Source organism: Jannaschia helgolandensis, assembly GCF_900109285.1.
Taxonomy (GTDB): domain Bacteria; phylum Pseudomonadota; class Alphaproteobacteria; order Rhodobacterales; family Rhodobacteraceae; genus Jannaschia; species Jannaschia helgolandensis.
The window spans coordinates 112,926-339,840 of sequence record NZ_FNZQ01000003.1 but is presented as its reverse complement, the minus strand read 5'-3'; the positions used below and the strand labels follow the sequence as shown (position 1 = coordinate 339,840).

The 226,915-nt window shown below is 63.5% G+C and carries 218 protein-coding genes, 5 tRNA genes and 1 pseudogene (2 of these 224 only partly in view); 94 read left to right on the top strand and 130 right to left on the bottom strand.

The features are described 5' to 3' along the window. From BMY38_RS10645 to BMY38_RS10625, 5 genes are all read left to right on the top strand, one after another. Nucleotides 1–640, top strand: partial view of a beta-ketoacyl-ACP synthase III gene (locus BMY38_RS10645; protein WP_092762621.1) — the 3' portion only. The gene continues 332 nt to the left of window position 1, outside the view; 640 of the gene's 972 nt are visible here — the last part of the coding sequence; the start codon falls outside the window, past its left edge; it ends in the stop codon at nt 638–640. Between the two features lie 168 nt (nt 641–808). Next, nucleotides 809–1,120 (top strand): integration host factor subunit alpha, encoded by a 312-nt coding sequence (ihfA, locus tag BMY38_RS10640; protein WP_092762619.1) that lies wholly within the window; start codon nt 809–811, stop codon nt 1,118–1,120. Between the two features lie 3 nt (nt 1,121–1,123). Beyond that, nucleotides 1,124–1,945, top strand: coding sequence for a MerR family transcriptional regulator (locus tag BMY38_RS10635; RefSeq protein WP_092762617.1), 822 nt, complete (start codon nt 1,124–1,126; stop codon nt 1,943–1,945). Between the two features lie 61 nt (nt 1,946–2,006). Then, nucleotides 2,007–2,083, top strand: a tRNA-Pro gene (locus tag BMY38_RS10630). Nucleotides 2,084–2,138: 55 nt separating this feature from the next. After that, a complete protein-coding gene (locus BMY38_RS10625; RefSeq protein ID WP_092762615.1) occupies nt 2,139–3,224 on the top strand; it encodes a 2'-deoxycytidine 5'-triphosphate deaminase in 1,086 nt (361 codons plus the stop codon). 2 nt (nt 3,225–3,226) lie between these two features. Here BMY38_RS10625 and BMY38_RS10620 read toward each other — a convergent pair whose 3' ends face one another. From BMY38_RS10620 to BMY38_RS10575, 10 genes are all read right to left on the bottom strand, one after another. After that, entirely contained in the window at nt 3,227–3,913 is a 687-nt protein-coding gene (locus tag BMY38_RS10620; protein ID WP_245737567.1) for a heme-dependent oxidative N-demethylase family protein, read from the bottom strand. Between the two features lie 89 nt (nt 3,914–4,002). Then, on the bottom strand, nt 4,003–5,343 hold the full coding sequence (locus tag BMY38_RS10615) for a mechanosensitive ion channel family protein (protein ID WP_092762710.1): 1,341 nt from the start codon (nt 5,341–5,343) through the stop codon (nt 4,003–4,005). Between the two features lie 53 nt (nt 5,344–5,396). Further along, complete coding sequence (locus tag BMY38_RS10610) at nt 5,397–6,887, bottom strand: phosphomannomutase/phosphoglucomutase (RefSeq protein WP_092762612.1); 1,491 nt, start codon at nt 6,885–6,887, stop codon at nt 5,397–5,399. A gap of 71 nt (nt 6,888–6,958) precedes the next feature. Continuing rightward, entirely contained in the window at nt 6,959–8,530 is a 1,572-nt protein-coding gene (locus tag BMY38_RS10605) for a KpsE/RkpR family capsule polysaccharide export protein (RefSeq protein ID WP_092762610.1), read from the bottom strand. Continuing rightward, nucleotides 8,523–9,176 carry an ABC transporter ATP-binding protein gene (locus tag BMY38_RS10600; protein WP_092762608.1) on the bottom strand — a complete coding sequence of 218 codons (654 nt, stop codon included), beginning with the start codon at nt 9,174–9,176 and terminating at the stop codon, nt 8,523–8,525. Before BMY38_RS10600 ends, BMY38_RS10605 begins: the two co-directional genes overlap by 8 nt. Before the next feature lie 159 nt (nt 9,177–9,335). Next, nucleotides 9,336–10,634 carry a Na+/H+ antiporter NhaA gene (locus BMY38_RS10595; RefSeq protein WP_092762606.1) on the bottom strand — a complete coding sequence of 433 codons (1,299 nt, stop codon included), beginning with the start codon at nt 10,632–10,634 and terminating at the stop codon, nt 9,336–9,338. 199 nt (nt 10,635–10,833) lie between these two features. Continuing rightward, nucleotides 10,834–10,965: a hypothetical protein gene (locus BMY38_RS18565; protein ID WP_281243216.1), complete on the bottom strand. Its 132-nt coding sequence runs from the start codon at nt 10,963–10,965 to the stop codon at nt 10,834–10,836. 221 nt (nt 10,966–11,186) lie between these two features. Next, nucleotides 11,187–11,537, bottom strand: a complete 351-nt coding sequence (locus tag BMY38_RS10585) for a PRC-barrel domain-containing protein (RefSeq protein WP_092762602.1) — start codon at nt 11,535–11,537, stop codon at nt 11,187–11,189. Nucleotides 11,538–11,829: 292 nt separating this feature from the next. Then, entirely contained in the window at nt 11,830–13,476 is a 1,647-nt protein-coding gene (gene groL, locus BMY38_RS10580) for a chaperonin GroEL (RefSeq protein WP_092762600.1), read from the bottom strand. Nucleotides 13,477–13,515: 39 nt separating this feature from the next. Next, nucleotides 13,516–13,803: a co-chaperone GroES gene (locus BMY38_RS10575; protein ID WP_092762598.1), complete on the bottom strand. Its 288-nt coding sequence runs from the start codon at nt 13,801–13,803 to the stop codon at nt 13,516–13,518. 190 nt (nt 13,804–13,993) lie between these two features. On the opposite strand from BMY38_RS10575, the gene BMY38_RS10570 reads away from it, so the two are divergent. The 3 genes from BMY38_RS10570 to BMY38_RS10560 all read left to right on the top strand — a co-directional run bounded on the left by BMY38_RS10570 (nt 13,994) and on the right by BMY38_RS10560 (nt 17,284). After that, nucleotides 13,994–15,874 (top strand): Hint domain-containing protein, encoded by a 1,881-nt coding sequence (locus tag BMY38_RS10570; RefSeq protein WP_092762596.1) that lies wholly within the window; start codon nt 13,994–13,996, stop codon nt 15,872–15,874. Between the two features lie 67 nt (nt 15,875–15,941). Further along, entirely contained in the window at nt 15,942–16,520 is a 579-nt protein-coding gene (locus BMY38_RS10565; RefSeq protein WP_092762594.1) for a uracil-DNA glycosylase family protein, read from the top strand. Beyond that, a complete protein-coding gene (locus tag BMY38_RS10560; RefSeq protein ID WP_092762592.1) occupies nt 16,517–17,284 on the top strand; it encodes a hypothetical protein in 768 nt (255 codons plus the stop codon). Before BMY38_RS10565 ends, BMY38_RS10560 begins: the two co-directional genes overlap by 4 nt. A gap of 30 nt (nt 17,285–17,314) precedes the next feature. On the opposite strand, the gene BMY38_RS10555 is transcribed toward BMY38_RS10560, so the two are convergent. From BMY38_RS10555 to BMY38_RS10545, 3 genes are read right to left on the bottom strand one after another with little or no spacing between them, the layout of a single operon-like run. Then, nucleotides 17,315–18,085, bottom strand: a complete 771-nt coding sequence (locus BMY38_RS10555) for a LamB/YcsF family protein (protein WP_092762590.1) — start codon at nt 18,083–18,085, stop codon at nt 17,315–17,317. Further along, nucleotides 18,085–19,056: a 5-oxoprolinase subunit C family protein gene (locus BMY38_RS10550; protein ID WP_092762588.1), complete on the bottom strand. Its 972-nt coding sequence runs from the start codon at nt 19,054–19,056 to the stop codon at nt 18,085–18,087. Before BMY38_RS10550 ends, BMY38_RS10555 begins: the two co-directional genes overlap by 1 nt. Beyond that, the gene (locus BMY38_RS10545) at nt 19,053–19,856 is read right to left on the bottom strand and encodes a 5-oxoprolinase subunit B family protein (protein WP_245737566.1); all 804 of its coding nucleotides are present in this window, start codon (nt 19,854–19,856) and stop codon (nt 19,053–19,055) included. The genes BMY38_RS10550 and BMY38_RS10545 overlap by 4 nt, the downstream gene beginning before the upstream one ends. Between BMY38_RS10545 and BMY38_RS10540 the strand changes: the two genes are divergently transcribed. Together BMY38_RS10540 and BMY38_RS10535 are read left to right on the top strand one after the other, a co-directional pair. After that, the gene (locus tag BMY38_RS10540; RefSeq protein ID WP_092762586.1) at nt 19,855–20,358 is read left to right on the top strand and encodes a DUF2478 domain-containing protein; all 504 of its coding nucleotides are present in this window, start codon (nt 19,855–19,857) and stop codon (nt 20,356–20,358) included. The two genes, BMY38_RS10545 and BMY38_RS10540, sit on opposite strands and share 2 nt — an antisense overlap. Nucleotides 20,359–20,946: 588 nt before the next feature. Next, complete coding sequence (locus BMY38_RS10535; RefSeq protein ID WP_092762584.1) at nt 20,947–21,717, top strand: TVP38/TMEM64 family protein; 771 nt, start codon at nt 20,947–20,949, stop codon at nt 21,715–21,717. A 184-nt stretch (nt 21,718–21,901) separates the two neighbouring features. Here the strand turns inward: BMY38_RS10535 and scpB are convergent, their stop codons facing one another. The 6 genes from scpB to BMY38_RS10505 all read right to left on the bottom strand — a co-directional run bounded on the left by scpB (nt 21,902) and on the right by BMY38_RS10505 (nt 28,605). Continuing rightward, nucleotides 21,902–22,486 (bottom strand): SMC-Scp complex subunit ScpB, encoded by a 585-nt coding sequence (gene scpB / locus BMY38_RS10530; RefSeq protein ID WP_092762706.1) that lies wholly within the window; start codon nt 22,484–22,486, stop codon nt 21,902–21,904. A gap of 65 nt (nt 22,487–22,551) precedes the next feature. Continuing rightward, nucleotides 22,552–23,334 carry a segregation and condensation protein A gene (locus BMY38_RS10525; protein WP_245737570.1) on the bottom strand — a complete coding sequence of 261 codons (783 nt, stop codon included), beginning with the start codon at nt 23,332–23,334 and terminating at the stop codon, nt 22,552–22,554. Between the two features lie 37 nt (nt 23,335–23,371). After that, nucleotides 23,372–24,358 (bottom strand): glycoside hydrolase family 3 N-terminal domain-containing protein, encoded by a 987-nt coding sequence (locus BMY38_RS10520; RefSeq protein ID WP_092762580.1) that lies wholly within the window; start codon nt 24,356–24,358, stop codon nt 23,372–23,374. 1 nt (nt 24,359) lies between these two features. Beyond that, nucleotides 24,360–25,457 (bottom strand): SPOR domain-containing protein, encoded by a 1,098-nt coding sequence (locus BMY38_RS10515; RefSeq protein ID WP_092762578.1) that lies wholly within the window; start codon nt 25,455–25,457, stop codon nt 24,360–24,362. A 160-nt stretch (nt 25,458–25,617) separates the two neighbouring features. Then, nucleotides 25,618–27,360 carry an arginine--tRNA ligase gene (gene argS / locus BMY38_RS10510; RefSeq protein ID WP_092762576.1) on the bottom strand — a complete coding sequence of 581 codons (1,743 nt, stop codon included), beginning with the start codon at nt 27,358–27,360 and terminating at the stop codon, nt 25,618–25,620. A 108-nt stretch (nt 27,361–27,468) separates the two neighbouring features. Then, nucleotides 27,469–28,605 carry a deoxyguanosinetriphosphate triphosphohydrolase gene (locus BMY38_RS10505; protein ID WP_092762574.1) on the bottom strand — a complete coding sequence of 379 codons (1,137 nt, stop codon included), beginning with the start codon at nt 28,603–28,605 and terminating at the stop codon, nt 27,469–27,471. 80 nt (nt 28,606–28,685) lie between these two features. On the opposite strand from BMY38_RS10505, the gene BMY38_RS10500 reads away from it, so the two are divergent. Further along, nucleotides 28,686–29,009: a HesB/IscA family protein gene (locus tag BMY38_RS10500; RefSeq protein WP_092762704.1), complete on the top strand. Its 324-nt coding sequence runs from the start codon at nt 28,686–28,688 to the stop codon at nt 29,007–29,009. Here the strand turns inward: BMY38_RS10500 and BMY38_RS10495 are convergent. The 3 genes from BMY38_RS10495 to ndk form a co-directional block, all read right to left on the bottom strand. Then, nucleotides 28,993–30,357, bottom strand: coding sequence for an MATE family efflux transporter (locus BMY38_RS10495; protein WP_092762572.1), 1,365 nt, complete (start codon nt 30,355–30,357; stop codon nt 28,993–28,995). The genes BMY38_RS10500 and BMY38_RS10495 overlap by 17 nt on opposite strands. A gap of 63 nt (nt 30,358–30,420) precedes the next feature. Then, nucleotides 30,421–30,894 carry a hypothetical protein gene (locus BMY38_RS10490; RefSeq protein WP_092762570.1) on the bottom strand — a complete coding sequence of 158 codons (474 nt, stop codon included), beginning with the start codon at nt 30,892–30,894 and terminating at the stop codon, nt 30,421–30,423. Nucleotides 30,895–30,997: 103 nt separating this feature from the next. Then, nucleotides 30,998–31,420, bottom strand: coding sequence for a nucleoside-diphosphate kinase (ndk, locus tag BMY38_RS10485; protein ID WP_092762568.1), 423 nt, complete (start codon nt 31,418–31,420; stop codon nt 30,998–31,000). Nucleotides 31,421–31,523: 103 nt separating this feature from the next. On the opposite strand from ndk, the gene BMY38_RS10480 reads away from it, so the two are divergent. The 3 genes from BMY38_RS10480 (at nt 31,524) to BMY38_RS10470 (ending at nt 34,672) form a co-directional block, all read left to right on the top strand. Beyond that, a complete protein-coding gene (locus tag BMY38_RS10480) occupies nt 31,524–33,374 on the top strand; it encodes an ABC-F family ATP-binding cassette domain-containing protein (RefSeq protein ID WP_092762703.1) in 1,851 nt (616 codons plus the stop codon). Nucleotides 33,375–33,447: 73 nt separating this feature from the next. After that, complete coding sequence (locus BMY38_RS10475; RefSeq protein ID WP_092762566.1) at nt 33,448–34,056, top strand: MarC family protein; 609 nt, start codon at nt 33,448–33,450, stop codon at nt 34,054–34,056. Nucleotides 34,057–34,084: 28 nt separating this feature from the next. Further along, complete coding sequence (locus BMY38_RS10470) at nt 34,085–34,672, top strand: retropepsin-like aspartic protease family protein (protein ID WP_092762564.1); 588 nt, start codon at nt 34,085–34,087, stop codon at nt 34,670–34,672. Between the two features lie 3 nt (nt 34,673–34,675). Here BMY38_RS10470 and BMY38_RS10465 read toward each other — a convergent pair whose 3' ends face one another. Next, the gene (locus tag BMY38_RS10465) at nt 34,676–35,137 is read right to left on the bottom strand and encodes a DNA polymerase III subunit chi (protein WP_092762562.1); all 462 of its coding nucleotides are present in this window, start codon (nt 35,135–35,137) and stop codon (nt 34,676–34,678) included. Continuing rightward, complete coding sequence (locus tag BMY38_RS10460; RefSeq protein ID WP_092762560.1) at nt 35,130–36,626, bottom strand: leucyl aminopeptidase; 1,497 nt, start codon at nt 36,624–36,626, stop codon at nt 35,130–35,132. The genes BMY38_RS10465 and BMY38_RS10460 overlap by 8 nt, the downstream gene beginning before the upstream one ends. 150 nt (nt 36,627–36,776) lie before the next feature. Here BMY38_RS10460 and lptF point away from each other — a divergent pair, with 150 nt between their 5' ends. Genes lptF through rsmA form a run of 6 tightly spaced genes read left to right on the top strand, consistent with a single transcriptional unit; the run spans nt 36,777 to nt 44,241 of the window. Beyond that, nucleotides 36,777–37,913, top strand: a complete 1,137-nt coding sequence (gene lptF, locus BMY38_RS10455; RefSeq protein WP_092762558.1) for an LPS export ABC transporter permease LptF — start codon at nt 36,777–36,779, stop codon at nt 37,911–37,913. Continuing rightward, entirely contained in the window at nt 37,910–39,007 is a 1,098-nt protein-coding gene (lptG, locus tag BMY38_RS10450) for an LPS export ABC transporter permease LptG (RefSeq protein ID WP_092762556.1), read from the top strand. The genes lptF and lptG overlap by 4 nt, the downstream gene beginning before the upstream one ends. Continuing rightward, nucleotides 39,007–41,193: an LPS-assembly protein LptD gene (locus tag BMY38_RS10445; protein ID WP_092762554.1), complete on the top strand. Its 2,187-nt coding sequence runs from the start codon at nt 39,007–39,009 to the stop codon at nt 41,191–41,193. The genes lptG and BMY38_RS10445 overlap by 1 nt, the downstream gene beginning before the upstream one ends. A gap of 11 nt (nt 41,194–41,204) precedes the next feature. After that, on the top strand, nt 41,205–42,413 hold the full coding sequence (locus BMY38_RS10440) for a peptidylprolyl isomerase (protein ID WP_175495843.1): 1,209 nt from the start codon (nt 41,205–41,207) through the stop codon (nt 42,411–42,413). Continuing rightward, a complete protein-coding gene (gene pdxA, locus BMY38_RS10435) occupies nt 42,394–43,377 on the top strand; it encodes a 4-hydroxythreonine-4-phosphate dehydrogenase PdxA (RefSeq protein WP_092762550.1) in 984 nt (327 codons plus the stop codon). Before BMY38_RS10440 ends, pdxA begins: the two co-directional genes overlap by 20 nt. A gap of 27 nt (nt 43,378–43,404) precedes the next feature. Further along, the gene (rsmA, locus tag BMY38_RS10430) at nt 43,405–44,241 is read left to right on the top strand and encodes a 16S rRNA (adenine(1518)-N(6)/adenine(1519)-N(6))-dimethyltransferase RsmA (RefSeq protein ID WP_092762548.1); all 837 of its coding nucleotides are present in this window, start codon (nt 43,405–43,407) and stop codon (nt 44,239–44,241) included. Nucleotides 44,242–44,287: 46 nt separating this feature from the next. Here rsmA and BMY38_RS10425 read toward each other — a convergent pair whose 3' ends face one another. The 3 genes from BMY38_RS10425 to prfA all read right to left on the bottom strand — a co-directional run bounded on the left by BMY38_RS10425 (nt 44,288) and on the right by prfA (nt 47,077). Then, a complete protein-coding gene (locus BMY38_RS10425) occupies nt 44,288–45,031 on the bottom strand; it encodes a DUF4167 domain-containing protein (protein ID WP_092762546.1) in 744 nt (247 codons plus the stop codon). A gap of 160 nt (nt 45,032–45,191) precedes the next feature. Continuing rightward, the gene (gene prmC, locus BMY38_RS10420; protein ID WP_092762544.1) at nt 45,192–46,025 is read right to left on the bottom strand and encodes a peptide chain release factor N(5)-glutamine methyltransferase; all 834 of its coding nucleotides are present in this window, start codon (nt 46,023–46,025) and stop codon (nt 45,192–45,194) included. After that, nucleotides 46,022–47,077 (bottom strand): peptide chain release factor 1, encoded by a 1,056-nt coding sequence (gene prfA, locus BMY38_RS10415; RefSeq protein WP_092762543.1) that lies wholly within the window; start codon nt 47,075–47,077, stop codon nt 46,022–46,024. Before prfA ends, prmC begins: the two co-directional genes overlap by 4 nt. A gap of 77 nt (nt 47,078–47,154) precedes the next feature. Between prfA and BMY38_RS10410 the strand changes: the two genes are divergently transcribed. Continuing rightward, nucleotides 47,155–47,388, top strand: a complete 234-nt coding sequence (locus BMY38_RS10410; RefSeq protein ID WP_092762541.1) for a hypothetical protein — start codon at nt 47,155–47,157, stop codon at nt 47,386–47,388. Here the strand turns inward: BMY38_RS10410 and BMY38_RS10405 are convergent. Next, nucleotides 47,378–47,800, bottom strand: a complete 423-nt coding sequence (locus tag BMY38_RS10405; protein WP_092762539.1) for a DUF6314 family protein — start codon at nt 47,798–47,800, stop codon at nt 47,378–47,380. The genes BMY38_RS10410 and BMY38_RS10405 overlap by 11 nt on opposite strands. Nucleotides 47,801–47,873: 73 nt before the next feature. Here BMY38_RS10405 and purB point away from each other — a divergent pair, with 73 nt between their 5' ends. Then, on the top strand, nt 47,874–49,175 hold the full coding sequence (purB, locus tag BMY38_RS10400; RefSeq protein ID WP_092762537.1) for an adenylosuccinate lyase: 1,302 nt from the start codon (nt 47,874–47,876) through the stop codon (nt 49,173–49,175). Nucleotides 49,176–49,287: 112 nt separating this feature from the next. Here purB and guaD read toward each other — a convergent pair whose 3' ends face one another. After that, nucleotides 49,288–50,586 carry a guanine deaminase gene (gene guaD, locus BMY38_RS10395; protein WP_092762535.1) on the bottom strand — a complete coding sequence of 433 codons (1,299 nt, stop codon included), beginning with the start codon at nt 50,584–50,586 and terminating at the stop codon, nt 49,288–49,290. Nucleotides 50,587–50,674: 88 nt separating this feature from the next. Between guaD and mgtE the strand changes: the two genes are divergently transcribed. Next, nucleotides 50,675–52,063 (top strand): magnesium transporter, encoded by a 1,389-nt coding sequence (gene mgtE, locus BMY38_RS10390; RefSeq protein WP_092762533.1) that lies wholly within the window; start codon nt 50,675–50,677, stop codon nt 52,061–52,063. 4 nt (nt 52,064–52,067) lie between these two features. Here the strand turns inward: mgtE and recN are convergent, their stop codons facing one another. The 18 genes from recN to BMY38_RS10300 all read right to left on the bottom strand — a co-directional run bounded on the left by recN (nt 52,068) and on the right by BMY38_RS10300 (nt 71,109). Beyond that, complete coding sequence (recN, locus tag BMY38_RS10385) at nt 52,068–53,720, bottom strand: DNA repair protein RecN (RefSeq protein ID WP_092762531.1); 1,653 nt, start codon at nt 53,718–53,720, stop codon at nt 52,068–52,070. Nucleotides 53,721–53,781: 61 nt separating this feature from the next. Beyond that, nucleotides 53,782–54,624 (bottom strand): outer membrane protein assembly factor BamD, encoded by an 843-nt coding sequence (locus tag BMY38_RS10380; RefSeq protein WP_092762529.1) that lies wholly within the window; start codon nt 54,622–54,624, stop codon nt 53,782–53,784. Nucleotides 54,625–54,718: 94 nt separating this feature from the next. Continuing rightward, entirely contained in the window at nt 54,719–55,633 is a 915-nt protein-coding gene (gene lpxC / locus BMY38_RS10375) for a UDP-3-O-acyl-N-acetylglucosamine deacetylase (protein ID WP_092762527.1), read from the bottom strand. 311 nt (nt 55,634–55,944) lie between these two features. Continuing rightward, complete coding sequence (gene ftsZ, locus BMY38_RS10370; protein ID WP_092762525.1) at nt 55,945–57,528, bottom strand: cell division protein FtsZ; 1,584 nt, start codon at nt 57,526–57,528, stop codon at nt 55,945–55,947. 216 nt (nt 57,529–57,744) lie between these two features. After that, the gene (gene ftsA / locus BMY38_RS10365) at nt 57,745–59,073 is read right to left on the bottom strand and encodes a cell division protein FtsA (RefSeq protein ID WP_092762523.1); all 1,329 of its coding nucleotides are present in this window, start codon (nt 59,071–59,073) and stop codon (nt 57,745–57,747) included. Beyond that, on the bottom strand, nt 59,070–59,999 hold the full coding sequence (locus BMY38_RS10360) for a cell division protein FtsQ/DivIB (RefSeq protein ID WP_092762521.1): 930 nt from the start codon (nt 59,997–59,999) through the stop codon (nt 59,070–59,072). The genes ftsA and BMY38_RS10360 overlap by 4 nt, the downstream gene beginning before the upstream one ends. After that, nucleotides 59,987–60,910 carry a D-alanine--D-alanine ligase gene (locus BMY38_RS10355; RefSeq protein ID WP_092762519.1) on the bottom strand — a complete coding sequence of 308 codons (924 nt, stop codon included), beginning with the start codon at nt 60,908–60,910 and terminating at the stop codon, nt 59,987–59,989. Before BMY38_RS10355 ends, BMY38_RS10360 begins: the two co-directional genes overlap by 13 nt. Before the next feature lie 99 nt (nt 60,911–61,009). Next, complete coding sequence (murB, locus tag BMY38_RS10350) at nt 61,010–61,930, bottom strand: UDP-N-acetylmuramate dehydrogenase (RefSeq protein ID WP_092762518.1); 921 nt, start codon at nt 61,928–61,930, stop codon at nt 61,010–61,012. Next, nucleotides 61,927–62,166, bottom strand: coding sequence for a DUF2484 family protein (locus BMY38_RS10345; protein WP_092762516.1), 240 nt, complete (start codon nt 62,164–62,166; stop codon nt 61,927–61,929). Before BMY38_RS10345 ends, murB begins: the two co-directional genes overlap by 4 nt. Before the next feature lie 61 nt (nt 62,167–62,227). Continuing rightward, the gene (gene murC / locus BMY38_RS10340) at nt 62,228–63,628 is read right to left on the bottom strand and encodes a UDP-N-acetylmuramate--L-alanine ligase (RefSeq protein ID WP_092762514.1); all 1,401 of its coding nucleotides are present in this window, start codon (nt 63,626–63,628) and stop codon (nt 62,228–62,230) included. Continuing rightward, nucleotides 63,625–64,719, bottom strand: coding sequence for a UDP-N-acetylglucosamine--N-acetylmuramyl-(pentapeptide) pyrophosphoryl-undecaprenol N-acetylglucosamine transferase (locus tag BMY38_RS10335; protein WP_092762512.1), 1,095 nt, complete (start codon nt 64,717–64,719; stop codon nt 63,625–63,627). Before BMY38_RS10335 ends, murC begins: the two co-directional genes overlap by 4 nt. 12 nt (nt 64,720–64,731) lie before the next feature. Next, on the bottom strand, nt 64,732–65,901 hold the full coding sequence (locus BMY38_RS10330) for a peptidoglycan glycosyltransferase FtsW (protein ID WP_092762510.1): 1,170 nt from the start codon (nt 65,899–65,901) through the stop codon (nt 64,732–64,734). 125 nt (nt 65,902–66,026) lie between these two features. Further along, on the bottom strand, nt 66,027–66,290 hold the full coding sequence (locus BMY38_RS10325; protein ID WP_139204696.1) for a hypothetical protein: 264 nt from the start codon (nt 66,288–66,290) through the stop codon (nt 66,027–66,029). Between the two features lie 150 nt (nt 66,291–66,440). Continuing rightward, complete coding sequence (locus BMY38_RS10320; RefSeq protein ID WP_175495842.1) at nt 66,441–67,889, bottom strand: TRAP transporter large permease; 1,449 nt, start codon at nt 67,887–67,889, stop codon at nt 66,441–66,443. Further along, nucleotides 67,889–68,698: a TRAP transporter small permease subunit gene (locus BMY38_RS10315; protein WP_092762506.1), complete on the bottom strand. Its 810-nt coding sequence runs from the start codon at nt 68,696–68,698 to the stop codon at nt 67,889–67,891. Before BMY38_RS10315 ends, BMY38_RS10320 begins: the two co-directional genes overlap by 1 nt. A gap of 104 nt (nt 68,699–68,802) precedes the next feature. Beyond that, entirely contained in the window at nt 68,803–69,855 is a 1,053-nt protein-coding gene (locus BMY38_RS10310) for a TRAP transporter substrate-binding protein (RefSeq protein WP_092762504.1), read from the bottom strand. A gap of 176 nt (nt 69,856–70,031) precedes the next feature. Beyond that, a complete protein-coding gene (locus BMY38_RS10305) occupies nt 70,032–70,820 on the bottom strand; it encodes an N-acyl homoserine lactonase family protein (protein ID WP_092762502.1) in 789 nt (262 codons plus the stop codon). A gap of 1 nt (nt 70,821) precedes the next feature. Then, the gene (locus BMY38_RS10300; RefSeq protein ID WP_092762500.1) at nt 70,822–71,109 is read right to left on the bottom strand and encodes a putative quinol monooxygenase; all 288 of its coding nucleotides are present in this window, start codon (nt 71,107–71,109) and stop codon (nt 70,822–70,824) included. 59 nt (nt 71,110–71,168) lie between these two features. Here BMY38_RS10300 and BMY38_RS10295 point away from each other — a divergent pair, with 59 nt between their 5' ends. The 4 genes from BMY38_RS10295 (at nt 71,169) to BMY38_RS10280 (ending at nt 73,941) form a co-directional block, all read left to right on the top strand. After that, nucleotides 71,169–72,230, top strand: coding sequence for an isocitrate/isopropylmalate dehydrogenase family protein (locus tag BMY38_RS10295; protein ID WP_092762498.1), 1,062 nt, complete (start codon nt 71,169–71,171; stop codon nt 72,228–72,230). After that, nucleotides 72,230–73,231: a Gfo/Idh/MocA family protein gene (locus tag BMY38_RS10290; protein ID WP_092762496.1), complete on the top strand. Its 1,002-nt coding sequence runs from the start codon at nt 72,230–72,232 to the stop codon at nt 73,229–73,231. The genes BMY38_RS10295 and BMY38_RS10290 overlap by 1 nt, the downstream gene beginning before the upstream one ends. Nucleotides 73,232–73,339: 108 nt before the next feature. Continuing rightward, nucleotides 73,340–73,663, top strand: a complete 324-nt coding sequence (locus BMY38_RS10285; RefSeq protein WP_092762494.1) for a hypothetical protein — start codon at nt 73,340–73,342, stop codon at nt 73,661–73,663. Between the two features lie 95 nt (nt 73,664–73,758). Beyond that, the gene (locus BMY38_RS10280) at nt 73,759–73,941 is read left to right on the top strand and encodes a hypothetical protein (RefSeq protein WP_092762492.1); all 183 of its coding nucleotides are present in this window, start codon (nt 73,759–73,761) and stop codon (nt 73,939–73,941) included. A gap of 37 nt (nt 73,942–73,978) precedes the next feature. On the opposite strand, the gene rpe is transcribed toward BMY38_RS10280, so the two are convergent. Beyond that, entirely contained in the window at nt 73,979–74,668 is a 690-nt protein-coding gene (gene rpe, locus BMY38_RS10275) for a ribulose-phosphate 3-epimerase (RefSeq protein WP_092762490.1), read from the bottom strand. 30 nt (nt 74,669–74,698) lie between these two features. Further along, on the bottom strand, nt 74,699–75,268 hold the full coding sequence (locus BMY38_RS10270) for a 5-formyltetrahydrofolate cyclo-ligase (RefSeq protein ID WP_175495841.1): 570 nt from the start codon (nt 75,266–75,268) through the stop codon (nt 74,699–74,701). Between BMY38_RS10270 and BMY38_RS10265 the strand changes: the two genes are divergently transcribed. Together BMY38_RS10265 and BMY38_RS10260 are read left to right on the top strand one after the other, a co-directional pair. Beyond that, nucleotides 75,267–75,866, top strand: coding sequence for a VOC family protein (locus BMY38_RS10265; protein ID WP_092762486.1), 600 nt, complete (start codon nt 75,267–75,269; stop codon nt 75,864–75,866). The two genes, BMY38_RS10270 and BMY38_RS10265, sit on opposite strands and share 2 nt — an antisense overlap. Further along, the gene (locus tag BMY38_RS10260; protein ID WP_092762484.1) at nt 75,863–76,249 is read left to right on the top strand and encodes a metallopeptidase family protein; all 387 of its coding nucleotides are present in this window, start codon (nt 75,863–75,865) and stop codon (nt 76,247–76,249) included. Before BMY38_RS10265 ends, BMY38_RS10260 begins: the two co-directional genes overlap by 4 nt. A 60-nt stretch (nt 76,250–76,309) precedes the next feature. On the opposite strand, the gene BMY38_RS10255 is transcribed toward BMY38_RS10260, so the two are convergent. The 5 genes from BMY38_RS10255 to BMY38_RS10235 form a co-directional block, all read right to left on the bottom strand. Next, entirely contained in the window at nt 76,310–76,828 is a 519-nt protein-coding gene (locus BMY38_RS10255) for a CarD family transcriptional regulator (RefSeq protein WP_092762482.1), read from the bottom strand. A 247-nt stretch (nt 76,829–77,075) separates the two neighbouring features. Further along, complete coding sequence (fdxA, locus tag BMY38_RS10250) at nt 77,076–77,411, bottom strand: ferredoxin FdxA (protein ID WP_092762480.1); 336 nt, start codon at nt 77,409–77,411, stop codon at nt 77,076–77,078. 155 nt (nt 77,412–77,566) lie between these two features. After that, nucleotides 77,567–77,938: an Hsp15 family ribosome-associated heat shock protein gene (locus BMY38_RS10245; RefSeq protein ID WP_092762478.1), complete on the bottom strand. Its 372-nt coding sequence runs from the start codon at nt 77,936–77,938 to the stop codon at nt 77,567–77,569. Next, on the bottom strand, nt 77,935–80,838 hold the full coding sequence (locus BMY38_RS10240) for a helicase-related protein (protein WP_092762476.1): 2,904 nt from the start codon (nt 80,836–80,838) through the stop codon (nt 77,935–77,937). Before BMY38_RS10240 ends, BMY38_RS10245 begins: the two co-directional genes overlap by 4 nt. Beyond that, a complete protein-coding gene (locus tag BMY38_RS10235; protein ID WP_092762474.1) occupies nt 80,838–81,455 on the bottom strand; it encodes a tetratricopeptide repeat protein in 618 nt (205 codons plus the stop codon). Before BMY38_RS10235 ends, BMY38_RS10240 begins: the two co-directional genes overlap by 1 nt. A 51-nt stretch (nt 81,456–81,506) precedes the next feature. Between BMY38_RS10235 and BMY38_RS10230 the strand changes: the two genes are divergently transcribed. Both BMY38_RS10230 and BMY38_RS10225 read left to right on the top strand, forming a co-directional pair. Next, nucleotides 81,507–81,791, top strand: a complete 285-nt coding sequence (locus BMY38_RS10230; RefSeq protein ID WP_092762472.1) for an SCP2 sterol-binding domain-containing protein — start codon at nt 81,507–81,509, stop codon at nt 81,789–81,791. A 2-nt stretch (nt 81,792–81,793) separates the two neighbouring features. Continuing rightward, the gene (locus BMY38_RS10225) at nt 81,794–82,753 is read left to right on the top strand and encodes an alpha/beta hydrolase (protein ID WP_245737565.1); all 960 of its coding nucleotides are present in this window, start codon (nt 81,794–81,796) and stop codon (nt 82,751–82,753) included. Nucleotides 82,754–82,756: 3 nt separating this feature from the next. Here the strand turns inward: BMY38_RS10225 and BMY38_RS10220 are convergent, their stop codons facing one another. From BMY38_RS10220 to BMY38_RS10205, 4 genes are all read right to left on the bottom strand, one after another. Next, entirely contained in the window at nt 82,757–83,431 is a 675-nt protein-coding gene (locus BMY38_RS10220; RefSeq protein WP_092762470.1) for an ABC transporter ATP-binding protein, read from the bottom strand. Next, the gene (locus BMY38_RS10215; RefSeq protein ID WP_092762468.1) at nt 83,424–84,704 is read right to left on the bottom strand and encodes a lipoprotein-releasing ABC transporter permease subunit; all 1,281 of its coding nucleotides are present in this window, start codon (nt 84,702–84,704) and stop codon (nt 83,424–83,426) included. Before BMY38_RS10215 ends, BMY38_RS10220 begins: the two co-directional genes overlap by 8 nt. A 35-nt stretch (nt 84,705–84,739) precedes the next feature. Then, nucleotides 84,740–86,080: a proline--tRNA ligase gene (proS, locus tag BMY38_RS10210; RefSeq protein ID WP_092762466.1), complete on the bottom strand. Its 1,341-nt coding sequence runs from the start codon at nt 86,078–86,080 to the stop codon at nt 84,740–84,742. Between the two features lie 81 nt (nt 86,081–86,161). Then, nucleotides 86,162–87,706 (bottom strand): Ppx/GppA family phosphatase, encoded by a 1,545-nt coding sequence (locus BMY38_RS10205; protein ID WP_092762697.1) that lies wholly within the window; start codon nt 87,704–87,706, stop codon nt 86,162–86,164. A gap of 425 nt (nt 87,707–88,131) precedes the next feature. Here BMY38_RS10205 and BMY38_RS10200 point away from each other — a divergent pair, with 425 nt between their 5' ends. The 3 genes from BMY38_RS10200 (at nt 88,132) to trpE (ending at nt 92,770) form a co-directional block, all read left to right on the top strand. Further along, complete coding sequence (locus BMY38_RS10200; RefSeq protein WP_092762464.1) at nt 88,132–89,328, top strand: aminotransferase; 1,197 nt, start codon at nt 88,132–88,134, stop codon at nt 89,326–89,328. A 77-nt stretch (nt 89,329–89,405) separates the two neighbouring features. After that, nucleotides 89,406–91,268, top strand: a complete 1,863-nt coding sequence (locus BMY38_RS10195; RefSeq protein WP_092762462.1) for a SurA N-terminal domain-containing protein — start codon at nt 89,406–89,408, stop codon at nt 91,266–91,268. Beyond that, entirely contained in the window at nt 91,268–92,770 is a 1,503-nt protein-coding gene (trpE, locus tag BMY38_RS10190) for an anthranilate synthase component I (RefSeq protein WP_175495840.1), read from the top strand. The genes BMY38_RS10195 and trpE overlap by 1 nt, the downstream gene beginning before the upstream one ends. A gap of 63 nt (nt 92,771–92,833) precedes the next feature. On the opposite strand, the gene BMY38_RS10185 is transcribed toward trpE, so the two are convergent. Genes BMY38_RS10185 through BMY38_RS10175 form a run of 3 tightly spaced genes read right to left on the bottom strand, consistent with a single transcriptional unit; the run spans nt 92,834 to nt 94,958 of the window. Then, nucleotides 92,834–93,292, bottom strand: coding sequence for a YaiI/YqxD family protein (locus BMY38_RS10185; protein WP_092762458.1), 459 nt, complete (start codon nt 93,290–93,292; stop codon nt 92,834–92,836). Continuing rightward, nucleotides 93,289–94,248, bottom strand: coding sequence for an aldose epimerase family protein (locus BMY38_RS10180; protein ID WP_092762456.1), 960 nt, complete (start codon nt 94,246–94,248; stop codon nt 93,289–93,291). The genes BMY38_RS10185 and BMY38_RS10180 overlap by 4 nt, the downstream gene beginning before the upstream one ends. Beyond that, the gene (locus BMY38_RS10175) at nt 94,245–94,958 is read right to left on the bottom strand and encodes an HpcH/HpaI aldolase family protein (protein WP_092762454.1); all 714 of its coding nucleotides are present in this window, start codon (nt 94,956–94,958) and stop codon (nt 94,245–94,247) included. The genes BMY38_RS10180 and BMY38_RS10175 overlap by 4 nt, the downstream gene beginning before the upstream one ends. A 326-nt stretch (nt 94,959–95,284) precedes the next feature. Here BMY38_RS10175 and BMY38_RS10170 point away from each other — a divergent pair, with 326 nt between their 5' ends. Then, nucleotides 95,285–97,054: an acetolactate synthase 3 large subunit gene (locus BMY38_RS10170; protein ID WP_092762452.1), complete on the top strand. Its 1,770-nt coding sequence runs from the start codon at nt 95,285–95,287 to the stop codon at nt 97,052–97,054. A gap of 79 nt (nt 97,055–97,133) precedes the next feature. On the opposite strand, the gene BMY38_RS18115 is transcribed toward BMY38_RS10170, so the two are convergent. Beyond that, the gene (locus BMY38_RS18115) at nt 97,134–97,526 is read right to left on the bottom strand and encodes an EF-hand domain-containing protein (protein ID WP_092762450.1); all 393 of its coding nucleotides are present in this window, start codon (nt 97,524–97,526) and stop codon (nt 97,134–97,136) included. 400 nt (nt 97,527–97,926) lie between these two features. On the opposite strand from BMY38_RS18115, the gene ilvN reads away from it, so the two are divergent. Next, entirely contained in the window at nt 97,927–98,496 is a 570-nt protein-coding gene (gene ilvN, locus BMY38_RS10160; protein WP_092762448.1) for an acetolactate synthase small subunit, read from the top strand. A gap of 34 nt (nt 98,497–98,530) precedes the next feature. Here ilvN and coaD read toward each other — a convergent pair whose 3' ends face one another. Next, nucleotides 98,531–99,025 carry a pantetheine-phosphate adenylyltransferase gene (gene coaD, locus BMY38_RS10155; protein ID WP_092762446.1) on the bottom strand — a complete coding sequence of 165 codons (495 nt, stop codon included), beginning with the start codon at nt 99,023–99,025 and terminating at the stop codon, nt 98,531–98,533. 144 nt (nt 99,026–99,169) lie between these two features. Beyond that, nucleotides 99,170–99,604, bottom strand: a complete 435-nt coding sequence (locus tag BMY38_RS10150; RefSeq protein WP_092762444.1) for a CBS domain-containing protein — start codon at nt 99,602–99,604, stop codon at nt 99,170–99,172. Between the two features lie 116 nt (nt 99,605–99,720). Here BMY38_RS10150 and BMY38_RS10145 point away from each other — a divergent pair, with 116 nt between their 5' ends. Further along, nucleotides 99,721–100,866: an amidohydrolase gene (locus BMY38_RS10145; RefSeq protein ID WP_092762442.1), complete on the top strand. Its 1,146-nt coding sequence runs from the start codon at nt 99,721–99,723 to the stop codon at nt 100,864–100,866. A gap of 41 nt (nt 100,867–100,907) precedes the next feature. On the opposite strand, the gene BMY38_RS10140 is transcribed toward BMY38_RS10145, so the two are convergent. Continuing rightward, the gene (locus BMY38_RS10140) at nt 100,908–101,258 is read right to left on the bottom strand and encodes a hypothetical protein (protein ID WP_139204694.1); all 351 of its coding nucleotides are present in this window, start codon (nt 101,256–101,258) and stop codon (nt 100,908–100,910) included. Nucleotides 101,259–101,281: 23 nt separating this feature from the next. After that, on the bottom strand, nt 101,282–102,199 hold the full coding sequence (locus BMY38_RS10135) for a LysR family transcriptional regulator (protein ID WP_092762695.1): 918 nt from the start codon (nt 102,197–102,199) through the stop codon (nt 101,282–101,284). Nucleotides 102,200–102,302: 103 nt separating this feature from the next. Between BMY38_RS10135 and BMY38_RS10130 the strand changes: the two genes are divergently transcribed. From BMY38_RS10130 to BMY38_RS18405, 3 genes and pseudogenes are all read left to right on the top strand, one after another. Next, entirely contained in the window at nt 102,303–103,799 is a 1,497-nt protein-coding gene (locus BMY38_RS10130; protein ID WP_092762438.1) for a CoA-acylating methylmalonate-semialdehyde dehydrogenase, read from the top strand. Nucleotides 103,800–103,875: 76 nt separating this feature from the next. Then, nucleotides 103,876–104,208, top strand: coding sequence for a plastocyanin/azurin family copper-binding protein (locus BMY38_RS10125; protein WP_092762436.1), 333 nt, complete (start codon nt 103,876–103,878; stop codon nt 104,206–104,208). Between the two features lie 19 nt (nt 104,209–104,227). Beyond that, nucleotides 104,228–104,400: pseudogene (locus tag BMY38_RS18405) on the top strand (CoA-acylating methylmalonate-semialdehyde dehydrogenase); the annotation flags it as partial. A gap of 25 nt (nt 104,401–104,425) precedes the next feature. On the opposite strand, the gene BMY38_RS10120 reads toward BMY38_RS18405, so the two are convergent. Further along, nucleotides 104,426–104,938: a VOC family protein gene (locus BMY38_RS10120; RefSeq protein WP_092762434.1), complete on the bottom strand. Its 513-nt coding sequence runs from the start codon at nt 104,936–104,938 to the stop codon at nt 104,426–104,428. 174 nt (nt 104,939–105,112) lie between these two features. Then, on the bottom strand, nt 105,113–105,655 hold the full coding sequence (locus BMY38_RS10115; RefSeq protein WP_092762432.1) for a DUF805 domain-containing protein: 543 nt from the start codon (nt 105,653–105,655) through the stop codon (nt 105,113–105,115). Nucleotides 105,656–105,861: 206 nt separating this feature from the next. Here BMY38_RS10115 and BMY38_RS10110 point away from each other — a divergent pair, with 206 nt between their 5' ends. From BMY38_RS10110 to mmsB, 5 genes are all read left to right on the top strand, one after another. Beyond that, a complete protein-coding gene (locus BMY38_RS10110; RefSeq protein WP_092762430.1) occupies nt 105,862–106,443 on the top strand; it encodes a L,D-transpeptidase in 582 nt (193 codons plus the stop codon). Nucleotides 106,444–106,613: 170 nt separating this feature from the next. Continuing rightward, complete coding sequence (locus BMY38_RS10105; RefSeq protein ID WP_092762428.1) at nt 106,614–107,753, top strand: acyl-CoA dehydrogenase family protein; 1,140 nt, start codon at nt 106,614–106,616, stop codon at nt 107,751–107,753. Continuing rightward, nucleotides 107,750–108,130: a hypothetical protein gene (locus BMY38_RS10100; protein WP_092762426.1), complete on the top strand. Its 381-nt coding sequence runs from the start codon at nt 107,750–107,752 to the stop codon at nt 108,128–108,130. Before BMY38_RS10105 ends, BMY38_RS10100 begins: the two co-directional genes overlap by 4 nt. Beyond that, nucleotides 108,127–109,167, top strand: a complete 1,041-nt coding sequence (locus tag BMY38_RS10095) for an enoyl-CoA hydratase/isomerase family protein (RefSeq protein ID WP_092762424.1) — start codon at nt 108,127–108,129, stop codon at nt 109,165–109,167. The genes BMY38_RS10100 and BMY38_RS10095 overlap by 4 nt, the downstream gene beginning before the upstream one ends. Further along, a complete protein-coding gene (mmsB, locus tag BMY38_RS10090) occupies nt 109,164–110,036 on the top strand; it encodes a 3-hydroxyisobutyrate dehydrogenase (protein WP_092762422.1) in 873 nt (290 codons plus the stop codon). Before BMY38_RS10095 ends, mmsB begins: the two co-directional genes overlap by 4 nt. A gap of 7 nt (nt 110,037–110,043) precedes the next feature. Here the strand turns inward: mmsB and BMY38_RS10085 are convergent. Beyond that, a tRNA-Asp gene (locus BMY38_RS10085) sits at nt 110,044–110,120 on the bottom strand. A gap of 101 nt (nt 110,121–110,221) precedes the next feature. Between BMY38_RS10085 and BMY38_RS10080 the strand changes: the two genes are divergently transcribed. After that, a complete protein-coding gene (locus BMY38_RS10080) occupies nt 110,222–111,697 on the top strand; it encodes a leucine-rich repeat domain-containing protein (protein WP_092762420.1) in 1,476 nt (491 codons plus the stop codon). Continuing rightward, a complete protein-coding gene (locus BMY38_RS10075; RefSeq protein WP_092762418.1) occupies nt 111,690–111,890 on the top strand; it encodes a hypothetical protein in 201 nt (66 codons plus the stop codon). Before BMY38_RS10080 ends, BMY38_RS10075 begins: the two co-directional genes overlap by 8 nt. Nucleotides 111,891–112,000: 110 nt before the next feature. Here the strand turns inward: BMY38_RS10075 and BMY38_RS10070 are convergent. The 3 genes from BMY38_RS10070 to BMY38_RS10060 form a co-directional block, all read right to left on the bottom strand. Further along, nucleotides 112,001–112,077 (bottom strand) — tRNA-Asp (locus tag BMY38_RS10070). Between the two features lie 53 nt (nt 112,078–112,130). Next, on the bottom strand, nt 112,131–112,319 hold the full coding sequence (locus BMY38_RS10065; RefSeq protein ID WP_092762416.1) for a hypothetical protein: 189 nt from the start codon (nt 112,317–112,319) through the stop codon (nt 112,131–112,133). A 189-nt stretch (nt 112,320–112,508) separates the two neighbouring features. Beyond that, nucleotides 112,509–113,447, bottom strand: a complete 939-nt coding sequence (locus tag BMY38_RS10060) for a pirin family protein (RefSeq protein WP_092762414.1) — start codon at nt 113,445–113,447, stop codon at nt 112,509–112,511. A 160-nt stretch (nt 113,448–113,607) separates the two neighbouring features. On the opposite strand from BMY38_RS10060, the gene BMY38_RS10055 reads away from it, so the two are divergent. Continuing rightward, on the top strand, nt 113,608–114,357 hold the full coding sequence (locus BMY38_RS10055) for an SDR family NAD(P)-dependent oxidoreductase (RefSeq protein WP_092762412.1): 750 nt from the start codon (nt 113,608–113,610) through the stop codon (nt 114,355–114,357). A gap of 204 nt (nt 114,358–114,561) precedes the next feature. On the opposite strand, the gene mntR is transcribed toward BMY38_RS10055, so the two are convergent. Continuing rightward, on the bottom strand, nt 114,562–115,008 hold the full coding sequence (mntR, locus tag BMY38_RS10050) for a manganese-binding transcriptional regulator MntR (RefSeq protein ID WP_092762411.1): 447 nt from the start codon (nt 115,006–115,008) through the stop codon (nt 114,562–114,564). Nucleotides 115,009–115,163: 155 nt separating this feature from the next. On the opposite strand from mntR, the gene BMY38_RS10045 reads away from it, so the two are divergent. Next, complete coding sequence (locus tag BMY38_RS10045; RefSeq protein WP_092762409.1) at nt 115,164–116,453, top strand: Nramp family divalent metal transporter; 1,290 nt, start codon at nt 115,164–115,166, stop codon at nt 116,451–116,453. 161 nt (nt 116,454–116,614) lie between these two features. Here BMY38_RS10045 and BMY38_RS10040 read toward each other — a convergent pair. The 3 genes from BMY38_RS10040 to BMY38_RS10030 all read right to left on the bottom strand — a co-directional run bounded on the left by BMY38_RS10040 (nt 116,615) and on the right by BMY38_RS10030 (nt 117,367). Then, nucleotides 116,615–116,690, bottom strand: a tRNA-Val gene (locus BMY38_RS10040). A gap of 43 nt (nt 116,691–116,733) precedes the next feature. Continuing rightward, nucleotides 116,734–117,267, bottom strand: a complete 534-nt coding sequence (locus tag BMY38_RS10035) for a histidine phosphatase family protein (RefSeq protein WP_092762407.1) — start codon at nt 117,265–117,267, stop codon at nt 116,734–116,736. Between the two features lie 28 nt (nt 117,268–117,295). Further along, a tRNA-Val gene (locus tag BMY38_RS10030) sits at nt 117,296–117,367 on the bottom strand. Between the two features lie 47 nt (nt 117,368–117,414). On the opposite strand from BMY38_RS10030, the gene BMY38_RS10025 reads away from it, so the two are divergent. Beyond that, on the top strand, nt 117,415–117,792 hold the full coding sequence (locus BMY38_RS10025) for an EF-hand domain-containing protein (protein WP_092762405.1): 378 nt from the start codon (nt 117,415–117,417) through the stop codon (nt 117,790–117,792). Nucleotides 117,793–117,882: 90 nt separating this feature from the next. Here BMY38_RS10025 and lon read toward each other — a convergent pair whose 3' ends face one another. Both lon and tgt read right to left on the bottom strand, forming a co-directional pair. Further along, nucleotides 117,883–120,282 (bottom strand): endopeptidase La, encoded by a 2,400-nt coding sequence (gene lon / locus BMY38_RS10020; RefSeq protein ID WP_092762403.1) that lies wholly within the window; start codon nt 120,280–120,282, stop codon nt 117,883–117,885. Nucleotides 120,283–120,493: 211 nt separating this feature from the next. Next, a complete protein-coding gene (gene tgt / locus BMY38_RS10015) occupies nt 120,494–121,624 on the bottom strand; it encodes a tRNA guanosine(34) transglycosylase Tgt (protein WP_092762402.1) in 1,131 nt (376 codons plus the stop codon). A gap of 253 nt (nt 121,625–121,877) precedes the next feature. On the opposite strand from tgt, the gene BMY38_RS10010 reads away from it, so the two are divergent. From BMY38_RS10010 to BMY38_RS09985, 6 genes are all read left to right on the top strand, one after another. Beyond that, complete coding sequence (locus BMY38_RS10010; protein ID WP_092762400.1) at nt 121,878–122,474, top strand: porin family protein; 597 nt, start codon at nt 121,878–121,880, stop codon at nt 122,472–122,474. Nucleotides 122,475–122,597: 123 nt separating this feature from the next. Continuing rightward, nucleotides 122,598–122,975 carry an SUF system Fe-S cluster assembly protein gene (locus tag BMY38_RS10005; RefSeq protein ID WP_092762399.1) on the top strand — a complete coding sequence of 126 codons (378 nt, stop codon included), beginning with the start codon at nt 122,598–122,600 and terminating at the stop codon, nt 122,973–122,975. 207 nt (nt 122,976–123,182) lie between these two features. Beyond that, entirely contained in the window at nt 123,183–124,382 is a 1,200-nt protein-coding gene (locus BMY38_RS10000; protein ID WP_092762693.1) for a glycerophosphodiester phosphodiesterase family protein, read from the top strand. A 98-nt stretch (nt 124,383–124,480) separates the two neighbouring features. Then, nucleotides 124,481–124,858: a HesB/IscA family protein gene (locus BMY38_RS09995; RefSeq protein WP_092762397.1), complete on the top strand. Its 378-nt coding sequence runs from the start codon at nt 124,481–124,483 to the stop codon at nt 124,856–124,858. 50 nt (nt 124,859–124,908) lie between these two features. Beyond that, nucleotides 124,909–125,619: a triose-phosphate isomerase gene (tpiA, locus tag BMY38_RS09990; RefSeq protein ID WP_092762395.1), complete on the top strand. Its 711-nt coding sequence runs from the start codon at nt 124,909–124,911 to the stop codon at nt 125,617–125,619. 78 nt (nt 125,620–125,697) lie between these two features. After that, nucleotides 125,698–126,507: a GNAT family N-acetyltransferase gene (locus BMY38_RS09985; protein WP_092762392.1), complete on the top strand. Its 810-nt coding sequence runs from the start codon at nt 125,698–125,700 to the stop codon at nt 126,505–126,507. A 37-nt stretch (nt 126,508–126,544) separates the two neighbouring features. Here the strand turns inward: BMY38_RS09985 and BMY38_RS09980 are convergent, their stop codons facing one another. The 5 genes from BMY38_RS09980 to BMY38_RS09960 all read right to left on the bottom strand — a co-directional run bounded on the left by BMY38_RS09980 (nt 126,545) and on the right by BMY38_RS09960 (nt 132,922). Continuing rightward, nucleotides 126,545–127,984, bottom strand: a complete 1,440-nt coding sequence (locus tag BMY38_RS09980; RefSeq protein WP_092762390.1) for a TRAP transporter large permease — start codon at nt 127,982–127,984, stop codon at nt 126,545–126,547. 3 nt (nt 127,985–127,987) lie between these two features. Beyond that, nucleotides 127,988–128,719, bottom strand: a complete 732-nt coding sequence (locus BMY38_RS09975) for a TRAP transporter small permease (RefSeq protein WP_092762388.1) — start codon at nt 128,717–128,719, stop codon at nt 127,988–127,990. 81 nt (nt 128,720–128,800) lie between these two features. Next, entirely contained in the window at nt 128,801–129,808 is a 1,008-nt protein-coding gene (locus tag BMY38_RS09970) for a DctP family TRAP transporter solute-binding subunit (protein WP_092762386.1), read from the bottom strand. Between the two features lie 202 nt (nt 129,809–130,010). Then, nucleotides 130,011–131,255: a sigma-54-dependent transcriptional regulator gene (locus tag BMY38_RS09965; protein ID WP_092762384.1), complete on the bottom strand. Its 1,245-nt coding sequence runs from the start codon at nt 131,253–131,255 to the stop codon at nt 130,011–130,013. Then, entirely contained in the window at nt 131,252–132,922 is a 1,671-nt protein-coding gene (locus tag BMY38_RS09960) for a sensor histidine kinase (RefSeq protein WP_092762382.1), read from the bottom strand. Before BMY38_RS09960 ends, BMY38_RS09965 begins: the two co-directional genes overlap by 4 nt. Before the next feature lie 74 nt (nt 132,923–132,996). On the opposite strand from BMY38_RS09960, the gene BMY38_RS09955 reads away from it, so the two are divergent. Then, nucleotides 132,997–134,151 (top strand): cytochrome P450, encoded by a 1,155-nt coding sequence (locus tag BMY38_RS09955; protein ID WP_092762380.1) that lies wholly within the window; start codon nt 132,997–132,999, stop codon nt 134,149–134,151. A gap of 121 nt (nt 134,152–134,272) precedes the next feature. Beyond that, nucleotides 134,273–134,668, top strand: coding sequence for a hypothetical protein (locus BMY38_RS09950; RefSeq protein ID WP_245737564.1), 396 nt, complete (start codon nt 134,273–134,275; stop codon nt 134,666–134,668). A gap of 26 nt (nt 134,669–134,694) precedes the next feature. Here the strand turns inward: BMY38_RS09950 and uvrA are convergent, their stop codons facing one another. Both uvrA and BMY38_RS09940 read right to left on the bottom strand, forming a co-directional pair. Then, on the bottom strand, nt 134,695–137,553 hold the full coding sequence (gene uvrA / locus BMY38_RS09945) for an excinuclease ABC subunit UvrA (RefSeq protein ID WP_092762376.1): 2,859 nt from the start codon (nt 137,551–137,553) through the stop codon (nt 134,695–134,697). A gap of 80 nt (nt 137,554–137,633) precedes the next feature. Beyond that, complete coding sequence (locus BMY38_RS09940; RefSeq protein WP_092762374.1) at nt 137,634–138,785, bottom strand: MFS transporter; 1,152 nt, start codon at nt 138,783–138,785, stop codon at nt 137,634–137,636. Nucleotides 138,786–138,964: 179 nt separating this feature from the next. Between BMY38_RS09940 and BMY38_RS09935 the strand changes: the two genes are divergently transcribed. Next, nucleotides 138,965–139,555, top strand: a complete 591-nt coding sequence (locus BMY38_RS09935) for an outer membrane protein (protein ID WP_092762372.1) — start codon at nt 138,965–138,967, stop codon at nt 139,553–139,555. A 185-nt stretch (nt 139,556–139,740) separates the two neighbouring features. On the opposite strand, the gene lpdA is transcribed toward BMY38_RS09935, so the two are convergent. Both lpdA and BMY38_RS09925 read right to left on the bottom strand, forming a co-directional pair. Beyond that, nucleotides 139,741–141,138, bottom strand: coding sequence for a dihydrolipoyl dehydrogenase (lpdA, locus tag BMY38_RS09930; protein WP_092762370.1), 1,398 nt, complete (start codon nt 141,136–141,138; stop codon nt 139,741–139,743). Between the two features lie 77 nt (nt 141,139–141,215). Further along, entirely contained in the window at nt 141,216–141,806 is a 591-nt protein-coding gene (locus tag BMY38_RS09925) for an NAD(P)H-dependent oxidoreductase (RefSeq protein WP_092762368.1), read from the bottom strand. Nucleotides 141,807–141,907: 101 nt separating this feature from the next. On the opposite strand from BMY38_RS09925, the gene BMY38_RS09920 reads away from it, so the two are divergent. Next, nucleotides 141,908–142,498 carry a TetR/AcrR family transcriptional regulator gene (locus BMY38_RS09920; RefSeq protein WP_092762691.1) on the top strand — a complete coding sequence of 197 codons (591 nt, stop codon included), beginning with the start codon at nt 141,908–141,910 and terminating at the stop codon, nt 142,496–142,498. A gap of 7 nt (nt 142,499–142,505) precedes the next feature. Here the strand turns inward: BMY38_RS09920 and BMY38_RS09915 are convergent, their stop codons facing one another. The 4 genes from BMY38_RS09915 to BMY38_RS09900 all read right to left on the bottom strand — a co-directional run bounded on the left by BMY38_RS09915 (nt 142,506) and on the right by BMY38_RS09900 (nt 149,010). After that, entirely contained in the window at nt 142,506–143,099 is a 594-nt protein-coding gene (locus BMY38_RS09915; RefSeq protein ID WP_092762366.1) for a DUF924 family protein, read from the bottom strand. After that, nucleotides 143,096–144,370 (bottom strand): MFS transporter, encoded by a 1,275-nt coding sequence (locus tag BMY38_RS09910; protein ID WP_092762364.1) that lies wholly within the window; start codon nt 144,368–144,370, stop codon nt 143,096–143,098. Before BMY38_RS09910 ends, BMY38_RS09915 begins: the two co-directional genes overlap by 4 nt. Nucleotides 144,371–144,602: 232 nt before the next feature. After that, complete coding sequence (gene queA / locus BMY38_RS09905; protein WP_092762362.1) at nt 144,603–145,661, bottom strand: tRNA preQ1(34) S-adenosylmethionine ribosyltransferase-isomerase QueA; 1,059 nt, start codon at nt 145,659–145,661, stop codon at nt 144,603–144,605. A 28-nt stretch (nt 145,662–145,689) separates the two neighbouring features. Then, a complete protein-coding gene (locus BMY38_RS09900) occupies nt 145,690–149,010 on the bottom strand; it encodes a YhdP family protein (RefSeq protein WP_092762360.1) in 3,321 nt (1,106 codons plus the stop codon). A 109-nt stretch (nt 149,011–149,119) separates the two neighbouring features. Here BMY38_RS09900 and BMY38_RS09895 point away from each other — a divergent pair, with 109 nt between their 5' ends. The 5 genes from BMY38_RS09895 (at nt 149,120) to BMY38_RS09875 (ending at nt 153,819) form a co-directional block, all read left to right on the top strand. Further along, entirely contained in the window at nt 149,120–149,599 is a 480-nt protein-coding gene (locus tag BMY38_RS09895; RefSeq protein WP_092762358.1) for a peroxiredoxin, read from the top strand. After that, nucleotides 149,596–150,411, top strand: a complete 816-nt coding sequence (locus tag BMY38_RS09890; protein WP_092762356.1) for a ferritin-like domain-containing protein — start codon at nt 149,596–149,598, stop codon at nt 150,409–150,411. Before BMY38_RS09895 ends, BMY38_RS09890 begins: the two co-directional genes overlap by 4 nt. A 179-nt stretch (nt 150,412–150,590) precedes the next feature. Next, nucleotides 150,591–151,919, top strand: a complete 1,329-nt coding sequence (locus BMY38_RS09885; protein WP_092762354.1) for a M23 family metallopeptidase — start codon at nt 150,591–150,593, stop codon at nt 151,917–151,919. Continuing rightward, on the top strand, nt 151,909–152,454 hold the full coding sequence (locus tag BMY38_RS09880; protein WP_092762351.1) for a bactofilin family protein: 546 nt from the start codon (nt 151,909–151,911) through the stop codon (nt 152,452–152,454). The genes BMY38_RS09885 and BMY38_RS09880 overlap by 11 nt, the downstream gene beginning before the upstream one ends. 105 nt (nt 152,455–152,559) lie before the next feature. Next, nucleotides 152,560–153,819, top strand: a complete 1,260-nt coding sequence (locus BMY38_RS09875; protein ID WP_139204693.1) for a nucleotide disphospho-sugar-binding domain-containing protein — start codon at nt 152,560–152,562, stop codon at nt 153,817–153,819. Here the strand turns inward: BMY38_RS09875 and prfB are convergent. Together prfB and BMY38_RS09865 are read right to left on the bottom strand one after the other, a co-directional pair. Continuing rightward, complete coding sequence (gene prfB / locus BMY38_RS09870; RefSeq protein ID WP_092762347.1) at nt 153,816–154,940, bottom strand: peptide chain release factor 2; 1,125 nt, start codon at nt 154,938–154,940, stop codon at nt 153,816–153,818. The two genes, BMY38_RS09875 and prfB, sit on opposite strands and share 4 nt — an antisense overlap. Before the next feature lie 128 nt (nt 154,941–155,068). Continuing rightward, the gene (locus tag BMY38_RS09865) at nt 155,069–157,606 is read right to left on the bottom strand and encodes a penicillin-binding protein 1A (protein ID WP_092762689.1); all 2,538 of its coding nucleotides are present in this window, start codon (nt 157,604–157,606) and stop codon (nt 155,069–155,071) included. 262 nt (nt 157,607–157,868) lie between these two features. Between BMY38_RS09865 and BMY38_RS09860 the strand changes: the two genes are divergently transcribed. Continuing rightward, a complete protein-coding gene (locus BMY38_RS09860) occupies nt 157,869–158,381 on the top strand; it encodes a methylated-DNA--[protein]-cysteine S-methyltransferase (protein WP_092762345.1) in 513 nt (170 codons plus the stop codon). Here the strand turns inward: BMY38_RS09860 and BMY38_RS09855 are convergent, their stop codons facing one another. From BMY38_RS09855 to purQ, 7 genes are all read right to left on the bottom strand, one after another. Further along, nucleotides 158,382–159,539, bottom strand: coding sequence for an N-acetylmuramoyl-L-alanine amidase family protein (locus BMY38_RS09855; protein WP_092762343.1), 1,158 nt, complete (start codon nt 159,537–159,539; stop codon nt 158,382–158,384). After that, a complete protein-coding gene (locus BMY38_RS09850) occupies nt 159,536–160,684 on the bottom strand; it encodes a pyridoxal phosphate-dependent aminotransferase (RefSeq protein ID WP_092762341.1) in 1,149 nt (382 codons plus the stop codon). Before BMY38_RS09850 ends, BMY38_RS09855 begins: the two co-directional genes overlap by 4 nt. A gap of 158 nt (nt 160,685–160,842) precedes the next feature. Continuing rightward, nucleotides 160,843–163,884 (bottom strand): Rne/Rng family ribonuclease, encoded by a 3,042-nt coding sequence (locus tag BMY38_RS09845; protein WP_092762687.1) that lies wholly within the window; start codon nt 163,882–163,884, stop codon nt 160,843–160,845. Between the two features lie 484 nt (nt 163,885–164,368). After that, nucleotides 164,369–165,124, bottom strand: coding sequence for an endonuclease/exonuclease/phosphatase family protein (locus BMY38_RS09840; protein ID WP_092762339.1), 756 nt, complete (start codon nt 165,122–165,124; stop codon nt 164,369–164,371). A 62-nt stretch (nt 165,125–165,186) separates the two neighbouring features. Next, nucleotides 165,187–166,521, bottom strand: a complete 1,335-nt coding sequence (locus BMY38_RS09835; protein ID WP_092762337.1) for a sigma-54-dependent transcriptional regulator — start codon at nt 166,519–166,521, stop codon at nt 165,187–165,189. A gap of 9 nt (nt 166,522–166,530) precedes the next feature. Next, entirely contained in the window at nt 166,531–168,342 is a 1,812-nt protein-coding gene (locus tag BMY38_RS09830; RefSeq protein WP_092762335.1) for a sensor histidine kinase, read from the bottom strand. Nucleotides 168,343–168,405: 63 nt separating this feature from the next. Continuing rightward, on the bottom strand, nt 168,406–169,074 hold the full coding sequence (gene purQ / locus BMY38_RS09825; RefSeq protein WP_092762333.1) for a phosphoribosylformylglycinamidine synthase subunit PurQ: 669 nt from the start codon (nt 169,072–169,074) through the stop codon (nt 168,406–168,408). 310 nt (nt 169,075–169,384) lie between these two features. Here purQ and BMY38_RS09820 point away from each other — a divergent pair, with 310 nt between their 5' ends. Continuing rightward, nucleotides 169,385–170,038, top strand: a complete 654-nt coding sequence (locus BMY38_RS09820; protein WP_175495838.1) for a MarC family protein — start codon at nt 169,385–169,387, stop codon at nt 170,036–170,038. 118 nt (nt 170,039–170,156) lie between these two features. Here BMY38_RS09820 and BMY38_RS09815 read toward each other — a convergent pair whose 3' ends face one another. The 4 genes from BMY38_RS09815 to purC all read right to left on the bottom strand — a co-directional run bounded on the left by BMY38_RS09815 (nt 170,157) and on the right by purC (nt 172,725). Beyond that, nucleotides 170,157–171,191, bottom strand: coding sequence for an alcohol dehydrogenase catalytic domain-containing protein (locus tag BMY38_RS09815; protein ID WP_092762331.1), 1,035 nt, complete (start codon nt 171,189–171,191; stop codon nt 170,157–170,159). A 226-nt stretch (nt 171,192–171,417) separates the two neighbouring features. Next, nucleotides 171,418–171,615: a CsbD family protein gene (locus BMY38_RS09810; RefSeq protein WP_092762329.1), complete on the bottom strand. Its 198-nt coding sequence runs from the start codon at nt 171,613–171,615 to the stop codon at nt 171,418–171,420. A gap of 98 nt (nt 171,616–171,713) precedes the next feature. Beyond that, entirely contained in the window at nt 171,714–171,956 is a 243-nt protein-coding gene (gene purS, locus BMY38_RS09805) for a phosphoribosylformylglycinamidine synthase subunit PurS (RefSeq protein WP_092762328.1), read from the bottom strand. A gap of 7 nt (nt 171,957–171,963) precedes the next feature. Beyond that, entirely contained in the window at nt 171,964–172,725 is a 762-nt protein-coding gene (gene purC, locus BMY38_RS09800) for a phosphoribosylaminoimidazolesuccinocarboxamide synthase (RefSeq protein ID WP_092762683.1), read from the bottom strand. Nucleotides 172,726–172,864: 139 nt separating this feature from the next. On the opposite strand from purC, the gene BMY38_RS09795 reads away from it, so the two are divergent. The 3 genes from BMY38_RS09795 to BMY38_RS09785 all read left to right on the top strand — a co-directional run bounded on the left by BMY38_RS09795 (nt 172,865) and on the right by BMY38_RS09785 (nt 175,261). After that, the gene (locus BMY38_RS09795) at nt 172,865–173,185 is read left to right on the top strand and encodes a DUF1476 domain-containing protein (RefSeq protein WP_092762326.1); all 321 of its coding nucleotides are present in this window, start codon (nt 172,865–172,867) and stop codon (nt 173,183–173,185) included. A 166-nt stretch (nt 173,186–173,351) separates the two neighbouring features. Continuing rightward, nucleotides 173,352–174,362: a betaine--homocysteine S-methyltransferase gene (gene bmt, locus BMY38_RS09790; protein WP_092762324.1), complete on the top strand. Its 1,011-nt coding sequence runs from the start codon at nt 173,352–173,354 to the stop codon at nt 174,360–174,362. Further along, nucleotides 174,362–175,261, top strand: a complete 900-nt coding sequence (locus tag BMY38_RS09785) for an endonuclease/exonuclease/phosphatase family protein (RefSeq protein WP_092762322.1) — start codon at nt 174,362–174,364, stop codon at nt 175,259–175,261. The genes bmt and BMY38_RS09785 overlap by 1 nt, the downstream gene beginning before the upstream one ends. A 56-nt stretch (nt 175,262–175,317) precedes the next feature. On the opposite strand, the gene BMY38_RS09780 is transcribed toward BMY38_RS09785, so the two are convergent. Then, nucleotides 175,318–176,361: a PA0069 family radical SAM protein gene (locus tag BMY38_RS09780; RefSeq protein WP_092762320.1), complete on the bottom strand. Its 1,044-nt coding sequence runs from the start codon at nt 176,359–176,361 to the stop codon at nt 175,318–175,320. Nucleotides 176,362–176,523: 162 nt separating this feature from the next. Here BMY38_RS09780 and BMY38_RS09775 point away from each other — a divergent pair, with 162 nt between their 5' ends. Continuing rightward, nucleotides 176,524–177,222 carry a cobalamin B12-binding domain-containing protein gene (locus BMY38_RS09775; RefSeq protein WP_092762318.1) on the top strand — a complete coding sequence of 233 codons (699 nt, stop codon included), beginning with the start codon at nt 176,524–176,526 and terminating at the stop codon, nt 177,220–177,222. 297 nt (nt 177,223–177,519) lie between these two features. On the opposite strand, the gene BMY38_RS09770 is transcribed toward BMY38_RS09775, so the two are convergent. Further along, nucleotides 177,520–178,011: a gluconokinase gene (locus BMY38_RS09770; RefSeq protein ID WP_245737563.1), complete on the bottom strand. Its 492-nt coding sequence runs from the start codon at nt 178,009–178,011 to the stop codon at nt 177,520–177,522. Nucleotides 178,012–178,131: 120 nt separating this feature from the next. On the opposite strand from BMY38_RS09770, the gene BMY38_RS09765 reads away from it, so the two are divergent. From BMY38_RS09765 to grxD, 7 genes are all read left to right on the top strand, one after another. Beyond that, the gene (locus BMY38_RS09765) at nt 178,132–178,344 is read left to right on the top strand and encodes a hypothetical protein (protein ID WP_092762314.1); all 213 of its coding nucleotides are present in this window, start codon (nt 178,132–178,134) and stop codon (nt 178,342–178,344) included. A 4-nt stretch (nt 178,345–178,348) separates the two neighbouring features. Then, a complete protein-coding gene (locus BMY38_RS09760; RefSeq protein WP_092762312.1) occupies nt 178,349–178,663 on the top strand; it encodes a YbjQ family protein in 315 nt (104 codons plus the stop codon). After that, nucleotides 178,660–179,283: a DUF1638 domain-containing protein gene (locus BMY38_RS09755; RefSeq protein WP_092762310.1), complete on the top strand. Its 624-nt coding sequence runs from the start codon at nt 178,660–178,662 to the stop codon at nt 179,281–179,283. Before BMY38_RS09760 ends, BMY38_RS09755 begins: the two co-directional genes overlap by 4 nt. A 70-nt stretch (nt 179,284–179,353) precedes the next feature. Further along, nucleotides 179,354–181,513, top strand: a complete 2,160-nt coding sequence (purL, locus tag BMY38_RS09750; protein ID WP_092762308.1) for a phosphoribosylformylglycinamidine synthase subunit PurL — start codon at nt 179,354–179,356, stop codon at nt 181,511–181,513. Between the two features lie 67 nt (nt 181,514–181,580). Further along, the gene (locus BMY38_RS09745; RefSeq protein ID WP_092762306.1) at nt 181,581–181,823 is read left to right on the top strand and encodes a BolA/IbaG family iron-sulfur metabolism protein; all 243 of its coding nucleotides are present in this window, start codon (nt 181,581–181,583) and stop codon (nt 181,821–181,823) included. Further along, nucleotides 181,820–182,080 (top strand): hypothetical protein, encoded by a 261-nt coding sequence (locus tag BMY38_RS09740; protein ID WP_092762304.1) that lies wholly within the window; start codon nt 181,820–181,822, stop codon nt 182,078–182,080. Before BMY38_RS09745 ends, BMY38_RS09740 begins: the two co-directional genes overlap by 4 nt. 3 nt (nt 182,081–182,083) lie before the next feature. Continuing rightward, entirely contained in the window at nt 182,084–182,446 is a 363-nt protein-coding gene (grxD, locus tag BMY38_RS09735; protein WP_092762302.1) for a Grx4 family monothiol glutaredoxin, read from the top strand. Between the two features lie 75 nt (nt 182,447–182,521). On the opposite strand, the gene BMY38_RS09730 is transcribed toward grxD, so the two are convergent. From BMY38_RS09730 to BMY38_RS09715, 4 genes are all read right to left on the bottom strand, one after another. Beyond that, on the bottom strand, nt 182,522–182,746 hold the full coding sequence (locus BMY38_RS09730) for a hypothetical protein (protein WP_092762300.1): 225 nt from the start codon (nt 182,744–182,746) through the stop codon (nt 182,522–182,524). 122 nt (nt 182,747–182,868) lie between these two features. Further along, nucleotides 182,869–184,332, bottom strand: coding sequence for a ribosome biogenesis GTPase Der (der, locus tag BMY38_RS09725; RefSeq protein ID WP_092762298.1), 1,464 nt, complete (start codon nt 184,330–184,332; stop codon nt 182,869–182,871). 82 nt (nt 184,333–184,414) lie between these two features. Next, a complete protein-coding gene (locus BMY38_RS09720) occupies nt 184,415–185,740 on the bottom strand; it encodes an outer membrane protein assembly factor BamB family protein (protein WP_092762296.1) in 1,326 nt (441 codons plus the stop codon). A gap of 40 nt (nt 185,741–185,780) precedes the next feature. Beyond that, nucleotides 185,781–186,440, bottom strand: coding sequence for a tetratricopeptide repeat protein (locus BMY38_RS09715; protein ID WP_092762294.1), 660 nt, complete (start codon nt 186,438–186,440; stop codon nt 185,781–185,783). 258 nt (nt 186,441–186,698) lie between these two features. On the opposite strand from BMY38_RS09715, the gene BMY38_RS09710 reads away from it, so the two are divergent. From BMY38_RS09710 to BMY38_RS09700, 3 genes are all read left to right on the top strand, one after another. Beyond that, the gene (locus BMY38_RS09710) at nt 186,699–188,087 is read left to right on the top strand and encodes an efflux RND transporter periplasmic adaptor subunit (protein ID WP_092762292.1); all 1,389 of its coding nucleotides are present in this window, start codon (nt 186,699–186,701) and stop codon (nt 188,085–188,087) included. Further along, the gene (locus tag BMY38_RS09705) at nt 188,084–192,061 is read left to right on the top strand and encodes an efflux RND transporter permease subunit (protein WP_092762290.1); all 3,978 of its coding nucleotides are present in this window, start codon (nt 188,084–188,086) and stop codon (nt 192,059–192,061) included. Before BMY38_RS09710 ends, BMY38_RS09705 begins: the two co-directional genes overlap by 4 nt. A gap of 485 nt (nt 192,062–192,546) precedes the next feature. Next, nucleotides 192,547–192,879: a TfoX/Sxy family protein gene (locus BMY38_RS09700; protein ID WP_092762288.1), complete on the top strand. Its 333-nt coding sequence runs from the start codon at nt 192,547–192,549 to the stop codon at nt 192,877–192,879. Nucleotides 192,880–192,943: 64 nt separating this feature from the next. On the opposite strand, the gene BMY38_RS09695 is transcribed toward BMY38_RS09700, so the two are convergent. The 6 genes from BMY38_RS09695 to BMY38_RS09670 form a co-directional block, all read right to left on the bottom strand. Then, on the bottom strand, nt 192,944–194,143 hold the full coding sequence (locus BMY38_RS09695) for a hypothetical protein (RefSeq protein WP_139204691.1): 1,200 nt from the start codon (nt 194,141–194,143) through the stop codon (nt 192,944–192,946). A gap of 84 nt (nt 194,144–194,227) precedes the next feature. Further along, nucleotides 194,228–194,857, bottom strand: coding sequence for a uracil phosphoribosyltransferase (gene upp, locus BMY38_RS09690; RefSeq protein ID WP_092762284.1), 630 nt, complete (start codon nt 194,855–194,857; stop codon nt 194,228–194,230). 1 nt (nt 194,858) lies between these two features. Continuing rightward, the gene (locus BMY38_RS09685) at nt 194,859–195,827 is read right to left on the bottom strand and encodes an adenosine deaminase (RefSeq protein ID WP_092762282.1); all 969 of its coding nucleotides are present in this window, start codon (nt 195,825–195,827) and stop codon (nt 194,859–194,861) included. Then, nucleotides 195,824–196,999: a phosphopentomutase gene (locus BMY38_RS09680; protein ID WP_092762280.1), complete on the bottom strand. Its 1,176-nt coding sequence runs from the start codon at nt 196,997–196,999 to the stop codon at nt 195,824–195,826. The genes BMY38_RS09685 and BMY38_RS09680 overlap by 4 nt, the downstream gene beginning before the upstream one ends. Further along, entirely contained in the window at nt 196,996–198,312 is a 1,317-nt protein-coding gene (locus tag BMY38_RS09675) for a thymidine phosphorylase (RefSeq protein ID WP_092762278.1), read from the bottom strand. The genes BMY38_RS09680 and BMY38_RS09675 overlap by 4 nt, the downstream gene beginning before the upstream one ends. Further along, nucleotides 198,309–198,707, bottom strand: coding sequence for a cytidine deaminase (locus tag BMY38_RS09670; RefSeq protein ID WP_092762276.1), 399 nt, complete (start codon nt 198,705–198,707; stop codon nt 198,309–198,311). The genes BMY38_RS09675 and BMY38_RS09670 overlap by 4 nt, the downstream gene beginning before the upstream one ends. 152 nt (nt 198,708–198,859) lie before the next feature. On the opposite strand from BMY38_RS09670, the gene BMY38_RS09665 reads away from it, so the two are divergent. Beyond that, nucleotides 198,860–199,333, top strand: coding sequence for a YHS domain-containing (seleno)protein (locus BMY38_RS09665; protein WP_092762274.1), 474 nt, complete (start codon nt 198,860–198,862; stop codon nt 199,331–199,333). 62 nt (nt 199,334–199,395) lie between these two features. Here the strand turns inward: BMY38_RS09665 and BMY38_RS09660 are convergent, their stop codons facing one another. Continuing rightward, a complete protein-coding gene (locus tag BMY38_RS09660; protein WP_092762272.1) occupies nt 199,396–200,310 on the bottom strand; it encodes an MBL fold metallo-hydrolase in 915 nt (304 codons plus the stop codon). A 187-nt stretch (nt 200,311–200,497) separates the two neighbouring features. On the opposite strand from BMY38_RS09660, the gene gltX reads away from it, so the two are divergent. After that, nucleotides 200,498–201,829, top strand: coding sequence for a glutamate--tRNA ligase (gene gltX / locus BMY38_RS09655; RefSeq protein WP_092762270.1), 1,332 nt, complete (start codon nt 200,498–200,500; stop codon nt 201,827–201,829). A 130-nt stretch (nt 201,830–201,959) separates the two neighbouring features. Next, entirely contained in the window at nt 201,960–203,222 is a 1,263-nt protein-coding gene (locus BMY38_RS09650; RefSeq protein ID WP_092762268.1) for a bifunctional alpha/beta hydrolase/OsmC family protein, read from the top strand. A gap of 19 nt (nt 203,223–203,241) precedes the next feature. Here the strand turns inward: BMY38_RS09650 and BMY38_RS09645 are convergent, their stop codons facing one another. Continuing rightward, nucleotides 203,242–204,753 carry an ATP-binding protein gene (locus tag BMY38_RS09645; protein WP_092762266.1) on the bottom strand — a complete coding sequence of 504 codons (1,512 nt, stop codon included), beginning with the start codon at nt 204,751–204,753 and terminating at the stop codon, nt 203,242–203,244. Further along, the gene (locus tag BMY38_RS09640) at nt 204,750–206,636 is read right to left on the bottom strand and encodes an AMP-binding protein (protein ID WP_092762264.1); all 1,887 of its coding nucleotides are present in this window, start codon (nt 206,634–206,636) and stop codon (nt 204,750–204,752) included. Before BMY38_RS09640 ends, BMY38_RS09645 begins: the two co-directional genes overlap by 4 nt. A gap of 365 nt (nt 206,637–207,001) precedes the next feature. Between BMY38_RS09640 and BMY38_RS09635 the strand changes: the two genes are divergently transcribed. From BMY38_RS09635 to nthA, 4 genes are read left to right on the top strand one after another with little or no spacing between them, the layout of a single operon-like run. Then, a complete protein-coding gene (locus BMY38_RS09635; protein WP_092762262.1) occupies nt 207,002–207,430 on the top strand; it encodes a protein tyrosine phosphatase family protein in 429 nt (142 codons plus the stop codon). Next, nucleotides 207,427–207,792, top strand: coding sequence for an SH3-like domain-containing protein (locus BMY38_RS18615; protein WP_092762260.1), 366 nt, complete (start codon nt 207,427–207,429; stop codon nt 207,790–207,792). The genes BMY38_RS09635 and BMY38_RS18615 overlap by 4 nt, the downstream gene beginning before the upstream one ends. Beyond that, nucleotides 207,779–208,063, top strand: a complete 285-nt coding sequence (locus BMY38_RS18610; protein WP_092762258.1) for an SH3-like domain-containing protein — start codon at nt 207,779–207,781, stop codon at nt 208,061–208,063. Before BMY38_RS18615 ends, BMY38_RS18610 begins: the two co-directional genes overlap by 14 nt. Then, complete coding sequence (nthA, locus tag BMY38_RS09620; RefSeq protein ID WP_092762256.1) at nt 208,063–208,719, top strand: nitrile hydratase subunit alpha; 657 nt, start codon at nt 208,063–208,065, stop codon at nt 208,717–208,719. Before BMY38_RS18610 ends, nthA begins: the two co-directional genes overlap by 1 nt. A gap of 18 nt (nt 208,720–208,737) precedes the next feature. Here nthA and BMY38_RS09615 read toward each other — a convergent pair whose 3' ends face one another. The 5 genes from BMY38_RS09615 to BMY38_RS09595 all read right to left on the bottom strand — a co-directional run bounded on the left by BMY38_RS09615 (nt 208,738) and on the right by BMY38_RS09595 (nt 214,565). After that, nucleotides 208,738–209,718, bottom strand: coding sequence for an ABC transporter permease (locus BMY38_RS09615; RefSeq protein WP_092762254.1), 981 nt, complete (start codon nt 209,716–209,718; stop codon nt 208,738–208,740). Continuing rightward, nucleotides 209,711–210,718 carry an ABC transporter permease gene (locus BMY38_RS09610; RefSeq protein ID WP_092762252.1) on the bottom strand — a complete coding sequence of 336 codons (1,008 nt, stop codon included), beginning with the start codon at nt 210,716–210,718 and terminating at the stop codon, nt 209,711–209,713. Before BMY38_RS09610 ends, BMY38_RS09615 begins: the two co-directional genes overlap by 8 nt. Before the next feature lie 72 nt (nt 210,719–210,790). Further along, nucleotides 210,791–212,506 (bottom strand): peptide ABC transporter substrate-binding protein, encoded by a 1,716-nt coding sequence (locus BMY38_RS09605; protein WP_092762250.1) that lies wholly within the window; start codon nt 212,504–212,506, stop codon nt 210,791–210,793. After that, nucleotides 212,503–213,558, bottom strand: coding sequence for an ABC transporter ATP-binding protein (locus BMY38_RS09600; protein WP_092762248.1), 1,056 nt, complete (start codon nt 213,556–213,558; stop codon nt 212,503–212,505). The genes BMY38_RS09605 and BMY38_RS09600 overlap by 4 nt, the downstream gene beginning before the upstream one ends. Continuing rightward, nucleotides 213,555–214,565 (bottom strand): ABC transporter ATP-binding protein, encoded by a 1,011-nt coding sequence (locus BMY38_RS09595; protein WP_092762246.1) that lies wholly within the window; start codon nt 214,563–214,565, stop codon nt 213,555–213,557. The genes BMY38_RS09600 and BMY38_RS09595 overlap by 4 nt, the downstream gene beginning before the upstream one ends. A 227-nt stretch (nt 214,566–214,792) precedes the next feature. Between BMY38_RS09595 and argE the strand changes: the two genes are divergently transcribed. From argE to BMY38_RS09580, 3 genes are read left to right on the top strand one after another with little or no spacing between them, the layout of a single operon-like run. Next, nucleotides 214,793–215,971 (top strand): acetylornithine deacetylase, encoded by a 1,179-nt coding sequence (gene argE / locus BMY38_RS09590; RefSeq protein WP_175495837.1) that lies wholly within the window; start codon nt 214,793–214,795, stop codon nt 215,969–215,971. Nucleotides 215,972–215,996: 25 nt separating this feature from the next. Then, nucleotides 215,997–216,194, top strand: coding sequence for a hypothetical protein (locus tag BMY38_RS09585; protein ID WP_092762242.1), 198 nt, complete (start codon nt 215,997–215,999; stop codon nt 216,192–216,194). A gap of 54 nt (nt 216,195–216,248) precedes the next feature. After that, nucleotides 216,249–217,409 (top strand): M20 aminoacylase family protein, encoded by a 1,161-nt coding sequence (locus tag BMY38_RS09580; protein ID WP_092762240.1) that lies wholly within the window; start codon nt 216,249–216,251, stop codon nt 217,407–217,409. A 68-nt stretch (nt 217,410–217,477) separates the two neighbouring features. Here BMY38_RS09580 and BMY38_RS09575 read toward each other — a convergent pair whose 3' ends face one another. Further along, nucleotides 217,478–218,023, bottom strand: a complete 546-nt coding sequence (locus tag BMY38_RS09575; RefSeq protein WP_175495836.1) for a helix-turn-helix transcriptional regulator — start codon at nt 218,021–218,023, stop codon at nt 217,478–217,480. Between the two features lie 653 nt (nt 218,024–218,676). On the opposite strand from BMY38_RS09575, the gene BMY38_RS09570 reads away from it, so the two are divergent. Both BMY38_RS09570 and BMY38_RS09565 read left to right on the top strand, forming a co-directional pair. After that, nucleotides 218,677–220,974, top strand: coding sequence for a beta strand repeat-containing protein (locus BMY38_RS09570; protein WP_092762237.1), 2,298 nt, complete (start codon nt 218,677–218,679; stop codon nt 220,972–220,974). 82 nt (nt 220,975–221,056) lie between these two features. Continuing rightward, nucleotides 221,057–222,184: a hypothetical protein gene (locus tag BMY38_RS09565; RefSeq protein ID WP_092762235.1), complete on the top strand. Its 1,128-nt coding sequence runs from the start codon at nt 221,057–221,059 to the stop codon at nt 222,182–222,184. A 37-nt stretch (nt 222,185–222,221) separates the two neighbouring features. Here the strand turns inward: BMY38_RS09565 and BMY38_RS09560 are convergent, their stop codons facing one another. The 5 genes from BMY38_RS09560 to BMY38_RS09540 form a co-directional block, all read right to left on the bottom strand. Then, nucleotides 222,222–222,689 (bottom strand): hypothetical protein, encoded by a 468-nt coding sequence (locus BMY38_RS09560; RefSeq protein ID WP_092762233.1) that lies wholly within the window; start codon nt 222,687–222,689, stop codon nt 222,222–222,224. After that, nucleotides 222,689–223,582, bottom strand: a complete 894-nt coding sequence (locus BMY38_RS09555) for a CsgG/HfaB family protein (protein WP_092762231.1) — start codon at nt 223,580–223,582, stop codon at nt 222,689–222,691. Before BMY38_RS09555 ends, BMY38_RS09560 begins: the two co-directional genes overlap by 1 nt. Beyond that, on the bottom strand, nt 223,579–224,007 hold the full coding sequence (locus tag BMY38_RS09550) for a hypothetical protein (RefSeq protein WP_092762229.1): 429 nt from the start codon (nt 224,005–224,007) through the stop codon (nt 223,579–223,581). The genes BMY38_RS09555 and BMY38_RS09550 overlap by 4 nt, the downstream gene beginning before the upstream one ends. Before the next feature lie 238 nt (nt 224,008–224,245). Next, nucleotides 224,246–225,832 carry an AMP-binding protein gene (locus BMY38_RS09545; protein WP_245737562.1) on the bottom strand — a complete coding sequence of 529 codons (1,587 nt, stop codon included), beginning with the start codon at nt 225,830–225,832 and terminating at the stop codon, nt 224,246–224,248. Beyond that, the gene (locus tag BMY38_RS09540) at nt 225,829–226,308 is read right to left on the bottom strand and encodes a hypothetical protein (RefSeq protein WP_092762227.1); all 480 of its coding nucleotides are present in this window, start codon (nt 226,306–226,308) and stop codon (nt 225,829–225,831) included. The genes BMY38_RS09545 and BMY38_RS09540 overlap by 4 nt, the downstream gene beginning before the upstream one ends. A 103-nt stretch (nt 226,309–226,411) precedes the next feature. Here BMY38_RS09540 and moaA point away from each other — a divergent pair, with 103 nt between their 5' ends. Beyond that, nucleotides 226,412–226,915, top strand: the 5' end (the start) of a protein-coding gene (moaA, locus tag BMY38_RS09535; RefSeq protein WP_175495835.1) for a GTP 3',8-cyclase MoaA. Its footprint extends 522 nt past the window's final position; only the first 504 of its 1,026 coding nucleotides appear in the window; its start codon is at nt 226,412–226,414; the stop codon falls past the right edge of the window.

The window sequence follows — 226,915 nt, the reverse complement described above, 5'->3', positions numbered from 1 at the left end:
GGTCTGCGCCGGGTTTGTCTTTGCCCTGGCCAATGCCAACGCGATGATTCAATCAGGTCAGGCAAAGCGCATTCTGGTGATCGGGGCGGAAACCTTCAGCCGGATCATGAACTGGGAGGATCGGGGCACCTGTGTACTGTTCGGCGATGGTGCAGGCGCGCTGATTCTGGAAGCGGCCGAGGGCGACGGTACCGTCGAAGACCGGGGTATCCTGGCGACCGATCTGAACTCCGATGGACGATACAGGGATATTCTTCAGGTTTCCGGCGGCGTGTCGTCATCGCAGACCACGGGCCATCTGATGATGGCGGGCAAGGAAGTCTTCCGCCACGCCGTCGATAAACTGGCGCAGACCACCTTGGCGGTGATGGAAAAGGCCGGAGTGACAGCAGAAGATATCGACCGCGTCGTGCCGCACCAGGCCAATATCCGCATCATCACCGGAACCGCCCGCAAACTGGGCCTGCCGATGGACAAGATCGTGGTCACGGTGCAGGACCACGGCAATACCTCGGCCGCATCGATTCCCCTCGCCATGTCGGTCGCCAAGGCCGAAGGCCAGTTGCGCCCCGGTCAACTTGTCGTAACGGAAGCGATCGGTGGTGGCCTGGCCTGGGGGGCCGTTCTGCTGCGATGGTAACCTAACCCCCGGATGACATTGCACCTTTCTAATTTTCCGGATACGCCGACAACTGGCGGTCTTTTGCATGAACTTCGCCCTGCAACCCCCTCTCGTTGACTTGTTTTCTGCCAAGGCCCAAAGCTTGCGCAGGATGCGGAAGAACCAATTTCGAAATCGAGGATATTCATGACTGACAAAACGCTGACACGCATGGATCTGAGTGAAGCTGTTTTCCGCAATGTCGGGCTGAGTCGTAATGAAAGCGCGGCTTTGGTCGGGCAGATTCTGCAGCATGTCTCGGACGCTCTGGTCAACGGGCAACAAGTGAAGGTGTCGGGGTTCGGCACGTTTTCGACCCGTGACAAATCGGCCCGCGTGGGCCGCAATCCGAAGACCGGCGAAGAGGCACCGATTCCGCCTCGCCGCGTACTGACCTTCCGTCCATCGCACCTGATGAAGGACCGCGTTGCTGTCGGGAACGCCACCAGGAAGCGCTGACTCTTGGCAGGCCCTGAAAAATCAGACGGCGCGTTCCGTACGATCCGCGAAGTGGCGGACTGGCTGGGTGTGCCGACGCATGTCCTGAGGTTCTGGGAATCGAAGTTCAGCCAGATCGCGCCGGTCAAGGGCGCGGGCGGACGACGTTATTACCGGCCCGAGGATATGCGCCTGCTGGGGGGCATCAAGGTGATGCTGCACGATCAGGGTCTGACCATCCGGGGCGTCAGCCAGAAGATCGACGATGACGGCATCAAGGTGGTGATGGAGTTGTCTCCCGAACTGGAGACGGTCGAGACAACCTCTCCGGCGCGACCCCGTCGCGTTATCCGCAGCGGCGAAGATGCCGAGACCGGTCGCGTTCTGGCCTTCGACCGGACGACGCCGAAACCGGTGCCCGCCCCCCCGGATAAAGGCGAGCCTGCGGGTGCGGATCAACCCGGCGAGCAGGACATCGATGCGGACCAGATGCCGGACCAGCCAGGCGAAGAGGTCGAGTCTGTGCAACCGTCCGACCTGCCGCCGGACGCGCCCGAGAAGCCGTCGCAGCCGGATGTGATCGAGATGCCTGCCGCCCCCGAACCGGACCCTGATCCACCGGCGGATCCGAAAGAGGAGCGGGGCGTCGAACGCAAACCGCATGCGACACCATCGAAGGTCGCGCCGCCGGCGACAACGCCTCCCCCACGGGGTATCACCGGTTCGACGGTCTATGTTCCGGTGCTGTCACCTTCGGATCATCGCAAATTCCGCCGGATCGTTCGCAAGCTGCGTGGCCTTATCGAAGAGGTCGAGGCAGAGCTGACGGACGGGGACCAAAGCTGACCGGTATCGCAAAGCTTTCGGCTTGCGCGCCCCGGCGAAAGCCGTATGAAGGCGCTGAAGTCGGGCTATGGCGCAGCCTGGTAGCGCGTCCGTCTGGGGGACGGAAGGTCGCAGGTTCGAGTCCTGCTAGCCCGACCAAATCGCAACGCCTCTCCCCTCGCGGGGTGGGGCGTTTCGCTTATCAGGGGGGCCGATGAGCCATTCACAGAATACGCTGCCGACAGGCGTTCTGGCCAGTCAGCAGATCGAGGCACTGGTTGCCTCCGGTGCGATCGCAGCCCCTGCGCTGGTCCCCGGTCAGGTTCAGCCTGCCAGCCTGGATCTGCGACTGGGCAGCGTCGCCTATCGCGTTCGCGCCTCCTTCCTGCCGGGGGCCGGTCGCACACTGGAAGATCGGCTGGCCGAATTCGAAATGCACCGGATCGACCTGACCCAAGGCGCAGTGCTGGAAAAGGGCGCTGTCTATCTGGTGCCGCTACAGGAGCGTGTGGCCCTGCCCGTTGGTGTCTCTGCGGTCGCCAACGCCAAATCGTCTACCGGACGTCTGGACCTTCTGACCCGGACGGTCACCGATGGCGGGACCGAATTCGACCGCATTCCCGGAGGCTATGACGGGCCGCTCTATGCCGAAATCTGTCCGCGCAGCTTTTCTGTTCTGGTCCGTCCCGGAATGCGCCTGAACCAGATCCGCTTTCGCGTGGGCGAAGCGATGCTGTCCGACGACGCCCTGCGCAACCTGCATGCCGCCAGCCCGCTGGTCGATGGCACCCCTGTGATCGACGATGGATTGGGTTTCAGCGTCGATCTGACGCCCGGTCCGCAAACCCTTGTCGGATGGCGCGCCAAGCCCCACACCGGAGTCATCGACCTGGATCGACTGGGACATTACCGCCCTGACGATTTCTGGGAGGCAATCCGCACCGATCAGCGTCGCATCATCCTCGACCCCGGCGCGTTCTATATCCTCGTCTCGCGCGAGGCGGTCAGCATCCCGCCGACGCATGCCGCCGAAATGGCGCCCTATCTGGCCATGGTGGGTGAATTCCGGGTGCATTACGCGGGCTTTTTCGACCCAGGCTTCGGGCATGGTACGCCCGCGCGCGGCGTGCTGGAAGTTCGCTGCCACGAAGCGCCTTTCGTTCTGGAAGACGGGCAGATCGTCGGGCGGCTGGTCTATGAGACCATGTCCGAGACCCCGGCACAGCTATACGGACAAGGTATCGCGTCGAATTATCAGGGTCAGGGTCTGAAGCTGTCTAAACACTTCGCCGCGCCCTGACGTCAGACGACCGGGCAGCGCGCCCTCTGTTCAGGCGTCAGATTTTCCAGCGCGACGACCCAGGTATGCACGGCGAACAGGATTGCGCCCGTTTGCGGCAGACGCAGAACCGTCTGCCGTTCGGATCGCAGGTATCGCGGGGGCCGGGCCGTTGACCTGGGTGCGGCTTCGGGCTTGGGTTGATACAGATCCGGCTCGGCGTAGCCAAGGGCATTTGCGCGCCACATCGCCCGGCCTATGGGGACACGGTCGAAAAGACGCTGCACCTGCCCTGCCAGCCGCACGTCATAGTCGGGGACCGGGCGGTGGATACGGGTCAGGGGACGGCCGATCTTTTCCGCCAGGGTCCAGGACGCGGGAAAGCACAGAAGGCCCGCGGTCAAGACATGTTCGTCGCCTTGGCGCTCCATCAGCAGCAGATCCTCCTGTAACAGATGGCCCAGCACCACAAGCGGCTCCCCGGTCAGCGACACGATTGCGCCATCGGGCCGGACGATCGTTTCGCCCCGGCGCGCGAACCCAGGCGGCAGAGTGTTCAGGATAAAGGCCAAAAGTTCTGCCTGCGCACGCCCCGAGCCGTCGCAGGTTCGCAGCACATCCACTCGCCGATCCCGCAAAAGGCGTTCGCGTTCCGCCATCTGCGGCCCATAGGCATCGTCGACCCTGACCCAATGCCCGGTTACAGGCATCAGGCCTGGCCTTCGCGACAGGCCCGGATCATCCCAAGGCGTATGCGGCAACATCGCTTGCAGAATTGGCGCGCCCTGCCCCTGATCCTTCATTCGCGCGGCGCGGCAGGGCTCAGCAGATCGGCATCACCCTCGGTGCGACGCTCGTCCTCGACCATACGCTCAATCGTGCGATCCGGTGCAACCTCTTCGGCCCTGAGTGGCTCCGGTGGAGGTGCGGGGTCCGCTTCGGACATCACAAGCGCTTCGGGACGGCTTTCGGAGTCCGGCAAATCCACTACGGGTAACGCGCCACCTGTCAGGTTAAGGCGGTAGGTCGGCTCCGGCATGCCGATCCCGGCACTGGTCAAAGCGCCCATGACCACGCGCAGCGCTTCACCCCGTGCGGCATTGAAATCGGCCTGTCGCTGATTGAGCCAAGCGAAGAATTCCACTGTCACGGTGCTGTCGCCCGCATCCTTGACCCAGACCTGAGGCGACGGATCAGTCAGCACGAACTCCAGACCGGCCAGCGTCTCAAGGCCGATACGCTTGGCTTCGGCCAGGTCGTCGTTCGGGTCGATCCCGAGCACGAAGCCGAAACGCCTTTCATCGTTTCGTGTGTAATTTATGATCTTCGCCTTGAAGACAAAAGCGTTCGGCAGGCGGACGTGATTGCCGTTCGGATCCAGCAGGATGGTCGCGCGGCTGGTCAACCGGATCACCGAGCCGATGGAGCCTTCGATGTCCACGACATCGTTGGGCCGGAAGGGTTGTCGCAGTGACAGCATGATCGACGCGATAAAATTCTCGACCGTGTCGCGAACTGCAAAGCCTACGGCCAGACCGACGATGCCGGCCGCCCCGAACAGGCCGGTCAGGATCGCCGTCGCGTTCAGGATATCGAGCGCCACGACAACCCCCGCAATCACGAAGACCAGGCGCAGCACGACGCGGTAGATTTCCGCGATGAAAGCATTCGGCGCCAGACTGTGCCACGGACGTTCCCAGCGGGCCAAGGCAAACCCCGCGACCATCACAAGCCCCCCCACCAGTATCGCAATCAGCAAAAGCGGCAGATAGCTGATGAACTGGCCGATCCGGTCCTGAAACCTTTCCAGAACGGGGTCCAGACGGGTGGCCACATCGGTCGTTTCGGTCACGTCGTTCTCGATCGCGACAACGCCGTCGACCCGTGCCGCGATTTCATCCAGCCGCGGCACGGCAGCGGCCTCGACCACCTCGCCCGAGAAGGTGACGATGCCTTCGCGAACATCGACGCTCACTCCGTCGTAGCCGTCCAGTTCGGCGATGATCGCCTCGATCCGGCGGTCGATGGCGGCGTCACCCAGGCTATCCTGCGCAGTCGAAATGGTGCCGGAAGGCTGCACCGGCTCCTGCGCGAATGTGGGAGAAGCAAGGCACAGGAAAAGCAGAGCGGTGCGAAACATCGCTACACTTTCGAGCACGATGCACATCGGATCAAGTCCATGCAGCGCATCTGTCAGAATGTCTGATCGTAGTCACCGACATTCGGCTCCACCCTGATGATCGCGTCGAGGTCTTCGAAGATCGCGCGCAATTCTTCCTGAGAAGTCGGGCTTTCGCAGACGACGACAAGGTTCGGGGTATTGGACGATGCCCGAACCAGACCCCAACCGCCGTTCTCCAGCATGACACGCGCGCCGTTGACCGTGATTACATCCACGATCTTCTGACCGCCCAGCGTGCCCTGCCCCTTCATCGGCACGATCCGGTCGACGATACGTTGCAACGTATCGTATTTTTCCAGATCGGGGCAGTACGGCGAAAGGGTCGGCGTGTTATAGACCTTGGGGAGCGCTTTGCGCAGATCGCTCATCTTCATATCGGGGTTACGATCCAGCAGTTTGCAGACCTCGACCGCCACCCGCATGCCGCAGTCGTAGCCCCGCCCGATGGGTTCAGCCAGAAAGTAGTGCCCAGATTTCTCGAACCCGGCCAGGGCGCCGATCTCGTGGACGCGACGCTTCATGTGGCTGTGGCCGGTTTTCCAGTAATCCGCCTTGGCGCCATTGGCCTGCAGTACCGGGTCGCTGGCGAACAGGCCGGTAGATTTGACGTCGGCCACGAATGTCGAATTGGGATAGAGCCGCGACAGGTCGCGGGCCATGATGACACCCATGATATCGGCGAAAATCTCTTCCCCCTCGTCGTCGACCACGCCGCAGCGGTCACCGTCACCGTCGAAACCCAGCGCAAGATCCGCGCCGCTGGCCTTAACCGACGCCGACATATCATGCAGCATTTCCATCGCTTCAGGGTTCGGATTGTAGTGCGGAAAAGTATAATCCAGTTCGTTGTGCGACGGCACGACCTCAACCCCGATCCGGCGCAGCACTTCGGGCGCGAAGGCTGAGGCCGTTCCATTGCCTGTTGCGCAGACGATCTTGAGCTTCCGGCTCATCTGGAAATCACCGCAAAGGTCGTCGAGGTAGGCCTCCATCACGCCGTCCACACGCTCCCAAGTGCCGCCGGGTTTTGCCTCACCCTCACCATTCAGAACAATGTCACGAAGCTCGTTCATTTCGTCCGGGCCATGCGTCAATGGGCGCTCAAAGCCCATCTTCACGCCGGTCCAGCCGTTGGGGTTGTGCGAAGCGGTCACCATTGCAACGGCAGGCGCATCCAGATGGAACTGCGCGAAATAGGCCATCGGCGACAAGGCGGGACCGATGTCCTGCACATGGATGCCGGCCTGTGTCAGGCCCAGGATCAGGGCGTTCTTGATGGCGACGGAATAGTCGCGGTAGTCGTTGCCGACAGCAATCCGCGGTTCGATGCCACGTCGCGTCATCTGGGTGCCAAGGCCCAGTCCCAGCGCGGTCACACCAGGCAGGTTGATCCCTTCGGGATATTTCCAGCGGGCGTCGTATTCCCGGAATCCGGTGGGCGCGATCATCGGGTCGCGCAGAAAAGCCCAAGTATTGGGCGTGACGTCGGCAAGCGGCTTCATGGTAATCCTCGGGCATGGATAGGGCGGTCGCGTCACAGCTAGCCGTGCAGACCCTTAATGCAAACCGGAAGTTAGCCAGACACCTGTTCGCGCAGGATTGCCGCTGTCAAAGAGACCATAAGATAGATGCCGGCAAAGACCAGAAACGCCAGAACCGTATTCTCGAAACTGCGCGGATAGGTCGGACGATCGGGCGCAATCGGCGGCACGGGCGTAGACAAATAACGCACCTGACGGTTCGCCTCGATCCGCGCCAGCTCCAGCTGCTGTGCAGATTGCTGAAGCAGAAGCTGCCGCGTCACAAGATCCTGTTGCGCGACCTGTAATTCGGCGGTGACCCGCGCAAGGCTGACTTCGTCTTCCACCCCGACGGTCAGACTCTTGCGGAGGGCATCGATTTCGGCTTGCAGACTGGCGATATTGGACTGCGCGACTTCGACCCGCGTGGCGTTGGGGCGCGCGTTGGACCGCAGTTGATCCAGGCGCAGACGCTCGGCCCGGACCTCGGTCTCCATAGCACCGATCTGGCTGTAAATCAGGGATTCCTCAGCGGTGGCAGAGACCACTCCGACACGTTCCTGCAAATCGACGATCCGGCTCTGTGCCTCCAGCATACGCTGTTCCGCTGCGGCGAAACTGTCCTGTGCCCCGGACATCTGATCGGTCCGCAAGCGAGAGGTCAGGTTATCGACCTGTTCTTCCGCATATCCGATCAGCGCCTTGCTGAACGCCGCGGACAACTTTGGATCTGCCGCCACGACCTCCATCTTGACGACACCTTCTGTCGGGTCATACCCAATCTGCACCATCCGCTTGTAGAGCTTGTAGGCCGCATCGCGCGAACCGTCAGCCTCCAGCCGCTGTAACGGGTCGATGCGGTCCTGCGAGAAATGTTCGGTGAAACCCAGGTCGCTATCGAGGCGGTTCAGTGCGTCGCGTGACAGAAGGTAGGACTGGACCGAGATGCTGTCCTGTTGCGTGGCCAGACCAGTGCCCGAAAATAACCCGCCCAGCCCCGTGGCCCCGGCGGAGGCAGCATCGGCTTGCTGGATGATGAATTCGGACTTGGTGGCATACATGGGCGTGGCGATGGTGTAGAAATAGAACGCGGCGATCGCTGTCGGCAGACCGACGAAAAATGTCAGACGCGTTGCCAGAAGGGCCAGCCTGCGTCGGCGGCGGCGGGCAATGTCGCGCTGAATGTTGACGATTTCACTGGCCCGGTGATCGGCATCAATCGTCGCCGGGATCGGTGTCGCGGGGGACGGTGCCGAGGGCCGCGCGATGGCGGGCACCTGTGCGGTTGGGTTGGCCTGCGCGCCTGCTCCGCCCTTGGCCGGACCTGGCACAAGCTGCAGCATATTGGACCGCTCGAAGGGGTCGATACCCCTGGCGCGCAGTGCCTCGACGGCTTCGCGGTCGGACCCTGCGCTTATCCCGTGTTTCTGGGCAATGCGTCGGGCCATGCGAAGCTGACGACCAGTGGGCGACGGCCCATCCGCTGGACGTGGCGACGGATCGTTGGCTGCCGCGACCTGTGCGCCCGGTGGGATATCGGGCACGGGCATGGTCGCAGGCACCTTGGCACCGGGGCGATTGAAACCTGCATCCGGACGGGTTCTGAACTTGAGGGCTTTAGGCATCGTATTCGTAAAGCCTCCGGGCCTCTTCCAGGGTGTCGAACTGATACAGGCGCCCATCGCGCAGCACGGCCGCCGTACTCGCGAACCGTTCAAGGATTTCCGGCTGATGACTGACGATCACCACCGTCGCTTCTTTCAGACGATCCTTCAAGATCGACCCTGCCTTGCGATTGAATTCCGCATCCGTTGTAGATGGCATTCCTTCGTCGATCAGATAGATATCAAATTCCAGTGCCAGCATCAGCGAAAAACTGAACCGCGCCTTCATACCCTGGCTATAGGTACCGACGGGCATGTCGAAATATTCTTCGATGCCACACAGATACCGGCAGAACGCTTCGACATAATCGGGGTCGAGACCATAGAGCGTCGCGATATAGCGCGCGTTCTCGGTCGCCGTGTTCTTGGAGATGATACCGCCCATGAAGCCCAGTGGAAACGAAACGCGGCTGGTCCGGCGGATTTCTCCCTCGTCAGGTCTTTCAAGACCCGCCATCATGTTGATGATCGTCGTCTTGCCGGTGCCGTTCGGGGCAAGCACACCGACCGATCGCCCCGGTTCCACGCGAAAAGAAGCGCGGTCAAGGATCACTTTGCGCTGCTTGCCCGTCCAGAAGGACTTCGAGACGTTGTCGAATTCTATCATCCGCCCAATAGGCCCCCGAATCGTTAATCCCGCGTAAACCGGATTCGGAGTTCACGGAATGCTTTGGTAACCAGACAATCGGACTTCAATATGGTGCTCTGCCCCCGATTGCCATGATCAGGGGCAGATTCTGCGGCCATTTTACGGCAGGTCGGGCCGTCAGCCCGGCTGTTTCTGCACCTTCGTCAGCTTGCCTACGATAAGGCTCAGGCCTGCCGCGCCAAAGCTCAGCAGCGCGCCCATCTTGGCTGCATCCTGAACCGGTCCGTTATCAAAGGCGACCGACGCGACAAAGAGCGATACGGTAAAACCGATGGCCGCGACGCAACCGATTGTAAACAAGTCCACCGTACGCATCCCTTCGGGCAGACCCAATTTCAATGTATGCGCCCCGACATAGCCAAACAGAAGGACGCCCAGCGGCTTGCCGATGATCAGGCCAGCCAGAACAAGCCAGGTCGGCTCGGAGATCGAGGAAAACGCTACGCCCGCATTCATCAGCCCGAACAGGAACAGCACCACTTCGACAGGATGCTTCAACAGGTGTTCAGTGTGGTTCAGAAGATCGGTCAGATATTGTTCCGCCTCGGCGAACAGACCGAAGGCACGGTCGGCATGTGGAAGTGTCGGCACGATGGGCAACAGACCCAGGGCCGGATTCAGCCCGGATTGCGCAAAACCGAACCACGACAGCGCTCCGGCAATCAGATAGGGCCAGAACGACAGTTTCTGACGCACCCAGGTCGATGTAGGCCGTAGCTGATTGCCGCGGTCCATCTTGCGCGGAAGCCAGTTGAACAGGATGAATACGCCAACCGCCGCCGTCAGGGATAGCAACAGCCAGATCGGCGCCAGCTCGCCTGACGGGTAGAAGATGGCAAGGATTATGAGGCCGACCGCGTCGTCTGCGATGGCCAGCAGCAGAAGAAACCTTACAGCAGGATGGCCCGCGCCGAACACCAGACGCCCGACCAGATAGCTGAATGCGATGTCTGTGGCCGTGGGAATGGCCCAGCCATTGGCGACCAAGGCGAACTTGTCCGGCCCCATCATCCAGGCCAGTCCCAAGTAGACGGTAATAGGCCCGATCATGCCTCCGGCCGTGGCGAAGAGCGGCGTTGCGGCCTTCTTGCCGCGCAGGCTGCCGTTTTCCAGAATAACAGCTTCCCAGACTTCCTTGGCCGCTATGGCGAAGAAAAATGCCATCAGGATTTCGTTCACGAAATAGTGTGCCGTCAGAACCTTGGCCGTCTCGGTATAACCGTACGCATCGGCTTTCTCGCCGACCAGTTCTTCCCACTCACGAAGTTCGATTCCGATCCAGTCGTTGAACCAGATCGGGTAATCCACGAGCGCGTGATAGCTGTAAACGTCGGTATTGGCCCAGATCAGCGCGATCACGGCACCGATAATCAGGAGAAGCGAATAGTTGGTGACGAAATTCCAGACCCGATACATGCGCTCTCCCCAGTTTACATTGCCGGTTTAGCTAGCCGAGGGCGGGCGGTGCGGCAAGGTGGTGTCTGCGAAAATACGGGACGTCCTGCAGGTCCGCACAGGATCGGTGGCTCGGGGGGGCGTGATGCGGACAGAAGTTCGCAGCCTGAATGCTCCTTCTTCCGCTTCATAAGCCGTGTCACGGTCATACCCCAACGTGCTATATGAATGTGTCGCGAAACTTGTAATCGTGCCCGATGCCCCCCATCACCGCTTCGTCCCTGACGCCGAATGCAGGCTTCAGATCGGCGACAAGGCAACGTCTTTCCATGGCCGACAACAGAACTGTCACGGGCAACTTCGCAGGTGTGTCACAATATGACTCTCTGCCGCCGGTCTTACGACAGATCATGCGGGGTCTTGACGGCCCCGTGTGCGTTGAATGGCTTGGGCAGTTGCAGCGCCCGTACGACGCGCGCTGACGTAAGGGGCAAATGCCCTTCTTTTTTGGGATCGCAGTCAACATAAAGGCCCCCGAAGGGGCCTTTTGCTGACTACAGGTCTGGCTGAACGTCAAATCCAGTACGGTGCCAGGCCATAACTCTGATAGGTTCTGGTCTCCCAGTCCCGATCCCGTTCCCAGCCTTCTTCAGCGGCAGGGGCATCATTCAGTTGGTCTTCGGTGATCGACGTTCGGAAACCGCCAAGGCTCTTGTCGTAGGTCAGCGTTTCCCATGGAACAGGCCGCTCATCGCCACCCATCCCCAGCAATCCGCCGAAGCTCATCACAGCATAGGCGACTTTACCGGACGACTTGTCGATCATTACCCGATCGATCGTACCGACGTTCGAGTTGTCGGCGCCATAGACCGTTGTTCCGGATACATCGCCGGCAGCGACCAGATTCGCATCATCATGTACCATTGTTTCCTCCGTTTGCAGGTTTCGACCCCTTGCAGGGATCTTGAATGAAAAACGAAAGACCCCCCTGCGCGGTTCCCTCGGGCTTCCTGCCTTCGGCATGGTTCCGCGTGTTCGAAGAAATGAATTCAGGCTGGTCGAGATGCCGGAAGCTTTCACGACAAAGGCCCCCGTGACGGGGGCCATTGCTTTGCGCCAATCAGCGCGATTTCATTTGACCGGCGGGCGGCTTTCGCGCCCCGGCATGGCCGGGACGCTGCCGCCGCATCGACAGACTTTCCTGTGGAAAGCCGTCTTACATCATGCCGCCCATGCCGCCCATGTCGGGCATGCCGCCGCCGCCGCCACCGGCACCCGGCTTCTCGGGTTTATCGGCAACCATGGCTTCCGTGGTGATCAGCAGACCGGCGATCGAAGCCGCATCCTGCAAGGCGTGACGAACGACCTTGGCCGGGTCGATGACGCCGAACTTGAACATATCGCCATATTCTTCGGTCTGCGCGTTGAACCCGAACTTGGGATCGTTGCTTTCACGAACCTTGCCCGCAACGACCGAGCCATCGACACCGGAGTTTTCGGCGATCTGACGCAGCGGAGCTTCGAGAGCCTTGCGCACGATCGAGATGCCGACCGTCTGATCGTTGTTCGCACCGGTCATATCCACCAGCGACTTGCCGGCCTGAACCAGAGCAACACCACCGCCAACGACGATGCCTTCCTGAACCGCAGCACGGGTCGCGTTCAGCGCGTCATCGACACGGTCCTTACGCTCCTTCACTTCGGTCTCGGTCATGCCGCCGACGCGGATGACAGCAACGCCGCCTGCCAGCTTGGCAACACGTTCCTGCAGCTTTTCACGGTCGTAGTCCGAGGTGGTTTCCTCGATCTGCTGACGGATCTGGCTGACGCGGGCTTCGATCTCGGCTTTCTCACCGGAACCGTCCACGATGGTCGTCGTGTCCTTCGTGATCGAGACGCGCTTGGCGGAGCCCAGCATGTCCATGGTCACGTTTTCCAGCTTCATGCCCAGATCTTCCGAGATGACCTGACCACCGGTCAGGATCGCGATATCCTGCAGCATCGACTTGCGACGATCACCGAAGCCCGGAGCCTTGACGGCCGAAATCTTCAGGCCACCGCGCAGCTTGTTCACGACCAGCGTGGCCAAGGCCTCGCCTTCGACGTCTTCAGCGATGATCAGCAGCGGCTTCTGCGACTGGATCACCTGCTCCAAAAGCGGAACCATCGGCTGCAGCGACGAAAGCTTCTTCTCGTGCAGCAGGATAATCACGTCTTCCAGTTCGGCGGTCATCTTGTCGGCATTGGTCACGAAGTACGGCGACAGGTAGCCACGGTCGAACTGCATGCCTTCGACGACATCGGTCTCGGTCTCGAGGCCTTTGTTCTCTTCTACGGTGATGACACCCTCGTTGCCGACTTTCTGCATTGCGTCGGCGATCTGACGACCGATTTCCGCTTCGCCGTTGGCCGAGATGGTGCCGACCTGCGCGACTTCGTCGCTGTCGGTCACGTCACGGGCGGCGGCCTTGATGGCCTCGACGACCTTGGCAGTGGCCAGGTCGATGCCGCGCTTCAGGTCCATCGGGTTCATGCCCGCTGCGACCGACTTCATGCCTTCCTTGACGATGGCCTGGGCCAGAACCGTCGCGGTGGTGGTGCCGTCACCGGCCTCGTCGTTGGTCCGGGAAGCGACTTCCTTGACCATCTGCGCGCCCATGTTCTCGAACTTGTCCTCAAGCTCGATCTCTTTGGCGACAGACACACCATCCTTGGTGATGCGGGGGGCACCGAACGACTTGTCCAGAACCACGTTGCGGCCCTTGGGGCCCAGCGTGACCTTGACAGCGTCGGCCAGGATGTTGACGCCTTTCAGAATACGATTGCGGGCGTCGGTGCTGAATTTCACGTCCTTAGCGGCCATGTTATTCTCCTAGAATTTGAATGTTTTGCAGGACGTTCTTCAGGCCATAATGCCGAGAATGTCCGACTCTTTCATGATCAGCAGGTCTTCACCGTCGATCTGAACTTCGGTGCCCGACCATTTGCCGAACAGGATCTTGTCGCCGGCCTTGACCGACGGGGCGATCAACTCGCCCGAATCCTTGCGGGCGCCTTCGCCCACAGACACGATCTCGCCCTCGGCGGGCTTTTCCTTGGCGGTGTCTGGAATGATGAGACCGCCCTTGGTCTTTTCGTCGGATTCGACACGGCGGACCAGAACGCGGTCCTGCAGCGGTTTGAAAGCCATTGCGTCAGCCTTTCAGTTAGATGTTTCCCTTTGTCACTCACCTGTAGGGAGTGCCAACGACGGGTAGGTAGGCGCTTGAAATCAGGGTGTCAACGGGTCCGGATACCAAGACATTTAATTAAAGATCCAAGCTCGCTTCAGGCTTTGTTCATGACCCCGTCCGAAGGTGTTCTCAACGGAGGGCCCGGTCATGACAGGCGAGAATTCCAGGGGCAGCGCGAAGCCCGATCAACACGAAAGCGAAGATGGTGGCAAAGGCAACGACACCATCAAGGGTGGGGATGGCAACGACAGATTGCGCGGAAACGGCGGTCACGACTCGATCCGGGGTGGGCGGGGCAATGACACGCTGGAAGGCGGCGATGGCAACGACACCGTCTGGGGCGAGGATGGCAATGATTCCATCGACGGCGGCGAAGGCGATGATGCGCTTGTCGGCGGACATGGTGCGGACACGATAAAAGGCGGCAGTGGCGATGATCGGATATGGGGTCAGGACGGCCGCGACAGCATCGAGGGCGGCGACGGCGACGACAGCGTTGCCGCCGGATCGGATGACGACACAGTTCGCGGCGGCGGCGGAAACGACCAGCTCTGGGGCGAAGCGGGCAACGACAGTATCGACGGCGGAGAAGGTGACGACGGTCTCTCGGGCGGGGATGGCAACGACACGCTGGATGGCGGTGCGGGCAGCGACATTCTCATGGGTGAAGGCGGCAACGACAGCATTCGTGCAGGCGATGGGCGCAATTCCGTCGACGGCGGCGCGGGCGATGACACGATTACTGCCGGAGACGGAGACGATACGATCCGTGGCGGCACCGGCAATGACGACATTAACGTGGGCGGCGGCCAGAACACCGTCGATGGCGGCGACGGCGATGACACGGTCCTGGCCGGCGGCGGCGATGACAGTATCGATGGAGGTTCGGGCCGCGACAACCTGGCGGGCGGCGGTGGCGACGACACCATTCACGGCGGCACGGACGACGATACGATTGAGGGCGGGTCCGGCCAGAACGAACTCTCCGGCGGCGACGGCGACGACCGCATAACCGGCGGGGATGACAATGACACGATCTACGGCGGGGCCGGAGGCGACAGCATCGGCGCCGGGGACGGTAACAATTATATCGACGGTGGCAGCGGTAATGATCTGGTCGAATTCAACGGCACCGGCGGCGGCATCTCCACCATCGGCTGGGGTGACGGATACGGGAATGACACGGTTACCGGCTTCGATCCGGCAACCGATTTCATCGACCTCTCCGACGGGATGAATCAGGATGACCTGATCTTCACGGCGACGGAAAACCCGAAAATCTGGAAGATCACGATCAGGGACGGCAATCCCGACGACAGCCTGACCCTGGATTTCACTCAGTATCAGCACACCAACATCACCGAAGAGGACCTGCGCGCCCGCGTCAGCGGCCACGAGGCTTCGGACCCGGACGAGGCGCATTCCACCCCCGCCTGCTTCACGCCCGGCAGCCGCATCCTGACCGATGAGGGCCCATGCCGGATCGAGGATCTGCAGGTTGGCGACCGCATCGCCACCCGCGACCACGGTTCCCTGCCCCTGCGCGCGCTGCTGCGCACCCGGCTGACAGCCGAACAGATCGCCGACCGGCCTGAATTGCGGGCCGTCGTCCTGCCGCGCGGATGTCTGGGCAATGGTCTTCCCCTACGGCGCTCGGTCGTATCGGCCCAGCACGGTCTGCGCTGCGATCTGCCGGACGGGCCTGCCCTGATCCGTGCGCGCCATATCGTGGAAATCGGGAAATGTGGCCATCGGTCGCGGGGCGGCGCGCAAGGCCTGACCTATCTCCATCTGCTTCTGGACCGGCATGCGCTGGTCTCGGTCGACGGCCTGTGGTCCGAGTCGTTCCGCCCCGGCCCCCACACGACGGCAGGGCGGGCTTTGCTGCGAGTGTTCCCGGCAAGTGCCGCCTTCGTCCAGACCCTTCGAACCGCGCGGCGTTCGGACCTGCGCCAACTGTCGCGACAGGCCATCCGAACGGGACTCTGCAGTGCCGCCCAAGCTGCGACGGTGGTTGACACATCCTGACACGACCTCTTCGCAAGTCTTTCGCAGCCGACTTGCCTATCCCCCTGACGCCGCTAGCTGTCGGCGCATGGATTTACCCGATGAGATCGCCGCCTGCCGCCACTGCGCAGAGCGCTTTGCGGCTACTGCAACGGCGCATTTGCCTCGTCCCGTTGTCTGGTTCCGGCCCGGCGCGCCGATCGTCGTGGCCAGCCAGGCACCCGGACTGCGCGCGCATACATCCGGCAAACCTTTTGACGACCCATCCGGCGTGCGGCTGCGCGACTGGATGGGGGTGGATGGCGAGACGTTCTGGAACCGCGACAAGGTGGCGATCGTGCCGATGGGGTTCTGCTTTCCCGGTTACGACATCAAGGGATCGGACCTGCCGCCACCTCGCATTTGCGCCAGAATGTGGCGCGCCGCCGCCCTCGACCATGTCGGCTCGCCAAAGGTCACGTTGCTGATCGGCGGCTATGCGCAGGATTGGCACCTGGGAAAAGGCCGTGTCACCGACCGGGTTCGCGACTGGCGCAGCCGCGCGCCCGGCATCTTCTGCTTGCCCCATCCGTCATGGCGCAATACCGGATGGCTCAGACGTCACCCCTGGTTCGAGGCCGATACCTTGCCTGCCCTGCGCCGCGCCATCAAGGATGCCCTGACATGACCCCCCTTGATCGCGCCCATCTCGCAGCGGAAGACGACGGCACCGACACCGCCCGCCTGACCTTTTTCGAACGTCTCGCCGAAGCAGAGCTGCACCTGTTGCTGGACGACGGCGATAGCCGCGACGGCACGATCACCCCTCGCCTGTTCGAGATCGAGGGCACGCGCTATGCCCTCGCCTTCGACCTTCCGGACCGCCTGACCGATTTCGCCGGGGCCGCAGCCACCGCCACGCTGTCTGGCCGTCGGTTGGCGACCATGCTGGCCTCCGAAAACCTGGGTCTCGGCCTCAACCTCGAAGACGCGCCATCGGCTCAACTGCTGGACCCTGAGGCCCTGCGCTGGCTGAACAGGACGCTCGCCCATCAGCCCGAAGAGACCGAAGCCCGCATTCAGGAGGTCTCCTCCCCCGGTGACATCCCCGACGCCCTGCTGACGGCGTTGGACGGCAAACTGGGGCTGGCCGTCGGATTGGCCCGCACCGGATACCTGGCCGGGGTCGCCTATGAGGGCGGCACGCGGGGTCACATTCTGGGATTTGTCGATGTCGTGCCGGGGGCCGAAGGCGATCTGGCGCGCGCGGTGTCCGAGGCGCTGGTGTTCTCAGGTCTCGATGCCGGCCAGATCGACGTGACCTTCCTGCGCGCTGCGCACCCCCTGGCCGCAACACTCGCCCGGCATGGCCTGCGGATAGATCTGCCGGTGCCGGACGCGCCCGCGACGCCCACGGCACCCGGCACGGATGCGCCGCCGCGTTTGCGTTAGCGCCCGCTTCGTCATTTCAGAATATCGCGGTCACGATGGGCGGTGTCCCTGCATCGGGGCCAGCGTGATGCCTTCGGTCTCCAGCCCGGCGCGCACGGCTCGGGCAATGGCAACCGCATCGGGACCGTCGCCATGCAGGCAGATAGAGTCGCAGGCCGCAGGGATCTGTCGGCCCGAATTGGCGATGATCGCCGCGGACTTCACGAAGGCCACCATCCGCGCAGCCGCATCATTCGGGTCATGCACCATTGCACCCGGTTGGCCGCGTGTCACCAGCGTGGCATCGTCGTTGTAGCCCCGGTCGGCGAATATCTCGCCCGCCCAGCGTGCGTCCAGTGATCTGGCCGCCGCCTCCTGCGCCGTGCCCGCCAGAACCAGCAGGATGACGTCCGGATCGACGCGCAAGGCCGCGGAATACGCCGCGCGCGCCATCTCGATGTCTTCGGAGGCCATGTTCGCCATCGCACCATGCAGTTTGAAATGACGGACCTGTGTGCCCAACGCCGCCGCCATGCCGCGCGCCGCGCCGAATTGCCATATGACAAGATTGGCAAGGCTCTCTCCGGGCATCGACATGCGCCGCCGACCAAACCCCTGAAGGTCGGGAAATCCCGGATGCGCCCCGATGCCGACCCCCCTGTCGCGGGCCTGCGTCATCGTCCGTGCCATCACGTCCCAGTCCCCGGCATGCGCCCCACAAGCGACGTTGGCCGAGGTCACGATGTCCAGCAACGCGCCGTCGTTCCCCATCCGCCAGTCGCCGAAGGCTTCGCCCATGTCGGCATTCAGATCGATGTGCATCAGCTATCTCCGTCGCGGGCGGACATCACGCCGCCGATCAGTTGCAGGCTTAGCAGGTCCGTGATCTCGGACGGATCGCGGACCAGCGGCGACACCTCGGGGCGTTTGGACCGGGCCGCGCGCGCCTCGGCCAGTGTCACGAACCGGAACCGCAATTTCGCCCCCGGCACTGCCTGCATGGCCCGCGGCATGTCAGCGGAAATCACCGTGCCGATCCGCGGATAGCCGCCGGTCGTCTGACATTCTGGCCCAAGGATATACGGCACGCCATCGCCGGTCATCTGCACATCGCCCGGCAGGATGAAATCCGACAGCAGGTTCAGCTGTGCTTCGGTCGCGAAGCCCGGTCCATTCATCGACAGCCTGACGCCCTGCCGATTGCCGCGCATATCGCGGGTAAATGCCGTGTCGGCGAAGCGGGCCAGTTCCGCTTCGGGAAACAGCCGTGTCTGCGGTGTCGGCAGCAGCCGCAGAAGCCCGCCGCCCAGCCGCTCGCTCGCCGCGACCTTCCGGGGCCGCAGCACCTGTGGCATGCCGGGCAGACGGTCGCCCGCGGTCAGCGGTTTGCCGATATTGGCAATCAGGTGCGCGGCGCGACTGCCCAGCATCGTTTCGGTCTGGAAACCACCGGGAACGTGGACGTAGGAGTATACCCCCTGCCCGCTTGGCCGCAGGTTCAGCGTTGCTTGGTCCTCCAGCGTCTGGGCGGTATTCCAAGCCACCGCGCGGCCATCCATGTCGGCGCGCATCGGTGCCCCGGTCAGCGCAACGGTCGTGGCCCCGTGGGCGCGCAGACACAACGGCGATCCCGGTGTCTCGATCCCCGCGCCGACCTGACCCAGAAGGGCGTCGGCATCGTCCAGCGCATGCTGGTCGGCGGCCCCGCCATGGGCCAGCCCCTGAGTCAGATAACCCGCGCGGCCGCGATCCTGAATTGTCACCATCGGGCCGCAGGACAGAACTTCGATCATGGCAAAACCTCGAACGTCGCACCGCCGTGGCGGTCGGGATCAGCGGCAGCCTCATCCCGCAATTCCGACATGGAAACGGCGGGAAATATCACTTCGTCCCCCGGTGTCAGCGCGATGGGACGGTCCCGCGACGGGTTGAAACACCCGAACAGCGTGCGACCGACCTGACGCCAGCCCGTCGGTGCCTCGGTCCCGAACAGGACAAGCTGCCGGACCGCCGTGACCAGCGCGCCTTCGGGAACCTTCGGCGTCAAGCCCGTCTGACGCGGCAGGTCCCATTCAGGCGGTAATATTCCGGTGTAGGGCATGCCCGGCACGAACCCCAATGCCAGAACCCGCACCCGCGCTGACGACAGCGCCGCAATGGCATCGGCCTGCGACAGCCCGGCCATCGCGGCGGCCTCCTCCAGCTGTGGGCCATCGTCGCCGCCATAGCTGCAGGGGATGCGCCACAAGCGGCGGGCGGGCGGCACGATCTGCGACCAGTCGCGGGCGTTCAGGCGATCGGTGAGCGCAGCCTCCAGCGCCTCAGGGTCACCTTCGTATCGCACCAGCACCGACCCGAGGGACGATGCGGTTTCGACCACACCTGTTATCGGCTCGGCCTCCAACCCGGCGCGAAAAGCGACGCAGGCGCGATTGGCGCGGTCATCCAGCGTTGGGGCGAAACGCAGCAAAAGTGCCGCTTCGCCCAATGGCTCGATCCGGGGGAAATGTTCTGACATCCGGCCATGGGTCGCTTGCCGTGCAGGCCGCGTCAAGCCTTGCACCGCCGGGCGGCCCGTGGAACCAAGGCCCATGCGCCTTGCCTATACCATGACCGAAGGTCGCGGAGAGCTTGATCCCCTTTTGCATCGCGTGGCCCTGGCGGCCATCGCGCAGGGCCATCGCGTCGCCGGGATCGTGCAGATCAACAGCGACCGGCCGGGCTGCGCCCGCTGCGACATGGACGCAGTCGTACTGCCCGATGGCCCGGTCATCCGCATCAGCCAATCGCTGGGCCGCGAGGCACGGGGCTGTCGGCTGGATGCCGAAGGACTGGAAACCGCCGTCGCCGCTGCCGAAGCATGTCTGGCACAGGGTGTGGACCTGCTGATCGTCAACAAGTTCGGCAAACAGGAAGCCTCGGGCCGCGGGTTCCGTCCGGTGATCGCCGCCGCGCTGGAGACAGGCGCCGACGTGCTGGTCGGGGTGAACCCGCTGAACCTCAACGCTTTGCAGATGTTCACGGGGGGGACGGCGGATGCCTTGAAGGCGGACGCAACGGTGTTGCTTGACTGGATCGCGGCGCGACAGGCCTGACAGACCATTTCGAAAGGCCTTGAGCTGCAATGCGAACGACCCGTAGCACTCGACACACAGAAAAGTCGATCCCGAATGGGCAGTGCCGTGTCGAAGGCCGGTGGCAGTCCGAGCGGACCCGGCATCGAATACCCATTGGGCGCAAAATACGGTGAACCCGTCTGGCCGCGATCTCGCCCAAGGTGTCGATCAATTGCGCCACATTTCAGAAGCCAGACGTGTGACGCCTCAGGCGGTCGGCAGTGCGGCAAAATTCTGCGCGGTCTGGAGTATTGCGCCATCGCCCGGCAGGCTGCCAAATGCCCTTGGCCCAGACCAGGAAAGGACCGTCGCAACGAGCGGCAGACTGCGTCTCGGCCAACCTCACCGCCCCGCGCGGCAAGGCGAAGATAGGCGGCAAGTCTGTCGACCATGCAATTGGATCATACCTGCAACCCGGATCGATGTAACGGCCCTTGATTCGCCGAACATCCGGCCCCGGCTTCCCCGCATTGCCCGAACATGGGATCTTGTCGCGCATTACAAACACGACACTTCGCCGCTCAGCCCTTGCGGCGGTGCCGCATGGAAGCCTAGGACGTGCCCACGATGCCAAACCCCAGCCCTTCCCCCGCCGCGACGCCGATCAAGGCCTGGCACATCTGGCTCTGGCCTGTGCTGTTGGTCGTGATCGCCTTGGGCATGTGGTTGCTGCCTTGGGGCGACTGGGTTCCGATTCTGCGCGATTGGGTCAAGTCGCACGGCACATACGGGATCGTGGTTTTCGTCCTGGCCTATGTGGTTGTCGTAATCCTGCCGCTGCCTGCGGCGGCGATGTCGGTGGTCGGCGGGTTGGCATTCGGCTGGTGGGGATATCCGCTTTCGATGCTGGGCAGTATCCTCGGTGCGATTCCACCCTTTCTTATCGGTCGACACTGGCTGCGCGCGCCCCTGATGCGCCGGATCGACGGACCCCGCGTCCGCGCCGCCGACCGGGCAATCGCCCAGAACAGTCTGGTCTTCGTCGTGCTGCTTCGATTGACGCCGATCCTGCCGTTCACGGCACAGAACTGGTTACTGGGGTTTACGGCCGTGCGACCCTGGACATATCTTCTAGCGACGACGGCAGGACTGGCACCGGGCACTTTGGCCATGGTCTGGATCGGTGAAATGGGCGGGCTGGCCACTGTCGGGGCAAGCCGGGCACAACTGATGCTGGGCGGCGGCGGTTTGCTGGCCTTCGGATTGATGGTGATCTGGCTGGGCCGGGTCGCCACGCGCGAGATGCGGCGTGCCGGGTTTCACAAGACCGGACCGGCCCAGCCCCTTGCCGACAATGCCATACGTCCGGAATCCAAACCGACTCTCCCCGACAACTGAACGCCCCCGCCTTTCGACCTCCTGCGCAAAGCGCAACAGATTGGCCTCCGCAGGCACGGCGAAACATGTATTTTCACCACGGAAATTGCTGTGCCGCTGGCCGTGGCCGTTCTGATCGGATGCAAGACCCGGTCGAAACCGGCCGACCAAAGTTGCAACAGGGACTGAACTGTCCCCCCTGGCTTCAGCCTTCCTGTTCAGGCGGGGAGCGTTCGAACATGTCGTCGGTCGCGTCTTCTTCGGTGTCCGGCACATCGTCCGGGCGTGGGGAGCTGTCCAGCAAACCGGCGCCGCGCAATTCCTTCAGGCCCGGCAGATCGCGCGGGGACGAAAGGCCGAAATGGTCGAGGAAACCCCGTGTCACGACGAAAGTCACAGGCCGCCCCGGCGTGTTGCGGCGCTGGCCCAGCCTGATCCAGTCCAGTTCCATCAACTGCTCGACCGTGCCCTTGCTGACCGAAACGCCGCGGATTTCTTCAATCTCGGCGCGTGTGACGGGCTGGTGATAGGCGACGATGGCCAGCGTCTCGACCGCCGCCCGGCTCAGCTTGCGGGTCTCGACCGTCTCGCGCGTCATCAGAAACGCAAGGTCCGCCGCAGTGCGGATCGCCCAGGCATCGCCCACGCGCGCCACCCGTACGCCCCGTCCGTCATATCGTTTCGCCAACTGCTCCAACGCGGCGGGCGCGTCGCAGCCGTGTGGCAGGCGGGCGTGTAACTCGCCCACCGTGACCGGTGTGGCCGAGGCGAACAGGATCGCCTCGACCATCCGTTCCTGTTCGGCCAGCAGCGGTGCTTCGAACAGGGTCTCGGGTCTGGTGGTTTCGCCGTCCCTCACGCCGTCCCCCGAATTCGGATCGGTCCGAACATATCGGTCTGCTGCAATTCAAGCCGTCCGTTCTTGGCCAGTTCAAGCGTCGCGGCAAAGGTCGAGGCAGTGGCCGAGCGTCGCCGCGCCGGATCGCCGTCCCAGCCATCGGGCAAAAATGACATCAGGTCGGCCCAGTCCAGGGTTGCGCCGATCAGCGGACGCAGATGCAACAGCGCCTCCTCCATGGTAAAAACGCCGTCGCGGTCCATGACGAAGGGGCGGAAATCGTCACGCGTCCTCAGACGGGCATAACCCTGCATCAGGTCCAGCAGTGTCGCCGTCCAGACCACCTTGCGCGATCGTTCCAGCCCTTGCGGCTCGCCACGGGCAAAGACATCCCGGCCCAGCTGATCGCGGGCCATGAGTCGGGCGGCGGCAGTACGCATCGCCTCAAGTCGTTCCAGCTGAAACGCCAGATGCGCCGCCAGATCTTCGGCGCTTGGCCCTTCATCCTCGGGGTCGGGCGGCAACAGAAGGCGCGACTTCAGGAAGGCCAGCCAGGCGGCCATGACCAGATAGTCGGCCGCAAGCTCCAGCCGCAATTCCCGCGCCTTTTCGACGAAAACCAGATATTGCCGGGCCAGTTGCAGGACCGAGATCGTGCGCAGGTCGACCTTCTGCGTCCGCGCCAGCGTCAGCAAAAGGTCCAGCGGCCCCTCGAACCCATCGACATCGACGATCAGCGCCTCGGCGGCCAGACGTTCGGCAACCGTGTCCGGATCGGGGTCACGGACCGGGCCTTCGATGAAGTCGTCTGCAAGTTCGTCGGCCACGCGCGTCCCCTCAGGACATGAGGGCGTCAAGTTCCGCATGGGCTGCCTTGATGTCAAGCTCGACCGGGGCAGCACGCATCGACAGGGCGCGGTCGGCGCGGGTCTGACCCACATCCGACAGGCAAGGCGTGTTTTCCGCCACCGCCGCCATGTCGTCCCATTCGCCGTTGCAATGCAGGATCACGTCACACCCCGCCGCGATCGACGCCTTGCACCGGCTGGCCATGTCACCCGGCAGTGCCGCCATGCTAATATCGTCGGTCATCAGAAGGCCGTCAAACCCGATGCCACCGCGCACTTCAGCGATAACAGCGGCGGAAATCGTGCCGGGGGCGGTGTCGATATCGGAATAGACGACATGTGCCGACATTCCCAACGGCAGGTCGTTCAGTCGGCGGAAGACCTCGAAATCCGTGACCCGCAGGTCTTCACAGGAGGTATCGACACGCGGCAGGCCCAGATGGCTGTCGACATTGGCCCGCCCGTGCCCCGGAATATGCTTCATCACCGGCAGAACGCCCCCCTGAAGGCAGCCTTCGGCGTTGGCGCGCGCGCGCGCTGAAACGGTTTCGACGCTATCTCCATAGAGCCGGGACAACAGGAAGGGATGCGTAGTTTCGGTTGCGATATCGGCGGTCGGCGTACAGTTCACGTCGATGCCGACGTTGTGCAATTCGCGCGCGATCAGCGTGGCGCGCAGGAACATCGCGCGCTCCGGGTCCGAAGCCCTGCACATCTGCGTCAGAGGTCGGGACCAGCGCGTCCAGAACGGCGGGCCGAGGCGTTGAACGCGTCCGCCTTCCTGATCGATCAGGATCGGGGCATCGCGGCCCAGGGCGTCGCGGAGGGATGCCGTCAGGGCGCGCAACCGATCCGGGGTATCGACATTGCGGGCGAACAGGATGAAGCCCCAGGGGTCGCAGTCTCGGAAAAATGCGGCCTCCCTGGTGCTTAGGTCGGGGCCTTCACACCCAAGGATAAAGGCCCCGGCGGGCATGTCAGCGGACAGTGACGGGGATGCAGGCGGCGTCTTTCGCCAGCAATTCGGCACAGAACCGGCGCGCGTCCGAACTGTCGTCGAACCCGACAACGCGCAGCCGCCAGAAATCGCGTCCTCCCGAGTTGGCCTTCTGGATCATCCGACCCTTGCCGACCATGTAGGCGCGAAAACGACCTTCCAGTCGGTCCCATTCGCTGCGCGCGACGCTCTCGCTGCCAAAAGCACCGAGTTGTACGACGCGCGTGCCCGGCTTGACGGTGGACGGGTCGACATCCCGCGAGGACACGACCGGGGCCGGAGCCGAAGCCGGAACAGAGGTTTCGATAGACGCGACGCGCGTGCCTTCCGACTGCGCCGGGGCCTCGGTCGGGACCGTGGCGGGACCGTTGCGCAGGGCAGCAGGTCGCTGACCGGCGGGACGCTGGCGGGGGCGCGACGACTGGGAGATGCCGGATGCTTTTGCTGACACAACAGCGGCCACGGGCTCGGAGGGTGCGGTCGTGACAGCCGGTGTCACAACAACCTGCTCGACCGGTGCGCTCGCCCCGACAAGCACCTGATCCTCATCGGCCTCGACCGAGGCCAGTTCAAGACTTTCCAGTTGCTCGGGCAAGTCGATCTCAGCCGTCTGACCATGGGGCACCTTTGCCGGGGTCACCTGTGGCTCGTCGGCCTCGGATGTCGCAACGGCAGCCGCGTATGCCACACTCTGTGAAGCTTCGGCGGTGGCCATACGCTCAGCCAGGGCCGGCGCGTTCAGCGTGACGGGCGGCGGGGCCAGCACGATCTGGTCCGGGGCCGGGGCCGCCACGCCACCGGACGTGATGTCGGACAGGGCCATACCCTGAAACGGGGCAACTGTGCCGCCTGGGTCTTTCGGGGCCACGCGCATCGGACCCTCCAGTGCCGCGATGACGGGCACGCCCGACACATCGCGGAACGTCAGGTCGATGGCCCAGACCGCCATTCCGGCTGTCAGCCCCAACGAGGTCAGCGCCCCGGCCCAGTTCGCAAAGCCGAAATTGCGCACGGCCTCCATAACGCGAGAAGGCTCTTCCGCGCCGTAGTCGGCGCCGTAATAGTCGAAATCCGCCATGTGCCTGCCCTCCACCTTCCGACGCGGCGTTGCCCCGGAGGTTGTGTGTCACTGCCATCAAGATCCGGCTGCTACCCGAATCTCATCTCACCGATGGACGCGGGGTTGACCCCGCTGTCCGCCTCTCAATCGCCTGCGACGCTCAGCCCTTTCAGGGTCTTCAGCGCATTTCATTCGCAGGTTCGACGCCCAGAATACCCAGACCAGCCGCAATTACAACGGCCACGGACCGGGCCAGTGCGATCTTTGCGCGACTGACATTGGCGTCATCTTGCAGGAATCGCAGTGACGGATCGTCATTGCCGCGATTCCAGTGACCATGCAGCGCGGACGCCAGTTCATATAAATAGAAGGCCACACGGTGCGGCTCGTGGGTGCGCGCGGCGATCTCGACCAGCCGGGGCCATTCCGCCACCTTGGCCGCCAACGCCTGTTCAGCTTCGTGGCGAAGATGTGACAGGTCGGCGGATATGAGCGCAGCATCGGACACGTCCATCCCCGACTCGGTTGCCTTTCGCAGCACCGAACATACGCGGGCGTGGGCATACTGGACATAGAAGACCGGGTTGTCCTTCGACTGTTCCAGCACCTTGTCGATGTCGAAATCCAGCGGCGCGTCGTTCTTGCGGGTCAGCATGACGAATCGGGTGACGTCCCGACCGACCATGTCGACCACGTCCGCCAGCGTCACGAACGTCCCTGCCCGCTTGGACATCTTCAGCTGCTCGCCACCGCGGGTCAGCTTCACCAGTTGCGTCAGCTTGATATCCAGCGGCACGCGCCCGTCGGTCAGCGCCGCGACCGCCGCCTTCATCCGTTTGACATAGCCGCCATGATCCGCCCCGAACACGTCGATCAGCGCGTCGAACCCGCGCTGCGTCTTGTCGTAATGATACGCGATGTCGGGCGCGAAATACGTCCAGCCACCATCGGATTTCCGGATCGGACGGTCGACGTCGTCACCGTAGTCGGTCGATCTGAACAGCGTCTGCTCCCGCGGCTCCCAGTCTTCGGGCAACTTTCCCTTGGGCGGCTCCAGAGTGCCGCGATAGATCAGGCCCTTGGCGTCCAGCGCGGCGATCGCGGCTTCGATCTGTCCGGTGCCATAAAGCGCCTTCTCGGACGAGAACACGTCCATCTCGACGCCCAACAGCGCCAGATCGGCGCGGATCAGCGTCATCATGGCATCGGTCGAGAATTCACGGACTTCGGCCAGCCAGACCTGTTCGTCCTTGTCTACATAGGCGTCGCCAACCTTGGCCTTGAGCGCCTCGCCCACTTCGATCAGGTAGTCGCCCGGATATGTGCCTTCGGGCCAATCCACGCTGAGATCATGCGCCTCAAGATACCGATTATAGACCGAGCGTGCCAGCACATCGACCTGCGCACCCGCATCATTGATGTAGTATTCACTGGTGACGTCATGGCCCGAAAATGCCAGTAGAGAAGCCAGCGCATCGCCGAATACCGCGCCCCGTGTGTGCCCGACGTGCAGCGGCCCGGTCGGGTTGGCGCTGACGTATTCGACATTGACCCGCGCGCCATTTCCCATGTTCGACCGCCCGAAAGCCGTGCCCTGCGCCAGCACCTCGCCCACGATCTGCATCCAGACCGACGGATCCAGCCGGATATTCAGGAACCCCGGTCCCGCCACCTCGGCACTGGCCACGCGGGGGTCGGCGGTCAGCCGTGTGGCCAGATTACCGGCGATATCGCGCGGCTTCATTCCCGCCGGTTTCGCCAGCACCATCGCCGCATTGGTCGCCATGTCGCCATGCGCCGCATCGCGCGGCGGCTCCACCGTGACGTTCGCGGTATCAAGGCCGTCGGGCAGGATGCCGTCGCGCGTCATCGCGGACAGGGTGTCGATGGTCAGGGCACGAATATCGGAAAACAGGTTCATTGCAGTCGGTCCTAGCGGGGTTCCGCCCCTTTACCGCCGCTTGCGGCCGTTCTCAATGGTCGGGGCGAATCCGCAAAACTTCGCCCATGTTCCCGTGGTTCTTCGCGCTCAGCCGATCAGCGTTTCATGACTTTGCAATGCGAACCGATCCGTCATGCCGGCGATGTAATCGGACACGATGCGGGCCAGCGCGCTTTCGTCGTCGGCTTCCTCCACGTCCTTGCGCCATTGCTTGGGCAGATCGTCCGTATGCGCCATGAACCACGGGAAGAGGTCGTCGACCACCTGCGTCACCTGTTCGCGCATCGCAATAACCGTTGGCGCGCGATACATCCGTTCGAACAGAAATGCGCGGATGACCTTCAGGTCGGACCAGAGCGCGGGCGAGAACTGCACCATCATCCGACCCGCCGCACGGATATCTTCGGGCGATTGCGGTGCCAGATCGCGAAGGTTGCCTTCGGTCACGCGGATCACATCCTCGACCAGGACACCGAAGAACCGGCGCAGGGCTTCATGTCTGCGGCGATAGTAGTTCAGACCGGGATACTTGATATCCACCTCGGCAAAACAATCCCGCAGGATCGGCAGTTCGGCCAGATCGTCGGTTGAAAACAGCTCCGCCCGCAACCCGTCGTGCAGGTCGTGGTTGTTATAGGCGATGTCATCGGACAGGGCGGCGACCTGTGCTTCGGCGCTTGCATGCGTGTGCAATTCCAGATCGTGCAGCGCGTCGTATTCGACCAGCGCCCATGGAACAGGGTCCAGCACGGGACCGTTGTGCTTGGCGATGCCCTCAAGCGTTTCCCATGTCAGGTTCAACCCGTCCCATTCGGCATAATGCCGCTCCAACCGTGTGACGATCCGCACGGCCTGCGCGTTGTGATCGAAGCCGCCATAGGGCGTCATAAGCCGGTTCAGCGCCTCCTCTCCGGTATGACCGAACGGCGTGTGGCCAAGATCGTGGGCCAGCGCCACGCCCTCGGTCAGTTCCATGTTCAGACCAAGGTGCTTGCTGATCGTGCGTGCCACCTGCGCCACTTCGATCGAATGCGTCAGGCGGGTGCGGAAGTAATCGCCCTCATGTTCGATGAAGACCTGCGTCTTGTGCTTGAGCCGCCGGAACGCGCTGGCATGGATGATCCGGTCGCGATCCCGCTGAAACGGCGAGCGGAATGTGCTTTCCTCCTCGGGATACAGCCGCCCGCGGGTGCGGGCAGGATCGCAGGCAAAGGCAACTGTCACAAAGGGCTCACTTGGCAGGGAAGGTTGGCGACCATATATCTATCGCATAACGGATGCACAGCCCCGAGGCCAAGATGGACCTGTCCCTTCCCCCCCGCGTCACCCCCCGCGCTTTCGAGCGTCTGTCCGAAATCGGTGCAGGCGGTCAGGGCAAGGCCCTTCGCGTCGCGGTCGAGGGTGGCGGATGTTCCGGGTTCCAGTATCAGATCGAGTTGGATGACATTGCCGAAGGCGATACGGTGCTGGAGGGCGCGGGCGAAAAGGTCGTGGTAGACGAAGTGTCCCTGCCCTTTCTCGGCGGTGCGACCATCGACTTTACCGAAGAACTGATCGGCGCGCGGTTCACGATCCAGAACCCGAATGCCTCCAGCAGTTGCGGCTGCGGCGTCAGCTTCTCGATGTAGCCAGATCCGGTCGCGTGATCCGTACGAAGCGGGTCATCAGCGCCACGGTTGCCGCCGCCAGCCCGACGACCAGACCCAGCCAGATACCATCCGGTCCCAGCCCCAGCGGAAAGCCCAGCAGATAGCTGGCCGGTATACCCAGCACCCAATAGGACACGATCGCATAAATCATCGGCCGCCGCGTATCCTGCACCCCGCGCAGGAACCCCAGCGCCATGACCTGCCCCGCGTCCACAAGCTGGAACAGTGCCGCCAGCACCAGAAGATGCGTCCCCAGCGTCAGGATCGCGGCGGCATCCGGGTCGGTCGGGTCGACGAAATTCGATACAATCCATTCGCCAAAACCCAGATACATCACCAGCGACAGCGCCACGGCGATGCCCGACAGAAGGCCCGCCGCAATGGCCGCATGCCGCAAGGCGCCCGCGTCCCCCATGCCCCAGGCCCGCCCGACCCGCACCGTGGCCGCGGACGACAGGCCCAGATGGACCATGAAGGTCAAAGCCGCGATCTGGATCGCCACACCATGCGCGGCCAGCGGAACCGTCCCCAGCCAACCCATCATCAGGGCCGATCCGGTGAACAGGCCGGATTCGGACAGATGCGTCAGACCGATGGGCCAGCCCAGCCGAAATATCTCGCCGAAGGCGGGCCAGTCGGGTCGGTGGATGTTCCGCAGCAGATCGAACCGCGCCATGTCCGGACCACGCGTCGCATAAAGCGCCAGCACCAGCGTCGTCAGCACATGCACCGCTACCGAAGCCAGCGCCGCCCCGCGCAAACCCATTTCAGGAAAGCCCAGGTTCCCGAAAATCAACAGCCAGTTCAGCGCGATATTCAGCCCGGCGGCCACCAGCGTCGCGACAAGAACAATCCGGGTGCGTTCCAGCGCGCTCAGGTGGCTGCGGAACGTGGCGGTCAACAAAGCCGGGATCATGCCGAAACCTGCCACGCGCAGATAGCTTTGGGCGTCCGCCGCGACCGAAGCCCTCTGCCCCAGCGCCAGCAGGATCGGTTCGGAAAATATCATCAGGGGTGCCATTGCAAGGCCCGTCGCCAACGACAGCCACAGCCCCATTCGCGCAATCCTGCGCACCCGCACCTCGTCGTCCCTGGCCAGTGCGATGGCCGCCATGGGCATGCAGGCCACGGCAAAACCCGACCCCAGCACGAACATCGCGAAAAAGAACGACGTGCTGAGGGTCGATGCCGCCAATGCCGCGACCGAATAGCGCCCCAGCATCAATGTGTCGGTCAAGCCGATCAGAATCTGCGCCAGCTGGCTGCCGACAAGCGGCAGACCCAGAATCAACGTACGCCGCAGATGAAGTGAAAGCCGGTCTGACATGCCCAGCCGCTACGCCGACGCGAGCGGCGCGGCAATCCCTGCAAGGGCAGAACCGGGTTTGCCCTAGGCGTCCAGTCTGTCCTGCGCGTCGTTCACATTCACAACAAGACGTGCGCGCTGCCGTTCCAACACGTCGCGAATGCGCGGCTCGGCGGCGGCCTCGATGCCGTCGGCGATCAGGTCCAGCAGACGCGTGCCATCCTTGACGACATCGGGCAACCCGCCTTTCGACAGCAACGATCGGACTCCTTCGATCAGTCCGCCACCCTCGGCGGGCAGACTTCCGCGGGAAATCAGAAGGGCCGATATGTCCTCTTCCAAAGCGCGCAAGGAATCGTGCCAAGCCAAAAGTATCTCAACGTCTTCAGCGGGCTGGCCCTGGATATCGATGTGATCCAGCGCCGCCTCGCATGTCGACAGCAGGTGGCGCAACGCGTCGGACTGACGGTCGGGGCGACTGATATCGTCATTTTCAACGGTTTCGGTCGCTACCATGTGATTTGCCGCCATTTGCGGGGGCGTCGCCGGGTTTTTCATAAAAGACCCTCCTGACCGGACAAACAACCGGGCCATCCTCAGGGTTCCGCACATCAAAAAAGGCGTCCCGAAGGACGCCTCGTTATCAGGTGACAGCGTTGTATCAGCCGACCAGTTCGAGACCGGAAAAGAAGAACGCGATCTCTTGCGCGGCGGTCTCGGGCGCGTCGGACCCGTGAACCGAATTTTCGCCGATCGACAGCGCGTAGTCTTTGCGGATCGTGCCCGCATCTGCATCGGCCGGATTGGTCGCGCCCATGACGTCGCGGTTCTTGGCGATGGCATTTTCACCTTCCAGAACCTGCACCACGATGGGTTCGGAGACCATGAATTCGGTCAGCTCACCAAAGAACGGACGATCCTTGTGGACGCCGTAGAATTCCTGAGCCTGGGCCAGTGACAACTGAATACGCTTGGAGGCAACGACGCGCAGGCCCGCCTCTTCGAACCTGGCGGTGATCGCGCCGGTCAGGTTGCGCCGGGTGGCATCGGGTTTGATGATCGAGAAGGTGCGTTCGAGGGCCATGTCGGTCTCCGGTCAGGTTACGTTTGGCGGGCCTCTAGCAGCGTCGCAGACCAAAGGAAACCGGGTGTTGACGGCGGGCGTCGCAGCCGCCATGGCACCGCCCATGCTACAAATCACCGACCTCAACTATTCCGTCGCCGGACGGCCCCTGTTCGAAGGCGCCAGCGCCACCATTCCCGAAGGTCACAAGGTCGGCCTGGTGGGACGCAACGGCACGGGCAAAACGACGCTTTTCCGTCTGATCCGGGGCCAACTGGCCCTGGACTCCGGCGACATGTCCCTTCCGTCCCGCGCCCGCATTGGCGGCGTCGCGCAGGAGGTGCCGTCGTCCGATGCCACCGTGTTACAGACCGTTCTGGATGCCGATACCGAACGTGCCGCGTTGATGGCCGAAGCGGAGACCGCCACGGACGCGCATCGTATCGCCGAGGTTCAGGCCCGCCTGCAGGACATCGACGCCTGGTCCGGCGAGGCGCGTGCATCCAGCATTCTCAAAGGTTTGGGCTTCGAAGTTCATGAACAGTCGCGACCTTGTTCGGATTATTCCGGCGGCTGGCGGATGCGTGTCGCCCTGGCGGGCGTGCTGTTCGCGCAGCCCGATCTGTTGCTCCTGGACGAACCGACGAACTATCTCGACCTTGAAGGCGCATTGTGGCTGGAAAGCTATCTTGCCAAGTATCCGCATACTGTCATCATCATCAGCCACGACCGCGAGTTGCTGAACCGTGCGGTGGGCGGCATCCTGCATCTTGAAGACAAGAAACTGACTTACTATACAGGAACTTACGATCAGTTTGTCCGCGCCCGCGCCGAGAAACGCGCAGGTCAGGCAGCCGAGGCATCCAAGCAGGCGGCGCGGCGGGCGCATCTGCAAAGCTTCGTGGACCGTTTCAAGGCGAAGGCCAGCAAGGCGAAACAGGCGCAGAGCCGGGTCAAGATGCTGGAAAAGATGGAGACCATCCGGGCGCCCGAGGACGCCGCGCGGACTGTGTTCACTTTCCCCCAACCCGAAGAAATGTCGCCGCCGATCCTGCGGCTGGATGCGGCAGCTGTCGGGTACGGCGGCGACCCAGTGTTGCAGCGCCTTAATGTTCGAATAGATCAAGATGATCGCATCGCGCTGCTGGGTCGGAACGGTGAAGGAAAATCCACGCTTTCCAAGTTGTTGTCAGACAGACTTAAGACGTCTGATGGCAAGCGCATCGCGTCGAAGAAGTTGCGGATCGGCTATTTCGCGCAACACCAAGTGGACGAGCTTTTCGTTGACGAGACGCCCCTCGAACACCTCAAGCGCGAACGCCCTGACGATGCCCCACCCAAGCTGCGCGCGCGGCTGGCCGGATTCGGGCTGGGTGTCGATCAGGCGGAGACTGTGGTGGCCAAGCTGTCGGGGGGGCAGAAGGCCAGGTTGTCGTTGCTTCTGGCCACGCTGGACGCGCCGCACATGCTGATCCTGGACGAGCCGACGAACCACCTGGATATCGAGAGCCGCGAAGCGCTGGTAGATGCTTTGACGGCCTATACGGGCGCAGTGGTTCTGGTCAGCCACGACATGCATCTGCTGAGCCTTGTTGCGGACCGTTTGTGGCTGGTCAAAGGCGGCACTGTCGGCCCGTATGAGGGCGATCTGGAGCAGTATCGCAAGCTGCTTTTGCAGGGTGAAGACAAGCCTGCAAAGCCTGGACGCGAAAAGGAAAAATCAAAACCCGTCAGCCGTGACAAGCTGATGGAACTGCGGTCCGAGTCGCGGCGCGCGGAGGAGCGGGTGAAGAAGATCGAGGACATGCGCGACAAGCTGGCCAAGAAGCTGGCCGACCCGTCGCTCTACGAGGAAGGCCGCAAGGGTGAGCTGGAGACCTGGAACAAGAAATATGCCGAGGTGATGCAGGCATCTGACCGGGCCGAAGCGATCTGGATGACGGCGATGGAAACCCTCGAAAAAGCGCAGAAATAACCCTGTCACCCCCCGTGCACCCCCTGTACACCCCCTGTACAGACACTCGTGCACGGGACCCAAGGCGCTTCCCATGACCCTGACCGAAGCCATCACCGCCTTCACGGCGCTGTTCGTCGTCATCGACCCGATCGGTCTGGCCCCGATCTTCGTCGCGATGACGGCGGGCATGACGCCGCAGCTGCGCCGGGCCATCGCCATCCGCGCCTGCGTGATCGCCGCCGGTCTTCTGATTGCCTTCGCGCTTCTGGGAGAGTCGATCCTGACCTTCCTCGGTATCTCGATGCCAGCGTTCCGTATTGCCGGTGGCCTGCTGCTGTTCCTCACGGCGCTGGAGATGCTGTTCGAAAAGCGTCAGCCCAAGCGCGAGGGTCGCGCGGACGAGCCGACGAGCGACCCGTCGGTCTTCCCCCTTGCCCTGCCGCTGATTGCCGGACCGGGTGCGATCGCGACGATGATCCTGTTGACCGACAATGCCAGCACCCTGGGGTCGGTGCAGGCAATCGGGGTCATGCTGGTCGTGATCGCGGTGGTGTTCGGGTTCTTTCTGCTGGCCACGCCCCTCGAACGGCTGCTTGGCCACACCGGAACGAATGTCGTGACGCGCCTGTTGGGAATGCTGCTGGCGGCGCTGTCGGTTCAGTTCGTTCTGGACGGCCTGAGCGATCTTCCGGGCTGGTAAGTCGCGCCGTCTTGCCTAGATTAACGTCATGACCGGAAATGACACCGCCTATCTGATTTACCTTTCTCTGTTCGGGCTTGTCATCGGCGGGTCCTATTTCATCGCGAACCGGCACCGATTGGGTCAGGTCGCGCAGCAGGCGGCGGTCTGGTTCCTCATCTTCCTGGCTGCCGCGCTTATTTTCGGCAACTGGGACCGGGTGCAGCAGACCCTGATGCCATCGCAAACCTATCTCTCGGGCGAGGCAGGCACGATCGTGGACGTGCCGTTGGGGCGCGACGGGCATTACTACATGACGCTGGGTGTGAACGGTCAACCGATCGACTTCGTGGTCGACACCGGGGCCAGTGACATCGTGCTGTCCCGCGACGACGCGGTGGCGGTCGGGATCAATCTGGATGGGCTGCAATATTTCGGTCAGGCGATGACGGCGAACGGCACGATCCGCACCGCACAGGTCTTTCTGGACGAGGTGACACTGGGCGATACCGTCAATACCAATGTGCGTGCCATCGTCGGCGAAGGCGACCTGGGGGTCAGCCTGCTGGGCATGTCGTACCTGCAGACCTTCGGCAAGATCGAGATCGAGGGCAATCGGCTGCGATTGATCCGCTAGGGCTTAGCCGGGGACATTTTTCGTCGCCATTTCCACCCATTTCCCCGATTCCTCGGACCAGTAGCGCGCGGCGCAGCCTGCGTCGGTCAGCGCCTTCCATTGGCTTCGCGCCCGTGACAGCGCCTCGCCGTCGGTGCCGTCGAACAGGATGCAGGTGCGCTGCATCTGCGTGACTTCATCGGGCGCGACCTCGGCTCCGTCGACCGCCATCAGGCAGTCGGGGGCATTGTCCGCAGCACCCAGCGTCAGCAGGACGGGCTGGCGCGCATCATGCGGCCCGCCCGCCCGACCATGCGGAAGGAAGCCGTCGCCCAGCCACAGCCGTTCGTCCAGCCACTCCAGCCGCCCGGCATCGCCGCCGCGCACGGCCACGCGCCACGATTGCGCCAGCGACCGGGTCAGCAGATTGGCCAGCGTCGCATCCACGGCAGTGCGGGTCAGATGGTAGAAATAGGCCTCACCCATCGGTGGAGTCGGCCTCCGGCTTCGGCTCGAACCTGTCGCGGATCAACCGGTCGAGAGCGCGGACACCCCAGCCGGTCGCGCCCGCCGGGGCCAGCGCCGTGCCACCCGAGACGGAGGCGACGCCCGCGATGTCGAGGTGGATCCACGGGGTGTCGTCCCGCACGAACCGTAGCAGGAACTGTGCCGCCGTAATCGACCCCGCGGGGCGACCGCCGATGTTCTTCATGTCGGCCACGCGCGATTTCAGCAGCTTGTCGTAGGCGTCGCCCAGCGGCATCCGCCACGCGCCTTCGCCGGTGTCTTTCGCCGCCTTCAAGAATGCATCGCAGAGCGTGTCGTTGTTTGAGAATACGCCCGCGTTTTCGTGGCCCAGACCGACGACGATGGCCCCGGTCAGGGTGGCGAGATCGATCATGCCCGTCGGCTGAAACCGCTCCTGCGCATACCACATCACATCGCACAGCACGAGGCGGCCTTCGGCGTCGGTGTTGATGATCTCGACCGTATCGCCCTTCATCGAGGCAACGACATCGCCGGGGCGGGTTGCGCGCCCGTCGGGCATGTTCTCGACCAGACCGACCAGCGCCACGACGTTGGCGCGCGCCTTGCGTCTGGCCAGCGTGTGCATGACGCCCGCGACGGTGCCGGCCCCGCCCATGTCCATCGTCATGTCCTCCATGCCCGCAGAGGGTTTGATGCTGATGCCGCCGGTATCGAAGACCACGCCCTTGCCGATCAGGGCGAAGGGTTTCTCGTCAGCCCCGCCGTTCCATTCCATCACCACGACCTTGGAGGGCGACTCCGACCCCTGCCCCACCGCCAGAAGTGTGCGCATGCCAAGCTTTTCGAGGTCGGCCTCCTCCAGCACCTCGACCTTGACGCCGAGGTCGGTGAGGGCCTCCAGCCGGGTGGCGAACTCCGCGGTGGTCAGGACATTCGCCGGTTCGTTCACCAGATCGCGGGTGAAGAATACGCCTTCCGCGACGGCACGGGCATCGGCGAAGGCGGTTTCGGCCTCATCGGGCCTGGAGGTCATCACGGTGACGGCGGCGGCGGGGCTTTTCTTGTCGCCGGTCTTGTGGTCGCTGAAGTCATAGCCGCGCAGGGTCGCGCCCAGCACGGCGTCGGTCAGGCGGCGCAGCGTGCCGCCAAGGATCAGCAGATCGCGCGAGCCGCGCAGTTTGGCGACCGCGGCCCCGGCGCCCATCGCCTTCATCATATGCGGGCGACGGTCGAGTTTGGCGATGGCGACGGTCGTGGCCGCGACCCCGGCCGGAAAGCCGAGGTCCAGCACGTCGCCTGCGTCCAGTTTATCGAAGGCCGGGCTGTCGACCGCCCGTTTCACGGCCCCCTTGGTCAGCCGGTTCAGACGCCGCGCCTCGACCCCCAGCGTCCCGTCGGTGGCGACGAAACAGGCGATTACACCGTCGAACGCGGCCAAGGCGTCCAGATCGGTTTCGACAAAGCGGACGGGGGCGGGTGCGGTCATGGGATGCTCCGGGAAAGTGTGATTTCGCGCGACCCTAAACGGGGGGTTGGCGACTTTCCAGACACGCGCCGTAATCTGGGGTTTGATGCCAGCGCCAAGCCCGCTAGGAAGGGTCAAATGAGCCCGGAGAACGTTCCGGGAGGGGGATGATTGGGCCTGTTCGACAGATACCTTTCGGGACAGTTGCTGATGTATTTCGGTTTCTTCAGCCTGGTGCTGGTAGCGGTCTATTGGGTCAACCGGGCAATCGGGCTGTTCGACCAGCTGATCGCGGGCGGGTCGAACATTCTGACCTTCCTGGAGTTTACAGCGCTGGCCCTGCCTAACGTGATCATGGCGGTGCTGCCGGTATCGGCACTGGTGGCCACGCTCTACGGGATCAACCGGCTGGCGGCGGAGTCAGAAATGGTGGTGGCGCAGACGACCGGCTTGTCGCCCTGGCGGCTGGCGCGCCCGGTGCTGATCTTCGGCTTCGTCGTCGCGCTGATGGTCAGCGTACTGGCGCATGTGCTGACCCCGGCGTCGCGCAGCGCACTGGCGGTGCGGGGTGCGCAACTGTCGCAGGATGTGACCGCGCGGTTCCTGAAGGAGGGCGAGTTCATCCATCCCGGCGCGGGCATCACCGTCTATGTCCGCGAGATCACGCAGCGGGGCGAACTTCTGGGCCTGTTCCTTCAGGATCGTCGCAGCCCCGAGGTGCGCACGTCCTACACCGCCGAACGCGCCATTCTGGTCCGTGCCGACCCGGACGTGGGCGGAGGCACGCGGTTGGTGATGTTCGACGGCATGGCCCAGACCCTGCAAACCGTGGACCGCAATCTGGTGACCACGACGTTCAACGATTTCGCCTATGATCTGGCGGGGCTGGCCGGATCCGCCGCCGCAAGGACGCGCGATCCGCGCGAATTGTCGACGCCCGAGCTGCTGCGGGCCGACGCCACGACGCAGGAATTGACGGGTGTGGATGTGGCGAAATTGCAGTACGAAGGTCATCTCAGGATATCCGAGGCCCTCTTCGCCTTTGCCCTGCCGTTGATGGCGCTTGGGTTCCTGATGTTGGGCGGCTATTCGCGGCTGGGGTTGTGGCGCCAGATTCTGGCGGCGGTCGTGGCGGCCATCATACTGAAAATGCTGGGCAACATCGCCGAAACCGCCGCCCGCGGCCAGGTCGGGGGGTGGTGGCTGACCTATGTGCCTTCGCTGATGACGCTGGCCCTGGGGGCGGGGCTGATCTGGCGCAGTACATTCGGGCCGCTGCGTCTGCGCCGGACCGGGGGGGGCGCATGATCCTGCAGATGTATCTGGCGCGCCGGTTCCTGTGGCTGGTGTTCATCGTGACGCTGGTATTCACCGGCCTGCTTCTGCCCATCGACCTGATGGAGCAGTTGCGCCGTCTGGACGGGCGCGGCGGAGATGTAGGGGACGGCTTGCGGCTGGCGGCGCTGAACCTGCCGGCAGCACTCTATCAGATCCTGCCGTTGATCGTGATCCTGTCGACGCTGGCACTGTTCCTGTCGCTGGCGCGGTCGTCCGAAATGGTGGTGATCCGGGCCGCGGGCCGCTCGGCGATGCGGGCAGCCTTCGCGCCGGTCATGGCCGCGTTCGTTCTGGGCATTGCCGCACTGGTGACCGTAAATCCCATCGTCGCCGCGACGCAGGGCGTCTATGAACGGGAGATCGCGCGGTGGCGCACCGGGATCAGCAGCGTGATGTCGATCAGCGAGGAGGGCGTCTGGCTGCGGCAGGGCGACGGCACCGGCCAGACGGTGATCCGCGCGCAGCGGTCGTCGCTGGACGGGACCCTGCTCTATGATGTGACGTTCCTGTCGTTCGATGCGAATGGCACGCCGGTCGAACGGATCGAGGCGGCGCAGGCCGAACTGACCGACGGAGAATGGTTGCTGGCGGACGCGAAGATGTGGCCGCTCAGCCAGTCCGAAAACCCCGAGCGCGACTCGCGCGCCGTGGCCATAGCCACGATCCCGTCATCGCTGACCCGCGATCAGATCCGCGACAGTTTCGGCGTGCCGTCGTCGATCCCGATCTTTCAGTTGCCGGGGTTCATACGTCAACTTGACGCCGCCGGCTTCTCGGGGCGCACGCACCGCATCTGGTTGCAGATGGAATTGGCGAACCCGCTGATGCTGGCAGCCATGGTCCTGATCGGGGCGGCGTTTTCGATGCGTCAGGTCCGGGCCGGGCGGTCGGGAATAATGGTGCTGACGGCGCTTCTTCTGGGGTTCGGGGTTTTCTTTCTGCGCAACTTCGCTCAGGTGCTGAGCGAGAACGGGCAGCTTCCCGTGGTGCTGGCCGCGTGGTCGCCGCCGATTGCCGCGATCCTGCTGTCCGCAGGTATCATTCTGCGTCTGGAGGACGGGTGATGCGTCTGATTATCGCGCTGTTGGCCCGCCTGATGGGTGGCACCTGCCTGATTGTCTCTTCGGGTCCCGCCTTTGCGCAGACGTCCATCGCGGCGGCCGATGCCGCGCAGCAGGTGGCTCCGGCAACGCTGGTGGCGGACAGCGTCGAGTTCGACGCCGGGAAACTGGTCGCGGAAGGTAACGTCGAGATTTATTTTGACGGGCGCATCCTGCGCGCGACGCGCGTGACCTATCTGCGGGCCGAGGACCGGGTCATCGTCGATGGGCCGTTGACCCTGCTGGACGGGCCGGACACGATTCTGGTCGCGGACTTCGCATCGCTGGCGTCGGATCTGCGCAATTCGGTCCTGCAGGGGGCACGTCTGGTTCTGGATCAACGCCTGCAGATCGCCGCGTCCGAAATCGCAACCGATGCCGAGGGGCGATATACGCAGCTTTATCAGACCGTCGCGTCGTCCTGTCAGGTCTGCGTCGGCAGTCCTGTGCCGCTCTGGCAGATAAGGGCGCGGCGCATCGTCCACGACAAGGAAAAACAGCAGCTTTATTTCGAAGGTGCCCGGTTCGAGGTTATCGGCGTGCCCATCGCCTGGTTCCCGCGTCTGCGCCTGCCCGATCCGACGCAGGAACGGACGACCGGTTTGCTGACCCCCCGGCTGACCTCGGACGATTTGCTGGGCACCGGCCTTTCACTGCCCTATTTCATCGAACTGGGGCCATCGCGCGATCTGACGCTGACGCCGTTCATCACGAACACCGAAACGCGCAGCCTGGGCTTCCGATATCGCCAGGCATTCGACAACGGCGACATCGAGGTGAACGGGGCGCTGTCCAGCGATATGATCCGACCGGGGGAAACGCGGGGGTATATCTTCGCCGAAGGAAACTTTTCGCTGCCCCGCGATTACCGGCTGACATTCAGTATCGAGGCGGTCAGCGACAAGGATTATCTGGCAACCTATGGTATCGGCCAGCAGGATCTTCTGGAAAGCAGCATCGCCATCACGCGGGTCGACCGCGAGGACCGGTTTCTGGCCGAAGTGATTGCTTTCAATACGTTGCGCGACGGTGAAAACAACCGATTCCAGCCGACGCCGGTCTTTACCATCGAACGGCAGCGGCGCGTCCCCGAGAGTTTTCTGGGCGGTCAGACCGTCTGGACGCTGCAGGCGCATGCCCGCAACCGCGACGCGAGCACGGTTCCTGCGGGCATGCCTGCCAATTCTGCGCGCGATACGCTGCGCCTGTCGGCGGGCGTGGATTGGAAGCGCAGTCGCATCTTCGACTCGGGACTTGTTACGACGGCCCTGGGCGGGCTGAATCTGGATGCCTATAATGTGCAGCAGGACCCGTTTTTCCCGAATACGACCTTCCTGCGTGCCGTGCCCTATGCGGGTCTGGAGTTGCGTTTGCCGATGGCGCGAGCCGAGGCGGGCGGCGTGCGCCACGTGATCGAGCCGATCGCACAGGTAATCCTGGCACCGAACGATCGCCGCCTGACACCCAACGAGGACAGCCTCACCCCCGAATTCGATGAGGGAAACCTGTTTTCGCCGTCACGGTTCGCGGGTCGGGACCAGCGGGAATTGGGCAACAGGTTGAATATCGGCGTCAGCTATACCCGCTACGACCCGTCCGGCTGGACGGTCGGGGCGACGGCGGGACGGATATGGCGACAGGACGATCTGGGTCAATTCCGGCAGGGCACGGGGCTTGCGGGAACGGCCTCGGACTGGCTGCTGGCGTTCAAGGCGGATTCTGGCGACGGACTTCAGCTGATGCAGCGGTCGCTGCTTTCGGACGGTCTGGAGTTTTCCCGCTCCGAAACCATTCTGCGCTGGAACGGCGAGCGGCACGCGCTGGAGACGCGCTATACCTGGCTGGAGGCGGACGCCGGGGCGGGCCGACCGACAGCTACATCGGAATGGGCGGTGGATGCGTCGCGCGATCTGGGCCGTGACTGGACGGGGCGGGTAAACTGGCGATATGACTTCATCACGAACGACGCCAGCAGCGCCGGTCTGGGACTGACCTATCTGTCGGATTGCCTGACGGTCGATTTTGATGTGGAGCGACGCTTCACATCGACGACCACGCTGCAATCATCGACCAGTTTCGGACTGGGTATAGAACTGGCAGGCTTCGGAGCGGACGACCGGCGCGACCGAAAACGGCGCTGCGGAATATGAGAGGGCGGGCAATGACACGATTTCTGGCGACACTGACGGTGGCCATCACGCTGGGGCTGGCCGGATTGGCAACGCCGGGCGCGGCGCAACAACCGTTCGCGGCTGCGGCGACCGTCAACGGACAGGCAATCACCAACTTTCAGGTGCAGCAGCGCGCCCGTTTTTTCGGACTGTTGCGGGCACCGAATGCCGATGCTCAAGGGGCGACCGACGTGTTGATCGACGAGGCGTTGCAGGTGCAGGCCGCCAGAGCCGCGGGCGTGGAGCTGACCGCCGAGGACCTGGATGCCGGGCTGGTTGAATTCGCCGGCCGGGCGAACCTGAGCCCCGATGCGTTCATCGCGGCCCTGGAGCAGGAGGGCGTTGCCGCAGAGACATTCCGCGATTTCGTGCGAAACGGGCTGTATTGGCGCAATCTGGTGCAGGAAAGGTTCGGGCCGCAGTCGCGACCGAACGAAGCCGAAGTCCGGCGCACGCTGGCCCGTGGCGGGGCCGCCAATGTCCGGGTTCTGCTGTCGGAAATCGCACTTCCGCTGACACCTGAAAATCAGGCCGAACAGGCAGCGCTGGCACAACGGCTGTCCGATACGATATCCGGTCAGGCCGCGTTCGAGCAGGCGGCTCGCACCTATTCCAAGTCGAACTCGGCCCGCTCAGGCGGACGGATCGACTATGTCGACCTGAATGCACTGGCCCCGCCGATCGCCAGTCAGGTGCTGACGCTTGCACCCGGCGAGATTTCGGACCCGGTGAACCTCGGCTCATTTATCGGGCTGTTCATCCTGCGCGGTCTGGACGATTCTCCGGTCAACGCGCCGACGGCCCTGAGCGTCGATTATGCCGAATACCTGATCCCCGGGGGCCGCACGGCGGAAACACTTGGCATCGCCGCGCAGTTGCAGGACCGGATCGACGCCTGCGACGACCTTTACGGTGTTCTGCCGAACGCCGGACAGGGGCAATTGACGCGCCAGACCGTGCCGACCTCCAGCCTGGCCAGCGATCTGCGGCAGGAGTTGGCCAAGCTGGATGAGGGCGAAGTCTCGACCCTTCTGACGCGCGACGGGTTCCTGCGCTTCATCATGATGTGCGGTCGCGAAGTCGAAGCCGACGATGAGGCATTTACCCGGCTGGGCCAGCGATTGCTGAATCAGCGGTTGGGCAGCTATGCCGACGGTTTGCTGGCGGAACTGCGCGCCGATGCCATCATCACGCGCTGACACCCGGCCACTGGCGATCACTTGCGGGGAACCTTCGGGCATCGGTCCCGAAGTCATAGCCAAGGCGCGGACTGAAATTTCAGATGTGCCGTTCTTCGTGATCGGGAACCCCGACCATTTTGCGGGGTTCGGCGCCCTGATGCGTCTGATCAACGACCCGTCCGAAGCGGGAAACGATGCGCTTTGCATCCTGCCCCATGACGTTCCCGGCCCTGCGCGCCCCGGCTGGCCCGACAGGCAACAGGCGGCGGGGGTGATTTCCGCCATCGCGCGGGCCGTCGATCTGGCCCTGGGCGGCAGGGTATCTGGTGTCGTGACCGCGCCGATTCACAAGAAGGCGTTGAAGGATGGGGCGGATTTTCCGCATCCGGGGCATACCGAATACCTGGCCGCACTGGCCGGTAACGTCGATGTCGTGATGATGCTGGCCTGCCCCGCGTTGCGCGTCGTGCCCGCCACCATCCATATCGCGCTGGACCGGGTATCGACGGAGTTGACGCCCGATGTTCTGGAGACGGTGCTGCGCGTCACCCATGCGGGCCTGCGCCGGGATTTCGGCATCGCCGCGCCCCGCATCGCGGTGGCCGGATTGAACCCGCACGCGGGCGAAGGCGGCACCATGGGACGGCAGGAGGTCGAGTGGATCGCCGATCTGGTCGCGCGGCTGGCCCCCGAACTGGGCTGTTTCGGCCCCCTGCCCGCCGACACGATGTTTCACGCGGGCGCACGAGCCGGATACGACGCGGCGGTGGCGATGTATCACGATCAGGCGCTGATCCCGATCAAGACCATCGATTTCGCGGGCGGCGTGAACGTCACGCTGGGTTTGCCGTTCATCCGCACCTCGCCCGATCATGGCACCGCCTTCGACATCGCCGGGCGCGGCGTAGCCGATCCGACGTCGATCATCGCGGCAATCCGGATGGCGTGGGACATGGGACAACTCCGGAACGCCTTGGCCTGAGGCCCCGCCCCCGCTAAGGCGAGTAGCATGAGCCAGATCGATACCCTGCCGCCGTTGCGCGACGTCATAAATGCGCATGATTTGCGCGCCAAGAAATCCCTGGGCCAGAATTTCCTGCTGGACCTGAACCTCACGGCGCGGATCGCACGTGTCGCCGGGTCGCTGGAAGGCGTCGATGTACTGGAGGTCGGACCCGGTCCCGGTGGTCTGACACGTGGATTGCTGGCCGAGGGGGCAAGGCATGTTCTGGCCGTGGAAAAGGACGCGCGGTGTCTGCCCGCCCTGGCCCAGATCGAAGCCGCCTGCCCCGGTCGCCTGACCGTTGTGAACGCGGACGCGCTGAAGCTGGACGCAAGCGATCATCTGAGTACGCCGTGGCGGATCATTTCGAACCTGCCGTATAATGTCGGGACGGAATTGCTGGTGCGCTGGCTGACGCCCGCCAGCTGGCCACCGCCGTGGCAAAGCCTGACGCTGATGTTCCAGAAGGAAGTGGCCGAACGCATCGTCGCCGCGCCGGGGTCCAAGGCCTACGGGCGGCTGGCGATTCTGGCGCAATGGCGCTGCGACGTGCGCATCGCGATGACGCTGCCGCCCGAGGCGTTCACACCGCCCCCCAAGATCCATTCAGCGGTGGTGCATTTCACAGCCTTGCCTGCGCCGCGGTTTCCAGCGGATGCGGCGGTTCTGGAACGGGTTGTCGCCAAGGGCTTCAACCAGCGGCGCAAGATGCTGCGCGCCGCGTTGAAGGGGCTGGTGCCGGATGTGGAAGATCGTCTGGTCGCGGCAGGGATCAAGCCCACCGACCGGGCCGAGCAGATACCGCTGGAGGCCTGGTGCGCCCTGGCCCGCGAAATCGCCTGAGCTGACACAAGGGGCCGGAGACCCCTTGTGCATTTTCAGGCCGGTATCAGCTGTCCGCAGCCGGTTCGCTGGATGTGTCTTCCACCTTGGCCGGGGCCTTCTTGCGCACGCGGGTGCGTTTGGGCTTGTCGGCGGGCGGCGCATCGGCGCGGTTTTCAGGCGTCTCGACCGGCCCGTTATCGACCTCGGGCGCGTCGATTACGTCGACGGTCTGTGCACGTTTACTGCTCCGCGTCGGGGTGTCGGGCTGTGATGCTTCGACCGGTTGTCTGGCGTCACCACCCTGATCGTTGCCCTGATCGTTGCGGGTGTCGTTGCGATTATCGCGACGACGGTTACCGCCCTGATTGCCGCCCTGACCGGAATTGTCCTGACCGCCGCCCTGCTGGTTGGGGTTCTGGTTATTCTGGTTGTTGTTATTGTTCTGCTGACCATTCTGGTTGCCATTCTGCTGGCCCCCGGTCTGGTTGCTGTTCTGCTGGTTGTTGTTCGGCTGATTGCTGCTGTTCTGCTGGTTATTCTGCTGGCGGGCCTCCAGCTCCTTCTGGGCGGCGGCAAGCAACCGGGTGTAGTGCTCGGCATGCTGCTGGAAGTTCTCGACGGCGACGCGGTCGCCGGATAGCTGCGCATCCCGGGCCAACTGGTTGTATTTCTCGATGACCTGCGCGGGCGTTCCGCGCACCTTGCCCTCGGGGCCGGAGCTGTCGAACGTCCGATTGATGATATTGCCGCCGCCCTGAGGGTTGCGACTACGGTTCTTGTTCCGCGAACGGGACTTGCTGCTTCTCATGCGTGGTGTATTCCGCTGATCGTTGCCGTGGACCCTGCCCGTCTCATGCGGGTCGCGGGGTCCGGAGATGGTCGGGCGTCGCATCCGGGGCACGTCTTACCGTGTCAACCGCCGATGCTCTGTAGGTTATGGGTGTGTCAGGCCGCACATACAAGCTGATTTATTGCCCATTGCCCGGTTTTTCTGCCGAAACCACCCGATCCTTGCCGTTGAGGTCGCATTTTACCGCCACGTTGGTCAATCCGGCCTTGTGAAACAGGGCCGAAACATCATCTGCCTGCGTCGCGCCGGTTTCTACCAGAAGGCGACCGCCGGAGGTAAGGTGCGCCGATGCGTCGCGGGCGATGATGCGATAGGCGTCCAATCCATCGCCGCCGGGCGTCAGGGCGAGGTGCGGCTCGTGCAGGACTTCGGGCGACAGGTCGGCCATTTCCGAAGCGGCGATATAGGGCGGGTTGGAGACGATGAGATCGAAGGTACCTTCGACCGATGCCAGCCAGTCGGAGTTGAGGAAGGTCACGCGATCGGCGACGCCGACCATCGCCGCATTCTGTGCCGCAACTTTCAGAGCGTCATCCGAGATGTCGGTGCCCAGCCCGGCCGCTTCGGTCTGTTCGTAAAGAAGCGACAGCAGGATGCAGCCGGACCCGGTGCCAAGGTCGAGGACGTTCGTGAACTTCGTCTGCAATGCAGCCTCGATCAGCGTTTCAGTGTCGGGACGCGGGTCAAGTACGTCGGCATTGACGATGAAATCATGCATCCAGAAGGCGCGCCGTCCGGTGATATGCGATACCGGTTCGCGGCGAAGGCGACGCCGGATCGCCCGTTCATAGGCATCCGCGATATCGGGCGGCATGGTGTCGCCGCTGCCCACCGCATCCTCGGCCACGGCAAGAAACAGCGCGGAGGCGTCACGCGCCGGGTCGGGGATGCCGACCAGTTCCATCCGCTGACGGGCGGAGTGCATGGCGCGGGCAACGTCGGTTTCGTTCATGTTCCCATCTCGGCCATCAACTGCGCCTGAAGATCGGCGGTCAGGGCGTCGATGACATCGTCCAGATCGCCCTGCATCACGGCGTCGAGCTTATAGAGTGTCAGGTTGATCCGGTGGTCGGTCATGCGGCCCTGTGGAAAATTATAGGTGCGGATGCGTTCGCTGCGGTCGCCCGACCCGACCTGTGCCTTCCGGTCTGCGGACCGTTCGGCATCGACCGCCGCCCGCTGCGCCTCATAGAGCCGTGCGCGCAGCACATTCATCGCGATCTCGCGGTTGCGGTGCTGGGATTTCTCGCTGCTGGTCACGACGATGCCGGTCGGCAGGTGCGTGATGCGCACGGCAGAATCGGTGGTGTTGACGTGCTGCCCGCCGGCCCCGGATGCGCGCATCGTGTCGATACGGATATCGGTGGCCGGGATGTCGATATCGACCTCCTCCGCCTCGGGCAGGACGGCGACGGTCGCGGCAGAGGTATGGATGCGCCCGCCGGATTCGGTCGAGGGTACGCGCTGAACCCGGTGGACCCCGGATTCAAACTTGAGGCGCGCGAAGACGTTCTCGCCCTCGATCCGGGCCGTCAGTTCCTTGATGCCACCCAGATCGGTTTCCTGCCGTTCAATCATCTCGACCCGCCAGCCGCGTCCTTCGGCATAGCGGCGATACATGGTTTCCAGATCCGCGGCGAAGAGCGACGCCTCGTCGCCGCCAGTGCCGGGCCGGATTTCCAGGATCGCGGGCCGCGCGTCGGCGGCATCTTTGGGCAGCAGCGCAAGCTGCAACTGCGCCTGCCCCGCTGCAAGTGCGGCCTCGAGTTCCGGCAGTTCGGCCTGCGCCAGTTCGGCCATTTCAGCGTCGGCCAGCATGGCGCGGGCCTCGTCGATCTGACGTTCCAGCAGGCGATGCGCGCGAACCTGTTCGGCAATCGGCTTCACATCGGAATATTCACGCGTCAGGTCGGCGATCTCCGATGCCTCGGGCCCTGCATTCAGGCGCGCTTCGAGATATTCGAAGCGCGACAGGATCTGGTCGAGGCGGTCGGACGGGATCATGCGCGCGTGATGCGGGGCAGATCGGATTTGGTCAAGGGCACCTGGAATGTTAGCATATTCGGCAGGAGGTATTGCCGATGCGCCGTGTTGTCCTGTTTCTATGTCTTTCCGCCCTTCCTGCGGCGGCCCAGGATCTTTATCCCCCGATGCCCGGTGTCGACTGTTATTGCACCGACACGACCGGCGGGCGGGTCGAAATGGGGGTCGAAGCCTGTCTTACCGTGGGGGGCCGAAGTTTCATGGCGCTTTGCGATATGTCGTTGAACGTGTCGATCTGGCGGGACACGGGGCGAGACTGCATCAGTAGTTGAGGCGGGAATACCGCGTCAGGGCGCGGTAGTCCTTGCGCGGCCCGATGACATGCCAGCGTACCGACCAGCGTGGCCAGAGCGTGAAATCATACGTCAGGCAATATGTATCGGGCGCGCAGTCGTGCGTCGCGGCAGGGCGCGGTCCGGGTCCGATGACATGGAATGGGCGCGCATCGGCGAAGGCCACCGCGATGGCATTGTCCTGCGCCTGCCAGAGTGTCGTTCGGTTGCCCGACACCGGGGCCATGGCGCCAATGGTCAGCGACCCGATCTCATCGCAGCGAAGACCAGTTGCGTCCGGGGACCAGTCCGCCGTGCCGCTGAACCGGGCCGTCGTGCCATCGGCGTGACGGATCACCCGCGCGACCTGCCACTTGCCCGACAATTGGGCCAGACGATCAGCCGGGGTCATGGCAGCTTCCTTGCGGTGAGAACCTCTGCACCCTAAGAGGCACGCGACCCGTCCACCAGTCGAGAGTGCCGCCATGATCCCCCGTTATTCCCGCCCCGAAATGGTCGCCATCTGGTCGCCTGAGACGAAATTCCGCATCTGGTACGAGATCGAGGCCCATGCCTGCGATGCGATGGCCGATCTGGGCGTCATCCCCCGCGAAAACGCCGAAGCCGTGTGGAAGGCCAGGGATGCGGACTTCGACGTCGCCCGCATCGACGAGATCGAGGCGGTGACCAAGCATGACGTCATCGCGTTCCTGACGCATCTGGCCGAGATCATCGGTGCGGACGCAGCACGCTTCGTGCACCAGGGCATGACGTCGTCGGACGTTCTGGACACCACCTTCAATGTGCAACTGGTGCGCGCCGCCGATCTGTTGATCGCGGATGTCGAGGCATTGCTGGAGGCGCTGAAACGTCGGGCCATCGAACATAAAGACACGGTGCGGATCGGGCGATCGCATGGCATTCATGCGGAACCGACGACGATGGGCCTGACCTTTGCGCGGTTTTACGCGGAAATGGCGCGCAACCTGAAACGGCTGCAAGCAGCGCGCGCGGAAATCGCGACGGGTGCCATCAGCGGTGCGGTCGGAACGTTTGCCAATATCGACCCGGCGGTCGAGGAGCACGTCTGCGCCAAGCTGGGGTTGGAGCCGGAGCCGATCAGCACGCAGGTCATCCCGCGGGACCGCCATGCCGCCTTCTTCTGCGCGCTTGCTGTCGTGTCGTCGTCGGTCGAGAATATCGCCATCGAGATCCGCCACATGCAGCGGACTGAAGTGCTGGAGGCGGAAGAATTCTTCAGCGCGGGCCAGAAGGGGTCAAGTGCCATGCCGCACAAGCGCAACCCGGTCCTGACCGAGAACCTGACGGGTTTGGCGCGGATCGTGCGGATGGCCGTCATTCCTGCGTTGGAGAACGTCGCGCTGTGGCATGAGCGGGATATTTCCCACTCCTCCGTCGAGCGGATGATCGGGCCGGATGCGACCGTGACGCTGGATTTTGCGTTGTCGCGCCTGACGGGCGTGATCGACAAGCTGGTGATCTATCCCGACAACATGCTGGCGAACATGAACAAGTTCCGGGGCCTTGTGATGTCGCAACGGGTCTTGCTGGCGCTGACGCAGGCCGGGGTCAGTCGCGAGGACAGCTATAAGCTGGTGCAGCGCAATGCGATGAAAGTTTGGGAGCAAGGCGCTGATTTTCAGACCGAATTGCTGGCCGATGCGGACGTTCGGGCGGCTTTGTCCGAGGATGAAATCAGGGAAAAGTTCGATCTGGGCTATCACACCAAGCATGTCGACACGATCTTCAAGCGGGTCTTCGGCTAGGTCGGTTTTTTCGGGCGCTCCCACGCTGGGTTCACGAAGGCTGTTCGGTACTGGACATGTCCTTCATCCCCTGGAAAGTTGCGGGCGCGGGCGGCGAACCGTCCGTCCCCGGCTAGCCGGACCGTGACAGACCGGATTTCATCGGTCTGCCCGCAACATAGGTCTGCGCGACGGCACGGTCGTCGCCCATCATGATGGTCGGGAACACTGCTTCCCAGAGATCGTCGGCCTGCGCCTGTCGTTGTGCGATGGCGTCGGTCGAGGCCAGGTCGAGGACGACAAGATCTGCCATCGCGCCGGGCGTCAGTCGTCCGATGTCATCGGCCATCAAGGCGCGCGCCGACCCTTCGGTCGCCAGATACAGAAGCTGTGCCGGGTGCAGGGCGGTGCCGCGTAGTTGCGCGACTTCGTAGGCGGCGGCCATGGTGCGCAACATCGAAAAGCTGCTGCCGCCGCCGGTATCGGTGGCAAGTCCGACGCGCATCCGCGCCGTCATCCCCATGTCGAACAGGCCCGACCCGATGAACGTATTGGACGTCGGGCAGTGGATTACGGCGGCACCGACGTCGGACAGTCGATCTTTTTCGCGATCCGTCAGGTGGATGGAGTGCCCGTAGAGACCGCGTTCGCCCAGCAAACCATGCGTCTCGTAGGTATCGAGGTAATCGCGCGCGTCGGGAAACAGGTCGCGGACCCAGGCGATTTCATCGGTCTGTTCGCTCAGGTGCGTTTGCATCATGCAATCCGGGTTTTCGGACCAGAGCGCGCCCAATGCCGAGAGCTGGTCGGGCGTGGACGTCGGCGCAAAGCGCGGCGTGATGACATAACGTGCGCGCCCTGCCCCATGCCATTTCGACAGCAAGGCGGCGCTGTCGTCATAGGCCGATTGCGCCGTGTCGCGCAGGGTGTCCGGGGCATTGCGATCCATGCAGGTCTTGCCCGCCCAGATGGCCATATCGCGTGTGGCCGCGGCCTCGAAGACTGCATCGACGCTGGCGGGGTGGATCGTGGCGAAGCTGCAGGCGGATGTCGTGCCGTGCGCGAGCGCCAGATCGAGGTAGCGGTTGGCAATCTCACCGGCATAGGCGGGGTCGCCAAACCGCGCCTCCTCGGGGAAGGTATAGGTGTTGAGCCAGTCGATCAGCCGCTTGCCCCAGGAAGCGATGATCGCGGTTTGCGGATAATGGACATGGGCATCGACGAAGCCCGGCAGGATCAGGTTCTGACCGTGATCCGTGACCTTCGCACCGGGATAGTCGGCGCGCAACCGGTCTGCGGGGCCGGTTGCCACGATGCGTCCATCCTCCACCGCAACGGCACCATGCCTGTGATGGACAACCGCATCGGTTAGATCGGTCGCAAAGGGATCTGCAGTGAAGGCCAGCGTCTGGCCGAGGATCAGAGATGTCATGCCCCTGCCTACCTGCACGGCAAAATCCCCGCTACCCCTTACTCTGCAGGCGCGCTATCCCCACAGCAACAGCACGGGGAGACAGCGCATGGCCGAGCCGGACCTGCAGATCGATGATGAGATCGACGATGAAATCGAGCTGGATCAACCGCGCCTGAAACTGGTGCGCACCGCGCTGGACGAGCGCGATTCCATGGCGCTGGATGACCTTCTGGAGCCGCTGCACGGCGCCGATATCGCCGACATTCTGGAACAGATCACCGAGCTGGAACGCGCCACCCTGATCGAGCTGTGGTCCGGTAATATCGACGGCGAAATCCTGTCGGAACTGGACGAGTCGCTGCGCGAGGAAATCCTTGCAGCGCTGCCCGCCGAGGATGTCGCCGACGCGGTCCGGGAGCTGGACACCGACGACGTCGTCGACCTGATCGAGAACCTGGACGATCAGACGCAGGCGGGCGCGATCCTTGGTGCGCTGACCGATATCGACCGGGTGGCGGTCGAACAGGCGCTGACCTACCCCGAATATTCCGCCGGTCGTCTGATGCAGCGCGAGGTGGTCGTCGCGCCCTCGTTCTGGAACGTCGGACAGGCCATCGACCATCTGCGAACCGCCGAGGATCTGCCCGAGCAGTTCTATCATGTCATTCTGGTCGATCCGCGGATGCGCCCCGTTGGGCATGTGACGCTGGGCAAGCTGTTGTCGACGGCGCGCGAGGTGCCGCTGTCGGACATCGAGGAGGAAAGCTTCCGCACCTTCGAGGTGACCGACCCGGAAAGCGAAGTCGCCTATGCCTTTAATCAGTATCACCTGATTTCCGCCGCCGTAACGGATGCTGACGACCGTCTTCTGGGGGTCATCACCATCGACGACGCGATCCGGATTCTGGACGAGGAAGCCGAGGAGGACATCCTGCGGCTGGCCGGTGTGGACGCCGAAGAATCGCTGTCCAACAAGACGCTGGGCGTGGTGCGGCGACGGTTTCCGTGGCTGGCGGTCAACCTGGTGACGGCAATCCTGGCGTCGATGGTGATTTCGCAATTCGAGGCGGTACTGACCCAGATCGTCGCGCTGGCCGTTCTCATGCCGATCGTGGCGTCGATGGGCGGCAATGCGGGCACACAATCGCTGACCGTGGCGGTGCGCGCGCTTGCGACGCGCGACCTGACCGGGGCGAACGTCTGGCGGATCATCCGGCGCGAAGTGATGGCGGGCGCGATCAACGGGCTGGCCTTCGCGGCGATCATGTCCGTCGTGGGCATTATCTGGTTCGACTCGCTGATGCTGGGGGCGGTGATCGCGGTGGCGATGGTCATCAACATGATCGTTGCCGGGCTGGCGGGCGTGGGTATACCGGTCGTGCTGGAAAAGGTCGGAATCGACCCGGCACTGGCGTCCGGCGCTTTCGTGACCACAGTGACGGATATCGTCGGGTTTTTCGCGTTTCTGGGGTTGGCGGCGCTCTGGTTGCTCTAGGCGTTCAGGCAGCCGCATCCAACAGAGCCTGCGCCGCGCCACGGGCCGCGTCTGTAATCGTGTCACCGGCCAGCATGCGGGCGATTTCGTCGACGCGGTCGGTTTCAGCAACCGGGACGACGGTCGAGGTGGTAATGTCTTTGGCGATAGATTTCTCGACCCGCCAGTGATGCGCGCCGAAGGCGGCAACCTGCGGAGAATGCGTCACGACGAGGACCTGACCACCGTCGGCCAGCGTCTTCAGGCGGCGGCCAACCGCGTCCGCTGTGGCTCCTCCGACGCCGCGGTCGATCTCGTCGAAAATCAGCGTCAGGGTGCGGTCGCCGCCGGTCAGGCAGACCTTCAGGGCCAGCAAAAAGCGGCTGAGTTCGCCGCCCGATGCGATCTTGTTAAGCGGGCCGGAAGGCGCACCGGGATTGGTGGCAACCTCGAAGGCGACCCCGTCGGCCCCGTCGGGGCCGGGCGTGGCGGGGGTGACGATCGTCGTGAAGGTTGCACGGTCCATCTTGAGCGGGGCGAGCTCTTCTGCCATCGCGCGGTCCAGCGATTTGGCCGCCTTTGTGCGCGTAGCGGTGAGGGCGGCGGCGGCGGTGTCGTACGCCTTTTGCGCCGCGTCCGCCTCGGCCTGCAATTTCGGCAGCGCACCTTCGGATGCATCCAGCAGGGCCAGCCTTTCGCGCAACTCGGCGGCAAATGCGGGCAAATCGTCGGGTTGCCGGCCGTGCTTGCGGGCCAGCGCGCGGATGGCGAACAGCCGCTCCTCCGTCTCCTCCAGCTCATACGGGTTGAAGCTGAGCGCATCCAGGCAGGATTCGACCCCGGCCTGTACGTCGGACAACTCGACCATGGCGCGGTTCAGCGCGTCGATGGCAGGGTTGATCGTGTCACCTGCCCTGTCCGCCGCGCCCTCGAGCCAGCGGGTTGCATCAATCATCTGACCTTCGGCCCCCTGCGGCCCGATCGCCTGCAGGGCGCGGGCGACGTCGGCACGTATTTTCTCTGCGCCCTGCATCAGACGGCGGCGGGCGTCGAGGTCGGCCTCCTCTCCGGCTTGTGGATCCAGGGCATCGAATTCCGCGACCGCATGGCGCAGGAAATCCTCCTCGGCGCGGGCCTCGTCGCGGCGGGCTTCGGCCAGTTTGAGCGTCCGGCGGGCAAGGCTGAGGCTGGACCACGCGCGCGATACCGGAGACAGGTCCGACCCGGCGAATGCGTCCAGCAGCGCGCGGTGACCGCGCACGTCCAGCAGCCCACGATCGTCATGTTGGCCGTGCAATTCCAGCAGGGTATCGGACAACGCGCGCAGCACCTCGCCGGTGACGCGGATACCGTTGACCCAGGCGGTTTTGCGTCCGTCCCGCGTATTGATACGGCGCAGCAGCAATTCACCATCCTCGGCAGGGATGGAATGATCGGCCAGAACCGCGCGGGCGGCGTGACCGGCTGGCAGGTCGAAACTGGCGGAGACCTCGCCCTGATCGGCCCCCTGTCGCACCAGCTCGGCCCTCCCCCGCCAGCCCAGAACGAAGCCGAGAGAATCGAGCAGAATCGACTTGCCCGCACCGGTTTCGCCGGTCAGCACGTTCAGCCCCGCGTGAAATTCCAACGCGAGGTGGTCGATGATAAGCAGATCGCGGATATCGAGTGTGCGGAGCATCCGGCTATCTAGCGCGCAGAATTAGCGAACCACCAGTGGCGCGCAGGTTGCGCATCCGAGGTTACAGCCAGCGGCCCTGAACTGTGCGACGATAAATGTCGCGCAGCCAGCTTGTGCCCTTGGCTTCGGGCGCAAGACCGCGGCCCGTCAACTGACGGTAGGCATCGTCATAAAACGGCGAGGACTGGAAGTTATAGCCAAGTATCGCCGCGGCGGTTTGTGCTTCGTCGGTCAAGCCCAGCGAAAGATAGGCTTCAACCAGCCGCATCAGTGCTTCGGGGGTATGGGTGGTGGTCTGAAACTCTTCGACCACGGTGCGAAACCTGTTGATCGCCGCAGGGTAGTGGCCACGCTTGAGGTAATAGCGCCCGATTTCCATCTCTTTCGCGGCCAGGTGGTCGAAAGCCAGATCGAACTTGAGGATCGATGAACGGGCATATTCGCTGTCGGGATATTGCTCGATCACGGTGCGCAGCGATTGCAGCGCCTGGAAGGTCAGGCCCTGGTCGCGACCGACTTGATCAATCTGGTCATAGTAGCTGAGCGCCAGAAGATATTGCGCATAGGCCGCATCTTCGTCCGCCGGATAGAAATCGATGAACCGCTGGGCGGCAGCGCGCGCATTCTCGTAGTCGCGGTCCTTGTAATAGGAAAACGCCTGCATGATCAGGCCGCGCTTGGCGAAATCGGAATAGGGGTAGAGCCGCTCGATCTCGGCGAAAAGAACGGCGGCATCGTCGGGATCACCCGATGCAAGCTTGAGCTCAGCGCGCTGATATATTGTCTCGGGGGCAGTGTCTTCGAGAACCAGAGTATCGTTCGCCCCGCCACAGGCCCCAAGAAATCCCAAAAGCGTCAATGTCGCCAAGGATTTCCCTATGCGAAGCAAATGCCGTGCGGTCATGCGTCCAATTCCCTGCCCATGCCCGTTCAGGGCCTTGCCGCACCATAGTCCAGCGACCCCGGCCTGTGAAGCACCGCAACGGCGAAAACAGACGTCAGATGTGCGAGAACACATCACGCTCCAGTCCGGCCCCCGGCAGAAGACGGCATTCCGTTGCCGACAACGTGCGGATACGATAGGCCAGAGGGTCCGCGAACAGGGCCCGAAGCAGTTTGTTCGTCACTGCATGGCCCGCGCGAATGCCGGTATAACGACCCAGGATGGGCGCACCGGCCAGCGCAAGATCGCCCAAGGCATCCAGCATCTTGTGGCGCACGGCCTCGTCAATATGACGCAGGCCTTCGGGGTTGAGTACGCGTGCGCCATCGACGACCACGGCGTTCGACAAGCTGCCGCCAAGAGCCTTGCCCGCGGCCCGCATCGCATCGACGTCCGACTGGCTGCAAAATGTGCGGCTGTCACAAAGCTCGCGTACGAACGTCCCGTTCGACAGACGCAGAACCTTGTGCTGCTGGCCGATGGCGGCGTCGACGAAATCAATCGAGAAATCGATTTCGAGTTCATCGGCCGGTGTCAGGGTCGCGCTGGCAGTCCCGTCGGAAACATGAACGCGACGCAGAATCTCGATGGCGTGGACGGGTGCATCCAGACGACGTACGCCGGTCTTGAGAATCGCGCGAACGAATTCGGCGGCGGACCCGTCAAGGATCGGAACCTCGGGGCCGTCGATCTCAAGGATGGCGTTCAGGACGCCGCAGCCGGACAATGCGGCCATCACATGCTCGACTGTCGAGACGGAGACGCCCGCCTCGTTCACCAGCAACGTGCAGAGCGGCGACAACTCGACCGCATCGTGGCGCGCGGCGATCATCGCGTTGCCTTCGATGTCGGTGCGGCGGAACCAGATGCCGTGATTGGCAGGAGCGGGATGAATCGACAGGCGCGCGGGACGGCCCTGGTGCAGGCCGGTTCCGGCAAAACGGACGATGCTTTTGATTGTCGTTTGCATATGCTTGCCCGTTTCATTCAATGATCGCGCCACTCACGGACACTTCTTCAATGGTGAGATAAGCAGACAGGCCTGTCCCGGCAATTCAACGGTGGTTACGGCGTGAAACAGGGCCGCAACAAGAGTGGCAAAAAACTGCCTACGTCCTGAAATTATATTTTTATACAGTTAGTTGAAGGAACAAAAGTACAGGTTCCAGCCATCTGATGCGGATGATTTGTGATCGACCACTGCCTGAAAGATGCCGCATTCAAGGTAAAAACGGCGACCCGGAGGGGCCGCCGTTTCAGGTCTTGGGTCTTTGGAGGAGACTAGTTTGCCTGACGACGCAGGAAGGCCGGGATCTCGATACGCTCGTCCTCGGGCTCGGGTTGTGGCCGGGATTGAGGGGCCGGAGCGGCTGCGGCCGGGCGCTGGACCGGAGTATCGGCGGCGGTGCCGGTCATCCGGTTGATCAGCGATCCGATGCCGAAACGCGCACCTGCATCGCCATGCGTGGCGGGCGCAGGCGCGGTTGAGCGGCGTTCACCGTTCAGCACGGCTGCGCGCAGGCGATCCATCGCTTCGGGCGAAGGGGCACCGGTCGGGCGCGGCGCGGTGAAGCTGGCCTGTTCGGGCTCGGCGGCGTGATGGACCGGCGCGGCGGGCGCAGGCGTATAGGCCGGGGCCGGCAGGTCATCATCAGGCGCGGCGCCATGACCGAAGAAACTGTCGGCAGACGCGGCTTCTTCAGCCTCGTGCTGATCGATGGCGTCGAAGAAATTCGGCTCCGAAGGGGCGGCGGGCGCCTTGGCAACCGGCTCGGGCTGCGGCGCAGGAGCCGCGGCGGCAAGCGGCGCAGCGGCGGGAACTTCGACCGGAGAACCCTGTTCGGTCGCCATGCGACGGCGCGGCATCGGAGTGGCGTCCATCGCCGATGATGCGTCGATGCCCGTGGCGACGACCGACACGCGCATGATACCTTCCATGGCCGGGTCAAGCGTCGAACCGACGATGATATTCGCGTCCTCGTCCACTTCCTTGCGGATACGATTGGCGGCTTCGTCCATTTCGAACAGGGTCAGGTCGTGACCGCCGGTGATGTTGATCAGAACACCCTTGGCTCCCGACAGCGACAGCTCGTCCAGCAGCGGGTTGGCGATGGCCTTTTCGGCGGCTTCGACGGCGCGATCTTCGCCCTCGGCCTCGCCGGTGCCCATCATGGCCTTGCCCATCTCGTCCATCACCGAACGGACATCGGCGAAGTCGAGGTTGATCATGCCCGGACGGACCATCAGGTCGGTCACACCCTTGACGCCCTGGTAGAGCACGTCGTCGGCCATCGAGAACGCCTCGGTGAAGGTCGTCTTCTCATTGGCAAGGCGGAACAGGTTCTGGTTTGGAATGATGATAAGGGTATCGACGACTTTCTGCAGGGCCTCGACGCCCTCCTCGGCCTGACGCATCCGCTTGCTGCCTTCGAACTGGAAGGGCTTGGTGACGACGCCGACGGTCAGGATGCCCAATTCACGCGCGGCCTGCGCGATGATCGGGGCAGCTCCGGTTCCGGTGCCGCCGCCCATACCGGCAGTGATGAAGCACATATGCGCGCCGGCCAGACGGTCGACGATTTCCTCGATGGTTTCTTCGGCGGCGGACGCGCCGACCTGTGGGCGCGCACCGGCACCCAGACCTTCGGTGACGCGGGCGCCAAGCTGGATCCGCGACGGGGCGTGATTCTGTTGCAGCGCCTGCGCGTCGGTGTTGGCGACGACGAATTCAACGCCTTCCAGATCTTTCTGGATCATGTTGTTGACGGCATTGCCGCCTGCCCCGCCAACACCGAACACGGTGATGCGCGGGCGCAGATCGTGTTCCGTGGTCTGGCCGCCGGGCATTGTGAGATTCAGTGTCATAGCTCTGTCCGCCTGTATTGCCGGCCCTGCCTCAGGCCATTTGGAGTTCCGTCTTTCTGGACGGTTGCCTTATTTTTGCCCCAAGTTAGCGAAGCTGATCCCCGACGTCACCCCAAAAAGAAATCGGTGGGCAATTTCTGCTGATTGCGGCTTTTTTGCCCTTCCATCCGTGCGGTTTTCCCTGCGGAACGGTCGAAATAGTGTTGCCTGGAAGACTCACCAATTGTCCTTGAACCAGCGGACCGCGCGACGCAACGACCGACCCGAGGTGCGTTCGGACGTGGCGTCGAAATCCCAGAACTCGTCCTGCGGCTCGGCACCCTGCATACACAGGCCGACGCAGGCCGCGAATGCCGGGCCCTTGGCCGCTTCGGGAAGGCCATGAACCCTCAGGGGGCGGCCCAGCCGGACCTGGTTGCCAAGGATGCGCGCGGCCAATCCGTCGAGACCGGGAATTTGCGACGCGCCGCCTGTCAACACGATGCGCTGCGACGGCAGATCGCCGAAACCCGCGGCATCCAGACGGGCACGGGCGTCTTCCAGAATTTCCTCGACCCGCGGGCGGATGATGCCGATCAACTCGGTCCGGGTGACGGAGCGGCGGTCGTGGTGCCAGTCGCCGGTGTCCGCCTCCAGCGCGATCAATTCGCGGTCGTCCATGCCGGTGGCGACAACACCGCCATAGCGGGTCTTGATCATTTCGGCGGTGCCAGTGGGAATGCGCAGGCCTTGCGATATGTCCGACGTCACATTCGCCCCGCCAAAGGGGATCGTGTCTGCGAAGACCATGTGCTTGCGCATGAAGATCGAGATGCCGGTGGTGCCAGCCCCCATGTCGATGCAGGCCGCGCCCAGTTCCTTCTCATCCTCGACCAGCGCGGAGGTTGCGGCGGCATAGGGCGCGGACGCCAACCCCGCCAGTTCCAGATCGCAGCGATGGATGCAGGTCAGCAGGTTCTCGATCGCGTGGGCATCGACGGATAGCAGGTGCATATCGGCGCGCAGCATTTCGCCGGTCTGGCCGCGCGGGTCGCGCAGGGTGGTGCGGTGGTCGATGCCGAAGTTGACCGGCTGCGCGTGCAGCACTTCACGCCCCGGACCGATGTCAGGCGTGTCGATGGATGACAGGACACGGGCGACGTCGTGCACGCCGCACGGACCGGATTCGAGCATCACCTCTCCCGCCAGCGGCCAGGACGTCGGACGCCCCCCCGAAAAGCAGGCGATGACATGATCGACGCGGACGTTCGCCATCTTCTGTGCGCCCTGCACGGCGGTCCGGATAGCGCGTTCGGTTTCGGGCATCGCGTCGACTTCGCCATGCCGGATGCCCCGCGACCGGGTGGTCGTCGCACCGATCACGCGGAAGTTGGACTGCCCCGCCATATGGCCGACGCCTTCGCCTTGCGGTGTGTTTTCCTCGAACCGCAAGACGAGGCAGGCAGTCTTGTAGGTGCCGACGTCAAGGATCGCGACAACCCCCCGCTGCAGCGCGGCCTGACGTTTGCGCCGCATGGCGCGTTGGGCATGGAACAATCGGCTCATTGGGTTCCCTCGGTATTGACCAGTGACAATCGTTCCAGATCCTGCAGGCGCTTCAATTCGGCCCTTGCAGGCTGACTCAGGCGCAGGATCGGGCGCCCCGGAAGCCGCAGGTCCACGACGCGAACGTCACGGGCCAGGACATCCTTGGCGGCATTCATCGCCAGCGCACGGTCGAGCGCGGCGGCGGGGGCATCTTCGGGCAACGCGATGCGCTGATCGCCGGTCAGCACAACATCCCAGCGGCGATTGCCGATACGGGCCAGGCCGATCAAACGGTCATTGATGGGCGATGCGGCAGCGATCAGGGTCAAGGCTTCGGGGACATTTTTCTCTGCACCTTCCCCCGCGATCAGGGGCAGCCCACCAGCAGATTCGATGTCCGATAACGTGGCGACGCGCTGTCCCGTTGCATCCAGAATTTCGATCCCATCATCATAGCTCCATGCGACGGCGGGTGTGCGTTCCGTCACCCTGAGCAGCAGGACACCGCCCGACTTGACCCGCACCTCGGCGTCCAGCACGGGGTCCAGATCGACCAGCAGCGACCGCAGCTCGCCCATATCCAACCGGAACTGCGACAAAGGCAGGTCGATGGGCAACGCTTCCTGAATATCGTCCTGAAGATCCTCGCTGGCCCCTTCGATCCGCAACAGGGAGACCATGAATTCCGGTCGGTCCTGGACGGCACTGACCGCGCCCTCATACCAGTCGATCATCGCGGCGATGCGGACCGGGTCATTGATGTACCAGGTAAACAGAAACACGAAGCCGAAGCTGGGAATGCCGGTTCGGATCATCGCCCTGAACATCGGCGTCAGCCACAGCCGCTCCATCCGGTATTGCCAGCGGGTGGGGGCCGGGTCGACGGCCTTGTGAGCCTTGCTGTTTGTGGGCTGGCCCGTGAAAGCGGGGTCTATCTGTCGCATGACGCATCCTCGACAAGTTCGCGGCACAGCATGCCGAATGTGATTCCGTCCTGCGCCGCCTGTTCGGGCGACAGGGACGTGGGCGTCATGCCGGGCTGGGTGTTCGTCTCGAGCAGGATCAGGCCATCGATCCCACGCGCGTCATCCCAGCGGAAATCCGTGCGACTGATCGACCGGCACCCCAGCGCCGCATGCGCGCGCAACGCAAAGCTGCGGCATGCGGCGGTGATATCGGCGGGCAGGTTGGCGGGCACGGTATGGCGGCTGCCGCCAGGGGCGTATTTCGCTTCGTAATCGTACCAGCCGTCCATGTGGATTTCCGTCACAGGCAGCGCCCGCTCGCGGCCCGGCGCGCCCAGCACGGTGCAGGTCAGCTCACGCCCCGGCGCATAGGTTTCGACCATGATAGTTTCCGGCATCGTGTCGGGCAGCGCGACAGGGGCATCGCCCTCTTTCACGATATATATACCCACGGATGAGCCTTCGTTGTTCGGCTTGATCACATAGGGCGTCGGCAGGACATGATCCGCTGCGGCGTCGGCGCGCAAGACGATGCGGCTTTGCATCACAGGCAGGCCCGCCGCGCGGTAGACATCCTTGCTGCGCGCCTTGTCCATTGCCGTGGCCGAGGCCAGCACGCCGGAATGCGTATACGGCAACCGCATCCATTCCAGAATGCCCTGCACACAGCCATCTTCGCCCCAGCGACCGTGCAGCGCGTTGAACACGACATCCGGGGCAATCTGTTGCAGGCGGGCAACGAGATCCGCGCCCGCATCCAGTTCGGTCACGTCATACCCTTCGCCCCGCATGGCCTCCGCACAGCCGCGTGCCGTCGAGAGGGAAACCTCACGTTCTGCCGAAGGGCCGCCCATAAGGACGACGATGTGCTGGGGTGTCCTGCCCGACATACCCGATATCCTGCGCCTCGTGCCGGGGTCGTATCGCCCTGGCCTTCTTTTTACCCCAGCCTCTGACGGGCTTTCGGGGTCCACGGGTTCTTCGACCCGCTATGAGAGATTGTCGCCAACTCTCATTATTTCCCACTCTAGCGTCAATCCACTGGCGTCGAAAACCTTTTTCCGCACCTCTTCGCCAAGTCCTTCAAGATCTGCTGCTGTCGCGCCGCCCTGATTGACCAGAAAGTTCGGGTGTTTCGGCGACATGACCGCCCCGCCCAGCGTCGCGCCACGCATGCCAGCGTCATCGATCACCTTCCACGCTTTCAGGTCATGGGTGTCGTCGGCGCGTCCTGTGCTGCTATGCCCTGCGGGGTTGCGGAAGGTGCTGCCGGCGCTGCGGTCCCGGGTCGGCTGGGTCGCGTCGCGCTTCGCCAGTTGCTCGGCCATCTTCGCGTCCAGCGCCTCGGGCGCGCCTGCACCTGCCCGGAACGTGGCGCGGGTGACGATCATGTCCTCGGAGATCGTGCTGCTGCGATAGGCAAAGCCCAGATCGGCGGCGGGGATCGTGACGATTTCGCCGGTTCGCGCGACCGCCTGCACCTCGACCAGATGGTCGGCGACATAGCTGCCGTAGCAGCCCGCATTCATCTTGACCGCGCCCCCGATACTGCCGGGAATGGTTCGCAGGAACGTCAGGTCCAGCCCAGCCTGCGCCGCCTTGCGCGCGACATGCGCGTCCAGTGCGGCGGCCCCGGCGTGGATGCGGTCGCCGTCGATCTCGATTGCGTTAAATCCCCGTCCCAGTCGGACGACGACGGCGCGCAGGCCGCCATCGCGCACGATCAGGTTCGACCCGACGCCCATGGGGAAGACCGGCACATCGCTCGGCAGTGCCGCAAGAAACGCGCTGAGATCGTCCAGATCGGCGGGCTGGAACAGCGCATCCGCAGGTCCGCCGACGCGCAGCCAGGTCAGATCGGCCAGCGGGCGGTCCAGGGTCAGAGCGCCACGCACTTCTGGTAATTTCATTGCACCAATCCCTTTAGCCAGCGGCCAAAATACCGCAGTGGCCACCGCAGGACCAGAGCCATCACCGTCACGCCCAACAGCGCCCAGAGCCACCCCATGGACCAGCCCAGCCAGATCGCCAGCGGCAGGCCGACAGCGATCAGGCCATAGGCTGCGGGCCAGCTTTGCCTGGCGGTCAGCGTGACCATCAGAACCCAGGCCACCACGACCCAGAGGCAAAGTGCGATCAGGGCCATGGTCTTTCCTTCCTGTTTCCGAAAATACCCCGGGAGCGCGAGGGCTGGCCCTCGCCCGACCTCAGCCGTTCAAACGCCCCGGCAGCGCACTGGCCCAGGCCGAAATCGTTCCCGCTCCAAGGCAGACGACGATGTCGCCGTCGCGTGCCTGTTCGCGGACCAGCCGCTCCAGATCGTCCTCGCTGGTGACGGCGCGGGCGTGCCGGTGGCCGGTGCGGATCAGGCCCGCGACCAGATCGTCGCGGCCGGCGCCTTCGATCGGGTCTTCGCCCGCAGCATAGATGTCGGCGATGCCAACCACGTCGGCGTCTGCGAAACAGCCGCAGAAATCGTCGAAGAGGCTTGCCAGACGCGAATAGCGGTGCGGCTGATGGATGGCGATGACGCGTCCGGTGTCGCCGATGGACTGCCGCGCAGCTTTCAGCACGGCGGCGATTTCTACGGGGTGATGACCATAGTCGTCGATGATCGGCACACCGTTCCATTCGCCCACACGGGTGAAGCGGCGATTGACCCCGCCAAAGCTGGCCAAGCCCTCGCGAATGACGTCCTTTGGCACACCAAGTTCGCGCGCGACGGCCACGGCGGACAGGGCGTTCGACACGTTGTGGTCGCCCGGCATCGGCAACTTGCAGCCTTCAATCACCGTCTCCTCGGCCTGCAACTGGATATCGAAATGCGCGACACCCGCCTTGTACTTCAGGTTGACCGCGCGAACGTCCGCCTGCGCATTGAAGCCGAACGTGATGATCCTTCGATCTGTAACGCGGCCGACAAGTGCCCGCACTTCGGGGTGATCGGTGCAACAGATGGCGGCACCATAGAAGGGAATATTGGACACGAAATCAGAGAACCCCTGCCGCAGCGCCTCGATCGTGCCCCAGTGCTCCATATGTTCAGGGTCGATGTTGGTGACGATGGCGATGGTCGCGGGCAAGCGGTTGAAGGTGCCATCGCTCTCGTCCGCTTCGACCACCATCCATTCGCCCTGCCCCATCCGGGCGTTCGAGCCATAGGCATGGATGATGCCACCGTTGATGACGGTCGGGTCCAGCTTGCCCGCGTCCAGCAGGGCCGCGACCATCGTGGTGGTGGTCGTCTTGCCGTGCGTGCCCGCGACCGCGATGTTGGATTTCATCCGCATCAATTCAGCCAGCATCTCGGCGCGGCGCACGACAGGCATGCCCCGTGCGCGGGCCGCATCGAGTTCGGGGTTGCCCGGCTTGATGGCCGAGGAGATCACCATGACCTCCGCATCCTCGATGTTTTCCGCCCGTTGCCCTTCGAAGATGCGGACGCCAAGACCTGCAAGCCGGTCGGTGATCTGCGATACCTTCTGGTCCGATCCCTGCACCGAATACCCATGGGACAGCAGCATTTCGGCAATTCCGGACATGCCGATGCCACCGATGCCGACGAAGTGGATCGTGCCCATCTGGGTAGGCAGCTTGGTCGCATTCATAAATTCTTGCTCGCAGTATATTCGGCCAGGTCGGCCAGCCGCCGCACCGCATCGGGCACGGCGACGGACATGGCCGCGCGGTGCATCTGCAACGCGCCGTCGGGGTTCGACAAGATCAGATTGGCCTGTTCGGCCAGACTTTCGGGCGTCAGTTTCCGCTCGGGGATCAGGATGGCGGCGCCCGCCTCGGCCAGCGCGTGCGCGTTTGCGGTCTGTTCGTCGCGGATCGCAGTGGCCAGAGGCACGAAGATCGACGGGCGGCCAATCACGCTGACGTCCGCTACTGTCGAGGCACCGGACCGCGCGATCAGCAGTTGCGCATCCGCCAGCCGGGTCGGAACGTCATCGAAAAAGGTGCGGACATCCGCATCTATCCCGGCCTGATCGTAGGCCATGACAACGCGGTCCTGATCTTCCGGACGGGCCTGATGCGATACGCGGAGATGTCTGCGAATGTCGACGGGCATGAGCGACAGGGCCTCGGGCACGACGTCCGACAGGATGCGCGCGCCCTGACTGCCGCCCAGAACCAGAACGGTCATCGGATAATCGCCGGGCGGGATATACGCCGCACCCGCGCGGGCCAGGATCGCCGCGCGTACGGGATTGCCGGTGTGAATACCCTCCACGCCGTCGGGCAGGTTCGTAGGCCAGGTGCCGCAGGCGACGGCATCGACGCGCGTTGCGAATATCTGATTCACACGCCCCAACACGCCGTTTTGTTCATGCAACAGGCGCGGCAGCTTCATCAGGACCGCCGCCGCCATCGCCGGGATGGCCGGATAGCCGCCAAATCCGGCAACCAGCGACGGGCGATCCTGTCGGAAGCCGCGCATGGCGCGCATCACACCGGAAGCCAGCTTGAACGGCACCCGCACCTTGGTCATCAGGTCGCCGCGCGCGAATGTCGCGGCAGGCACGACTTCGATCTCGACATCGCCGGGGAAGCCGCCCGCATAACGCGCGCCCCGGTCATCGGTCGAAAGCTTGACCCGCCACCTGCGCCTGAGCATTTCTTCGGCCAGCGACTGTGCCGGGAACATGTGCCCCCCTGTGCCGCCAGCGGCAATGACGATAAGCGGAGCGGTCATGTCAGACTTTCTTCAGCGGTATCCGTTCGACAGCAGGTGATCCCCGATTTCAGCCTGCGGTCGTGTCCGCGTGAAGCACAGCAGCATCCCGGTCAAGGCACCCATCGCGATCAGCGAAGACCCGCCGTAGCTGACGAAAGGCAGCGTCATGCCCTTGGCTGGCAACAGCCGCACCGCGACACCCAGATTGATGAAAGCCTGCGCCGACAGCAGTACGGTCAGACCGGCGCCCGCCAGCCGGATGAACGTATCTCGCTCGACACACAGGCGGGTCAGGCAGCGCACCGCGATGAACCCGAACAGAGCGACGATGAACAGGACCATGACCAGCCCGTATTCCTCGGCTGCGACGGCGATGATGAAGTCGGTATGGGCGTCGGGAAGAATCCATTTCACCCGGCCCTCGTTGACACCGGTTCCGAAGAAGCCGCCCTCGCGGATGGCGTCGATCGCATATCCCATCTGGGTGCGCGGATCGACGTCCGGCGACAGGAAGCCGTCGATGCGCCGGGCGAAATGTTCAGAGTTCTTATAGGCCACAACACCGACAAGACCGACGATCATGCCAATTGCCGTCAGCAAGAGGATCGGCGCGCCCGCCACAAAATAGATGCCCGACCACGCAACGATCGTCAGCATTGCCTGCCCGAAGTCCGGCTGCAGCGCCAGAAACGCCACGACCACGATCAACACGCCAAAACTGATCAATCTGCCCGGAGGACCGCCCGGTTCGCTCGCCGAAGCCATCAGCCATGCTGAGATAATGATGAAGACCGGCTTCAGAAATTCGGACGGCTGGAGAGAGATGAAGCCCAGCGAATACCAGCGGGTCGCGCCCTTGCCGAAATCGGTACCCAAAGCAGGCAGCAACATCAGGGCGGCGGCGGCGAAGAAAAACCCGATTACGCCCAGCCGACGGACCATGTCGGGCGACATCATCGACGTACCCAACATGACCACGAACGCCATGCCGCCGAAAAACGCCTGTCGATAGACATAGTAAAATGGCGGCAAACCGTTGCGTTCGGCCAGGGGGACCGATGCCGCGAAGCCCAGAAGAAGGCCCACTGCGAAAAGAAGCACAAGCGCGCCGAGCACGCCCTTGTCGATCGTCCGCCACCAACGGGAAACGATGGCCTCGCCCGGTAGGACGACGACCGCGCCATGCGCAATTTCTGTCATTGATCCGCCTGTATCTGCTTACTGCCCTGCCCGGTTTTCCGGGTCTGCCATACCATTGTAGCGCAGTGATTCGAATCGCGCCACCCATTTACGACCCGGAGCCTGATTGCGGCTCCACGCCCGCATCAATCAGCCGGTGATGGCCGGGGTTCCGGGTCTGGCGGCCATGTCACGGATGTCTTGTGCAGTTGCATATGTCCGACGGTGCCGTCCGCGACGTCTGTTTCGAAGGTCGGAAGGAGGACGCCCCCGGCCGGAGGCGTGAGCAGCATCGCGCGCAGCATCGGCGTCCCGATTTTCAGTTCGTCCAGTGTCGTCATGTCGGCCACGGAGGGCAGTGCAAGGGTAGCGACAGTCAGCATGGCTGCGATGAGAGATGTTGGCCGCATAAGAAACTCCGGGGCTGTCGCCTGCCGGAATGACATGCCACTGCGGCAGGGCCGGTTGAACCCCGATACGATGTCGCACCCGGTGATGTGACCGGCCCGGTTGCCGGGGTTCACACAGGCGGCGATCCTCAATCGCAGGATATGGCCGGGTCAACTCCCATAGGCTACCGAAGGCAACCATGTCGTCAGTGCCGGGAATACGAACACGATGGCCAGCCCGATCAGTTGCAGCAATACGAAGGGAATGATGCCGCGATAGATATGCGCCAGCGTCACACCGGGCGGACTGACACCCTTGAGATAGAACAGCGCGAACCCAACGGGTGGCGTCAGGAACGACGTCTGCAACGTCACCGCGACCAGAATTGCGAACCAGACCACCGCCGGGTCCTGCACCTGACCATAACCCGGCACCGCAAGTTCAAGGCCCTGAATAATCGGCAGCATCAGTGGCATGATAATGATCGTGATTTCGATCCAGTCCAGCAGGAAGCCCAGCAGAAACACGATAAACAGGATGAACATGACGATGAAATACGGGTTCTGGAACGCGCCGAGGACGTGGTCCTGAACGATCTCGTCGCCGCCATAGCGCCGCAGGACGAGGGCGAAGAAGTTCGCCGCCAGAAAGATGCCGACGATATAGCCCGAGGTGTTCATCGTCGATCGCCCGACCTCCCTGAACACCTTCAAGGACAGCTTGCCGTTCAGCAGAGCCAGGACCGTCGCGCCCAATGCACCCAGACCCGAGGCTTCCGTCGGCGTGGCGATGCCCGCGAAGATCGACCCTAGCACCAGAAGGATCAGGAACATGGGCGGGACCACGGCCAGCAGCACCTCCTTGATGACGGGCCAGCCGACTTCGCCGGTGTATTCCGGCGCAGGCATCGCCTCGGGTTTGACGAAGCCGTAGATCACGATGAACCCGATATAGAGCCCACCCAGGATCAGCCCCGGAAACAGTGCACCCATGAACAGATCGCCCAGCGAAATCGCCAGCTGATCCGACATGATGACCAGCATGATCGAAGGCGGGATGAGGATGCCCAGCGTGCCTGCTGACGCGATGGTTCCGGTTGCGATTTCCTTGGAGTAGTTCTGGTTCATCATCGCCGGCAGGGCCATCACGCCCAGCAACGTGACGGAGGCACCGATGACGCCTGTGGACGCCGCCAGAATGATACCGATCAGCAATACCGTCAGAGACAAGCCGCCACGCAACCCGCCGAACAGTTTCTGCATGGCGTGCATCATCCGTTGCGCCACGCCGGACTGGTCCAGCATCAGGCCCATGTAGATGAACATCGGCAACGCCACGAGGACAGGATTCTTGACTATATTGCCGAACAGGCGACCCGACAGGACCGACAGCTTCTGATAATCGATGCCGGTGCGGTCGAATTCGATGATGTCACGGAAGCTGCCGCGGAACGGATCCAGGAAAATCTCGGCGAACAGCGCAAAGATCAGCGACACGCCGACCAGCGCCATGGCAACCGGAATACCGCGGAACAGCATCCAGATGAACGACAGGAACATCAGCAACACGGCAAGTTCGTTCAGCGTCATCAGACGCCCGATGACTTCGAGTATGAACATCAGGTGGCGTCCTCGGATTTGTCCCGCAGGACGTAAGCCGCCGCGATGATTACGATGGTCACGATCAGGGCCGAGGCGATGGTGTATTTCATCTCTTCGGGGCCGATGGCGAAAGTATCGAAGAACCAGTGACGGGTGGCCTGCCGTGCATTTTCCGCCTCGGTCGTATAGAGGACGAGGCCCAGTGCACTGTAATAGATGATCAGGTTGACCACGAAGGCGACCGCCGGAAAGGCATATAGAAGCTTGCGCCACCAGAGCGGGCGCGTGATCAGGGCCAGGTTGCGTACGTAGGCCGACCAGATCGCGACAGCAATGAACAGGAAGCTGAGGTTCATGAACATCTTCAACAGGTACAACCTGTGCAGCCCGTTCGGGCTGTCCGAGCCCTCGCTCGCTTTCACCGACGAAATCGCGTAGTCCAGCGTTACATCCCAGCACATTATGATGAACGGCAGGAACAGCCACGCCAGCGCGAAAACGTCGATCTTTCGCTGCTTGGTCGCCGGATAGCCATCATAGAAAATGTCGACACGGACGTGGGAATTGGTCGTCACCGCATAGCCGATACCGATCAGGACGGCAGCCCCGTAGAGCCACCACTGCAAATCGTCGAGCCACGCCTGGTTGTTGCCCATACCGCGCAACACGACCTGCGACGAGATCGCGATCATCAGGATCGGGAACAGCCAGGCGAAAAAGTTGCTGACATGCACGACGAAGCGATCGCCGCGATTATGCTCGGCGCGCCCGACCTCGCCCGGATCGGAGATGGAGACGATAGGATCGTCGGCCTGGTCCTGCGGCATGGAAAAACCCCCTGTGCGCGCTTGGCTGCGCAGCAATCGCATTCAAGGAACCGGGCGACGATTATCGCCCGGTTCCCCCGCCCTGAAGGGCCTGTCGGCCTTGATCAGTTACCGCGCGGACGAGGCAGATAGATTGCGTCGTTCCAGACTTTGTAGCCTTCCCGGAACTCCTGAAGGTCGGCCCAGACTTCGGCGAAATACTCATCTTCGGCGGCCAGATCGGCGGCGACGGCGTTCCAGTTCTCCTCGAACGCGGCCAGTATCTCGGGCGACCACGTCATGTTGGTCACGCCGTTGTTGGCCTCATTGTCGGCCATCGCCTCGAAGTTGGTGGCTTCGCCTTCGGCATAGTTGGTCGTGATGTTGGCGAGGCAGGCAACCTCGATCTGCTTCTGGCTGCGCTCATCCAGACCTTCCCAGACGTCCTTGTTGATCAGCAACTCGAACAGTGTGGCGGGCTGGTGCCAGCCGGGGAAGTAGTTGAATTTGGCGATGTTGTAGAAGCCCAGACGCGCGTCGATGCGGGGCATCGAGAATTCGGTCGCGTCGATGGCGCCCCGCTCCAGCGCGGGGAAGATATCGCCACCCGCCAGAAGCGATGTCGAAACGCCCAGGCGCTCCATGACTTCGGCCCCCAGACCGAAGAAGCGCATGTTCAGGCCTTCCAGATCGGCGAGCGTATTGATCTCGTTCTTGAACCAGCCAGAGGTTTCGGGGGCAATGATGCCGCAGGGCGTGACGCGAACATTGTAGCCGTTCTCGTCGTACATGCGCTGAAACAACTCGGCGCCGTCATCATATAGCATCCAGGCGAGGAATTCGCCGGCCTCGGGGCCGAACGGCACGGCGGCGAACAGCGAGGCGGCGGTGATCTTGCCCTGCCAGTATCCTGCGGTCGTATAGGCGGCGTCGACCGATCCATTGGACACCGCGTCGAGGGCTTCCAGGGTCGGGACCAGTTCACCGGGATCGAAATGTTCGAACTCGACGCTTTCGGAAATACTGTTGATCTTCTCGACGAAATCGACACCGGCTGTGCCCAGAATGGGCAGGTTTTTCCCGAAGGCCGAGGTCATTTCGAGGACTTCCTGCGCCTGCGCGCCGCCAGTCGAGACAAGCGCAGCCGTAGTGGCAAGCGCGATCGCTTTGAGTTTCATGTGGTTCCTCCCTTTTGAACCGATGCGTGGGACGTCGTTGCGCCCCGCAAGACGATCCCTCCCGGACCGTCTGGTAAAGTTTTCTTACCGATTGGCGACAATCATATCCAGCAGAAACGCCGCCCGCAGAGAATTCGGCCACGGGCATTTCGTGGGACAAGCCGAACAGAACAGCATCAGGACTGCGGTCCCGATGATAATCGCCACGTCTCGGGCAGCCCCGCCTCGGCAGGAAACCTCACCCGGACCAACGGGTCGTGGCCGGGTATGACCAGCCCCGGCGACGACGCCAGCCGCTGGATCGTGGCAAACCCGTCCAGCATTTCGGACACGTCCGCAACGATCGGAAACGGCTTTCCCGCCTCGAAGTTTTCGTAGAAATGCGCAGCATCCGACGCAAGGCACAGCCATCCCGCCTGCGTCCGCACCCGCACCGCCTGTAACCCCCTGGAATGGCCGCCGATGCGGTGGACAGTCACGCCATCGGCAATCTGCGCATCGCCATCGGCAAAGACCACCCGACCCCGATACAGACGTTTCACCGCTTCGCAGACATGATCGCCCGTAAACGGCATCCGCAGCGTGTCGTGGCACATGCAGGGACCGGTGGCATAGGCCATTTCGGCGGCTTGCATATGCAGCGTGGCGTTGGGAAACAAGTGCAACCCACCCGCGTGATCATAGTGCAGATGCGTAACGATCACGGTGTCGATTGCATCCGGCATCAGGCCGAACGGCTCCAGTGCGGCGCGCGGGTCCATCAGGATGGGACGATCGCGGCGGGTGGCCTCGACCTCGTCATAGCCGGTATCGACGAGGATCGCCCGTTTCCCCTGCCGCAATAACCACATGAAGTAGTCCATCGGATGCGGTGCGGAGTGGTCGTCGTCGAACAGGAAGCTGTCGGCCCGAACCCGCGCGTTACGATCGGCATAGCGCAGCGCGAAGACCTCCCACTCCGACATATCAGCCCTCGACGACAGCGTAGGTCTTGATCGACTTCCGCCGGATCATATCCGTCACCAGCGTGTCGAAGGCCTTGTAATGCGAAGTCTGGTGATGTGCCTCGAACCCGGCTTCGTCGTCATATAGTTCATATAGAAAAACCTCATCCGGGCGCGACGGATCGGACAGAACGTCGAACCGGTTGCAGGCAGGCTCTGCCAGCGAAGCGCGGGCATTTTCCATCATGGCGGGTTTGAATTCGGCCATCCGGTTGGGGAAAACCTCAATGGTGACGGCGACTGCGAACATGCTTTCCCTCCGGTTTGGGGCGTTCTATCGAGTTGTCAGACTGACGCGGGGAGGCATTCATGTCCAAGACTTTCAACATTGCCGTCTTTCACGGCGATGGCATCGGCCCGGAAATCATGGCCCCGACCCTGGACCTGCTGCGCGCCTTCGGCCACGACTTTGCCTTCCACGACTGCCCCGCGGGTGCGACCAGTTACCTGGATTGCGGCAGCGACCTGCCCCGGACGTCACTGGACACGGCCCGAAATGCCGATGCCATATTGCTCAGCGCGTTGGGCGACCCGGCGGTCCGATACCCGGACGGGACCGAAATGACCCCGCAGATCGACATCCGCATCGCGCTGGACCTGTATGCGGGAATCCGCCCGGTGCGCGTTGTCCCCGGCATGAAAACGCCGCTGAATATCCCCGAGGGCCGCGTCATAGACTTCGTTCTGGTGCGCGAGTCGACCGAAGGGCTGTTCCACACCCAGGGCAAGGGCACCGTCACCGAAGACTACGCCGAGGAGACGCTGCGATTGACCCGCAGGACCACCACCAAGGTCTGCGATTACACGTTCCGTCTGGCGCAGGACCGCAAGGCCGCAGGCCACATGGGACGCGTGACGTCGGTCGACAAGGCGAACGTGTTCCGCGCCTTCGCGTTCTGGCGCGATATCTTTGACGAGGTGGCCAAGGAATACCCGGACCTGACCGCCGACCACGCCTATGTCGATGCGATGGCGCTGTGGTTCGTGCTGAAACCATGGGACTGGGACGTGATGGTGACCGAGAATATGTTCGGCGACATCCTGTCCGACCTGGGCGCGGGCCTGATGGGCGGCCTCGGCATGGCCCCGTCGGCAGATATCGGCGACGATCACGCCGTGTTCCAACCGTGCCACGGATCGGCCCCCGACATCGCCGGTCAGGGCATCGCCAATCCCTTCGCGATGATCCTGTCTGCGGGCATGATGCTGGACTGGCTGGGCCGTCGCCATGACCAACCGCAGATGATCGAGGATGCCAGCCGCGTTCAGACCGCCGTCGATGCCTGTCTTGCGGCGGGCGAGACGACCGGCGATCTGGGTGGCACGCTCGACACCAGGGGGGCGGCGGCAGCGGTCATCGCGCGCCTCTGATGCTGAGGGTCGGCATGGTCGGCGCGGGATACTTCGCGCAGTTTCACCGGAACGCGTGGACACGGATCGCAGGCGTAGAACTCGTCGCGATCTGCGACAGGGATCCGGCCAAGTCCCCTGATTATCCCGATGCTACCGCGATGCTGGCCGCCGAGGCGCTGGATATTCTCGACATCGCCGGGCCGCCCCCGATGCATGCCGCCACGATCCGCGCCGCCCTGCCCCACAAACCCCGCGCCATCATCTGCCAGAAGCCGTTCTGCCAGTCACTGGAAGAGGCCGAGGCCGTAACGGCACAGGCCGAAGCGGCGGACGTCCCGCTCATTATTCACGAAAATTTCCGTTTCCAGCCATGGTTCCGGACAATGAAGACGGCGCTGGACTCGGGCCGGATCGGCAGGCCGCTGAACCTGACGTTCCGTCTGCGCACGGGCGATGGTCAGGGGCCGGATGCCTATCTGGCGCGTCAGCCGTATTTCCAAACCATGCCGCGCCTGCTGATCCACGAGACGGGAGTGCATTACATCGACACCTTTCGATACCTCCTGGGGCACCCCGATGGGGTCTACGCCGATCTGCGCCGCCTTAACCCGGCGATCAGGGGTGAGGATGCGGGGCATCTGATACTGGACTATGACACTGGCGCGCGCGCGGTTTTCGATGGCAACCGTTTGCTGGATTTCGACACCGACGACACCCGCCGCACCTTTGGCGACGCCTTTCTGGAAGGCAGTGCGGGAACGCTGACGCTGACCGGCAACGGCACTGTGTCCCTGCGCGCCCACGGCAGCCGCGAATCCGAGGTCCTGTTGCCGACGCAGGACTGGCCGGACTTCGCGGGCGACTGCGTTCACGCCCTGCAATCTCATGTCGTGACTGCAGTGACGGAAGGTGATCCGTTCGAGAATGCGGCCCGAGATTACCTGACCGTCATGCGCCTGTCGGACCTGGCCTATGCCGCCCACGAGGCGCGCACGCGACTGCCGGTCCATTTCGCCTGAACGGTCAATTTGATTAAAATCAGGACATCAATCTCGACATCTCGCCAGCTCGCTTAACCGCGTCTTTAAGGATTGTCGGCCATATCTCTCACAACACACGAGGGATTGATGACCGAAGACGAACTCCGCGATCTTGTGCTGGAACGGCTGCACGACGATGCGACTGCCTTTCGTTCGCTGATACGCGATCTTGCGGTGGCTTACCCTGAAATATCCGCCCGGACATTGGAAACCGCGTTGCTCACCGCTGCCCGCGAAATGGACGCTGCCATCCGCAGAGGCGGCTCTCCCACAGACGAGGCGCAGACGGCCAGACGGTTGGCCATCCTGCTGAGTATGGACATAGACCGTGCTCGATCCGACGCCCCGGTGACACTCGGGGATCTGCGGGATTGGTGGACAAGAAACGACGACTTTTTTCTGCGCCTCTGAAAGGGGATGCAGTCGGTCGGGGCGAAGCCCTGGCCCCCGGTGGCGGACGTTCAGCCCGCCATCCCTGATGGAACATTGCTCTGAAAGGGCAGCCCATGATCGGACAGACAACACCCGGCCGCCGCAATATGCATCTGGCCTATCTGCTGCTGGCTATCCTTGCCGTCGCAGCGTTGACGCCCGTTGACGCGGTGCACATAGAAACGGCCAAAGTGCCGGATAGTCTCGCGCCGCAACACGCTACAGGGCCGGGACCGTGGCCCGGTTTCAAGCACTGAACAGTGCTCCCGCCCCAATCTGACGCCAATTGCGCTATCAGCGTTCCGCAGCCGTCCGGATCGCCGCTATGTTACGGCCATAGGGTGCAGGGTCTGTGACCGAACCATCGCGAAACACCGCCGATCCGGCCACCAGAACATCCGCCCCGGCCGCCACGACCAAGGGGGCAGTGTCCGGATCAACGCCGCCATCCACCTCGATATGAACCGGCCGGTCTGCGATCATCGCACGCAAATCGCGAATCTTCTCGACCTGTGAATGTATGAATTTCTGCCCCCCGAAACCGGGGTTCACGGTCATTACGCAGATCATGTCGACATCGTCCAGCAAGGAAGCAACAGCCGATGCCGGCGTGCCGGGGTTCAACGCCAATCCGGCTTTCGCGCCCGCGCCCCGGATCGCCTGAAGCGTGCGATGGATATGCGGTCCGGCTTCGACATGGGCGGTGATGATATCTGCACCGGCCTGCGCAAAGGCGTCGATATAGGGATCGATCGGCGCGATCATCAGATGTACGTCCATTACACCCTTGATGTGGGGCCGGAGCGCCGCGCACATCGCCGGGCCGAAGGTTATGTTCGGCACGAAATGTCCGTCCATGACGTCCACGTGAATCCAGTCCGCCCCCTGCCTCTCGACCGCCGCGCACTCCGCTCCGAAATTGGCGAAATCGGCGGCGAGGATCGACGGTGCGATCTTGACGGTGCGGTCAAATGTATCAGTCATCCGGGCCTCGGGGTTTGAGATGCCGTCCGATTACACCGTGCCGTCCGCGCCGAAAACCCCTGCATCGGTGATGATGTATGGCAGGGTGATGTCGGTTCGCTCCTGCGGGATGGCCTCGACGCGCTGCGCTTCCAGGGCAAACCCGACGGCCAGCGCATCACCCATGCCCGCCAGCGTTCGGTCATAATACCCCCCGCCATAGCCCAGCCGCCCGCCGCCCGCATCGAACCCGACCATCGGCAGGATCAGCACATCCGGGACACGCCAGCCACCCTCGGTTGGGACAGGCACACCGAACGCGCCCTTCTCCAGCGGACAATCGGGCCACCATTCCCGGAATCGCAACGGCGCACCGCGCGCCGTCACGACCGGAACGCAAATACGATTATCCCGGGCGAGAACGCGCATCGCATGGGTCGGGTTGGCCTCGGACCCGATCGGCAGATAGCCTGCGATGGTTCGTCCGCGCAGACCCATGAGCCGCGCGTACAGGCGCGTGCCCGCCATGGCACGGCGCAACGGCCCGACTCCATCGCGGGCGGCAAGACACTCCTTGCGCAATTGCGCCTTCCGCGCCGTCAGACTAGCGTCGTCCCCCATGACAGACTTTGACCACTTCGCCATCTCCGCCGCAACGCTGGATGACGGCGCGGCCCATGTCTTGACCCATCTGGGGCATCATATGGGTCCGGGCGGCAAACATGCGCTCATGTCGACGCACAATCGTCTGTCCGGTCTGGCGGCGGGTGAGTATTTCGAAGTCATAGCGATCGATCCTGATGCGGTTGCGCCGGATCGACCGCGCTGGTTCGACCTGGATCGCCGTGCCGGACTGCCCCGGATCGGCAACTGGATCTTGCGGACCGACGATCTGGATGCGCTTGTCGCTCGCTTTCCGCAGGCCGGACGCCCGCTGTCATTCGCGCGCGGCGCATTCCGCTGGCGCATGGCAGTGCCCGATGACGGGATACTTCCGTTTGATGGATGTTTTCCTGCCTTGATCCAATGGGACAGCCCGGCACCGACGTTTCCGGACAGCGGTTTGCACCTTGCGGAGCTGACGCTGACGCACCCCGACGAAGGGCTGACGGCGTGTATCGCCGATCTGACAGACGATCCGCGAATCACGGTCACGGTCGGTCCCCGGCGAATAACGGCACGGATCGGCACGCCTTACGGAATGCGCGTGATCGCATGATCGCTCCCGATATCGAGGATCTGCGCAAGATCGCCGAGGCGACGCGCGCCGCGTTTCCCTCGCCCTTCGCGGGCCTGGCAGCCGATGTCAGGCTGTCGGTGGAGGATTGGCCGTCGGATGATCTGCTGGATGAGATGGAGATCGAGGACGCCTATGACCTGACCGGCCTTTACGAGGGTGTCGCCCTGACCCAGCGGTCGGTGGATTATCCCGACCCGCCCTCGACAATCTTTTTGTTCCGTCGCCCGATTCTGGATGAATGGGCGGCGCGCGGGGACGTCACGCTGGAAGCTTTGGTGGCGCATGTCACGGTTCACGAATTTGCGCATCACTTCGGTTGGTCAGACAGTGATATCGCGCGTATCGATGAATGGTGGACCTGACGCGGGAAAGGCGCCCCGAAGGACGCCTTTCAGCTTTCAAGATACTGTATATGAACGATCTTATGCGGCCGCAACGCGTGCCGAAAGCACTTCATCGACAGCTTTGAGGGCACCGTCCTCGTCCATGTCGGCATTCACGGCGGCAAGTTCGCGGGTCAGGCGATCCAGCGCAGCTTCGTAAAGCTGACGCTCGGAATAGGACTGTTCGCGCTGTTCATCGTTGCGGTGCAGATCGCGTACGACCTCTGCGATGGCGATCAGGTCGCCGGAGTTGATCTTGGCTTCGTATTCCTGTGCCCGGCGCGACCACATCGCACGCTTGACGCGGGCCTTGCCCTTGAGCGTGGTCATGGCCTTCGCCACAACTTCGGGTGACGACAGCGAACGCATGCCAACGTCGGTCGCCTTGTGAGTCGGAACCCGCAGCGTCATCTTGTCCTTTACGAAATTGATGACGAACAATTCCAGCTCAAGGCCAGCGACCTCCTGTTTTTCCACGGAGACGATCTGACCTACGCCGTGGGCAGGATAGACGACGAAATCATTCGGGCTAAAGTCGAGCTTCTTGGACATGGGCATCCTTTCGATGTCTCAATTCGCGCATCGGCCTGGTTTTACAGGCAAAAAACACCGGCCACGGGCAAGCCCGTAGGTCAGGTCATATGCAATTTGATGTCGGCCCTGACGCAGTTGCGTGTTTTTGGGGGTCGGACACAGTGGAAAATGGGAAGGAAATCCCCCGCTATGTCGACGACCATACCACAAAAACAGGCACTGCGAAAGTGTCATGCACGCTGACCCATCTGGCCGCGCTTGAATCAGAACCTCAGCCGCCCTCGCCGGGGGCTTCCGAAAACAACTTTATCTTGTCTGGCTTGCCGTCCATTTCCTCGGCATTCGGCAGAGGGTCCTTCTTGGTAATGATGACAGGCCAAAGTTCGGAATATTTACGATTGAATTCAACCCACTTCTCCATATCCGGCTCGGTATCGGGACGGATCGCATCGGCGGGGCATTCCGGCTCGCAGACGCCGCAGTCGATGCATTCGTCAGGATGGATGACCAGCATGTTCTCACCCTCGTAGAAACAATCCACGGGGCAGACCTCGACGCAGTCGGTATATTTGCATTCGATGCAGGCGTCATTGACGATATAGGTCATGAAACGTGTCCTTATTCGGGTCGAAATCCGTCTAGCCCCCCCGCCGGGGGGGTTCAAGCGGGGCTGACGGGGCTGTGACTTACCTGCGATATGGGGCGGCAGATGCGGTATTACGACAGGGCCAACCAAGGTATTACGCCGGTATTACCGCCGCGTCACTGTCGGTGCGTCTCATCGTCGCGCGCGGCATCCATGCGCCGCCGGTCGCGCCCCGTGGGACGAGGGCCGACACGCGGCACGGGTTTGGGAGAGTGATCGGTATAAAGGGCCTGCGCTTCGGACGCGGGGCCCCGACGCACGGCCAGTGCCACGATTTCGACCACGCGGATGCGGTCGCCTGCCGTGAAGGTCAACGTATCGCCCGGCACGACCGGCAAGGCGGGTTTGCCGACTTTTTCGCCATTTACCCTCACCCGCCCATCGCTCACCGTTCGAGCGGCCAGGGTGCGCGTCTTGTAGAACCGCGCCTGCCACAGCCACTTATCCAGCCGCTGCTTCGGCGCGGGGTCTTCGGACTGTCCGGTCATTTGTCCTTAAGTGCGGCAAGCGCCGCGAAGGGATTGTCGGGGTCGATGGGCTTGTCGCGCTTGGGTTTGGCTTCATAAGTTTTGGGCCCGCGATCACCTGCGGGTTTGCCTTTGCCGCCTTCACGCCGCCCGCCACCTTTGCCCTGCGGCTTTCCACCCTTCCGGGCAGGCTGGTCGCCCTCACGGGCCTGATCGCGCCCCTGATCTTTACGCGGACCGCGATTGTTCTGGCGGCGCGGTGCCCAGGTAAAGGTATAGAAAACCTCGAGTTCGGGTGCATCAGCGGCGGGTGCATCAGCAGCGGGTGCGGCGGCGTCGGTCTGGCCCGACATTTCAGGCGGCACTTCGGTTGGAGGCGTCGCCGGGCCTTCCGGTGGGTCGATGACCGGAGTTTCGGCAGGCGTCTCGCCAGGCACCTCGGTCGGCGGTGCGGGCGGAGTTTCCGCAGGCTCCTGCACCGGAGTTTCCTGCGGCGTTTTCGTCGGCTCGTCCGGCGTGTCGGACTTGGCGGAGACCGGCTTTACCTTCGGTCGCTCGCCCTTTTCGGCATTATAACCCAGACCGCCCATCAGGTCGGAAAACTGCTCCAGCGTCATGCCGGTGATCGACAGCATGTCGGGTGTCGCCTCGAAGCCGCCGCGCGAATCGGCAGGACGCAGCAGGTCGGCCAACCGTTCCAGCATGTCGATGCGGATCGCCCGCGCGCCGGCCTGCCGGTAACCGGCCATCGTGTAATAACCCTGCGGCGCACCAGCGGCGGCGGGCACGGTGACCAGACCGGGCGGGGGCGCTTCGGGAAATTCCTGCAAATCCTGCACCAGCGCCCAAAGCACAAGCCGCAGGCGCGTAGGCGCGGGCTTGAGCAGCAATTGCTGGAAAATGGTGAATTGGCCAAAGCGGACGCCATGCTTGCGCAGTTGCCCGCGGGCATCCTGATCCAGGTCCTTCACCTCCTGCGCGACGTCGGCACGGGGCAGGACACCAAAGGATTCAAGCATCCGGAACGCGAACCCGCGCGCCAGTCCGGTCAACGTCTCGTCTCGGGACATCGCCATGAGCGGGTCCATCGCGGCGGCGACCTTGCGGTCGATGAAGTGCTGCAACCGGCGCGTGACCTTTTGCATGACCTCCGGCCCGGCCTCGTCATCGACGAAGGCTTCGACGCCAGGCCTGAGCGGCTCGGCCCCCTTGACCAGCTTGCCGACGGCCTGATCGCCCCACATCAGGCCACCCTGCTCGGTGAAATCCATCTCGGTATCGGGCGCATTGTAGAAACGGTCTGCGCGGAGGTGGAATTCGGGCCGCAGCGCCTGGGTCGCGGCCTGCCGCACGGTTCTGGCCTCGTCCGGGGACGCGGTTCCAGTCTGATGGAATCGAAAGCCTTCGAGACGACCCAGCGTCTCGCCCTCGACGGTGACTTCACCTTTGTCGTTGATGTCGGCCAACAGGCCCTCCTTCATCTTCAGCCGCCGCAGCAGCACCGAGGTTCGCCGGTCGACGAACCGATTGGTCAACGCCTGGTGGAGCGCGTCCGACAGACGGTCTTCTATCGCCCGCGTGGCATCGCGCCAATGCGCATCGTTGTCCACCCAGCCCTTTCGCTGCGCAACATACGTCCATGTGCGGATATACGCCAATCGTTTGGACAACATGTCGATATCGCCGTCGGTTCGGTCGATGCGTTTAACCTGTCGGGCGAACCAATCGCCGTCGACACGACCCCGTTCGTGCAGAAATCCGAAGATGCGCGCCAGCATGGTCGTATGCTCGCCGTGGCTGATGCCCTGGAAATCGGGGATGCGGCAGACTTCCCACAACAGTTTCACATCGCGGGCATCGCGCAGGCGGACGGCAACGGTTTCCAGCTGATTCAAGGTCTTAAGCGACGACAGGTCATCCGCCTCGCGCCCCTTCGTCAGCTGAAGTTCGGTGCTGGGCGCTTCCAGAGAGGCGATGAGCGCTTCGGGGCTGCCGAAATCCAGACGATCATTGCGCCACATCAGGCGGTCGATGGGTTTGAATGTGTGAGATTGAATGGCCTCGACCAGCCCGTCCTCCAGCGGCGAAGCTTCGCCGGTCACGCCAAAAGTGCCGGGCTGCATATAGCGCCCGGCGCGTCCGGCGATCTGCGCCAGTTCATGCGGCATCAGGGGTCGAATGCGCTGCCCGTCGAACTTGGAGGTGGCCGAGAAAGCAACATGCCTGATGTCGAGGTTCAGGCCCATGCCGATGGCGTCGGTGGCGACGAGGTAATCGACGTCGCCATTTTGATACATCTCGACCTGCGCGTTGCGCGTTCTGGGCGAAAGCGCCCCCATGACGACCGCTGCACCGCCCTTTTGACGGCGCAGGAGTTCCGCAATAGCATACACATTATCGACACTAAATCCGACAATCGCGGTTCTGCCCGGCATTCGGCTTATCTTTTTCGAACCTGTATAGGTCAGATCGCTGAATCGTTCGCGCCGCGCGAACTGCACCTTGGGGATCAGCGCCGCGATCGAGGGCCGCATCGTATCGGACCCCATGAATAACGTCTCGTGCAGGCCGCGCATGTTCAGCAGACGGTCGGTGAAGACATGGCCGCGCTCCTGGTCGGCGCAGAGCTGGATTTCGTCGATGGCAACGAAGTCGGCGCCCATCCCCTGCGGCATCGCCTCGACCGTGCAGACCCAGTAGGCGGCACGTGGCGGCACGATCCGTTCCTCGCCGGTGACAAGCGCCACGACCGAAGGACCCCGTGCCGCAACTATGCGATCATAGACCTCGCGCGCCAGAAGGCGCAGCGGCAGGCCGATGATGCCGGTACGATGTGCCAGCATCCGCTCGATGGCGTAGTGAGTCTTGCCGGTATTCGTCGGTCCGAGGACCGCCGTTACCCGCCCGAGAGGGCTGTCCATCAGAGGGTCCGACCTCCGGTCGCGGCTTCAAGGCGCTCGACGGATCTGTTGACGTTTTCTTCGGCTGGAAAAATCTGCTGCGCGGCACGGAAGGCCCGGAGTGCCCCCTGCTCATCGCCAAGTTCTTCGAGGATGATCCCCAGGCCCGCCAGTGCACCGAAATGACGCGGTTCGAGAATCAGGACCTGCTCGATATCCGAAAGCGCCTCGCCGTATCGGTCGGTCAGGAAAAACGCGGTCGCCCGCTGGTTCCAGCCCTCGGCGAATTCGGGCGCATGATCGGTCAAAGCAGTCAGATGAGCGATGGCGCGGACGAAATCGCCGTCCTGCATCGCGTCGATCCCCCGTTGCAGAAGCAGGTCCAGCGTGGCGCTGCCCGTATGGGTCCAGCGTTCCTGAATTTCATTGGCCAGACGGGTCGCCTCGGCCGCATCGCCTTCGCCCGTAAGGGTTCCGAGCCGGTTCAGCAGGATCTGCGGATCAGCCTCGAGCGGCGCGATCTCGGACGGGGTCTCGGGTCCGGGGGTGTCGCCAAGCCCTTGCGCAACGGAATACGTGGCGTAACTACACAGCACCGCGACTGCGAGGGCCTTGAGAGTGACGCGCTGGTCAATCATCCTGTCCACGACCCAATCCCGCCATATCGGCGATCAGAATAAGAGGATTCCATGAGCGACATCATCAACGAGGCCGTCACGCAGCTTTCCACAAAGATTGGCACCTTCGACGGCAGCGTCAAGTTCGTGATCGAAAACGAAGGCGCAATCATGCTCGATTCCGATGGCGTGCGTGCCGGGGACGGCGACGCCGAATGCACGATGACCGCCGATGCCGAGACGTTCAAGGGCATCCTTGACGGCGATGTGAACCCGACGTCGGCTTTCATGACCGGCAAGCTGTCGGTCGATGGCGACATGGGACAGGCGATGAAGCTGGGCGCGGCACTGTCCTGACTGTGGCCGATACGATGGCCGATGGCGCGATCCCTTATCCGGCGGCCCCTTATCACGCCGATGTCGCTCGCGGCCCGGTCGAGGGGCGGGCCGTGTGGGCCACGACGTCGGATGGCATCCGCCTTCGGGTCGCGGTCTGGCAGGATGGGTCGCGCGGCACCCTGGTCATGTGTCCAGGGCGCACCGAATATGTCGAAAAATATTCCGATGCAGCACGCGAGATGCAGGCGCGCGGTTATGCCAGCGTTGCGATCGACTGGCGCGGTCAAGGTCTTTCGCCGCGACCCGAGCACGACAAGAACATTGGTCATGTGAATAATTTCAATTACTTTCAGCGTGACGTTGATGCATTACTTGAACTTTGTGCCGCGCTGAACCTTCCCCGGCCCTGGCACATTCTGGGACATTCGATGGGTGGCTTGATTGGGCTGCGCACTCTGATGAGAACCGACACTTTCGAAAAAGCCGTGTTCTCTGCCCCGATGTGGGGTCTGAAACTATCGCCCCACCGCCGCGCGATCGGATGGGGGGTGTCGGCGATGGCATCGCTCATCGGTCTGGGACAACGCTCGGCTCCGGGGTCGGGAAAGATCGCGGACCCGATAGACGCACCCTTCGATGACAATCTGCTGACCACCGACCCCGAGATGTTCGCCTGGATGAAACGTCAGCTTGCCGCGCATCCCGAACTGGCCCTAGGCGGCCCGTCGCTGGCCTGGATCTGGGCCGCGTTCCGCGAGATGCACACCACTGCGCGCGAGGCGGCGCCGAAGGTGCCCTGCCTGACGTTTCTGGGCACGGACGAGGGCATCGTATCCGACGATTCGATCCATGTTCGCATGGGTTCCTGGCCCAACAGCCAGTTGGAAATGATCGAGGGCGCGCGCCACGAAGTGCTGATGGAGACGCCCGAGACGCGGAACCGCGTCTTCGACCAGATCGCGGCTTTCCTGAACAAATAATCCCTAGGCCAGGCGCCCGCCGTCCAGCCGCAGCACGCGATCCATGCGACCCGCAAGCTCCAGATTGTGGGTCGCGATCAGCGCGGCCATCCCCGTCTCCCGCACCAGCGTCAACAAGGCTGCGAACACCGTGTCGGACGTTCCGGGATCGAGGTTGCCCGTCGGCTCATCCGCCAGCAGCAGGCCCGGCCCGTTGGCCAGTGCGCGACAGAAGGCGGTGCGCTGCTGTTCGCCGCCCGACATTTCGGCGGGGCGATGGTCCGCCCGGTGTGACAGGCCGACACGGCCCAGCAGATCCTCGGCACGGGAGCGGGCGGCACGGGCCGACACACCGTTGGCCAGTTGCGGCAGGATGATATTTTCGGCAGCCGTGAATTCGGGCAGCAAGTGATGAAACTGATAGATGAAACCGATGCGGTCTCGTCTGGCCCGCGTCCGCGAGCGGTCGGACGCACCCGTCAGGTCAGCACCGGCAATGGTGACAGTGCCGTCATCAGGCGTATCCAGAAGCCCCGCGATATGCAGAAGCGTCGATTTGCCTGCCCCGGACGGTGCGACGAGAGCCACGACCTCGCCCGCGTTCAGGGTCAGATCGACGCCGTTCAACACGCGGATCTCGCTGGGCTTACCCAGATGGTAGCCTTTCCGTATGCCGGACAGCCTGAGCGTCTCATTCATAGCGGAGCGCCTCGACCGGGTTCATGCGGGCGGCACGACGGGCCGGAAAGATCGTCACGATGAACGACAGCGTAAGGGACAGGGCCACGGCGGACAACACGTCTCCCAGTTCCAAACGGGCGGGCAAGGCAGAGATGAACCGCACGGAGGGGTCCCAGACACCGCCCCCCGCGACCCAGTTCACGAAGCTGAAGATCGGATCGATATAGAGCGCGAAAAGGCAACCGAGGATCACCCCGATCACGGTGCCGATGACACCGATGCCCGCGCCGCACAGGAAGAACACACGCAGGATGGTGCCTTCGGTCAGGCCCATGGTGCGCAGTATGCCGATGTCGCGGCCCTTGTTCTTGACCAGCATCACAAGGCCGGAGGTGATGTTCAGCGTCGCGATCAGCACGAGGATCGAAAGGATGACGAACATGATGTTGTCCTCCATCTGAAGCGCACGCAGGAATCCGCCCGCACTGTCGCGCCACGTCCAGACCCAGCCGTCCGATTCGACCGCGGCGAGAAGCGAGGGGCTGAGTGCGTCCACCGCCTCGGGGTCGGTGATCGAGACCTGGATTTCATCCGCGACGCCCTCGCGGTTGAAATAGGTCTGCGCCTCGGAGAACGGCATGTAGATACGGGTCAGGTCGATGTCGTAGCGTCCGACCTGAAAGACATAGGACACGAGATAGGATTTCACCCGCGGGCTGGTCCCGAAAGGCGTCTTCTGGCCGTCCGGCGAAATCAGGCGAATGCGGTCGCCCGCGCGCACGCCCAGCGTGTCGGCCAGATACCAGCCGATGGCGATGCCCTGTCCTTCGTCCACTCCGAAAGCCGCGATGTCGCCCTGCGATTGTTCGGGAGCCTGGACGCGCGGAATGTCGGCCAGATCGCCGGGCCGGATGCCGATGACCTGTGCGCCGGTGTTCGCGCCGTTGGCCGAGGCCATGACCTGCCCCGTCACCACCGGCACGGCGTGGGTCACGCCCGGCACCTGGGCCAGACTGTCGGCCAGCGCATCATAGTCGGGCGTGGTGCCGGTGAGCATGCCGTTGGGCTGCGCCTCGCCATAGGGACGGATCGTGGCATGGGGGTTGGCGCCAACAATCGTGTCGACGAATTCGTAGCGAAAGCCGGACCGCACGGCCAGCGTCGCGATCAGGGCGAAGACCGCCAGCGCGATGCCGACAAGGCTGATCCACGTCATTACCGAGATGCCGCCCTCGGACCGGCGCGCGCGCAGATAGCGCCAGGCGATCATCCATTCGAAACGGCTGAACATGGGGATGGCTCCGGCTGCATTGGGTTAAGGGCGGATCAAAGGTGCGGCGCGTAGATGTCTTTCAGGCGCGCGATGGCGGCCTGCGGCGTCACTTCCTCGGTCTCGCCGGTGCGGCGCGACGTCAGCTCCACCAGACCGTTCGCCAGCCCGCGCGGGCCGACGGTGATCCGCCACGGCAGGCCGATCAGGTCCATGATCGCGAACTTTGCGCCCGCCCGATCCTTGCGGTCGTCGTAGAGCGCCGTCAGGCCTTGCGCCGCCAACTCCTTGTAGATGCCTTCGCAGGCGGAATCGGTGCTGGCGTCATTCTGTTTCAGGTTCACGATGCCGACGTGGAACGGCGTCACGCCTTCGGGCCAGATGATGCCCTTGTCGTCGTGGCTGGCTTCGATGATCGCGCCGACAAGGCGGCTGACGCCGATGCCGTGCGACCCCATGTGCAGCGCCGTGGGCTTGCCGTCGGGGCCCTGGACCCTGGCGCCCAGCGCATCGGAATACTTGGTCCCGAAATAGAAGATCTGCCCGACTTCGATGCCGCGCGCGGACCGGCGGCGATCTTCGGGGACCTTGGTGAATTCAGCCTCGTCGTGGGTTTCGTCGGTGCGGGCATACAGGGTCGTGAATTCCTCCATGACACTGGCACATTGACCCACGTCGTCGTAGTCGATGTCGCGCTGGCCCAGCGAAATCTCGGTGACATTGCTGTCGTAGAACACCTCGGATTCGCCCGTGTCGGCCAATACCAGGAATTCATGGGTGTCATCGCCGCCGATCGGTCCGGAATCGGCGCGCATCGGGATCGCCTGCAGGCCCATCCGCTCGTAGGTGCGCAGATAGCTGACCAGATGGCGGTTGTAGGCATGCATCGCATCAGCACGGGTCAGATCGAAGTTATAGCCGTCCTTCATCAGGAATTCGCGACCGCGCATGACGCCGAAGCGCGGGCGCATCTCGTCGCGGAACTTCCACTGGATATGGTAAAGCGTCAGCGGCAAATCCTTGTAGCTGGCGACGTTCGAGCGGACGATATCGGTAATCAATTCCTCGTTGGTGGGACCGTAGAGCATCTCGCGGTCCTGCCGGTCGGTGAAACGCAGCATTTCCGGGCCATAGGCGTCGTAACGCCCGGATTCGCGCCAGAGGTCGGCGGATTGCAGCGTCGGCATCAGCATCGGGATGTGGCCCGCGCGCTGCTGCTCCTCATGGACGATCTGTTCGATGCGTTTCAGAACGCGATAGCCCAGCGGAAGCCACGAATAGATGCCCGCAGCGGACTGCTTGATCATGCCCGCGCGCAACATCAGGCGATGACTGACGATCTGCGCCTCGGAGGGCGTCTCTTTCAGGACGGGCAGGAAATAGCGGCTGAGACGCATGACAGGGCTCCGGGACGGCGCGGCAAAAGTTTGACCTGCGCTACCAACGCCTGCGCATGGGGGCAAGGCGCGCCTTGCCTGTCAGCGTTTGATAACCCGCACCCGTCCCTCGACCCCAAGACTTGAGGCCAGCGACTTGAACCGCGCCTCGGCCACTTCGCCGAACAGGGCCTCGCCATCGCCCTTGGGCAGCGACAGTTGCAGAATGCCCTTCTTGGGATACAGCTTCAGCCCCCCCATCAGAGCCGGGTCCTGCGCCGAGAACATCGCCCCGAAGCGCATTGCCTTGCCGACGACTTCCGCCTGATTGGTGTCCGCCTCGCCCAAAAGCGGGGCCAGCGCCTCGAACGGGGTGCCCTCGCGTTTGTTGCGGTAACGATGCAGCAGGGCCAGACCCATGTAGACCCGTTCGGAATGGGTCAGCCCGCCGAGGTTGGCGCGGGTGGCGTTGTCGAAGCAGATTTCGGCGCGGTAATCGGGATGCGCCCGCCAACTGACGTCGTGCAGCAGGCAACAGGCCCGGATCAGGCGGCGGCGGCGGTCCGGTACCCGCGCGAACAGCGGATGCAGGAACCGATAGAGGATGCGACCGAACCCCGGCAGGCGGGCATAGGCAGCCTCGGACGCACGACAGGATTCGATCAGCGGATCGCGGGCGCGCAGCACATCGGGCATCTGTTCGTAGAGAAGCCCCTCGCGGATGCCATAGCTGGAGATCGCGATCTCCTTGGGCCGGAACGTCTTGACCACGCGGTCCAGCACCTCGCCGGCAATCGGAACCAGCGACATCCGGGCGGAACTGGTGCCGGTGCGTTTGCCCAGGTCGGATATGTCCTCGGACGCGATGAAATCCAGCGTCGCGCGCAGATCCTTGGGGGTCATCTTGTATTCATGCAGGACGTGCAGCGGATAATTCCGCCGTTCCATATCGACCCGCGCGATGGCGCGCCAACTGCCGCCGACGAGATATATCTTGTCGTATCTCTCCTGGCCCAACTGTTTGGCCATGGCGGCGATACCTGCGTCGATCTCGCTGCGGCGCGCGCCCTTGCCCTTGATGCCCTGCAACTTGAGCGGCCCCAGTTTGCCCGACACCGTCGCGCCCACGCTGCCGCCTTTGAGTTCGGCCAGTTCCATGCTGCTGCCACCTATGTCGCACATCAGGCCTTCGGCTTCGGGCCAGCCCAGCAGGACCCCCTGCCCCGACAAGCGCGCCTCCTCCTTGCCGTCAATCACCCAGAGCTTCAGGCCGGTCTCGGACTTGACCTCCGACTCGAACGCCTGGCCATCCTCGGCTTCACGGACGGCGGCGGTGGCCACGGCGGTCAACGAATTGACCTCCATGCCGCGTGCAAGGATTGCGAAGCGTTTCAGCGCGGCCAGCGCACGCACCCGGCCTTCGGGATTCAGACGACCGCTCTCCGACAGGCCCGCGCCCAGACCGCAGAGGATCTTCTCGTTGTAAAAATACGCGGGCGAGCGGGCCGCCCCGTCGAACACCACCAGCCGGACCGAGTTCGACCCCACGTCGATCACCCCGACCCGGCGCAGCGCACGCGCCTGGGGTCCATCGAACAGGGGCGCGCCGAACGGGCCGGATTCCTCGGCCTCCAGGGTATCTTCCATCATGGGCTGCGGTTTCCTCAGGCCGATGTCGTGCCGAGGGTCTGACACGGCCCGCGTCAGGCGGTCAATCGCCGAGAGATAACTGGCGAAACCGGCGTTGCCGCCAACCGACACGATCGGATGCGACGGGACCCAGGTCGAAATCGCGGCTCAGACTTCGGGCAAGGCGAGAATTATCCCACTCGAACAGACGCCATCCTGTCGGTGCATCTGAGAGGAGCGGCAGTCGCCATCGTTACAACGGGACTCCATACCGACTGCCCGCCCTGTGCCACAGTCACACCAAAAGCATGGGGCAAAGCGGTAAAATCTCTCCTGTTGTCGCATTGCACTTGTCCCCCCACATTGCCGTTCCCCGCATTGCCGATCCCCGTCTGCCCCGCTACGCCTGTTGCCTGACCGAACGTCTGCACCGGAGGGCGCATATGCCCAATCTGAACCCGAATCTTGCCGCCACGATCCCGCCGCCCGTGATGGAGGCGCGGCGCTGGATCGCGGACGCCACCTTCACACCGGACCGCCCGCTTCTGAACCTCAGCCAGGCCGCGCCCGCCGATCCGCCGCCCGCACCGCTGCGACAGGCCATGGCCGACATCGTGATGACCGATCCGGCGGCCCATATGTATGGCGATGTCCTGGGCCTTCCCGCCCTGCGCGACCGGGTTGCCGCCGACTGGACGCGTGACTACGGCGGCACGGTCCGTGCCGATCAGGTCGCCATCACCTCGGGCTGCAATCAGGCCTTCGCGGCCGCCATCGCCACCCTGGCGCGGGACGGCGACAACGTGATTCTGCCGGTGCCGTATTATTTCAACCACAAGATGTGGCTGGATACCGTGGGCGTCGACGCGCGCATTCTCGATACAGGCGACGACCTCCTGCCCGACCCCTCTGCTGCCGCCGCGCTGATCGACGACAGAACCCGTGCCATCATTCTGATAAGCCCCAACAATCCCGGTGGCGTCGAATACCCCGCCGACCTGATGGCGGCCTTCCGCGATCTGGCCCGCACGCGCGGCATCGCCCTGATCCTGGACGAGACCTACCGCGATTTTCACGCGGTCGATGGCGCGCCGCATGCATTGTTCACGGACCCTGACTGGGACGACACGCTGATCCAGCTTTATTCCTTTTCCAAGGCCTATCGCCTGACCGGGCACCGGGTCGGAGCCATCCTTGCCGCGCCATCCCGGCTGCGCGAAGTCGAGAAGTGGCTCGATTCCGTGGCGATCTGCCCGACCGGGCTGGGTCAGCGCGCCGCGCTCTGGGGGATGGAGAACCTTGGCGACTGGCTGGCGGGGGAACGCCGCGAAATCCTGCGCCGACGCACCGCGATCGCAGACGGGTTCGCGGATCGGGCCGATTGGCCCCTGCTTGGCTGCGGGGCCTATTTCGCCTATGTCATGCACCCTTTCGACCTGCCGTCGGACCGGGTTGCCCGCGCACTGGTCGACCGCGCCGCGCTGCTGCTTCTGCCCGGCACGATGTTCGGACCCCTGCGCAGCGACGGTGGCAGCGGACGGGCCGAACGCAGCCTGCGGATCGCCTTTGCCAATGCGGACGCAGATGGAATTGCCACGCTGTTCAACCGGCTGGACGAGGTGGCGGAAAGCGGGCTCTGACCCGACGACCGGACGCGCTTGCCCCCGGCTGGCCCGCATCCTATCACTCCCCGACCGTATCGCAGGGGGCAAGCCACATGGCCGAGAAACGTCGCAGGAAGACATCGAACACGATCATGTGGGTCATTCTTGGTCTGCTTATCCTTGCCCTGGGTGGCTTCGGGATCGGCGGCTTCGGCAGCTCGCTCTCGACAGTGGCAAGCGTCGGTGACCGGGAAATTACCGTGCAGGAATACGCCAACGCACTGCAATTCGAGATCAATCGCCTGCAACAGGACACCGGCCAGCGCCTGACGCTTCAGCAGATGCAGCTGTTCGGTCTGGACCGCAATGTCATGGAACGCCTTCTGGCAGCCGCCGCGCTGGAATCCGAGGCTGATCGCATCGGCATATCTGTGGGCGATCAAGCCGTGGCCGAACGGATTCGCGAAAACCCCGCTTTCAGCGGCGTGGGGGGCGGCTTCGACCGCGAAGGCTATCGCTTCGCACTTCAGAGCGCGGGCCTGAACGAGTCTGGCTACGAAGAGGATATCCGCGACGAAGCCGCGCGCGAGCTGTTGCAGGGGGCAGTCGCCGGAGGTGTCGAAGTGCCCGCAGCCTATGTCGACGCCATCGCCCGCTGGATCGCCGAAAGCCGCGATGTCACGCTGGCCACCGTCACGGTGCAGGATCTTCCGGGCGGCGACCTGGCCCCGACCGACGCCGACCTGACGGCGTTCTACGACGCCGATCCGACGCGGTTCGAGACCCCCGAATTGCGGGCCATCACCTATGTCTGGATGACCCCGGACAGCGTCGTGGACAACATCCAGATCGACGAAGATCAACTGCGACAGCTTTATGAAGATCGTGCCGCAGACTATCGGCAACCGCAACGCGTGCTGGCCGAACGTCTGGCCTTTGCCGACATGCAGTCCGCAACCGACGCCCTCGCTGCGATCGAATCCGGGACGACGACCTTCGATGCGCTGGTCGAGGAACGCGGGTTGACGCTGGAAGATGTGGATCAGGGCGAATTGTCGCGCGATGGGCTGGACCCGGTTATCGCCGACGCGCTGTTCGCGCTGGAACAGCCCGGGCTTGCCGGGCCGGTCGAAACGCCGCTGGGGCCAGCAATCTATCGGGTCAATGCGGTTCTCGACGCGACCGAAGTGCCGCTCGAGGATGTGCGCGACGATCTGGTCGCCGAGGCGGGTATCGACGCCGCACGCCGCCGCATCGATGCCGCGCGCGAGGATATCGACGACCTGCTGGCTGGCGGCGCGACCCTCGAAGAAGTGGCGGATCAGACTGACATGGAACTGGGCAATATCCGCTGGGACCCGGCGGCGGGTGAAGAACAGGGCGGTTTCGGCATCGTCGCCTACGATGAGTTTCGCTCTGCCGCCCGGGCCGCGCAGGCGGGCGATTTCCCTGAACTGGGGACGCTGTCCGACGGTGGATTGTTCTCGCTGCGACTGGATGAGGTGATCGCCCCGATCGTGCCGCCGCTGGACGAGATCCGGGGGCAGGTCGAAGCCGCATGGCGCTCCGAAAGTCTGCGCAGTCGCTTGTTCGAACGCGCCGGCGAATTGTCCGAGAACCCGGTGCAGGACATCATGGGTCAGCCCGAAACGCTGACCGGCATCGTCCGCGACGCCACGCTGGAAGGCGCGCCGGACGGACTGATTGATCGCATTTTCGAGGCTGCGCCGGGCGATATCTTCGCCTTTGAGGGCGACGACCAACGCGCCTTCGTCGTGCGCGTCGATGCCGTGACCGAAGCCGACCTGTCCACCGGAGACGGCGCGCAGCTGCGCCAGGCCATCGAGACGCAGACGGGTACCGAACTGACCGGCGACCTGTTCGAAAGCTACGGCCGCTCCGTCCAGGGCATGGCCGGATTCACCGTCAATTCGCAGGCCGTCGAGGCGGTGCAGTCGCAGCTTGGCGGCGGCTGATGATCGCACCCGACTTCCCGACCTTCGAGACCGGCTTCGGGCGGGGCGAAAATCAGATCCTGTGGACCCGCCTGCCCGCCGATCTCGACACGCCGGTCTCTCTGATGCTCAAGCTGGCCGAGGCGCAGCCGTTTTCCTTTGTCCTGGAATCCGTAACCGGAGGCGAGGTCCGGGGCCGCTATTCCATCGTCGGCATGAAGCCCGACCTGATCTGGGAATGTCGCGGCACCGCGTCGCGCGTGAACCGCGCCGCGCGCTACGACCCGACCGCATGGACCGACGCCGGGGAACCGCTGGCTGCGATCCGCGCCCTGCTCGATGAATCGCGGATAACCCTTCCCGACGACTTGCCTGCCGCCTGCGCTGGGCTGTTCGGATACCTGGGTTACGATATGATCCGGCTGGTCGAACACCTGCCGAACGTGAACCCCGATACGCTGAATTTGCCCGATGCGGTGCTGATGCGCCCTTCGGTCGTGGCGGTTCTGGACGGCGTGAAGGGTGAGGTGATTCTTGTTGCGCCGTCGTGGTTCAACAAGTCCGCGACCGCCCGTGCCGCCTATGCCCAGGCCGCTGAACGCCTTCAGGATGCCCTGACATCGCTGGGCCATGCCGTGACTGAGCCGCGCGACATGGCGGAGCCTTTTGATCTGGCCGAACCTGTGTCGAACTTCACCAAGGACGATTACAAGGCGGCTGTCGAGGTGGCGCGGGATTATATCGCGGCGGGCGACATCTTTCAGGTCGTGCCATCGCAGCGCTGGACATACGATTTTCCACTGCCGCCGTTCTCGCTCTACCGCGCGCTGCGCCGAACGAACCCGTCGCCCTTCTTGTTCCATTTCGACATGGGCGAATTTCAGATCGTCGGCGCCTCGCCCGAAATCCTGGTCCGCGTTTTCGGCAACGAGGTGACGATCCGTCCCATTGCCGGCACCCGCCCGCGCGGCGCCACCCCCGCCGAGGATCTGGCGCTGGAGCAGGATTTGCTGAGCGATCAGAAAGAACTGGCGGAACACCTGATGTTGCTGGACCTTGGTCGGAACGATGTCGGGCGGGTCGCGAAAACCGGGACCGTGAAGCCGACCGAGAAGTTCATAATCGAGCGGTATTCCCACGTCATGCACATCGTGTCGAACGTCGTGGGCGAATTGTCGGCGGATCACGATGCCCTGTCGGCGCTGCTGGCGGGGTTGCCTGCCGGCACGGTGTCGGGCGCGCCAAAAGTGCGGGCGATGGAGATCATCGACGAACTGGAGCCCGAAAAACGCGGCGTTTACGGCGGTGGGGTGGGATATTTCTCGGCCAATGGCGATATGGATATGTGCATCGCCCTGCGGACTGGCGTCGTGAAAGACGGCAAGCTGTATGTTCAGGCGGGGGGAGGTGTGGTGCACGACAGCGATCCCGAGGCCGAATGGCAGGAGACGGTCAATAAGTCGCGGGCACTGAAGATAGCCGCGTCCGAGGCCGGTCGGTTCCTGGCCCGCGGCAACCGCTGAGGGCGATGCGAAAAGTGTCGACGGAGCCTCCGGCGGAAAAATTTTCGGAGCAAGGAAGCGGGACTAACCTTTTGCCATGCGGGTCAGTATCCGGTCCAGCGCGTTCTTGAACGCGGCCCGGTCGCGGGGGCCGAACGGGGGCTGGCCGCCACCCTGCCCGCCGGTCATCCCCTCCATCCCCGGACGAAGCTCGTGCATCAGGTTGCGGCTGGCGACCGTCTCGCCGATCGAGGTTTCGGTGAACTCGCGGCCCCTCGGGTCCAACGCGGCACCCCCGGCCTTGATGACCCGTTCGGCCAGCAGGATGTCGGCGGTGATCGTGACGGTGCCGGGGCGCGCGACCTCGGCGATGGCATCGTCGGCGGCATCGAACTTGTCACCCGCCACGAACAGTTTGATCAGCGGGTGGTTGGTCAGGCGCAGATAGCTGCCTGCCACGAATATAGCCTGCATGTTGCGGCGCAGGGCGACTTCGGTGATTTCGGATTTCACCGGGCAGGCGTCGGCGTCGATCAGGATCATTGGAAATGGGTTCCGTCGAAAGGAATGGTGATGGTCTCGGCAGCCGTCCGCATCGTCAGGCTGTCGGGACCGGGCGTGACGGATCGGATGTCGTGGCATCCGGGAATGCGCGCGATGGCATGTGCGATGACGTGGCGGCCGGGCAGCAGCGCGGTGGCCACCCCCTCCTCCGTTACGCGGTTGGCGTCCAGCGCGGCGGCGAACCTTTCGGCCCCGGCACAGATCGCGTCTTCGATGCCGATGATGCCGCGCACGCCGGACCATGGGGGCTGCGCACGTGCGCCGTTCGAGATCCAGATGTTCGTGGCCGGAAGTTGATCGGCGCGGCGCAGCGTCAGGATCGTGTCGTTTTCGGCATGGCGGGCAAGCGCGGTCCAGCCGGGGCCGTCAACAAGGCTCAGGAAGTCTTCGCATGGCGCATCCGGATAGTCCCGGAGGCTGTCCGGGAACCCGTCGAAGCGGCTATGTTGCGGATGGAACGGGGCTTCTGCGGCGAAGGTCAGTGTCGCCTGCGGTGTGGCAGAGAGGCGCCCGCCGTCTGCGAGGTGAAACATCGGGTGATGCGCGAAGGTGCAGGGCGCGGTCAGGTCCAGCATATGCGTCTGATAGAGGACGGGGTGGCCGTCACGCAGCGCGATGCGGGCGGTGATCTGGCCATGCGCGACATGCCGCGTGGCGGTCAGCGCGCTGGGCACAGCGCGTATGATCCTCCAGGGTGCGTTGGCAGACAGGCCGTGCAGCGGGCCGTTATTCACATCGTCGTGCCCGAACGGGGTGCAGGTGAATGTGCCACCAAGGCTGCGCTCGACGGGGGGGATATCCGGGTCGACAGCGATGGCTGGATCGTCGCGCCACGGCGCGGACCACAGGACAGGCGCGCCGTCGATGACGAGAGACGGCAAATGGCCGCAACCCCCATCCCATTCGGCGCGGACGCCCTGCGCCGAGAGGATCACAGAAGCGCCCGCAGACCCTGTGCCAGCACCATCGCATCCGACCCCATCGACACGACGCGCGCGCCCTCCGCGATCCAGCGGTCCGGGTCGGCGGCGAAAATGCCCGGCGGAGTTCCCGTTACGGCGATCCGCGCGATAGCATCGGTCAAGGCCGCATGGACGTCGGGGTCGCTGGCGTCGGTGCCCATGTCTGCGGCAAGATCGGCGGGGCCGAGGAACACGCAGTCGACGCCGGGGACGGCGCAGATGGCTTCGAGGTTGTCCAGCGCGGCGCGGCTTTCGGCCTGCACCCAGACCGATACGTCGTCATTGGCGCGGGTGATATAGCCGGGGTCGAGCGAATACATCGCGGCGCGCGCGACGAAGGCCCCCATGCCGCGCGTGCCTGCGGGCGGATAGCGGCAGGCGGCCACGACGACGGCGGCCTGTTCGGCGGTGTCGACCATCGGGACAAGGACGGTTCGCGCGCCAAGGTCCAGCGCCTGTTTCAGAATCCAGGCCTCGTCGCAGGGGACGCGGACCACGGCGTCAGGCGCGGCGATCAGGCGGGCGCGGATGTCGGCAGGGTCCCACGCGCCGTGTTCCCCGTCGATGACCAGCCAGTCGAAGCCCGCATGGGCGACAAGTTCGGCAAGTTCGGGACCGGGGAGATTCTGCCACAGACCGCGCGTGACGGCGCCCGAGGCCAGTTTATCTTTGAGTGTGTTCATGGGCGGTTCGTGCCACGCTGAACCCGCGCGCGGCAAGGTCGAAACATCATGGGTCAGGGACGATTACGGTCGATATAACCTCCACTCGTGAAACTTTCGGAAAGTTTTGCACCGCTGAGAGAAACTTTTCCCTGATCGGTTGACGCCCGCGACCATATGTTTATGGATGTGAGCAGGACAAGGAACCGCAGATGAACACGCTTCTCGTAATTGTCGGAATTGGGTGCATGGGCTGAGACATCGGCAACCATATTGGTAACCATGCGCCCCCGGAGTTCCCCCTCCGGGGGTTTTTCATGGAAGCGCGACGCAGAAGGATCAGGACGATGAACAAACATTCCGGCGCAAAGCAGCTGACGGGCGCGCAGATGGTCGTGAAGGCGCTGGTCGATCAGGGGGTCGATACGATCTTCGGGTATCCCGGCGGTGCGGTGCTGCCGATCTATGACGAGATTTTTCAGCAGACCGATATCAGGCACATCCTCGTGCGCCACGAACAGGCCGCCGTTCACGCCGCCGAAGGTTACGCCCGCAGCACGGGCAAGCCCGGCGTGGCGCTTGTGACCTCCGGCCCTGGCGCGACCAACGCGGTGACCGGGCTGACCGACGCGCTGATGGACAGCATCCCGATCGTCGTCCTGTCGGGTCAGGTGCCGACCTTCATGATCGGCTCGGACGCCTTTCAGGAGGCGGATACCGTCGGCATTACCCGTCCCTGCACCAAGCACAACTGGTTGGTGAAGGAGACCGACGATCTGGCCCCCGCCCTGCACGAGGCGTTTCATGTCGCCACTTCCGGTCGTCCCGGTCCGGTTCTGGTCGACATCCCCAAGGACATCCAGTTCGCCAACGGCAATTACGTCGGGCCGAAGCAGATCGGGGCTTCGCATTATCAGCCGCGCCTGAAGGGCGACCCGGAGGCGATCGAGCAGTTGGTCGATCTGATCGAACGCGCCGAACGCCCGGTGTTCTATACCGGCGGCGGTGTCATCAACTCCGGCCCCGCCGCGTCGCAATTGCTGCGCGAACTGGTCGAGGGCACCGGCTTTCCGATCACCTCCACCCTGATGGGGCTGGGGGCGTATCCGGCCTCGGGCGCCAAGTGGCTGGGCATGTTGGGAATGCACGGGCTGTATGAAGCCAACATGGCGATGCACGGCTGTGACCTGATGATCAACGTCGGCGCGCGGTTCGACGACCGGATCACTGGCGTGCTGGAACATTTCAGCCCGAAATCCACCAAGGTCCACATCGATATCGACCCGTCGTCGATCAACAAGGTGGTCAAGGCGGATGTCCCGATCCTGGGCGATATCGCCCATGTGCTGGAGGATGCGCTGCGCCTGTGGAAGGCGCGCGGGCGCAAGACCAACGCGGGCGGCGTTCAGAAATGGTGGGGCCAGATCGAGGAATGGCGCAAGGTCGATTGCCTGAAGTTCAGGCAGGAAGGCGCTGTCATCAAGCCGCAATACGCGCTGTCGCGTCTGGAGGCTCTGACCAAGGACCATGATCGGTATATCTGCACCGAGGTCGGCCAGCATCAGATGTGGGCCGCGCAATACATGGGGTTCGAGGATCCGAACCGATGGATGACGAGCGGCGGGCTGGGCACGATGGGCTATGGCTTCCCATCGTCCATCGGCGTGCAGGTCGCACACCCCGATGCGCTGGTCATCAACGTCGCCGGTGAGGCGTCTTGGCTGATGAACATGCAGGAGATGGGCACGGCGGCACAGTTCAAACTGCCGGTGAAGCAGTTCATCATCAACAACGAGCGTCTGGGCATGGTCCGTCAGTGGCAGGAATTGCTGCACGGCGAGCGGTATTCACAATCATGGTCCGAGGCCCTGCCTGATTTCGTCAAACTGGCCGAGGCGTTCGGGGCCAAGGGCATCCGCTGCGACAACCCCGACGATCTGGACGAGGCGATCAAGGAAATGCTGGCTTACGACGGGCCGGTGGTCTTCGATTGTCTGGTCGAAAAGCACGAGAACTGCTTCCCCATGATCCCCTCGGGCAAAGCGCACAATGATATGCTGCTGGGTGACGCGGATACCCAGGGCGTGATCGACGCCAAAGGGTCGGTTCTGGTCTGATGACATCAGGGGGCGCAGGCATTGCGCCCCCTTCCGAACCGGGCCGGGGGCCGGAGGGAAACGGCCCCGTCCCGGCAATCTAGCGCGCGAGCAGCCCGTCTTCGGCCAGATCGGCCTCGACCATGGCGATCTCTTCCGCGTCGAGTGTGCCCGACCCGTCGCCGTCGTAGCGATTGAACAGCAGGGCGTTGAACTCGGCCTCATCGACGCCGCCGTCGCCGTTCAGATCCATGTTGGCATATTCGCCGACGTCGCCCAGACCCGTGTCCCATTCGGCCTGATCCAGTTGGACGCTGCCGTCGGCGTCGAACGTCGAGAACTTGTCCAGCGCGCCGAAGCCGGAAACGAATTCCTGAGGATTGAGGGAGCCGTCGGCGTTCTGGTCCCAGCTGGCCTGCGCCATCGCTGAACCGACCGACAGGGCGAAAGCACTCGTCAGAAGCATCAGTTTGCCTGCATTCGAAAGGGTCATGTCATCTCTCCTTGGTGGACCACGGACGGAATGCCCGCGTCTCCTGCCTCTGACCTGACCGCGCCGGGGGACTGTCGCCACTGGCAATCCCGCGCAGCATCGATCTTGGACGGACGTCGCCGGTCCAGCGGCGGTGAGACGCCAGAAATCGCGCGGTGTTCTGCCGTCTGCGGTTTTCCGCACGTGCAAAACGGGCCAAGGGGTCGATTGGCAAGCGTCGACTGACCGAACAATCACAATCCGGACACTGCCATGCGAAGACACGCCCAGACGATCGCACGGGGCAGCATGTGCATCCCGGCCCCGTCGACCCGGTGCAATCTCCCTGTTGCCCCCGTCTCTTCCCCCCGCCCCGGATTTCCGGCATGACTCTCCCCAAACGCCAAGGGAGACTCGGGTCATGTCCGCGCTGAAACTCAAGAAAGGCTCGACCAGCCATTCCGCCTATAACCTTCGGCCGAACTTCTCGGACGTTCAGGAAAGGCATACACTGGCCATTCTGGTCGAAAACGAAGCCGGTGTGCTGGCCCGTGTGATCGGCCTGTTTTCCGGGCGCGGCTATAACATCGAAAGCCTGACCGTCGCCGAAGTCGACCACGAGGGGCATACGTCGCGCGTCACCGTCGTCACCGTCGGCACGCCCCAGGTGATCGAGCAGATCAAGGCGCAGCTGGGCCGAATCGTGTCGGTGCGCGATGTCCACGACCTGACGGTCGAGGGCAAACCGGTCGAGCGGGAGCTGGCGCTGTTCAAGGTGCAGGGCACCGGCGAAAAACGGATCGAGGCCCTGCGCCTGGCCGAGATCTTCCGCGCCAATGTCGTGGATTCGACGCTGGACAGCTTCGTGTTCGAGATCACCGGCGACGTCGGCAAGATCGACGCCTTCGCCGACCTGATGCGACCCATCGGCCTGGTTGAAATGGCCCGCACGGGTGTTGCGGCCTTGTCGCGGGGCGGATCGGCGGACTGAAACGGAGGATTGACCGCGCGGCGATCGCGGAGGGTCAGTGTCCGAACCTGTCGCGCAGCGCCGCATCCACGGGCGGCGTGACGAAAGACGACACGTCGCCGCCCAGCCGCGCGATTTCCTTGACCAGTTTGGACGCAATCGCCTGATGCTGTGCTTCGGCCATCAGGAATACGGTCTCGATCTGATCGTCCAGAATGCGGTTCATACCGACCATCTGATATTCGTACTCGAAATCCGCGACCGCCCGCAGGCCGCGCACGATCATTTGCGCGCCGACGTCCCGTGCACAGTCGATCAGCAGGTTCTCGAACGGGTATACGACGATCTCCGTGCCGGTGCGGTCGGACCAGAACACCGCCTCGGCCTCGACCATGGCAACGCGTTCCTCAAGAGTGAACAATGGGCTTTTGTCGCGATTGATGGCGACCCCGATCACCAGACGATCCACCAGCGTGCAGGCCCGTTTGATGATGTCGATATGACCCTTGGTGATCGGATCGAACGTGCCGGGATAGAGGGCAGTGCGCATGAAGGGGGCCCTTCGCAAGAATATTGCGTGATGCCTGACACGTGCCGCCATAGGGATCAAGCGCCATAGGGATCAAGCACAGACACCGCGCGCCTCCCCGCTTCAGCCTATGGCAGGCGCGGACGCAGGGCACCATGCCGCGTCTCAGTGGCCCGTGATCATCGCCTCCAGCGCATCCTTTTCCATTGACACTTCGCTCAGCCGTGCCTTGACCAGGTCGCCAAGGCTGATCAGCCCGATCAACAGGCCATCCTCCTCGACCGGCATGTGGCGGAACCGGCCGGCGGTCATTGCCTGCAGGATGGTTTCGGCATTGTCGCCGGGGGCGCAGGTCTTAAGGTCGCGGGTCATCAGGTCGCCGACGGTGCGGGTCAGGACTTCGCCCCCGTCGCTGCTGAGTTCGCGCACGATATCGCGTTCCGACAGAATGCCCTGCGCCCGGCGACCATCGCCGCTGACGACCAGCGCACCGATACGGCGCTTGGCCAGTTCGGCCACGGCATCCGCGATGGATGCGCCGGGGTCGATGGTCAGAACGCCTTGCGTGGATTTGGATTTGAGGATCTGGGTGACGAACATGGAACCCTCCCTTGGTCGATGCCTATCCGAAGCGTTGCCCCGCGACGGCAGCGAGTCAAGTCCGCGCGACGACGGCCCCCCGTGACTCGGACCGTTCGGTGGGGCACAGAGGGCCGATGGACAGGCTCAGCAACTCCGATCTCTCGACGTTGATCGCGCTTCGACGCGACCTGCACGCCCGGCCCGAAGTGTCGGGCGCGGAGGAAAAAACCGCTGCCCGAATTGCGGATGTCCTGAGCTGGATCGGCGCGGATCAGGTGGTGACGGATCTGGGCGGGCACGGTGTGGCGGGCATTTTCTTAGGCGCAGCCCCCGGCCCGACGGTCCTGTTACGGTGCGAGCTGGATGCCCTGCCGATCGAGGAGGTGGGGACGCCGGACTGGCGCAGCACCGTGCCGGGCACGGGCCACCTGTGTGGCCACGACGGGCATATGGTCACGATGCTGGGCGTCGGACAGATGCTGGCCCGCACCCGTCCGGCAAAGGGCCGCGTCGTCCTGATGTTCCAGCCCGCCGAGGAAGATGGATCGGGGGCCATCGCCGTCTGTGACGATCCGGCGTATGCGCCGCTGACGCCCGACTGGGCCTTCGCGCAGCATAACGAGCCCGAGATTCCGCGCGGCGTGGCGCATGTGCCGGTCGGGCTGGCCAGTGCGCCATCGGTCGGATTGCGGGTCGCCATCACCGGGGTCGAGGCGCATGCTTGCGCGCCCGAGGACGGCCTGTCGCCCGCCGTCGCGATGGCCGATCTGATGACCGCGCTGCCCGCCCTGTCGCGCGGGCCGTTTCCGGCAGACGATTTCCGGTTGGTGACGCTGACACACGCGCGCTTGGGCGAACCCGCTTTCGGTATCGCGCCGGGCCGGGGCGAGGTTATGGTGACATGCCGCACCACGTCCGATGCCAGCCTGACCGATCTTGTGGCACTGGTCCGGGGGCGCGTCGCGATGGTGACGGACGGCACCGGGTTGTCCGTCGAGATCACCGAACACGATCACTTCCTGGCCGGAATGAACCATCCCGAAGCTGCGCGCATCCTGCATTCCGCGTCCGAGGCGGCGGGCCTGAAGACGATGGCGGGCGACCCCCTGCGCGCGTCCGAGGACTTCGGTCGTTTCGGCCATGACTGCCCTGCCGCGATGTTGCTGTTGGGCGCCGGGCCGGGTCCGGCGCTGCACAATCCGGACTACGATTTCGACGACGATCTGATCGCGCCGGGCGCGGCCTTGCTGCTGGGGGCTGCGCGGGCGATCACCGGGTGAAACCCTGCCGAGGGTCCCGGCATGGCTGTATCTGTCGGTCTTCACGGGATCACCCGCCCCTGCAACGCCTGTGCCGGGCGGTTCACGCAATGGTCCGCGACGGCCCTTGCCGTCACCTGCGACAGCATCGTCCAGTCGCCGGGCGTCGTGGGACGGGGCCAGTCGTAGACGCTTTCGATGATATCTCGGTGCAGCCTTTCACCGGCGGCCGTGCGGGTCACCATGGATTGCTGTTCCGCGCGTGACTGGCCCAGACGCCGCCCGTCGACCACGGCCTGCGCCAATGCGACCCGATCGACACAGCCCGGCACGAACGGCAGGATCACGACCGGTTTCGGCCGGAACCACGCACAGCCCGAGAGCAAAAGGAAAAGAAACAGAAGGCGCGCCATGCCCCGCATGTGACAGCCAAAGGTTACGATTCTCTCAAGGCCTGCTCCTGCGCCGGGTGCGACAATGTCTCCAGCCTTGCGACTTCGGCGCGGACGCCATCCGCCAGAAGCTCGGCGGCCCGGTCGATCAGCGGCCCGCCCGCATCGGTGTGACGGCTCAGGTGAAAGGCGCGGGTCAGGTGCAGGTCATCCGGCAGCACGCGCCGAAGGTCCGGCGCGGTGGCCAGCATGAAATCATGCACCACGCCGACTCCGCCGCCCGCGCGGATCAGGCCCAGCTGCACCGCCGCCGAGTTCGAGGCAAGGCCGGGCGGCCCCGCCCCCACCTCGCCCAGGTAATCCAGATCGGCGTCGAAAATCATGTCCGGAATATAGCCGACGATGGCGTGATCCTTCAGGTCGGCGCGGGTCGATATCGGGCTGGACGCCGCAAGGTAATCGCGATGCGCCGCAAGGCTGAGCCGATAATCGCAAAGCCGCCTGACGCGCAGCCGCCCGGCCCTGGGCGCGCTGACGGTGATCGCCAGATCGGCCTCGCGCCGTCCAAGATCAAAGACGCGCGGCAGGGCCACCAGATCCAGCCCGAGTTCGGGATGCGCGGCCCGCATGGCGCAGAGAACCGCAGGCAGGACATGGTTCGCGATGCCGTCGGGTGCGCCGATACGGATGCGGCCCCGCAACCGGTCATCCCCCGACAGGGCGGCGACTCCGGCGCGGGCCCGCGCCTCCATACCCTCGGCATGGGGCAGAAGGCGGTGTCCGGCCCCGGTCAGGGCATAGCCGCGCGGCGACTTCAGAAACAGTGCGGTGCCCGCCCCGACCTCCAGCCGGGCGATGCGGCGGCTGAGCGTGGCCGGGTCGAGGCGCAGGCCTTTGGCCGCCTCGGCCAGCGAGCCACCACGCGCCACACCAAGGAAAATTCGCAGGTCATCCCAGTCCATCAGCGCACCCATCCCGACATATACGCAAGACCACCCTGCCTCTCTACCTCTGTCATCGCAAGTCCCCTGCGCGTAGGGTGCCACCGAACCCAAGGAGGATTTCATGGAACAGATCGGACATTGGATCGACGGCGCTAAAGTCGCCGGATCGGGTCGCACGGCAGACGTCTTCAACCCGTCCACAGGCGAGATTCAGGCCAAGGTCGCGCTGGCCGGCAAGGCCGAACTGGACCGGGCGGTCGAGGTTGCCGCCGCAGCCCAGCCCGCATGGGAAGCGACCAATCCGCAGCGCCGCGCCCGCGTGCTGATGAAGTTCGTCGATCTTCTGAACCGCGATATGGACAAGCTGGCCGAAGCGCTGTCGCGGGAACACGGCAAGACCCTGCCCGATGCCAAGGGCGACGTGCAGCGCGGTCTGGAAGTCGTCGAATTCTGCATCGGCGCGCCGCACCACCTGAAGGGCGAGTTCACAGACAGCGCAGGCCCCGGCATCGACATGTATTCCATGCGGCAGGCACTTGGCGTCACCGCCGGCATCACGCCGTTCAACTTCCCCGCGATGATCCCGATGTGGATGTTCGCGCCCGCGATTGCCAGCGGCAACGCCTTCATCCTCAAACCATCGGAGCGTGATCCGTCGGTGCCGATGATGCTCGTGAAATTGCTGGAGGAGGCGGGCCTGCCCAAGGGCATCCTGCAGGTCGTCAACGGCGACAAGGAAGCGGTGGACGCGATACTGGACAACGACGTCATCCAGTCGGTCGGTTTCGTCGGCTCGACCCCGATCGCGGCCTATATCTACGAACGCGCATCGGCGAACGGCAAGCGGGCGCAATGTTTCGGCGGGGCCAAGAACCACATGATCATCATGCCCGACGCGGACATGGATCAGGCCGCCGATGCGCTGGTCGGGGCCGGGTACGGCGCGGCAGGCGAACGCTGCATGGCGATTTCGGTGGCTGTTCCCGTGGGCGACGACACCGCCGACCGTCTGATCGCCAAGCTGGCCCCGCGGGTCGAGGCGCTGAAGGTCGGGCCATATACCTCCGGCGAAGACGTCGATTTCGGTCCCGTCGTGACGGCGGCGGCCAAGCAGAACATCCTCGGACTGATCCAATCCGGCAAGGACGCGGGGGCCGAGGCCGTCGTGGACGGCAGCGAAATGAGCGTTCAGGGCTATGAAGACGGCTTCTTCGTCGGCCCGGTCCTGTTCGACCGCGTGACACCGGACATGGATATCTACACCAAGGAAATCTTCGGGCCGGTTCTGTCCTGCGTGCGCGCCAAGGACTACGAAGAGGCGCTTGGACTGGCCATGGACCACGAATACGGCAACGGCACCGCGATCTTCACCCGCGACGGCGATGCGGCGCGCGACTTTGCCAAGCGCGTGAACGTTGGCATGGTCGGCGTGAACGTCCCGATCCCGGTGCCGCTGGCCTATCACACGTTCGGCGGCTGGAAGAAGTCGATGTTCGGCGACCTGAACCAGCACGGACCCGACGCCTTCAAGTTCTACACCCGCACCAAGACCGTCACCGCGCGCTGGCCGTCGGGCATCAAGGAAGGCGGCGAATTCTCCATCCCCGTGATGGAGTAAATCACGTTTGCGAGGGGCGGGTTGATCGGTCGGTGATGCTGGGTAACGGTATGGGGAGACTATGGAGGATGATCCCATGCCCATTACCCGCCGCTCACTGCTGACCGCCTCGATCGCCGCCCCTTTGGCCGCTGCCCTGGCGACCCGCGCCCGCGCCGCGACCCATACCGTGATGATCCGGAACTTTGCGTACATTCCGGCCTCGCTGAACGTCGCTCCCGGCGACACGGTCACGTTCACGAATGCCGACCGTGCGCTGCATACGGCGACGTCCAGCCAGGACGGCGTGTTCGATACCGGTCGGTTGAGACAGGGCCAGTCGGCGACCGTCACGATCGGTTTCACCGGCACGGCGCAATATTTCTGCAAGATACATCCCCGCATGCGCGCCTCGTTGACGTCGGCCTGACCGCAAGGTCGCCAGACGCGTGAACCTCGCGATCCCTGTGCCGTTGGCCTTTCCCACCTTCGGCGGCTGGAAGACGTTGATGTTCGGCAACCTGAACCAGCACGCGGACCGGACGCCGTCAGGTTTCACCCCCGGACCAGGATCGTCACCGCGTGCTGGCCATCGGGCATCAGGGAAGGCGGCGAATTCTCCATTCCGGTGACGGCGCGACCGGCACCTAGGCCGGGGCCTCGGCCAGAAGCGCGTCGATATCGAGGGGCGCATTGGTCATCAATATCTTCCCCGTATCGTCGCGCGGCCATTCCACCTCGGGGCGATCACGATAGAGTTCGACCCCGTTTCCATCCGGATCATCCAGATACAGCGCCTCGCTCACCCCGTGATCGGCCTTCCCCGTCAGCCGGACCCCGGCGGCCATCACCCGGCGCAGCGCGCGCGCCAGCGAGGGTCGGTCAGGATAGAGAAAGGCACTGTGATAGAGGCCGGGGTGGCCCGTGGGCGCGGCGCCTGCACCGCGACTGTCCCATGTGTTGAGGCCAAGACGGTGATGATAGCCGTGCGAGCTGAGGAACGCGGCCTGATCGCCGTAGAGCGTGACCAGTTCCAGCCCCACGACGTCAGTATAGAAATCGATGGCGCGCTGAAGGTCCGCGACCCTCAGGTGAACATGCCCGAGGGTCGGCGCGGTTGCTGCGGACGTCGGGTCTGTTGACAAGTCGGTCGGGGTCATGGCGATCTCCGGGCTTTGGATGCAGGCCGCATCCTAGGACCGGGACAGGGGGCACTGTCCAGTCCCGGTCCGGTCCCGGTGCAATGCGCCCGGCATCCGCGCTGCCCCCTGCGCGTCAGGACAGACCGCAATGCTGCGCGTCCCTGTGCCGAAGGGGGTCAGCTTTCGCGCGGGTCAGGCCCCCATCCGCGACTGACGCAGGGCGCGCAGGTCTTCGGCACTGGAATAGGCATCGACGGGGTTGCGCGGGGCGGCGGGTTCGACCGCGCGTCGCGGGGCCGGGCCGCCGGGGCGCGGACCAAAGCGGTTGCGACCGCCATCGCCGGGCACAACCAGCAGGATCAGCAGGATGATCGTCCCTATCAAGGGGATGACCCCGATCCAGTACCACCAGCCGCTGTGGTCGGAATCATGCAGGCGCCGGATCGTGACCGACAGATACGAGAACATCGGCCAGAGCAGCGCCAGCACGATATAGAACGACCGGGCATAAAGCCGTTCCATCGCGATCAGCATATCGGCGTCGGCGACCGAGGCCTGCCCCGCCTGTCCCGCCTCGAAGCCTAATTGCATTATCGGCAGCATCATCCAGATCGACAGGGCAAAACCGGCCGCCATGTAAATCAGCGTGAACCACCAGAATTCGCTCCGCGATGCACGCCCGGCGAAACGGAAGGGTTTCATCAGACAGTTCAATGTGGCGGCGATCGGTCCCATGCGGCGCTCCGGCAGTAATTGATCCGCCCGGCCTGAACGGAAATTACGGCGCTTGGTGGGCGGACCGGGGGTAAATTCTGGTCCGCTTTCACAAGCGAACATTTGCCGATACGGACCCATGCTTGCAAAAACGTGAAGAGCCGCCCCCTTCCCCAAATCAAGAAGTCGCTATAATCAAAGGAGGAAAATAAAATGGAGTCATTCCGATGAGCGATCAAACTCGCCGTGCCCTGCTGATGGGCGCCGCCGCGACCCTTGCAGCCCCCACCGTGCTGCGCGCCCAGACGTTTACCGCCGATACCCTTGGCGCGGCTACGGAAACGCCTCGCAATACCTCCAGTTTCCAGATGATTGACTGGCGCGACCACTTCTCGACGCTGGGCAAGGCCACGATCATCGCCGATACGGTATCGCGCGCGCTGCATTACTGGGACGCGACCGGCACCGACTATCGCCTGTATCCGACCTCCGTCCCGATGACCGACGAATTGACCCGGCGCGGCTACACCGAGATCGTGCGCAAGAAAGTCGCGCCAAGCTGGACACCGACGGCGAACATGCGCCGCCGCGACCCCAGCCTGCCCATTCGCGTCGAAGGCGGAGATCCCATCAACCCGCTGGGCACCCATGGTATGTATCTGGACTGGCCCGCCTATCTGGTCCACGGAACGGCAGATACCCGCAAGATCGGCCGCCGGTCGTCCTCGGGCTGCATCGGTCTCTATAACGAGCAGATCGCGGAATTGTACGAGATCACACCGATCGGAACCCAGGTTCGCCTGATCTAGGCATCGCGCTGATCAGGTCGGACCCGATCCACTATCGGGCTTCGTGTCCTGGCCTATGCAAAACCGTTCACCGAAAGCGCGCCCCCCCGGCGCGCTTTTTCGTTTGCCCTCGCGCCGCCGGACCGCCACTCTTGAACAAGCGTTCGATTAACGGCACGGGAGGGCCCAGAATGGATTTCGCACTTTCCGAGGAATCCGAGGCGATCTTCGACATGGCCCGCGACGTGGCCATGACCGAGATCGCGCCCTTTGCCCGTGACTGGGAAGCCGATGGTGCAATCCCCAGGGCGCTCTGGCCCAAGCTGGCGGAGCTGGGGTTCGGGGCCCTCTACGTGTCCGAGGATATTGGCGGCAGCAATCTGTCGCGGCTGGATGCGACTCTGGTGTTCGAGGCGCTGTCGATGGCCTGTCCTTCGGTCGCGGCCTTCCTGTCGATCCACAACATGTGCGCCAAGATGATCGACACCTTCGGGTCCGACGACCTGAAGGCGCGGCACCTGCCCGATGCCGTGTCGATGGAAAAGGTGTTCAGCTATTGCCTGACCGAACCCGGCAGCGGCTCCGACGCCGCCGCCCTGAAAACCCGTGCCGAACGCACCAACGAGGGCTGGCTGCTAACCGGCACCAAGGCATTCATATCCGGCGGCGGCTATTCAGACGCCTATATCGTCATGGCCCGCACCGGCGGCGACGGCCCGAAGGGGATTTCCGCGCTGATTGTCGAGGATGGGGCCGAAGGCCTGTCGTTCGGCGGCCTGGAGGACAAGATGGGCTGGCGCTCGCAACCCACGCGGCAGGTACAGCTCGACGATTGCCCCGTCCCCGCAGGCGATCTGCTGGGCGAGGAGGGCAAGGGCTTCCGCTATGCCATGGCAGGCCTCGACGGCGGTCGCCTGAACATCGCCGCCTGCTCGCTGGGTGCCGCGCAACAGGCGATGGACCTGACGCTGGACTATATGGCCGGGCGCCGCGCCTTCGGTCAGCCCATCGACCAGTTTCAGGCCTTGCAGTTCCGGCTGGCCGACATGGAAATCGACCTCTGCGCCGCGCGCGTCTTCCTGCGGCAGGCGGCATGGAAACTGGACACCGGCGCGCCCGACGCCACCAAGTTCTGCGCCATGGCCAAGAAGCTGGTGACCGAAACCGGCAGCCGCATCGTCGACCAGTGTCTGCAACTGCACGGCGGCTACGGCTATCTTGCGGACTACGGAATCGAGAAACTGGTCCGTGACCTGCGGGTGCACCAGATTTTGGAAGGCACGAACGAGATCATGCGGATGATCGTCGCCCGCGAGATGTTGAAGGCATGAAGTTGAGGCCTGTCCCTGCCATCTTGCGCCGCGCCTTCCTGCGCCATGAAATCGCAGCCTTGCGCGAAATGCGTGACGGTGGAACGTGGCGGCAGATCGTCTTCGCCGCAGTCTGGGGCGGCGGGGCCGCAATCGGGCTTTTCGCGGCCGGGTATGGGGCAATGCAACTCCTGCTGCCACAAGGCCATCGGTTCGAATCTGCGGGCCTCGTGGTCGGAACGACTGCACTCCTCGTGCTGTTCTACTATCAATGGACCGTCTGGACCTGGTTGAAGGACGGTGTCGACACCGTCAACGGGGGCACCGGCATCGGGGCCCCGGTCCCACCGGGCGACCTGATGGCGCAAAAATACGCCGAATTGGAAGCGCTGCAATGACCGACATCCTGATCCGCACCGAAGGCCGTGCGGGCCGCATCACGCTGAACCGGCCCGACGTCATGAACGCACTGACCTGGGACATGTGCCTCGAAATCGAAAAAGCGTTGAAAACCTGGGCCGTGGACGACGACGTTCATCTGGTTCTGATCGACGCCGCGCCCGGACGGGCCTTCTGTTCGGGCGGCGACATCACCGCCATGCACGCCGCCGGGGCGCGCGGCGAATACGACTACGGCGCGCGGTTCTGGGGCGATGAATACCGCATGAACGCACGCATTTTCCACTTCCCGAAACCCGTCGTCACCTTTCTGCACGGCTTCACCATGGGCGGCGGCGTCGGCGTCGGCTGCCACGGCTCGCACCGCATCGTCGACGACAGCTCGCGCATCGCCATGCCCGAATGCGCCATCGGGCTGGTGCCGGACGTCGGCGGCTCCCTCCTCCTCGCCCGCGCGCCCGGACGGCTGGGCGAATACCTCGGCACTACCGGCGCGCGCATGGGGCCGGGCGACGCGATCCACGCGGGCTTCGCCGACTACTATGTTCCGGGCGACTGGGACGCGCTGAAGGCGACACTGTGCGAAACCGGCGACCCCACCGCCGTCGACGCAGCCGCGCGCCCCGCCCCCGAGGCCCCCCTCGCCGCCCTGCAACCCGAGGTCGACGCGCTTTTCGCGGGCGAAACGCTGGGCGACATCGCCCGTGCCCTCGATGGCCAGACCGGCCCCGCCGCCGAACTGGCGCGCGACGCCTTCGGCCGCAATGCCCCCCTCTCGATGGCCTGCGCCGTCGAGATCCTGCACCGGCTGGGCGACGATCCGACCATCGAACAGGCCCTGCACCAGGAAGCGCGCTTCACCTTCCGCGCCCTTGAACATGCCGATTTCATCGAGGGCATCCGGGCGCAGGTCATCGACAAGGACCGCAAACCCCGCTGGAAACACACCGGCCCGCAGGATGTGCCCGCCATCGACGTCGCCAACATCCTGCGCCCCCTCGGGCCACTGGCCCCGCAACTGGAGGATCTGACATGAACATCGGTTTCATCGGACTTGGCAACATGGGCGCGCCGATGGCCGCCAATCTGGCCACCGCCGGGCATACCGTCACCGGCTACGACATGGCGACCCCGGCCCCCGAAGGCGTCACCATGGCCGACGACGCGGCCTCCGCGGCCAGGGGCGCGGACGTGGTCATCACCATGCTGCCCAATGGCACGATCCTGCAATCGGTCGCCGCCGACATCATTCCGGCGATGACCCCCGGTGCAGTGCTGCTGGACTGCTCGACCGTCGACGTGGACAGCGCGCGCGCCGTGGCCGCCATGGCCGCCGACCACGGCTGCAAGGCGCTGGATGCCCCCGTCTCGGGCGGCATCGGCGGCGCGTCGGCGGGCACGCTGACCTTCATGGTGGGCGGGCCGGACGACGCGCTGGCCACGGCTATGCCGCTCTTCGACGTGATGGGCGGGCGCACGGTGCATTGCGGGCCCGCGGGCAACGGACAGGCCGCCAAGATCTGCAACAACATGATCCTGGGCGCGACCATGGCCGTCACCTGCGAAGCCTTCGCGCTGGCCGACAAGCTGGGGCTGGACCGGCAGGCGATGTATGATGTCGTCTCCACCTCCTCGGGGCAGTCATGGTCGCTCACGACCTATTGCCCGGCCCCCGGCGTCGGGCCGCAATCGCCCGCCGACAACGGCTACAAACCGGGCTTCGCCGCCGAGTTGATGCTCAAGGATCTGGGACTGGCCCTGCAGGCCGCCGAGGCGGTCGACGCCCCGACCCCGGTCGGAACCGAGGCGCTGCATCAATACACCGTCTTCGTCGAACAGGAGGACGGGCGCGGCAAGGATTTCAGCGCGCTTCTGCCCCGGCTGGCCGGGCGGGGGCGGGACTGAGGGGAAATGGCGCGGTTGACGGGGCTCGAACCCGCGACCCCCGGCGTGACAGGCCGGTACTCTAACCAACTGAGCTACAACCGCGCGTGAGAGGCGGGATAACGGCGTCGCACGGGGCGGTCAATGGGGGTTGTGCACCGCCGTGCCATCGGGGACGGTAACGCCGGGGTACGGGGTGCGGTGCAATGGCGAACGAAGACCGGGACGAGGCGCTTCGGCGGATTGAAAAAGCGCGGGAGACTGGGGCGACGACCCTGGACCTTTCCGGGCTGAAGATCGACACGCTGCCACCGAAGATCGCGGACCTCACCAACCTGCAGACGCTCTTCCTCGGCAACACGCAGGTCACCGACCTCTCCCCCATCGCGGACCTCACCAACCTGCAGACGCTCTTCCTCGGCAACACGCAGGTCACCGACCTCTCCCCCATCGCGAGCCTCACCAACCTGCAGAGGCTCTCCCTCGGCAACACGCAGGTCACCGACCTCTCCCACATCGCGGACCTCACCAATCTGCACTTGCTCGACCTCGACAACACGCAGGTCGCCGACCTCTCCCCCATCGCGGGCCTCACCAATCTGCAGTTGCTCTCACTCAACAACACACAGGTCACCGACCTCTCCCCCATCGCGGACCTCACCAACCTGCAGAGGCTCGACCTCGACAACACGCAGGTTACCGACCTCTCCCACATCGCGGGCCTCACCAACCTGCAGACGCTCGCCCTCGACACCACACAGGTCACCGACCTCTCCCACGTCGCGGGCCTCACCAACCTGACGTGGCTCAATCTCGGCAATACTCAGGTCACCGACCTGCGTTTCCTTCTCGACCTGTCCCGTCTGCCCCATCCAGATGTCCCCGAGAAAAGTCGAATTGTCTATTTCAGCGATACCCCCGCCTGCAACGATCCCGCCATTGCCACCGCAGCCGAGATCGAAGACGACGAAGACCGCCTCCAGGCCCTCCTCGCCCATCTGCGCACCCTGCCGCCCTGGCCGGAACCGTTGCCGGTTTTCGGAAAACGGCCCGCAGCACCAACCGTCCCATCCCCGGTCCCGGCCCCGTTGGAAGTAGAAGTCGCCCGAACCCGGCTTCGCGTCAGCAATCGCATCGCCGAGACGGGACAATCAGCGGCAACTTTCGAAGCGTGGCAAGCCTTGCGGGAAATGCTTCAGGACCTCGATGACCTGGAACCCGGCATCGGGAACGCCATGCCGCGCCTTGCCAAGGCCCTGATGCGGGTAGAGGCCGCGCTCGGGATGGCTCCAGAAATGTGCAAGGCTATCAACCTTGGCCTTCACGGAAACCGGGTCATCGCCCTTGCCGAACACGCGCCGGAGGCGCTGATGGACGAAGCCGCATCAGAGGTGGTTGCCTTCGCTGCCGCCCTCGCCCTGCACCTCGAACGGTTTCCGGCATGGACCGATTATCGCGCGGCACAACCCGTGCCCCCCGCACAGGACGTTGCGGACATCCTGCCCGATCTGCGCACATTGCTCGCCGAGCTTCGCGCCTCCGAAGCTGTCGATCCAGCCATTCCGAACTCGTTCGGCGCGTTAATCGACGTCATAAGAAACGCCAGCCGATCCGCTGGCCCGAAAAGGTCTGGTAGACTCCGCCCGCAACCTTGCCATTGGCATTGTCGGTTGGGTGCATAACGAAGCGAAGGACATCAGTTCACAGTTCTGGAGCGCGACGAAGAAGGGTATCGCCACGACCGTCGGCGTGGGATCGATCGCAGGTCTCCTCGCACTTCTGGAAGCCAACGCAGGCACGTTCACCCAACTCGCGATCAAGGCACCCGGCACGTTCGGCTGGTTGAAGCCCGTCCTGACTTCCCTCGGCCTGTGAATGCCTGCACCCACCGAACGCCCGCCTGCACAACCCCCGACGACGTCGGACGCGGATCACCCCCGGATCACCCGTAAAATCTGCGGTCGTTTCAAACGATAAGGGGAAAATGGCGCGGTTGACGGGGCTCGAACCCGCGACCCCCGGCGTGACAGGCCGGTACTCTAACCAACTGAGCTACAACCGCGCATCCGCCGGTCGCCCGGCGTGTGGGGTGTCTATGGCGCGCCCCCAGTCCCGTCAAGCGGGGAACGTGCGGTAATTCGATCCTTTCGCCTCAGGTACGAACCCGTTCCAACCCGCCCGACCCTTTCGGGTATCCGCAACGTTCATCGGGCGCGCGGTCATGATGCCCGGATCGGCGGAGATATCGACCGGCCCAAGAATTGCAGCCCCGCGAATCCTGCAGGTCAAAGCATTGATATACATGGCATGATTTCGGACCGCACCGCCGGCCCGCAGGTCTTGTGGCAATCCGAAGGACCGAAGCTGCCGGGATGCAGAGGGGGCCAGATCCGTTTGAGCCAGACAACTGTCCGCCCCTGGAAACAGCGCGCCACGGGGTCCGTCGCCGGTGCCGCCACGGCGTCATCTTGTGGAAGGTCCGCGCATCGCGCCCTAGTGATCCGGCAGCGGGATGTATTCGTCCTCGTCGCCGGGCGGAAGCTGGAACCTGCCGTGCGCCCAGTCGCCGGCGCGCCATGCTTCCTTGGCGGCATCGATCCGATCCTGACTGCTGGCGACGAAGTTCCACCAGATATGACGCGGCCCGTCCATCGTGTCGCCGCCTAACATCATCAGCCGCGCCCCCTCCGGTCCCGCTTTCAAGGACAGCGCATCGCCGGGACGGAACACCATCATGCGGCCCGCGTCATAGGTTTCGCCCGCCACGTCGATGGACCCCGTCAAGACGTAGACGCCCCGATCCTCGTGATCGTCGGGCAGCGGAATCCTGGCCCCCGGCTCCAGCATTGCGTCGGCATAGAACATCCGGCTGCTCGTCTCGACCGGCGCACTTACACCCCAGGCATCGCCCAAAACAAGACGCACGCGTTTGCCCTCGGCCTCCAGTTCCGGCAAGTCGGTTCTGGCGGCATGGATGAAATCGGCCGGACGATCCTCCTTGTCCTTGGGCAGCGCGACCCAGGTCTGAATGCCGAACAGCGGTTTGTCGGTGTCGCGATAGGTGCCGTCCATCCGTTCCGAATGGGTGATGCCCTGCCCCGCGACCATCCAGTTGACGGCTCCCGGTTCGATCCATTGATCGGTGCCAAGGCTATCGCGGTGATGGATGCGCCCCTGCATAAGATAGGTCACCGTCGCCAGCCCGATATGCGGGTGCGGGCGTACGTCGATGCCCTGGCCGGTCAGGAATTCGACAGGGCCGAACTGATCGAAGAAGATGAATGGCCCGACCATCTGACGCCTGGGCGCAGGCAGCGCGCGACGCACCTCGAACCCGCCCAGATCGCGGGCGCGGGGAACGATAACGGTTTCGATGGCGTCGACAGCATCGCCAATCGGGATATGCGTATCGAGGATGGGGTTCCAGCTCATGTCAGGCCTCCGGACCTTAGGGTCTGATCCACATATAGGACAACGCAGCCCTTCGGTCATCGCCGCCGCGCGCGCAGACGCCCTGCGCATGTTCACAAATGCTTCTCACCGCTGGCCGTGTCGCCTAGCGTTGCACGAACAGTCAGGGACGGAGACAGACATGGACAAGACGGCAGTGGTGACGGGCGCGGCGCGGGGGATCGGGCTGGCAACGACAAAACTGTTTCTGGCCGAGGGTCGACGGGTGGCCATGATCGACAATGACACCGAAGAACTGGCGCGTGCCGCAGACGGTCTGGCGGGCGCAATCGCCCTGCCCTGCGATGTCAGCGACGAAGCCGCCGTGGCCGCGCTGGTGCCTGCCGCACTCGACGCCCTGGGCCGGGTCGATGCCCTGGTCAACAACGCCGGAGTCGCGGACTTCGGCCCGATCGAGGGCACGACGTTCGAGCGCTGGCGGCGCGTCATGGCGACCAATCTGGACGGCGTGTTCCTGATGACGCAGGCCTTCACGCCTGCCCTGCGCGACGGAAGGGGCGCCATCGTCAACATCGCGTCGATCTCGGCTTTGCGGGCTTCCACATTGCGCGTGGCCTATGGCACCAGCAAGGCGGGCGTGGCGCATCTGACACAGCAACAGGCGGTCGAATTGGGGGAATTCGGCATCCGCGCGAATTGCGTATGCCCCGGCCCGGTGCGGACCAAACTGGCTATGGCAGTCCATACGCAGGACATCATCGACGCCTATCACGATGCGATCCCCCTGAACCGCTATGGCAACGAGGGAGAAATTGCCGAAGCCATCGTCTGGCTGTGTTCCGACAAGGCCAGCTATATCACCGGTCAGCGGCTGGCCGTAGATGGCGGGTTCGAGGCAACCGGGATCGGTCTGCCGTCGTTGCGGCAGTAAGGGGTCGGCATCAAAACAGTCGCGGTTCCGGCTTGGTGCCCATCGACATGCGCCGCCGTGTGTCATTGCCCGGGCGGGCACCGCGATCTTCGGCGATCCTGCGATTGCGCGCCCTTGCCCGAGGCAGGTCATCGCAGGTTGCCACCATCGTCACCGTCGCGGGCAAGCGGGCGGTCGCTGCAATAAGGGTAACCCCGGAGTGTTTCAGCGACGGCGCCCTCTGGCGTCGACATTCGCCAGGTATCTCTCGAAGGCCTTCAGCGTCTGGCGGGAAACGTGATGTTCAATTCCCTCCGCGTCCAGTTCCGCCACGTCCGCAGGAACGCCGACCGCCACGAGAAAGGCGACGACGGTCCGGTGCCGCGCCCGGACACGGTCGGCGAGCAGGGTTCCCGCTTCGGTCAGGAACACGCCGCGATACGGTCGGGAGGTGGCCAGATCCTCGCGCTTGAGCCGGGAAATCGCCTTGGTGGCGGTGGGCTGGGCAACCCCCATCCGCTCCGCGATATCGGCCACGCGCGCCTCGCCCAGTTCCGCATGCAGATCACCGATCATCTCCACGTAGTCTTCCAGCAGGGCGACGGACTGCGACTCCCGCGCGCGGGCAAAACGATCGGCCTGATCCTTGGGATGAGCGGGTTGGTCGGGCATGGCTCTGGCATCCGGAAATGTGTCGGGACCACAGTATAGCCAAGGCTCGACTGTTTCACCATCAGGTACCGCATTGTACACACGGCAATTAAAATTTAGCTCTTGTATGATTTATAGCTATGGCTATTTACCGGCGAAAATTCCAGGAACCTGACATGCATAATCTGACTGACAAGACCCGCGTCGGCATCACGGGCGTCCTGAGCGGAGAGCGTCGCGGTTGGCGAAGCAGGCTGCTGTTCGCCGGTCCGGCCATCATCGCCTCGGTCGCGTATATGGATCCAGGCAACTACGCGACGAACATTCAGGCCGGGGCAGGATATGGCTATACCCTGCTATGGGTGGTCCTGATGGCGAACCTCATCGCGATGTTGTTTCAGGCCCTGTCTGCGCGACTGGGAATCGTGACAGGCAAGAACCTTGCCGAGCTGTCGCGCGATAATTTCCCGAAGCCGGTCGTGTGGATCATGTGGGCCATCAGCGAGGTGGCGGCGATGGCGACCGACCTTGCGGAGTTTCTTGGCGGGGCAATCGGTCTTTCGCTTCTGTTCGGCCTGCCGTTATTCGCTGGCATGGTGATCACCGCGATCGTGACTTATGCCATCCTTATCTTCGAACGCTACGGTTTCCGCCCGATGGAACTTATCATTGGCGCCTTCGTCGGTGTGATCGGATTGAGTTACCTTGCAGAAATGTTCATCGCTCCGGTGGACTGGGCGGCCGCGGCCATGGGCATGATACAGCCCGGCCTGCCGGATTCAGCTGCACTGACCATCGCTGTCGGTATCATCGGCGCGACCGTCATGCCGCACGCGATCTACCTGCATTCCGGACTCATGCAATCGCGCGCCCATGCCCGCAACGATGCAGACAGACGCAAAATCCTGTGGTTCTCGAATATCGAGGTCGTTCTGGCTCTGGCCATCGCAGGCATGGTCAACATCGCCATGGTCATCATGGCGGCCAGCGCCTTCAATCAGGGGAACCCTCAGGTCGCCGAAATCGAAACCGCCTATTACATGCTCACGCCATTGTTGGGTGCGGCGGCGGCAGGCATGTTTCTCGCCTCGCTCATCGCGTCGGGCATTTCCAGTTCCGTGGTCGGAACCATGGCGGGACAGATGATCATGCAGGGATTTCTGCATTTCCACGTTCCGATCTGGGTGCGCCGCCTTGTGACCATGGTGCCGGCCTTCGTGGTCGTCGGCATTGGCGTGAACGCCACGCAGGCCCTTGTGATGAGTCAGGTCGTCCTGTCGATCGCCCTGCCTGTGCCGATGATCGCGTTGATCATCTTCTCGTCGCGTAAGGACATCATGGGTGATTTCATGGTCGGTCCGGTGTTGCGCATTCTGTCAGGCCTCGGAGCCCTGGCCGTACTGGCATTGAATTTCGTGCTGCTGGCCGATTTCTTCGGCCTCCCGATCCCGTTTCTCGACGGCTAGCGCGCGTCTCGTGGGCTTCGCGCGCAGGCTCCGGCGCGAGGGGTCGGCTGAACGGAATGCTGCGCGAGCGTTGGCGACGTCAGAACCAGGACTTTACCGGTTGCAGTGATGCAGTGACTGTTGCGGCGGATTCGGATCAAGCCGCGCAGCGGCAAGGAATATGGTGGGTGGTGAGGGGCTCGAACCCCCGACATTCTCGGTGTAAACGAGACGCTCTACCAACTGAGCTAACCACCCGCTGCGCCGGGATAGCGCGCCCGGCGCGGGCCTTCAAGACGGCTTATGCCAACAGTCGCTCGACCCCGTTCTCGATGACATGGACGACGCCTTGCGGGTCTTCCATCCTGTCCCAGTGCTCGGCTGGAAACCCGCACAGCAGGGCGCGCAAAACGATTCCGATGGCGCCGTGCGTGATCAGGATGACAGGCTCCGCCATATCGTCGGCCAGCAAGTCCTCCAGACGGGCGCGCACCGTTTCCAGCCCCTCGCCTCCAGGGGCGTCGAACTTCCACATCAGACCCGCCGCCGTCGTGATGTCGGCGCGCAACCGGCCTTCCCATTCGCCCATGCCGATTTCGGCCAGTCGGGCGTCGGCAATCGCCTCCAGTCCGGCCAGTCGCGCCGTTTCCATGGCCCGGCCCAGCGGACTGGAGCGCGCATGGCAGGTCGTCACGCCATGATCCCGCAAGATCGCCCCCTGACGCGCGGCCTGTGCCCGGCCCCTGACGGTCAGCGGACTGTCCCGCTGCCCCTGCATCCGGGCGTCGAGGTTCCAGACCGTTTCGCCGTGCCGCATCAGGTAGACGGGGGGCATGGCACACCGCTGTTCAGGGAAAGGACGGTGGGTGATAAGGGATTTGAACCCCTGACATCTTCGATGTGAACGAAGCGCTCTACCACTGAGCTAATCACCCGATCCGTGCCCGGCGTTTAGACAACTGGGGGATCGGGTTCAAGACCGTTGTGCGCGGGCCTGTCCGCCGGTGCGGCCTTTGCGCAGGTAAGCTTCGGTGTCATCGACGCCGATGGCGACGACGCGATCAGCGCAGCCGAATTCTCGGTCTCATTCGGTGGCGATACGTCCGGCTTCAGCCAGATCGACAGCAATGGCGACGGCCTTCTGTCGCGCACCGAGGTCGATGTGGCCGGTGTCGGCGAGACACCCACCTTTGCCGAAATCGATCTGGACGACGATGGCATGCTGGAGCCGGACAAGATGTCATATCGCATGGCCCGCACGGCCGATGGCACGGCCCCCGGCGGCAGCTCCGGTCCGGGGGGCCGTAATCGCGGCGGCAACGGTGGAGGGACGGCGGCGGCAAAGGCTGACATCATCTGAGAATATCTGAAAAAGAAACCCCGGGGCACGCGCACGCGCCCCGGGGCATTTTGATAACAGATCGGACCCGTGCCGAACGCTCCGTGCGGCTCAGTGCGCCGTGGCGCCACCTGCCCCGGCCTGAGCGGCCTTGGCGGCCAGAGCGGCGGCCTCCTCGGCGGCTTCGTCCCAGTCGATCGCTGTGGGCGTGTCGACCAGAGCGAGCTTGAGCACCTCGGACACATGCGTGACCGGAATGATCTTCAACCCGGAGGTCACACTCTCCGGCAGATCGACCAGATCCTTCTCGTTCTCCTGCGGGATCAGCACCGTCGTGATGCCACCGCGCAGGGCCGCGAGCAGTTTCTCCTTCAGGCCACCAATCGGCATGGCATTGCCGCGCAGGCTGACTTCGCCCGTCATGGCGATGTCGCGCCGCACCGGGATCTGCGTCAAGGCCGACACGATGGACGTTACCATCGCCAGACCGGCGGACGGGCCGTCCTTGGGTGTCGCGCCGTCGGGCACGTGGACGTGAATGTCCATCGTGTCGAACTTCGGCGGTTTGACCCCAATCGCGGGCGCGATGGACCGGACATAACTGCTGGCCGCGTCGATGGACTCCTTCATCACATCGCCCAGCTTGCCGGTGGTCTTCATCCGACCCTTGCCCGGCAGGCGCAGCGCCTCGATCTGCAGAAGGTCACCGCCGACGCTGGTATAGGCCAGCCCGGTGACGACGCCGATCTGATCCTCCAGTTCCGCCAGACCATAGCGATACTTCTTCACCCCAAGATAATCGTCCAGATTATCCTCGGTGATGCGGACCGCCGTTTCCGTCTTGCCGACGATCTTGGTTACCGCCTTGCGGGCCAGCTTTGCGATCTCACGCTCCAGATTTCGCACCCCCGCCTCGCGGGTATAAGTGCGGACCATTTCGCGCAGTGCGCCATCGGTCAATTCGAACTCGCCCTTGCGCAGACCGTGGTTCTTCACCTGCTTGGCAAGCAAGTGCTGCTTGGCGATCTCGACCTTTTCCTCCTCGGTGTAACCGGCAAGGGGGATGATCTCCATCCGGTCCAGCAGCGGGCTCGGCATGTTGTAGGAGTTCGCGGTCGTCAGGAACATCACGTTTGACAGGTCATATTCGACCTCAAGGTAATGGTCGATGAACGTGCTGTTCTGCTCGGGGTCCAGAACCTCAAGCATTGCGGACGCCGGATCGCCCCGGAAATCCTGACCCATCTTGTCGATTTCATCCAGCAGGATCAGCGGGTTGGTCGTCTTGGCCTTTTTCAGCGCCTGAATGATCTTGCCCGGCATCGACCCGATATACGTCCGGCGGTGGCCGCGAATTTCCGACTCGTCGCGAACCCCACCCAGCGAGATGCGGATGAATTCGCGCCCCGTGGCCTTGGCGACCGACTTGCCCAGGCTGGTCTTGCCCACGCCCGGAGGACCGACAAGGCACAGGATCGGGCCCTTCAGCTTGGTCGACCGTGCCTGCACGGCCAGATATTCGACGATGCGGTCCTTGACCTTTTCCAGCCCGAAATGATCCTTGTCGAGAACCTCACGCGCCTTGACGATATCCTTCTTGGTGCGGGACTTGTCGCCCCACGGGATCGACAGCATCCAGTCCAGATAGTTGCGCACGACAGTGGCTTCGGCGGACATGGGGGACATGTTCCGCAGCTTCTTCAGCTCGGTATCGGCCTTTTCGCGGGCTTCCTTGGACAGCTTGGTCTTCGCGATCCGCGCTTCCAGTTCGGAAACCTCGTTCTGGCCTTCTTCGCCTTCGCCAAGCTCCTTCTGGATCGCCTTCATCTGTTCGTTCAGATAATACTCACGCTGGGTGCGCTCCATCTGCGACTTGACGCGGGACTTGATGCGCTTTTCGACCTGCAGGACGGACATTTCGCCCTGCATCATGCCATAGACCTTCTCCAGCCGCTCCGACACGGTCAGAAGCTCCAGAAGCTCCTGCTTCTGGTCGACTTCGATGCCCAGATGGCCGGACACGAGGTCCACCAGCTTGGCCGGGTCCTGCGCTTCGGCGACCGCGCCCAACGCTTCTTCGGGAATGTTCTTCTTGACCTTGGCATAGCGCTCGAACTCGTCGGCGACCGACCGCAGCAGGGCCTCGATCGTCGACTCGTCACCGCGCGATTCTTCCAGAACCTCGGCTTCGGCTTCGAAAAAGCTGTCGTTGTCGACGAACCGGGTGATCCGCACCCGCGACCGGCCTTCGACCAGCACCTTCACGGTGCCGTCGGGCAGCTTGAGCAATTGCAGAACGTTGGCCAGGACGCCGACACGGTAAATGCCATCCTGATCGGGTTCGTCCGTGGCCGGATCGACCTGCGACGACAGCAGGATCTGCTTGTCGTCGTTCATCACCTCTTCCAGGGCGCGAACCGATTTTTCGCGGCCCACGAACAGCGGCACGATCATGTGGGGGAAAACGACGATGTCGCGCAGCGGCAACACGGGGTGGGTGGAAGTCGTCATATTTATCTGTCCTTTCGCAAAGGACCCCTGCCCCGTAATCGGCGGCCTTCGGGTCCTTCCGTCATCGAGGCCCTAGGTGGGCATGCGACGGCCTGTCTTCAATACGCGGGATGTTCCCGTCTTGTTTCGCATTGTGGAGAGGGCGGGGGCGGTGCGCAAGCGGAACGCGTCAGCCGCCTGCGCTATGCGGTCATCGCAGCACATGAAAATATCATATCCGTTCGATATCGCCATCCGCCCGCATCGCGTGAAACCCGGCCTGCCAAGCCGTGAATGTGGCGCCTGCAATGGCGTCGCGCATGCCCGCCATCAACTCCTGAAAGTAGTGCAGGTTGTGCCAGGTCAGAAGCATGGAGCCGATGATCTCCTGACTGCGGATGACGTGATGCAGATAGGCGCGGGAATAGCCCTGACAGGTCGGGCAGGTGCAGGCTTCGTCCAGCGGTCGCGGATCGTCGGCATGACGCGCGTTGCGCAGATTGACCTGCCCCCGCCGCGTCCAACCCTGCCCCGTTCGTCCCGACCGCGACGGCAACACGCAGTCCATCATGTCTATGCCGCGCGCCACGGCACCCACGATATCGTCGGGCTTGCCGACCCCCATCAGGTATCGCGGCTTGTCTTTGGGCAACTGATCCGGCGCGTAGTCGAGCACGTCGAACATCGCATCCTGCCCCTCGCCCACCGCCAGACCGCCGACGGCATAGCCATCGAAGCCGATGTCACGCAGGGCATCCGCGCTCTGGGCGCGCAGGTCGCGATCCAGCCCGCCTTGCTGTATTCCGAACAGTGCATGGCCGGGCCGGTCGCCGAACGCCGCCCTGGACCGTGCGGCCCAGCGCATCGACAATTCCATCGACGTGGCGATGCGGTCGCGGTCGGCGGGCAGGCTGGGACATTCATCAAAGCACATTACGATGTCGGACCCGAGAAGCCGCTGGATTTCCATGCTGTGTTCGGGCGTCAGGCGGTGTTTGGAGCCGTCGATATGCGATTTGAAGGTCACGCCATCTTCATCCAGCTTGCGCAAGGCCCCCAGCGACATGACCTGAAACCCGCCCGAGTCGGTCAAAATCGGCCCATCCCAGTTCATGAACCTGTGCAGTCCGCCCAGCCTGTCGATCCGCTCCGCCGTTGGCCGCAGCATCAGATGATAGGTATTTCCCAGCAGGATATCCGCACCCGTCGCCCGCACCGATTCCGGCAACATCGCCTTGACGGTGGCGGCGGTGCCGACGGGCATGAAGGCAGGCGTTCGGATCTCTCCGCGCGGGGTCGAGATCGCGCCGGTCCGGGCACGCCCGTCCGTGGCATCGCACCGGAATGAGAAGGGCTGTGTCATCGGACCTCGGGTCGTGAATTTTCAACATTACGGAGGCGTTTAGCAGGACCTTGCCGAAATGACTACGAACCGGCCAGATCCTGCCGACCGAGCCGGAAGTGCGATGCAAAAAACACATAAAACAAGTTGTGATCGCCGACGGAAAGTAATTCAGGAACCGTGTGCCTATCTGCGGGCTTGAGGTCACGTCTGCTCCACTAAGACGTGGCTATCACAACCGAATGCAGAACAGAAAAAAACCTAAGGAGCTATCATGAACCGTTTCATCATCGCCGCACTCCCCCTTCTCATCGCCTCTCCTGCCCTGGCGGGTGGCATCGTCCCCGCTCCGCTTGAGCCGGCACCCGTTTTCGTCGCGCCTGCGGCTCCCGTTTACGACTGGACCGGCTTCTATGTCGGTGCCCAGGCAAGCTATGCTGACGTTGAAGCCGACGGCACGATCGGCACGATCAATGCCGATGGCAACGGCGGAGTGTATGGTCTGCGCGCAGGTTACGACCTGGACCTGGGAAGCACCGTCGTCGGTGGCCTGGTACAGTATGACACCGGCAGCATCGGACTTGACGGAACCACAACCGAGCTAGACAACATCCTGCGCGTCGGTGGCCGAGTCGGCTTCGACGCCGGACGCAGCCTCTACTACGCAACGGCCGGTTATGCTTCGGCCGATACAAGTGATCTGGGCAGCGCCGACGGTTACTTCGCCGGTGTGGGATACGAAATGTTCCTGACGCCTGCGGTCTCCCTGGGTGCCGAAGCGATCTACAACGATTTCGGCGAACTGGACGGTTCCGCCGGGACCGATCTCAAGGCGACGACGGTCGGTCTGAACGTCAACTATCGTTTCTGATCGGACGACACTGAGACAGGAAAGGGGCGGTCCGGGATCGGGCCGCCCCTTTTTGATGTCAACTTGCCCTTTACCCGGCCTGATCCAATCCTTATCTTTTCAGTCGACCAATAGGGGATCGCCATGCCAGTCGATACGAATGCCCAAACGGCCGACCGTCTTGAAGGTGCGCCGCTGATCGCGCCCTCCACCACCGATCATCCTTTGCACGAAGGCGTGGTCGACGCTTGCCGGTCGGTCTTCGACCCCGAAATTCCGGTAAACATCTTCGATCTCGGCCTGATCTACACCATCGACATCGACCCCGAGAATGCCGTGAAGGTCATCATGACTCTGACTGCCCCCGGTTGCCCGGTTGCCGGCGAAATGCCCGGCTGGGTCGCGGATGCGGTGTCGGCCTTGCCCGGCGTCAAGACCGTCGACGTCGATCTGACGTTCGAGCCGCCCTGGGGCATGGAAATGATGTCCGACGAGGCCCGCCTTGAACTGGGCTTCATGTAGGACACCGGTTTCTTCCCGAATATCGGCGGCGACCGTCCGTCGTCCACGGACACGGGCCTGCGACAGTCAAAACCGCCCATCGCCACAAGCGTCATTCAGCCGTTACCAACGGTTCGTTTAATCTACATGACCGCATTCCGGACTGAGATGTTACACTCCTCTCAGGAGGATTTTGCCATGTCGCTTCGCCCTGTCCTTGCCATTCTGATGGTGTCGACCACACCGGTTTTGGCCGACGGCCATACCGACACCGGACTGACCTACGGCCCCCGACCTGCCTGGCTGATAAGCCAGATGGACGACGGCGCGTTGAAGACCAGGCTTCAGGCCTGCCTGTCGCAGACACCGACGCGCACCGATTTTTCCATCGGGCACCGGGGCGCGCCGCTGATGTTCCCCGAACATACCGTGGAATCGAATATCGCAGCGGCACAGATGGGCGCGGGCATTCTGGAATGCGACGTGACCTTCACCAAGGATCACGAATTGGTCTGCCGTCACGCACAAAACGACCTGCAAACCACGACGAATATCCTTGTCTCCGATCTGGCCGACACCTGCACGACGCCCTTCACCGCGGCGAATGGTGATGAAGATGCGACCGCCGAATGCCGGACCTCCGAGATCACTCTGGAGGAGTATCGTACCCTGACGCCCAAAATGGACGCCGCCGATGCCAGAGCCATGACAGCGGAAGAATATCAGGGAGGCGTCGCTGACTATCGCACGACACTCTACAGCACGGGCACCACGTTGCTGTCCCATGCCGAGTCGATCGAATTGTTCCGCGATCTGGGCGCGAAATTCACGCCCGAATTGAAGTCCGCGGCAGTCGACATGCCGCACGATGGCTTCACGCAGGAAGACTATGCCCAGAAGATGATCGACGAATACAAGGCGGCGGGCGTTCCCGCGTCTGACGTCTGGGCACAATCCTTCAACCTGTCCGATATCCTGTACTGGATCGAGAACGAACCGGAGTTCGGTGCGCAGGCCGTCTATCTCGATGACCGCTACGAGGCTTTCGACGAGGATGAAGGCGAAATCGATCCGATGGACGCCGCGACCTTCAAGCCGACGATGCAGGAACTGGCCGATATGGGCGTGAACTACATCGCGCCGCCATTGTGGATGCTGGTCACGGTCGAAGACGGCGAAATTGTCCCGTCCGTCTATGCGACGGAGGCCAAATCCGCCGGTCTGAACCTGATCGCATGGTCGCTGGAGCGCTCCGGCCCGCTGAACGACGGCGGCGGCTGGTATTACCAGTCCATCGCGGATGTGACCGACAACGACGGCGTCACCTATGAATTGCTCGACGTGCTGGCGCAAGATGTGGGCGTCGCGGGCGTCTTTTCTGACTGGCCCGCGACGGTGACCTATTACGCGAACTGCATGGGGTTGTGACAGAAAGGCGGGGTGGCCGGAATGATCGACCGCCTGCCGCCGCCGCCCCTTGAGACCTGCGGCATCGGGGCATATCTTGGAGGAGAAGGAGCATTCCAATGTTTGCAATCCCCGGACAGTCCCCCGTTACCGTGACCCCCGCCGCCGCGGCGCAGATCGCGAAGCTGATGACCAAGGACAAATCCGCCGGTCTGCGGATCGGCGTCAAGAAAGGCGGCTGCGCCGGTATGGAATACACCATGGAATATGTCGCCGAAGCCGAGGCACATGACGAAGTTGTCGAAGTTGGCGAGGCCCGCGTGCTGATCGCGCCGATGGCCCAGATGTTCCTGTTCGGCACCGAGATCGATTACGAGACGTCGCTCCTTGAATCCGGGTTCAAGTTCCGCAATCCGAACGTCATCGATGCCTGTGGCTGTGGCGAGTCGATCAAGTTCGACGAAACGCTGAGCCAGACTGCGGTCCAGCCCAGCTAGGATTGTCGCATCGCCCGGTGTATGCCCCTGTGCAAACAGGAGGGCTCCCCATGCCGAAGAAAATCGCCGCCGGAAACTGGAAGATGAACGGAACGCGCGCCGCCGTATCCGAGGCCATGGCCATCGGCCAGGCGGACGCAGGCGATTGCGTCGTTATCCTGTGCCCCCCTGCCACCTTGCTGACGGTCCTGTCTGACGCGCGCTTGGCGCTTGGCGGACAGTATTGTCACGCTGAAACGTCAGGCGCGCATACCGGCGATATCTCGGCCCCGATGCTGGCCGATGCAGGCGCGACCTATTGCATCACCGGCCATTCCGAACGCCGGGCCGACCATGGCGAGACCGATGCCGATGTCCGGGCCCAGACCCAGGCCGCCTGGAATGCAGGTCTGATTGCGATTCTGTGCATCGGCGAGACACTGGAGCAGCGCGAGGCCGGGGAAACCCTGGCGGTTCTGGAAGGACAGCTGAACGGCTCTCTCCCCGACGGGGCGACGGCGGACAATACGATCATCGCCTACGAGCCGGTCTGGGCCATCGGCACCGGCAAGGTCGCCAGCGCGGCCCAGGTCGCGGAAGTCCACGACGCGCTGCGCGCGCAGGTCGGCCCCCGAATGTCATTGCTTTACGGCGGATCGGTCAAGGCGGGGAACGCGGCGGAGTTGTTCGCGCTGACCAATGTCGATGGGGCATTGGTCGGGGGCGCCAGTCTGAAGGCAGCGGATTTCGTGCCAATCATCGAGGCGCTTGCCGCCAGTTGACGGCTGTGCCCGACCCGAAACTCTTTGACAGGGGCCGGTCCTGCGGCGGATCCTCTCACCCTGACCGGGAAGAGGGCCATGACGCAGGACGATATCTACGGAAGCGATGAACAACGGGCCCTTCTGCGACGCGGGCGGGCCCTGTTCGACATCCTCGGGCAGGATCCCCGCTATACCTACTACGGACGCACGGTCGGCCTTGCCACGGGTACGGTCCGCGATCTCGACCACCTGACGGCCCTGGCACGGGTGCAGGGCAACGCCGCTATCGCCCTGGTCCCCGAAGCGGAGGTTGCGGCCCTGCATGATGGGCTGACGGCACGGAACCTCGTCCCGATTGCCTATTCCAGATGGGACGGGGGGGCGGCATCCCTTGCGGCGGCCAAGGCAATCGTGCGGGATCTGCCCTTGCCTGCCGGTTTGACGATGACCCGTATCGATGCCGATACCCCCTCGACGGTCCTTGCCTCCCTTGCGGACATGGCACTGGGGAGCGGCGTCCTGCCCTTGGCCGGCGAGGTGCTGCGCGGCCTTCTCAATCCAGCCGTCTGCCTTGTTGCACAGGATGGGGAAGGCAAGGTGGTGTCCTGCGGGGCTTCGGCCGGGTTTGCACACCCCGATCATCCAGTTCCGGGCAGGCAGGCCTATTGGGGCATGCTTGCCACCGACACGGCCTGGCGCGGGCGTAAACTGGCCCTCATCCTCGGGGCCCATGCGATGCTGTCGATGTCACGGAACCATGGCATTGAAGCCTTCTTCACCGGGGTGGAGCCGGGAAATACCCCGTCCGAAGGGGTCTGTACGCGGCTGATGTTTGCCCGCTCCGTGGCTGTCATCCTGGGATGTGCCGATCCTCGATCACTGCGCAGCGGACGCATGACGAAGTAAGAGATCGCGAGAGAAAGGGGCCTTCCGGCCCCCGACCCTATTTTATGATCAGTTCCGGTCCCATCACCAGCGTCGGCAACCACGTCGAAATGATCGGGATGTATGTCACCATGATCAGGAATACGAAGAGTACGGCCAGAAACGGAAGCGCCGCCTTCACCACCGCCATCATCGACATGCCCGCCACGCCCGAGGTGACGAACAGGTTCAGGCCGACTGGAGGCGTGATCATCCCGATTTCCATGTTCACCACCATGATGATGCCCAGATGGATCGGGTCGATCCCCAACTCAATCGCGATGGGGAAGACCAGCGGAGCGACGATGACCAGCAGGCCCGACGGCTCCATGAACTGACCGCCGATCAGAAGAATGACATTCACCGCGATCAGGAAGGTGATCGGCCCCAAGCCGACCCCCAGCATGGCGTTCGCGATGCTCTGCGGAATTTGTTCGTCGGTCAGAACATATTTCAGGATCAGCGCGTTGGCGATGATGAACATCAGCGTGATCGTCAGCTTGGCTGCATCCAGAAGCGTGGCAATCGTGTCGCGATGGAAGAACGCGGTGACCAGCGCCTGGGGGTGAGACATAAGCGACTTGGGCGTCCCGATCGGCGCGTTCATACCGACCGCGACCGCCGCGCCGACCGATTGCGCCTGGGCCGGGGCCAGAGGGCCGATGTCGCGGTAGACGAACATCGCCACAAGGAAGGCATAGACTGACGCGACGGCCGCCGCCTCGGTCGGCGTGAAGATCGCACCCGTCAGGCCCGGAATTCCGTAGATACCCAGCATGATGATCGCGATCAGCATCAGACCCCAGAATGCGTCGCGGAAGGATGCCCCGACCTCGCCCCAGCCCGCGAAGTCACCCTTGGGCATATTCCGTTTCACCGCGATGACATAGATCGTGATCATCAGCATCAGACCGGCCAGAATGCCCGGAATGACACCGGCCAGGAACATCCTGCCGACCGACACATCCGTCGCCGACGCATAGACCACCATCACGATGGACGGCGGAATCAGGATGCCCAGCGTGCCCGCGTTGCAGATGACACCGGCGGCGAATTCCTTGGTGTATCCGGCCTGTTTCATCGCCGCGATAACGATCGTGCCGATGGCGACCACCGTAGCCGGGGACGACCCGGACAGGGCCGCGAACATCATGCAGGCAAAGACACCCGCAATGGCCAGACCGCCGCGGAAGTGGCCGACACAGGCGATTGAAAACCGGATGATCCGCCTGGCCACGCCGCCGGTGGACATGAAACTCGACGCCAGAATGAAGAAGGGAATGGCCAGCAATGTGTAATGCTCGGCCATCGAGTCGTAGAATTGCTTGGCAATGGACGACAGCGAGGTGTTCGAGAATGCAAGCAGGAAAACGATGGAACTGAAGCCCAGGCTGACCGCGATCGGCACACCGATCAGAAGCAGTCCCACGATCATCACGAATAGAAGCAGAACGTCCATGTCTCAGATCCTTCCTGCTTCGTGTTCAGCCGGATACTCCGAGGCGCGCAGGGTCGCCGCCGCCTCGTCAACCGCATCTTCGGCCTCGTGGCTGACGATCAGGCTTTCGCGTTCGCCACGCGCGATGGCGATGACGGCCTGCACCACGCGGAGCAGAATCAACGCCGCACCCAGTGGCATGATCATGAAGGGAATGGCACGGGGAAATTTCTCGAAGGGTTCGTCCCCTTCGATCAGCAGCCAGGATTCCAGCGGCCAGCGCAGCCAGTCGAGCATCGGCACCTGTTGCGTCGGCGTATAGCCGCGGTAATCCTGCGGGCGCATGTCCTGCAATCCGGTCGGAAACCAGCGGCCCGTCGTCTGCGGCAGGTTGCCGTAATTGGCCCAGAAGTCCCAGGCACCCTTCAGGAGCAAGGCCGCGTAAGCGATGGTCACCAGCCCGGCCAGCAGCGCGGCAAGGCGTTTGCCGCGCGTCGGCAGAAGGCCGGTCACGGCATCGACGCCAAGGTTGGACGTCGTCTTGAAGGCGTAGCTGACGCCGAAGATAACCAGCCAGGCGAAGAGCATCAGGATGACTTCCAGCGACCAGATGACCGATTGGTTGAAGACATATCGAAGCAGCACGTTCACGAAAGTCAGAAGCGTCATCACGCCAAGCAGGAAGGCGATCGCGATCTCTTCGAACCTGTGAATGACATGACCCAGTCGGCCTTTCGGTACATAGCGCTCGGCCATGATGTCCCCTCCCTTGCGTGACGGACCGGGCCGCGCATCCTCTCCCCGCGCGGCCCGGCCCCCTGTCGTGTAAGAGCGGTGTCAGCTCTCCTGTGCGGCACCCACGGCGACTGCCGCGTCAATCACGTCCTGGCCGATGCCATCGGCGAATTTCGCCCAGACGGGCTTCATCGCATCGACCCAGGCCTGACGCTGTTCGGGCGTCAGTTCGCGGATCACGCCACCGGCGTCCAGAACCGCCTGACGGGCTTCCTGGTCGATCTGACCCACCGCCGCATTCCGTTCTTCCGTCACTTCGGCCAGGATCGTCATCATCTGATCCCGCACCGCCGGATCAAGGCTGTCGAGGAAGTCGGTCGAGGTCACGACAAGGTAATCCAGCGCACCGTGGTTCGTCTCGGTGACACCATCCTGAACTTCGAAGAACTTCTGGCCGTAGATGTTCGACCAGGTATTCTCCTGCCCGTCGACGACGCCGGTCTGCAGGGCGCCATAGACCTCGGAAAAGGCCATCGGCTGTGGCGAGACACCGATCGCCTCCATCTGCGCGACGATGACATCGGACGGCTGGACACGGAACTTCAGACCGGCGGCATCCGTCGGCAGGATCAGCGCCTTGTTGGCCGACATCTGCTTGAGACCGTTATGCCAGAATGCCAGACCCTGCAGGCCGCGGCGCTGCATGGAGTTCATCATATCCTGACCGACTTCGCCTTGCTGGAAGGTATCCAGCGCCTCGATGTTCGGGAACAGGAATGGCAGGTCGAACACCTGGAAAACCTTGGTGAAGGCTTCGAATTTCGACAGCGACGGGGCGGCCATCTGGACGTCGCCCTGTAACATGGCCTCCAGCACCTGGTCATCGTTGTAGAGTGTAGAGTTCGGGAAGACCTCGACACACATGATGCCATCCATCTCCGCGTTCACACGCTCCTGGAACAGGGCGGCGGCAAGGCCTTTGGGATGCTTGTCGGTGTTGGTGACATGCGCGAACTTGACGACGATCTCGCCAGCTTCACAGCTTGCGAAAGCAGCCTGCGCCGTCATGGTCAGAGCCACCGCAGTGGCGGCGGTTGTCAGATACTTCATGAATTTATCTCCCTTGCGCGCGTCCCTCCCCGGAACGCTTGCAAAAAAGGTATCAGCGTTGCGAAGCGGGTAAAGCGAGAAGTCGCCGATATCTGAAAATCATATATTTCAAATGGTTACTGCATTACGTTCACGCTACGAAATCAAAATCGTGCGGAAATCCGCACGGTTGTCCCCGTCTTAGTGCGAGAATCTGCACAGGTCAGTCCGGACGATAATCCTCCGCCCGCAGTCCATGCCGCGTCAGCTTGTCGTAAAACGTCTTGCGCGGCAGATCGAGATCGCGCGCCGCCATCGTCGCCTGACCTTTGTGTCGGGTCAATGTCTCGATCAGGATCGAGCGTTCCACCATCCGCATCCGGTCCGCCAATCCGGCGCGTGGCCTGTCGCCCTGTTCCGACGGCTCGACGGTCAGATTGTCGGACAGGCCCATCGCGTAGCGCATTGCATGGTTCATCAACCCGCGTGCATTTCCGGGCCAGTTCTGCGCCATCAGGCGGGACTGCACGTCCGGCGGCACGTCGGGCACCGGAAGGTCGGCCTGTTCGCAGGCCAGCGCCAGATAATGCCGGAACAGCACCGGAACGTCGCCGGGCCGGTCGCGCAGCGGCGTGATATGGACGCGCAGTGCCTCAAGCCTGTAGAAAAGATCCGGATCCAGCGCATGGTGCAGCACCGCCGGATCAGCGTTCGTCGCGGCCAGAAGCCGCACGCCATCCGTCTGGGCATCGTCTTCGGGCAAACGGTGTTGCAAGGGGCGCGGCAGGGCGTCGATATGATCCACGAACAGGCTTCCACCGCGCGCCAGCGTCAGCGCTTCGACCAGCGTTGCGGTGTCCAGTGCGGGGGCGGAGCGTTTGACGAACGGTCCGGTCGCACGCGGCGAAAGAAGGTGGATCACCTCGGCCACTTTCGAGGTGCCGGTCCCCGGCTCTCCGTGGATCAGCACCGCCCCCGAGGCCCGCGCAACCGTCCGGGTCGTGTCCCGCAGCACACCCGATTGCGGCGATACGCCCGTCAGCATCCGCGCCGCCGCGTCCCCGCCTTCCTGCGCCCCCCGTGCCCGCCGGGCCTCCAGCGTCGCGCGGCGCAGGGTCAGTGCGCGGCGCACCGTCGCCACCAATTCATCCGGATTGCAGGGTTTTTCCAGAAACGCAAAGGCCCCTTCCGACATGCCGCGCACCGCCGTCGGCACATCCCCCTCGCCCGTCAGAAGGATCACCGGCAGATCGGGATCGGCCTGCCGCGCACAGGCCAACAGATGGAACCCGTCGCGCCCCGGCATCCGGATATCGCTGACCACCACGCCCGCCAGATCGCGCGTCAGGCGCGGCTGTGCGGCCAGGAAGCTGCCCGCCTGCGTCACGTTCAGATCCGCCAGTTCCAGTGTCTGGGACAGCGCGTCGCGGACGTTCAGATCGTCTTCGACTAGCAGGACATCGGTCATGCCGCCGCCCCGTCGCATGCCGCGACCGCAGGCTGCAATTCGACCGTGAATGCGGCCCCGCCCTCGACGTTGCTGCCCCGGATCGCGCCGCCGAAACCGGACACGATACCGTAACTGATAGACAGGCCCAGCCCCAGCCCGGCGCCCACCTCCTTGGTGGTATAGAACGGGTCGAAAATCGCCTCCGGGTTATCCAGCCCCGGCCCGGTATCGCGCACCGTGATCGCGGGCGGCCCGTCGCTTAGCGTGATAGTCAGCAAGCGTGTTTCGCGCCCGGCCATCGCATCCACCGCGTTCGAGATCAGGTTGACCACGACCTGCGCCATCCGCACTTCGCCCGCCATCGCCAGAACCGGCATCTCCGGCAGATCCAGTCGCACCTCCACCCCCGTTTCACGCCGCCGCGTTTCGGTGATTTCCAGCGCGATCTCGATCACGGTCCCAAGATCCGTCTCGATCGCCGGTTGCGGCTCGGCGCGGGCGAAGGCCGACAGGTTGCGGATGATCCGTCCCATGCGGCCCGCCAGATCGCCGATCCGCGTCAGGTTGCTGCCTGCTGCCTCGACATTTCCGCGTTCCAGAAAGGTCGCGCCGTTCTGGGCGAAGCTTCGGATCGCCATCAGCGGCTGGTTCAACTCATGGCTTATACCCGCCGACAACTGCCCCAGGGCCGACAGCTTGCCCGCCTGCACCAGATCGGCCTGCGCGCGGGTCAGGGCGGTCTGCGCCTCGCGCCGGTCGCGCACTTCGGCAGTCAGCGCTGCGGTGCGCTCGGCCACGCGATCCTCCAGCATGAGATTGGCCCGGGCCAGTACGCGACGGCGTTCCCATAGAAAAACCAGCAATGCGCCCAGCACCAGAAGCGCTGCGCCCGCCGCTTGTGCCCGCGCAATGGCCAGCGCCCGTGCCGGCGCCGTGTCGAGCAGGATTTCCGCCGTCAGATCCAGTGTCGGCAGCGGCAGTTCCAGATGCAGCGCATCGCGCGGGATATAGCGCCCGATCTCGGTCCGCCGGATGTCGAAGCCCTGGATCGGGACGCGTTCCTGCGGCGGCGGGCCTCCCAGCAATTCCTCGCGGTTCGACACCACGACGTGGCCCGCCCGGTCAGTGAAATAGATCGCCTGCGGATCGCCGCGCCAGCTCCGCTCCAGCGTCGTCAAATCACGCGTCACGGCCACCGCGCCCGACACCTTGCCCTGCGCATCGAACGTCGGCGCGGCGTGGGTGAATATGCGGCCCGTCGACCCGCTGTCGGGTGGCATCGCGCCGACGCCCAGCGCCCCCTGCCGCGTCCGCTCCATCCAGCCGGTCGCAGACAGATCGCCCCGACGACCGGAAGCAGAGGCGATAATGACCCCGTTCTTGCGCAGCAGCAGCACGTCCGATGCACCCGACCGGTCGGCAAAGCCCTGCAAGCGTGTGGCCGGGTATTCGATACGGCCCGCATTGGCGATCGACCGGGCGATGATCGGATCGCCCGCTAACAGGACAGCCAGATCGCGCCCGCGTTGCAACTCCAGCCGCAGACGGTCGGCGGCAAGGCTCAGGTCCGACCGGCCCTTGGCCTCCAGCGCGGTGAGTGCCGTGCCCAGCGTCGTCCACCAGACGGCTCCCGCCAAAAGGGCCGATGCCGTCAGTGTCAGAAGGATGAGAAACGCGCGGTGCATGTGCCAAGCCTACGACTGCCCGGTCGCGGGGCCAAGCCTTGACGCCTGTGGTTCGTCCCGGCACTTCGGGCGTCATGGACCGCTTCGACCAATCCCCAACCGATCCGGCCTTCGTTCAGGACCCATATCCGTTCTACGACCGGCTTCGCGCCGCCGGGCCGCTGGCGTGGTGGACGGATTACGAAATGCCGGTCGCCGCCTCGCATGCAGTGGTCAGCGCTTTGCTGCGTGACCGTCGGTTCGGACGCGAAGACCCGTTTCCGCCAGTACGGCCCGCGCATCAAGCCGGATTCTGGTCGGTCGAGGAACATTCGATGCTGGAACTGGAGCCGCCGCGCCACACCCGCCTGCGATCACAGGTCTTGCGCGCCTTCACATCGCGCCGGGTCGCCGCCCTCGGCCCCGAGATTGCGGCGCTGGCCCACGGCCTGATCGACGGCTTTCCGGCAGGCGCGTTCGACCTGCTCGATGCCTTTGCCCGGCCCCTGCCGGTGCGCGTCATCGCCCGCCTGCTGGGCGTGCCGGAATCCGATGCGCCCCTGTTGCTGGGCTGGTCGAACGCCATGGTTGGCATGTATCAGGCGTGCCGCACCCATGCCGATGAACTTGCCGCCGCCCAGGCTGCCACGGAATTCACGGCCTACCTGCACGATATCTTCCGTGCGCCCCCGGACGACAGCCTGATCGCCCAGCTTCTGGCCGTTGCGCAGGACGGAAAACTCTCGTCCGAGGAAGTCACCGCCACTTGCATCCTGCTGCTGAATGCGGGGCACGAAGCGACGGTGCACACGCTGGGCAACGGTATTTCAGGTCTGATCGCGGCAGGTCACTGGGGCACGCCCGTCACTCCCGATCTGGTCGAGGAGGTGCTGCGCCACGATCCGCCGCTGCATATGTTCACGCGCTATGCCACCGAAGACGTCGAGGTGCAGGGGCACCGCTTTGCCCGAGGCGAACAGGTCGGGCTGTTGCTGGGGGCCGCAAATCGCGACCCCGCCGCCTATGCCGACCCCGCGACCTTCGACGCGACCCGCTTCCCGGATGCGCCGGTCTCGACCAGCTTCGGGGCCGGGCTGCACTTCTGTCTTGGCGCGCCGCTGGCCCGGTTGGAACTGTTGCACGGATTGCAGGCCCTGCGCGAACGCCGACCCGATCTGCGCCTGACAGAACCGCCCCGCTATGCCGATATCTATCACTTTCACGGGCTGCGCCGACTGATCGTGAGCTAGCTCACCGGCGCTTTGCCCTCATTGCGGCCGGGCGGAACGCCGCCGAAGTTGCCACACGGACTGAACCGTATACCTGGTCCACACGTTGGCTTGGCGCACAACCAATGGAATGGAGAGACTTGTGAAAAAGTTCCTGATATTGACCACGGTTCTTGGTCTGGCCGCGACAGCCCCGGCGTTCGCCAACGGCAAGGGGAATGGCAACGGCAACGGCGATCATCGCGCCGAACGGGTGGCGAACCCGTCAAATGGTCGTTGCCCGCCAGGTCTGGCCAAGAAGGACCCGCCCTGCATTCCACCGGGACAAGCCCGCAAGATGGATCGCGATGACGACGACCGGGGCCATTACCGGGTCGGCGACCGGCTGGATCGCGACTATGTGATTATCGACCGCCGTGACTATGGCCTGCCGCGTCTCAATGATGGCGAGGCCTATGTGCGGGCAGGCGACCGCATTTTGCGCCTCGACCGGGATCAGCGCCTCGTCCTCGATATCCTCGATGTCGTCCTGAACTGACCCTGGGGGCGTGATGGCCACGCCCCCTATTCCGCCGCGACCCTGCGTCCGGCCAGCAAAGTCTTGAGGTAGCGACCCGTGTGGCTGTCCTCGATCCCGGCAATCTGTTCGGGCGTGCCGGTGCCGACCACCTCTCCGCCGCCGTCCCCGCCCTCGGGGCCGATGTCGATCACGTGGTCGGCGGTTTTCACGACATCCAGATTGTGTTCGATCACCACGACCGAATTGCCCTGATCGACCAATTCATGAAGCACTTCCAGCAGCTTTCGCACATCCTCGAAATGCAGACCCGTCGTCGGCTCGTCCAGGATATAGAGCGTGCGCCCCGTGCTCCGCTTCGACAGCTCTTTCGACAGCTTCACCCGCTGCGCCTCGCCGCCCGACAGGGTCGTCGCCTGCTGGCCCACCTTGATATAGCCCAGACCCACTCGCATCAGCGCGTCCATCTTCTCGCGGATCGTCGGCACGGCCTTGAAGAATTCCTGCGCATCCTCGACCGTCATATCCAGAACGTCGGCAATGCTTTTGCCCTTGAAGTGGATCTCCAGAGTTTCGCGGTTGTAACGTTTGCCCCGGCAGGTCTCGCATTCGACATAGACGTCGGGCAGGAAGTGCATCTCGATCTTGATGACGCCATCGCCCTGACAGGCCTCGCAGCGCCCGCCCTTGACGTTGAAGCTGAACCGGCCGGGCTTGTATCCGCGCGTTTTCGATTCCGGCAGACCGGCGAACCAGTCACGGATCGGCGTGAATGCCCCGACATAGGTCGCCGGATTTGACCGTGGCGTCCGTCCGATGGGCCGCTGATCAATGTCGATCACCTTGTCGAGATGCTCCAGTCCCTTGACCGTCTCACAGGGCGCGGGCGTCTGCCGGGCACCGTTCAGCTTCATGCTGGCCGTCTTGAACAGCGTCTCGATGGTCAGGGTCGATTTGCCACCCCCCGACACACCGGTGACGGCCACGAACTGGCCCAGCGGATAATCGACCGTGACGCCCTTCAGATTGTTGCCCGTCGCCTTGACCACGGTGACTTTCTTCTTGTTGCCCTTGCGGCGCTTGTCCGGCACCGGAATGGACCGCCGCCCCGAAAGATAGTCGCCCGTGATGCTGGCCGGGTTTGCCTCCAGTTCGGACGGCACGCCATGCGCCACGACCGTGCCGCCATGCACACCGGCCCCCGGCCCGATGTCATAGACGTAATCGGCCTCGCGGATCGCTTCCTCGTCATGCTCGACCACGATGACCGTATTGCCCTGATCGCGCAGGTTCTTGAGCGTCGTCAAAAGCCGGTCGTTGTCGCGCTGGTGCAGACCGATCGACGGCTCGTCCAGCACATAAAGCACACCCGTCAAACCGCTGCCGATCTGCGACGCCAGCCGGATGCGCTGACTCTCGCCACCCGACAAGGTTCCCGCGTTTCTGGACAGGGTCAGGTATTGCAGGCCAACGTTGTTCAAAAAACCCAGACGCTCGCGAATTTCCTTCAGGATGGCGCGCGCGATCTCGTTGTTCTGTTTGGACAGGGCTTTGGGCACCTGGGCACACCAGTCCAGCGCCTCCTTGATGGACATCTGCACGATCTCGCCAACATGCTTCATGTCGATCTTCACCGCCAGCGCCTCGGGCCGCAGACGATAGCCGCCACAGGCGCCGCACGGCCGGTTGTTCTGATAGCGCTCGAACTCCTCGCGCACCCATGCCGAATCCGTCTCGCGGTAGCGACGTTCCATGTTCGGGACCACGCCCTCGAACACCCGGCTCACCTCATAGATGCGCCCGCCCTCGTCATAGCGGAACTTGATCTTCTCGTCGCCCGATCCGCGCAAAAACACCTCTTGGATCTTCTCCGGCAGATCCTTCCACGGCAGCTTCTGGTTGAACCCGTAATGCTTCGCGATCGACTCGATCGTCTGGATGAAATAAGGGCTTTTTCCCTTGTTCCATGGTGCGATCGCCCCTTTCGCCAGAGGCAGCGTCACGTCCGGCACCACCAGCCGGTCATCAAAAAACAGCTCCACCCCCAATCCGTCGCATTTCGGACAGGCCCCGAACGGCGCATTGAAGGAAAACAGGCGCGGCTCGATCTCGGGGATGGTGAAGCCCGACACCGGACAGGCGAATTTTTCGGAGAAGGTGATCCGCTCCGGCTCGCCATCCTTGGGCGCAGTCTCCAGAATGGCGATGCCATCGGCCAGATCCAGCGCCGTGCGGAACGAATCCGCCAGCCGCGTCTCCAGCCCTTCGCGCACGACGATCCGGTCGACCACAACGTCGATGTCATGCCGGAACTTCTTGTCCAGTTCGGGCGGCTGATCCAGATCGTGGAATTCCCCGTCGACCTTGACCCGCTGGAAGCCCTGCTTGCGCAGCTCCAGCATCTCCTTGCGATACTCACCCTTCCGGTCGCGCACGATGGGGGCCAGCAGATATCCGCGCGTCCCCTCCTCCATCGTCATGACGCGGTCCACCATATCCTGCACCTGTTGCGCAGTGATCGGCAGACCTGTGGCAGGCGAATACGGGGTGCCTGCGCGCGCGAACAGCAGACGCATGTAGTCATAGATTTCCGTGACCGTACCGACAGTTGACCGGGGGTTCTTGGACGTTGTCTTCTGTTCGATGGAAATGGCGGGCGACAGGCCGGAAATGTGATCCACGTCCGGCTTCTGCATCATGTCGAGGAACTGGCGCGCATAGGCCGACAGCGACTCGACATATCTGCGCTGCCCTTCGGCATAGATCGTGTCGAAGGCCAGCGACGACTTGCCCGAGCCCGACAGCCCGGTAATCACGACCAGTTGGTCGCGCGGAATGTCCACGTCGATTCCCTTGAGGTTGTGTTCGCGCGCGCCGCGCACCTCGATGAATTTCTGTTCGGCCATATCGCCCCCGGTGTGTCGCTACGCCACCTAGGGATCGCGACGTGTCTTGCAACCTCTCCGACCGGAATCGGCCAGAACATTTACGGAACGTTTACCACTTCCGCCGCGACGCTGCCAGAGGCGCGCCGTCCCGACCATAACGCCAGCGCCAGACCCAGCACCGATATGGTCACCATAAGTAATGACAACGCCGCCATGCCCCCCGCCGCAAATGTCAGTGCAAAGACCGGCGTGCCGGTGACGGTTCCCAGATTGCCCAACTGCGCGATGGCCCCCGTCGCCCGCGCCCGGTCGCCCGGAGCCGCGTTCCAGGCCGGAATTGCCGCGAAGCTGGCACCAGGGATCAGGCCCATGGCCAGAAAACAGCCCTCGACCGCGCCCGGTAATCCCAGCGCCACGCCCACGGACCCCAGTGCCGTTCCGGCATACCCCACCGCCGCCACGTGATGCGGCGCGAACCGGCTGCACAGCGCTCCGCCCGCCAGGGTGGACGTCAACGTCACCACCGGCAGAATTGTCGCCAGCGCAGGCCGGTTCAGTGCGCCCGGCAGAAACGCAATCGCGGCGATGAACAGGAAAGTGTAGCAGACGAAGCCCAACCCCGGAGCCATAGAGCGGATCGAGCCATAGATCGCCCGATGCACGGCCACGGGGTTCAGCGACACCCGTACCATCGGCACCCGTGGCACCCATCGCCACAACACCGCCGCCAGCACCAGCAGAGCCGCCCCATGCAGCGCGAACAGCAAAGGCAGCCCGCCGGACGCCAGTATGCCCGGAAATATCTGCGCCGAAATCGCCAGCGACGTGCCGAAGAACACCGCCCACAGCCCCATCACCAACGGGCGATCCCGGTCGCTTGCCGCCGCCGCCATCAACGGAGGCCCGGACACGACCAGCGCCAGATGGGCCAGCCCTTCGACCACGCGGGTGATGACGAACACGCCCAGAGACGGCATCAGGGCCTGCGCCAGAGACACTGAGCCGCCCAACACCAGACCTGCCAGAAATGTCCGCCCGATGCCGAAACCTGCGGCGACGCCTCCGGCCATCGACCCCAGCAACAGCCCCATCAACCCTACGACCGACACCAGAAACGCGACCGATGTCACGGGCCGGTCGAATGCGCCCGCCACGACGGGCAGCAAAAGCGCGATCTTTCCGAATTGCGCGGCAGCCAGCAGACCGCCGACGAAAATCAGGACCACGAGGCCCCAGCGAGTTCGTTCCATCCGCCATTTCTTGCAGGCTGCAAGAAGGTCCGCCAGTCCCTTGAAGCCGGTTCTGTCCGCGCTTGTCGTTTACCAGTTAACCAATTGTTTACATTAACCTTTCATTAAGGTTCCGGCTTCCGCGACGTTCTCCACTTCGATACGCATTTTCAGACAAATCGCTCTATCGGAGTTTCCCCATGCGCCTCACAGCCCTTGCCACAGCCTTTCTGGCCACGCTCGCCTCCACGGCACAGGCCCAGGATCGAACGATCCCTCTCGACTGGTCCGGCCCCTATGTCAGCGCCAGTCTCGGGGTGTCCGACAATAGCCTCAGCGCCGATTTTCCGACCACGGCCTTTTCGCTGTCCGGTTCGGGCGATGCCTATGGCGTGGCTCTGGGCTACCAGCGGCAGTCGGGGCGTATGGTCTACGGTGGGGAAATCGCGGCGTGGGACGTCAACGGCAGCCCTTCCTCGGGGATACGGCGAGTCGATTTTGACAACGGCTTACGGGCCTCGGGGCGGCTTGGGGTCAGCATGGGGCGCGCATTGATCTATGGCACTGTCGGCGTAACCAGCACCCGTATTTCCAGTCCGGGCGGCCCGTCGTCGCGCGCCATGGGATATGTTGTCGGCGGCGGTGTCGATCTGCGCATCACGCCCTCGGTCGATCTGGGCGTCGAATACCTGCACCATCGATACCGCGATCCGGATGACAGCCCGATGCCCCCATTCAACGTCGAGGCGGATATCAGGACGGTCGGCCTGAAGCTTACCTATCGGTTTTAGGCCTGCCCCACCCTCTTAAACATGAAGTATCCTGCGCCCGGTACGGCATTGCGCGCCCGCCCAGGGACATCCGGCATTCACGTCGGAGCCTCCGGAGGGAAAATATTCAGCACATTAAAACCGCAACATAGTCTTCGTTCGTCAAACATTCCCGCCGGAGGCTCCGACAGATCATCGGGACGCGATCAGAAGTGGATGGCCCGCCCGTCCGCGTCCAGCACGCTCTCGTGCATCATTTCCGACAGGGTCGGATGCGGGAACACGGTGTGCGCAAGATCCTCCTCCGTCGTCTCCAGCTGTCGCCCGACGATATAGCCCTGGATCAGCTCGGTCACTTCCGCGCCGATCATATGGGCCCCCAGCAATTCGCCGGTTTTCTTGTCGAAGATGGTCTTCACCATGCCCTCCGGCTCTCCCAGGGCAATCGCCTTGCCGTTGCCGATAAAGGGGAAGTGCCCGACCTTGATAACGTGTCCGGCTTCCCTGGCCTTGGCCTCGGTCATGCCCACGGAGGCAACCTGCGGGTGGCAATAGGTGCAGCCCGCGATGCTTTCGGGACGCACGGGATGCACGTCGTTCTTGCCCGCGATCAGTTCGGCCACCATCACGCCTTCATGCGACGCCTTGTGCGCCAGCCACGGCGCACCGGCGATATCGCCGATGGCATAGATACCCTCGACCCCGGTGCGGCAGAATTCGTCGGTGACGATATGGGTGCGATCGATCTTGATCCCCACATCCTCCAGTCCCAGACCTTCGATATTGCCGACGATACCGACGGCCGAAATCACCGTGTCGAACTCCTGCGTCTCGAACTTGCCGCCAGCCTCGATTGTGGCGATCACCTTGTCGGCCTTGCGGTCCAGCGACTTGACGGTCGCCTTCTGTAGTATCTTCATCCCCTGCTTTTCGAACTGCTTCTTGGCGAACTTGGAAATCTCCTCGTCCTCCACCGGCAGGATACGGTCCATGACCTCGACGACAGTCGTTTCGGCCCCGAGGGTGTTGTAGAAGCTGGCGAATTCGATGCCGATGGCCCCAGACCCGATGACTAGCAACTTCTTTGGCATATGCGGCGGCTGCAACGCGGCCCTGTAGGACCAGACGCGCTTGCCGTCTGCCTCCAGCCCCGGCAGGTCGCGGGCCCGCGCACCGGTGGCGATCACGATATTCTTGGCCTCAAGGATGTCTTCGCCCTTGTCGGTTTTCACCGACACCTTGCCCTTGCCGACCAGTTTGGCCTCGCCCATGATGGTCGTGACCTTGTTCTTCTTGAACAGATGCCCGATGCCGCCCGACAACTGCTTGGCCACACCCCGCGAGCGTTTGACCACGGCGTCCAGATCGTAATCGACCCCATCGCACTTCAGACCGAACTCCTTGGCGCGGTGCATCAGGTGGAACACCTCGGACGAGCGCAGCATCGCCTTGGTCGGAATGCAGCCCCAGTTCAGGCAGATGCCACCCAGATTTTCCCGCTCGATGCAGGCAACCTTCTGGCCCAGTTGCGCGGCACGTATGGCGGCAACGTAGCCGCCGGGTCCTGCGCCGATCACGATCAGGTCGAATTGCTGGGCCATGATATCTGCTCCGTTCGGACGGTGTTGGAATATAGTTCAGCCTTAAACGGTTAGATGCAAGGGGGTAAGCCCCCGGCATTTCAGGCGGCGACCGCGCCCAGTCGTCCGACCTTCGCGATCCAGCCATCGACCGCGCGGGGACGCGGATCGCTGGCCCCGGAGAAATACGTGAACCGGGTCGGCCGGATGCCCACGAAACCCAGGATATGTCCGCCCAACTGATGAAAGATGGCGTTCCGGTGGACCAACCGCAGGAACCAGCCCGGCGTGTCCGACGTCACGATCACCCGCGCGCTGCGTCCCGTCAGCATCGGCGTCGGCATCCCCATTTTCAGGACGCGCGTGTCGAACGTCCGGCCCGGCAGGAATGTCCGGTCGATCAGCCCCTTCAGCTTGGCGGGAAGTCCGCCCCACCACATCGGCACGGCCAGCACGACATGGTTCGCCCACTCGATATCGGACAGCACGCCGTCCAGCACCGGCTCCAGCGGTTTCCAGTTGTCATAGCCGCCCTGCCCGAAGTCCATGTCGAAAACCATGTCGTGCAGATGCGCCATCCGAACCTCGTGACCGGCGGCCCTGGCACGCGTCGCATAGACCTCGGCAAAGGTGCGCGAGAGAGATGTTTCGGCAGGGTGGCCGTCAAGAATGAATATACGCTTGGGTGTCATCGTTGCCTCCTTAATTGACCGTGGTCATATCTGTTGCAATAAAATTGACCACGGTCAATGTGTAATTTGACCACGGTCGAAAAAACTGGCAGATCATGGTCATGGAAAGACCGGTCCAGAAACGCACGCTCGAAACCCGCGCCCGCCTGATCGCGGCCGCCGAAGCCGCTGTGGCACGCACCGGGTTCGAGGCCCTGCGCGTCGAGGAGATCGTGCTGGCCGCAGGTGTCGCCAAGGGCACCTTCTTCGCGCATTTCAAAGACAAGGATGCGCTGATGGACCTGCTGATCGGCTCCCGGATCGACGCCCACCTGGATGCCATCGAAACCGCCCCCGCGCCGCGCAGCCCCGAAGATCTGGTCGATCGCCTGATGCCGCTGATGACCTTCATGACCTGCGAGCGTTATGTCTTCGACGTTATCCTGCGCCGCTCGGGGGCCGCCGCGATCGAGGACATCGGCCCAATCGCGCGCACGTTCGAGCGCTATGTCCGCGTGGTCTCGACATGGATCGCAGGCAGCACCTTCCGCCGCGACGTTCCGCCCGACATTCTGGCCGAGGGCGTGCAGGCCTTTGCGATACAGGTCATGGCGCTGCGATTCTGCGCCCTGCATGTGGGCGACGGGCTGCGTGAACCGCTTCTGACGTTCCTCGACGCATGGCTGTGTCCGCGGGTCCGCCCTTCCGACTGATCGCGGCCTACCCCGCCTGCAAATCCCGCAAAATCGCGCCGTACCCACCGTCGTCGATGAAGGCCTGTTCGGCGGGCGACGTCATCCGTCCCAGCGCGGCATTGCGGAACGGGAACCGCCCGAAACGGCGGATGATCGCGCGATGGGCACGCGCATGCAGCAGCGTCTGCGGCGCTTCCCCCCACATCGCGATCAGACGGACGGCCCGCTCCTGATCGGGTATCACCTCCGAATGCTCCAGCGGAAGATAGAAAAACTGACGCGCTGTCCCTTCGATCCGACGGTCGAACCCGCGTGAGATGGCCCACTTCGTCACCGCCCGCGCCAAGTTATCCGTGGCGAAGGCCCGCGCCGTGCCGCGAAACATGTTGCGCGGAAACTGATCCGTCAGGATCAGCAGCGCCAGCGTGCCCTCGGGCGTGGTGCGCCACTGCGAAAGGGGCTGCGACAGGGGAAGTGTCTGATCCAGGGTCGCGCCGAACCGGTCCCGGATCTTCGCATCCAGCGCGTCGTCCTGTGTGTACCAGTCGGCAGGCGAACACTCCTCCAGCCAGAACCGCAGGACGGCGTCCGGCGCGACGGGTGCGACGGCGGCGGTCACGGGTTCACCGCCATGGTGTCGGTCCCGACCTCCGGGGCCTGATCTTCCCACTCCTCGACCACGGATTCGATGGTGACAGGCGTGGTGGCCATCGGGGACATGACGACATAATTGGTATCGTCGCCGATCGGTTGCGCGCCACGCTGCGTCATCCGCCACCCGGCATAGACCGCCAGCACCAGCATCAACACACCCACGAAGATGAAGAACCCCGCCGGTCCGGCAACACCCATCAGCCAACCGGTGATCAGCGGCCCGCCGACCGCCCCCAGACCGTTGACGAACAGCAACCGACCGGACGCCGCCGACATATCCTCGTATTCCAGATAGTCGTTCGTATAGGCCAGCAGAATCCCATAAAGCGGGTTCGCCATGCCGCCGATCAGGAATGCCGATACCAGCGCTCCATTGACGCCGCCCAGACCTGATATGCCCAACCCACAGGCCAGCACCCCGATCACCGCACCCGCGATGACCAGTTTTCGCCGATCGGCCCGGTCAGACAGCCAGCCAATTGGATACTGCAGTAGCATCCCCCCAGTATAGATCGCTGAAACGAACAATGCGATCTGCCCCGTGGTCAGCCCCGCCGCCGCTCCGTAAACGCCGGCCATGCCGAACAGCGCGGAAAAGACTGCCCCCATCAGGAAAATGCCGATGAAGCCCAGCGGCGATACACTATAAAGTTTGCTGAACGACATCGGCTTGGCGCTCTCGAACGGCGGCACCGGCGTCGCCGCCAGAAGGATCGGCGCGAAGGCCAGCGACACCAGGACCGACACGATGATGAACAGCGTATACTCCGACGCATCGCCCCAGGCGAACAGGGCCTGCGCCGCGACGATCCCGACCATCTGGGCGATCATATACAGCGCCAGCGCCCGGCCCCGCGTCTCGTTCGTGGTCGAATTGTTGAGCCATGATTCCGAGACGATGTAGACGCCGCAAAAGCAGAAGCCGAGCAACAGCCGCAGTCCGGTCCAGGCGATCGGGTTCGTCAGCAGCGGATAGAGGATCAGACCCGCCGAGGCGAGCGAGCCCAGAAACGCAAACACCCGCACATGCCCCACCCTGCGGATCATGTCCGGCACCATCTGCGAGCCCAGCAGGAAGCCCGCGAAATAGCTGGCCATGATGATCGACATTGCGCCGGTCGAGAACCCCTCGATCGCGCCCCGCACACCCAGCAGCGTGCCCTGCATACCGTTGCCCAGCATCAGCAGCATGATGCCGAACAAAAGTGCCCAGGAGTTACGGATGACGGTCAGCATCGGGCGGCCTCGATCAACGGTTGTGTCTTGGCGCGCCTACGCCCGATGGCGGGATGCGTCCAGCCGAAATGCGACGCCGGGACGGGTGGCCATTTTTGCGAGCACGTCATCGCCTCGATCCGGGTCTACCGTCCAGGTGAGTATCGAAGATTAACGTGCGGACGTCCGACGCAGATCACCCGTTGCGAATACCCGCATCACCTACGAAATCCGCCGCGCAAGCGCTTGTTTGTCAATGCCGCGGTGTGGGCAAAAGCAACGATGCGTCGCCATAGCTGAAAAACCGGTAGGACCGCGAAATCGCATGGGCATAGGCCGCCAGCATCCGATCCCGTCCCATCAGCGCCGACACCAGCATCAGCAGCGTCGATTGTGGCAGGTGAAAGTTCGTGATCAACCCATCCGCCACCCGGAAATCATATCCGGGGTATATGAAAATGTCCGTATCCCCTTGAAACGGATTAATTTCTCCGTTCGCAGCCGCACTTTCGATCAGACGCAGGGCGGTTGTCCCCACGGGAATGATCCGCCCGCCCGCCGCCTTGGTCGCGGCGATGGCGGCGGCGGCATCGGGCGTGACCTCGCCCCATTCGGCATGCATTCGATGCGTCGTCACGTCTTCGACCTTGACCGGAAGAAAGGTGCCCGCACCGACATGCAATGTGACTTCGGTGAATTCAACACCCTGATTTCGCAGGGCTTCCAGCAATGGCGTATCGAAATGCAAACTCGCCGTAGGCGCCGCAACCGCTCCGGAATGGCGGGCCCAGACGGTCTGATAATCGTCCTTGTCGCGCGCATCGGGCGCACGTTTGGCGGCGATATACGGCGGCAAAGGCATCTCGCCCGCGGCCTCAAGAACGGCGTGCAACGCGCTGGAGTCGCAGTCGAACCGCAGCGTCAGATCGGTCTCGCCCCGTGCAATGACCTGCGCCGTATGGCCCGCCGCCAATTCGATCAGATCGCCGGCGCGCAGCTTGCGCAGCGGCTTGGCCAGGGCCTTCCACGACCCGTCCGGCTGCGGCGCAGTCAGTGTCAGCTCGACCTTCGCGCGACCCGATCCATCCGCCGTCTGCCGCACCCGCGTGCCGTTCAGACGGGCTGGTATCACCTTGGTATCGTTCAAAACAAGACGATCTCCGGGTCGCAGCCAACGGGTCAGATCGGTGAAGACAGCGTCGCTGATCCGGTCGCCCTCCATCACCATCAGCCGCGATGACGATCGCGGCGTGGCGGGCCGGGTCGCGATCAGGTCGTCGGGCAGGTCGAAATCGAAATCGCTGAGTTTCATGGCCGCGTCCTAGCAGCCGGGAAACCGCTCAGGAAGGTGGCGACTTGCGGAAGATGTCGCGGAACACCCCCGGCGTCAGGATCGACAGAGGATTGACCGAAACCTGCGGATCGGCGGCAAGCCCTGTCAGGCGATAGGTGAAGCCGAACAACCCTTCGTCCCGTCGCGCAAACAGCGCACCGAACAGCCCGTTTACCAGATAGATGGGCGAAATGACGCCCTGCAGGTCCATCCGCTTAGTGCCGATGTCATAGGTGCCGTCCGCCGTGATCGACATCGACGGGCCGACCGCGCTGGCCCGCTGCACGACGATGTCATCGGGGCGTAACGTGAAGTCCGATTCGACGGTCTGGAAGAAAAGACCCTCTCCGCCCAATTGCTCCAGAATGCCGACCACCGACAGCGCCTGCAAAAGCGAGGCCAGCGCAGGCGCGTTGCGGACGCGGACATTGCCCATGCGCAGCGCCCCTGAATAAACGCCGGTCTGCCCGGTCGGGCGCAGCGTCATGGTGATCGATCCGCCCCGCGCGTCCCTGAACAGCCCGGCAGATTGCAGGACCGCGCCGCCATCCGTGCCCCGCACCTGCACCGCCGAGCCGCCACCCTGTGGGGCCAGCACGCCCTCAACCGCCGCGCCGCCGTTGATGCGCCCGGTGAAACTGCCCGATCCGCCACGCAGTGTCGCGCGCAGGTCGGTCAGCGCGATGCCTTCGGTGATCGTCAGGCGGTTAAGCGCGATTTCCAGCGGCGCGCTGTCGCCCCCACCCCCGCTGCCCGCGTCACCCGCCAGCAGCGCGCGGCGCAGGTCGGCCTGACCGCTGCGGATCGAGATGGCCGGCGACACGCCCGGACCCCGCCCCGTCAGGACGAGGGGGCCACGGAACCATCCGGTGTCGACGCTGTCGAAGGTGGCCAGCTCCAACCCGCCGCCGTTCGGGCGCAGGGTCACATGCCCCTGCGCGGTCAGGCCCGGTGCGTCCAGCTTGATCCGCGTGACCTCGGGCACGGCGCCCAATGTCGCTTCGACGGCGAAGGACGCCGATCGTTCGGCGGGCTTGGACCAACTGATGACGGGCAAAGCGACGGACATGCCGCGCAGATCGCTGGTGACCGACAGGCGCGGGGCAGCGCCCTGCGGCAAGCTGACGGAGATATCGGCCTGCGCCGATCCGCGCAGCGACAGCGCGTCCAGCGCGATCCCTAGCCGTGCCAGCCCATCGGGCGAAATGCGTGCCGTGCCGGTCACGCGCCCCGGCTCCGGCAGGCGCCGTGCCGGAGGCGGTGGCGCATTCGGATCAAGCGGTGTGGTCGAAGGGGGTGGCAGGGACTGCTGCCAGCGGCCGGAAAACGGCACACCTTCAAGCGCCATGTCGCCCGCAATCTGCACATGCCCCGGCACGACGGTCAGCGTCAGGTCATCGGCGGCAATCAGGCGCCCCGGCACGATGCTGCGGCTTTCCACGTCCGTCAGGCGCGCGGTGACGTCATAGACGAAATCCGCCGGGGCGTTGCCCTTGCGCAGAGGTAAGGTCGCCGACACCCGCGCCTCGGCCCGGCCAGATGCCATGTCACGGGTCTTGTTCAGCCGTTGCAGCAGGCGGAATGGCGGATTGTCCAGCAGGGTCAGCATGTCGCCGATCTCACCGCGAGCCAGAAGCGCGAGCTTGCCGGTCGAAGGTCGTTGTGTGGTATCGAGGATGGTAAAGGTACTGCCAGCGATATCGACTTCGCCCCCCGGCCCCGTCGGGTCGGACGGGTCTGGCCCGATGGCGGGCACGCGACCCCGGTCAACGCGCAGGGTCAGACGATTGCCACTCAGCTGTGCGGCCCCCGCCGCACCGGTGGCGAGCGGCATCGCACGCATGTAGCGGAAGTTGCCATCGGCGAAATCGAAGCTGGCCGCGACCTCGGGGGGCTGACCGGGCGCGATGCGGACCAGTGCCGTCGCATCCGTTGCCTGGCCGTCCAGAAGGTTCGTGGTGAACCAGTCGCGGGCCTGCGTCTGCAGGGACGGCGGCCAGAGCGCGGTCAGGTCCGCCACGTTCATGCGCGGCACCGACAGGCGCAGCGCACCGACCGCACCTTCAGCGCCGTAGTCCAGACGACCCGACAGACGCGCCGTTCCGCTTGGACCCGTTACCATTGCCTGCCCGATCCGCAGGCCCAGCGGACGCTGTATCAGCCGGGCCTCGATCACGCCCTGCCGGAATTCGACACGCCGGTCCAGCAGGCCTTCCGGGTCGAAGATCGTCTCCCCCAGTTGCAACTGCACCTGGACCGGTCCGGTCAATCCGTCGTCCAGAAGGACCTGACCGCCTGCGAGAACCGCAATCTCGTCCGACGAGGCCGAGATTTCCGACAGGCCGATCCGGCCCGATCCCGGCAACCAGTCGAAGGCCAGCACCGCCCTGTCCAGCGCCATCGACGCGTGATCCGTCATGCGGGCGTCGCGTCCCACCACGCGTCCCCGCAGCGGGCCGGGCGTGCCATCCTCGGACAGGGTCATGGCCGCGGTCGCCGACACCTCGCCCGTGACCAGCGTCAGGGCCGGAATATTGGGCAGCATGTCCGCCAATCCCGCCAGTGACAAAGAGGTCAGCGCAAAGGTCGCCTCGGCACCCTGTCCGGCTCCGTCGTCGTCCGTGCGCCGCAACAGGCTGAGTGCGGCCTGCGCCCTGCGCGCACCCAGCCGCAGATCCGACGTCAGGGTCAATCGCACGCCCGCGCCCTGTCGAGCCCAGGTGAAGGTGCCGTTTTCCGTCTGCTGCGACAGGCCGGTGATCACGTCGTCGAACCGGACGGTGACGCCCTCGATCGTGACGTTGTCCAGCGCGGCAATGGCCGGAGTCGCCAATGCTGTGTCCAGCGATGCAAGCGCCTCGGCCCAGGTGCCCGGCAGCGCGCCGCCGCCCGACCCGAATGCCAGCGAAAAGCGCCTCTCGGCATCGCGCGACATATCCAGCGTCAGCCCTTCGACCGCGACGGTGCGCGGGCGCAGCTTTCCGCGCAACAGGGCCGCGCCATCCAGTGTCACGCGCGCGTCGGGCAACAGCAGAACCTGCACGCCCGCGTCCGTCAGTTGCGCGTCGCGCAACACCAGCCGCAGCGCCTGGTCCCGCAGATCATACGAAATCGCGACCTGTCCCATGGATACGGCGCGCGGGCCCAGATTGCGTCCGATCCGCTCTTCGATCCGGTCAACCGTCCATTCCGGCAGGGCAATCGGTCCACGGGTCAGACGAAAGGCTGTTCCGGCCGCGATCACCCCCACGATCAGCAGCAGAACCCCGACCCCGCGCAGGGCGCGTTGGCCGGGTCGTCTGACCGGTCTGTCCGGGGCTTGTGGCATATGAATTGGGCATCCGGAGTATTGGGAAGCGCGGACTGCATCTTGACCTGACCCCTGCCGGGTTCCAAGTCCCCCATAGATAACAGTCACCCAACCAGCGGAGAATGTCATGTCCAGTCAGATCGAAGCGGGTGCGGACGCCCCCGGATTCACCCTGCCCCGAGATGGCGGCGGCCATGTCAGCCTGTCGGATTTCACAGGCAAGTCGGGTGGCAAACAGGTGGTGCTGTATTTCTACCCCAAGGACGACACGCCCGGCTGCACCAAGGAAGGCATCGCCTTTTCCGAAGCCATCGCCGCGTTTGATGCGGCGGGCGCTGTGGTGATCGGCGTGTCGAAGGACACCGCCGCCAAGCACGACAAGTTTCTGGCCAAGCACGATCTGAAGGTGATCCTCGCCTCCGATGCGGACGGCACGACCTGCGAGGATTACGGCGTCTGGGTCGAGAAGAACATGTACGGCAAGACCTATATGGGGATCGAGCGTGCGACGTTCCTGATCGACGGATTGGGCAAGGTGCGGCAGGTCTGGCGCAAGGTTAAGGTGCCGGGCCATGTGGACGACGTGCTGGACGCGGTGAGGGGATGACGCTCAGTCTCGCGCGGATGGCGGTCGAGGTGCTGACGACCGCCGAGGGCCGCGCCAAGACCGCCCTCTCTCGTGCTCACGCGGCCCGTTGGCGCGCATCCCGAGCCGAGGGGGCAGCGGTCATTCCGGTCGGCACCGCGACGCCGCCTGACAAACCGGCACGCCCCGACCGGCCCGAACTGGCCCAGCCGCGCGACGTGCCGCGCCGCAAACCCGGCACGCCCGAGGGCCGGATCGCCCTCCTGCATGCTGTCGCGCATATCGAATTGAACGCCGTCGACCTGCACTGGGACATCATCGCGCGCTTTTCCACGTCGCCCCTGCCGATGGGGTTCTTCGACGACTGGGTGTCGGCGGCAGACGACGAGGCGAAACACTTCAATCTGATGGCGGATTGCCTGAACGCGGTCGGCAGCCACTATGGTGCCCTGCCTGCCCATGCCGGAATGTGGCGCGCGGCGGAAGAAACTGCAGGCGACCTGATGGCCCGTCTGGCCGTCGTGCCGATGGTACTGGAGGCGCGCGGGCTGGACGTCACGCCGGGCATGATCGAGGTCTTTCGTCGCGCCGGGGCAACCGACGCGGTCACCGCGCTGGAAACCATCTACAGCGAAGAGGTGGCGCATGTCGCGTTCGGGTCAAAATGGTTCAATTTCCTGTGCGGACGGCGGGACCTGGACCCGAAGCCCGCCTTCCATGATCTGGTGCGCCGCCATTTCCACGGCAATTTGAAACCCCCTTTCAACGTCGAAAAACGTGCCGATGCCGGCCTTCCGCCAGATTTCTACTGGCCATTGACCGAAGACGTCTGACCGGAGGCCGGACCCGGCACGCGCGGGTTTCTGCCGCCGACGGGCCTGAACGGTTGCCCGATTGCATCACAATGTCTAGAACCCGCCGAAATGACGAACCCTATGAAAAATTCAGGGCCGTCGGGGGAACTAAATTCGGGCCGAACACGGCTCGTCAGTATCAGACGGGGGAACGGCGCGTGAAGCAACGGCTGTCGGACAAGATCAACGCGAAACTGGAACGTCACCTGCCCGAGCAGAGATTGTTCCTGAAATCCGAAGAAGGCACACGCTTCATCCGACTCCGTCCTCTGACCCAGGCCAGCACCCTGATCGGCGGGGCATTGGTGGTGGGCTGGACGGTCGTGGTTACTTCGTTCTTCCTGATCGGAGCCATCACGTCCGGGTCCAGCCGCGACCAGACGGCGCGTGCCCAGATCGCCTATGAGACGCGTCTGGCCGCCCTGTCCACCGAACGCGACACCCGCGCGCAGGAAGCCGAACAGGCGCTGGAACGATTCTACTCCGCACTTGACGAAGTTTCGAAAATGCAGGGCACCGTCCTGACCTCCGAACAGCGCGTCCGCGAACTCGAGACAGGCATCGAAGTCATTCAGCGAACGCTGCGCCGCACTGTGAGCGAGCGTAACGAGGCCCGCGACGAGGCCGAGAGCCTGCTGGCCCGTCTCGATAACGCGCCCGAGGCGACGGCTCTGGCCGAGCGGTTGGCCGCGGATAGCGCAGAGACCGCCGAAATTCTGGCCGATGCGCTGGATGCAACCGCACTCGCCCGTGACGAAGCCATGGTTGTGGCGATGGGCGCTGACGCCGAAATCACCCGCATGGAAGCAATGGCCGAAGTCGTTGCCGAGCGGAACAATCGCATCTTTAGCCGTCTGGAAGACGCTCTCGAGACGTCGATGGTCCCGCTGGAGCGGGTGTTCAACCAGGCCGGCATCTCGTCCGATTCGCTCCTGCAATCGGTTCGCAGTGGGTACAGCGGTCAGGGTGGCCCCCTGGAACCCGTCGTCGTTTCCACTCGTGGCGGCGCCGATCTGGTCGATGTGGACACAGCCCGTGCAAACCGTCTGATGGACAAGCTGGAAGACGTCGACATGTACCGTATTGCAGCCGAAAGCCTGCCGCTGGGCAAACCTGTCAAGTCTGCCTATCGCCTGACATCGGCTTTCGGGCCGCGATGGGGCCGGATGCATTCGGGCGTGGACCTGGCAGCCAGTCGCGGAACGCCGATTCTTGCAGCGGCGGATGGCGTCGTCACCTTTGCCGGGTGGTCGTCAGCATATGGCAAGCTGATCAAAATTCGGCACCCCTTGGGCTTCGAGACGCGCTATGCACATAATGACTCCATTGCCGTTACCGTCGGCCAAAGGGTCTCGCGTGGGGAGACCATCGGTGGTATGGGGGACACCGGACGGGTTACCGGTGTGCATTCCCACTATGAGATCAGGCGGAATGGTGAGGCGCTGAACCCTAATACCTTTATAAAAGCAGGTCAGGATGTTTTCTAAATCTAAGTTGAACCAGCCCGGCGGTGACGCCTCGGACAAGCCTACCACACCCGGCGCGACACCGCCTCCTTCCTCGACGCCACCGTCGAAGCCTGCGGGTCTTGAACTCGGTGCCGGTCAGGCCGCGATGAAGCCCAAGGTGGCACCGTCGTCGCTGTCTTCGGACCTTGTTATCAAGGGCGACATCAAGACGTCCGGCGACATCCAGATCGAAGGCGAGGTCGAAGGCAATATCCAGGCCCACCTGCTGACCGTCGGCGAAGGTGCCGTGGTCCGGGGCGAAGTCATCGCCGACGATATCGTCGTCAACGGGCGTGTCATCGGTCGCGTCCGGGGCTTGAAAGTCCGGCTGACGTCGACCGCTCGTGTCGAGGGCGACATCATCCACAAGACGATTGCCATCGAATCCGGTGCGCATTTCGAGGGCGCGGTGCAGCGTCAGGACGACCCGCTGTCGAGTGGATCGCGCCAGAATGCCAAACCTGTCGTGACAACATCGCCGACCAACACGACCAATACGACACCCAAAAGTTAAGCACACTACATGGCCAATGTCGTGCGAACCCCGTTCCGGAAATGGAGCGGGGTTTCGCATCTTTCAGGCCTCGAAGGACGCATCCCGCCGTCCCGCCGGGGGGCCGTGGTTCTGACGACAGCGGGATCGCTGGGCGATCTCTATCCCGTTCTGTCGATCGCGCGGTCACTGGACCGGATCGGAGTGGAGGTCCGGCTGCTTCTGTCCCCCGACGATTGCGTCATTGCCCGGTCCTGGGGGCTTCTGGCTACGCCGGTCGGTCCGACCAGGGCACAGGTTGCCGCCGACCTGGGTGTGAGTTTCGACAGACTCGCCGACGACTTCTTCCGCAACCCGATGCCTTTCCTGCGCCGCGTGGTCTTCCCCGCTATTCCCGATACGCTGCCGCAGATCGAGGAAGCCTGTATCGGTGCGGCCTGTGTCGCCGGCACCGTCATGACCTTCACGGCGGCGATCGCGGCGGAACGGGCGGGCCTGCCCTTCGTGCCCCTGACCCTGCAACCGACGCTGGCGTTCTCGGCGTTGGACCCGCCGCGCGGACCGGGGATGGATCTGGCCGTCCGCACCCCGCGAAACCCGGTCACGCGGGGCTGGAACCGGGCTGTCATGGGCACGGCCAGATCGGTTCTGCGCGCCGGTCTGTCGCCCTCCCTGAATCGGGTCCGCGCCCGGCTGGACCTGCCGCCGCACCACGGCACGCCGATGGTCGATCCGGGTATGGAAGCCGTTCCGATCCGCCTTGGCCTCTGGTCCGAAAGCTTCGCGCCGGTCCCCGACGATGCCCCGTCCGGCCTGATCGCCGTCGGCTTCCCCCGCGCGCCATTGGGAGATCTGTCGGCGTCGGTGCAGGCGTGGCTTGAAGCCGGGCCTCCGCCGCTGGTTGTCACGCTGGGCAGCATTGCTCAGGGTATCGGTGGCCCGGCCTTCTGGGACGAAGCGGTGCGGCTGTCGCGGGCGCTCGGCCTGCGGTCGGTGCTGTTGCACGGACAGGCGGAGGTTCCGGACGGCCTCGATATTCTGTCATTGCCGCACACGCCGCACGCGCCGCTGTTTCCACAGGCGGCTGCGATTCTGCATCACGGTGGCATGGGGACTGCGGCCGAGGCGCTGCGATCCGGTCGCCCGCAACTGGTCGTGCCGATAGGCGGCGATCAGCCCGACAATGCCGCCAGACTGACACGTATGGGTGTGGCTGTCACTTTGCCCCGCCGCCAATTCAGCGCATCGCGCGCGATGCCGAAGCTGCGCGAATTGTTGGAGCGGTTCGATTACGCCCATGCCACCGATCTGGGCGAACGGATTGCGCATGAGGACGGGGCCTTGCTGGCGGCGATGCACCTGGCGCAGATCGCCAGCGCGGATTAATCCCCGGTGCTGTCGGCCCGGCTCTTGCCCGATGCATCCGACGCCAGAACGCTGGCCATGATCCCGTCGATCGACCCGTCCAGAACACCCTGCGTATCCGACGTCTCGTACCCGGTGCGCAAATCCTTGACCATCTGGTAGGGTTGCAGGACGTAGGACCGGATCTGATTGCCCCAACCGGCGTCACCCTTGGCTTCGTGGGCGGCGTTGATCTCGGCGTTTCGGCGATCCAGCTCCATCTGATAGAGCCGGGATTTCAGCGCCTTCATGGCGATATCGCGGTTCTGGTGCTGGGATTTCTCGGAACTGGTCACGACGATGTTCGTCGGCAAGTGGGTGATCCGAACGGCAGAGTCGGTGGTATTCACGTGCTGCCCGCCCGCGCCGGACGACCGGTAGGTGTCGATACGGATATCGTTGGGCGCGACCTCGATCTCGATGTTGTCATCGACAACGGGATAGACCCAGACCGAACTGAACGACGTGTGACGCCGCGCCGCGGAATCGTAGGGGCTGATGCGGACCAGCCGGTGCACGCCGGATTCAGACTTCAGCCAGCCATAGGCATTCTTGCCGCTGATCTTGTAGGACGCCGACTTGATCCCGACTTCCTCCCCCGGTGACCGCGACTGCAACTCGACGGTATAGCCACGTTTCTCGGCCCAACGCGTATACATTCGCGCCAGCATATTGGCCCAGTCGCAGGACTCCGTGCCACCCGCGCCCGAGTTGATTTCCAGAAAGGTGTCGTTGCCGTCCGCCTCACCGTCCAGAAGCGCCTCGAGTTCTTTCTCCGCGGCGGTCTCGACCAGTCTGGCGATGGCGGCTTCGGCCTCGGCAACGATCTCGGCGTCGTCCTCCAGTTCGCCCATGCCGATCATTTCGACATTATCGGAGGTTTCACGTTCCAGCGCCTCGATGCCCTCGATACTATCCATCAGGGCCTGCCGGTCGCGCATCAGCTTCTGCGCACGCTCGGGATCGTCCCAAAGGGTCGGGTCCTCGATCATCGCATTGAACTCCTCCATCCGGTGCGGCGCCGTTTCCCAGTCCAGCCGCCGCTTGAGAAGGGCGACAGACTTGCCGATGGCGTCGACGTTGTTCTGGACTTCTGCGCGCATCATCGTCTCCGGATATCATTCGTCAGGTGAGGTAGCCGCTGCGCGTCCGCGCGGCAAGGGACCGGCCAGAACGGAATCGGATCGGACCCGAAGGTCCTCCCGCAGCGGCACTCCGCAAATGACGGTGGCTAGTAAAGACCGCCCGAACTCAGCGATCCGAAGCTGGCGCGACCTGGTACGACGACCTTTCGGCCGGTCGAGGTCTGCACTTCCGAGGACGGCGGGGCAACTGTGCCGTCGCTGTCATCCCCCTCGCCCCGACCGAACAACGGCAAGTCGCCTGCAAGGGCAAAGCCACCGTCGATGACGGTACTGCCCAGACCGACGAACGGGTCATCGCCGATGCGGAAATATTCGGCGACAACGTCATCGCCGGATGCGTCGTCGGGCAGACGCGCACCGGTGAAACGGTCGATATTCACGAAATAGCCACCATCGGGTACCTCGAACGGACCGCCCCCGTATTCCTTGATCGCTTCTTCCATGAACTCCTGGAACACCGGGCCGCACGTGCCGCCGCCCGAAGCCCCCTGACCAAGGCGTCGCGGTCGGTCATAACCGATGTAGCAGCCTGCCACGATGGTCGACGAAAAACCGATGAACCAGACGTCCTTGGAATCGTTGGTCGTGCCTGTCTTGCCAGCGATCGGGACCGGCAGGTTGACGGTGCGCGACGCGGTGCCCCGCTCGACCACGCCCGTCATCATAGAGGTCAGCTGATAGGCAGTGATCGGGTCCATCACCCGTTCGCGGTTCGAGACGATGCGGGGGCCGAAACCTTCGGACAAGGTCGCAAACTGTTCGCAATCGCTGCACGAACGCTGATCATGCTTGAACACGGTGCGGCCATAGCGGTCCTGGATTCGGTCGACCAGCGTCGGCTCCACCCGTTCGCCACCGTTTGCGAACATGGCGTAGGCCGAAACCATCTTGTAAAGTGTGGTTTCCTGCGACCCTAGGGCGTTGGCCAGCAATTCTTCCATGTCATCATACACGCCGAACCGTTCGGCATAGCTGGCGACGACGTTCATCCCGACATCCTGCGCCAGTCGCACGGTCATCAGGTTACGCGACCGCTCGATCCCGGTGCGCAACGGACTAGGGCCATAATACCGGTTCGAAGCATTCTTGGGACGCCAGATTTCTCCGTTGCCCTGATCGACCTCGATCGGCGCATCGACGATGATGGTATTTGGTTGATAACCACTGTCGAGCGCCGAAGCATAGACGAATGGCTTGAAGCTGGACCCCGGTTGCCGTGTCGCCTGCGTGGCGCGGTTGAACAGGGAATACTGATAGCTGAAGCCCCCCTGCATCGCCAGAACGCGACCGGTGTTGACGTCCATCGCCATGAACCCGCCCTGAACCTCGGGCACCTGCCGCAGGGACCAGCGGATAAGATCACCGGTCGCGTCATCGGTCAGCTTACGCACATGGACGACCTGTCCGGGCTCGAAATTGTCGGTGAAGCTGCCACGTATCCATTCGATATCCGCGCGCGGAACCTCGATCGTGCCTTCGACCCCTTCGGCACCCAGCGTCATGGACTGATCACCGACGTTCAGGACGACCGCGGGCAGCCAGGGATTGCCGAGGTCTATGTCACGGGCGACGTCTGCCGCCTCGAGCGCCGTGCGCCATGCGACCTCATCATCCAGAATCTCAACCGGAATGGTCTCGCCAGTGCCGCGCCAGATGCCGCCGTTACGGTCGAACTTTTCCAACGCCCTGCGCAGGGCGGTCGCGGCAACGCTCTGCATCTTGGCGTCGATTGTGGCCCGGATGTTGAAGCCCTGCGTAAAGAAGGCCTCCGCTCCGAAATCACGGGTCAGTTGTCGACGAATCTCATCGGTGAAGTAATCGCGCGCCGGCAGGCTGGCACGGAACGGCGGATAATGCCCCGACTGCACCGTCAGGAGTGGCTTCATCTGCGCTTCCTGCATTTCCGCGCGTGTGATGTAACCATTATCGAACATTTCGCCCAGGACGTAGTTGCGGCGCTCGATTGCCCGTTCGGCTTCCCGGACGGGATGATAATCTGATGGAGCCTTGGGCAGAATCGCAAGGTAGGCGGCCTCTTCCAGCGTCAGGTCGGCCAGCGTCTTGTTGAAATAGGTCTGCGCGGCGGCAGCCACGCCATAGGAATTCTGCCCGAGAAAAATCTCGTTCAGATAAAGCTCCAGAATATCTTCCTTGCTCAGCGTTTCCTCGATGCGGGAGGCAAGAATGATTTCCTTCACCTTCCGCTCCGCCGACCGGTCGGATGACAGAAGGAAGTTCTTCATCACCTGCTGCGTGATGGTCGAGGCGCCGCGTAGACGCTCGCCCCGTGCGGCGTCCACCGCGGCCGAAATCATGCCTATAGGATCATAGCCCGCATGCAGGTAGAAATTCTTGTCCTCGGCCGAAATGAATGCCTCTTTGACCAGTGTCGGAATATCTTCGGCCGGAACGAACAGACGGCGTTCACGGGCGAATTCGTCCATCAAACGGCCTTCGCCGGAATAGATGCGGCTGATCGTGGGGGGGGTGTATTGGGCAAGCTGTTCATAGTTGGGCAGATCGCGCCCGTACATCCAAAGTACGCCGCCGATCGAAATGGCGATCGCGATGATACCAAGAGTCACCGCCGAAAAGATGCCGCCGATAGCCGACAGCAGGAACATGCCGATGCCCTTCGTGGCATTGGCCCCCCCCCTGCCCATCGTCCGCATCGTGCCTATGATCTTCATGGTCGCCCCTGGACTATCCGCGCATGACACCGACCCTGCGGCATCAGGTTCGATATACGCAGACGTGCGTTTGCCGTCAAAGCGACAACGTGGGCACGGGCGACGCATCGCCCAAGGTCAATGGCAGCGCGATGGTAAAGATTGCGTTACATCCGGGGGCTTTTGCGGACCCGGCCTGCGTGGCACCTTCGGACGCATGATCGAGCCGCCCCTGTGCTTTGCCAATCACGACAGCCCTGTCGGCCCCCTTTTGCTGGCGGGCGATGCCGACACACTGCATTTCCTCAGCTTCCAGGATGGGCACAGGGCCTTTGGGCCGAAGGACGGGTGGGCGCGCATTGACCGGGCCTTCGACGCAGTTCGCAAGCAGCTTGACGCTTACTTCGCTGGCCAACTGCGCGTTTTCGACCTGCCGATACGGCCACGCGGCACGGCGTTTCAGATGCGGGTCTGGCATTGGCTTGCCACGATCCCGTTCGGCGAAACCTGTAGTTATGGCGACATGGCCCGCGCCCTTGGCTGTCCCGGTGCCAGCCGGGCCGTTGGAGCGGCGAACGGGGCGAATCCGCTGCCGATCATCCTGCCCTGCCATCGGGTGATCGGCGCATCGGGCAAACTGACCGGATTTGGCGGCGGGATCGGGCGCAAGGCTTTTCTGCTGTTGCACGAAGGCGCGATGCCCGGCGGGGGTCAGCCCCGCCTGCTGTGACTACTGCCGCAGGCGCAGCGCCTCAGCGGCATCCTCGATTGCCCATGCTTCGATACCGTCACTGACCGCCGCAGCCATTCGGGAACGCCAGTCGACAGATCTCAGGTTGTCCATGTCCTCCGGGTCGGACATGAACCCAAGCTCCAGCAGGACAGACGGGATATCCGGCGCTTTCAGCACGGTGAACCGCCCGCCCAGACGCGGGCGCTTGTGGAGCTGGACACCCGCCCCCGACAGGCCCGTCACCAGTGCATCGGCCAGCATCAGGCCGCGCGGCGCGGTTTCCGCACGGGCCAGTTCAACAAGGATACGCGCGATTTCGTCCCCCTGTTCGATATCGCCTGCGCCCAGCAGAAGGTCGTCGCGACCGTGACGTTGCGCGATTTCGGCGGCCAGGGCGTTGGTATTGCCCGGTGACAATGTATAGACCGTCGCGCCCTCGGCCCCACCGCCCTCGACCGCGTCGGCGTGCAGCGAAATCATCAGATCGGCCCCCGCCGCCCGCGCGATCGTGGATCGCCCGCGCAGGCCGACGAATTCATCGTCCTCGCGCGTCAGAACGACCCTGTGCCCCCGGCGCCGCAACACCTCGGCCAATTCTCTGGCGAAGCGCAGCATAAGATCAGCCTCGGTCAGCCCGTCCCGCTCGGCCCCGGGATCTACACCCCCGTGACCGGGATCGAGGGCGATTACCAAGGGCCGATCGCCGGTCTGGCGGGGCCGCGCGGCAGTGGGCACGGTATCGGGTGCCGCGTCCCATTCCTGCGGGCTGAGCGGGCCGGTCGGGTCCGCACCGTCTGCCAATGCGATACGGATCGTCGCGTCCTGCCCGGTTTCCATCCAGGCACGATCGATGCGACGGGGACCGGGCAGAAGGACGACCAGACGCGACCAGCCGGCCCTGATACGGCCGCTGCGCGCCTGACCAAGGTTGGTCAGCAGGTCCGCATTCAGGGTGGTCCAGTCGACTTCGGACGTGTCGATCACCAACCGCCACGGGTCATCTTCCACGAATACCCGCCATGGTATCGGCTGGCTGAGCGTCAGAGTCAGGGCATCGCGTTTGGCCCGGGCATCGATAACGGTCGCGCGGGCATTGAAGTCCTGCGCGACGGCGACCCCGGCCATCCAGATCAGGAGGAACGCCAGTCGGATCATCGCGCCGCCATGAATGTTTTCAGTCGCGCCAGACCTTCTTCGATATCCGCTGTTGCGCGGGCATAGCTGAACCGTAGGGTTCCCGCCCCCCGATCCGGATCGAAGTCAAGGCCAGGTGTGATAGCTACACCTGCTTTTTCCAGCACTTCCGATGCGAACTTCACACTGTCATCTGTCAGGTGGCTCACGTCGGCATAAATATAGAACGCCCCGTCCGGCGGCGCTATCCGGTCGAATCCCGCGGCTGGCAGGCCGTCCAGCATAAGCGCGCGATTGCGGGCATAGACGGCCCGGTTCGCCTCCAACTCGTCCTCGGCATCCATGGCATGCAGGGCGGCGATCTGGCTGGCGTGGGGGGCGCAGATGAACATGTTCTGCGCCAGCCGTTCGATGGTTCGGACGTGGCTTTCGGGCACGACCATCCAACCGATCCGCCAGCCAGTCATGCTGAAATACTTGCTGAACGAATTGATGACATAGACGTCGTCTGACACTTCCAGCGCGGTGACGGCGGGCGCATCGTGATGCAATCCGTGATAGATTTCGTCCGAGATGAAAGCCGTGCCCCGCGCGTGACAGTTGTCGATCAGCAATGACATCGCCTTCCGGTCCAGCATGGTGCCGGTGGGGTTTGAGGGCGACGCGACGATCAATCCTGCCAGATCGGGCAATTCGGAGGCGACCGGCTGAAACCGGTTGGCCGCCTGCGTCGGAATCCCGACTGGCTGCAACGACAATGCCTTCAGAATTTGACGATAGGACGGGTAGCCCGGCAACCCCAGACCGACCCGATCTCCTGCATCGAACAATGCCGTGAATGCCAGAAGGAACGCTGCCGACGACCCGGCGGTCACGACCACGCGGTTCGGGTCAAGGTCCACCCCGTACCAGCGACGATACAGGTCCGCGATTTTCGCACGCAAATCGGGCAGGCCCAATGCAACCGTGTATCCCAGTGCACCGTCCGCCATGGCCGCCGCCAATCCGTCGCGTGCGATTTGCGGGGCAGGTGTGCCGGGCTGGCCGACCTCCATGTGGATGACGCTGCGGCCCGCGTCTTCCAGACGCCGGGCCTGTTCCATCACGTCCATGACGATGAATGGATCGACGTTCGACCGGGCTGACACCCCTGATGCACCTGTCATTCATTCCTCCGCCCTGCGTCTGCGGACAGATGGACCGGCCCCGCACCGGGCGTCAATGACGCGCCGCGCGATCTGCGACGTTCCGCAGGCAAACAGACGATCCGAACCTAACAGGGCGCCCCGAAGCGGGACGCCCATTCAGGTCTTGCCGGTTGATGTCAGCTTCCGAAGGACCACCATCCCTTGCGCTTGGGCTTGGGCTCGTCTCCAGCGTCGGCGGTGACGACCGCGTCCGCTTCCTGCGCCGTCGGGGCGGAGGTTGCTTCGGGCGCGGCCTGCTGGGCTTGCTGGGCCTGTTCGGCGGCGTTGGCGACCTCGTCTGAAGTCCCGGCTGCCGGGACTTTGGCGCGGGCCCGCGATCGGGGTTTCGGTTTGGTCGCCGGGGCGGCCTCTGCCTCGGGTTCCGCCGGAGACGCGGCAACCGGCGCATCCTCGGCACCTGCTTCGGTATCGGATGGTTCAACCTTCTTTGACCGGGAGCGGCTGCGCGACCGTGACCTGGGCTTCGGCGCATCCTCTGCCGCAGGCGCGTCGGACGCATCCGTTCCGGTCGTCTCGGGTGTGGCACCCGCCGTCACAGCGTCGGAAGCGGCATCCGCAGAGCCATCCGAACCTTCATCGGCAGCGTCCGTCCGGTTCTCACCGTTCTGGCCGGCATTCTGGTCCGTTTGCTCGCCATTGCCGGACTTCTTGCGGCGCGACCGGCGGCGGCGCTTCTTCTTGGGCGCACCGTCATTATCGCCGCGTTCTCCGCCGTTGCCGTTTTCCGTATCGGCGTTTTCCGAATTGCCGATGTCGTTCGATCCGGCCTCCGGCGCTTCCTCGGCATCGACCTCCTCCGCCTCGATTGCGTCATCGTCATCAGACGTCCAGGAGGTGTCCACCTGAACCACATTGCGGGCCTTGGGGATCACCCGCGTCGCGGTCTTGAACTTCTCGATGGAATAATCCGGTGCGACCATCTGTGGATCGGCGATCACGCGCACGGCCATGTCGTAGCGCGCCTCGATCGAGGCAAGATGCTCGCGCTTTTCATTCATCAGATAGTTGCAGACGTCGACCGGAACCGTAAGCTTCACCTCGCGCGAGCGACGTTTGGTCCCCTCTTCCTCCAGAGCGCGCAGGATCTGCAAAGCGACCGAATCGTCGGAACGGATCATGCCTGTGCCATGGCAGTGCGGGCAGGCCTGTGTCGTGGCCTCCAACATGCCGGGACGCAGGCGTTGACGCGACATTTCCAGCAGGCCGAAGCTCGAAATCCGGCCAAGCTGAATCCGCGCACGATCGTTCTTGAGTGCGTCTTTCAGGCGTTTTTCCACGGCAGCGTTGTTCTTGCGCTCGTCCATGTCGATGAAGTCGATGACAATCAGACCGGCCAGATCGCGCAACCGCATCTGGCGGGCTACTTCGTCGGCAGCCTCCAGGTTGGTCTTGGTGGCGGTATCTTCGATCGAGCCTTCCTTGGTCGACTTGCCCGAGTTGACGTCGACCGCGACCAGCGCCTCGGTGATACCGATAACGATATAGCCGCCGGATTTCAGCTGCACGGTCGGGTTGAACATGCCCGCCAGATACGATTCGACACCATACTTGGCGAACAGCGGCTGGCCGCCCTCCGCGTGCAACTTCACGTTCTTCGCATGGGACGGCATGATCAGTTTCATGTAGTCCTTGGCATCGCGATACCCGGCCTCGCCCTCGACGATGACTTCGTCGATGTCGCGATTATACAGGTCCCGGATCGACCGGTGGATCAGGTTGCCCTCTTCGTAGATCGGGGCGGGCGCGATTGATTTCAGCGTCAGTTCGCGGACCTGTTCCCACATCCGTTGCAGGTATTCGTAATCGCGCTTGATTTCAGTCTTGGTGCGCTTGGCACCGGCCGTCCGCACGATCAGGCCCGCGCCCTGCGGCACGTCGATTTCCTGTGCGATTTCCTTCAGCTTCTTGCGGTCGGGCGCGTTGGTGATCTTGCGGCTGATGCCACCGCCCCGCGCGGTGTTCGGCATCAGGACGCAGTACCGACCGGCCAGCGAAAGATAAGTCGTCAGGGCAGCGCCCTTGTTGCCGCGCTCCTCCTTGACGACCTGCACCAGCATGATCTGGCGGACCTTCACGACTTCCTGGATCTTGTACTTGCGGGCCTTGGGGCGCTGAACGCGGGGGGCGCGAACTTCGGCAACATCGTCGTCGCCCGATACTGTCTCGACATCGTCGGCGGGTGACACATCGTCCTGAGTTTCAGCGGGCTTTTCGGCCGGCTTCTTGCGGCTCCGCGAGCGACTGGTCCGCTTGGGCGCAGGCTCCTCGACCGGAGTATCGGCAGCGTCAGGAGAGTTGATTTCCGCGGTCTCGCCTTCGGACAGGTCGACGGTTTCCATACCCGCCGGTACCTGCGGAGCTTCGGCCTCGGTCTGCGACGCTGTCTCTGCGGTCTGGTCGGAAGAGACGGTCTCGTCTTCCAGACCGGCGCTTTCGGCAATGGTCTTCACCGGACCGCTATCGTCAGAACCCTCGTCATCCGGGCCACTGTCATCCGGACCGGCATCTTGCGGGCCAGTCTCGTCGCGCGATCCGCCCTGCCCGACCGTTTCGGTTGCGGCTTCCGACACATCCGCGGATCCTCCAGTCACGATGCCGGGGGCGCTGGCCTCGGTCGCTTCGATCGCGGAGTTTGCCGAAGGCATTTCGTCGGGCGATGGCGCGTTGTCCGCATCAGGAGCGTCACCGTTGTCGGTCAGGGCTTCGACGGGCTTCTTGGACCGGCTGCGCGACCGGCTGCGTGACCGGGATTTCTTCGGTTTGTCTTCCTCGCCATCTCCAGCCGCCCCGCCATCTGGCGCATCCGATACAGCTCGAGCATTCGCGGCCCTGTTGTCCGCCGCTTCATCCGCAGCGTTCTGCGCCTCGGCAAAGGCGCGTTCCTCGGCCAGAATCGCATCCCGGTCGGCTTTGGGTATCTGGTAATAATCCGGGTGGATTTCCGAGAAGGCCAGAAAGCCGTGCCGGTTGCCACCATAGTCGATGAATGCCGCCTGCAACGAGGGCTCGACCCGCGTCACCTTGGCCAGATAGATATTTCCGGCAAGCTGCCTCTTGTTCAGGTTTTCGAAATCAAATTCTTCGACCTTGTTTCCGTCTGCCACCACGACCCGGGTCTCTTCCGGGTGGGTGGCGTCGATCAGCATTTTTTTCGCCATTGTGCTTTCCATGACATCGGACCTGCATCCCCGGAGGGGCAAGATCGGCATGTCTTATTGATGGAGCGATAGCAGGCACACCGTCGGCGGGGCGGCTGTGCCGCATCCCGTCCGTCACTGTCATGTCCTGCCTCATCGCCCGTGTACTCCGACCCGCGCGCTCCGATTTCCGGAGGGCAGGTCTGTTCAATGCCCGACGTTGTGGGTACGGGCGTCTCTCCGAAGGCGGCATTTGCACGCTTTCGCAAACTTACCCCGATGCGCGAACCTATGATCGGTTCGATGATTGCACGGGAAAGAATCTCACCGGTCCCGACCACCGACCAACCGGCGGCACAACCGTATGTCCTATGTGTTACATAAGTGATGCAAAGACAATGGCACATCGGCAAAGGTGTGCCGGTTTGGCATCTGAATGCGCACCGAATTAGTTAACTCAGCTTTACCCGTCACCCTTTTCCAAAGGGATATACCGCCCGTCTTTTCAGATGGTCAGATCCAGGATCATGGGTCGGTGATCAGACATTACCGGCGTTGCCGGGACATCGAAGGCAATCACCCGGTCCGGGTCGGACACAAAACAGTAGTTCGCGTGTCGTTGTGCCTTGGGGTAGAGAACCGTTCGCGTATCGGAATGTCCGCGTGTCGTGACCAGCTCGATCAACCCTTCTGCTGCCAGCACGTCGAAGGTTGAGCTGTCCGGCAGCAGGTTAAAGTCTCCGGCGACAACCACGGTCTCATTCCCGTTCCGAAACTCTCGGAGCTGCCGACGCAGCGATGCAGCCTGCGTATCGCGGTCGGGCGTGTCACCCTTGCCGTTCGGATCGCGCAGCCCGTGCAGATGGGCCACAACCAGTGCCGCGCCACCGCTGGCGATCCGCTGCATCTGCACTGCGCGGGGAACAGGTTCGGGTCCCCAGCCGCTGGCCCGAAACCGACCGTGAACAAAGTCCTGCCTGCTACCCGTGACCGAAAGCTGCGGTGCGACCCAGCAGGCCAGCCCATGTTCAGACCAGATCGGCCGTCCGGCCGCATCTTCCAGCAAGCCACGAGTGGCGGGCGCGAAGGTGGCCAGCCAGCCGGGCAGAAGCCGGGAGATGTCGCCGAACAGGTCCGCACGCTGATCCAGCCTGCGATACGGATCGCGATAGATCAGCCAATCGGGCGATGGCGCAATCCGGCGCGTTACTTCCTGAAGGCAGAGGACGTCGAAGGCCGCCTGCTCCACCCAAGCGGACAATTGCTCCCAGACCGCGCCGCGCCCCAGACGTTCAGACTGACGATATACCGGCCTTTCAGCGACTAGAGGTAATTCCCACGGCTCAACCCGTATTTCGCCATCTTCTCGTTCAGGGTCCGGCGCGGCAGCGAAAGCTCCTCCATCACACCGGCAATCGACCCGCGATGACGGCGCATGGTATTGTCGATCAGCATCCGCTCGAACGCCTCGACATATTCTTTCAGCGGCTTGCCCTCGGTCGTGACCTGCACAGTCTCGCCCTGCTCCTGAGTGTCCGACATCAGCAGCGACGAAATCGATCCTGTGCCGCGACGCTGTTGCAAAACCGCACGTTCCCCCAGGTTTATCAATTGTCTGACATTTCCCGGCCAGGGCGCCTGCAACAGCTGAGCGGCTTCCTGCGCGGAAAGTTGCGGCGGGGTCGCACCATATTCCTCGCCAAACGACTCGGCGAAATGCGTGAACAGCGTCAGCACGTCCTCACCCCGGTTTCGCAGGGGCGGCAAAACAAGTTTCATTGCCGCCAGCCGGAAGAACAGGTCTGGCCGCAACGAATCTTCAAGCGTCTTTTCGGGATCGGACCCGTTGTGTATTGCTACGATGCGCGTCTCGGCAGGGGTACCCTGATCGTTGATGAAGGTCAGCAGACGAGCCTGCAACGCCAATGGCAGCGCCTCAATATCCTCCAGCACAAGCGTGCCGCCGCGGGCTTCCTCGACCAGCGGCAGGCCGCCTTCGGTGACCGGGCCGAACAGCTTGGCGCCCAAGGCTTCCTCGCCCAAGGCCGCGCAGGAGGTCAGGGCAAAGGTCTTGCCCTGACGCGGACCGACGGCGTGCAGCGCGTGAGCCACCAGCGTCTTGCCGGTGCCGGTTTCGCCGTCGATCAGCACGTGCGTGTCGGCCTGTCCCAGATCGAGGATATCCTCGCGCAGACGCTCCATTGCCGGGGACGTGCCGATCAGCTTGCGCATCAGCACGGTACCGTCCGACAATTCCCGGCGCAGGGCACGATTGTCGAGCGTCAGCTTGCGGGCCTGCGCCGCACGGCGCGCCAGCTCGGTCAGACGGTCCGGATTGAACGGCTTTTCCATGAAGTCATATGCGCCAAGCTGCATCGCCTCGACCGCCATCGGCACGTCGCCATGCCCGGTGATCATGATGACCGGAAGACTGCTGTCGGCGCTCATCAATCGCTTGAGGAACTGCATCCCGTCCATGCCCGGCATCCGAATGTCGCTGATGACGACGCCGGGATAATCCGGCGTGATCTTCTTGAGCGCCTCTTCCGCGCTGGCATAAGTCTCGGTGGCAAATCCCGAGAGGGCCAGCCACTGGCTGATCGATTGCCGCATGTCCTGCTCATCGTCTACGATGGCGATCCGGGTCTGCTCGGCCATTTGAGTTCCTTACTCGGCTGCGTCCATTGCGATATCTACTGTCGGAAGGCGGACTTCAAAGACCGCCCCGCCTTTGTCGGCATTTCGCGCGGTCAGCCGCCCACCGAGGTCGTTGACGATGCCCGAGCTGATCGCCAGCCCCAGGCCGACACCCTCGCCCGGCTTCTTGGTAGTATAGAACGGCTCGAACAACTTTTCGGGCGCGTTGATGCCCGATCCGGTGTCGCGGACCGCCAGCACGACTTCCTCGCCCTGCGTCAGAAGGATGTCCAGCTCACGGTTCTCGGAACCTTTCATGGCGTCCAGCGCGTTGCGCACAAGGTTGATGATGACCTGTTCCAGACGCAGCCGGTCGGCAATCACAAGAACCGGCGTTTCAGGGATGATCTGGCTTAACTGCACCTGTTCTTGCCGCAACTGAGGCTCCATCAGTGTCAATGCCGAGGACAGGGCGTGGCGCATATCCACCTCCTCGAAGGCATCGCCACCTTTGCGGGCATAGGACTTCAATTGCCGCGTGATCGCACCCATCCGGTCGATCAGGTCGTCGATACGCTGAAAACTGGACAGCGCCTCGTCCGCGCGACGCCGTTGCAACAGAAGGCGCGCACCGGCCAGATAGGTCTTCATTGCCGCCAATGGCTGGTTCAGTTCGTGACTGACGGCGGCCGACATTTCACCCAGTGCGGCCAGTTTTGAGGACTGTGCAAGACTTTGCTCGGTTTCTTTCAACTCTTCCTGCACACGTTTGCGTTCGGCGACTTCGCGCGACAGCCGGTCATTCAGACGGCGCAGCTGGACCGATTCTCGCTGGAACAGCATCGAGCGCAGGGTCGAGCGTCGGTTCAGGATATAGAACCCCAATGCCAGCAGCAGTGCGAACCCCGTTATAATCAGGGCGAGCACGCCGTTCACCCGTTCGCGGACACTTTCGTAGGTCGTGAAACTGACCAGACGCCAGCCCCGGAACGGCACCCTCGTTTCCAGTTGTATCAAGGCGTTGCCCGAAAAATAACGCCCATCCAGATCGGTCCCGAAGGCACCGGTCGTTGCCAGCGCACGGTCCAGGGCCGAGGGGACCGATGTTCTCAGGATCGCCTCGCTCAGCGGCTTGCCGCGCCAGCGCGGTTCTGTCGACAGGATGACGGTTCCGCCCGCGTCGGTCACGGCAACGGCGGCGGTAGTACCGCGCCACCGGCTTTCGAACTGTGACAGGTTTACCTGCACCTGCAACACGCCCAACTGTCGCACGCCGTCCTGAACGACACGGCTGAAACTGGCCTCATAAGCGCCTGCTTCATTGGGAAAGATGGTGAAGACGGTATCGGTGGTGTCGATCGCTTCGGTAAAAAACGGGCTGTTGGCATAATTCGAGCCGAGCTGTTCCCGGTCGGTAGCGGCGACAGTCCGACCGTCCATATCCAGCAGGCGGATGGAAGCGGCGCCGATCTCGTCCACGTAGGAAATCAGGCGCTGGCTGGAGGTCGAGAAGTCCTTGGCATTCAGCGCGGCGATCAGCGTCGGGTCGCGCGACAGCAGCAGCGGCACGACCGAATTGCGCTGCAACTCCGACAGGATCGCACCGCCATAGAGCGATTGCCGAAGCTCCGCCCGCTGCCGCGTGGTTTCCACAAGCCGTTCGGTCAGAAGGATATTCACGACCCAGATCGCCGCAATTGCTGCTACGATCATCAGGACGATCAGGACGCGCACCGCCCAGGGAAGGCGCAACTTGACGCGATCGGACGCGCCCCCTGCAAGAGAGGCCGCCGGAACGGTCTCGGGGTCGACAGACCCACCGGAGCGATGACGCCAGAACATTCTGCTATCTACCGCAAGGGTTCACTACGTCTCAAGCGACGATGCGCCGATCGGCGGACATCGTCAGGCAGCGACAAGCGCCTGCGCCAGACTGCGGAACAACGCGGCCCCGTCGGCCTTGCCATGCAGCGGCTCTGCCGCGCGTTCGGGGTGCGGCATCATGCCCAACACCCGTCGGTTCGGCGACAGGACGCCCGCAATACCGTCCATTGCGCCATTAGGTGTCGCAACATACCGGAATGCCACAAGGTTTTCGCCCTCCAGCCGTCGTAAGGTGTCGGGATCGGCGGTGTAATTCCCTTCGTGATGGGCGATCGGAATCTCGATGACCTGCCCCTTGGAATAGCCTGCGGTGAAAGCACTCTGTGTTTCTTCTACGCGCAAGGCGCTGGTCTGGCATATGTATTTCAGGCCGGAGTTTCGCAACAGCGCACCAGGCAGCATCCCCGCTTCGGTCAGAATCTGAAATCCATTGCAGGGCGCGAAGACATAGCCGCCACGGTCCGCATGGGCAATCAATGCCCTGGAAATGGGCGACCGGGCCGCGATGGCTCCGCAGCGCAGATAATCGCCATAGCTGAACCCACCCGGAACGCCGACGACATCAATGTCTTGTGGAAGCTCCGTTTCTTTGTGCCAGACCATCGTCGTATCGAACCCGGCACCCCGAAAGGCCACGGCCAGATCGCGGTCGCAGTTGGACCCTGGGAAGACGAGGACGGCGGCTTTCATGGCGCGGCTTTCACATTCTGGGGTAACTCTGGGCGCGACATTTCACATTTTGTTCAAGAGTTCTAGCGGTGGATATGCGTCGATTGTCGTCCCGCATATCCGTCACGGAAAATTCCGACCCGCTTTTTAGGGTCCTGTCAGATGTAACCAAAGGAATAATTCAGACCGACGCCAAAGTATTGTCCGCCTCGGTCAGCGCAAAGCACGGACCCATAAGGTATCTGGCAAGCAGGCACAGCTATGTTCCATCCGACAGATGGTCAGGTTAGGACAGCCGTTTTCAACCCATCGCCAAGAAAGACTGCCCATCATGGACTGGACCGCCCTTACGAAAGAGCTTGTGACGCTTCTGGTGGTTATAGACCCTGTCGGCTCGATCCCGGTCTTTCTGTTCGCCGTCCAGAATGTGCCGCGTCATCTGCATCGACGGTTCGCATTGCGGGCCGTCGCCATCGCGGCCATGGTGTTGCTGTCGTTTCTCGTCGGGGGCCAGTTTCTTCTGGAGACGCTGGGCCTGCGGCTGGGATCGTTTCAGATCGCGGGCGGGGTCATCCTTTTCCTGTTCGCGATGACGATGATCTTCGGCGATTCCAAACCGTCCCGCGAAATCGAGGAAGCTGAACGCGATCACCTGGCCGGCGCGGTTTTTCCGCTCGCCATGCCATCTATTGCCTCGCCCGGCGCGATGCTGGCGATCGTGATCCTGACCGACAACAATACCGAGTCCGTTTTGGACCAGGCCGTTACCGCCGGGCTTCTTATCATCGTCTTGATCGTGACAACGGGGCTATTGCTGGCGGCAAGTTTTGTTCACCGTTTTATCGGCAACACCGGCGCGAGCGTGATCAGCCGGGTGATGGGGATCGTGCTGGCAACCATCGCAGTGGATTCGATCCTGGGAGGCTTCGATGCCCTCGGCGTGCTTAATGTCGCACCCGCGCCCGTAGAAACTCCGCTAGGGTAGATGCCCGCGTTCGCACACCCGCTCGGAAGGCGATGCTGTGCATTTACCGATCATTCGGTCAAAACCAGGAGATGGGCGAAATGCTCTCTGGGTTCGAAACCGCCATTTACCCATGTCCCTACCCGGCAAAATCCGTGATGACGGCCACGCCCGGAGGGGTCGGGCCATTGAATGCGGCGAGTTCGGCAGAGGTATCGGACAAAGCGACCTCGCGGGCGATGAGGGGGGACATATCGACCCTGCCGCTGGTGATCAGGCCGAGCAGTGACGGAAAACGCCAGCCGGGCATGCCGCGCGTCCCATAAAGCGCGAGGTTGCCTTGATAGACGGCGGACATGTCGACATCCATCCGTGCGGTGTGACCGACGGGCATTCCGACCTGAACATGACGTCCCAGCACGCGCAGGCAGTTCAACGAGGCGTTGACGGTAACGGGAATGCCCAGTGCCTCGACGCTGACGTGAGCCCCGCCTCCGGTGATCTCCTTGATCTGCGCTGCGGTGTCGTCGGATGCGAGGACGGCGGCGTCGATGCCAAGCGACAACGCATGGTCGAGCTTTTCCTGCACCACATCGACGACCACGACATATGCACCGAGCGCCTTGCCCAGAAGGGCCGCCGACAGCCCAATTCCGCCGGTGCCGTGGACGGCCAGCCATTCGCCCGCCTGCAATGCCGCACGCCCGGTCAGCGCGTGCCATGACGTCGTGACGCGACAGCCAAGGCCTGCAGCGACGGTCGGCGACAGGGTCTCCGGCAGGCGGGTCAGGTTGTGATCGCGGGGCACGGCAACATATTCGGCGAAGGCACCCGGTTCGATAAACCCCGGCAGACGTTGATCGAAGCAGGTATTCTGTTGCCCCGCGCGACATTGCGGGCAGATGCCACAGGCAAGGATGAAGGGGGCGACCAGTTTGTCTCCGACCTTAAACTGCGCATCCGGACCAGCGGCCACCACTTCGCCGCAGTATTCGTGACCTCCGATCTGACCGGGTTTGACGCGCGGGTGTTCACCGACCCAGCCATGCCAGTCGCTGCGGCAGACGCCGCAGGCGATGGTTTTCAGGACGACGCCATCCGAAGGGCAGTCCGGGTCGGGGAAATCCTCTATGACCAGGGGTTGGTTGTAGGCTCTGAGAATGGCGGCGCGCATGGTGTCTCTCCTCCGGTGCCATGAGGTTTTGCCGGGAGGATAAGATTGTAAAGGATTCGCGAGACCGGATGGCAAGCTGACAAGGTGCAGGGAGGGTCTTCTGGACCGGGGCGGGACAGAACATCTGTCGCCTCGGTGACTGTTGCGCAAACCGGTGCGGCCGCAAACGAAAAGCCCCGGCCGCGCGGGGGCACGACCGGGGCAGCACACTTCGACCGTCAAACGATCAAAGCGAGTCGATCCAGTTGTCGACCTTGCGCTTGGCGGTTTCCTTGTCGTCGCCGTAGCGTTCCTGAATCTTGCCTTCCAGCACTTCACGGTCGCCGTTGGCCTGCTGGATGTCATCATCGGTCAGATCGGCCCATTGTTGCTTGGCCTTGCCGGTAAATTGCTTCCAGTTACCCTGTACTTGATCCCAGTTCATCGCGTCTCTCCTTGCAGGTTGAGTTACGGAGATTGAACGCAGAAGGGCGCGCCATCGTTCCCGACAGCGCGCCCTCATAAGCCAGACTTGGCCGTTCCTTACATCTCGATGCGGTAGCTTTCGATAACGGTGTTCGCCAGCAGTTTGTCACACATCGCAGTCACGTCGGATTCTGTGGTGCCGGATGTCACGTCCAGTTCGATCAATTTGCCTTGGCGGACACCTTCGACGCCGCGAAAGCCCATCGTGCCCAAGGCGTGGCGCACGGCCTCGCCCTGGGGGTCGAGAACGCCCTGCTTGAGCATGACGGTCACGCGGACCTTCCTGGTGTCTGCTGTCATCGGAGCCTCAGTTGATCAGATGCGGCTTGGTCGCCGGGGCGGAGTTGGTGGGCAATACACCCAGACGACGCGCGACTTCGGTATAGGCATCGGTCAGCGAGCCCAGGTCGCGGCGAAACACGTCCTTATCCAGCTTTTTGCCGGTTTCAATGTCCCACAGGCGACAGCTGTCGGGGCTGATTTCATCGGCCAGGATAAGACGCTGGAAATCATTGTCCCAAATGCGTCCGACCTCGATCTTGAAATCAACCAGCTTGATCCCGACAGCCAGCATGCAGCCCGACAGGAAGTCATTTACCCGAAGGGCAAGTGCAACGATATCGTCCAGATCCTGCTGCGTGGCCCAACCGAAGGCAATGATGTGTTCCTCGGCCACGAGCGGGTCGCCCAGCTTGTCGTCCTTGTAGCAGAACTCGATGATCGGGCGCGGCAGAGGCGTCCCTTCCTCAATGCCCAGACGGGTCGAAAGGCTGCCCGCGGCGACGTTGCGCACGATGATTTCCAGCGGAATGATCTCGACCGCGCGGATCAATTGTTCACGCATGTTCAGACGCTTGATGAAGTGCGTCGGCACACCGATCTGACCGAGGCCGACCATGAAGAATTCGGAAAGGCGGTTGTTCAAAACGCCCTTGCCGTCGATCACGTCCTTCTTTTCAGCGTTGAAGGCTGTCGCGTCGTCCTTGAAATACTGGACCAGCGTACCCGGCTCGGGGCCTTCATACAGGATCTTGGCCTTACCTTCGTAGACCTTCTTGCGTCTGGCCATCATATCCTCGGGGGTGAGTTTGGTCGCGGTTCCGGCAGTCCATAAGCCGATCCATCCGCTTTGCCAAGCGAAGCGGCTTGCAGCGGCAGGTCAGGCTGCGCATATCGAAGGGATAATTGATTTATCCGGGAGTCCACCCATGGCCGACAACTTCAAAGACCGCGAAAAGAGTTTCGAGAGCAAGTATGCGCATGACGCCGAAGTCCAGTTCAAGGTCGATGCGCGACGCAATCGTCTGCTGGGCGAATGGGCCGCAGAGCTTCTGGGCAAGGAAGGCGACGAAAAAGCCGCCTACGCCAAGGAAGTCGTCAAGGCCGATTTCGAGGAGGCGGGAGATGACGACGTGCTGCGCAAGGTCGCGGGTGATCTGGGCGAAAAGGTCCCCACAGCCGAGATCCGCGCCAAGATGGATGCGTTGATGGTCACCGCCAAGGAACAGGTGATGACCGAATTGAAGTGAGATCTGCTGCGGTCAGGCTTGCGGGCCTGATCGTCCCGCCCTGCCGGGGAACTGCGGTGCAGGCGTATTTGCGCGCACCTCATGTTTTTCATGCATAATATGAATTTGCCTGCGCGCCGCGCCCGCGCGAGAAGGCCCCCCTTCCTTTCCGTCCCGGAGACTGTCCATGTCCAATGCCCTGACCGACCTGCTCAAGACCCGCGACTGGCTGCTGACAGACGGGGCTACGGGCACGACGTTGTTCAATATGGGACTGACGTCCGGCGATGCGCCCGAAATGTGGAATGAGACCGAATCCGACAAGATTCGCGCGCTCTATTCCGGTGCGGTCGACGCGGGTTCGGACATCTTCCTGACCAATACCTTCGGCGGCAATGCTTCGCGGCTGAAACTTCACGGTGCCGAAAAACGCGCCGGAGAGCTGTCGCGGATGGGGGCGGAAATCGGACGGGAAATTGCAGACAAGGCCGGGCGTACGGTTGTCGTCGCCGGTTCCATGGGTCCCACTGGCGAGATCATGGCACCGATGGGACCGCTGACGCACGAGATCGCGGTCGAAATCTTCCACGATCAGGCCGAGGGATTGAAGGCAGGCGGAGCAGATGTGCTGTGGGCCGAGACAATTTCCGCCCCCGAAGAGCTGCGTGCCGTAGCCGAAGCCGCAGCATTGGCCGACATGCCGTGGTGCGTCACCATGAGCTTTGACACAGCGGGCCGCACCATGATGGGCACGACGTCGGGCGAGATGACCCGGATCATCGGCAAATTGGCGCATCAGCCGGTTGCTTACGGGGCGAACTGCGGCGTGGGGTCGTCGGACCTGATCCGCACTCTCATGGGTTTCGGCAAGGGATCGGGGCCGCTGATCGCCAAGGGCAACGCGGGCATTCCCAAATATCACGATGGCCACATCCATTACAACGGCACACCCGAATTGATGGCAGATTACGCCGTTCTTGCGCGCAATGCCGGGGCCACGATCATCGGGGGCTGCTGCGGCACGACGCCCGACCACCTGCGGGCGATGCGCGCGGCATTGGAATCCACGCCCAGAGGTCCGGCAGCGCCTTTGGCCGAAGTGGCCGAGCGGCTGGGCGGGTTTTCGTCCGACAGCGACGGGACCGACGGCAAAGGCCCGACGCGGGATCGGACCAGCAGACGGCGCGCACGCGTCTGATGCGTCGGTCCCTGCGCGGTCTGTCGGTCGCCGTGATCGCGGCGAGCGTGATTTGCGTGCTGGCCGCGATGGCTGCATGGTGGTTACCCGCGTTCGATTCGCTGCGGATCGTGTCGCCCTATGCGGCTGTCGTCATCCTTGGTCTGGCCATGCTTGGCCGGGGTCTGGCGCAAGGGATGCGATGGGCGGTTCTGCCCGTGGCCATGATTGGCATATGGCCGGTGGTGGATCTGACCTGGCCGGTCGCCAATGCCGCCCCGACGGATGCAACGCTGCGATTGTTGCAGCACAATCTGTATTACAAGAACCCGGCGACGGATCTGACCGCGCGGCTGGGTGATTTCGATATCGCCACCCTTCAGGAGACGCGTGGGGCCAAGGTCGCGCTTTCCGCATTTCCGTCCGGGTGGACCGTTATCACCTGCGCCGATAAGACATTGACGCAGACGGCAGTGGTATCTCGGTTTCCGGCCCTTGCCTCCGGATGTCTTACGAACGGCGAGGCCTGGATACGGGTCGCAGCACCGGGTGGCGACGTCACCATCGTGTCCCTTCATCTGGTTTGGCCGTGGCCAGCCGGTGGCAATGCGCAGGCCAGGCAGGTCGCGCGACTGACATCGGATCTCGCAGCCCTGCCAGGTCCCGTGATTATAGGCGGCGATTTCAACCAGATGCCCTGGTCGGCTGCTACCACCCGCATTGCAAGGGCCAGTAACACACGACCGATCGACGGCATTCGCGCGACATTTATCAAGAAGAATGGCCTCGTTCGCCTGCCGATCGACCACGTTCTGGTACCGCCGGGCTGGAACGCCCGCGCGACCGTCACAGGACAAAATGGATCGGACCACGAGGCTGTCTTGGCGGAGATCAACGTTGGACGGAGTGTCGGCGGATGATCGACTTGAGACACAGGCTTCTCCATCCTGCGGGCACGCGTCGGCGGCACAGCCCCCTAGAACAACGACATCTGCGATCCTGGTACGCTGAACAGATCGGTCCGGAGCGGCGGCAGACGCGAAACAAGTCCTGTCTCGCGGCAGGCCCGTTCGAATCGTTTTTGCAGCAGGTCGGCATGCACACCCTTGCCGCGCATCCGGTGACCGAAGCCAGCATCATAGAGCTTGCCCCCGTGAAACTCCCGCACCCGATTCAACACCTTGCGGGCGCGGTCGGGGACATGGGCACGAAGCCATTCCTCGAACAGGGGAGCGACTTCCAGCGGCAGGCGCAAGGGAATCATGCTGGCAGCGACTGCACCCGCGTCGGCGGCGGCGCGCAGGATCGCCTCGACCTCGTGATCGGTCAGACCGGGAATCACCGGGCTGACCATGACGCGGACCTGGACACCGGCATTCGCCAGCCGTTCGATCGCCTTCAGTCGGCGCGACGGGACCGGCACCCGCGGCTCCAGTCGACGGGCCAGCGCGTCGTCCAGCGTCGTAACCGACAGGCCGACGCGGCAAAGCTCCGGCCCCATCTCGGTCAGGATATCCGCGTCGCGTTCGACCATCACGCCCTTGGTGGTGATGCCGACCGGATGGGCGTGATCGCGCAGGACGCAAAGCAATTGCCGCATGATCTTCCGGTCGCGTTCGATGGGCTGGTAAGGGTCAGTGTTCGTGCCGATGGCGATCAGCTTCGGAACATAGGATCTGGCTGCCAATTCCCGCGTCAGGGCGGCGGCGGCGTTCGGACGGGCGATCAGCCTGGTCTCGAAATCAAGACCGGGCGACAGGCCAAGCCACGCATGGGTCGGGCGGGCATAACAATAGATGCAGCCGTGTTCACAGCCACGATAGGGGTTGATCGACCGGTCGAACCCGATATCGGGCGATGTATTGGTCGAAATGACCCGACCCACCACTTCATCCCGCACCTCGGTCCGCAGGGTATCCGGCAAGGGCGCATCGCGCTGAAACGCCTCGTACCGGCCCGTGTCGTTGGACAGGGCCCCCCTGGCCACAAGCCCCGGATAATCGTGCCGTTCATGGCCCATGATAACCCTCGTTCCCAAGTCTGGCGAATGAGAACATATGTAGAACATATATCCCGATCCGACAAGAGGCGTCGCCCTATGCGCGCCCGATGTCGCTTTCCGCGCTGACCCCTGCGCTGCGAACCCGCAATTCTCGATCATTACCGTGCCCCGGAGGCCCCCATGTCCGACGATGACGAAATCATCCTTGCCGATCTCGATGACGAAGAACTCGTCGCGCAGATGTTCGACGATCTTTACGATGGCCTGAAGGAAGAGATCGAGGAAGGCGTGAACATCCTGCTCGAACGGGGTTGGGAACCTTACGATGTTCTGACCAAGGCGCTGGTCGGTGGAATGACCATTGTCGGCAACGATTTCCGCGATGGTATCCTGTTCGTTCCCGAAGTCCTGTTGGCGGCGGGCGCGATGAAGGGCGGTATGGCGATCCTGAAACCACTTCTGGCCGAAACCGGCGCGCCCCGCGTCGGCAAGATGGTGATCGGCACGGTCAAGGGCGACATTCATGACATCGGCAAGAACCTTGTCGGCATGATGATGGAGGGCGCGGGCTTCGAGGTCGTGGACATCGGCATCAACAATGCGGTCGACAATTATCTGGACACGGCCAAGGCCGAAGACGCGGATATCATCGGCATGTCGGCCCTGCTGACGACGACGATGCCGTATATGAAGGTGGTGATCGACACGATGGTCGCGCAGGGTATCCGCGACGATTACATCGTATTGGTCGGCGGCGCCCCCCTGAACGAGGAATTCGGCAAGGCCATCGGTGCAGATGCCTATTGCCGCGATGCCGCCGTCGCGGTCGAAACGGCGAAGACATGGATGGCGCGCAAGCATAACCAGATGTCGGCCTGAAGGCGCGATTCGGCCGGGATCGGAGGGGGCGCTGCCCCCGCCCTTCGGGCCCCCCGGAATATTTTACGAGCAAAGAAGCGCGCGCACCCCGAGGTCAGCTTGATCTCATTGACCCATGACGGGGAATTCGTGTGCGCGAGGCTCTGAAATGTCCTTTCGCCTGCAATCTTCATGATCTTTGCGCCAAACAGCGCGGCCACCGCTTGGTCAACAGCATGCCCCACAAGCCGCGACGCAGGCGAGCGGGTTGCTTGCGTCGTTCTCGTTGGCCTGATCAGTCCGTCACGGTCCGGGCCATCACCCAAGCGCGCGCAGCCGGTTCAGAATATCGCCCAGGATACGGGCGGGCGGGCGCGTGATATCGACCTCGACCGCGATTTCACCCGGCACAAATCCCTCCAATGTGGCCAGTTGGCTGTCCAGCAAGGAGACCGGCATGAAATGCCCCTCGCGGGCCTTCATCCGTTCGGCAATTACCTCGCGCGGGCCGGTCAGGTGCACGAAGATCACCGATCCGGCGTGTTTGCGGATACGGTCCCGGTAAATCCTCTTGAGCGCCGAACTGGCCACTACCACAGTGCCCTGCCCCTGCGCCAATCGCTGCCCCACAAGATCAAGCCAGGGCGCGCGGTCCATGTCGTTCAGCGGCTCGCCCCGCGCCATCTTGGCGACGTTGGATTTCGGATGCAGGTCATCGCCGTCGATGAAAGTGCCGCCAAGGGCATCGGCCAGCATCCGTCCCATCAGGCTCTTGCCCGTCGAGGTCACACCCATCACGACAATTCTCAAGTCAATTCTCCTCCGCATGGCCTTGCGAAGCTGACTTCGACGGACAACGACGTCAACGGGCCATTGGCAGGGCGCGCCATCGTCCCCATACTAGGAATACGTTTTTCGTCGGAGACCGCCATGCCGCTGGACCGTCTTGTCCTGATCCTCGTGATCGTGATTGCCGCCGCCGCCGCGACGGTCTGGCTGGCGGCCGTCGTCGCGGCATCGACCATGATGCCGATCGGAATTTTCGCCCTGATTCCCGGACTTCTGGTGGCATATGTGGTTTGGCGCGTGGTCGCGGACCGGTTGGGCAGCGACGACGACGATCACTACGACAAGATGGAGTAGGACGATGATCCTGACGACGACGGATGCCGTGCCGGGGCGCGAGATTACCAGCTGTTTCGGGCTGGTCAAAGGATCGTCCGTGCGCGCCAAACATATCGGGGCGGATATCGTTGCCAGCCTGCGCAACCTGGTAGGCGGAGAGGTCAAGGAATACGCGGCCCTCCTGGCCGGCACGCGTGAACAGGCCATTGACCGGATGGTAGCGGACGCGCGCAAGATGGGTGCCGATGCCATTGTCGCCATGCGGCTGGAGACATCGACTATCACGGATGGTGCGTCGGAAGTCATAGCCTATGGCACAGCGGTGAAATTGACGTGACGCCGGATGCTACGCTTACCGCCAGCGGGCCTGAAGCGACCGGTGAGGGCCGTGTCCTGATCGTCGCCTGCGGAGCCCTGGCGCATGAAATCCTTGCGGTGAAGGCGGCCAACCGGCTGGATCATATCGACCTGCATTGCCTGCCGGCCATCCTGCACAACCACCCCGAAAAGATCGCGCCCGCCGTGGAAGCCGCCATAGCGGCGCGCGCCGGGGGGTACATGCGGGTCTTCGTGGCCTATGCCGACTGCGGCACCGGCGGCGATCTGGCGCGGCTGTGTGACAGGCTGGGCGTCGGCATGATCGAGGGGCCGCATTGCTACGCCTTTTTCGAAGGGTTGGGCACTTTTGCCGACCGCGACGAGATTGATGCCTTCTATCTGACCGATTTTCTGGCGCGGCAGTTCGATGCCTTCGTGACGCGGCCTTTGGGCCTGGACCGGCATCCGCAGCTGCGGGACATGTATTTCGGGCATTACACCAAGGTCGTCTATCTGGCTCAGACCGATGACCCCGATCTGACCGCCAGGGCGCAGAAGGCGGCCGACAAACTGGGGTTGGCCTTCGAACGGCGGGCGACAGGGTATGGCGACCTTATTCCAGCGATCAAGCAGGCCTAAGGCAGGGCTTCACCCCCCGGCCACCCTGCCCTATGACACGGACCAAGCCGCCGCGCCCCGGAGACCGTGCATGCAAGACCCCGACCTGACACCAGACCTGATCGCCGCCCACGGGCTGAGCGACGCAGAGTACGACCGCATTCTGGAAATCATGGGTCGGGAACCGTCGTTCACCGAGCTGGGTATCTTTTCTGCGATGTGGAACGAGCATTGTTCCTACAAATCATCGAAGAAGTGGCTGCGCGGGTTGCCGGTCGAAGGGCCGCAAGTCGTCTGCGGACCGGGCGAGAACGCGGGCGTGGTCGACATCGGCGACGGGCAAGTCGTCGTCTTCAAGATGGAGAGCCACAATCACCCGTCCTACATCGAACCCTATCAGGGGGCGGCGACCGGCGTGGGGGGCATTCTGCGCGACGTGTTCACCATGGGCGCGCGGCCCGTCGCGGCGATGAACGCATTGTCCTTCGGCGAAGTGTCGCACCCGAAGACGCGGCAGTTGGTACATGGCGTGGTCGAAGGCATCGGTGGATATGGCAATTGCTTCGGGGTGCCGACCGTGGGTGGCGAGGTTCGCTTCGACGCCAGCTATAACGGCAATTGCCTTGTGAACGCCTTCGCGGCGGGCATCGCGGACGCGGACAAGATCTTCTATTCGGCGGCCAGCGGCGTGGGGCGTCCGGTGGTCTATCTGGGTGCCAAGACCGGGCGCGACGGCGTCGGCGGGGCGACGATGGCCAGTGCCGAGTTCGACGATACCATCGAGGACAAGCGCCCGACGGTGCAGGTCGGTGACCCATTCACGGAAAAGCGGCTGATGGAGGCCACGCTGGAGCTGATGGCGACAGGTGCGGTCGTGTCGATACAGGACATGGGCGCGGCTGGCCTGACCTGTTCGGCGGTCGAGATGGGTGACAAGGGTGGCCTTGGCATCCGGCTGGATCTGGACCGCGTGCCAGTGCGCGAAGAGAACATGACCGCCTATGAGATGATGCTGTCCGAGAGCCAGGAACGCATGCTGATGGTCTTGGACCCGGAGCGGGAGGACGCTGCCCGCGCGGTATTCGACAAGTGGGATCTGGATTTCGCTATCGTCGGCGAAACCATTGCTGAAGATCGATTTCTGATCATGTTGGCCGGTGAGACCAAGGCCGATCTGCCGCTCTCGACGCTGGCGTCCAGCGCGCCGGAATATGACCGCCCCTGGATGCCGACGCCCACCCCCGCACCGTTGGCCCATGTTGCGGAGATCGACCCTGTCGACGGTCTGCGCGCCCTGATCGGCAGCGTGAATTACTGTGCCCGCGATTGGATAATCCGGCAGTACGACACGCAGGTTATGGGCGACACGGCAGTTCTGCCCGGCCTCGATGGTGGTGTGATCAGGGTGCATGGCACCGACAAGGGATTGGCCTTCACATCGGACGTGACGCCACGTTACGTCAAGGCAAACCCGGTCGAGGGTGGCAAACAGGCCGTTGCCGAAGCCTATCGCAACCTGATCTGCAAGGGCGCGAAACCGTTGGCGACGACTGACAACCTGAACTTCGGCAACCCCGAGAAACCTGAGATCATGGGTCAGTTCGTCGGCGCGCTGGACGGTATCGGCCAGGCCTGCCGCGCGCTGGACATGCCGATCGTGTCTGGCAATGTCTCGCTCTATAATGAAACCGATGGCACCGGCATCGACCCCACGCCCACCATTGGCGCGGTCGGATTGATCGACGTATTGGGCAGTCGCATCGCAGGTCCGGTGCACGAAGGCATGATCGCCCTTCTGTTGGGCGGCGAAGGCATGCATTTGGGTTGTTCGGCATTGTTGGCGGAACATCTGAACCGGCGCGACGGCGATGCCCCCGTCGTCGATCTGGAGGTCGAGCGACGGCACGGCGAGTTCATGCTGGCCAACCGCGCCCTGATCACGGCCTGCACCGACCTGAGCGACGGTGGACTGGCGCTGGCCGCCTTCACATTGGCCGAGACATACGGGTTGGGTGTCACGCTGGACGTTACCGGCACCGCAGCCCTGTTCGGAGAGGATCAGGGCCGCTACCTGATTGCCTGCACCTTCGACGCCGCCGAATCGCTGATGGTCGCGGCTGGTCAAGCCGACGTTCCGCTTGCCATGGTGGGTCAGTTCGGGGGTGAATTTGTCAAGTTCGGCCCCACCGAGACCCCTCTGGCAGGCTTGTCGTCATTGTATCGCGGTGCGTTCGAAGCCGCCTTTGCCTGAACCAACGCGACTTGTCCGAAACCACTTCGACGCCTATTTTCAGGTATGACACCACGAGGAACCGCCAATGGCCATGCAGGCACGTGATATCGAAGACCTGATCCGCGAAACGTTTCCCGACGCGCAGATCACCATCACCGACCTTGCAGGCGACGGGAACCATTATGCCGCCGAAATCGTTGATGCGTCCTTCGCAGGCAAGTCGCGGGTGGCGCAGCAGCGCGCGGTCTATGCGGCCTTGAAGGGCAAGATGGACGGGGCGCAGGGTGAATTGCATGCGCTGGCCCTGACCACTCGCGCGCCGACATGACCAGTTTTGCGGCCTGGATCTCGGCGGGCATTCTGACGATGCTGGTGGCCCGCGCCGTCTGGGTCCTGCGGTCCGAGGCTACGCAGGAGGACGATGGACGCCCCCGTGGCATCCCACCCGGCGACGGGTATACCGAAATCACAAGCGATTATTCTTCGGGCCTGGGTGGTGGCAATCAACTGACCACCCGTGTTCCGCAAGACCCACAGGAATACGCGCGCAGCTTCGTTCCGAAGCGCGACAGACAAAGGAGCTGACAGATGGCCGACGCCAAGACCAAGATAGACGAAATGGTGAAATCCAAAGACGTGGTGCTGTTCATGAAAGGCACCAAGGCGATGCCGCAATGCGGGTTTTCCAGCAAGGTGGCCGGGGTGCTGAACTACATGGGCATCGATTATTCCGACGTGAACGTGCTGGAGGACGCCGACATCCGCCAGGGCATCAAGGAATATTCGGACTGGCCGACCATCCCCCAGCTTTATGTGAAGGGCGAATTCGTCGGCGGATGCGACATCATCACCGAAATGACCCTGTCGGGCGAATTGGACACCATGCTGGAACACAACGGCGTCACCTATGACAAGGACGCCGCGAACAAGATTCGCGAAGCCAACGCCTGAACTGCCTTAACGGGTGGCAGACATGCGGAAGGCGCGCGTCCCAACAGGGTCGCGCGCCATTTTTAGGCCTTGAGGTTACTGGTCGGTATTTTCCGCCGGGGCCGCGAAACGATCGCAGAATTCCTCGCAGATGATGTCGTCGCGGGCCAGAGAGACCTGAATTTCGGTGGATTGGGTCTCGAACGCGCTGAACAGAACTGCCATTACTGCAAGACCCAGTGCGACAAGCGTAGCCGTCAGGACCACCCAGTCAACGGTCACGGCACCGGAATCGTCTGTCAGGAAGGTATTGAGCATCATTGCAGCGGGTTTCCTTTGAATTACCCCCCGACATAGACGGTCATATTGGCCAAAACTGTGGCGTAACCCGTTCTGAAGTTGGGAGTTTTAGAAACAACGGTATCCGTCGCCCGATCCCGCGGTCACTCCGGTTTGCGCCCCAGCGTATGTTTGCGCAGGCGTGACGGCTCGACCCGCCTGCGGTTCTTGTAGGGGTTCGCATCGCCCTGCCCACGAAGGTGCAGACGGATTGGCGTGCCCGGCATGTCGAAATCGACGCGCAGCCCGTTTACCAGATAGCGGGAATAGCTTTCGGGCATCAGGTCGGGGTGCGAGCACATCACGACGAAGCCCGGCGGCCGCGTCTTGACCTGCGTCATGTAGCGCAGGCGAATGCGTTTGCCCTGCGGTGCGGGCGGCGGATGCTGTTCCAGCATACCCGCCAGCCAGCGGTTCAGCGCCGCGGTCGGGATACGACGATTCCAGACTTCATGTGCCTTGAGGATCGCCTCTTGCAAGCGGTCCATGCCGCGGCCCGTCTTGGCGGACACGGTGACAAGCGGCGCGCCGCGAAGTTGTGGCAGAAGGCGTTCGAACTGCTCTTTAAGGGCAGCCAGCTTTTCCTGCCGATTCTCCTCCAGGTCCCACTTGTTGACGGCCACGACAACGGCGCGGCCCTCGCGTTCGGCCAGGTCGGCGATCCGCAGATCCTGTGTCTCGAACGGAATGTCGGCGTCTAGCAGAACGACGACGACTTCGGCGAACTTCACGGCCCGCAGACCGTCGCTGACCGACAGTTTCTCCAGCTTTTCGACGACCTTGGCGCGCTTGCGCATCCCGGCCGTATCGAACAGACGAGTCGGCACACCGTCCCATTCGAAGTTGACCGAGATGGCATCGCGCGTGATCCCGGCCTCGGGTCCGGTCAACAGGCGTTCCTGGCCGATGATCTGGTTGATAAGCGTCGACTTACCCGCGTTCGGACGGCCCACGACGGCGATTTTCAGGGGGCGTTTGACGGTCGGGGCCCAGTCGGCCTCCTCGCCGATATCGTCACCGTCGACGGAAACGTCGGTATCGGCTTCCTCGTCCATCTCCTCGGCTTCGGCTTCGGCGGCGTCGATCAAAGGGCGCAGCATTCCGGCCAGCTCCGCCATGCCTTCACCGTGTTCGGCAGACAGGGCCAACGGCTCGCCCAGACCCAGCGAATAGGCCTCCAGCAGGCCGGATTCGGCGGCGCGGCCTTCGCATTTGTTGGCGGCCAGAAAGACCGGGTGGCCCTTCTTGCGCAGGATTTCGGCAAAGACCTGATCGGTGGGCGTCACGCCGACGCGGGCGTCGATCACGAAAAGCGCGGCATCGGCCATGTCGACAGCGCGTTCGGTCAGACGGCGCATGCGGCCCTGAAGGCTGTCGTCAGTCGCTTCCTCCAGGCCCGCGGTGTCAATCACCGTGAACTTCAGGTCGCCCAGACGGGCAGAACCTTCGCGCAGGTCGCGTGTTACGCCGGGCTGGTCATCGACCAGCGCCAGACGTTTGCCGACAAGACGGTTGAACAGGGTGGATTTGCCCACATTGGGCCGTCCGACGATGGCGAGGGTGAACATGGGGCACAGCTTCCGAAAACTCAGAGACGCCGCCTAGCGCATCTCGTGGCCAACGACCAGAGAGGTTTCGCCGCCCTGCCGCTCAGCGGAAGGCGAGCAGGGAACCCTTGCGGCTGACAACATAGAGCGCGTCGCCAAAGGCGATCGGACGTGAGGCCGCGCCACCCGGCAGGTCGACGGTCGCCGTCAACTGACCAGATGTCGGGTCGAAGCCACGCAGCACACCGTCGGATGACGCCACCCAGAGGCGTCCGCCAGCCAGAACCGGGCCATAATGCGCATAAATGCCCTGACGGCGCTTGAGCCGCTGGTTGCGATAGAACGGCAGGTCCGACCGCCACAACACCTGACCCGTCGCCGCGTCCAATCGCAAAAGTTGCGCCCGATCGGACACAGCGAACACTGAACCACCCGCGACGGTCAGCGGCGAAACCGCACCTTCGTTCGCCGTCCATATCCGGTCCCCCGAGGAGGTCGACAGAGCGACCATGCGACCAGACGATGTGCCAACAAAGGTCGATCCGCCCGACACGACCGGATCCCCGGTGATATCGCCAACGCCGTTATAGGCCACGCCCCGGCGACGGCCCGAGACAGGGCTGCCCCAGACACGCACGCCGGACTGACGCAGGGCGGCAACGACTTCGCCTGATCCAAAGGGAAACAGGACAGCGCGATCGGTGATCGCGGGTGCCGGCGCGGTGGCCATGACACTGGTCGATGGCGCGGCGGAGAGGTCCCACTGGATGCGACCGGTATCGGCGTTGATGGCCCAGGCACGATTGTCGCGACTGACCACATAGACCAGCCCCCCGGCAACTTTGGGTGTGGTGATCGGCGCGTCAAGACGCTGAACCCAGCGTTCGCGGCCCGTTGCGGCGTCCAGCGCATGAAGATCACCGAAGCCCGTCGAGACGAAAACCGTGCCGGCCGCGACGGCCACGCCCCCGCCGGACGCATCGCTGGCCCGCTCGGAGCCGGGGACAAGGTTGCGGGACCAGATCGTGCCACCGTTCAGGGCGGTAGCGGTCACGCCGGAGCGTGCATCGAGGGTATAGATCCGACTGCCGTCCGAGACCGGGTCGGCCGTGATACGCTGACGACGGCTGTCACCTGCCCCGATATTTGCCGACCAGACCAGTTGCGGCGCGGCGGACAGCGTTGCGTGCGGCGGATCGTTCAGCACGTTGCCGACGCGCATCGGCCAATCGTCCAGACGACGGGGCGCGGCAAGTGACAGCGCAGGAACCGCGACGGCATCGGTCACGGTTTCGGATGCGGCGGCGATCACGCCTATACCGCTGTCATTGCGCACCGGAAGCCGTTCACCGGGAAGGATGACTTCTTTCTCGGCACAGCCCGAGATCGTCAGCCCGACGCTGATCAGAATGCCCGCGATTGTTCTCATGGTCCTGCCCTTCAGTCGTCCCCGTCAGCCCGTCCGGTGTTCACGCCGGTTCAGGCAAAGCGCCCAACGCTACAATCAACTGCTGGGCGCGTCGGCGCAAGGCTTGCGTGGCCTCGGCGTCTTCGGTCAGCGCGCGCAGAAGCGTCAGTGCCGTCTCCTCGTCTCCCGCGTCCAGTGCCGTAAGGGCCTGAAGTTCGATGGCCATGGACCGGAACGGCGCGCCCGGCGCGGCCAGTTCTTCCAGAATTGCGCCATCACGCGCGGCATCGCCGCTGCCCCCGGCCAGCATCGCCTTGATCAACGCCAGGTGCCGATAGGTGGTCGCCAGATCCGGCGTGTCGGCCACGGCCAGAAGACGGTCGCGGGCCGGCTGTGCATCGGCATCATCGCCATCCAACGCGGCACTGGCTTGCAACAGGCCCAGGATCGCGACCTGATTGGCGTCAGCAGGTTCGATGCCGGCAAGCGCGGCGCGGCGGGCGGCAACATCCTCGGCTGTCAGCGCAGCCATCACGGAATCGCCGAATGCCTGGGCTTTCTCCGCCCTGTTGGCACGAGACCATTCCGTCCAGGCTGCACCGCCGACGATGCCGATGACGATCAGCGCGGCGACCCATCCCCAGCGCCGCAGTAACGCATACAGACGGTCGCGGCGCACCTCTTCGCTGATCTCGTTGATGAAGCTATCCGGATTGGACATGCGGCCCTCCTGCAGGTGTCGGCGCGTTCTAGCGCAGGGGACACGACGCGCCAACCCGCAAAGGCTCTGCCATGGCATTGTGCGTGCAGGGGCACGTCTGTGGCGCGCATTTGGGCACATTGGCATATGGCATTATTCAGCATATCGGGGGTCTTGCTGATCAGACCCATCCACATTAAAAACTAAACCAAACGGTTTACCCGACTTTGGCATGTTGCAAAGATCAGTTCCCGCCTTACGGCGCAGAAAGGCCAGACCATGCGTTTCTTTCCTCTCTTGACTGCGATCCTGGTCGGCATCGCCCTGTTCTTCGTGGTTCTGCAACGCGATGCCCTGTTTCGGTTTGCCCAAGGCATCACAACGGATGGCACGGCTCCGCCGGTGATCGACAATGCCGCCGCGCCCGCCGCTGCGCCCGTGTCGATCACGGATGACGACAACCAGGCGGGGCCCCGCGCCGTGCCTGTCGTCGCCATTCGCTCCAAGGCGCAGGACGTTCCCGATGCCGTGCGCGTCCGCGGTCAGTCCGAGGCGGCGCGGCAGGTCGAGGTTATGGCCGAAACAACTGGCAGGGTGATTTCCACGCCGATCCGCAAGGGGGCCTTTGTCGAGGAAGGGCAGCTTCTGTGCGAACTCGATCCGGGCACTCGTGACGCATCTTTGGCCGAAGCCCGCGCGCGGCTGGCCGAGGCGCGCGCGCGCCTTCCCGAAGCGGAGGCCCGCATCCCCGAAACCCAAGCCCGCATCGCCGAAGCGGAAGCCGTGCTGGAGGAAGCGCGCCTGAACCAGACCGCCGCCAGCCGCCTGTCAGAAGGCGGCTTCGCATCCGACACGCGCGTCTTGAACGCTGCCGCCGCGCTTCGTTCCGCCGAAGCGGCGGTCATTGCGGCTACGACAGGGCTGGATACGGCACAGGCCGGCATCGAATCGGCGCAGTCCGGGATACAGGCCGCCGAAGCCGCCGTGGACCGGGCCGAACTGGATATTGCGCAACTGACGATCGAGGCACCTTTCTCGGGGCTGCTGGAAACGGATACGGCTGAACTGGGCGCGCTTTTGCAAAGCGGTGGCCAGGGCGCGGGCAGCTGCGCGACGATCGTGCAGCTGGACCCCATAAAGCTGGTCGGGTTCCTTCCGGAAGCGCAGGTCGACCGCGTGACGGTGGGGGCCAACGCCGGGGCGCGACTGGCGTCCGGCCAGACGGTCGAGGGCGTCGTCACCTTCCTGAGCCGCTCGGCCGACGATCTGACGCGCACCTTTCGGGTCGAAGTGACGGTGCCGAACCCGGACATGCGCATCCGTGATGGCCAGACGGCGGAAATCCTGATCGAGACCCCGGCGACCGTTGCGCACCTGATCCCTGCGTCGGCCCTGACGCTGAACGACGAGGGGCAATTGGGCGTACGCATCATCGAAGACGGCAAGGCCGGTTTCGCCGCTGTCGACCTGGTCCGCGATACGCTGGATGGCGTTTTGCTGACGGGCCTGCCGAATACGGTCGACGTGATCACCGTGGGGCAGGAATACGTCACCAACGGTGTTCTTGTGCGCCCTACCTTTGTCGATGAGGTCTCCACCCTGGGGACATCGGTCAACGATCCGGCGACCGGGGGCGGATCGGGGCTGACACCGGAGGTTACGCAGTGACTGGCCTGATCGACTGGGCCGCCGAACGGGCACGGATGGTCATGGCCTTCGTGGTCTTGTCCATTATCGCCGGCACGGTCGCTTACATCTCGCTTCCGAAAGAGGGTGAGCCCGACATCGACATACCCGGCATCTTCGTGTCGGTTCCCTTTCCCGGCATAAGCGCCAGCGATTCCGAAAAGCTTCTGGTCAAGCCGATGGAAACCAAGCTGAAGGAACTGGACGGTCTGAAATCCATGACCGCAACGGCGGCGGAAAACTATGCCGGTCTGTTTCTGGAATTCGAATTCGGTTGGGACAAGTCCGCGACCATCGCCGACGTCCGCGACAAAATGGGTCAGGCAGAGACCGATTTCCCCGACGGGGCCGAGCAATACACCATCAACGAGATCAACTTTTCCGAATTTCCGATCCTGATCGTATCGCTGTCCGGCTCCGCGCCCGAGCGTACGTTGCTGCGGTTGGCCAACGAATTTCAGGCCCTTCTGGAAGGAATGCCTCCGATTCTGGAGGCCGGGCTGGCCGGGCATCGCGAAGAAATGCTGGAGGTGCTGATCGATCCGCTGGCGTTGGAGGCATATAACGTGACCGCCGGGGAATTGTCCGCCGTGGTGACGCAGAACAACCTTCTTGTGGCTACCGGGTCGATCGAAACCGCGTCAGGGGCCTTTCCGGTGAAAATCCCCGGATCATTCGAGTCGGCGGCGGATGTCTATGCCCTGCCGGTCAAGACCAATGGCGACCGCGTCGTGACGCTGGGCGATTTGGCCCGGATCAACCTGACGTTCGAGGATCGAACCGGCACCGCTCGTTATAACGGCGATACGACGGTCGCGTTGCAGGTGGTGAAGCGCAAGGGCTTCAACATCATCGACACGGCACAGCAGGTCCGCGACGAAATCGCGCGTGAAACAGAACGCTGGCCCGAAGAATTGCGCCAGGCCGTCGATGTCACCATCACGCTGGACCAGTCGCGCACCGTGCGTTCGATGGTGTCGCAGCTGGAAGGCTCGGTCCTGACGGCCATCGCGCTTGTCATGATCGTGGTCCTGGCCACACTGGGCACGCGGTCGGCGCTGTTGGTGGGGTTCGCGATCCCAACTTCGTTCCTTTTGTCCTTCGCGATCATGGCCGTCATGGGCATCACCATTTCGAATATCGTGATGTTCGGCCTTATCCTGTCCGTCGGCATGCTGGTCGACGGGGCCATCGTGGTGGTCGAATATGCCGACAAGCGCATCTCCGAGGGCTCCGGCCCGATGAAAGCCTATACCGAGGCTGCGAAGCGCATGTTCTGGCCGGTCGTGTCGTCCACCGCGACAACGCTTTGTGCGTTCCTGCCGATGCTGTTCTGGCCCGGCGTTCCGGGCGAATTCATGGGAAATCTGCCGGTCACCCTGATCTTCGTGCTGTCCGCCTCACTGGTCGTGGCGCTGGTCTACCTGCCGGTGCTGGGCGGCGTTGCGGGCCGTATTTCCCGCATATTCGAGGGTGGGTCGAACTGGCTGCGTCGCAGCTTCCCGTGGATCGTCCGGCTGGTGCTGACGCTGGCGTCCGCTTGGTTGATGATCGTGTCGATCCTGCAGGTCCTGAATCCCGCCTATCTGTTGCCGCCCGGAGTTCCGATGGGCAACCTGATCGGCGCGCTGATGTTCGTGGCGTCGGCGGCGCTGTTATCCACGACGCTGGGGTCGGTCACCTTTCACCGTCGCGCCCGCCGGGTCCGGTCGGGATATCGGCGCAGCCTGTTCGGTCAGTTCATCCACCTGATTGTCGGCAACCCGATCGGTCCGATCGTTGCCGTTGTGATGGTCGGGTTCACGGTCGTTTCGGTGTTCACCTACTTCGGGGCCAACAACAATGGCGTCGAATTCTTCGTTGAAAGCGAGCTTGAGAACGCCAATATCTTCGTCCGGGCGCGGGGCAATCTGTCGCTGGAAGAAAAGGATGCCTTGTTGCGTCAGGCCGAACGGATCGTGCTGGATACGCCCGGCATCCAGTCGGCTTTTGCCTTCGCGGGCGAAGGTGGTCTGCAATCGGGCGGTCCCGGCGCATCAAGCGGGCCGGGCGATACCATCGGACAGATCCAGATCGAAATGGTCCCCTGGGAAGACCGCCCGACCATTTCCGAACCATTGTTCACGCTGTTCGGTGTGACGTTCAATAAATCCGTCGTCGATCCGGCGTTCGACGGCGATATGATTGCTGAGGATCTGCTGGCGCGGTTGCGTGAACTTCCGGGTATCAAGATCGACCTGTCTGCACAGGATCGCGGCCCGGCGCAGGGCAAGCCTGTGCATCTGCGCCTCAAGGGTCAGAACTGGGCCGACCTGCAGGTGGCCACGGCGACAATGTCCGAAAGACTGTCTGGAATGGCGGGCCTGATCGACGTCGAGGATACCTTGCCCCTGCCCGGTATCGACTGGGAAATCGACGTCGACGTCGAGAACGCAGGCCGTTTCGGTGCGGATGTGGCAACGGTCGGCGGCATGGTGCAACTGGTCACGCGCGGCATCCTGCTGGACAAGATGCGGGTGGATACGTCCGACGACGAGATCGAAATCCGCATCCGCCTGCCCGAGGAGGATCGCGTTCTTTCGACACTGGACTCCCTCAAGGTCCGGACAACCGACGGACTCGTGCCGTTGGACAATTTCATCACCCGCCGCCCGGTGCCGCAACTGGCGCAGATCGACCGCTTCGATGGCGAACGGTTCTTTGATGTGAAGGCCGATGTGGTGACGGGACTGACGATCCTCAAGGCGACGCCAGTGGCCAGCGACGATCCAGCTTCGGGCGGCCCGTCTGACGATACGGTGGCCGTGGACCTTGGTTTCGGCAGCGCCGTTTCGGAAGCCCAGATCGCGGCCGGCGCAAGCTATAACCTGACACGGCGTGTTCAAGCGACCGGGCTTGCCGCAATGCTCGCCGGGATCGGGCTGGGACAGGCCGAAACCGTCACCTATTACGATCTGGACCAGCCAACGATCGCAGGCGGTGTCGCTGCCGCGCAGGACCTGCTGGATGCAGGTGCCTTGCCGTCCGTCGTCCCCGTCACCGCGAACGAACGCATCGCCCTGATCACCGAACAATTGCAATCCGACGATCTGTTGCCCGCATCGGTTGCATGGGAATGGACCGGCGATCAGGAAGAACAGGCCGAAAGCGAAGCATTTCTGGGCCAGGCCTTCATCGGTGCCCTGGGCCTGATGTTCGTGATCCTGCTGGCGCAGTTCAACTCGATCTACAACTCGGTCCTCGTGTTGCTGGCAGTCATCCTGTCGACGACCGGCGTTCTGGTCGGGATGCTGGTTATGGGTCAGGCGTTCTCGATCATCATGACCGGCACCGGTATCGTCGCACTGGCCGGGATCGTGGTGAACAACAATATCGTGCTGATCGACACCTATCAGGACTATTCCCGCTACATGCCCCGGCTGGAAGCGATTACCCGCACCGCCGAGGACCGCATCCGACCTGTCCTGCTGACTACGCTGACCACGATGGCGGGACTTGCACCGATGATGTTCGGCCTGTCGATCAACTTCATAGGCGGCGGCTATTCAATCGGGTCGCCGACCGCGCTGTGGTGGATCCAGCTTGCAACGGCAGTGGTCTGGGGTCTGGGTGTAGCCACGGTCCTGACGCTGATCTTTACGCCCGCGATGCTGGCGGGCCGGGTCTGGGTCGTCGCCTATGCACGGGGGATCGGCCGCTTGCTGGGACGTCTGGGTATGGGACAAGGAAGTCGTGCCGCACACGATTGGGCCCTGCGGCGTCAGGCCAAGCGGGTGCGAATGCCCGTCCTGCTCTGGGCCGAGGAAATCGACGAGGAGCCGGAGCTGCCGATGGATCTGCCTTACGCAGGAAATGCTGTTCCGGTTGGCGTATCGGACCGGTCTGACGATACCGGACAGACCCCGGAGGACCATCCTCCGATCGGTTCGCGTCCTCCGCTTAGGGCTGCCGAATAGGACGTCACCTTATTTGACAGAACGCCTGCTTTTTGACCTCTTCGCGCGGATTCTGCACAGTTCCGCCGGGAAAGCCGACCATAGCAGGCGCTTTTCGTTCAATTCGGTGTGTTTTCCGCGCAGCAGCATTGACCACGCTGCATCGCAGCTTAACCTGAAAATCATAGGGCAAGCGGTCTTTCCTCCTCCCTGACTGCGACGCCTGAAATAGCAGAAGCGGCCTTGTCCCTCCTCTTCCCGAGACAAGGCCGCAATTCTGCCTAAATTCAAACAAACCTTAATCATTGTTTCCGTGTTGGATACAGCATCGTCCTCGTACGGAGCAGTCCGATGATTCATTCCACCCCGACCCAGCAACCCATCCCCGCGCAAGCCCCGGTCAAGCGCAAGCCGCGCCCGGCACCAGTCCGGTTCACCGATTGGGCCTCGATCTAAGGTCGCACCAAGACTGGACAGCGGACGCCGGACGGCTTTTCCTGTCAGCCATGGACAACGACTCGCCCCTTTCGGCGTTGCGGAACCTTGGCCCCGCCATGGAGCAGGCCTTTGCCAGGGTCGGCATCGAAACAGTCGGCGAATTGCGAGATCTGGGCACCGATGCCGCTTATGCCCGCCTGTTGCAGAACGGCTCCCGCCCGCATTTCATCGCCTTCTATGTGATCGAAATGGCGCTGCAGGGCCGCCCTTGGAACGATTGCAAGGGCGACGAGAAGGCCGCTCTGCGGGTCAGGTTCGATACCCTCAAATCCCGCAATACTGACCCGGATACCGATGCTTTTGAGGCGATGATGAACGCGATCGGCGTGATTGAACGCTAGGATTGTCGTCAACCGAAAGGCCGCCGGAGGACACTCCGACGGCCTTTTGCGCGGCTTGCAATGTCTATTGCGTGACGAGGATGATCGGACGCAATCGCCGGGGCGTCTCGTTCGTCCAGATGCCCTGCGACTGGTAATCGCCTTCCAGCGTGCGTGGCCCCCGGTTCGGGTTCAGCCGTCCATCGCGCCATGCAGCCCGGTATCCTTTGGGCGGATGTGACACATCGAACGTGGTACGCGCGGCAGGCACTATCACCGTGCGCCGCCCATTGCGCGTAGACGCGCTTGTCACCGTGGTGGCGGTCTCCACCGATGATGATCGACGTCCGTCCAACGACCAGTTCTTGTCACCGCCACAACGCGTGGCGCGGCGCAGATAGCGTGACGACAGCTCGGATGCGCCAGCACAGCCCGTGGTCACGGGCGCGGCACCCCGCGCAGTCGCACGGTTCGGACTGGGCGCATTCGGATTGACACGAACCGCATGGGCGGGCGGCGTCACGGCCACCACCGTTTGCCCCCGAAGACTGCTGCGGACGGCGCGGCGCGGGATGGCCGGGGTCGTATCAATGTTCGGGGTCGCAACGCCCGTGGGTATTGTGACACGGCTTGTCGGCGTTGTGACCCGAAGTGCGGCGGCACAGGCGGGCGTATTCCGCAGATAGCGCGCCGACAGATCCGATGCCCCGCAGCCGACGGGCAAAGGTATAACTGCCTGATGCGGTGCTACGGCCTGATGAACCGGCCGGGGCGCCGCTGGTCGAGGCGCCGCTGGCCGGGGCGCGGTTGCGACACGGGCCGGAGCGGTGGAGGGTTGCCGGACCGGAGCGCGACGGGGTGCAGGTTCGACAATCTGGCGCGGTGCGGCGGCGGCGGGCTGGCGACGGATCACCGGCTTGACAGTCTCAACCGGGACAGGAGCGGCGGTCGCAGTCGGCGCAGCGGTGGTCGCAGGTGTGACCGGCTCGGACACGGCCGTCGTCGTCACAGGGCGCCTCGATGGCGTCTGGCCGCATACCACGGTGCGATCGCGATTGACGCGCGGCACCCATCGGGTCGTATCGCCAAACCCCGCACGAATGAAAAGGCAGCCCTGACTGTCGATGTATTGATCGGCGGAATAGCTGGCGGGCGGCACCTCGGCCGGGCCCTGCGTGTTGCGAACCGTGCGTGTCTGTGCTTCGGCCAGACCGCCCGTGATCGCAACGGCAACGGCGGTCACGGCGAATGCCAGACCCCTCGTGAAGTTAAGCCAAAGGGCCATGTCGCATTCTCCGAAAACCATCCATCCCGTTGGCATCCTGCCCGCCGCTCTGGAGCAAGTAAAGCACGGTCCAGCCCTTCGCCGCTATTTGGTGCCGAACATCCGGTCGCCCGCATCGCCAAGTCCCGGCACGATATATCCCTTGTCGTTCAACCGCTCGTCGATCGCGGCAGTCACGATCGGCACGTCCGGATGCGCCGCTTTCATTCTGGCGATGCCCTCGGGCGCGGCCAACAGGCATAGGAACCGGATGTCGGTCGCACCCCTGGCCTTGAGCAGATCGATGGCGGCAGCAGAGGAATTGCCCGTCGCCAGCATCGGATCGACGGCGATGACCAGCCGTTCGTCCAGCTGATCGGGAACCTTGAAGTAATATTGCACCGGCTCCAGCGTCTCCTCGTCGCGGTAAAGGCCGACGAAACCCACACGCGCCGACGGCACCAATTCCAGGATACCGTCCAACAACCCGTTGCCCGCGCGCAGAATGGACACGAGGGCTAGCTTGCGGCCTGCCAGAACCGGAGCATCCATCGCCTGCAACGGCGTCTCGATGCGACGGGTCGTCATCGGCAGTTCGCGGGTAATCTCATAGGCCAGCAACTGACTGATTTCGCGGAGAAGCTGCCGGAACACGGCGGTGGACGTGTCCTTGTCGCGCATCAACGACAGTTTGTGCTGCACCAGCGGGTGTTTGACATGGGTCAGGTGGTCCATTTCAGGCCTCCAGTTTCGAGAGCAGGGCCGCGCGGGTTTCGTCATCGCAAAATGCCGCGCGGGCAGCGGTCTGATTCAGGGCTCGGAAGTGATCTTCGCCCCATCCGAAATTGTGCTGCAACGCATCGTATTCGTCGCGCATGCTTGTATGGAAGAATGGCGGATCATCGGTCGAAACCGTGACATTTACCCCATCTGACATAAGTTTTTCAATAGGATGGACGGCGAAGTTCTTGTAAACTCCTAGCACCACATTGGAGCCGGGACAGACCTCAAGCGTGATCTGCTCCTCGACCAGTCGCCGGACCAGTGCCGCGTCTTCGATGCTGCGAACACCGTGGCCAATGCGGGTGACATTCAGGTGGTCCAGTGTATCGCGGACCGATTCCGGGCCGCCAAATTCACCCGCATGCGATGTCAGGCCCAGGCCTGCCTCGGCAGCGCAATCGAAGGCCCACCCGAAGTCGGCGGCTTTGCCCAAGGTTTCATTGCCACCCATACCGAACCCGGTAATGAACCTGCCTGCTGTTTCAGCCGCGCAACGCGCCGTTTCCCGTGCCTTATCGGGACCGAAATGGCGAATGCAGGTTATAATACCGCGCATTTCAATTCCCTGTACGGAATTCGCCCCCTCCTGGATAGCTGCGAGATACTCATGCCAGGCACCCAGATCCCGACCGCCGCAAAAATCGGGACTGAGAAAAACTTCCGTATAAATGACACCCTGATCGCGCGACTGTTCCAATACGGCTTGCGTCAGGCGGGCAAAATCTTCGGGCGTTTCAAGGACTTTTGTCGCGGCCTCGTATACATTAAGAAAACCTTGGAAGTCTTTGTATTTATATGACCCATCTAGATCAAATATGCCGTCGAGCGCGACCCTCTTTTCCCCACCCAGACGTCGAATGAAATCCGGAGGTGCCGCGCCTTCAAGGTGCAGATGCAGTTCGATCTTGGGATTGAATGTCACAGGAAACTCCGTCCGGGTCCGATGATAGGCACGCCGAGATGAGTACAGACCGACGCGGCAACGTCGGCGAAGGCAACCAGACCGGCCTCCCCGGATTTGCCGGCGACCAGCACCGGAACCCGCTCTCGCGTGTGGTCCGATCCCCTCCATGTCGGGTCATTGCCATGATCGGCAGTGAAAATCATAATGTCGTCGGGCCGCATCGCGTCGAGGATCGGTGGCAGGCAGCCATCGAACCACTCCAGATGCGCAGCATAGCCCGCGGGGTCGCGGCGGTGGCCATAGAGGCTGTCGAATTCGACGAAATTCGCGAAGGTCAGACTGCCGTCGGGCATATCGCGCACTGCATCCTGAAGATGACGCATCAACGCCGCATCAGGGCCTTTGACATGGGTGTCGATGCCGCGCATCGAGAAGATATCCCCGACCTTCCCAATGGCATGAACCTGTCGGCCCGCGCCCTGCACAGCGTCGCACAGCGTTGGTGCGGGCGGCATGATCGCAAAGTCGCGGCGGTTCGATGTCCGCTCCCACGGGCCATTTCCGACAAAAGGCCGGGCTATGACACGGCCCACCTTCATCTCGTGCAGAGTCGGGGCGATGGTGCGGCACAGGTCCAGCAGGCGGTCGAGGCCAAAGTGATCTTCGTGCGCGGCGATCTGAAACACGCTGTCGACCGAGGTATAGCAGATCGGCCAACCGGTGCGGATGTGGTTTTCGGCCTCGTCTTCGATGATCAGGCTGCCGGATGCGTGACGATTGCCAAGAATACCCTCCGTTCCGGCAGCCTGCCTGACCAGATCGACCAGCGCGGGTGGAAAACAGGGTTCGGTATCGGGAAAGTAGGTCCAGTCGAACGGCACAGGCAGCCCCGCCAGCTCCCAGTGACCCGAAGGCGTGTCCTTGCCGTTCGAGACTTCGGTCGCAGCTCCCCAGAGGCCACTGGGCATTTCGTCCAGTCCGGGTGCCTTTTCGCCGGATGCTATCCTGACAGCCGCTCCCAAGCCCAATTTATCTAAATTAGGTAATTTCAAGCCACCTGAAGGTCGTTCAGCGGCGCAATACTGTGCGACATGGGCAAGCGTATTTGCACCTTCGTCACCAAAATCATCGGCATCGGGCGCACCTCCACACCCAACGGAGTCAAGAACGATCAGGAAAGCACGGCTCATCGGATCGTTTCCTGCACAAGTTGCGGCGGTGTCACGGCACCGCTGGCCATGACAATCGCGCGGGCCACCCGCTCGGCGGCTTTTTCGGCGGCGTCACCTGTGGCGGCGTGGACGCGAGCCAGCGGCTGTCCCTCGGTTACGACGGCCCCCAGTTGCGCGATGTGACTGATGCCGACAGTGGGGTCGATGCGGTCATCCTCGCGCCGCCGTCCTCCGCCCAGATCGACCACCACCTCACCCAGCGTGCGCGCGTCGATGCGGTCGACAACACCGGGTTGATCGGCGCGCAGTTCGGCAACGACGGGTGCGGCGGGCAAGCGGTCGCGCCAGCGGTCCGGAAAATCGCTGGGGCCGCCCTGCGCTGCAACCATGCGACCGAAGACTTCCGCCGCAACGCCCGAAGTCAGCGCCGTGCCGATGCGCGCAGCCCCCTCCTCCGCGTCGGCGACCAATCCGCCCAGCGCCAGCGCCTCGCCGCCCAGCGCGCGGGTCAGCGCGATCAACCGGCTGGACCGGCGGGTCGACGGCTCGGTCAGTGCCTCCATCGCTGCGATCACTTCCAGCGCATTGCCGCAGGAGGTTGCGGCAGGCTGCGACATATCCGTCAGAATGGCGGAGGTCATAACGCCGTTCGCCTGCCCCGTCTCGACAAGGGCCTGCGCCAGAGCACGAGCGGCGGCGGCGTTCGCCATGAAAGCACCCGGTCCTGTTTTAACATCCAGAACAAGAGCTTCTATGCCTTCTGCCAGCTTCTTAGACAGGATCGACGCAACGATCAGGTCCAGGCTTTCCACCGTTCCGGTCACGTCACGCACGGCATACAGCCGACGGTCGGCGGGCGCGATGTCCGCAGTTGCCCCGACGATGGCGCAGCCGACGCGGCGGACGATGTCCTGCAACTCGTCCGTCTGCATCTCGGTCCGGAAACCGGGGATCGACGACAGTTTGTCCAGCGTGCCGCCGGTATGACCCAGACCGCGGCCCGAAATCATCGGGACATAAGCCCCGCAGGCGGCAAGAGCCGGGGCCAGCACCAGTGACACGCAGTCGCCGACCCCTCCGGTCGAATGCTTGTCGACGACCGGGCCAGGCAGATCCCATTCCAGAACGTCCCCCCCATCGCGCATCGAACGGGTCAGCGCGACGCGGCCTTCGGGGGTAAGCGGTGTATGGCAGACACCCATTGCAAAGGCTCCGGCCTGCGCGTCGGATACCGTGCCGTTGGCCAATCCTTCGGCAAACTCCGTCAGCGCTCCGGCCCCAGGAGCGTCTCCGGCCCGCAAGGCGGCAAGGGTCTCGCGCGCGCCGGTCAAGCCATATGGCCTGCGTCGAAGGCCCCCGGCAGGAGGTCCGCGATTGTGGTGGCTCGCTCGATCCCGTCCACGGTGGCCAGTGTAACCGACACATCGCCCGACCCGAATTCGGCCAGCTTCTGGCGGCAGCCGCCGCAGGGCGGAACCGGAGAGGGCGATCCGGCCACGACATAGACCTGTGTCAGTGCGGTTTCGCCCGACGCGACCATGGCGGCGATGGCCCCCGCCTCGGCGCAGGTGCCTTCGGGATAAGCCACATTCTCGACGTTACAGCCGCGATAGATCGTACCCGACACAGCCCGGATCGCCGCGCCGACCTTGAACTTGGAATATGGGGCATGGGCATTTTCGCGCACGGACAGGGCGGCATCGCGCAGATCGGACGTCTGTTGCATCGGGGGCCTCCGGCATCGGTTGGGGTCTGGTTCCGTGCTAGGCTCCAGACCCGGAGGGATGCAAGCCCGAAGCCTCGCGCAAGCGTGACGCGGCTTGATTGGCCATACGATGCGACAAGCCTCATCTTCGGTTTAATGCAAAGGATTTTTCCATGAACCGAAGAACTCTTTTTATCGGGGGCGCCGCCGCCCTGACCGCCTCTGCTGCGGCAGCCAGTCTTCTGTTGCCACGCAAGCTGCCCCCGGCTTTGACCTATACCCGAGACGGGTTCGCGATCGGCGGGACGGATCCGGTTGCATATTTCACGCATGCCCGCCCGATCGGCGGCGATCCGGCCTATACCCATGACTATGCAGGCGCCACATGGCGATTCATCAGCGCGCTGAGCCGGGATGAATTCGCCGGAAATCCTGACGCATACGCCCCTCGATACGGAGGCTTCTGCGCCTGGGCCGTCGCTGCCAAGAGCGCGTTGTTCAGCACCCAGCCCGACAATTGGGCCATCGTGGACGGCAAGCTTTACCTGAACTTCAGCGACGAGGTGCAGGCCGATTGGGACAAGGACCGGGCGGGGTTCATCCGGCAGGCTAATTTGCGCTGGCCCCGGATCGTGGCGTCCCTATGACCTGAGAAGCCTATGACCTGAGAAGGACGCCCCGGAAACCGGCGCGCCCCCCTCGCCCGACCTCACAGCATCATCTGATAACTCTCGGGGACCCAGCGAAACCCATCGCCCCGCGTCTCGACGTATCCCACCGCCGGAAACGGCATATGGTAGCCGATCATCGGCATCCGTTCGGACGCCAACATCCCCAGAATGGTCCGGCGGCTATTGGCTGCGGCTTCCTTGTCCATGTCGAACTTCACCTCCCAGTCCGGATACGCCAGCGACCAGACGTAGTGGTTCGCCAGATCGGCGGCGATCAGCAGTGACTTGTCGCCCGACGACAGGCGATAGCTCATGTGACCCGGCGTATGACCGAAGGCCGCGATTGCCGTGATCCCGGGTGCCGCGTCCTGCCCGTCACCGATGAATGTCATCTTCTCGGACAGCGGTCGCACCTTCGTCTCGAAGCCCTCGTTTTCCATTGCAGCCCATGCATCGAATTCGGTCTGACCGGTCACATAGGCGGCATTGGCAAAGGTCGGCGTACCATTCGCCATCAGTCCGCCTATGTGATCGCCATGCATGTGCGTCAGGACCACCGTGTCGATATCGCCGGTCGCATAGCCCGCGCCTTCGACGGCTGCGGTTATGTCTTCGGGCGATTGGCCCGTGTCGAACAGGATCAGGCTTTCGCCGTTGTTCACCAGGGTCGGGGTGAAAAAGAACTGATTCACGTCGGCGGGAATGAAGGCTTCGGCACTGACGGCGGCGAAGGTTTCCGCGTCGACGTTCATGCCGAAGATCTCCTGCGGCGGCGTCGGGTTGGTCAGCGTGTTGGCCAGTAGGGTCGTGACCTCCAGATCGCCCAGCATGAAGCGGCGGGCGTTCTGGACTGTCGGCTCCTGCATCGGGGCGGCGGCCTGAGCGGGAAGGACTGCCGCGATAGGCAGGGCGGCGCCTGCGCCAAGCGCGGCGCGACGGGTCATTAGGGTCATTGGAAATCCTCCGGTCTGTTGGTGCATTTTCTTCAACCTAGCCCGTCCCGCCCCGGCAGCCACTGCACAACGCCGCGAGGCGGACCACCACTGGACAGAACCCCGGCACGGGTGGCACATGATCCCGATAAACGGCATATCTGCCGGAACCGGGGCAGATCCGCCCGCACGAGACACAAGGCCCCCAATGCCCGACACCAGCACCGTTACCCGTTTCGCCCCCTCGCCCACGGGATATCTTCACGTGGGCAACATGCGCGCGGCTCTGATGAACTGGGTGATCGCGCGAAAGGCGGGCGGCACTTTCATCCTGCGTCTGGACGATACCGATCCCGAACGGTCACAGGACAGATACGCCGACGCGATCCGCGAAGACCTCGAGTGGCTGGGTCTGACATGGGACCGGGAGGAGCGGCAGTCGTCGCGTCTGGACCGCTATGCCGCCGCCGCCGACAAGTTGCGCGATATGGGTCGTCTGTACGAAGCGTTCGAGACCCCGACCGAGCTGGACCTGAAGCGCAAGAAGCAGCTCAACATGGGGCGACCGCCGGTCTATGACCGCGCGGCACTTGCCCTGTCCGATGCCGATAAAGATGCATTGCGCGCCGAACGCGGTGGCCATTGGCGCTTCAAGCTGGATCAGGAGCGGATCGAGTGGACCGACGGCATCCTCGGCCCGCTGTCCATTGACGCGGCTTCGGTCAGCGACCCGGTTCTGATCCGGGGGGACGGTCAGGTGCTCTACACGATCGCCAGCGTCGTCGACGATACCGAGATGGGCGTGACGCATGTGGTGCGCGGGTCGGATCACGTCACGAATACCGCGACGCAGATCCAGATCATCCAGGCATTGGGCGGCAAGGTGCCCGCCTTTGCGCATCATTCCCTGCTGACGGGGCCGCAGGGCGAAGGTCTTTCGAAGCGGCTGGGCACGCTGTCCCTGCGCGACCTGCGTGCCGCCGGGATCGAGCCGATGGCCCTGATTTCGCTGATGGCGCGGCTGGGATCGTCACAACCGACGGAGCTTCGGACCTCGCTGGACGAAATCGTCGAAGGGTTCGACCTGAGCCAGTTCGGCGCCGCCCCCACCAAGTTCGACGAGGCGGACCTGAAGCCGCTGACCGCCAGCTATCTACAGCATCTGCCCCTGTCGGCGGTCGAAGACGAAGTTGCGGCCATCGGCGTGCCCGAAGACCAGCGAGAGGCGTTCTGGACCGTTGTGCGCGACAACATCGCAACGCGCACCGAGATGGCCGGTTGGTGGCAGTTGATGACCGAAGGCGCCGCCCCTGAAATCCCGGAGGAGGACATCGATTTTATCAACGAAGCCATGGGCTTGCTGCCCGATGGACCTTGGACGGCGGAAACCTGGGGCGACTGGACAGGCGCGGTCAAAGCGGCCACCGGACGCAAGGGCGGCGCGTTGTTCAAGCCGTTGCGTCTGGCCATGACCGGGCGGACGAACGGGCCGGGCATGGGCGACCTGATGCCGTTGTTGCAAAAGAGGCCGCGACTCTAGAACCGACCAAGCCAGGGTCTGTCGAATTGCAAAACCTCGCGCATTGTCACACCCCCGTGACACAGGTCGCCAGGCGGTTGTCCGGTCGGGGGTGCAGGGTCATCTTCGCTGCAACCCCAGAGGATCTCGCATGCGGACCGAACGATTCACCTTCAAAGGCCATGACGGCAGTGACCTGAGCGCTCGTCTGGATCTGCCCGACACTGCCCCACTGGCCACAGCGCTGATGGTGCATTGTTTCACTTGCGGCAAGGACATCCCTGCGGCTCGACGCATTGCCGCCCGTCTGACCGGACTGGGCATCGCTGTGCTGCGGTTCGACTTCACCGGCCTCGGCCATTCCCAAGGCGAATTCGAGAATACCTCGTTCTCCAGCAACGTGCACGATGTGGTCGCCGCAGCGGCCGCCTTGGAATCGCGGGGGCATGCCGTCGACCTTCTGATCGGACACAGTCTGGGCGGCGCGGCAGTGCTGCGCGCTGCGCATGACATTCCGACTGTCAAGGCCGTCGCCACCCTCGGCGCGCCGTATGATCCGGGTCACGTCACGCATCATTTCAATGATGCGCTGGACAGGATCGCGCGCGACGGCGTCGGCGAGATCAAGCTGGGTGGACGGAAGTTGCGCATCGGCAAAGCCTTCGTCGAAGACATCTCCGGCCAGAATATGGAGCAGGCGATCCGAACGCTGAAGCCTGCCCTGCTGGTCCTGCATGCGCCCCGCGACGAAACCGTGGGCATCGACAGCGCGACGCGCATCTTTCTGGCCGCCAAGCACCCCAAGAGCTTCGTGACGCTTGACGATGCCGACCATCTGATCACCCGCGAGTCGGATGCGGATTATGCGGCCGACGTGATCGCGGCCTGGGCGACCCGCTATCTGGACCTGCGCCGTCCGGCCCCGCCGATCGGTGCCCCCGAAGGCGTCACCCGCGTGACCGAGGCCGACCGCGACGGCTTCGCGCAGGACATCAGTGCGTCGGGCGGCAAGCATCATCTGATTGCGGACGAACCCATGGCCTATGGCGGCACCGACCGCGGTCCGTCGCCCTATCAGCTGATGGCAGCCAGCCTCGGGGCCTGCACGTCGATGACGCTGCGAATGTATGCGCGGCGCAAGAAATGGCCGCTGGAAGGCATCTCGGTCGATGTCACGCACGACCGGATGCACGCGCAGGACGCGCCTTCGCCGGGGACCGAACGCATCGATCGGTTTCGACGGGACATCTGGCTGGACGGTCCACTGGACGCCGCCCAGCGTGCGCGCCTTATGGAGATCGCGGACCGTTGCCCGGTGCATCGCACACTGGAAACGGGGGCGAAGGTCGAAACCATCCTGCATGATCAGGCCATACCGCTTGACGATGAAAATCTGGAGCGCGCCGCAATCTGATAAGCAGGCCCGACGCGACCTAGACCGCGTCGGGCAATTCGTGGCGCAACTGCGCAAGCCGTTCAAGACAGACCTTGCCGGCACTGCGCATCTTATCCGGGTCACCGTCGCGTCCGATCTGGTTCAGATGGCGCGCGGCCTCCTGAAGCGGAAGGGCCCCGATGGCGCTGGATAGCGACAACAGGATATGCGTCTGGCTGCGAATGGCGGGCACGTCACCCGCAACCAGCGCGTCCTTCAGATATCGTTCCACCATCGCCAGATCTTCGCGCAGACGGTCCAGCAACTGGTCTTGGAATTCCGGGCCGGCTGCGCTCATCAATTCGGACAGCGTCACGGCGGACAGTGCCGGTGCCATTTCCGGTGCCCAGCCGGACGGATCGGGCGCAATCTTCAGATAGTGGTGGATTGTCTTGCTGAAATCCTCGATCGATCCCAGCGGCTTGGCCAGAATTCCGTCGGCCCCGGCTTCATAGATGACATCGCGGTTGTCGCGCAGGACATAGGCCGTCATCGCCAGCATCGAAGTGGGCGGCGCGATGCCCCGTGCCTGCCGCAGCCGTTCGGACCGCAGCACATCGAGACCGCCCAGCACCGGCATCTCGATGTCCACCAATACCAGGTCGAACCGTTCGCGGGCCATCCAGTTCAACGCCTCGATTCCGTCCCGCGCCAATTCGCATTCCGCGCCCAGCCGGGTCAGCATTCCGCGTACCAGCGTCCGGTTCGTCGCACTGTCGTCGGCGACCAGAACGCGGTACCCCCGCAGATCGGGCAAGGCATCGTCGGGCTCGTCGGCCCTGCACCAGACCGCCTTTGGAAGCGTCAGCGTCACACGCGCGCCGCCGGTCGCGACATTGGCCGCCGTCAGAATGCCGCCGATCGCCTTGGCATGGGCGGCGGCGATGTGCAGGCCCATCCCGGTGCCCGGAGCGCCCCCCTCGCCGCGCGCGGCAGGTTCGAACAGAACCGGTAGCAGATCGGGCGGAAACCCCTTGCCATTGTCGCTGACGCAGATGCTCAGGGTCTCGCCGTGGCTATACAACTCCGCGCCCAGCGTGACGCGACCGCCTTCGGCATGGCGCAGTGCATTGCCCATCAGGTTCGACACGATCCGGCGCAGATGCAGAAGGTTGATCTGCACAATGGCGGGAAGGTTCGCGGCGCGGTCCAGTGTAACTTTGGTGCCGGTACCATGCGCGGCCCCGTGCCAGCGCCGCACCTCATCGTCCAGAAAGCGGCTCAGATTCAGGTTGCCGACCAGTCCGACGGTGTCACGCGGTGTGCCACCCAGCAATTCCTCGACCAGACGGGCCAGCAATTCCGAGGCCGTCTGCACCCGGTCCAGTTGCTGTAGGGCGTCATCCGGCAGGGTATCGCGGTCCATCAGGCGCACGCCGCCGATCACATCGGACACCGCCGAACGGATGTCATGCGCCAGCAGTTGCATACCATCGGGCGCACCGGGTCCGGAGACCCCGACATCGGGGTCTTGAGCATCGCTACCGTTATGGCCCGCACTGTCTGTCATGCCACGGGATAGCCCAGTCGCTGCAGAGCCGTGCCGATCTCGTCCAATATGGCAGGGTCGTCGATGGTCGCGGGGACCTTGTCCAGAGTGCCATCCGCTACCTTGGCCATCGTGGCGCGCAGGGTTTTGCCGGATCGTGTCTTGGGCAGTCGATCCACCACGCAGGCCAGTTTGAACGCCGCGACAGGGCCGATGCGATCGCGGACCAGTTTGACGCATTCGGCTACGATCTCGGCCTCCGGCCGGTCGATGCCTTTGGTCAGGCACAGCAAGCCCAGCGGCAACTGCCCCTTCAGCGCATCACCGACACCGATCACGGCACATTCGGCGACGTCGGGATGCGTGGCAAGGATTTCCTCCATCGCGCCGGTCGACAGACGATGACCGGCGACATTGATCACGTCGTCCGTGCGCGCCATGATCCAGAGGTATCCATCGGCGTCGATCATGCCCGCATCGCCGGTTTCATAGTAACCGGGAAATGTCTCCAGATAGGCCTTGCGGAACCGCGCCTCGGCGTTCCACAGCGTCGGCAGGGTGCCAGGTGGCAGCGGCAGCCTGATCGCGATGGCACCCAGCGTGTCGACCGGCAACGGCTCTCCGGCCTCGTCCAGCACGCGCACATCATAACCCGGCATCGGCACCGAGGGCGAACCGGTCTTGACCGGCAACGCCTCCAGCCCGATCGGATTGCCGGCGATGGTCCAGCCGGTTTCGGTCTGCCACCAATGGTCGATCACCGGCTTGCCGGTCACCTTCGCGATCCAGTCGACGGTGTCGGGGTCGGCGCGTTCTCCGGCCAGGAAAATCGTCCGCAGACCCGACAGATCATGCCCGGCCATCATCGACGCCTGTGGGTCTTCGCGGCGGACCGCACGAAATGCAGTCGGTGCGGTAAAGAACGCTGCGACCTTGTGGTCGGCCATCACCCGCCAGAATGTGCTGGCGTCGGGGGTGCCGACGGGCTTGCCCTCGAACAGGACGGTAGTGCAGCCGTGGATCAGCGGCGCATAGCAGATGTAGCTGTGCCCCACGACCCAGCCGACGTCGGATGCGGCCCAGAAAACCTCGCCCGGCGCGACGCCATAGATGTTGGCCATGGACCAATCCAGCGCCACCAGATGTCCGCCGGTCGCACGCACCACGCCCTTGGGCGCGCCGGTCGTGCCGGAGGTATACAGGATATAGGCCGGATGATTGCCCGCGACGGGCACGCACTCCACCGGATCGGCCTCGATGAAATCCTCCCAGTCGGTGTCGCGCGGGGTCATGTCGGCAAGGCCCTGTTCGCGCTGCAGGATCACGCAGAACTCGGGCTTATGCGTGGCCTGAGCGATGGCCGCGTCCAGTAGAGGCTTATAGGGAACGATGCGTCCCGGTTCGATCCCGCAGGACCCCGCCAGGATCGCCTTCGGCTGTGCGTCGTCGATGCGAACGGCCAGTTCGGCGGCGGCGAAGCCCCCGAATACGACGGAATGGATCGCGCCGATCCGGGCGCAGGCCAGCATCCCATCCAGCGCCTCGGGGATCATCGGCATATAGATGATGACCCGATCTCCCTGCTCCACACCCCGCGCCTTCAACGCTCCGGCCAGACGGGCGACGCGATCCTGCAATGCGGCATAAGTGATACGCTTGACGCTGCCCGTTACAGGACTGTCATAAATAACCGCCAACCGGTCGCCATGCCCTGCCACGACGTGACGGTCGACCGCGTTCCAGCAGGTGTTGACCAGACCGTCCGCATACCATTCCGGCACCGGCCCGCCCAGATCGTGCAATGCCCTGGACGGCGCGCGGTCCCATTCGATAGTATGCGCCTGATCCATCCAGAAGCCTTCGGGGTCGTCGATCGACCGCTGCCATTCGGATTTCCAGCCCATCGCATCCCCCTTGCGTGTACATGTCCGTGTTCTAGTTTGCCCCGACGGCCACGCGCAAGGCTGCGCCTTCGGATCCGGAACATCGCCGCCGCGATTGCAACCGCTCCAGATCAATTGCGGGGAACGCGATGGGCGACATCCTCCGGGACAGAGCGGCCATGGTCTGCGCCTGCATCGACACGCACCTGATGTCAGGCGCAATCCTGTTCAACCTCGGACGATGCCTGGTCGGTTGGACCACGACCCGGCTTCAGTCGCACTTATCCGAAGCCGACCGGAAGTGATCGTCTTTACCTTGGCGATGGCGATGGCCATGATCGCCCTGCCACCTTGCGCCGACGCGCCCTGACCGGAAGGACGATCTGATGGACCTGCGACCGCTTGACGAGACCACTTCCGTCGCCCCGATGCTGGAGCCGTCGGACATGGCGGCAATGGCCCGCGAAGGCATCACAACGGTCATCTGCAACCGTCCGGACGCCGAGGTTCCGCCCAGCCACCGGGCCGCCGCGATGCAGTCCGCTGCCGAAGCCGTCGGGCTGGCTTTCGTGTTCAACCCGGTTGCAGGCGCAGCCCTGACCCTCCAGGCGGTCGAGGAACAGGCAGATGCCATCGACGGCGCGGAAGGATCGGTCGTCGCCTATTGCGCTTCGGGTACGCGATCCGCGATCCTCTGGGCGCTGGCGATGGCGGGGCGGATGCCGGTCGATGAGATTCTGGCGGCGACGGCGGGGGCCGGATATCAACTTGACGGTCTGCGGGCGCAGATCACGGCATTGGAGGCCCAGCAATGACCGTCGCGAACAGCCCGGCAGGCAAGCGTTGGCATGACATGGGGGGCGACCTCGATCATCCGCTCGCGGGAACGATCCCCAAAGCGGACCACGATTTCGCGATCTGGGAGAAACGGGTCGATGCGCTCGTGGTGTTGGCTGGCAAGAAGGGTGTCTTCACCGTCGACGGTTTGCGCCGGGTGCTGGAGGACATGGGGGAAGACGCGTTCGAGACCATGACCTATTACGAACGCTGGGTCGCCGCGCTTAATCAGAACATGCTGGAACAGGGCATCTATTCGGTGGCTGAGCTGGGCGCGCGCATGGAACAGGTGCAGGCGCGGGGCACCACCTACGGAGAAGCGAACGATGCCCACGCCTGACCCCCTCGCCCCCGGTGCGCGCGTGCGCGTCCGCACCATGATGCCCCCCGGCCACGTCCGGACGCCCGCCTATCTGCGCGGCCACGTCGGACGGGTCGAGCGCGTCCTCGGCCCCTTCGGCAACCCTGAACAGAAGGCCTATGGCCATACCGGCGACAGGCTGCCCCTCTATCGCGTACGCTTCGCAATGGCAGACATATGGCCCACGTCCGAGGCCCCGTCCGACACGCTGGACGCCGAAATCTATGCCCATTGGCTGGAGCCGCTCTGATGCCCCACGATCACCAAGACCACGACCACGATCATTCCGGCATGTCGCCCTCGGGGCATCCCTACCGTGAAGATCAGGACAGGACACGCAGCTATTGGCAGACAATGGAAATCGCGGCCCGCGAATTGATGATCGAGAAAGGTGTCATCACGGCGGATGAGGTTGCCGCCCAGATCGACGCGATGGACGCCCGCAGCCCGGCACGCGGGGCTGCCATCGTCGCCCGGGCCTGGCTGGACCCCGAATTTCGAAAGCTGTTGCTGGTCGATGCACCCGCAGCCTCGACCGAACTGGGGATCGACATCGGGCCTTTGAACCTGATCGCGGTCGAGAACACCGACAAGGTGCACAACGTCGTCGTCTGTACGCTCTGCTCCTGCTATCCGCGCGACCTGCTGGGCCTGCCGCCCGACTGGTACAAATCCCGCGCCTATCGGACCCGCGCAGTGCGCGAACCACGCAGGGTATTGGCCGAATTCGGTGTCGAGGTGCCGCAGGACGTGACGGTCCGCGTCCACGACAGCACCGCCGACATGCGCTACATCGTCATTCCCGCGCGGCCTGGGGGTACCGACGGGATGGACGAAGCCGCGCTGGCGACCCTCGTTACGCGCGACAGCATGATCGGCGTGGGACAGGCGCGGCAGCCGGGCTAGGCCAGTCCCGTTGCGGTCTCAGCGGCCCCGAATTCTCGGATCCAGCGCGTCGCGCAGCCCGTCGCCGACATAGTTGATCGACAGCACGACAAGCGAGATCGCCGCACCGGGCCAGAAAGCGCGACCGGGATACAGCTCCAGATAAGGGACACCATCGTTCAACAGACGACCCCATGTCGGGAAATCCGGTGGAAAACCGAGGCCGAGGAAGGACAGGGCGCTTTCCGTGATGATCGCGGTCGCGATGCCCAGCGTGGCAGACACCATGATCGGCGAGAGAACGTTCGGCAGGACATGCCGCGTCACGATCCGCCGCGAGGGCGTGCCGATGGACCGCGCGGCCAGCACGAATTCCCGCTCCTTCAAGGCCAGCACATCGCCGCGCACAATGCGAGCGGTCTGCATCCAAGACGTGACGCCGATGGCCGCGACGATCAGGATGAAGATCCCCGTCTCCACCCCGAAAGCGGCAGTCAGGGGTTCGCGAAACAGCAACACCATGACCAGCAGCAGCGGCAGCAGCGGCAGCGCCAGAAACAGGTCGGTGAACCGCATAAGCGGCCCGTCCAGCCGCTTGAAGTAACCGGCCAGCACACCGATCAGCGTGCCCAGCACTAACGACAGGGCCATCGCCGTCAGGCCCACGGCCAGCGAAACACGACCGCCCGCGATCATCCGGGCGAACATGTCGCGCCCCAACCGGTCGGTGCCGAGCGGATGCGCGAGACTGGCCCCCAGATTACGTGACCGCATGTTGGATTTGATGCCCGACTCCAGATCGACGAATAACGGTCCGAACACCACCAGACCCACAATCGCCAGAAAGATGGCCGCCCCCGCCATCGCGCCCTTGTGGCTGCGGAACTGGTCCCAGACGTCCCACCACTGGCTGCGGGCGCGGGTCAGCAGGATCGGCTCCGCCCCGGCAACGGCGGCCGAGGCGACGACAGTGGCCATGTCGCCCCCGACGGGCGTGTCCGGGTCTCGGGCATCAGTCATAGCGGATCCTCGGATCAAGAATGCCATACAGGACATCCGCGATCAGGTTGAACAGCACGATCAGCACCGCGAAGATGAAAGTCAGCGTCTGCACCATCGGCAGGTCGTTGGCCTGAATGGCGGTGATCAGAAGCTGGCCGATGCCGTTCACCTTGAACACCTGCTCGGTGATGATCGCGCCGCCGAAAATGGCCGGGACACCCAGCGCGATGACCGTCACGACCGGGATCATCGAATTGCGCAGCACGTGGACCAGAACCACCGTCTTCTCGCGCAGGCCCTTGGCGCGCGCCGTGCGGACGTAATCCTGGTTCAGGTTGTCCAGCATCGACGCCCGCATGAAGCGCGACAACTGCGACGTGATCTGCAATGCCAGCACCATCACCGGCAGGAACATCTGCCGCACCTGCATCCCGAAACTCTCCCATGAATCCACGACCAGCCGGGTATCATAGATTGACGGGAACCACCGAAGCTGCACCGCGAAGATGATGATGACCAGCACCCCTGAAAAGAACGGCGGCACCGAAAAGCCGATCATCGTGACGAAGGTGCCGACCTGATCGAAGGCCGAATACTGGCGGTAGGCCGAATAGATTCCGACCGGGATCGCGATGGCGATCGCGACCAGATAGGCCGTGCCCACGACCCAGAGGGTCTGCGGAATGCGCTCGGCGATGGTGATGAAGACCGGTGCGCGGTTCTGCCAGCTGATGATCCGCAGACGTCCGTCGGCGAAATTGGTGTCGAAGAGGTAATCGAAAACGTTCAGCGGTTCGACCCAGAAGAACTGAACGATCCATTTCCAGAACCGGATATGCACCGGCTCGCCCAGTCCCAGGGCCTGCCGCATCTGTTCCTTGATCTCGGGCGGGACGGTCAGCGGCACGTTGGCCATCGGATCCCCCGGAGCCAGTTCGAGCAGCAGGAAAATCACCAATGCGATGAACAGAAGCGTCGGGATCGCGAACAGCAATCGTCGGATGGTGAAGGTCAGCATACCTTACGCCTCGGTTCAGGTCATCGGGGGATGGGGGGGCGCGGACGCCGCCCCCGATAGGTCAGGAAACGATCATTCGCCGATGCGATACCAGTCGGCGACGTTCCACAACTCGCTGTCCCAGACGTTCAGCTTGACGCCGCCCAGGCTGTTGGCGTGCGCTGACAGACGGCCACGGTGCACCAGTGGGATCTGACCGCCGTTCGACACGTACATGTCGTTCAGCTCCTTCGCGATGCGCTGACGCTCTTCGGGGGCGGCCGTGCGGCTCAGTTCCGCCCAGAGTTCGTCGTACTCCTCCATGCAGAACCGGGGGATGTTCTCGCCCTGCCACTGGTTCTCGGGGCTTGGGATCTTGCTGCAAAGCGGGCCACCCAGATACGACTGCGGATCGGTGCCGTTGAAGGTATTGGCGTACATTTCGACATCGGCATAGAACTTCTGGATGGTATCTGGCGATCCCGCGTCCCCGCCGAAGAACACCGAGCCGGAAATGTTGCGAAGCTCGACCGCGAAGCCGATTTCTTCCCACCATTCCTTGATCAACTGCTGGAAGTCCTGACGCACTGCGTTGGTGGACGTCTGGTACAGCATCCGAAGCTCGACGCCGTCCTTTTCGCGGACACCGTCGCCATCACTGTCGACGTAGCCCGCGTCATCCAGCAACTTCTTGGCGCCTTCGATATCCTGCTCCGAACATTCAAGCGCGGACGAATTGAACGCCTCGGGCGCGGGCACCAGGTTGCAGGTGACCTTGCCGGCCTGACCATAGCCGATTTCGACCAGCAACGGCCGGTCGATGGCCAAGGACAGGGCCTTATAGACGGCGGGATCCTGCAGGAACGGGTGCGGACGGATCACCGACCGTTCGTCCGGGCCAAGTGCCGGATCGGGGTTGGTGTGGTTCAGCTCGATGCGCTCGACCAGCGGGCCGAAGCCGACGACGGTCGTGCCCATACCGCCGGTTTCCATCTGGGCAATGACCTCGGGGGCCAGTTGCAGGTTCCAGGCATAGTCGAATTCGCCGGTCTGCATGACCGCGCGACCCGCCGCTTCGGCGTCGCCGCCGCCCTTGAAGTTGACCTTGGCGAAGGCAGGCTTGCCCTCGAACCGGAAGTTCGGATTGGCCGACAACGTGATCACGTCGTTGGTCTTGAATTCGTCCACGACGAACGGTCCGGTGCCGATCGGATTGAAGTTCTCTTCCGTGCAGGTCGAAGCTGCGGCCCCTTTGCAATTTTCGAACTGGGCCTTCTGCAGGATCGGGCTCTCGCCGCCGGCGAAGGCGGTATAGGGATAGGGCGTCGGCTCCTTGAAGTTGACGACGACCGTCAACTCGTCGGGGGTCTCGACACTTTCCACCGGCTCGAATTTCGCCCCCTGGGCGCAGCCGCCTTCGGGGTCGGTGCAATATTCATAGGTGAACTGCACATCCGCACTGGTGAAGGGCGTGCCGTCGGACCACACAAGGCCCGGCGTGATCTTCCAGGTGATCGACATCAGGTCTTCGGAGACGCCGCCATTCTCGACGGTGGGAATCTCGTCGACCAGCCAGGGCTGGATCGTGCCGGTTTCGTCAAAGCGGGCCAGCGGCTCGACCACCAGGCTTGCCGCCTCGACGTCCTTGGTGCCGCCCGACAGGAACGGGTTCATGGTCGACGGGGCTTGCCAGTACAGGATGCTGACTTCGCCGTCGCGCCCGCGCTCGCCTTCATGGCCCTCGGCAAAGACCGGGGCCGCGACGGCGAGCAGCGCCGCGCTGGCAAGCAGGACTGTTTTCGTATTCATGGATTACTCTCCTTGTTGGGCTCGACCATCGTTGTGGCCTCTGTATGTCTGCGGGTTGTGCCGCTTGGTCTTATGCTGTCGTGCAGGTGGCATGCAGCCCAATGGCCGGGCTGCACCTCACGGAATTCGGGGTCGATGCGGCTGCACACCTCCATCACACGCGGACAGCGGGTAGAGAAGTTGCAACCGTCAGGCGGATTCGCGGGACTGGGCACGTCGCCCTGCAACACGATGCGATCCCGCTTTTGTCCTGCCTTGGCCGGATCGGGTTCCGGCACGGCGGACAAAAGCGCCTCGGTATAGGGATGCAGCGGCGTGTCGTACAACGCATCGCGGGGGGCCAGTTCGACCAGCTTTCCCAGATACATGACTGCAACCCGGTCCGCGATATGGCGCACCATCGAAAGGTCGTGGCTGATAAACAGGTAGGTCAGGCCAAGACGGCCCTGCAATTCCTCCAGCAGGTTCACCACCTGCGCCTGTATCGACACGTCCAATGCGGCAATCGGCTCGTCGCAGACAATGAACTTGGGGTTCAGCGCCAGTGCGCGGGCGATCCCGATGCGTTGCCGCTGACCGCCGGAAAATTCGTGCGGATAGCGGTTAACGAAGGTCCGGTTCAGCCCGACCTGATCCATCAACTCCCCGACCCGCGCGATGCGCTCGGCCCGCGACATGCGGGTATGTTCCGACAGCGGCTCGCCGATAATGGCCCCGACGGTCATGCGCGGGTTAAGCGACGCCTGCGGATCCTGGAAGACCATCTGCATCGTGGGGCGCATGGTCCGCAAACTCATCTGCGACTCCTGCCCGATGGCCCGACCGTCCACGATGATCTCTCCGTCGGTAATATCATACAGCCGCAGCACCGCGCGCCCGCAGGTGGACTTGCCGCAACCGCTCTCGCCGACCAGACCAAGCGTCTCGCCTTCGACGATATCGAAACTGACGCCATCGACGGCCTTCACCGCGCCAACCTGACGGCGCAGGATGCCGGCATGGACCGGGAAATGCATCTTCAGGTTGCGCACTTCGACAAGTGGTCTGGTCATGCCGCCCCCTCTTTTGCCGTGTGGGCAAGCGGATGAAAACAGGCGACGTCGTGACCCGGACCGACGGTTTCGCGTTGCGGGTTTTCGGCGTGGCACCGCTCGAATGCCAGCGGACAGCGGTCACGGAACGCACAGGCCGTGGGGGCGGCACCCAGCATCGGCGGCTGCCCCTCGATCACCTGCAGCTTGGCCGCGCGCTTGCCCGATACCGTCGGGATCGTCTTGAGCAGGGCGCGCGTGTAGGGATGGCGCGGATCGTTGAACAGCGGAAACACTTCGGCGTGTTCGACGATCTGCCCGCCGTACATCACCGCAACCCGGTCGGCGATGCCCGCGATCACGCCCAGGTCGTGGGTAATCCAGACAATGGCCATGCCCAGCTTGCTGCGCAGGTCCTCGATGATTTCCAGGATCTGCGCCTGGATCGTGACGTCCAGCGCCGTCGTCGGCTCGTCCGCGATCAGAACCTTGGGGTCGCAGGCCAGCGCGATGGCGATCATCACGCGCTGCCGCATGCCACCTGAAAACTGGTGCGGGTAATCCGACAAGCGACCGGCGGCACCGGGAATGCCGACCAGTTCCAGCAGCTCGATAGCCCGCGCCCGTGCCTGTTTCTTGTTCAGACCCATATGGCGGCGCACCGGCTCCATGATCTGGAAGCCCACTGTGAACACAGGATTGAGCGAGGTCATCGGGTCTTGGAAAATGAACCCAACGTCCGAGCCTCGTATATCGCGCAACCTGGCCGGCGTGACCTGCAGCAGGTCTTCGCCATCCAGCAAAACCTTCCCCTCGCGCACTTCTGCAGGGGGTGACGGCAGAAGACCGACCAGCGACATCATCGTGACCGACTTGCCGGACCCCGATTCGCCGACGACGCCCAGCAGTTCGCCGGGTTTCACCTCGAAGCTGACCGAGTTTACGGCGTGAACCTCGCCCCTGCGCGTTTCAAAGACCGTGCGGAGGCCCCGGACCTCCAGCACGTTTCGGGTGTCGCCGTCCGGCATCCACCGCTCCCCATGTCCGGCATCCTTCAAGGTGGATGCAGTTTGTTCTCTGAGGGTCTTGCGCCCGTCATCTGAAGGCGACGCTATCAGATGATCCCGGTCCCGCAAGCGGTTTGCCCGTTTCCTGTGCAGCCCGCCCGGATCGCCCGAAGATTGTGCCGTTGGCTTGACTGTTGCCCGCGCGGGCAGCACCCATTGGACTGCACCTCCTGCAAAGGTCACCCCCGATGTCGCAAACCCGTTCCCGCCCAATGATTCTGACCGCCCGCGAGATCATGGAAAAACTTGTGGCATTCCCGACGGTCAGCCGTGACCCGAACCTCGATCTGGTCGATTGGGTCGAAGATTACCTCGCGTCGCACGGCGTCCCGGCCCGCCGGGTTTACGACGCGACCGGAAAAAAGGCGGCGCTCTACGCCAATGTCGGTCCCGAGGTGGCGGGGGGAATCGTATTGTCGGGTCATACCGATGTCGTGCCTGTCGATGGGCAGGACTGGACGATGGATCCTTTTGCCGTGACCGAGAAAGACGGGCGGTATTACGGGCGCGGCACCTGCGACATGAAGGGCTTCGACGCACTTGCCCTGGCAATGGTGCCCTATGCCCTGTCACGCGGTATCACGCGCCCCCTGCAAATCGCGCTGTCGTATGACGAGGAAGTCGGCTGTATCGGCGCACCGCCGATGATCGACGACATGCTGACACACCTGCCCCGCGCCGCCGCCGCCATCATAGGGGAACCGTCGATGCTGCGACCGGTGACGGGGCATAACGCTTCATCGATCACCGATGTCCACATTCACGGATACGAGGTCCATTCCTCGAAGCTGCCGCAAGGCGTCAGCGCCATCCACGAGGCGGGGCGCGTTCTGGGCTGGGTCAACGACTTGAACGACATGCTGATGGCGGAAACGCCCGACCCGGTGTCCGCAATGTTCGATCCTCCGCATACGACCGCCCATGTCGGTTTGATTGCGGGCGGCACGGCGCACAACATCACCGCAAGGGACTGCACCTTCAAGTTGGGCTTTCGGGTGCCTGCGGGCGACGACCTGGAACGTCACGAAGCAGCGTTGTCGGCTTTTCTGACAAAGCTGAATGCAACATTACGCACCAGGCACCCCAACGCTGGCGTCACATGGGACCGCAACCCGGGCGTGCCCGCGCTGAAACCGGAAACCGACGGCGTGGCCGAGGCGCTGATCCGCAGCCTGACGGGCGACAACGGCACCCACGTCGTGACCTATGGCACCGAAGCGGGTCAGTTTCAGGAACGCGGCTATTCCGCCGTGGTCTGCGGGCCCGGCGACATCGCGCAGGCGCACCAAACCGATGAATGGATCGATAAGGCTCAGTTCCACGCGGGCGAGGATCTGTTGAAGCGCGTGATCGATACGCTGATCTGATCGACTACCGGGCGGGAACCGATCGATGCAGATCCTCAGGTTATTCTCGACAAGATCGACCTTTGCCTGGACGGCCCGCCGCCCCGCCCGCGCGGACGATATGATCCGGGTGCCGTCACGGGCCCGCGCCAAACAGCGCGAAGGCTGGCCCGCCGGTCAAGGCGACGTGCCCCGCACCCGCGAAGACCGTCGTCAGGAGGGACGCGACTCCGATCAATCCTGATCGACTTGCAGGTTTGCGTTCTCAGGCGCACCTTGCCCGAAAAGGAGACCTGCAATGCCCGTCAAGAACCGCTTCGCCGAACTGCTGCCCGAGATCACAGCCTGGCGCCACGACCTCCACCAAAACCCCGAAATCCTGTTCGAGACACACCGCACGTCCAGGATCGTCGCCGATAAACTGCGCGACTTCGGCTGTGATGAAGTGGTCGAAGGCATCGGTCGCACCGGTGTTGTCGGCGTCATCAAGGGCAAGACCGGCTCGGGCAAGGTGATCGGTCTGCGCGCGGACATGGACGCCCTGCCGATCCACGAACAGACCGGTCTGGATTATTCTTCCAGGACGCCGAACGCGATGCACGCCTGTGGCCATGACGGTCACACGTCGATGTTGGTCGGTGCCGCCAAATACCTGTCCGAGACGCGCAATTTCGACGGTACCGTCGTCCTGATCTTCCAGCCCGCCGAAGAAGGCGGCGGCGGCGGCAAGGAGATGTGCGACGATGGCATGATGGACCGCTGGAACATCCAGGAAGTCTACGGCATGCACAATTGGCCCGGTCGCCCCGTCGGCAGCTTTTCCATCCGGTCCGGCACGTTCTTTGCGGCCACAGACCAGTTCGACATCACGCTGGAAGGCCGTGGGGGCCACGCCGCCAAACCGCACGAAGTCGTCGATACCTGCGTGATGACCGCCCAGTTCGTAACCGCCTTGCAGACCATCGTATCGCGCAATGCCGACCCGGTGGAGCAGATCGTCGTGTCGGTCACATCGCTGGAATCGTCGTCCAAGGCATTCAACGTGATCCCCCAGCGGATGCAGGTCAAGGGCACCGTCCGCACCATGACCGATGCGATGCGCGATCTTGCGGAACAACGGATCAGGGACATCAGCGCCGGTATCTGCGCGACATTCGGCGGCTCGGCAGACGTCACGTATCACCGAAGCTATCCCACGATGGTCAACCACGACGAACAGACCGCTTTCGCGGCAGAGGTCGCAACCGCGGTGTCGGGTGGCTGCGACGAGGCCCCCCTTGTCATGGGCGGCGAGGATTTCGCCTTCATGCTGCAGGAACGGCCCGGTGCCTATATCCTGGTCGGCAACGGCGACACCGCCCCCGTTCACCATCCCGAATACGACTTCACCGACGAGGCAATTCCCGCCGGTTGCAGCTGGTGGGCCGAAATCGTTGAACGCCGGATGCCTGCGACCTGATCCGCGCCTGACGCAGACGGGTCGCACCAAAGGGCGACCCGTCTTGGCCCGGACGACGCGCTGACCGGCTACATCGCCGCAGGCGTCAGGAAAGGTTCGATATACGACAGCACCTCGGCCCGCCCGTTCAGACCCAGCTTGCGGCATGCCCGTCCCTTGTAGGTCTCGACCGATTTGTCGCTGATGCCCAGGCGCTGCGCGATTTCCTTAAGCGTGAACCCCCGCCCATAAAGGTGCAGCGCCTGGCGTTCCCGCGCGCTCAGCTTCGGAATGCAGGCTTTGTCGACCTTGTCGGCATCTGCGGCGACGGACCGCAGCGCCATGGCCAGAACGTCAAGACCCATGTCACGGTCCACGACCCGGCGGATGGCATGTCGGTTGATGATCAGACCTGATCCCTTGCCAAAAAGCACGACACGGTTCGACGGGCAATCCAACAGGTCGGATGCACCGCTGACCGGGTCATCCAACGCATCAGGGTCAAGAACGACTATGGATTTCCCGATGACGCTGATCTCGTCACAGTCATGAATATCGATCCTTCGGACCTCGCCCAGTCCGGCCCGTTCGGCCGCACACTGAACGTCGGTCAGAAATGCATCGCACGGCGACATGACAACCACCGGAACAGGGCGGGCTGTGCGTATCATGACTTCGGAGGGAGCATTGGTGGACAGGGTGGATAAATGCTTCATAGGAAAACCTTTGAAAATACAAATTACGTCTCAGTCGTTGGCGGAAATTCGCCCGAAAGGCCAAATAGTCGGCATTCCCCGGCCTGCTAATGCGCAGGTCACGAAAATGCCTTGGTCTTAACTCATCTTTAACACATCCCCCGATAATTATCGACTCAAGGATTAGCTATGTCATGATTATTCATGACCTATCCGGGAACAAACCGTTTCCACTGCGATCCTGGCACCGCAAACCTTCCAGTATGGTAAGGATTTCAGGTGGATAATCTCCACAAGTGGCCCTCGAACTGCGCTTGTAAGGTTTTGCCTGACTGTATTCGTCCCGTTTCAGATGCAAATCATTCCCTGTTCCGACTGACCTGGGGGTCTTTGGACGACTGACACGACCGCGGACTGATTCGTCCGGGTCCGATTTCGCGACGGTATTTCATCCTCGGCGCGGGTCCTGTCGTCTTTCTTTTGTCCCTTCTCGTCCGTCGACATTGCCGACTACGGTTCCACGCCGTCGGCCACTTCAGGAAGGTTGATCGTCGCCGTGTTGGCGGCGGCATCAGAGAAGGACGGAGACTCCAATGAAAAAGTTCCTCACAACAACCGCGATCGCATCGGCGCTCGCACTGCCGGCGACGGCGGCGCACGAAAGTACCGATGTCACCCAAACCGTTGGCGCGCTTCAGGCCGCCCTCAATTCCATTGTCATCAACTTCGACGGCACCACCGTATCTCAGGCGGCCACCAACGCAGCCAACCTGATCAACTACACGGCCGACGATCTGCATGACGTTCTCCAGACGACCGATCCCAGCACCGGTGACGGTGGTCTCGGCCAGTTCGCTGTCAACAGCCTGGTTTCGACAGGCGGCTTCTCGGGCGGCGTATTCACGGGCGCCTTTGACGACGTCACGCAAACCGCGACCAACGTCGCCAACAGCATCGAAGCCCTGAACCTCGAAGACCTGGATCAGGATCTCGAGGCCACGCAGGTTGCGATCAACTCGATCTCGGGCCCGACCGGCATCACGAGCTTTAACCAGACGGCCGTCAACGCCGGCAACCTGGCAACTCTCGATGGTGTGCAGAACGACCTTGATCAGGATGTCGACGATACCGTCCAGACCGCCAGCAACTCGGCAGTGTCCAGCCAGGGCATCATCGTCATGGGGGCCGGAAACAGCCAGTCCGCGACAAACGTGGTGAACAGCGCGACTATCGTCGGCAGCGTCGGCAACCATCTTGAGCAGGACGTCGATGACACCCTGCAGGACGCGTCGAACCTGTTGTCCAACGGCGGCGGTGAAAGCATCTTCACCTTCGATCAAAGCGCGGTCAACGCGGCCAACCTGGCCACTGTCGACAGCCTCGATGACGATGTGAACCAGGACGTCGCTGATCTGGCTCAGACTGCTTCGAACGCTGCAGTCAGCACGGGCGGTATCTTCAACGGTGTTCAGGCCGCGACCAACGTCGCAAACAGCGTCACTGTAGCCGGGGCCGTCGATGACGACATCATCCAGAGCGTCAGCGAGAGCGGGCACCATCCCCAGCCCGTGTCGCAGTCTGCGTCCAACGTGGCCGACGCCGACGGCGATGTCGGTGGAATGATACAGAACGCTGTGAACGCCGCCAACCTGGCCACGGCCGCAAGCGTGGGCGATAACGTCGATCAATACGCCTACGATCTGGATCAGGACGCTGACAACCTGGCCTTTGCCTTCGACGGCAATATCAACCTCGTCGATCAGGCTGCGACCAACGTGGTCAACAGTCTTGATATCGCCGGTACGGTCGGTGGCAATGTGTCCCAGACCCTCGGCGACTCGTCGCAGACGGCCGGAAACACTCTGGACGGTGTCCTGAGCATCTCGAACTCGACTCAGGCCGCCGTCAATGCCGCGAACCTCGCGACGCTGATGACTGTCGGCGGTGATATCGACCAGACCGTCGAAGACGTTGATCAGCTTGCAACGAACGAGGCACTTCTGGTAATCGGTTCGGTCGCAGGTAACGAGGTTGATCCAGTCACTATGGAAGCGATACCAGCCACTCAGGAAGCGACCAACGTCGCCAACAGCGTGTCTGCTGCCGGTGACGGGCTCGAGATCGAAACGCTCGATCAAGAGGTGATTGATGCGACCCAGATTGCCGCCAACAACATCGGTGCATCGCCGATCGGGGGCGATGAAGTGACCGGTGTCGCGAACGTCAACCAGACCGCCGTCAACGCCGCGAACCTCGCGACGCTGCAGGACGTCAATGTCTCGCTGGACCAGTCCGTCTCGGGCCTTGGACAGCTGGCCATCAACACTGTCGTTGATGTCGATGCATCGAAAGGTGGCATCTCGGACCTGACGCAGGCTGCGACCAACGTTGCCAACTCGGCCACGCTGGATGACGTCGAAGCCTCGGCGACCCTGACCCAGACGGCCGACATGACCGGCTTCCTGAATGGTCAGGCTGCACTGAACTATGTCGAGTTCGGCAAGTTCGGTGTGACGACTGCGGCCCAGACCGCCACCAACGCGGTAAACCTGGCCACGCTGGACGCGTTGCGCGGAACCCTGTCGCAGGAAGTCATCAACGGCGCCCAGATCGCGGGTAACCTCGTGAACTACTCCGGTTCGACTGGTTCGGCTCCGTTCTTCGACTCGGCCGGGACCGTCAGCGGTCTGACCCAGACTGCGGTCAACGCCGCGAACCTGGTGACCGTGAAGACGCTGCCCGACCTCGGCGGTCTGGAAGTCTCGCAGTCCTACTCCGGCTTCCAACTCGCCGGCAACGGTCTCTACGACGCCGATACGATCAATAATGTGACGCAGGCCGCGACCAACGTTGCGAACTCGATCAGCAACCCGCCGCCGTCGGTCCCGTAATCTAGGGCACCACGATAGATCAATCGGAATGGCGGCACCCCGCCGCCATTCCTCCCCCGCCCCTCAAAATCGGTATCTTCCCATGCAGCGCACGCTCACAGCTCTCGCCCTTCTCGGCCTGACGACGACAGCCGCCGTAGCGGAAGGCCCCGAAGGCATCATCCTCAATCAGATCGCCACCGGCGACCAGATCGGCACCAACATCGCAGTCGTTCAGGGCAGCTCCTACATTCTGAACGGTGACGACGCTCCGGACATGGACGGCTATTCCGAGTTGTTTGACGAATTCGTGACAGTCGGCGAAGGCTCCGGCGTCGGCCTGCCCCCTGTCATTTCTGCCGACCAGGTCGACCAGTCGGTGCTGAACGCGGTCAACATTCTGCTGTCAAGCGGCACCGTGGTATCCCAGGCCAATCAGACTTTTCTGGGCGAACAACGCGCCATCAACATCATGGAAGCCAGTGAAGAAGGCGGATCCCTCGCCGTGTCCCAGACCGGCGAGAACCTTGCGAACATCATTATCGTCGAACAGGTGGACAACGTCCGGCAGGCCTTCGGCCCCGGCGCGATCCAGCAGGTCATCAACGAAATCGGCGGCGGCACCGGCAGCCTGCGTGGCATAAGCCAGATCGGGCGCAATACCGCGAACATCGTGATCGCTGACGTGTCCATCGGATCGGGGGAACAGCTTTTCCCCGATGAGACCTCGCAGGAAATCGAGAACACGGTCAATCTCGATCAGGCCGGGTCGCTGCCGGGCCGGATCGTGCAATCCGGCACCAACATCGGCAACGTGCTGATCGCGGACGAGGTCTATAACGTCGCGCGGGTCTTCTCGGGCGATCAGATCGTAAGGAACACCGTCAATGCGGCTGACGGCCGGACGCCCTACGGCGTCAGCCAGTCGGGTCTGAACATCGCCAACTTCGTATCTGCGAATATTGTCAACGGCCTGACGCAGGTGTCCGATGGTCGCCAGGTCGTCGAGAACAACCTCGAAGGCGTGACCCTGGCCGATCTGGAAAACGGCGTCCCCGGCTATACCCATTCCAGCACGAACATCGTGAACCTTCTGGATATTCGCAACGACGGCTCCTCCCGCTCGGGCGATCCTATCGTGGCGACCCAACGCGCCGATCAGGAACAGCGGGTTCAGGCCAGCGATGGCATCCATACACAGGTCGGCAATGCGGCCACGATCGAGCGATGATGCCAGTCACTTGATCGATGTCAAACGACGCCCCGTATCAGAACCCGATTTCCGAGCATGACTGCGATGCACACCAGGGCCCGGCGCTGATTCGCGGCGCCTCGGGCCATTCCTCCGGTTTGTTGACGGAATAATCCACCGCACGCCTGCCATAGATCTGGGCGCTGTCGGCCAATCGCTCACCGCAGATCGACGCGCCCTGCGACCGGACCAGCCGCTTGACCAAACGGCTGAGGCGCGCGTCCGTGCCCTGCGGCTCGGGCAGGCCAAGCGTCTGGAAGAAACGGCCGATTTCGGCTGAATCGTTGACCGGCGACCCCGGAAGGGTCTGCTCGCAGGTGAAGGCAAGCGTCCGGTAATTCACCATCGATTCAAGGAAAAGCGTCGGATCGTAAGGCGGGGTTTCGGGCGCAGGGCGCTCCTCCACCGGCGGCAAAGTGGTCTGCGCCGCGACCGGCCCCCAGACCAGTCCGACGGCAAATGCCATCACGATCGTAGCCCGCATCAGGTCGGCTCCACCGCGACGGCGGTTACACTTGCATCGGTAACCTGCTGCTGCGCCTGAAATTTCGGCAGGAAGCGATCGCAACTTCCGTCATGGTTCAGCGTTTGCGACACGATGTCATAGGCAGCTTCGGCCAGCATCCACCGGATACCCGCGTGCAGGCCTTCCTGCGATCGCGATCCGATCTGCACGTCGAACAGTTCGTCCCCGAAGAACCGGAAGATCGACCCGAAAACCTCGACCCCGACAGCCTGCTTGGAATAGGCCTCGGCCATCAGCAACTCGGTCGTGCGCGTATCGGTCACCCGCAGATCCGCCGCTACCGTCAGCGCGAAATTCCGGCGTCCGCCGGAAAGTCCGAACAGTCCGGCTTCGGCCCCGCGAGAATAGGTGTTGAAATCAAGCTGCGTGATCGCGCCGTCGATGACGATGTCAGAGCCACGCAGCGACCCCCGCTCCAGCGGGCGATAGTTGAGCGGCTCGCCTTCAACGATGGTCACGCGGCCATCACCCAGGATCTGCTCGCGGGCGCGGGCGATCTCGAATTCGGTGACGGTCGTGTTCACGCGGTTCACCTGCCGGACACCGGCCCGAGAAAGCGCGGTCACCAACATCCCGGCCGTATCGCGCGGGATATACCCGCCCGTTTCGTCGACTTCGATCTTCTGCGTCAGGTCCGAGATGATATGGACGGAAAAGACGCGGTTCGAGTTTCGAACGGCGGACGAATTGGACAGGCATTCAAGCGCGGCATCAGCCGGCGTGGCCGTGACAACCGGGATCGTGCCGTTGAATTGCGGGGTCGGGGCGCTGAACGGGATCGGCAATGCGGACTGGCAACCTGCCAGAACCAGAGTGGCGACGATGCTTGCGCGGAAACGAAGCGATTTCATTCGCCGGCCGCCGAGACCGGAATGGCGTTCATGACGGCGACTGCCTCTTCTATGGAGGTGGAACTAAATGCCGTCGCTGCCGGGGCGGGCTCGCCCCCGATGGTATTGGTCGATCCACCCTCGGATTCCTGGATCGTCTGATCGCCGGTGTTGTCCTGACCGACGTCGATCGTATTGTCTCCGTTGCCACTGATCGTGATCGAAAGCGAATTGCCGGTCTGCCCGCCCGAAGCTGCGGCGGCAGCGGCGTCGCGGCTGTCCTCGTAAACCTTGTAATTGAGGCGTGTCTGCTCGCCCTGCAGCAGAATCTGCCTTTCGGCCGGGCTGCGGAACTGGAACGAGACGGATTCGCCGAATCCGTTCGCCGATGCGACACCGGCTGTGAATATCGCGGAAATCGCGATTAGATTTGAAAGTCGGGACATGAAAATATCCTCATAAATCAGACTACAATACTGCGGCACACCACGCGTCGCGCGATCCGGCCTCTAAAACCTTGCCATAACTCCTTTGCGACAGGGGTAATTCCGCAAGGTTCTGTCCGGGTTTATTATCAACTGCGGCCAATCTGTCGCAACTGAAACGTTACACATTTCCGACTCCATCATCGGCGCTCCATGCCTTGCTGGCAAGGGCATCGGCCCGCAAAAATCACATAAACCGTTATTCTCGAACGTCACTTTCGTTTTCCGATTCCCGCAGCGCTCGCCGCAGTATCTTGCCCGTGGCCGTCATCGGAAGACTGTCCACAAACTGCACGGACCTCGGTGTCATATGTGGCGAAATCTGGGCAGAAACCCTCGAAATCAGCTCGTTTTCCAAATCCGGGCCGCGATCCGGTGCCACGACGAACGCCGTCACAGCTTCACCGCGCCTCGGATCGGGCAGGCCGACGACCGCACACATGACAACGTCGGGGTGCCCGGTCAGACAGGTTTCGATCTCGCTCGGACCGATGCGGTATCCCGATGATGTTATCACGTCGTCGTCCCGACTGATGTATGTGATGACTCCACCGGCCTCTCTCCGCCCGAGGTCTCCCGTCCTCAGCCATCCGTTCCGCCACTTGCCGACGGTTTCCTCCGGCTTGTTCCAGTATCGCAGGAACGCCGCAGGCGATCCGCGTGTGCAGATTTCCCCGGTCTCGCCCACCCTGACGTCCTGTCCATCCGCTGCCTGAACCGCGACCTCGACCCCCGGCACCCCGCGCCCCAGGGTGCCCGGTCGCAGATCCTGCGTGCCGGCACAGCTTGCCATCACCAGGTTGCATTCCGTCTGGCCGTATATCTCGTTGATCGGAACGCCAAGGGCATCCCGCCCCCAGTCCAGCAGATCCGTGCCCAGCGCCTCTCCACCCGACAGGACCGCGCGCAAGGCCAGACCGCGCGGCACTTTCGTCCGCCGCAACAGCTTCAGCGCGGTTGGTGGCAGAAAACTGGCGGTCACGCCCTCGGCCACCATAAGCGCCCAGGCCGCGTCCGCGTCGAACTTGGTGAACCGCTTGGCCACCAGCGGCACACCGAACCACAGGCAGGGCATCGCCAGATCCATCAACCCGCCGATCCATGCCCAGTCCGCCGGGGTCCAGCCGACGTCGCCCTCCACCGGAAACCCCTCCAGCGCCGTCTCGACACAGGGCAGATGTCCGATCAGGAACCGATGCGCGTGCAACACGCCCTTGGGCGTGCCCGTCGTGCCGGAGGTATAGATCATCATCGCCGGATCGTCGGCCCCGGTGTCCGCCACCTCCGCTATCGGTGGTCCCGACAGGTCCCAATCGTCCGCGTCGATCCGCAGCGTCAGATCGGCCAGGTCCAGCGGTGCGATCCGCGCCAGTCCCTCCGCGTCCCCGACAATGGCCCGTGCGCCCGAATCCGCCAGCCGGTAGGCCAGCGCATCCGGCCCGAACAGCGTGAACAGGGGCAGGGACACGGCACCCAGCTTCATTGCCGCCAGATGCGCCACCATGACCTCGGCACGCTGCGGCAACAGGATCGCGACACGGTCGCCGCGTCCGATGCCGCCGCGCGCCAGCACCCCCGCCAGACGGTCCGACGCGTCTTTCAGGTCGCGATATGTCCAGACCCGTCGTCCGTTGGACAGGTCGACAATGGCCGCGCGATCCGGATCCTCCTCGGCCCAGCTGTCGCAGCAGCCGACCGCAATGTTGAACCGTGCGGGCACATCCCAGACGAAGGTCCCCCGCATCTCGGACCAAGGGGCCAGATGCGAAATCGTCCGCCGTTTCATCCGGTCCGTGCCAGCGTTACGGAGTGCAATCCGCCCAACGGCAAGCCCAGTGCCTGCAAGGCCGACAGCGAAATCTGCGGCCCGCCCGCGCCACCCAGCGGACGCAGCGTTACGGCAATCGCTTCCCCGTTCCCGGTGCGGACCGTTCCGGGCGTATCCGACGCCACCAGCTCCGACTTGACCCATAGTCCGCCGTCCGTCGGATCACCCAACGCGACTGTGACCGTCCCCAACGCGCCGCCGACGGGCGCTGCGGCCGCAGCCTGACGGGCGGTGGCCTTGTCCGCCTCGGACACGGTGTCCAGCGAGGCGACGGACGTCGCCGGTCCGGTCACCACGGGCGGCGCGGTCGGGGCAGTCGCCGTTGCTGTCGCCGGGGCTGAAGCCGACGCGTCTCCGGGCGGGGTCCGGTCAAGAGATGCAAACTGGCCGCAACCGGCAAGAACGGCGGGCAGGATCAAAAGGTATCGGGTCATCGGAACGGGCCTCGCATGTTTGCACAGTGTCTTATCCTAGTGCGCCGCACCTCTCTGTCAGCCCCACTTGTCGCGGCGGGCGCGGACGCGTAGCGTTTCGCGCATGACATCTGCAAATTCTTCCACACTGCCCCCCAAACTGGTCGACCCCTTCGCGCGGACCATCGACTATCTGCGGGTCTCGGTCACCGACCGCTGCGACTTCCGCTGCACCTATTGCATGGCGGAGCACATGACCTTCCTGCCCAAAAAGGATCTGCTGACGCTGGAAGAGCTGGACCGCATGTGCTCGGCCTTCGTTCGTCTGGGCGTCAGAAAGCTTCGCATCACCGGGGGCGAACCGCTCGTCCGCAAGGGCATCATGACCTTCTTCGACGGCATGTCCCGCCATCTGGGCAACGGCCTGGACGAATTGACACTGACCACCAACGGCAGCCAGCTCGACCGCTTCGCGCAGCCCCTCTGGGACGCGGGCGTGCGGCGCATCAATGTCTCGCTCGACACGCTGGACCCGGTCAAATTCAAGGACATCACCCGCTGGGGCACGCTCGACAAGGTGCTGCGCGGCATCGACGCGGCCAAGGCGGTCGGGATGCGCGTCAAGATC

Bases quoted from the DNA above. Each gene is read 5' to 3' on its own strand.
- BMY38_RS09555 (WP_092762231.1), bottom strand. From the start codon at position 223,582: ATGAAATCGCTTCGTTTCCGCGCAAGCATCGTCGCCACTCTGGTTCTG.
- BMY38_RS10010 (WP_092762400.1), top strand. From the start codon at position 121,878: ATGAACCGTTTCATCATCGCCGCACTCCCCCTTCTCATCGCCTCTCCT.
- upp (WP_092762284.1), bottom strand. From the start codon at position 194,857: ATGGACCACCTGACCCATGTCAAACACCCGCTGGTGCAGCACAAACTG.
- BMY38_RS10625 (WP_092762615.1), top strand. From the start codon at position 2,139: ATGAGCCATTCACAGAATACGCTGCCGACAGGCGTTCTGGCCAGTCAG.
- coaD (WP_092762446.1), bottom strand. From the start codon at position 99,025: ATGCGCACTGCCCTCTATCCCGGCACGTTCGATCCGATCACCAAGGGT.
- BMY38_RS10535 (WP_092762584.1), top strand. From the start codon at position 20,947: ATGCCAAACCCCAGCCCTTCCCCCGCCGCGACGCCGATCAAGGCCTGG.
- rsmA (WP_092762548.1), top strand. From the start codon at position 43,405: ATGAGCCAGATCGATACCCTGCCGCCGTTGCGCGACGTCATAAATGCG.
- BMY38_RS10255 (WP_092762482.1), bottom strand. From the start codon at position 76,828: ATGCCCATGTCCAAGAAGCTCGACTTTAGCCCGAATGATTTCGTCGTC.
- BMY38_RS10105 (WP_092762428.1), top strand. From the start codon at position 106,614: ATGGATTTCGCACTTTCCGAGGAATCCGAGGCGATCTTCGACATGGCC.
- BMY38_RS10125 (WP_092762436.1), top strand. From the start codon at position 103,876: ATGCCCATTACCCGCCGCTCACTGCTGACCGCCTCGATCGCCGCCCCT.
- lpxC (WP_092762527.1), bottom strand. From the start codon at position 55,633: ATGCAAACGACAATCAAAAGCATCGTCCGTTTTGCCGGAACCGGCCTG.
- BMY38_RS10615 (WP_092762710.1), bottom strand. From the start codon at position 5,343: ATGTTTCGCACCGCTCTGCTTTTCCTGTGCCTTGCTTCTCCCACATTC.
- BMY38_RS10000 (WP_092762693.1), top strand. From the start codon at position 123,183: ATGGTGTCGACCACACCGGTTTTGGCCGACGGCCATACCGACACCGGA.
- BMY38_RS10290 (WP_092762496.1), top strand. From the start codon at position 72,230: ATGCTGAGGGTCGGCATGGTCGGCGCGGGATACTTCGCGCAGTTTCAC.
- BMY38_RS09615 (WP_092762254.1), bottom strand. From the start codon at position 209,718: ATGACTGATGCCCGAGACCCGGACACGCCCGTCGGGGGCGACATGGCC.
- BMY38_RS10405 (WP_092762539.1), bottom strand. From the start codon at position 47,800: ATGACCCCGGCTGATCGTCTGGCCCAATTGTCGGGCAAGTGGCAGGTC.
- BMY38_RS10110 (WP_092762430.1), top strand. From the start codon at position 105,862: ATGAGCGATCAAACTCGCCGTGCCCTGCTGATGGGCGCCGCCGCGACC.
- BMY38_RS10575 (WP_092762598.1), bottom strand. From the start codon at position 13,803: ATGGCTTTCAAACCGCTGCAGGACCGCGTTCTGGTCCGCCGTGTCGAA.
- BMY38_RS10520 (WP_092762580.1), bottom strand. From the start codon at position 24,358: ATGCCCGCCGGGGCCTTTATCCTTGGGTGTGAAGGCCCCGACCTAAGC.
- groL (WP_092762600.1), bottom strand. From the start codon at position 13,476: ATGGCCGCTAAGGACGTGAAATTCAGCACCGACGCCCGCAATCGTATT.
- BMY38_RS09715 (WP_092762294.1), bottom strand. From the start codon at position 186,440: ATGTCCAATCCGGATAGCTTCATCAACGAGATCAGCGAAGAGGTGCGC.
- BMY38_RS10445 (WP_092762554.1), top strand. From the start codon at position 39,007: ATGCGTCTGATTATCGCGCTGTTGGCCCGCCTGATGGGTGGCACCTGC.
- BMY38_RS09970 (WP_092762386.1), bottom strand. From the start codon at position 129,808: ATGAAGTATCTGACAACCGCCGCCACTGCGGTGGCTCTGACCATGACG.
- BMY38_RS10490 (WP_092762570.1), bottom strand. From the start codon at position 30,894: ATGAAAAACCCGGCGACGCCCCCGCAAATGGCGGCAAATCACATGGTA.
- BMY38_RS09985 (WP_092762392.1), top strand. From the start codon at position 125,698: ATGACGCAGGACGATATCTACGGAAGCGATGAACAACGGGCCCTTCTG.
- BMY38_RS10270 (WP_175495841.1), bottom strand. From the start codon at position 75,268: ATGGGGGACGACGCTAGTCTGACGGCGCGGAAGGCGCAATTGCGCAAG.
- grxD (WP_092762302.1), top strand. From the start codon at position 182,084: ATGGCCGACGCCAAGACCAAGATAGACGAAATGGTGAAATCCAAAGAC.
- BMY38_RS10220 (WP_092762470.1), bottom strand. From the start codon at position 83,431: ATGAATGAGACGCTCAGGCTGTCCGGCATACGGAAAGGCTACCATCTG.
- mgtE (WP_092762533.1), top strand. From the start codon at position 50,675: ATGGCCGAGCCGGACCTGCAGATCGATGATGAGATCGACGATGAAATC.
- BMY38_RS09575 (WP_175495836.1), bottom strand. From the start codon at position 218,023: ATGTCGCCGTGCGATGCATTTCTGACCGACGTTCAGTGTGCGGCCGAA.
- BMY38_RS09900 (WP_092762360.1), bottom strand. From the start codon at position 149,010: ATGCCACAAGCCCCGGACAGACCGGTCAGACGACCCGGCCAACGCGCC.
- BMY38_RS10115 (WP_092762432.1), bottom strand. From the start codon at position 105,655: ATGGGACCGATCGCCGCCACATTGAACTGTCTGATGAAACCCTTCCGT.
- BMY38_RS09935 (WP_092762372.1), top strand. From the start codon at position 138,965: ATGCGCCTCACAGCCCTTGCCACAGCCTTTCTGGCCACGCTCGCCTCC.
- BMY38_RS10100 (WP_092762426.1), top strand. From the start codon at position 107,750: ATGAAGTTGAGGCCTGTCCCTGCCATCTTGCGCCGCGCCTTCCTGCGC.
- BMY38_RS10460 (WP_092762560.1), bottom strand. From the start codon at position 36,626: ATGACCGCACCCGCCCCCGTCCGCTTTGTCGAAACCGATCTGGACGCC.
- BMY38_RS09850 (WP_092762341.1), bottom strand. From the start codon at position 160,684: ATGACAGGTGCATCAGGGGTGTCAGCCCGGTCGAACGTCGATCCATTC.
- BMY38_RS10145 (WP_092762442.1), top strand. From the start codon at position 99,721: ATGGACAGGCTCAGCAACTCCGATCTCTCGACGTTGATCGCGCTTCGA.
- BMY38_RS10555 (WP_092762590.1), bottom strand. From the start codon at position 18,085: ATGCACATCGATCTGAATGCCGACATGGGCGAAGCCTTCGGCGACTGG.
- BMY38_RS09830 (WP_092762335.1), bottom strand. From the start codon at position 168,342: ATGTTCTGGCGTCATCGCTCCGGTGGGTCTGTCGACCCCGAGACCGTT.
- lon (WP_092762403.1), bottom strand. From the start codon at position 120,282: ATGACGACTTCCACCCACCCCGTGTTGCCGCTGCGCGACATCGTCGTT.
- BMY38_RS10045 (WP_092762409.1), top strand. From the start codon at position 115,164: ATGCATAATCTGACTGACAAGACCCGCGTCGGCATCACGGGCGTCCTG.
- BMY38_RS10205 (WP_092762697.1), bottom strand. From the start codon at position 87,706: ATGGAAGATACCCTGGAGGCCGAGGAATCCGGCCCGTTCGGCGCGCCC.
- BMY38_RS10480 (WP_092762703.1), top strand. From the start codon at position 31,524: ATGCTACAAATCACCGACCTCAACTATTCCGTCGCCGGACGGCCCCTG.
- BMY38_RS09855 (WP_092762343.1), bottom strand. From the start codon at position 159,539: ATGATCCGACTGGCGTTCCTCCTGATCTGGATGGCCGGGGTCGCCGTC.
- BMY38_RS09835 (WP_092762337.1), bottom strand. From the start codon at position 166,521: ATGGCCGAGCAGACCCGGATCGCCATCGTAGACGATGAGCAGGACATG.
- BMY38_RS09605 (WP_092762250.1), bottom strand. From the start codon at position 212,506: ATGAATACGAAAACAGTCCTGCTTGCCAGCGCGGCGCTGCTCGCCGTC.
- BMY38_RS10170 (WP_092762452.1), top strand. From the start codon at position 95,285: ATGAACAAACATTCCGGCGCAAAGCAGCTGACGGGCGCGCAGATGGTC.
- ilvN (WP_092762448.1), top strand. From the start codon at position 97,927: ATGTCCGCGCTGAAACTCAAGAAAGGCTCGACCAGCCATTCCGCCTAT.
- BMY38_RS10610 (WP_092762612.1), bottom strand. From the start codon at position 6,887: ATGAAGCCGCTTGCCGACGTCACGCCCAATACTTGGGCTTTTCTGCGC.
- BMY38_RS10055 (WP_092762412.1), top strand. From the start codon at position 113,608: ATGGACAAGACGGCAGTGGTGACGGGCGCGGCGCGGGGGATCGGGCTG.
- BMY38_RS09815 (WP_092762331.1), bottom strand. From the start codon at position 171,191: ATGCGCGCCGCCATTCTCAGAGCCTACAACCAACCCCTGGTCATAGAG.
- BMY38_RS09545 (WP_245737562.1), bottom strand. From the start codon at position 225,832: ATGAAACGGCGGACGATTTCGCATCTGGCCCCTTGGTCCGAGATGCGG.
- BMY38_RS10230 (WP_092762472.1), top strand. From the start codon at position 81,507: ATGAGCGACATCATCAACGAGGCCGTCACGCAGCTTTCCACAAAGATT.
- BMY38_RS10320 (WP_175495842.1), bottom strand. From the start codon at position 67,889: ATGTTCATACTCGAAGTCATCGGGCGTCTGATGACGCTGAACGAACTT.
- BMY38_RS09600 (WP_092762248.1), bottom strand. From the start codon at position 213,558: ATGACCAGACCACTTGTCGAAGTGCGCAACCTGAAGATGCATTTCCCG.
- BMY38_RS18115 (WP_092762450.1), bottom strand. From the start codon at position 97,526: ATGACCCTTTCGAATGCAGGCAAACTGATGCTTCTGACGAGTGCTTTC.
- BMY38_RS09560 (WP_092762233.1), bottom strand. From the start codon at position 222,689: ATGCGGGCTACGATCGTGATGGCATTTGCCGTCGGACTGGTCTGGGGG.
- BMY38_RS09610 (WP_092762252.1), bottom strand. From the start codon at position 210,718: ATGCTGACCTTCACCATCCGACGATTGCTGTTCGCGATCCCGACGCTT.
- BMY38_RS10440 (WP_175495843.1), top strand. From the start codon at position 41,205: ATGACACGATTTCTGGCGACACTGACGGTGGCCATCACGCTGGGGCTG.
- ftsZ (WP_092762525.1), bottom strand. From the start codon at position 57,528: ATGACACTGAATCTCACAATGCCCGGCGGCCAGACCACGGAACACGAT.
- BMY38_RS09540 (WP_092762227.1), bottom strand. From the start codon at position 226,308: ATGACCCGATACCTTTTGATCCTGCCCGCCGTTCTTGCCGGTTGCGGC.
- ndk (WP_092762568.1), bottom strand. From the start codon at position 31,420: ATGGCCCTCGAACGCACCTTCTCGATCATCAAACCCGATGCCACCCGG.
- argS (WP_092762576.1), bottom strand. From the start codon at position 27,360: ATGAACCTGTTTTCCGATATTCGTGCCCTGACCATCGACACCCTGTCC.
- BMY38_RS10335 (WP_092762512.1), bottom strand. From the start codon at position 64,719: ATGACCGCTCCGCTTATCGTCATTGCCGCTGGCGGCACAGGGGGGCAC.
- BMY38_RS09580 (WP_092762240.1), top strand. From the start codon at position 216,249: ATGCCCGTCAAGAACCGCTTCGCCGAACTGCTGCCCGAGATCACAGCC.
- prfB (WP_092762347.1), bottom strand. From the start codon at position 154,940: ATGCGCGCAGAAGTCCAGAACAACGTCGACGCCATCGGCAAGTCTGTC.
- BMY38_RS10465 (WP_092762562.1), bottom strand. From the start codon at position 35,137: ATGGGTGAGGCCTATTTCTACCATCTGACCCGCACTGCCGTGGATGCG.
- uvrA (WP_092762376.1), bottom strand. From the start codon at position 137,553: ATGGCCGAACAGAAATTCATCGAGGTGCGCGGCGCGCGCGAACACAAC.
- BMY38_RS09595 (WP_092762246.1), bottom strand. From the start codon at position 214,565: ATGCCGGACGGCGACACCCGAAACGTGCTGGAGGTCCGGGGCCTCCGC.
- BMY38_RS09845 (WP_092762687.1), bottom strand. From the start codon at position 163,884: ATGGCGAAAAAAATGCTGATCGACGCCACCCACCCGGAAGAGACCCGG.
- ftsA (WP_092762523.1), bottom strand. From the start codon at position 59,073: ATGAGCCGATTGTTCCATGCCCAACGCGCCATGCGGCGCAAACGTCAG.
- BMY38_RS10265 (WP_092762486.1), top strand. From the start codon at position 75,267: ATGACAGACTTTGACCACTTCGCCATCTCCGCCGCAACGCTGGATGAC.
- BMY38_RS09865 (WP_092762689.1), bottom strand. From the start codon at position 157,606: ATGTTCCTGCTGTCGGCTATCGGCGGCATCTTTTCGGCGGTGACTCTT.
- BMY38_RS10300 (WP_092762500.1), bottom strand. From the start codon at position 71,109: ATGTTCGCAGTCGCCGTCACCATTGAGGTTTTCCCCAACCGGATGGCC.
- BMY38_RS10585 (WP_092762602.1), bottom strand. From the start codon at position 11,537: ATGGTACATGATGATGCGAATCTGGTCGCTGCCGGCGATGTATCCGGA.
- BMY38_RS10215 (WP_092762468.1), bottom strand. From the start codon at position 84,704: ATGTTCAGCCGTTTCGAATGGATGATCGCCTGGCGCTATCTGCGCGCG.
- BMY38_RS10595 (WP_092762606.1), bottom strand. From the start codon at position 10,634: ATGTATCGGGTCTGGAATTTCGTCACCAACTATTCGCTTCTCCTGATT.
- BMY38_RS09710 (WP_092762292.1), top strand. From the start codon at position 186,699: ATGCGTTTCTTTCCTCTCTTGACTGCGATCCTGGTCGGCATCGCCCTG.
- BMY38_RS09700 (WP_092762288.1), top strand. From the start codon at position 192,547: ATGGACAACGACTCGCCCCTTTCGGCGTTGCGGAACCTTGGCCCCGCC.
- gltX (WP_092762270.1), top strand. From the start codon at position 200,498: ATGCCCGACACCAGCACCGTTACCCGTTTCGCCCCCTCGCCCACGGGA.
- BMY38_RS09660 (WP_092762272.1), bottom strand. From the start codon at position 200,310: ATGACCCTAATGACCCGTCGCGCCGCGCTTGGCGCAGGCGCCGCCCTG.
- BMY38_RS09760 (WP_092762312.1), top strand. From the start codon at position 178,349: ATGATCCTGACGACGACGGATGCCGTGCCGGGGCGCGAGATTACCAGC.
- BMY38_RS10080 (WP_092762420.1), top strand. From the start codon at position 110,222: ATGGCGAACGAAGACCGGGACGAGGCGCTTCGGCGGATTGAAAAAGCG.
- proS (WP_092762466.1), bottom strand. From the start codon at position 86,080: ATGCGTCTCAGCCGCTATTTCCTGCCCGTCCTGAAAGAGACGCCCTCC.
- BMY38_RS10540 (WP_092762586.1), top strand. From the start codon at position 19,855: ATGCGCCTTGCCTATACCATGACCGAAGGTCGCGGAGAGCTTGATCCC.
- BMY38_RS10195 (WP_092762462.1), top strand. From the start codon at position 89,406: ATGGCCGAGAAACGTCGCAGGAAGACATCGAACACGATCATGTGGGTC.
- BMY38_RS10600 (WP_092762608.1), bottom strand. From the start codon at position 9,176: ATGATAGAATTCGACAACGTCTCGAAGTCCTTCTGGACGGGCAAGCAG.
- BMY38_RS10315 (WP_092762506.1), bottom strand. From the start codon at position 68,698: ATGCCGCAGGACCAGGCCGACGATCCTATCGTCTCCATCTCCGATCCG.
- BMY38_RS09695 (WP_139204691.1), bottom strand. From the start codon at position 194,143: ATGGCCCTTTGGCTTAACTTCACGAGGGGTCTGGCATTCGCCGTGACC.
- BMY38_RS10005 (WP_092762399.1), top strand. From the start codon at position 122,598: ATGCCAGTCGATACGAATGCCCAAACGGCCGACCGTCTTGAAGGTGCG.
- BMY38_RS10620 (WP_245737567.1), bottom strand. From the start codon at position 3,913: ATGCCTGTAACCGGGCATTGGGTCAGGGTCGACGATGCCTATGGGCCG.
- BMY38_RS10200 (WP_092762464.1), top strand. From the start codon at position 88,132: ATGCCCAATCTGAACCCGAATCTTGCCGCCACGATCCCGCCGCCCGTG.
- purQ (WP_092762333.1), bottom strand. From the start codon at position 169,074: ATGAAAGCCGCCGTCCTCGTCTTCCCAGGGTCCAACTGCGACCGCGAT.
- BMY38_RS09895 (WP_092762358.1), top strand. From the start codon at position 149,120: ATGTCCAGTCAGATCGAAGCGGGTGCGGACGCCCCCGGATTCACCCTG.
- BMY38_RS10605 (WP_092762610.1), bottom strand. From the start codon at position 8,530: ATGCCTAAAGCCCTCAAGTTCAGAACCCGTCCGGATGCAGGTTTCAAT.
- BMY38_RS09765 (WP_092762314.1), top strand. From the start codon at position 178,132: ATGCCGCTGGACCGTCTTGTCCTGATCCTCGTGATCGTGATTGCCGCC.
- BMY38_RS10150 (WP_092762444.1), bottom strand. From the start codon at position 99,604: ATGTTCGTCACCCAGATCCTCAAATCCAAATCCACGCAAGGCGTTCTG.
- BMY38_RS09645 (WP_092762266.1), bottom strand. From the start codon at position 204,753: ATGACAGACAGTGCGGGCCATAACGGTAGCGATGCTCAAGACCCCGAT.
- BMY38_RS09635 (WP_092762262.1), top strand. From the start codon at position 207,002: ATGGACCTGCGACCGCTTGACGAGACCACTTCCGTCGCCCCGATGCTG.
- mntR (WP_092762411.1), bottom strand. From the start codon at position 115,008: ATGCCCGACCAACCCGCTCATCCCAAGGATCAGGCCGATCGTTTTGCC.
- BMY38_RS10345 (WP_092762516.1), bottom strand. From the start codon at position 62,166: ATGGCCCTGATCGCACTTTGCCTCTGGGTCGTGGTGGCCTGGGTTCTG.
- BMY38_RS18610 (WP_092762258.1), top strand. From the start codon at position 207,779: ATGCCCACGCCTGACCCCCTCGCCCCCGGTGCGCGCGTGCGCGTCCGC.
- der (WP_092762298.1), bottom strand. From the start codon at position 184,332: ATGTTCACCCTCGCCATCGTCGGACGGCCCAATGTGGGCAAATCCACC.
- pdxA (WP_092762550.1), top strand. From the start codon at position 42,394: ATGCCATCATCACGCGCTGACACCCGGCCACTGGCGATCACTTGCGGG.
- recN (WP_092762531.1), bottom strand. From the start codon at position 53,720: ATGCTCCGCACACTCGATATCCGCGATCTGCTTATCATCGACCACCTC.
- purC (WP_092762683.1), bottom strand. From the start codon at position 172,725: ATGGCCAGACGCAAGAAGGTCTACGAAGGTAAGGCCAAGATCCTGTAT.
- fdxA (WP_092762480.1), bottom strand. From the start codon at position 77,411: ATGACCTATATCGTCAATGACGCCTGCATCGAATGCAAATATACCGAC.
- tgt (WP_092762402.1), bottom strand. From the start codon at position 121,624: ATGACACAGCCCTTCTCATTCCGGTGCGATGCCACGGACGGGCGTGCC.
- BMY38_RS10360 (WP_092762521.1), bottom strand. From the start codon at position 59,999: ATGCGACAGATAGACCCCGCTTTCACGGGCCAGCCCACAAACAGCAAG.
- BMY38_RS10130 (WP_092762438.1), top strand. From the start codon at position 102,303: ATGGAACAGATCGGACATTGGATCGACGGCGCTAAAGTCGCCGGATCG.
- BMY38_RS10330 (WP_092762510.1), bottom strand. From the start codon at position 65,901: ATGACAGAAATTGCGCATGGCGCGGTCGTCGTCCTACCGGGCGAGGCC.
- BMY38_RS09820 (WP_175495838.1), top strand. From the start codon at position 169,385: ATGGACTGGACCGCCCTTACGAAAGAGCTTGTGACGCTTCTGGTGGTT.
- BMY38_RS10065 (WP_092762416.1), bottom strand. From the start codon at position 112,319: ATGTATATCAATGCTTTGACCTGCAGGATTCGCGGGGCTGCAATTCTT.
- guaD (WP_092762535.1), bottom strand. From the start codon at position 50,586: ATGACATCTCTGATCCTCGGCCAGACGCTGGCCTTCACTGCAGATCCC.
- scpB (WP_092762706.1), bottom strand. From the start codon at position 22,486: ATGGTCGAGGCGATCCTGTTCGCCTCGGCCACACCGGTCACGGTGGGC.
- BMY38_RS10565 (WP_092762594.1), top strand. From the start codon at position 15,942: ATGGATTTACCCGATGAGATCGCCGCCTGCCGCCACTGCGCAGAGCGC.
- BMY38_RS10380 (WP_092762529.1), bottom strand. From the start codon at position 54,624: ATGACCGCACGGCATTTGCTTCGCATAGGGAAATCCTTGGCGACATTG.
- BMY38_RS09640 (WP_092762264.1), bottom strand. From the start codon at position 206,636: ATGGGCTGGAAATCCGAATGGCAGCGGTCGATCGACGACCCCGAAGGC.
- prfA (WP_092762543.1), bottom strand. From the start codon at position 47,077: ATGATCCCGTCCGACCGCCTCGACCAGATCCTGTCGCGCTTCGAATAT.
- BMY38_RS10410 (WP_092762541.1), top strand. From the start codon at position 47,155: ATGCGCCGTGTTGTCCTGTTTCTATGTCTTTCCGCCCTTCCTGCGGCG.
- BMY38_RS09965 (WP_092762384.1), bottom strand. From the start codon at position 131,255: ATGACCGATGTCCTGCTAGTCGAAGACGATCTGAACGTCCGCGACGCG.
- BMY38_RS10280 (WP_092762492.1), top strand. From the start codon at position 73,759: ATGATCGGACAGACAACACCCGGCCGCCGCAATATGCATCTGGCCTAT.
- trpE (WP_175495840.1), top strand. From the start codon at position 91,268: ATGATCGCACCCGACTTCCCGACCTTCGAGACCGGCTTCGGGCGGGGC.
- BMY38_RS10060 (WP_092762414.1), bottom strand. From the start codon at position 113,447: ATGAGCTGGAACCCCATCCTCGATACGCATATCCCGATTGGCGATGCT.
- BMY38_RS10570 (WP_092762596.1), top strand. From the start codon at position 13,994: ATGACAGGCGAGAATTCCAGGGGCAGCGCGAAGCCCGATCAACACGAA.
- BMY38_RS10475 (WP_092762566.1), top strand. From the start codon at position 33,448: ATGACCCTGACCGAAGCCATCACCGCCTTCACGGCGCTGTTCGTCGTC.
- BMY38_RS09955 (WP_092762380.1), top strand. From the start codon at position 132,997: ATGGACCGCTTCGACCAATCCCCAACCGATCCGGCCTTCGTTCAGGAC.
- BMY38_RS09795 (WP_092762326.1), top strand. From the start codon at position 172,865: ATGGCCGACAACTTCAAAGACCGCGAAAAGAGTTTCGAGAGCAAGTAT.
- BMY38_RS09920 (WP_092762691.1), top strand. From the start codon at position 141,908: ATGGAAAGACCGGTCCAGAAACGCACGCTCGAAACCCGCGCCCGCCTG.
- BMY38_RS09585 (WP_092762242.1), top strand. From the start codon at position 215,997: ATGCAGATCCTCAGGTTATTCTCGACAAGATCGACCTTTGCCTGGACG.
- nthA (WP_092762256.1), top strand. From the start codon at position 208,063: ATGCCCCACGATCACCAAGACCACGACCACGATCATTCCGGCATGTCG.
- BMY38_RS10245 (WP_092762478.1), bottom strand. From the start codon at position 77,938: ATGACCGGACAGTCCGAAGACCCCGCGCCGAAGCAGCGGCTGGATAAG.
- BMY38_RS09925 (WP_092762368.1), bottom strand. From the start codon at position 141,806: ATGACACCCAAGCGTATATTCATTCTTGACGGCCACCCTGCCGAAACA.
- BMY38_RS09785 (WP_092762322.1), top strand. From the start codon at position 174,362: ATGCGTCGGTCCCTGCGCGGTCTGTCGGTCGCCGTGATCGCGGCGAGC.
- BMY38_RS09730 (WP_092762300.1), bottom strand. From the start codon at position 182,746: ATGATGCTCAATACCTTCCTGACAGACGATTCCGGTGCCGTGACCGTT.
- BMY38_RS09880 (WP_092762351.1), top strand. From the start codon at position 151,909: ATGTTTTCTAAATCTAAGTTGAACCAGCCCGGCGGTGACGCCTCGGAC.
- BMY38_RS09890 (WP_092762356.1), top strand. From the start codon at position 149,596: ATGACGCTCAGTCTCGCGCGGATGGCGGTCGAGGTGCTGACGACCGCC.
- BMY38_RS09740 (WP_092762304.1), top strand. From the start codon at position 181,820: ATGACCAGTTTTGCGGCCTGGATCTCGGCGGGCATTCTGACGATGCTG.
- ihfA (WP_092762619.1), top strand. From the start codon at position 809: ATGACTGACAAAACGCTGACACGCATGGATCTGAGTGAAGCTGTTTTC.
- BMY38_RS10515 (WP_092762578.1), bottom strand. From the start codon at position 25,457: ATGGCGGATTTCGACTATTACGGCGCCGACTACGGCGCGGAAGAGCCT.
- purB (WP_092762537.1), top strand. From the start codon at position 47,874: ATGATCCCCCGTTATTCCCGCCCCGAAATGGTCGCCATCTGGTCGCCT.
- murC (WP_092762514.1), bottom strand. From the start codon at position 63,628: ATGAATGCGACCAAGCTGCCTACCCAGATGGGCACGATCCACTTCGTC.
- BMY38_RS18615 (WP_092762260.1), top strand. From the start codon at position 207,427: ATGACCGTCGCGAACAGCCCGGCAGGCAAGCGTTGGCATGACATGGGG.
- BMY38_RS09720 (WP_092762296.1), bottom strand. From the start codon at position 185,740: ATGAGAACAATCGCGGGCATTCTGATCAGCGTCGGGCTGACGATCTCG.
- queA (WP_092762362.1), bottom strand. From the start codon at position 145,661: ATGAAACTCAGCGATTTCGATTTCGACCTGCCCGACGACCTGATCGCG.
- BMY38_RS10175 (WP_092762454.1), bottom strand. From the start codon at position 94,958: ATGAACACACTCAAAGATAAACTGGCCTCGGGCGCCGTCACGCGCGGT.
- BMY38_RS09670 (WP_092762276.1), bottom strand. From the start codon at position 198,707: ATGCAACAGACGTCCGATCTGCGCGATGCCGCCCTGTCCGTGCGCGAA.
- BMY38_RS09975 (WP_092762388.1), bottom strand. From the start codon at position 128,719: ATGGCCGAGCGCTATGTACCGAAAGGCCGACTGGGTCATGTCATTCAC.
- BMY38_RS09995 (WP_092762397.1), top strand. From the start codon at position 124,481: ATGTTTGCAATCCCCGGACAGTCCCCCGTTACCGTGACCCCCGCCGCC.
- BMY38_RS10355 (WP_092762519.1), bottom strand. From the start codon at position 60,910: ATGTCGGGCAGGACACCCCAGCACATCGTCGTCCTTATGGGCGGCCCT.
- BMY38_RS09680 (WP_092762280.1), bottom strand. From the start codon at position 196,999: ATGAGCCGTGCTTTCCTGATCGTTCTTGACTCCGTTGGGTGTGGAGGT.
- BMY38_RS09960 (WP_092762382.1), bottom strand. From the start codon at position 132,922: ATGCACCGCGCGTTTCTCATCCTTCTGACACTGACGGCATCGGCCCTT.
- BMY38_RS10325 (WP_139204696.1), bottom strand. From the start codon at position 66,290: ATGCGGCCAACATCTCTCATCGCAGCCATGCTGACTGTCGCTACCCTT.
- BMY38_RS10135 (WP_092762695.1), bottom strand. From the start codon at position 102,199: ATGGACTGGGATGACCTGCGAATTTTCCTTGGTGTGGCGCGTGGTGGC.
- BMY38_RS10140 (WP_139204694.1), bottom strand. From the start codon at position 101,258: ATGGCGCGCCTTCTGTTTCTTTTCCTTTTGCTCTCGGGCTGTGCGTGG.
- BMY38_RS10235 (WP_092762474.1), bottom strand. From the start codon at position 81,455: ATGATTGACCAGCGCGTCACTCTCAAGGCCCTCGCAGTCGCGGTGCTG.
- BMY38_RS10470 (WP_092762564.1), top strand. From the start codon at position 34,085: ATGACCGGAAATGACACCGCCTATCTGATTTACCTTTCTCTGTTCGGG.
- BMY38_RS09665 (WP_092762274.1), top strand. From the start codon at position 198,860: ATGAACCGAAGAACTCTTTTTATCGGGGGCGCCGCCGCCCTGACCGCC.
- BMY38_RS10260 (WP_092762484.1), top strand. From the start codon at position 75,863: ATGATCGCTCCCGATATCGAGGATCTGCGCAAGATCGCCGAGGCGACG.
- BMY38_RS09650 (WP_092762268.1), top strand. From the start codon at position 201,960: ATGCGGACCGAACGATTCACCTTCAAAGGCCATGACGGCAGTGACCTG.
- BMY38_RS09565 (WP_092762235.1), top strand. From the start codon at position 221,057: ATGCAGCGCACGCTCACAGCTCTCGCCCTTCTCGGCCTGACGACGACA.
- BMY38_RS10185 (WP_092762458.1), bottom strand. From the start codon at position 93,292: ATGATCCTGATCGACGCCGACGCCTGCCCGGTGAAATCCGAAATCACC.
- BMY38_RS10120 (WP_092762434.1), bottom strand. From the start codon at position 104,938: ATGACCCCGACCGACTTGTCAACAGACCCGACGTCCGCAGCAACCGCG.
- BMY38_RS10545 (WP_245737566.1), bottom strand. From the start codon at position 19,856: ATGGGCCTTGGTTCCACGGGCCGCCCGGCGGTGCAAGGCTTGACGCGG.
- BMY38_RS10285 (WP_092762494.1), top strand. From the start codon at position 73,340: ATGACCGAAGACGAACTCCGCGATCTTGTGCTGGAACGGCTGCACGAC.
- purL (WP_092762308.1), top strand. From the start codon at position 179,354: ATGCAAGACCCCGACCTGACACCAGACCTGATCGCCGCCCACGGGCTG.
- BMY38_RS09910 (WP_092762364.1), bottom strand. From the start codon at position 144,370: ATGCTGACCGTCATCCGTAACTCCTGGGCACTTTTGTTCGGCATCATG.
- bmt (WP_092762324.1), top strand. From the start codon at position 173,352: ATGTCCAATGCCCTGACCGACCTGCTCAAGACCCGCGACTGGCTGCTG.
- BMY38_RS09860 (WP_092762345.1), top strand. From the start codon at position 157,869: ATGATCGAGCCGCCCCTGTGCTTTGCCAATCACGACAGCCCTGTCGGC.
- BMY38_RS10425 (WP_092762546.1), bottom strand. From the start codon at position 45,031: ATGAGAAGCAGCAAGTCCCGTTCGCGGAACAAGAACCGTAGTCGCAAC.
- murB (WP_092762518.1), bottom strand. From the start codon at position 61,930: ATGAAATTACCAGAAGTGCGTGGCGCTCTGACCCTGGACCGCCCGCTG.
- BMY38_RS09810 (WP_092762329.1), bottom strand. From the start codon at position 171,615: ATGAACTGGGATCAAGTACAGGGTAACTGGAAGCAATTTACCGGCAAG.
- BMY38_RS10095 (WP_092762424.1), top strand. From the start codon at position 108,127: ATGACCGACATCCTGATCCGCACCGAAGGCCGTGCGGGCCGCATCACG.
- BMY38_RS10495 (WP_092762572.1), bottom strand. From the start codon at position 30,357: ATGTCAGACCGGCTTTCACTTCATCTGCGGCGTACGTTGATTCTGGGT.
- purS (WP_092762328.1), bottom strand. From the start codon at position 171,956: ATGACAGCAGACACCAGGAAGGTCCGCGTGACCGTCATGCTCAAGCAG.
- BMY38_RS10305 (WP_092762502.1), bottom strand. From the start codon at position 70,820: ATGTCGGAGTGGGAGGTCTTCGCGCTGCGCTATGCCGATCGTAACGCG.
- lptG (WP_092762556.1), top strand. From the start codon at position 37,910: ATGATCCTGCAGATGTATCTGGCGCGCCGGTTCCTGTGGCTGGTGTTC.
- mmsB (WP_092762422.1), top strand. From the start codon at position 109,164: ATGAACATCGGTTTCATCGGACTTGGCAACATGGGCGCGCCGATGGCC.
- rpe (WP_092762490.1), bottom strand. From the start codon at position 74,668: ATGACTGATACATTTGACCGCACCGTCAAGATCGCACCGTCGATCCTC.
- BMY38_RS09780 (WP_092762320.1), bottom strand. From the start codon at position 176,361: ATGGGCCATGAACGGCACGATTATCCGGGGCTTGTGGCCAGGGGGGCC.
- BMY38_RS10295 (WP_092762498.1), top strand. From the start codon at position 71,169: ATGTCCAAGACTTTCAACATTGCCGTCTTTCACGGCGATGGCATCGGC.
- tpiA (WP_092762395.1), top strand. From the start codon at position 124,909: ATGCCGAAGAAAATCGCCGCCGGAAACTGGAAGATGAACGGAACGCGC.
- BMY38_RS10240 (WP_092762476.1), bottom strand. From the start codon at position 80,838: ATGGACAGCCCTCTCGGGCGGGTAACGGCGGTCCTCGGACCGACGAAT.
- BMY38_RS09745 (WP_092762306.1), top strand. From the start codon at position 181,581: ATGGCCATGCAGGCACGTGATATCGAAGACCTGATCCGCGAAACGTTT.
- BMY38_RS09940 (WP_092762374.1), bottom strand. From the start codon at position 138,785: ATGGAACGAACTCGCTGGGGCCTCGTGGTCCTGATTTTCGTCGGCGGT.
- BMY38_RS10310 (WP_092762504.1), bottom strand. From the start codon at position 69,855: ATGAAACTCAAAGCGATCGCGCTTGCCACTACGGCTGCGCTTGTCTCG.
- BMY38_RS09980 (WP_092762390.1), bottom strand. From the start codon at position 127,984: ATGGACGTTCTGCTTCTATTCGTGATGATCGTGGGACTGCTTCTGATC.
- prmC (WP_092762544.1), bottom strand. From the start codon at position 46,025: ATGAACGAAACCGACGTTGCCCGCGCCATGCACTCCGCCCGTCAGCGG.
- BMY38_RS10035 (WP_092762407.1), bottom strand. From the start codon at position 117,267: ATGCCCCCCGTCTACCTGATGCGGCACGGCGAAACGGTCTGGAACCTC.
- argE (WP_175495837.1), top strand. From the start codon at position 214,793: ATGTCGCAAACCCGTTCCCGCCCAATGATTCTGACCGCCCGCGAGATC.
- BMY38_RS10560 (WP_092762592.1), top strand. From the start codon at position 16,517: ATGACCCCCCTTGATCGCGCCCATCTCGCAGCGGAAGACGACGGCACC.
- BMY38_RS09775 (WP_092762318.1), top strand. From the start codon at position 176,524: ATGTCCGACGATGACGAAATCATCCTTGCCGATCTCGATGACGAAGAA.
- BMY38_RS09570 (WP_092762237.1), top strand. From the start codon at position 218,677: ATGAAAAAGTTCCTCACAACAACCGCGATCGCATCGGCGCTCGCACTG.
- BMY38_RS09550 (WP_092762229.1), bottom strand. From the start codon at position 224,007: ATGTCCCGACTTTCAAATCTAATCGCGATTTCCGCGATATTCACAGCC.
- BMY38_RS10550 (WP_092762588.1), bottom strand. From the start codon at position 19,056: ATGATCGAAGTTCTGTCCTGCGGCCCGATGGTGACAATTCAGGATCGC.